Below are 230686 nucleotides of genomic sequence, written 5' to 3'. Positions count from 1 at the left end.
TGTGTGATCATTTATGATGCAGCTTATGAGGCTTATATTTCCGAGGAGAATGTACCGCACAGCATTTATGAGTGCGAGGGTGCCAGAACCTGTGCCATTGAGCTTCGAAGCTTTTCCAAGAATGCAGGATTTACCGGTGTTCGTCTTGGATTTACCGTAATTCCGAAAGAGCTGGTAAGAGACGGCGTATCCCTTCACAGCCTGTGGGCAAGACGCCATGGTACCAAGTTTAACGGTGCTCCTTATATTGTGCAGAAGGCTGGTGAGGCTGTTTATTCTGAGGCTGGCAAGGCACAGCTGAAGGATCAGGTTGGGTATTACATGAGAAATGCAAAGCTGATCCATGATGAGCTGGCGAAGGCTGGTTTCTCTGTTTCCGGTGGTGTGAATGCGCCGTATATCTGGCTGGAAACACCGGATAAAATGACTTCCTGGGAGTTCTTTGATTATCTTCTTAAGAATGCAAATGTGGTTGGTACACCGGGTTCTGGTTTTGGTGCTCATGGTGAGGGCTATTTCCGTCTGACTGCTTTTGGTACTTATGAGAATACTCTGAAAGCCATTGACAGGATCAAGAGTTTGTAATTATAATTGAAGAAAGCTGAAAAACAGGGCGTATCTCTGGCGAAAGGCTGGGGATGCGCTCTTTTTACGAAGGAGGATTTTGATATGAAGATCAGTCGTATTGAACATATGTGTGAGGGAAATGGACATGTAATTATCAAGGAACTGCTGGATGAGCAGCAGTTGAATGGGAAATGCGGGCTTTATGCGGAGGTGACGTTAGAGCCGGGATGTTCTCTTGGTTTTCATATGCATTATGGGGAGAGTGAGACCTATTATATTCTCACTGGTGAGGGAGAATATAATGACAATGGCACTTCCTGGAGACATGTAAAAGCAGGAGATATTACCTTTACACCGGATGGCAGAGGTCATGGACTGGCCAATACGGGAAATACGGATCTGGTGTTTATGGCACTGATCATTAAAGATTGAGACAGCTGCCAGCCAGACGTCAGCGCCTGCTGACAGGGAGAAAAATATATTTAGGAGTTTAGAAATGAATCATACAGCAGAGAAATTACTTACATTTATTAAAGAGAGTCCTACTGCATTTCAGGCAGTGGAGATGATGAAAAAGAGATTTACGGAGAATGGTTTTACAGAGTTAAAGGAAGATGAGCATTGGGAGATAGAGAATGGCGGAAAGTATTTTGTGATCCGGAATCATTCCGCGATCATTGCATTTACAGTGCCGAAAGTTTCCAGCGATGTGTTCCATATTATTGCAAGCCACAGCGATTCCCCATCCTTGAAAATTAAGGAGAATCCGGAGATGGTGGAAAATGGATATGTAAAGCTGAATGTGGAGCTTTATGGAGGCGCACTTCTGGCGCCCTGGTTTGACAGACCACTTTCTGTGGCTGGACGTCTGATCGTGAAGGAAAATGGACAGATCTGTGAGAAGCTGGTGACAGTGGATAAGGATATGCTGATGATCCCGAACCTGGCGATCCACATGAACCGTGAGGCGAACAGCGGATATAAGTACAATGTACAGAAGGATATGCTGCCTCTTTATGGACTGGAGAGCGCAAAGGGGACTTTCTTTAAAACTGTGGCAGAGGCTGCCGGAGTGAAGGAAGAGGATATTCTGGGACACGATCTGTTCCTTTACAACCGTATGCCTGGTACTGTCTGGGGCAGCGAGGAGGAGTTTGTTTCTGCGCCAAGACTGGATGATCTTCAGTGTGCTTTTTCTTCTATGGAAGGCCTGATCGCTGGAAAACATGAGAAGAGCATCTGTGTACATATGGTAATGGATAATGAAGAGGTGGGAAGCGGCACCAAGCAGGGCGCGGCATCTACCTTCCTCCGGGATACCCTCCTTCGCATTAATCTGGGACTGGGAAGAAGCTATGAGGATTATCTGATCTCTCTTGCAAAGAGCTTTATGATCTCTGCTGACAATGCCCATGCCATCCATCCAAATTACCCGGAAAAGGCAGATCCGGTGAACCGTCCGCATATGAATGCTGGAATTGCTGTGAAGTACAATGCAAACCAGAAGTACTGTACCGATGGAATTTCTGCAGCCACATTTAAAGAGCTTTGTAAAGAGGCGGGAGTATCCTGCCAGGTATATGTGAACCGGTCTGATGTAGCTGGCGGTTCTACCCTTGGCAATATTTCCAATACCCAGGTGGCTTTAAATACAGTGGATATCGGACTGCTGCAGCTGGCTATGCATTCTCCTTATGAGACTGCAGGAGTGAAGGATACCTGCGATTTCGTGAAGCTTGCGGAGGTATTCTATGCTTAAGGCTGTCAATGCAATTGGAAGTGAGGACTTTCATAAAAAAGCAGTTTTCTTTGATGCAGATGGCACCATCTGCGATATTGAAAAGGGGACTCCGGCAAGTGCCATAGAGGCTATTACCAAGCTTGTAGAGAACGGTCATGAGGCGTGGCTTTGTACAGGAAGAAGCCGGGCTTTTGTGCCGGATTATCTGGAGCAGATCCCTTTTACCGGGATGATCAGCGCCTGTGGCTGTACCATTGAGAAAAATGGAGAGCGGCTTTTTAACAAGGAGATGACCACACAGGAGGCCTGGCGTTCTGTGGAGGTTCTCCGGAAATATGGCATGGTTCCGGTAATGGAGGGTGCCGACTGGATGTATTATGACAAAGATGAGTACAATACAAAGATCAACTGGTATGCAGATCTGATCACAAAGGCCCTGGGGGCAAAGTGGCGTCCGATCAAGGGATATGAGCAGGATCTTCATATCAATAAGATCAGCTCTAAGATCGTGCCGGGAAGTGATCCGAAAAAGGCCTGTGCAGAGCTTGAGGACTATTATGAGTTTATTGGCCATGTAGGGGAAGGTCTTGCCGGAGATACCATTGAGATGATCCCCAAGGGCTTTTCCAAGGCGGTTGGCATTGCAGCTGTGTGCAGGATCTTTAACATTGCGCATGAGGATACTATTGTGTTTGGCGACAGCAACAATGACCTGTCCATGTTTGAATATGCGAAGACCAAGGTGGCAATGGGAAATGCGGCGCCAGGGATCAAAAAGCTGGCCGATTATGTGACAACGGATATTTTCCATTATGGAATTAAGAATGGGCTGGAGCATTTGGGGCTGATGTAGAACCAGGCTCTGGAGTTAGATTTTAAAATCTATTACCAATCGCGGGGAATATTTGTATAATTTTTGGCGCGAGTTTAAGATAAAGGAAAAACAATGGCGGAACGATTCGATTACCAACCTAAATTTGAAAAATACAAAGAAGAGCTGATGGAACTGCGGCGGCATTTTCACAGACATCCGGAGCTGGGGCTTCAGGAGTTTGAAACTTCGGCTTTTATACAGGAGTATCTGGGAAAACTAGGCTACCGTTTTCAGAGGGTGGAGCCTACCGGGATCATTGCGGAGCACCCCTGCCAGGATACGGCAGCGTTTGCCGGCAAAAAGAAGGTGGTGCTTCGTGCAGAGATGGATGCCCTTCCCATAAAAGAACAGACGGGACTTTCTTATGCGTCGGAAAAGGATAGGGTGATGCACGCCTGCGGCCACGATGGGATTGTGGCAACAGCCCTTGTGCTGGCGCGGATTCTGGCAGAAGAGGGGGAAGCTTTTCCGGTGAGGATGCGGTTCCTTTTTGAGCCTGCTGAGGAGATTGGAGAGGGCGCAAAAAGGATGCTCTTAGCCGGTGCTCTTGATGGGGAGCCGGACGCTTTTCTTATGTTCCATTATGCAGTGGACCAGCCTTTTGGCATGGCTGTGCATGAGGGACAGGCCTCTGCCATGATCAATGGCATGGAGATCCGTGTTCATGGAAAATCCAGCCACTGGTGTGAGGCGGACAAGGGAATTGACAGTATTTACGCGGCTTCCCTGGTGGTAAAAGCCCTTCATGACCTGAACGAAACCTATAAGGGAAAAGGTCCCTGCCTGATTGGAACCGGGACCATCCATGGCGGAGAATATTCCAATATTATTACCGATCTGGTGACCTTACGGGGAAATATCCGGGCTGCTTATGAAGAGGATTATCTGGCTCTGGATGAGCGGTTGAAGGAAATACTAAAAGAAGTAGAAGCAAAGACCGGCACCACAGTGGAGCTGGAATATCCCAAGCCGGCAGTTCTGCCTTTTGCAAACGATCCCGGGCTTACCAGAATTGCAGAAGAGGCGGGAAAGAAAGTGTTTGGAGACCAGTTCCTTCTGGAAGGCGAGGACCAGCTGTTTTTGTCCGGAGACAATGCCTACCGGTATTTTTTACAGACAAAGGGATTGTTCAGCGTATTTCTGGCTGGGATTCCTGGAAAGGTTTATCCGCTGCATCATCCGAAATTTCAGTTTGATGAGGCAATCCTGCCGTATAGCCTGGAGGCCTTGTATGAAATACTGGCTGGAATTGGCTGTGAATGAGGAAAGGGAAAGCAGCAGAGAACTTAAGAAAACAAAAATAATAACAGCTTACACAGATGCAGGTTTGGGAATAAGAAAGAGCATTTGTGTAAGCTGTTTTTTTTGAAAATGTTAATATTGTTATTAAAAAATGTTTAAATCAACCCAAAACTCTTACAAATGAACAACCAGACCGTAAGGGTAAAGGCACTGAAAAGTGTGGTGAGCATAATAACACTGGAAGAAAAAGATCCTTCGTGTCCCATGTTTTTCGCCATGACATAGCAGCTGACTGTAGTGGCGGAACCAAGCATGATCAAAATGGCAACTAGTTTGTCATGGGTAAATCCAAGGCTGACTGCAACTGGAAGGAAGATGGTACAAAAGCCGATCAGCTTCATAAAGGTGCAGGCAATGGTTGCTTTTAATCTGGAAAAGGCTTTTCCAAAATGAAGGGCGCCGCCCATTGCCATCAGACCAAGAGGGGTAGCTGTTTTGCCCAGATTGTTAACCGTACTGTAAAGGATGGTTGGAAGAGGCAGGCGAAGGAGAGACCAGATCAGACCTGCCAGGATTCCCAGGATAATTGGGTTGGTTGCAATTCCCTTTAAGGTTCTTAGGATCAGCTGTTTATCCATTTTATGGTGTCCAGGCTGCATGAAGGAGAGCACTGTGACCGCCATTACGTTGTAAAGGGGCACACTTGCAATGATCATCAGCGGTGCCATGCCGGCGTCTCCGTAAAGATTCTGGATAATGGCAATGCCAAGGATTGCTGCGCTGCTCCGGTAAGAGGCCTGCACAAATTCGCCCCGGATGTCTCTTGGCTTCAGAAGAAAGGAGAGGCCAATGGAGATAGCAATGCTGCAAAAGGTGGCGACCAAACAGAAGAGAACAAATTTGGTATCCCATACTTTCACAAAATCCGATTCCGCCACATTCAGGAATAAAAGGGCGGGCAGGGCAGCCTTAAATACGAATTTGTTCATCTGGGAGACGAAGGAATCGTCATAAAGATTGATCTTCCGAAGAAAAAAGCCCAGCATAAGGGTCAAAAAAATAGGAATCGTTGCGTTGAGGCAAAAAGTCAGATTTTCCATAACAAAATTCACCTTTCTTAGGTTGGCGCCAGTAACGGCGGGTTATCTTTTTTGATTATAAACTCTTTCCAATAATTGTCAAATTTTGTTTTCTGTGGTATCGTATAAATGACAGGCAACGAATGGAGGAGAATTATGAGATACGGTAAGATTCGCGTAGAAGATGGAAATCTGGTCTTTTTCAGACATATGATACAGAATAATCTCCCATGCCGGGATATTGTCTGGGCATATATCCATCGGGAAGGCGAAAATGCAGAGGTAGCAGTGAAACAGATGATTTCCAATTATCTGGTGATCATTACCAGAAGGAAGAAGCGGTACCAGTTTGAAATGACCGAGCATGAGGCGCAGGATTGTCTGCGGATCCTGAAGCTTTTGAATCCGGAGATGGCTACTGGTTTTCCAAGAGGCAGCAGGATCCCTCTTCAGAGTCTTCCCAATACAAGGGATCTGGGGGCGATCGTCACAAAGGATGGACGCCACATTCTTCCAAGAAAGCTTATCCGAAGCGGAAATCTTTATCATGCTTCCATGGCAGACCAGCATGTTTTGCAGGAGGAATGCAAGCTGAAAACTGTGATCGATCTCAGAGACCAGACGGAACGGAATGAGAAGCCGGATGTTGTGATGAAGGGTGTGGAATATTATCATATTCCCATGATCGATGAAGAGCTGATCAGTGATTCCCCGGAAAGTGTTTTTGGAATGCTGCAGTCTGATGGAATGCTCCACCAGGTACTGGATTATGATGGAGATATAGAAAAGCTGCTGGAGCAGCAGTATGAGAACTTTGTGAAGGATCAGTACTGTGTAAAGCAGTGTGCCAGATTTATTGATGTACTGCTTCATCATGACAATGGAGCTGTTTTATGGCATTGCAGCTGGGGAAAGGACCGGGTAGGAGTGACAACCGCACTTCTTCTTTGCATACTTGGCGTCCACCGGGATGTGATCCGGGAAGATTTTATGCGCTCCAATGTATATCTGGCTGGAGATCTGGACTATATGCTCCGTTATCTTGAGGCGAACCGTCTGGACAGCATTGCAAATGTAAATAAAGTGTCAGCACTTTTTAAAGTAAAAGAAGAATATCTGGACCGGATGTTCCAGACCATTTATGGGGAATATGGAAATGTGGAGCGCTTCCTGAGAAGAGGGATCTACCTGAATCCGAAGACTGTGACAGATCTGCAGAGTAAATATCTGATATAAAATAGTGGATGCTGTATAACCCCGATGTCCGGGTATGGATATGTATAATTATGCTTTAATACAATAAAACATTAAAACTTTTTTGGAATGTAGCATTGACAAAAAAAATTATATTGTTATAATGGTAAACATATCAATCTGAAGCACGAAAGCAGGATTATTTTTATGCAAAACAAGATTTTATCATTATTAGTTGATAACACGTCTGGTGTACTCAGCCGGATCGCTGGAATGTTCAGCCGACGTGGTTATAATATTGACAGTATCACTGCTGGAGTTACAGCAGATGTGAGATACACCCGTATTACAGTGGTGTGCAGTGGAGATGACACAATCCTTGACCAGATTGTGAAGCAGCTTGCGAAGCTTGTAGATGTAAGGGATATCAAGGTTCTGGATCCATCTGAGAGCGTTGTTCGTGAGACTGTTCTTGTGAAGGTTGCAGCAGCACCGGAGCAGAGACAGGGGATTGTTTCCATTGCAGATATTTTCCGCGCCAAGGTGGTGGATGTGAGCAAGGATTCTCTGATCGTAGAGATGACCGGCAGCAAGACCAAGCTGGAAGCGTTTATTGATCTGATGGGAGATTATGAGATCCTGGAACTGGCCCGCGCCGGTGTTATGGGACTTGAGAGGGGCTCTCACGGAGTGAAATTTTTATAGTTTGCTAAGGGGTGTGTATTTCGGGAGTGAATAATCATACGCCGGATATGCATATATATGCCCTTAACGATATATTATTTTTAAGTTTTAACACAGTAGGAGGAAACGAAAATGTCAGCAAGAATTTTTTACCAGGAAGATTGTAATCTGTCTTTATTAGATGGAAAAACAATCGCAATTATCGGCTACGGCAGCCAGGGACATGCTCATGCACTGAACCTGAAGGAGTCAGGATGTGACGTCATTATCGGTCTTTACGAAGGTAGCAAATCCTGGAAGAGAGCTGAAGAGCAGGGATTTAAAGTATATACAGCAGCAGAGGCTGCAAAGAAAGCTGATATCATCATGATCCTGATCAATGATGAGAAACAGGCTGATATGTATAAAAAAGATATCGAGCCAAACCTTGAGGAAGGCAACATGCTTATGTTCGCTCATGGTTTCAACATCCATTTCGGATGCATCGTTCCGCCAAAGAACGTAGATGTTACCATGATCGCTCCAAAAGGACCTGGACATACAGTAAGAAGCGAGTATCAGGCTGGCAAAGGTGTTCCGTGTCTGGTAGCTGTTGAGCAGGATTACACAGGAAAAGCTCTTGACGTTGCACTTGCATATGCACTTGGTATCGGCGGAGCAAGAGCTGGTGTTCTTGAGACAACCTTCCGTACAGAGACAGAGACAGACCTTTTCGGTGAGCAGGCAGTACTTTGCGGTGGTGTTTGCGCTCTTATGCAGGCTGGTTTCGAGACTCTTTGCGAGGCTGGTTATGACCCAAGAAACGCTTACTTCGAGTGTATCCATGAGATGAAACTGATCGTAGACCTGATCTATCAGTCAGGCTTCGCTGGAATGAGATATTCCATCTCCAACACAGCTGAGTACGGCGATTACATCACAGGACCGAAGATCGTTACAGAAGAGACAAAGAAAGCTATGAAGAAGATCCTTTCCGACATTCAGGATGGTACCTTCGCAAAAGACTTCCTGCTTGACATGAGCCCGGCTGGACGTCAGGTACACTTCAAAGCTATGAGAAAGAAAGCTGCTGAGCATCCATCAGAGAAAGTTGGCGAAGAGATCCGTAAACTTTACAGCTGGAACGGCGAAGACAAGCTGATCAACAACTAATCCAATAGAACAGATAAAGAAATAAAATGGGGACAGTCCTTTGGGACTGCCCCTTTTTTTGTCGCAGAAAGCGGGAAAACTTTCAGAGCGTGTTTTACTGCGTTGTTTTATACAATTTATCCAAGCTTTGCCAGAGCTTCCTCGGAGACGATTTTTCCACGTACAGTGAGGAAAATGATAAAAGCAGTGGTGGCAGCTGTAATATCTGAGATTGGTTCTGCATAATAGATTCCCATAACGCCGAAGAATTTCGGAAGGATCAGTGCCAGCGGGATCAACAGGATCACTTTACGGAGTAAGGCAATAAAAAGAGAAATTTTTGCCTGGCCAAGTCCCATGAAAGTGGTCTGACAGCCCATCTGGATCCCGAAAACAGCAATTCCTGCCATGAAGATCGGCATCACATTTTTTACTAATGCAAGCAGTTCATGGTCAGAAGTAAAGATCCCTGCGAAAACACCGGGGAAAAACACAGTGAGAAGGCAGAAAACAGTGGCAACTGCAAAGGTAAAGCTGATGGTAAGCCGATAAGTCTTTTTTACACGGTCAAACTTTCTGGCACCAAAATTGTAGCTGATAATGGGCTGCACGCCCTGGGTAAAGCCCTGGATGGGAACTACGGCAAGCTGCATAACACTTTGAAGAATGGTCATGGAGCCAACGTACAGATCCCCTCCATAAATGGAAAGCCCACGGTTTAATACAATGTTGATGGCGCTTTCTGTGGCCTGCATAATAAAAGGCGAGATTCCAAGAGCCATGATGTTTTTTAATATTCCAAAATCGATGGCCATATTTTTTTGCCGGATGCGGATGGCAGATTTTTCAGAAAGTAGAAAATGCACCACCCAGATAGCACTGACTGCCTGGGAAATGATGGTGGCAAGGGCTGCTCCCTGTACATTCATATGCAGTCCGAAAATAAAAACCGGATCCAGCGCAATGTTGATCACAGCGCCGATAAGCACCGATAACATAGCGGTACGTGCCTGCCCCTGTGAAGAGATGAACATGTTAAGTCCCAGTGCAAGCTGTACGAAAATCGTACCAAAAAGATAGATGGTAATATAATTTACCGCATATGTAATGGTCTGGTCACTGGCCCCGAACATAAACAGAAGGGGACGTTTGAAAATCATAAAAATAATTGTCAGTGAAATGGAGAAAATAAGAAGAACACTGACTCCGTTTCCAAGGATTTTTTCTGCCCGGTCCCGGTCACCCTTGCCAAGTGCAATGGAAGCAAGCGGTGCGCCGCCGGCGCCGATGAAAGCGCTGAATGCAGAAATCATCATAATAATAGGAAAAGTAAGACCGACACCGGTTAAGGCAATTGGCCCTACATCCTGGATGTGTCCGATATACATTCTGTCAATAATGTTATAAAGAACGTTGATCAGCTGTGCAATGACAGAAGGAATTGCGAGGCTGGCCATAAGACGGGGCAGGTTTTCTGTGCCCAGCTTTTGTTCTCGTGTCTGATTCATGAACTACCTCTTTTCTCGTTTTATCGTCAAGAGGTAAGTATAACATATGGAATTTTTTTCAGCAAGAATTGATGAGAGAAATTACCATTAAGTACTATAGGAAAATAGAGGAAGATGTGATATGATAGCAGATGGTTAGAATGTACTAACTAATATGACTTTTGAAGTATGGTGCATAAAATATAGAAAAGAAGGAGGTGTCAGAATGAATGTGTTCTGGGGATTGATGATTCCCTTTGCAGGAACTACTCTTGGAGCTGCCTGTGTATTTTTTATGAAAAAAGAGCTGAATCCTCTGGTACAGAAAGGATTTCTTGGCTTCGCAGCAGGTGTTATGGTCGCAGCTTCGGTTTGGTCTCTTTTGATCCCGGCAATGGATATGTGCGCCGGAATGGGAAAACTGGCGTTTATTCCAGCGGCTTTGGGCTTTTTGCTGGGAATTGGTTTTCTGCTTTTTATGGATCGGCATGTGCCCCATTTGCATCTGGACAGCGAGGAAAACGAAGGTCCGAAATGTAATTTAAAAAAAACGACCATGCTTGTCCTTGCAGTAACCCTTCATAATATACCAGAAGGTTTGTCTGCTGGTGCGGTGTTTGCAGGTGCCATGTCTGGAAATGAGACGGTAACTATGGCAGGAGCCTTTGCCCTGGCCATTGGAATTGCCATACAGAATTTTCCAGAGGGAGCGATTATTTCCATGCCTCTTCGTGGAAATGGGATGAGCCGGAAAAAGGCATTCGTTTATGGAACTGCTTCCGGGGCAGTGGAGCCCATCGCAGGCGGGCTGACTCTTTTACTGGCGAAATACATTACGCCGGTGCTTCCCTATCTGTTATCCTTTGCAGCAGGTGCTATGATCTACGTGGTTGTGGAGGAGCTGATCCCGGAATCCAGTGAGGAAGAGCACAGCAATATCGGAACCCTTGCTTTTGCAGCCGGTTTTGTGCTGATGATGGTGCTGGATGTGGCGCTGGGGTAATGAGTAGTAACAAATTTAGTTGCAATTTATCTGCTTCAAGTATAAAATGGGAGCAGAGCAAATTTTTACAAAAGAAAAGGGCTGCCATAGAGACAGCCACAGATAAAAGGAGAGAGTGAAATGTCAACAAAAATCGGACGTAATGATCCATGCTGGTGCGGCAGCGGGAAAAAATATAAAAAATGCCATGAGGCTTTTGATGCAAAGGTGGAAATGCTGCGCCAGAAAGGGTATCCGGTACTGGATCATAAGCTGATCAAAACTCCGGAACAGATTGAGAAAATCAAAGAGAGCTGCAAGATCAATGTGGCTGTGCTTGACTATGTAGCAGAGCATATTAAAGCAGGAGTTTCCACAGAGGAGATCGACCGCTGGGTACATGAGGAAACCGTTCGCCATGGCGGAATCCCGGCACCGCTGAATTATGAAGGCTTTCCAAAGAGCGTCTGCACCTCCATCAACGAGGTAGTGTGCCACGGAATTCCATCTGAGGACGAGATCCTGAAAGATGGGGATATTGTAAACGTAGATGTTTCCACTATTTATAATGGCTATTTTTCTGATTCCTCCCGTATGTTCTGTATTGGAAATGTAAGCCCGGAGAAAGAGAAGCTGGTTCGTGTTACCAAAGAATGTGTAGAAATCGGCATTTCCAAGGTAAAACCATGGGAGCCCATTGGAAATATGGGACACGCTGTCCATATGCATGCCCTTGAAAATGGCTACACCATCGTAAAAGAGATCGGCGGTCATGGCGTGGGACTGGAATTCCATGAGGATCCGTGGGTAAGTTATACCTCAGAAGAGAACAGTGGCGTGATCATGGAGCCAGGAATGATGTTTACCATTGAACCTATGGTAAATATGGGAAGTGATGAAGTTTACACGGATGAGGAAGATGACTGGACAGTCCGCACCGAAGATGGTATGCCATCCGCCCAGTGGGAGGTTACGGTACTGGTGACAGAGGACGGCTGTGAGGTGATCTGCTGGTAAAGAGGTGAACGGCTGTTCCTGAACAGTAAAGGGAAGATTTCTTTTTGCTTATTATTTTGTGCACTATTTTGTAAAAATAATAGTTGCAAACAGGAAATAACTATAGTATAATCATTTATGTTGTGAAAAAAGATGGTCCGCTGTTACCGTGATGGGTATTAAGAACATCCAGAGAATAAGGAGAGAATAACATGAACGAAATTATTAAAAACATCGAAGCAGAACAGCTGAAAAAAGAAGTACCGCAGTTTAACGTAGGTGATACCGTAAGAGTTCACGCTCTGATCAAAGAGGGTAACCGTGAGCGTATCCAGATCTTCGAGGGAACTGTATTAAAGAAACAGGGCGGAAGCACCAGAGCTACTTTCACAGTAAGAAAAGCTTCCAACGGCGTTGGCGTTGAGAAGACATGGCCGCTTCATTCCCCACACGTAAAAGAAGTAGAAGTTATCCGTCATGGTAAAGTTCGCCGTGCGAAACTGAACTACTTAAGAGACCGTGTAGGTAAAGCCGCTAAGGTTAAAGAGCTTGTTAAATAATTTCAATCGTAAATGAAATTTGCTGCGCAGATGGCCGGTATGACTGTCTGGGCAGCATTTTTTATGTAATAGAAAACATATCTCACAGGATATGCGCCCCATTTTTTCCTTTTTCTTTCCCAGGATATGTGGTAAGATAGTAAGGTATCTGGCGGACGGTGCAGGAAATGGTGCTGTCAGATGTGAGGTATGGAATTGTGATACGAATGGAGTAGATATGAGCGACAGAAGAAATAAAAGAGAAAAAGAACAGCTTTTTAACATGCCTGAAATTACAAAAATGGAGAAAAAAGCCCTTTCCGGTGCCATGGAGAAGTTAGAAGACAGCAAGCTGAAGAAGGTGCTGATCTGGGTGTTTGAGATCGCAGTCACACTGATCTTTGCAGTGCTGACTTCCATGATGCTGTTCCAGTCAGTGACCATGCAGGAGAGCTCCATGGAGCCGACCCTGGCGGTGGGCAGCCGCTATTTTGTGAATAAGCTTGCCTATAAGGCATCCTCCCCAAAGAGAGGGGACATTATCGTGTTCCGTACAAATGGAAGTGATGATGCAGCCCTTCATATCCGCCGTGTGATCGGACTTCCTGGGGAAACCATTCAGATTGTAAACGGAAGAATCCTGATCAATGGAGAGACCTATAAGGAGGGCAAAGACTTCCCGACTATCAACAATCCGGGAATGGCAGCCAATGCCATAACTCTGGAGGCTGGAGAGTATTTTGTCCTGGGAGATAACCGCAACAACAGTGAAGACAGCCGTTATGGGGACATTGGACGGGTGAATAAGAAATACATAACAGGAAAGCTGTGGTTTCAGATTTCCCCGAAGAAAGACATTGGTCCTTTGGAAAACTAACACTTTATAATAGAAAATGAGGTAAATATGAACGTACAATGGTATCCTGGTCATATGACCAAAGCGAAAAGACAGATGCAGGAGGACATTAAGCTGATCGATCTGATCATTGAGCTTGTGGACTCCAGAGTTCCCTTTGCAAGCCGTAATCCAGACATTGACGAGCTTGGCAAAAATAAAGCAAGACTGATCCTTTTAAATAAATCCGACCTTGGGGATGAACGCCAGAATGAAGCCTGGAAGTCCTATTTTCAGAGCAAAGGATTCTATGTGGTAAAAGTAGATTCCCGCAGCGGTTCCGGCATGAAGGCCATTCAGGCGGCGATACAGGAAGCCTGCAAGGAGAAAACAGAGCGGGACAGAAGACGAGGAATCAAGAACCGTCCTATCCGCGCCATGGTAGTAGGAATCCCAAACGTTGGGAAATCTACCTTTATTAATACCTTTGCGGGAAGAGCCTGCGCCAAGACGGGAAACAAGCCTGGTGTGACCAAGGGCAAACAGTGGATCCGTCTGAATAAGAACGTGGAGCTTCTGGATACACCAGGTATCCTTTGGCCGAAATTTGAGGATGAACAGGTGGGAATGCGCCTTGCGTACATTGGTTCCATCAAGGATGACATTCTGAATATGGAGGAGCTTGCCCTCGCACTGATTGATTTTCTCCGGGAAAAATATGCAGGCGTACTGGAGAAACGTTATCAGATCCAGGAAGAGGGAACTTCTGTACAGGTATTAGAGGCCATCGCACGCTCCAGAGGCTGCCTGAAAAAAGGCGAGGAACTGGATTATGCCAAGGCGTCCCTGATCCTGTTTGATGATTTCCGCTCTGGAAAGATCGGAAGGATCACCTTGGAGTGGGTACCGGAAGAAGGAAAGTAATATGCAGAAGATCGGAGAAATAAAGAGCGAGATCCAGGCGGCAGAGCCGGAAGAATATGCTGCTCTTTTTGAAAAATACAAAGAAGATACAAGAAGCGGTGTGAGAAAGCTTTTAGAGCAGCTTCATAAGAAAGAGGCTGCCTACGAAAAGGAGCTTCTCCGCACCGAGAAAATGAAGGAATTCGAGCACAAATACGAAGATCTTGGCTACATCTGCGGGATCGATGAGGTGGGACGAGGCCCGCTGGCAGGACCGGTGGTTGCTGGTGCAGTTATTTTGCCCAGGGACTGTAAGATTTTATACCTCAATGATTCCAAGCAGCTGAGCGCTAAGAAGAGAGAAGAATTGTATGATGTGATCATGGAGAATGCAGTAGCTGTGGGAATTGGAATGGCGAGTCCCCAGAGAATTGATGAGATCAACATTCTTCAGGCTACTTACGAGGCCATGAGAGAAGCCATCAGCAAGCTGGATCCGGTGCCCCAGATCCTTCTTAATGACGCGGTAACCATTCCTCAGGTGACCATCCCCCAGGTGCCGATCATAAAGGGAGATGCCAAGAGCATTTCCATTGCAGCGGCCAGTATCGTGGCGAAGGTTACAAGGGACCGGATGATGGTGGAATACGATAAGGTCATGCCAGAGTATGGGTTTGCGTCAAACAAGGGATACGGCGCTGCGGCTCATATTGAGGCGCTGAAGAAGTATGGACCAAGCCCTATCCACAGAGCCTCTTTCATAAAGAACTTCGTATAAGAGAAAAAACTGGCGGTTATTTTGGAACAGCGTAAGCCAGGATCATGAATATACAAAAGATACCTACATAGAAAGAGTCTGGAGTTTAAATGGAAGTAAACAAGCGAAAAGTAGGTGCTTTTTATGAAGAACTGGCGGCAGATTATCTGATCTCCCAGGGCGTGATGATCCTGGAACGGAATTACCGCAACCGGCTGGGAGAGATCGATCTGATCGGAATGACGGCGGATGGATGGCTGATCTTTGTGGAGGTTAAATACAGAAGCTCGGAATATTCCGGGAATCCGTTGGCAGCAGTTGACGGCAAAAAGCAGTGGGTGATCTCCCGGGTAGCCCTGGAATATCTGAAGAACCGGTACAGAAGTATGGATGTGAGGTGCCGGTTTGATGTGGTGGGGATTGAAGGAGATGAGATCTGCTGGGTGAAGAATGCTTTTGATTTTTGCAGTTAAATCAGAAGTTGACATACCTTCAGGCTCATTTTTGGCAATCTGCACTTCACCTTGCCAGGAAAATTTCAAATGTGTGCCTGGGAGAAAGAATTAGGAGAACAAAATGGATATAAAATGGCATGATAAAAATAAACCGCATATGCAGGTAAGAAAATCTGGTGAAGTGACTTATCTTACCTATCCCTCCTTTGAACAGTTTCCAGACATTGTGCACTGCTTCAGCACAAGGCTGGGAGGTGTAAGTGAGGGAATCTTTGCCTCCATGAACCTTAGCTTTACCAGAGGGGATGAGGAAGCTGCGGTGAAAGAGAATTACCGGAGACTCAGTGAAGCAGTAGGCTTTTCTGTGGAGGATATTGTCACATCTGACCAGACACATACTACCAATGTGCGGCTGGTGGGGGCAGAAGACCGGGGAAATGGAGTGACGCGCCCAAGAGCCTATCAGGATGTGGATGGAATGATCACCAATGTTCCCGGAGTTGTATTGTGTACCTTTTATGCGGACTGTGTGCCTTTGTATTTCGTAGATCCGATCCATAAAGCAATCGGGCTGTCCCATTCTGGATGGAGGGGAACCGTAGGGAAAATAGGCAAAGTGACCATAGAGAAAATGCAAGAGCAGTTTTGCTCAGTTCCTGAGGAAATTTTTACCGCCATTGGGCCTTCGATCTGTCAGGAATGTTATGAGGTAAGCGAAGATGTGATCCTGGAATTTCAGAGTGCATTTGATGAAAAATACTGGGAAAGCCTTTTTTATCAAAAGGAGAATGGCAAGTATCAGCTAAATCTCTGGGAGGCGAACCGGATCATTTTCCTGGAAGCCGGGATTAAAGAAGAACATATTTCCATGCCGGGAATCTGCACCTGCTGTAATCCGGACTTTCTCTTTTCCCACAGGGCATCCCATGGCAAAAGGGGAAATCTGGCAGCCTTTCTTGGAATCCGCCGGGAAGCGAGATAGAGTATATTTGTAAATAGAAAGAAGCCCTGTACCACGAAATGAGATGTGGCGCAGGGCTTTTTCCTGTATACACGACAAACGCTTTTTGCCGCTTTATTCCTGATTTACACGTTTCATCAGATCCATGATCTTCTCGTTGCTGGAACGAACCTTCTCAACGGAAACGTCGTGGTTGATGATATCCATAATACTTGCAAGATATTTGCTCATATTAGCCTCTACGTAGTAAGGTCTGGTGAGGAGCTCCGGAATACGGTAGTTCAGGTTGGTTGTGATAACCTTGTCGATCCAGCCTTTCTCATAGTAGGCGTCAAATTTATCCATGCCTTCTGTAAACAGACCATAGGTGGTGCAGATGAATACACGGTTCGCATGGCGCTCTTTGATCTGTTTGGCAACGTCAAGCATACTTTCGCCAGAAGAAATCATATCATCGATGATGACAACATCCTTGCCCTCTACAGAGTCCCCGAGGAATTCGTGGGCAACGATTGGGTTCTTGCCATTTACAACAGTAGAGTAGTCACGTCTCTTATAGAACATACCCATATCAACGCCCAGAATGTTGGAGAAATAAACGGCTCTGGACATAGCGCCTTCATCCGGGCTGATGATCATAAGGTGGTCATTGTCAACCTGGAAATTGTCAACACTCTTTACCAGTGCTTTCAGGAACTGATAAGTGGGGAAGAAGTTGTCAAAACCGTTTAACGGAATGGAGTTCTGTACACGGGGATCGTGAGCGTCAAAGGTGATGATGTTGGATACGCCCATGTCGCTTAATTCCCGCAGTGCCAGTGCACAGTCCAGGGATTCTCTCTTCTTACGTCTGTGCTGACGTCCTTCATAAAGGAACGGCATGATTACATTGATACGGTGTGCTTTACCTGTAGCTGCGGAAATGATCCTCTTCAGATCCTGGAAATGGTTGTCAGGAGACATATGATTCTCGTGACCGCAGACAGTGAATGTGGAACTGTAGTTGGTAACGTCTACCATAATATAAAGATCGGTTCCTCGAACAGATTCCTTAATGATACCTTTACCTTCGCCGGTACCAAAACGCGGGCATTCACACTCTACAATGAAAGTGTCCTCGCTGTAACCCTGGGGAATGTTTTCAAGACCCTTCTTCTCTACAAGTTCCTTACGGAATTTTACCAGGTTTCTGTCTACCTCCTCTGCAAGCTCGCGGCAGCCTTCCAGCGCAGCGATACGAATAGGTGCGACAGGCATAGATTTCTCAAGTAATTCTATGTTCGGCATGATATTCCTCCTAAGTAGTATGCTAATTGTCGATTCAGAAACCTGCAAAATGGGGACAGGTGTCCTTTACCTTTGCAGATCTTCTCTTTATATTTATAACATTTGCCCTAAATGTCGTCAAGGAATTTATTGATTTTTACTTGAAAAAATGCCTGGATGGAGCAATGATGTGAAATTTTTTGTTGTGTTTTTAGGGAAAACTTGTTATAGTAAAAATAATGGCTTTATTATGCTGTGCCAGAGATTGGTGATCTGAGGTGCTTTGCTGCAGGCGGCTGGCTTTCCTGTGAGGGAATGCCTGCGTAAGCGGCTGTTGCCTGCTTATGTGAGAGGATCCGGCAGATCATAGTTGAAATTGTATGGAGAAAAATGTGAAGAAACAAAATAAACATGTGATTGCAATTGTGCAGGATGGAAGTATTGCACAGGAGCTTGAGCTTCAGCCGGGAGACGTATTGCTTACCGTGAACGGTCAGCCGGTGGAGGATATATTTGATTACCGCTATCTGATGAACGAAGAATATGTGGTTCTGGAAGTGGAGAAGCCAAACGGAGAGATCTGGGAGCTTGAGGTGGAGAAGGAATACGAGGAAGACCTTGGGATTACCTTTGAGAAGGATCTGATGGATGATTACCGTTCCTGTTCTAACCACTGCATTTTCTGCTTTATTGATCAGATGCCGCCTGGAATGAGGGACACGCTTTATTTTAAGGATGATGATTCCCGTTTGTCTTTTATCCAGGGAAACTATGTAACTTTGACCAATATGAGCGATCATGATATAGACAGGATCATCCGCTATCATCTGGAGCCGATCAACATTTCCATCCAGACCATGAATCCGGAACTGAGATGCAAAATGCTCCATAACCGTTTTGCAGGAGACGCTTTGAAAAAGCTTCAGAAGCTTTATGACGCAGGGATTACCATGAATGGGCAGATCGTTTTGTGCAAAGGCGTCAATGACGGAAAGGAACTGGATGACAGTATCCGGAAAATGTCGGCTTATGCGCCGGTGCTTCAGAGTGTTTCCGTGGTTCCGGTTGGCTTGACGAAATTCCGCAAAGGGTTATACCCCATGGAGCAGTTTAAGAAGGAAGATGCATTAGAGGTTCTGGAGATCATCCATTCCTGGCAGCAGAAGATGATGGACAAATATGGAATCCATTTTATTCATGCTTCTGATGAATGGTACATTCTGGCGGAGAAGGAACTGCCAGGGGAGGAATCCTATGATGGTTATCTTCAGCTGGAAAATGGTGTGGGAATGCTTCGGCTTCTTGGGGAAGAAGTGAAGGATGCGCTTGCTGACCGGGTGGGAGATGACCGCAAAATAAAAGCAGTCAGCGCCACTGGTGCATTGGCGGCCCCATTTATTCAGAAATACATGGGGATGATCCGGGAGAAATTCCCAAATGTAGAAGTGGATGTGGTTTCCATCCGAAATGAATTTTTCGGTGAGACTATCACCGTGTCCGGACTGATCACAGGACAGGATCTGATCCGGCAGTTAAGCAGCAAAGACCTTGGAGAGAAGCTTTTGCTTCCCTGCAATATGCTGAAAAATGAAGAAGATGTTTTTCTGGATGACATCTCCGTGGAGGAGCTTTCCAGGAAACTGAATACAGAGATTGTAATCGTGGATGAAGGCGGTGCAGATCTGGTATCTGCAGTCCTTGATCCGCCCACACATAAGAAACAGAAAAGGAGACAAATGTATGAGCAAACCGGTAGTAGCAATTGTGGGCAGACCTAATGTAGGAAAATCCACATTGTTTAATGTGCTGGCAGGAGATAAGATTTCCATTGTAAAAGATACGCCAGGTGTAACCAGAGACAGAATTTATGCAGATGTGTCATGGCTGGACAATGATTTTACCCTGATCGATACAGGCGGTATTGAGCCTGACAGCGGGGATATCATTCTTTCCCAGATGAGGGAGCAGGCACAGATCGCCATTGACACTGCAGACGTTATTATTTTTATCACAGATGTACACCAGGGACTTGTAGACTCTGATTCCAAGGTGGCAGACATGCTCCGCCGCAGCGGCAAGCCAGTGGTCCTGGCAGTAAATAAAGTGGACAGCATCCAGAAATATATGATGGATGTTTATGAATTTTATAATCTGGGAATCGGGGAACCATTTGCCATTTCCGCAGCGAACAGACAGGGGCTTGGAGACATGCTGGACGAAGTTGTAAAGCATTTTCCAGAGGATGCAGGTGAGGACGAGGATTCCGATATTCCGAAGATCGCTATTGTTGGTAAACCGAACGTAGGTAAGTCATCCCTGATCAACAAACTTCTTGGTGAGGACCGTGTGATCGTTTCCGACATTGCAGGTACTACCCGTGATGCAGTGGATACCAAGGTTACCTGGAATGAGAAGGATTATATCTTTATTGATACAGCCGGACTTCGCCGCAAGGCAAAGGTAAAAGAAGAAATTGAGCGCTTCAGTGTGATCCGTACAGTAACTGCGGTAGAACGCGCCGACGTTGTGGTTGTGCTGATCGATGCAGCAGAAGGTGTGACCGAGCAGGATGCCAAGATCGCAGGAATCGCCCATGAAAAAGGCAAGGGTGTGATCATTGCCGTAAATAAATGGGATGCCATCGAGAAGAACGATAAGACTATTTACAAGCATACCAACCGGATCCGCGAGGTGCTTTCCTTTATGCCGTATGCAGAGATCGTCTTTATTTCTGCAAAGACAGGACTGCGAATCTCCAGAATGTTTGAGACTCTGGATGCGGTGATCGAGAATCAGACTATGCGTATCCAGACAGGTGTACTTAACGAGATCCTGGCAGAAGCAGTTGCCATGCAGCAGCCGCCGTCTGACAGAGGCCGTCGTCTGAAAATCTTTTATATGACACAGGTTGCGGTAAAGCCGCCTACATTTGTGATCTTTGTCAATGACAAGGAACTTATGCATTTCTCTTATACCAGATATCTGGAGAACAAGATCCGTGACGCCTTTGATTTTGGCGGTACACCGCTGAAATTCATTGTAAGAGAGCGCGGAGAGAAGGAATAAAAATGGAACGTATTATTTGTCTGGCGATCGGATATGTGTTTGGCATGTTCCAGACTTCTTATATTATTGGAAAAGTACATCACATGGATATCCGCCAGTATGGAAGCGGCAATGCCGGAACTACAAATGCTCTTCGTACCCTTGGCAAAAAGGCCGGAGCGATGACCTTGATCGGGGATATGCTGAAATGTGTGATCGCCATTCTGGTGGTGGACGCAGTTTTCAAAAATAATTATGGGGAGATTCTTCCACTGCTTGGCATGTACACAGCGGCTGGCTGCGTGCTTGGACATAATTTTCCTTTTTATCTCGGATTTCGGGGCGGAAAGGGAATTGCAGCTTCCGCTGGAATGCTGCTGGCTATGGACTGGAGAGTGTTCCTGATCTGTGCCGTGATCTTTATCGGACTTGTAGCGATCACCCGTTATGTGTCATTGGGCTCAATGGCGGCTTATATAGGGGCACTGATCTGCTTCGTTGCGTTTGGCGCAGCTGGAAGCTACGGGATGGATCTGTCCCATACGGTGGAGATGGATGTGATCATGGGGCTGATGACAGCGCTTGCAATATACAGGCACAGAGCAAATATTTCCCGTCTTTTAAAGGGAACAGAGAACAAACTGGGAGCAGCGAAGACTGCATCCAAATAAGGGTGAGGTGATGAAATGGCAAAAATCAGCGTAATGGGAACCGGAAGCTGGGGGACTGCACTTGCAATCCTGCTTCACAACAATGGCCATCAGGTTATGCTGTGGTCTGCGCATCCGAAAAAGGCCATCAGTCTGAATGAGACAAGAGAGGATCCCAAAAAACTTCCTGGAATTAAAATTCCGGAAGGTATTGTAATAACGGGGGATGAGAAGGCAGCCCTTGATTCACCGGATGTGGCTGTATTTGCATCTCCGTCTGCCTATATGCGTGAGATCAGCAGAAGACTTTCCCCACTGGTACGCCAGGACCAGATCATTGTAAATGTGGCAAAAGGTGTGGAAGAGAAGACCCTTATGCCGGTGTGCGATATTATCAAGGAAGAAATCCCACAGGCAGATGTGTGTGTGCTTTCAGGTCCAAGCCATGCGGAGGAGGTAAGCCGCGGCCTGCCTACCACCTGTGTGGTCAGTGCTAAGAAAAAGGAGACGGCCGAATATCTTCAGGGCCTTTTTATGAGCCCGGTTTTCCGCGTTTATACAACACCGGATATGCTTGGGGTGGAACTTGGCGGTGCCCTTAAGAATGTGATCGCCCTGGCAGCTGGTACTGCAGATGGCCTTGGATATGGAGATAATACCAAGGCGGCGCTGATTACAAGAGGAATTGCAGAGATGGCAAGACTTGGCAGAAAGATGGGAGCCAAACTGGAAACCTTTGCCGGACTTTCCGGGATTGGGGATCTGATCGTTACCTGTGCCAGCGTGCACAGCCGCAACAGACGCGCCGGTTACCTGATGGGACAGGGCTACACCATGCAGCAGGCTATGGATGAGGTGCAGATGGTTGTGGAAGGTGTTTATTCCGCAAAGGCTGCCAAAGCACTGGCTGAGAAATACGATGTGGAAATGCCGATCATTATGGAAGTAAATAAGCTTCTGTTCGAAAACAAACCTGCATCTGAAGCTGTGAAGGATCTGATGCAGAGAGAGAAGCAGGGAGAGATTTCCTGGGAATGAACGGTTCCTTATGACGAAGCAGTTTATAGTAGGAAAAATATAGAAAAGCTGGAAACTTTTTTAGATTGAGGTGCTCCCTCAATTATTAGAAGAAGTTTCCGGCTTTTTATTTTTATGAACAACGAACCAAAGTACATGCTTACATGAGAAATTGGCGACTGCCATCATAACGAGCGAAACTCGCAGGGTATATTTTGCCTCGTTTACCTAAAAGATATAGATGAAAGAGATAAGACAAAAACTGCCAAAGCTGTGTGCACAGCCTTGGCAGTTAATGACATGTCTAATTAAGAATCAGAAAATAACATCCTTCAGATCATCCGGCACATGTGATGTGTGGAGATCCTCGTTCAAAGTATCCATGATGGCCATGTCTTCGTCTTCAATATTGAAATCAAAAATATTGGCATTGGAGGCAATACGGTCTGGATTGACAGATTTCGGGATTACGGAAATGCCTTTCTGGATCGCCCAGCGAAGACCAACCTGTGCCGGAGTGTGGGCATATTTGGTGCCAAGGACACACATAACATCATTGTCAAGGTAAGCTCCCCTTGCCAGCGGAGCATAAGCCTGAACCTGGATCCCCTCGGACTGACAATACTCGATCAGCTCCTTGGGATAGCAGAGCGGATGACATTCAATCTGGTTGACTGCAGGGACAATGCCGGAAACCTTCTTAAGCTCTTCCAGATGGTGGATCTGGAAATTACTGACGCCGATGGAAAGCACACGACCAGTCTCAAGAAGCTTGGCCATCTCCAGCCAGGTTCCGGTGTAACAGCCGGGTACCGGCCAGTGGATCAGATAAAGATCCAGATAGTCCAGCTTCAGTCTCTCCATACTTCTGTAAAAAGCACCGTCCACGTCTCCAAGCCGCTGGGCATTGTTCCAGATCTTGCTTGTGATAAAAAGCTCCTTGCGGGGAACGCCGCATTTGGCAATGGCCTTGCCGATGCTTTCTTCGTTCTTATAGGCAGAAGCGGTGTCAATAAGACGGTAGCCGGCATTGACTGCGGCTGTGATGGCTGTTTCTGCTTCGTTATCTGCTGTTTTATATACACCAAGCCCTAAAAGGGGCATTTCTCTGTCGGTATTCAGGAAAACGGTTTCTTTCAAAGATAATTCCTCCTTGCTAAAAGAATAGGCGTTACTGTTCATGACCTGTCCAGTAACCAATAAACTTTCATTATTATACCATATAATCACAAAACATTCACCTGTTTTTTACTTAAATGCCAACTCGTTAATCTTTAGACAAACTTTAGAAAAACTGGTAAAATTGTACAGAAATTAAAACATATATTTGTATGGTAAAGCATTGAAAATTGGTAAAATTTTATAATTATTTCCTTGCGTATCAATGAGAAAGGATGTATAATAAAGAAAAAATTGATAAATTTATGTCATAAGTCTGCACTTTTTCAGGTAGAGGAAAGGAACTGCGCTGTGCATGATATGGAGATAAGCGGAATCTCAAATAGGGGGAACGAATACCCTCATTTCCATACTCACGTCACCCGCGTGAGTCTTTTTCGTGTCTGAAAATAATTTCTGCGGCGCTGTTATGTCATAAAGAATCTGCCTGACCTGCAGGCGGAAAGGAGTAGTTCAATGCATTTGATCAAAGACGAAAACGGTAATCTGATCCAGCATGGCCATGAGCATACTCATGAGCACACACATGCTGACGGAGTAAGTCATACACATGCACATACTCATGACGGATCTGAGGGCCATGACCATACACATACTGAGGGACAGAACTGTGGTACAGACTGCGGCGGCTGCCAGGGAGGAGACTGCAAGAATGAGACAGTAGCGCTTCTTACCTACATGCTGCAGCACAATGAGCACCACGCTGCGGAGCTTGACCAGATGGCAGACAATCTTGCCAAGATGGGAATGGATGCTGCTGCGAAGACCATTAAGGAAAGCGTTTCTGATTTCCAGAAAGGCAACATGCGCCTTGGCCTTGCTCTGACTCTTGTAAAAGAGGAAATGAAATAAGGAGGCATTATTATGTGTTTAGCAACTGTATACAAGGACAATGATGATTCTGTGATCTTCAAGAACGTCAGCCGCATTAATGTAGATGGAAACAAGCTTGTTCTCCGTGACATTATGGGTGACGAGAGAGTGGTAGAGGGAACCATCCTTATGGTAGACCTTGCCAACAGCATCGTCAAAGTGAAATGTGATTAAAAGTTGATCTTCAGGCGCTTACGCCTTTAGAATAAAATTACTTAATACGTGGAGGTATGTAATTATGAAATTGTCAGAAGCTATGAGAGAAAAAATGCTTCTGTCCTTCGAGCTTTTCCCGCCGAAGACAGAAAAAGGAATGGAGAACCTTCCTGGAACAATCGATCATCTGATGAAGTACAAACCAGAGTACATTTCCTGTACATACGGTGCAGGCGGCGGAAACGTTGGTGCTAACAGAGAAGTATGTCAGATGATCAAGAAAGCCGGAACAACACCGGTTACTCATTTCACAGTAATCAAGAACACCAAAGAGGGAATCAAAGAGCAGCTGGATCAGTACCTTGCAGAAGGCGTAGATCATATGCTTGCACTTCGTGGAGATATTCCGCTTGGTGAGACAACAACCTGTGGTGATTTCAACTACGCTACAGACCTTGTTAAATTCGTTCGTGACGAGTTTGGTGACAAATTCGAGATCGCAGTTGCAGGATCCCCGGAGGGGCACATTGCATGCCGCAGCCTTGATGCTGATATCGCAGTTCTGAGACAGAAACAGGACAACGGCGCTGACTACATCATGACTCAGCTTTGCTGGGATATGGAGCAGTTCAAATACTGGCTGGATGCAATCCGTGAGGCTGGTGTTACAATGCCTGTAGATGTTGGAGTTATGCCAATCCTTGACATGTCCGCAACAATCAACATGGCACTTTCCCGTAACGGCTGTGTAATGGATCGTGAGCTTTGCAGACTCATCTCCAGAAACTGGCTGTTCCCGAACCCATTTGCAGCAAAAGATGCAGACGGCAAGCCATTTGATATGTTCTATGATGACAAGATCAAGAGATTCAAAGAAGAGGGAATCGAGTACACAATCAAACAGATCGACGAGTACCGTGCTCTCGGCGTAGATGGTATCCATCTGTACGCTCTGAACAAATGGAAAGACGTATCCGAGATCATCGACAGATCCGGACTTCGTACTTTAATCTAATCTGTTTTTTGACTTAAATTTTTCAGGAGGCAATTGATAGTATTATGGCACATGTAATTGCTGTCGCAGGTAAAGGCGGCGTTGGTAAAACCACATTATGCGGAATGCTGATCCAGTATCTCTGCGAGAAAGGCAAAGGACCGATCCTTGCCGTAGATGCAGATGCAAACTCAAATCTGAACGAAGTTCTCGGAGTAGAAGTAGAAACTACACTTGGCGATGTCAGGGAAGAGATTGCCCGTGCAGAGCTTGCAAAAGAGAACCCGATCCCGGCTGGAATGTCCAAGGCTGATTATGCTGAGAGACGTTTTGAGGATGCCCTTGTAGAAGATGACGATTTCGATCTTCTGGTTATGGGCAGAACCCAGGGAAAAGGCTGCTACTGTTTCGTAAACGGACTTCTTCAGACACAGCTCGCAAAATACCAGAACAATTATCCTTATATCGTAGTAGATAATGAGGCTGGTATGGAGCATATCAGCAGAGGCGTACTTCCGTCCATGCAGACAGCGATCCTGGTCAGCGACTGCTCCAGAAGAGGCGTGCAGGCTGTAGGCCGTATTGCAGAGCTTATTAAAGAATGTGATATGCACCCGGATAAAGTTGGTCTTATTATCAACCGCGCTCCTGGCGGCAAGCTGAATGACGGAATCAAAGAAGAAATCGAGAAACAGGGACTGGACTTACTGGGAGTAGTACCGCAGGATGAAACTGTTTATGAGTACGACTGCGAAGGCAGACCGACTGTGGGACTTCCAGAGGATAATCCGGTGAAGATCGCTCTTCGTGAGATCGTAGATAAGCTTGGTTTATAAGTAAGATCCCCCTTGCCTGGTATGCTCATGCGACAAGAGGATAGAAACGGCTATATAATTCCGCAGTAGGCGGGAACGCTGCTGCGGAATTTTCGTCAGAAATTTATCCCATGGGAGGGGATGGGTTCCGATTAACGGAATATAAATAAAATTATCGAAAGTAACACATACTTAGAGGAGGTCAATAATGAGTGAATTCAAATTAACTACAGTGGAAGAATTCGAAGCTGCCACAGCCCGTCTTCTTGAGACTGGTGCAAAGGTAGGCGCTGATTCCTGGCAGATGCGTGTTAAGAATCAGACTCCACACTGTAAATTCGGTGAGCAGGGCGTATGTTGCCGAATCTGTGCTATGGGTCCGTGCCGTATTACACCTAAGGCACCGAGAGGTATCTGCGGATGCGATGTACATGGTATCGTAGGAAGAAACTTCCTTCGTTTCACAGCAGGCGGCGCAGCTACACACTCTGATCACGGACGTGAGATCTGTATCACACTTGGACATGCAAAAGAGGGCGGCGATTACCAGGTAAAAGATCCTGAGAAGCTGATCCGCATTGCAAAAGAGTGGGGCGTTGAGACAGAGGGCAAAGACATCTATGATCTGGCTCATGAAATGTCTGATCTTGCCCAGGAAGAGTACGGAAAGATCAGAGGATATTCCAGATGGCTGAAGAGAGCTCCCCAGCATACACAGGATCTGTGGCATGAGGCTGAGATCGAGCCAAGAGCAATCGACCGTGAGGTTTCCTGTGCAATGCACATGACTCATATGGGTAACACAAGTAAACCAGAGGCTCTGATCCGCCAGGCTCTTCGTAACGGTCTTTCCGATGGATGGGGCGGTTCCATGTGCGGAACTGAGTTTTCCGATGTCCTTTTCGGAACTCCGAAGCCAATCGAGACTGAGGCAAACCTTGGTGTTATGAATGCTGAGAACGTAAACATCGTTGTTCATGGACATGATCCCAGTCTTTCTGAGATGATCTGTGAGTATGCAGACAGCAAAGAGATGATCGACTATGCGAAATCCATGGGCGCTAAGGGAATCACTGTTTCCGGTGTATGCTGTACATCAAATGAAGTTGCAATGCGTCGTGGTATTCCAATGGCTGGTAACTTCTTACAGCAGGAGAACGTTGTACTGACAGGTGCTTGTGAGGCAATCGTAGTTGACGTTCAGTGTATTTTCCCGGCACTTGGACCTCTTTCCAAATGCTTCCATACAAAATTCATCACAACTTCCCCAATCTGCCAGATGCCTGATTCTGATTTCATCAGATTCAACGCTGATACTGCAGGAGAGAATGCAAAACAGATCGTTAAGCTTGCTTGTGAGAACTTCAAGAACAGAAATCCAGAGCTTGTACATATCCCGGATATGAAACAGAAGGCTACTGTAGGTTACTCTGTAGAGGCTATCGTTAAGACACTTGACGGTGTAACAAACTCTCAGGTAGATGAGACCGGTACCACCAAACCTCTCCTTGAGTGTATTACATCTGGTGTTATCCGTGGTGCTGTTGCCATGGTTGGATGTAACAACCCGAAGGTCAGACCTGACACAGCTCACATTGAACTTATGAAGAAACTGATCGCAAACGATATCGTGATCATCGCATCCGGATGCTCCGCACAGGCAGCTGCTCGTGCAGGACTTATGGACAAAGCTGCAAAAGACCTTTGCGGAGCTGGTCTGAAACGTGTTTGCGAGCTTGCAGATATCCCACCAGTATTACATATGGGCTCCTGCGTTGATATCAGCCGTATGATGATCCTTGCTGCTGAGCTTGCCAAGGATTCCGGACTGAATATTTCCCAGCTTCCGGTAGTAGGATGTGCTCCTGAGTGGATGTCTGAGAAAGCAGTTTCCATCGGAAACTACGTAGTAGCAACTGGTATTGACACATTCCTTGGCGTAGATCCATATGTATCCGGATCCACAGAGGTAGCTGGTCTCCTTACAGAGGGTGTTCGTGACTGGGTAGAGGCTGCTTATACAGTTGAGAAAGATATTGATAAATTAGGCGATCTGATGATCGAGAGAATCGAAGAGAAACGTGAAGCTCTCGGAATCTAATTGCAGGAAAGGCGCGATTAACTTATGAAAATAGCAGTAACCGGTAAAGGCGGAGTAGGAAAGACAACTTTTGCGGCAACACTTGCCAGATTATATGCAGATGAAGGGAAAAAGGTCCTTGCAGCTGATGTTGACCCGGACGCAAACCTGGGGCTGGCTCTTGGATTTGATGAGGAGACTTTGGATTCCATCGTTCCCATCTCCAAGATGCGTAAGCTGGTAGAGGAGCGTACCGGAGCCAACAGCCAGAATCAGTTTTATACACTGAATCCGAAGGTGGACGACATTCCGGACACCTACGGAAAGGTTTGTAATGGGGTAAAGCTGCTTGTCCTTGGAACCGTGGAAACAGGCGGAGGCGGATGTGTCTGCCCTGAACATGTCATGTTAAAGAGAATCATCAGCAACCTTGTAGTACATAGGGATGATGTGGTGATCATGGATATGGAAGCCGGTCTGGAGCATCTGGGCCGGGGAACCACGGAGAGCATGGACGAATTTATTGTGGTGATCGAACCAGGCGCAAGAAGCGTACAGACCTACAAGAATGTAAAGCGTCTTGCAAAGGATCTTGGCATTACCCAGGTTAAGGTAGTTGCCAACAAGGTCCGGAATGAAGAGGATGAGGAATTTATCCGCAATAAGATTCCGGCAGAAGATCTTCTTGGAATGATCCACTACAATGTAGAAGTTATGGACGCAGACCGCCAGGGCAAATCACCCTATGATTTCAGTGAGACAGTAACATCTGAGATCAGAAAGATTAAAGAAAAGATAGACAACGAATCAAGTCTGTAAATAATAGGAGGTACTACAGTGACTTTATTTGATAGAGTATTCAGCGGAAACGACGCTGTTTATGGATTAACAGAGGGCGCTATTGATGCAGCCATCGCACAGTATGGCGAAGACAAAGCAGTAAGCTTCCCTGATACCGCTTACAGCCTTCCTTGCTACTATTCTGTAACAGGAACCAAAATTACAACCTTAAAAGAGTTAAAAGAGGCTCTTGGCGTTGTAAAAACTCTTATGACAAGAGAGAAAAGACTGAACGATGCATTCATGTCCGGTATTGCTACCGCACTTTGCGCAGAGTTCATTGAAGTTCTGAAATATATCGACGGAGCAACCCCATACGAGGAGCCATGCTATGGCCACCTTGCAGATGCTGTGATCCGTGAGCTTGGTGTACCGCTTGTAACAGGCGATATCCCTGGTGTAGCCGTTATCCTTGGAACAGCTCCATCTGTAGAAGAGGGTGTTGCACTTGTAAAGAGCTATCAGGCACAGGGTATTCTTGTAACACTGGTTGGCGGAATCATTGACCAGGTGAAAGAAGCGGGCATGAACACCGGAGCAAATGTACGTGTTATTCCTCTTGGAAAAGACGTTACAGCAGTAATCCACGTTGTATCTGTTGCACTTCGTGCAGCTCTGATCTTCGGTAACGTAACACCTGGAGATGCAGGTACACTTATGAAATACACCATGGACCGTGTTCCGGCATTCGTTAACGCATTCGGACCTCTGGATGACGTTGTAGTTGCTTGCGGAGCTGGCGCTATCGCACTTGGCTTCCCGGTAATCACAAACGAGACAGAGAACATCTTCCGTGTACCAAAGAGCCTTATTGTCCAGGAGGACGTAAGCAAATTCAACGCTACTTCCCTTGAGGCCCGTGACATTAAGATCAAGATCACAAATATCGATATCCCGGTTGCATTCGCATCTGCATTCGAGGGCGAGATCATCCGTCGTAAAGACATGCGTGTTGAGTTCGATGGTTCCCGTGTTGACTGTGCTGAGCTTGTACATACCTGTGACGCTTCTGAGGTTGAAGACCACAAGATCACAGTTGTAGGACCGGAAGTTGATGAGATGGAAGATGGAAGCAAGAACAGCATTGCATACGTTGTTAAGGTTGCCGGCAAGAACATGCAGCCTGACTTCGAGCCAGTTATCGAGCGTAAATTCCACAACTACATCAACTGTATCGAGGGTGTATACCACACCGGCCAGAGAGATATGCAGCGTATCCGTATCAGTCATGCAGCATTTGATGCAGGATTCCGTATCAAACATATCGGTGAGGTTCTTTACTCCCAGGTTAAGAACGAGTTTGATGCCGTTGTTGACAAATGCGAGGTTGTGATCTACACAGATCCTGCTGAGTGTACCAGAATCCGTCATGAGGTTGCTATCCCGATCTTTGAAAAACGTGATGATCGTCTTGCAAACCTTACTGACGAGTCTGTTGACGTATATTACAGCTGTATCCTCTGCCAGGCATTCTCCCCGTCTCACGTTTGTGTTGTTACACCAGAGAGACTTGGACTTTGCGGTGCCGTTTCATGGCTGGATGCAAAAGCTACCAACGAGCTTGATCCGAACGGACCTTGCCAGGTGATCACCAAAGAGCGTCCGATCAACGAAGAGCTTGGTGCTTACGAAGACGTTGATGAAGCAGTTCAGAAATTCTCCCAGGGTGCTCTGGAGCACGTTACCCTGTACTCCATCATGCAGGATCCTATGACTTCCTGCGGATGCTTCGAGTGTATCTGCGGTATCGAGCCATTCTCCAACGGTGTAGTTATCGCTAACCGTGAGTATGCAGGCATGACACCTCTTGGAATGACCTTCTCCGAGATGGCTTCCATGACAGGTGGTGGAGTTCAGACTCCTGGATTCATGGGACATGGTAAACACTTCATCGCTTCCAAGAAATTCATGAAGGCTGAGGGCGGTATCGAGCGTATCGTATGGATGCCGAAAGAGTTAAAAGAGTTCATCGCAGACAAGCTGAACGCTACTGCAAAAGATCTCTACGGAATCGATAACTTCACAGATATGATCGGTGACGAGACTGTTGCTACAGATCCTGAGACTCTGGTAGGATTCCTTACAGAGAAGGGACATCCGGCACTTGGACTTGAGCCAATGATGTAATTTTTTCAGCAGCTCCTGCTGCAAAGTGGAGATAATGCCCTGGAGCCTGTCCCGTTCAGATGGGCTCCGGGATTCACTATTTCCGGCAGGAATACTGATTTACAGTTTCGCTGCGGAGGGCGAACAAGCAGATCATTTTGAGTGCGGAAGGAAATGGTCTGTATCTGATAATTTATTTAGCAGCAAATCCATGGAAAGAAGCGAGGCTTTACGTGGTTTGTGATAGAAGATTAACAGAAAAGGAGATGCAGAAAATTGTTAATTAACAGAATTTTCAGCGGAAATGATGCAGTATACGGTCTGACAGAAAAAGCCGTAAACGATGCTGTACAGCAGCATGGTGCAGACAAGGCAGTGGGATTTCCCCATACCGCTTATTGTCTGCCATGCTATTATGCAGTAACCGGTGTGAAGATCAAAACACTTGGAGATCTGCAGGCAGCCCTTGGCGTCGTAAAATCTCTTATGACAAGAGAGCATGCTCTGGATGATGCTCTTATGTCTGGTGTAGCAACAGCCCTCTGTGCGGAATTTATTGAAGCACTGAAATATCTTGATGGGGCAGAGCCTTATCAGGAGCCTTGCTATGGTCACCTCCCGGATTCCATTATCCGTGAGCTTGGTGTACCGCTTGTAACAGGAGATATCCCTGGTGTAGCCGTTATCCTTGGCAGCGCACCAACCGCTCAGGAAGGTGTAGATCTGATCAAGAGCTATCAGGCACAGGGTATTCTGGTAACATTAGTCGGCGGCATCATTGACCAGGCACAGGAGCTTGGCCTTAAGATGGGCTATAATTTACGAATTGTTCCTTTGGGAAAAGACGTAACATCTGTTATCCACGTTGTATCCGTTGCACTTCGTGCAGCATTGATCTTCGGCAATGTAACACCTGGCGATGCAGCAAGCCTTCTTACATACACCAAAGACAGGGTTCCGGCGTTTGTAAATGCTTTCAAACCTGTTGATGATGTAGTTCTTGCAGCAGGTGCAGGTGCGATCAAACTTGGTTTCCCGGTTATCTCCAATGAGGATGAGAATATTGTGGAAGTGCCAGGAGCCCTGATCGCATGCCCGAACGTTGCTGACTTTAATAAGGTTTCCCTTGAAGCAAGAGGAATCAAGATCAAGATCACAAAGGTGGATATTCCGGTAGCATTTGCGTCTGCCTTTGAAGGTGAGATCATTCGTCGTAAAGATATGCGTGTGGAATTTGACGGTTCCCGTGTGGACTGCGTAGAACTTGTGCAGACCAAGGAAATGAACGAGGTCGAGGATCACAAGATCACTGTCGTAGGTCCGGAAGTCGATAGCTTTGAGCCTGGAAGCAAGCACAGCCTTGCCTACGTGGTAGAAGTAGCAGGTAAGAAGATGCAGCCGGATTTTGAACCGGTTATCGAGCGTAAATTCCACAATTATATAAACTGCATTGAAGGTGTATACCACACAGGACAGAGGGATATGTTCCGTATCCGTATCAGCAATGATGCTTTTGCAGCAGGCTTCAGAGCAAAACACTTCGGTGAAGTTCTTTACACACAGGTAAAGAATGAGTTCGAGGCTGTTGTGGACAAGTGTCAGGTAACTGTCTATACTGATCCTGAGGAGTGTACCAGAATCCGTCATGAAGTAGCAATCCCTACTTTTGACAAGCGTGATGCACGTCTGGAGACACTGACAGATGAATCTGTAGATGTTTATTACAGCTGTATCCTGTGTCAGGCATTTTCTCCGTCACATGTCTGCGTTGTTACACCTGAAAGACTTGGACTATGCGGAGCCGTTTCTTGGCTGGATGCAAAAGCCACCAATGAGCTGGATCCAAACGGACCATGCCAGATCATCACAAAAGAGCGTCCGATTAATGAAGAACTTGGTTCTTATGAGGACGTAGATGAAGCAGTGAAAAAATATTCCCAGGGTGCTCTGGAGCATGTAACTCTGTACTCCATCATGCAGGATCCTATGACTTCCTGCGGATGCTTCGAGTGTATCTGCGGTATTGAGCCATTCTCTAATGGTGTCGTTATCGCAAACCGTGAGTATGCAGGCATGACACCTCTTGGAATGACGTTCTCCGAGATGGCTTCCATGACCGGCGGCGGTGTTCAGACACCAGGCTTTATGGGACATGGAAAACACTTTATTTCTTCCAAGAAATTCATGAAGGCAGAGGGCGGAATTGAGCGTATCGTATGGATGCCAAAGGAATTAAAAGAGACCGTGGCGGAGCGACTCAATAAGACTGCAAAAGAACTCTATGGCATTGACAATTTCACTGATATGATCGGTGATGAGACAGTAGCCACAGATCCGGAAGTTCTTGTTGCATTTTTGACAGAACATAACCATCCTGCATTGTCAATGGATCCGATGATGTAGTATAATGGTTCTGTATAATTTTTACAAATTTTTAAGGAGGCTTTAAGAAATGCCATTTAATCAGAAACCACAGAAGTTCAACGCAAAGATCAACACTGTTACGGTTGGAACTGGCGATAAAGCGGTTACTATTGGAGGAAATTCCACATTTCCTTTTTATACATTCGACGCTCCAACCGAGAACCGTCCGAAAATCGGTGTAGAGATCACTGATATGGGACTTGATGAATTTGCACCAGGAATCAAAGCTTACTATGAAGGATGCACCACTATGGCTGAGATCGCTCAGAAGGCAGCAGCTATGGAAGGTGGAGATTTCGTTGTACTCAATCTGGATGGCGGAGATCCAAACGGAGTTAACAAATCTACAGAAGAGCTTATTGCAGTAGTAAAAGAGGTTGCAGATGCAATCGACTGTCCATTAGTAGTTGAAGGCTGCAAGAACGTGGAGAAGGATGCGGAACTTCTTCCGAAGGTTGCAGAGGCACTTCAGGGCAGAAACGTAATCGTGATGTCTGAGAAGGAAGAGAACTACAAGGCAATCGGTGCTGCAGCAGGACTTGCTTACAACCAGATCGTAGGCGCTGAGTCTGCTGATGATATCAACCTTGCAAAACAGCTGAACGTAGTTACAACACAGTTAGGTGTTGATGCGAAGAAGATCGTTATGAACGTAGGTACTGCTTCCGTTGGTTACGGATATGAGTACGTTGTATCTACTATGGACCGTATCAAAGGTGCAGCTTTATCCCAGAACGATAACATGCTGCAGATGCCTATTATTACACCAGTTTCTTCTGAGACATGGGGCGTAAAAGAATCAGTTGCTACTGAGGAAGATATGCCTGAATGGGGATCAGAGGACGAGCGTGGTATCGACATGGAAGTTATGACAGCAGCAGCAGACCTGGCAGCAGGTTCTGACGCAGTTATCTTAAGACATCCAGAGTCTGTAAAAACCATCGCTAAGATGATCGACGCACTTGTGTAATAATTTTTAGGAGGAAAAATTGATATGGCACTGAATGGTATTCAGATTTTTAAATTAACACCAAAGAAAAACTGTAAGGAATGTGGATGCCCGACATGTATGGCTTTCTCCATGAAAGTTGCACAGGGCGCTATGAAAATTGAGCAGTGTCCACATATGTCCGATGAAGCTTTAGCATCTCTTTCTGAGGCAACTGCTCCGCCAATGAAGACAATCAAGATCGGAACTGGCGCAGAAGAGCTTACCCTTGGTGGTGAGACCGTTCTTTTCAGACATGAGAAGACATTTGTAAACAAATCCAGATATGCTGTAGAGCTTTGCACATGCATGGACGACGCTACAGTAGAAGCAAAACTTGCTGAGATCCCGAAGGTTGATTACGACCGTATCGGTGAGAGAATGTACACAGAGCTTGTATATGTAAACTGTGATGCAAATGCAGATGCAGACAAATATGTTGCTCTTGTTCAGAAAGCAGCAGGTCTTGGACGTACACTTGTATTAGGATGTACAGATGTAGAGATCGCAAAAGCAGCTGTTGAAGTATGTAAAGACAGCAAACCGGTATTAAACGGAGCAAACGCTTCCAACTACGAGGCTATGAACGCAGTTGCAACAGCAGCTGGTGTAGTTCTCGGTGTATCCGGTAAAGACCTGAACGAGTTATATGACACAGTAGCAGCAATCGAGAAGCTCGGAAACAAGAACCTGGTACTTGACGTAACAGGCGCTGATGTAAAAGAGACATTCGGAAACGCTGTTCAGGTTCGTCGTGCAGCTCTGAAAGATCAGGACAGAACCTTTGGTTATCCTTCTATCGTAAACCTTGCGAAAGTAGCTGGTGGAGATTATCATCTTCAGGCAGCACTTGCAGCTGTATTTACTATGAAATATGGTTCCATCATCGTTATGGAGCGTATGACATACGCAGAAGCTCTTCCGTTATACGGACTGCGTCAGAACGTATTTACTGACCCGCAGAAGCCAATGCGTGTAGAGCCAGGCATCTACCCGATGAACGGCGCAGATGAGAACTCTCTTGTTGTAACAACTGTAGACTTCGCTCTTACATATTTCCTTGTAACAGGCGAGCTGGAGCGTTCCGGTGTTCCGCTTAACCTTGTTATCAACGATGCAGGCGGTTTATCCGTACTGACATCCTGGGCTGCTGGTAAATTCTCCGGAAACAGCATTTCTGCATTCTTCAAAGAGAACGTAGAGCCTAAGGTTAAGAGCAGAAGACTTGTCATCCCAGGAAAGGTTGCCGTACTGAAGGGCGATCTGGAAGCAAAACTTCCAGGATGGGAGATCATTGTTGGACCAAGAGAAGCTGTACAGCTTGTTAAGTTCTTAAAAGACCTTGACGCATAATGTTGCTGTTCGTTCCTGAACAGTGGCCATTATACAACTAAATCTTATATAAAGGAGAACACTACAATGGCAAAATTTATTACTATTGGTGAGAGACTTTCCACAACAGCACCATCTGTAAACAAAGCATTTACAGAGAGAGATCCTGAGCCGATCTTAAAAAGAGCAAAACAGCAGCTTGATGCTGGTGCTGTATATCTTGATGTAAACATCGGACCAGCTGAGAACGATGGAGAAGACCTGATGAAATGGGCTGTTAAGCTTCTTCAGGAGAACTTTGACAATGTTCCGCTTGCACTTGATACTTCCAATAAGAAAGCTATCGAGGCTGGTATTTCTGTATACAACAGAAGCAAAGGAAAACCGATCGTTAACTCCGCAGACGCTGGCGGAAGAATCGAGAACATCGACCTTGCAGCAGCAAACGATGCTATCGTTATCGCACTTTGCTCCGCTGACGGTATCGCAGCAGACAATGACGAGCGTATGATGCACTGCCAGAACATGCTTGAAAGAGGTATGGGACTTGGCATGGATCCTTCTGATCTGTGGTTTGATCCGTTATTCCTGGTTGTAAAAGGAATGCAGGAGAAACAGATGGAAGTTCTGGAGGCTATCAAAATGTTCTCCGATATGGGACTGAATTCTACAGGCGGTCTGTCCAACAACAGTAACGGTATGCCGAAGAACATCCGTCCGATCATGGATTCCGCATTAGTTGCTATGGCTATGATGCAGGGTCTTACATCCGCAATTGTTAACCCTAACGACCTTCGTCTTATGGAAACAATCAAATCCTGCGATGTATTCAAGGGCAACACCCTGTATGCTGATTCCTATCTTGAACTGTAATCATCTATAGTTCTTTCTAATAGGGACGTAAGATACAATGAGGGGCTGGGGCTTTGGCCTCAGTCCCTTTTTCTAATGGATAAGATGTAAAAAATGTCTGTTTTGGTTATTGTTCATGTGGTGAGCAATAACCTGTTTTGGCAGATATGACCATATGAGAAAGGTGAGTGCCGGATGTTTAAGGTTACATTTTCTTTTGAAGATGGCAGTGTGGTAGAACATTTTGCCAATGCGGGGGACAATTTACTTGAATTAGCCAGAGAGGCCAATGTGGCCATCGATGCGCCGTGCTCCGGAAATGCTTCCTGCGGAAAGTGCCGGGTACAGTTAAAAAAGGGAGAGCTGGACAGCAAGAAAACCTTGCATATCAGTGAGGAAGAATATCAGGAAGGCTGGCGTCTTGCCTGCGTAAGCAGGGTCTGTGCAGATGTGACCGTACTGGTACCTGATATTGCGTCTGCTTACAAGAGCAGAATGAAGGTTGCAGATCTCAGCTCCAAAGAGGAAATTGCCATTTTCGAGAATTCCAAAAGAGACGTAGAAATGACCGGTATTGAGCTCAGAAACAGTCTGGATGTAATTGAACTTGATATGAATGAGCCAAGTCTTGATGACACCATGCCGGATAATGAGCGCCTTACAAGAGCTTTAAAGAAATACATGAATCTGAAGCAGGTAAGGATTCCTTACGCTGTATTAAGAAAATTACCGGATGTACTCCGGGAAAATCATTTCAAGGTAAAATGTGTGGTTCGTACGGCTCCTAATGATCTTTTTGTATACGATATTTTCGGAAAAGATGAAGAAGTGGTAGTGGGCGGGCTTGCGGTGGATATTGGTACCACAACTGTTTCTGCAGTCCTGATCAATATGGAGACTGGAGAGATTCTTGCCAAGGCTTCCTCTGGAAACGGACAGATCCGTTTCGGAGCAGATGTTATCAACCGTATCATCGAACAGCAGAAGCCAGGTGGGAAGAAGAAACTGCAGGATGCAGTCATTAAAGAGACAATCAATCCAATGATCGCACAGATGTGTAAAAGTGCAGGCATTCCAGCCAGCCATATTTACAGAATGTCTGTGGGAGCAAATACAACGATGAATCATCTGTTTGCCGGGATCAACGCGGATCCGGTCCGTATGGAGCCGTACATTCCAGCATTCTTCAAAACCAATTCCCTTTTTGCTTCTGATGTGGGAATTGCCATCAATAAAGACGCGCATATCATCATTGCGCCAAATATCGGAAGCTATGTAGGCGGTGATATCACTGCCGGAACTTTAGTAAGTATGATCTGGAACAGACCGGAGTTCTCTTTGTTTATCGACCTTGGCACCAACGGCGAGCTGGTATTTGGCAACTCTGATTTTATGATGAGCTGTGCATGTTCTGCTGGCCCGGCCTTCGAGGGTGGAGATATCAGCTGCGGTATGCGAGCAACGGATGGTGCCATTGAGGCTTGTACCATTGATAAAGAGACTATGGAGCCGACCTATAAGGTAGTAGGTGATCCAGGCACCAAACCGGTGGGACTTTGCGGTTCCGGAATCATTGACGTGATCAGTGAGCTTTTCATGTGCGGAATCATCAATCCAAAGGGCAAATTTGTCCGCGAGGGAGAGAGAATCCGCCACGATAAATACGGAATGGGAAGCTATGTGATCGCATTTGAAAAGGATGCAGGCTCTGTGAAGGATATTGAGATCACAGAGGTTGATATTGATAACTTCATTCGTGCCAAGGGAGCTATCTTCTCAGCCATCAGAACCATGATAAACAGTCTTGATTTTGATGTGAGCATGATCGATGACGTATACGTTGCCGGCGGTATCGGAAGCGGAATCAATATGAGAAATGCCGTAAATATCGGAATGTTCCCGGATATTCCTCTGGAGAAATTCCATTATATCGGTAACTCCTCATTGACCGGTTCCTATCTGATGCTTCTTTCTACAGAGGCAGAGAAGAAGACCTATGAGCTTGCTGCAAACATGACATACATGGAGCTTTCCACAGTGCCAACCTATATGGACGAATTTGTAGGAGCATGTTTTATTCCTCATACAGATACCGGAATGTTCCCTGATGTAATGAATGATTTACAGAACAGGAAGTAATTAATAAAATGCCATTTACAATTGATGACTTAAATTATGATAAAGACAGTAAAGAGAGAATGCCATGGGAGCATTATCTTGAACTGTATGCAAAAGCTGACCCGAAGGAGATCGCATCCAGGCTTTCCATCCCATATGAGGAAAGTACCAAGAAATTTACTTTGACTTTCCTGGGTTCCGAATATAAGATCACATATCCGGATTTTCAGGTGACACATGTGGCAGATGAGAAGAACTGTTATCCTCTTGAGGATATGATCTATGCGAAGATCCTTACCATCCGTTTTCTGTTAAATGGTTCCACCTCTGTGGGCACTGGCAGGTATAAAACTTACCGGGAAATGCCATGGGGAGAAGTATATCTGAGGCAGTTTGACGGACGCTGTATCAAAAGGCTTGCATTTACTTATGGAAACAGACTGGATGATTTCCGGCTCGTAATGCATCATTTGAAATGTACTCCGGTGAAATTCGGAGATGTAGCATATGAACTATCCATTTATCCGGGATATCAGATCCAGATGATCCTGTGGGAGGGGGACGATGAATTTCCACCGTCCTCCCAGATCCTGTTTTCCGATAATTTCCCGGTATCCTTTGCTGCGGAAGATATGGCGGTTATGGGAGATGTGATCATTGGCTCTTTGAAAGCTTTTCTGAAGGTTGCAAAAGAGCAGTAAGGTTATTGTAAAACAGATTCTGCATGAAAATTAACCAGGCTTTAAGGTTTTCTAAATGCATGAGCTGTATATTTTTAGATTAAAGCGGACTGGAGTGCAGTGGAGATTTTGGTGTCAAATCTGCACCAGGATCCGTTTTGATAAATCCAAATTAAGCGGAGACGTCATGCTATAACAGCGGTGACGTAAAAAGGAGGTAAGTTACAATGGGATACAAGAGTGACATTGAAATCGCACAGGAATGTGAAATGCTACCGATTACCCAGATTGCAGAGAAAGCTGGTATTGATGACAAATACCTGGAGCAGTATGGAAAGTATAAGGCAAAAATCGACTACAATCTCTTAAAAGAGAGCGACAAGAAAGACGGAAAACTGATCCTTGTAACAGCAATCAACCCGACCCCGGCTGGTGAGGGAAAAACAACTACAACTGTAGGACTTGCTGATGGAATGCAGAGACTTGGAAAGAGCGCAATGGTTGCACTTCGTGAGCCATCTCTTGGACCGGTATTCGGTGTTAAGGGCGGCGCTGCAGGCGGCGGATATGCACAGGTTGTTCCGATGGAAGATATCAACCTTCATTTCACAGGTGATTTCCATGCAATCGGAGCTGCAAACAACCTTCTTGCAGCAATGATCGACAACCATATTTTCCAGGGCAATGCTCTGAACATTGACCCACGTAAGATCACATGGAAGAGATGCGTGGACATGAACGACCGTCAGCTTCGTAACGTGATCGATGGTCTTGGCGGAAGAACAAACGGTATGCCTCGTGAAGATGGCTATGACATCACAGTTGCTTCCGAGATCATGGCAGTTCTCTGTCTTGCAAGTGACATCACAGATCTGAAGAACAGACTTTCCAAGATGATCATTGGTTATACATATGGCAAAGTATCTGAGCAGAAACCGGTAACAGCTGGTGATCTTCACGCAGAAGGTGCTATGACAGCTCTGTTAAAAGACGCTCTGAAACCAAACCTGGTTCAGACTCTGGAGCATGTACCTGCAATCGTTCACGGCGGACCATTTGCAAACATCGCTCACGGATGTAACTCTGTAACAGCTACCAAGTTGGCTATGAAGCTGGCTGATTATGCCATCACAGAGGCTGGATTCGGTGCTGACCTTGGTGCAGAGAAATTCCTTGACATCAAATGCCGTATGGCAGGTCTTCATCCAAATGCAGTTGTGATCGTTGCTACTGTACGTGCCCTTAAATACAACGGCGGTGTTGCAAAAGCAGACCTTAACAACGAGAACCTTGAGGCTCTTGAGAAAGGTATCCCGAACCTTTTAAGACATGTAAACACGATCAAAAATGTTTACAAACTTCCATGTGTTGTTGCAATCAACGCATTCCCGACCGATACCAAGGCAGAGCTTGACCTTGTTGAAGCAAAATGTAAAGAGCTTGGTGTTAACGTTGCACTTTCCGAAGTATGGGCAAAAGGCGGCGAGGGCGGCCTGAAGCTTGCTGAGGAAGTAATCCGTCTCTGCGAAGAGCCAAATGACTTCTCTTATTCCTATGAGCTTGACGGTTCTATCGAGGATAAGCTGAACCAGATCGTTCAGAAAGTATACGGCGGAAAGAAAGTTGTTCTCACAGCAAACGCTCAGAAACAGGCAAAACAGTTAGAAGCTCTTGGCTTTGGAAACTGCCCGATCTGTGTTGCAAAGACTCAGTACAGCTTAACAGATGACCAGACAAAACTTGGTGCACCGACAGATTTTGAGATCACAGTTCGTAACCTGAAGGTTTCCGCAGGTGCTGGATTTGTTGTTGCACTGACTGGTGAGATCATGACCATGCCAGGTCTTCCGAAAGTTCCGGCAGCTGAGAGAATCGACGTTGACGAGACTGGTAAGATCACAGGTCTGTTCTAATCAAAGAAAAAAGAAACATCAGGCGGATATACCTGTCCGCCTGGCGTTATAAAAAGGTCATGGCTTACATGATGACTAAGAACAATAAGGAGACAACGAAATGGGATTTTCAACAAGTACATGTACAGAATTTGTAGAAGTTCTTGCTTCTAAAGCCCCGGTTCCAGGCGGCGGCGGAGCATCTGCACTGGTAGGTGCTGTAGGAACTGCACTTGGAAATATGGTAGGAAGCCTTACTGTTGGCAAGAAGAAATATGCTGATGTTGAGGATGAAATGTGGGAGCTGAAAGGCAAATGCGACCAGCTTCAGAAAGATTTCCTTCGCCTGATCGAGCGCGATGCAGAAGTTTTTGAGCCTCTTTCCAAAGCATATGGAATGCCAAAAGAGACAGAGGAAGAGAAGGCTGAGAAAGCAAGAGTTATGGCAATCGTATTAAAGGATGCCTGCTCTGTTCCTATGGAGATCATGGAGAAATGCTGTGAGGCACTTGATCTGATCAAGGAATTTGCTGCAAAAGGCTCCAAGCTTGCCATCAGTGATGCTGGTGTAGCAGCAACCTTCTGCAAAGCTGCATTAAAGGGTGCCAGCCTGAATGTTTATATTAACACCAAATCCATGGCTGACAGAGAGTACGCAGAAGAGCTGAATGCAAAGGCTGACGCAATGCTTGAGAAATACTGCAAGCTTGCAGATGAGACATTTGACAGCGTACTTGCAAGACTGAAATAATAAAGGAGATCATCAAAAATGGCAAAACAGTTATTAGGTAAAGAAGTAACTGCTGCATTAAACGAGCGTATCAAAGGCAATGTAGCAGCACTTCAGGAAAAAGGCGTAAATCCAACACTTTGCATCATCCGTGTAGGAGAGAATCCAAGTGATATTTCCTATGAAAAAGGAGCAACAAAGCGCTGCGAGACATTAGGCGTTGCATGCGAGAAAATCCTTCTTCCAGAGGATGTAGCTCAGGATGAGCTTCTTGCAGTTATCGATAAAGTAAACAAAGACGACCACATCCATGGCGTTCTTCTGTTCCGTCCGCTTCCGAAGCACTTAGATCAGGCTGTGATCGAGAATGCACTTGCTCCGGAGAAAGACGTTGACTGTATGACAGATCTTTCCATGTCTGGTGTTTTCACAGGCAAGAAGATCGGTTTCCCACCATGTACACCACAGGCCTGCATGGAGATCCTGGATCATTACGGAATCGACTGCACAGGAAAGAAAGCAGTTGTGATCGGAAGAAGCCTTGTTGTTGGTAAACCGGCAGCCATGATGCTTGTTAAGAAAAACGCAACTGTAACCATCTGCCATACAAGAACTGTAGACATGCCGTCTGTAGCACGTGAGGCTGATATCATCATCGTAGCAGCAGGACGCGCAGGCGTTGTTGGTGCAGAGTATGTAAAAGAGGGACAGGTTGTCATCGATGTAGGAATCAACGTAAACGCAGAAGGCAAACTTTGCGGAGATGTTGATTATGCAGCTGTTGAGCCGGTCGTAGACGCCATCACACCAGTTCCTGGCGGAGTTGGAAGCGTAACTACTTCTGTTCTTGTCGGACATGTTGTAGAGGCTGCCATGCGTAAGGTAAATGCATAATTATTGATCAGATTATAATGATATAAGGATGTAATCAGATACATCCAGTGTCCAAGCGGAAAAAAGGCTCTCCAGAGTGAAATCTGGGGAGTTTTTTTGTGGCTCAGATTTCGTGAAATCTCCCATTATATGGCAAAATTTTGTTTTGCTATTACAAAAAATTTGCTTTTCTCAGTAAGATATTGTACTATAGAAAGTACAGATAAATGGAGGTAACACATTATGGGAAAAGTGATGGCAGTAAACATCAGTGAGAAGCGAGGGACTCAGAAGGTCAATATCCACACTGTAAAACTGATCGAGAATTACGGACTGGAGAATGATGCCCATGCAGGGAACTGGCATCGCCAGGTCAGCCTTCTGTCCTATGAAAAAATAGAAGAATTTAAAGCCAAAGGAGCACCTGTAAAGGATGGTGCTTTCGGGGAAAATCTGATCGTACAGGGGTTTGATTTTAAAACACTTCCGATAGGAACCCGCCTGAAGTGCAACGATGTGATCCTGGAGATCACCCAAATCGGGAAACAGTGTCATAATGGCTGTGAAATATTCCAGATCATGGGAGACTGCATTATGCCCCGGGAGGGCGTTTTTGCAAAAGTGATCCATGGCGGCGTGATCTCTGAGGGAGATGAGATGGTTTATGCTTGACAGATACGGAAGGAATATTAATTACCTGCGGATATCCCTTACAGACAGATGTAATCTCCGGTGCGTGTACTGCATGCCGGAAGAAGGAATCCATCAAATTCCAAGAACGGAAATACTGGATACAGATGAGATCGTGAGAGTCTGCCGCGCAGCCAGTGAACTGGGGATTTCCAAGATCAAACTGACTGGAGGCGAGCCTCTTGTACGCAGAATCTGTATTCCACTGGTAAAAGAGTTGAAAGCCCTTCCTGGAATCAGTCAGGTAACGCTGACTACCAATGGAATCCTGCTGGCAGAGCAGCTCCCGGAGCTGATGGAAGCTGGGCTGGATGCTGTAAATATCAGTCTGGATACCCTCGCAGCAGAGACGTTTGAGCGGATAACAAGAAGAAGTGCTCTGCCCCAGGTATTGCAGGGCCTGGAAAAAGCACTTTCCTATCCATCTCTGAAGGTGAAAGTAAATTGTGTTCCCACATTTCAGCCGGAAGCGGATCTTATACAGATCGCAGAGCTTGCCAGGGAGAATCTCCTGCATGTTCGTTTCATTGAAATGATGCCAATTGGTCTCGGAAAGGAGTTTACAGCCAGGGGAGAAGAACAGATAAAGGTTGTTCTGGAAAGAGCGTACGGATCAATGACACCTACAGGGGAAAGACTTGGAAATGGCCCCTGTCATTATTATACCCTGGAAAACTTCCAGGGCAGGATCGGTTTTATCAGTGCATTGTCCCATAAATTTTGCGACAGCTGCAACCGGGTACGTCTTACTTCTACCGGTTTCCTAAAAGGCTGTCTGCAGTTTGAGAACGGAGCAGATCTGAAAGCTCTGATTCGCGGCGGCTGTTCAGATGAGACTTTAAAAGCAGCAATAGAAAAAGTAATCTATGAGAAACCAGCAGGCCATAATTTTCAGGAAGAGAAAAAAGGAAACGAAGAATCCCATATCATGGCACAGATAGGCGGGTGAATATGCTGCGAAAGCAGGGATGGGATAGGACAGAGCAGTTTCTGAAAGGACGGGCAGGCGGTTCTTAGCGTATATAAAACGAAAAAAGATGACAGATAAGGAAAGTCGGAGAGTGCAGCTGTATCATATGTGCAGCCTGCGCAATCTGGCCTTTTTTGTATGTTTTCATATATTTTGACATACAAAATTGTGCAAAAATAATTGTTAATTAATAAACTTATACGGAATTACTTGCCAAAATGAACAAAAAATTATATAATTTCATTACAAAAAATAGTCATGTTTGTTAAAAAATACGCAAAGCCAGCAGCCTTGGAGGACGGGGACAAAAGACCTGTAGGCAGCTGGCAAGTAAGGAGGTTAACAAAAATGGTAGATCAGTCATATTACAAGAAAGCAGATGAGATTATCGATCATTATGAGCGGTGTGCGGCATCTTTAATCCCCATCATGCAGGATATCCAGGCAGAATATCGGTACCTGCCTGCAGAGCTTCTGACCTACGTAGCCGAGAAGATCGGCGTTACTGAAGCGAAAGCCTTCAGTGTTGCAACCTTTTATGAGAACTTTTCCTTTGAGCCTAAGGGAAAATACATAATCAAAGTATGCGACGGTACGGCCTGTCATGTAAGAAAGTCTATTCCGGTTAAGGAAGCCTTCATGAAAGAGCTTGGACTGAGCAATAAGAAACATACCACAGATGATATGATGTTTACGGTAGAGACCGTGTCCTGTCTTGGAGCCTGCGGACTTGCTCCCACCTGTATGGTCAATGAAGAAGTGCATGCCAAGATGACACCAGAGAAGGTAGTAGAGCTGATTAACAGATTGAGAGGTGAGAATGGATGAGAATTAACAGTAAAGAAGATCTGCAAAGCAAAAGAGCTGAGATTGAACAGAATATCCAGAGCTTCACATGCCGCGTTCTCGTCTGTTCCGGTACCGGATGTATGGCTTCCGGTGCACAGAAGATCTATGATGAGATGGTAAGACTCTGTGAAGGTATTGACGGTGTGGAGATCGAAATGCAGAAGGATATCCCACACGTAGGCGTGATCAAGACTGGCTGCCAGGGACTTTGCGAGTTAGGCCCTCTTGTAAGAATTGAGCCATATGGATATCAGTATGTACATGTTCAGGAAGAAGACTGTCTGGAGATCGTAGAGCGTACCGTACGTCTGGGACAGCCTGTAGACCGTCTGTTTTACCGTCATGGGGATGAAGTCTGTCCGAAGCCTGAGGACATCCCGTTCCTCAGCCGTCAGACCCGTATTGTTCTTGAGAACTGCGGTAAGATCGACGCAGAGTCCATTGATGAATATATTGCAGCAGGCGGTTTTTCTGCCCTTGCGAAAGCAGTCACAGAGATGACACCCCAGGATGTCATTGACGAAGTTACGAAATCCGGTCTTCGCGGACGTGGAGGCGCTGGTTTCCCGGTGGGTAAGAAATGGTCACAGGTAGCAAGACAGGCTGAAAAGACACGCTATGTAGTATGTAACGGTGATGAGGGTGATCCGGGAGCATTTATGGATGGCTCCGTTATGGAAGGTGATCCTTATAAGATGATCGAAGGTATGATCATTGCCGCCTATGCTGTTGGAGCTGAGAACGGATATATTTATGTACGTGCAGAATATCCTCTTTCCGTAGCAAGACTTCGCCTTGCCATTTCCCAGGCTGAGAAATATGGTCTTCTGGGAGAGAATATCCTTGGCAGCGGCGTGAATTTCCATCTTCATATTAACCGCGGTGCAGGAGCTTTCGTATGTGGTGAAGGTTCTGCCCTTACTTCCTCTATTGAAGGAAACAGAGGTATGCCTCGTGTTAAACCGCCTCGTACCGTTGAGAAAGGTCTGTGGGGCAAACCAACAGTATTAAATAACGTAGAGACTTACGCAAATGTTCCGAAGATTATTGCCCAGGGCGCTGAATGGTTCCGTACCATCGGAACAGAGGGAAGCCCAGGAACCAAGACCTTCTCCCTGACAGGTGCCATTGAGAATACTGGTCTTATTGAAGTTCCAATGGGAACCACACTTCGTGAGATCATTTATGATATCGGCGGCGGCCTGAAGAGCGGTGCTGCATTTAAGGGCGTTCAGATCGGTGGACCATCCGGCGGATGTCTGATCGAAGAACAACTGGATGCACCTCTTGATTTTGACTCCGTGAAGAAGCTGGATGCTATCATGGGTTCCGGCGGCCTTGTTGTTATGGACGAGAATACCTGTATGGTAGAGGTTGCCCGTTTCTTCATGAGCTTTACCCAGCGCGAGAGCTGCGGCAAATGTGTACCTTGCCGTGAGGGTACCAAGCGTATGCTGGAGATCCTTGAGAAGATCGTTGCAGGCAAGGGAGAGATGTCCGATCTTGATGAGCTGGAAGAGCTTGCAAAGATGGTTCAGAGCATGGCTCTTTGCGGACTTGGAAAGAGTGCACCACTTCCGGTTCTCAGTACCATGAAGCGTTTCCGTGAGGAATACGAGGAGCATATCCGCGACAAGAAGTGTCGTGCAAAGGTTTGTACGGCTCTCCGCCAGTTCCACATCAATCCGGAATTCTGTATTGGCTGTGGAAAATGTGCCAAGAACTGTCCTGCCGGGGCAATTTCCGGCAAGATCAAATCACCTTATCATATTAATAACGATGTATGTATCAAGTGCGGTACCTGTAAGGATAACTGTAACTTTGATGCAATATATGTGGAAATGTAGAGGGAGGACAGATTATGGGTACAATGACAATTGACGGCAGAAAAGTCGAATTTACAGATGAAAAAAATGTCCTGACCGTAATCCGTAAGGCAGGCATTAATATTCCCACACTTTGTTATCACTCAGAGGTTTCCACATTTGGAGCCTGTCGTCTGTGTACGGTAGAGGATGACAGAGGAAGAACCTTCGCTTCTTGTTCTGAGGAGCCAAGGGATGGAATGGTAATTTATACAAACTCAGGCAAGATCAAGAAATACAGGAAACTGGTTGTAGAACTGCTTCTTGCAGCTCATTGCCGTGACTGTACCACCTGTGTAAAGAGTGGAGAGTGCGTTCTTCAGGAACTGGCTCACCGCCTTGGCGTACATAACATCCGTTTCCAGAATACAAGAGAGCAGTACGAGATTGATGACAGTTCACCATCACTGGTTCGTGACCCTAATAAATGTATCCTCTGCGGTGACTGTGTACGTGCCTGTGAGGAACTTCAGGGAATCGGCGCGTTGAATTTCGCATATCGTGGAACTGAAGCAATCGTAATCCCTGCATTCAATAAGAAGATCGCAGAAACCCAGTGTGTAAACTGCGGACAGTGTCGTGTATATTGTCCTACAGGTGCGATTTCCATTAAGACACATATGGATGAAGTATGGGAAGCTCTTGCAGATCCAAATGTCCGCGTAGTAGCACAGATCGCTCCGGCAGTCCGTGTTGCAGTAGGCGACCACTACAGCCTTCCGAAGGGCCGAAGCGTAATGGGTAAGATCGTCAATGCGCTCCACAGAATGGGATTTGATGAAATTTACGATACTACATTCAGTGCTGACCTTACCATTATGGAAGAGTCCGCAGAATTCCTGAACCGGATTGAGAAGGACGAGAACCTTCCGCTTCTCACCTCCTGCTGCCCGGCATGGGTAAAATTTATTACAGACCAGTATAAGGATTATATTCCGAATCTGTCTACCTGCAGATCCCCACAGGGAATGATGTCTGCAGTCATCAAAGAGTACTTCCGTGATCCTGAGAATGCCAAGGGTAAGAAGACCGTTATGGTATCTATTATGCCATGCACAGCTAAGAAGGCGGAGATAATCCGTCCGAACAGCTTTACAGAGGGGGAGCAGGATACCGATATTGTGATCACCACTACAGAACTGCTTCGCATGATCGACAACTTTGGTCTTGACTTCGCACAGCTGGAGCCGGAAGCATGCGATATGCCATTTGGATTTGGTTCTGGCGGCGGTGTTATCTTCGGTGTTACCGGTGGTGTGACTGAGGCGGTTCTCCGTCGTTTAAGCCCGGATCACTCCAAAGAAACCATGCGGGAGATCGCAGAGTGCGGTGTACGTGGAGATGAGGGCATTAAAGAATTCTCTGTTCCATATAAGGGAATGGATATCAATGTATGCGTAGCCAGCGGTCTTGCAAATGCAAGAACGGTTATGGAGCGAGTAAAGAACGGGGAAGCCAATTACCATCTGATCGAGGTTATGGCATGCCGCCGTGGATGTATCATGGGTGGAGGCCAGCCGGTACGTGCCGGCGACAGAACCAAGGCTGCAAGAGCCAAGGGACTGTACAATGCAGACAATACCATGCTGATCAAGAAATCCGATGAGAACCCGATGGTTCTGGAACTTTACCAGGGACTGCTGAAAGGCAAGGAGCACAAGCTGCTCCACAATGAGTTTTATTGATTTTTAAATATGATCCAGTTGTTTGGCAGCTACGCCATGGAAAATGGCTTCCGCCAGTGGGAGAAGCAATAGCATAATAAAAAGCCCGACTGCATAATATTTAGAGGAAGAGTATATACCTGTGCCGAGAAATCATCTCGCAGCTACCTTTCAATTATGATGCAGGAGGGCTTTTTTATATGGAAAATTTTCAGATTTACCGGGACATACAGGCCAGAACCGGCGGCGATATATACATAGGCGTTGTAGGCCCTGTCCGTACTGGAAAATCCACTTTTATCCGCAGGTTTATGGAGCTGATCGCTCTGCCTGGGATGGATGAAAAAATGCAAAAAGAAGTGCGGGACCAGCTGCCCTTAAGCGGTTCCGGGAAAATGATCACCACAGTGGAGCCTAAATTTATACCAAAGGAAGCGATCCCGGTTGATTTAGGCGAAGACCTGAAGGTACAGGTGCGTCTTATCGACTGTGTGGGTTTTCTCGTAAAAGATGCAGGCGGCAATCTGGAGGACGGAAAAGAGCGGATGGTAAAAACCCCCTGGTTTTCCAAGGCAGTTCCTTTCCATGAGGCTGCGAAGGTGGGAACGGAAAAAGTGATCCAGGAGCATTCTACCATTGGTCTTGTGGTCACCACAGATGGAAGCTTTGGAGAAATTCCAAGAGAAAATTTTGTCCAGGCAGAAGCGCAGACAGTGACAGAACTAAAAGCCCAGAAAAAGCCGTTTCTTATTGTGGTAAATTCCCAGCTGCCCCATAGGGAAGAGACCATTCAGCTTGTGAATGAGCTTCAGAATAAATATCAGGTACCAGTACTTGCGCTGAACTGCGAACAGCTGAAAAAAGAAGATATCGCGCAGATCCTGGAAAAAATCCTTTACGAGTTCCCAGTTACCCAGCTGCAGTTTTTTATTCCCAAATGGGTGGAAATGCTGCCAGCAGCCAGTGAGCTGAAAGGCCAGATCCTTTCCCAGATAAAAGCCTGTATGAAAAAGCTTCTCCACATCCGGGATATTACCAGGGAATCGGTGAAATTAGAAGGGCCTTATGTGCAGGACACCCTTCTGGATAGTGTAAGCCTGTCTGATGGAACCGTCCAGATCCGGCTGCAGGTAGACGACAAATATTATTATAAAATGCTTAGTGACATGAGCGGGATCCCCATGGAAAGCGAGTATGAACTGATCCATACCATGAAAGAGCTGGCAGCTATGAAGGAAAAGTATGTAAAGGTAAAAGATGCCCTTGACGCTGTGAACGGCAGCGGCTATGGGGTGGTAGTGCCGGAGCTTTCCCAGATCCAGCTGGAAGAGCCTGCCGTGATCCGCCAGGGAAATAAATATGGCGTAAAGATCAGATCCAAGAGTCCTTCCATCCATATGATCAAAGCAGATATTGAAACTGAAATTGCGCCAATCGTGGGAACAGAGCAGCAGGCAAAAGACCTGATCACATACATTGGGGAAAGCGATGCAAGAGGGGAAAGCATCTGGGAGACCAATATTTTTGGAAAATCCATTGAACAGCTGGTTCAGGATGGAATCAAAAGCAAGCTTGCCATGATCAGCGAGGAAAGTCAGGTAAAGCTTCAGGACACCATGCAGAAGATCGTAAACGACAGCAAAGGCGGTCTGGTGTGCATTATTATATAGAATCCTGGCAAAAAGGCAGTGCATTTAAAGCAGCTGCCTTTTGCTATGAAGAAAATGTTACAAAAAGTTATCGTTTATCTGTAATCGTGCTCTTTTTTCCATTTCGCCAGATATTCCATCTGCTCCTGGTCGGAAAGAAACTGGGAATAAGCATCATTCCCCGCCGCCAGGCAGCAGAACAGAACCAGAAGCTGTAAAGCAAAAAACAGGATCAGAAATAAAACTGCAAATACAACCATAAAAATCCTCCTTTATCTGTATTAAAAAGTCTTTACAGAAAAGTTAATTTTATACATTTTACGCTGGAAAAGTAGAAAAGAGTAGTGGGGTTTGGTATAATTATAAAAACTGTTTTTACAGTAGAAAAAAAACAAGTGCTATAATAAAGACAGTATGAAAGCGATATGGGAGGAAATCAAGTATGAAGAAAAGGGGGCGGGTTCTTGTCTTATTAATGACTGCGCTACTGGCAGCAGAACCTATGCAGATGGTATATGCGGAATCAGCAGGAACCGTTGCGAATATGTCTGGTTCTGTCACAGATGTGAATCCCGGAGATGGAACGAATAGTGTTGTTTCCGGTTGGATAAAGGCAGCGAAGGGATATCAGTATAAGCTGGCTGACGGAACGGTTATCCAGAAATCCGGCTGGGTCACTATTGAAGGAAAGAAATACTACCTGCAAAAAGGCGGAATACGCTATCAGGGCTGGCAGACTTATAAGAAGAAAAAGCGTTACTACTTGTCCAATGGTCAAATGGCAAAGAACCGCTGGATTAAAGAAAACGGGCAATATTACTATATCCGCAAGGATGGAACATCTGCACCAGCAGGCAAATGGCTCACTGTAAAAGGCAAGAAATACTACATCTGTAAGAAAGGCTATCGTGTAACAGGTCTTCAGACTATTAAGAAAAAGAAATATTACTTTAATTCAAAAGGCGTTCTGATCAAGAATAAATCCAGTTATAAGATTAAAGGCCAGTTATATGAGATCGATTCTGATGGGGTTGCAGTAAAGACATCTGCACTAAAATCCGAATGTATGAGGAAAGCCAGAAAGTTTGTAGCTAGGCATACTACCTCCAAAATGTCAAAGAGGCAGAAGCTTCGCGCATGCTTTAACTACATTTTATGGTATAACAATTTTAAACCGTGGATCAATCCTACGAATGCGGAGTTTAAGACAAAGAACTGGCCGTATCAGTCTGCAATCTATATGTTTGACAATAACCTTTCAGGAAGCTGTTATGGCATAGCAAGTGCTTTTGCAGCATGTGCTAAGGCTCTGGGATATGAACCATATGTGATTGCAACAACTGGTGACCACGGTTTCGTAGTGATCGACGGGCTGTATTATGATAATATGGGACCACTGTTTGGAGCGTCTACACATAGCGCATACAGAATCAGATCCAAAGTGAAATTCTAAAAACAGCTTCACTTTCAGAACAGAAGACTGTCAGAGAAAATCTGATAGAATATAAATTTAAAGAAAAGGGAGAATATTGAGATGAAAAAATGGAAAAAATTATTGATTCCGGCAATGTGCGTTTTCATGCTGCAGACACCGGTAATCGCAAGTGCAGATGCAACTGTCAGTGGGAATGCTGCTTCGGTGATCACAGATCCTGTTGCCACGCCTGCGCAAGCTGTTAAGAATGGCATTTACACAGAAAGCGACAAGAAATACCTTTATGTAAATGGTGTAAAGAAGAAAAACTGTTGGGATAAGACTAAGACATACTACTTCGGCAAAAATGGGGCCGCTTATGCAGCACCGAAGGTGGCTGAGTCCAAGAAAAATGTAAAAGTTTTCAAAATTGGCAAAAAGAAATATGGATTTGATAGAAACGGTTGTAAAGTAAAAACTGGTATTTATGCTGACAAGAATGGAACTCCGTACTATTTCAAAAAGGGCGTACTTGTAGAGAAGAAGAGTGCCCAGTTAAAGAAGGCAAGTAAATTTAGGGCAAATGGTAAGACCTTGCGTAAGCTGATGGGCAAAAAGCCATCTAAGACAACTACCTCTTCCAGTTGTATGACAGGAGTGAAAAAGGATCTTACTTTAACTTATGCCAATATTTATGTACAGCTTGGAAAGAAGAAAAACGGCAGTGAGATCGTTTATGGCATTCAGGCACGTTAAGGGCAGCTTTGTAGAAATGATATAAGCGAAACAGGCTAAGAAAATAGGTTACTGTTCACTCCGTTCACAGCAACATGCTTCGCGATGCACAGAAATCATGCATTCGCATGATTTCGCGCTGCAATTCTCGGGTTTTCTGTGAATTATGTTCACAAAAAGCACCTCGCGGAATGTTACCAGTGAACAGTAACGAAAATAGCACTGGGCATTATTTATAGAAGAATAAATGACAGGAGAAATTAGTATGAGAAAGTTTACAAAATCAATGGCAGTAATTTTATCCCTGAGTATGACTCTTACAATGGGAACCCCTGTATTTGCAGATGCAGAGTCTTCAAACACTACAGTGAATGCAGAGCAGACAGTTACACCTACCCCTGCACCGCAGGTTAAGATCCCGAAAACCGGTTTCTATACCAAGAACGGCAAAACCTACTACAACAGAAAAGGCAAGCTGGTAAAGAACAAATACGGCTACAAGATCGGTAAGAAATATTACCGCATCAACAAAAAAGGTGTTGTAACCAAACTTTCCACAGCAGAAGGTCTTGCCGGTGCCCGTCTTGATAAATGCGGCGGAAATTTAAAAAAAGCATTCCAGTGGAGCTCAAGAAATATTAGATACTGGGGTAACGTTGGAACACCGAAAAAAGGTCAGAATGAAGTTGGATATTATGCAACTTACGGCTTCAAGAATGGAAGAGGCGATTGCTATGTTATGGCGGCAACTTTCTGTATGATGGCGAAGGCAAAGGGCTATAAGGTAAGATTTGTAAAAGGAACTGTACCGCAGAGAAATGGCAAAAATGGTGCACATGCATGGTGCGAGATCAAATCTGGCGGTACCTGGTATGTGTATGACCCGAACTTTGCATATTCTTTTAGAAATAATCCAAAGGCGCACAGCGGATATAAGTTTAAATATAGAACAAAAGGTACCTATCAGTACAATAAGAAAAGAACGAAAATTACTGTTTAAAAATTAAAAAGGCTAAAAAGTATGACGTAAGGAGAGAATCATGAAGAAAAAAATACTAATCGCATTATTAGCAGGAACAATGATAGCAGCAGCTCCGGTAAGCAGCTTTGCAGCAGAGGCAACAGACGCTGCCGAGGAGGTTCAGGAGTCCACATCAGAGGATAGTCAGGATACTACAGAAGCAGAGGAATCCAAAGAAGAAAAAGCCGCAGACGAGCAGAAGAAAGAGGAACTGAAAACAGTCGGTGAGAAAAAAGACGGCTGCATCACTTTCAAAATGAAAAATGCTACTTCAAAGAAAATCACCGGGCTTGCTATTAAGACTGCAGAAGATACTGAATTTCCAGAGAATATGATGGCAGCAGAGGATTCCTTTGAGTTAAAAGAGAAGAAAAAGGTATTTTACTCCAAGGCAGCAGAGGAGAATACAGAAGAAACAACAGATGCAGCCGCAGAAGACCAGGCACCTGCCTATGATCTTCATATTACATTTGAGGATGAGACAACGGCTGATGTTCATGGTGTAGCTCTTGAAGACCTTGGAACGCTTACAATCCGAGAGAAGGATGGAATTGTTTACGGTACCTACAAGACAAAGAGTACCAAAGAGAAAAAGAGCACCTATGATACAGAGAAAGCCATTGCAGATCAGGCAGCAGCGGATGCAGCTGCAGCAGAAGCAGCGTCCCAGCAGACTGAGAGTTATGACAGCAATGATTATTCCTACGACTATAGCAATGATTATTCTTATGATTATGATTATGATTATGATGACGGCGGTGACAGCGGTGATGACGGAGATGGTTGTCTGGATGATGGTCTTTTAAACTAAATGGAATTGTCTGTTTATGTGTTACTGTTCGCAGTAATGCTTATGCAGATATCACGAACTATATAGGATAAGGGCTCCTGCACTGTACAGAGCAAGAGCCCTTATCCAGTCTTAGGAGAAAAATATGTCGCTAGTATCTAATCTCTTTTTACTTTTTGTGGCAGCAATTGTATTTGTCTATTACATTGTGCCGCATAGATTTCAGTGGATCGTCCTTCTTGTCTTCAGCTATATTTATTACATAGCAGGCGGTCCCCGTTATGTTGTCTTTATTCTTTTTTCCACCCTGGTTACCTGGCTGATGGCGCTTCTTATCGAAAAAACAGAAGAGAAGGGCGATCATAAGAGTGCAAAAAGGCTTTTGATCCTTGGACTTGTGCTCAATTTCGGAATGCTGGGAATTGTAAAGTATACCAACTTTGCAGTGGAAAATATCAATGCATTGTTTCATCTGAATTTAAGAGGAATGGCACTTCTTCTTCCCCTTGGAATCTCTTTCTATACATTTCAGTCCTCAGGATATCTTCTTGATGTATATTGGAAGAGATGCAAGGCAGAGAAGCAGCCGTTCAAATATGCCCTGTTTGTGTCTTTCTTTCCGCAGATCCTCCAGGGCCCCATTGGAAGATACAGCCGTCTGGCAGACCAGCTGTATGCAGAGCATTCCTTTAAAGGGGAAAATATTACCAGAGGCTTTGAACGGATCCTCTGGGGATTCTCTAAGAAAATGATCCTGGCAGACTGGGCGGCCGTTTTTGCAGATGCGATCTTTGATGATCCAGCCCAATATAATGGAGTGGCCCTTCTGGGAGTCCTTTTTTATACCATACAGCTCTATGCGGATTTTTCCGGTGGAATGGACGTGGTGATCGGTATTTCACAGATGTTTGGCATTCAGCTGGATGAAAACTTCAAACGCCCGTTTTTTGCAGTTTCCATTACAGATTTCTGGCATCGCTGGCATATTACCCTTGGAACCTGGATGAAGGATTATGTATTTTATCCGGTTACTTTATCCGGCTGGATGGGGAAATTCGGCAAATGGGGTAAAAAGACATTTGGCAAAAAAATTGGCCGGACCCTTCCAATCTGCCTGGCGAATCTGATCGTATTCTTTGTAGTGGGAGTATGGCATGGCGCCGCATGGAAATACATTGTATACGGTATGTATAACGGTATTATCATTGCATTCAGCGGACTTATGGCAGAGAACTACCGCAGCTGGAAAAAGAAACTGCATATTTCAGGCAAAGAGACCTGGTATTATGTGTTTACTGTGATAAGAACCTTCATACTGGTTGTGATCAGCATGTATTTTGACCGCGCAGATAGTGTAGGACAGGCCTTTCATATGATGAAACAATCTGTTACACACTTTTCCCCGTCACAGCTGCTTCTGATTCCGGCAGGCAGACAGGGCACTGCCTTTACTCCCTATGCGCTTTGGATCATTGCAGTGGGATGCGTAATTTTGTTTATCATAGGCGTTCTTCAGGAACGGGGTATGAAGATACGGGAATCCCTTGGAAAGCTGCCCCTTCCTGTTACAGCTGCCATATATTTCTGCGTGCTGGTATCCATTGGCTTGTTTGGTTCCACAGCAGTAGCGAGAGGTTTTATCTATGCACAATTTTAAGAAGATCATAAAAACAATAATCGTGCTTGCCGTATGCATAGCACTTCTTGTGGGACTGGACACGGCACTTTATCCCTGTACGTTTATGCGAAATGATATCCATGCAGTGGTAAGCAATCAATATGACGATATTATTCTTGGAACTTCCCACGGAATGACAGACATTGATCCGGCGGTGATGGAAGAAATTACTGGAAGAACTGGCCACAATGTCTGTGTAGGCGGAGAATACGGAATTGACGCTTATTACATTGCCAGACTGATCGCAGAGAAACAAAAGCCCACCCGGATCATTTACGAGGTGGATCCCGGATATTTTGTTTCCGAAAAAGAAGAAGGAAATAATTATCTGCTGTTCTTCCATGAATTTCCTTTTTCCAGGGCGAAACTGGAATACTTCTGGAATTCCATTGCAAAATGTAATTTCCGTACGATCCTGTTCCCCTGGTATGAGTATTCCCTTAGTTATGAACTTGGAAAAGTGAAAGAAACTTTTTCCCGGAAATGGAATCAGGACTATGATATTTCCCATCTGAAAAGCGACACCCAGGAATACCACGAAAGCGGTCTGATCGAGCGCTATCCAGTGGACACCTCCAAGCTGAAAATGAAAGATCTGAAGCTTTTCGAGGAAGACCAGGTAAATCCGCAGAATATGGAATATCTTGGGAAATTAATTGCTTTTTGCAAGGAGAATGACATTGAGTTTGTAGCTGTGACTACACCAATTCCTATTAATACCTTAAAAGCTTACAGTGATAACTATAATGCTGCATGGAAATATTTTGGAGAGTATTTTGACCAGCAGAAAGTTACTTATTTAAACTTTAACACACAGTATTTCAAGGCATTTTCACATGATCTTAAGGATTACACAGACTATGATGGACATATGAATGGAAATGCTGCTTCTGAATATTCCAAAGTTCTGGCAAATATTCTGAAAGGAGAAGGCGTATGATTACAAATGTTTTAGAATATCTTGAAGCTTCCGCAGCAAAATATCCAGACAAAACGGCGTTTGCAGATCTTGACTCTGCATGTACCTTTGAGGAGCTTCGCCAGCGGGCAAGAAGACTTGGGACAGCTTTGGCGGAACATTTCCTGCCTGGAAATCCGGTACCAGTATTTATGGAAAAAAGTGTGGATACCATAGGGGTATTCATGGGGGCTGTCTATGCAGGCTGCTTTTATGTAATGCTTGACACAAAGCAGCCGGCAGCCAGAATACAGCAGATTCTGGAAATTCTTGACAGCGATGTGATCGTGACATCGCAGAAATATGAAAAGGATCTGGAAAAACTGGAGTTCAGGGGAAAAGTTTTATTCACAGAGGAACTGGATCAGGGCGCAGAGGATTCCTTTGTGCTGGACCGTATTCGCGCACAGGCTGTGGATACAGATCCCCTCTATGGAATTTTTACCTCCGGCTCTACGGGAGTTCCTAAGGGTGTTGTAGTAGGGCATCGTTCGGTTATTGATTTTATTGACTGCTTTATAGAGCTTTTTCATATTACCTCTGAAGATGTGATGGGAAATCAGGCTCCATGGGATTTTGATGTGTCTGTAAAAGACATTTATTCTGGCCTGAAAACAGGAGCAACGGTACAGATCATTCCGAAACAGTATTTTTCCATTCCCAAAAATCTGCTTGATTTTCTGGTTGACAGAGAGGTTACCACCATTGTGTGGGCTGTTTCTGCCATGTGCATTATCAGTACCTTAAATGGTTTTACCTACAAGGTGCCGGATAAGATCAAAAAGGTACTGTTTTCCGGTGAAGTGATGCCAATTAAACATTTGAATATCTGGAGAAAGTATCTTCCGGACACCATGTTTGTAAATATCTATGGCCCTACAGAGATAACCTGCAATTGTACCTATTATGTAGTAGACAGAGAATTTCAGCCTGGCGATGTACTTCCAATGGGCAGGGCATTCCCCAATGAGAAGGTATTCCTTCTGGATGAGGAGGACCATCTGGTGACAGAAAAAGGTGTAAACGGAGAAATCTGCGTAGCGGGAAGTGCACTGGCCCTTGGCTATTACCGAAACCCGGAACAGACCAGAAAGGCATTTGTGCAGAATCCCTTGAATAACCGTTATCTGGAGCCAATTTACCGGACTGGAGATCTGGCGTTCTATAACGAAAGGGGAGAGCTGTGCTTTGCAACCCGAAAGGACTTCCAGATCAAACATATGGGACATAGAATTGAGCTTGGGGAGATCGAGACTGCAATGGATAAGATCCCTGAGATCCGCAGAAGCCTTTGCATTTACGATCAGCCAAAGAATAAGATCGTAGCCTTCTATGAAGGGGAAATCGACCGCAAAACCCTGTCACGTTCACTGGTAAAATATGTGCCAAATTTTATGGTTCCCAATGTGTTTGTCCAGGTGGAAATCATGCCGCTTACCAAGAACGGCAAGATTGACCGGAAAGAACTGACAGCCAGATACCAGGAGGGAAGATAAATGGCAGATTATCATTTTTTACAGAAATTTATCGAAGAGAAAAGCCCTACTCCTTCTTATGTTTTTGATCTGGATATTCTTTCAGAACATGTAGAAAAGATAAAGAAGCTACTGGAAGGGAAAGCAAGAGTCTGCTATGCCATGAAGGCAAATCCTTTTCTGACCAGGCCGATGTTAAGTCATGTGGATCTTTTTGAAGTGTGCTCTCCAGGAGAATTCCGCATCTGCGAACGCGTGGGTGTGCCTATGGAGAAGATCGTACTTTCGGGTGTATATAAAAACCCGGCAGATATTTCTTATGTACTGAAGACATATGGGGGGAAAGGTGTATACACAGTAGAGTCCTGGGAACATTTAAGACATCTGAACCAGAATGCAGAAGCGCTGGGAATGAAAATCCATGTGCTGATCCGTATGACCAGCGGAAATCAGTTTGGAATGGATGAAGAGGATATCAGAAAGATCATTTCCAGGAGGGAAGAATACAAAGGGCTTCATATTCTGGGCCTTCAGTTTTATTCTGGAACCCAGAAGAAAAATCTTTCCCAGATGGAGAAAGAGCTTCAGACTCTGGATGGATTTCTGGGAGAATTACACCGTGAGTATGGCTACCAGGCGGAAGAACTGGAATACGGACCAGGACTGTTTGTGCCCTATTTTTTGAAAGACAAAGAGGAAGATGCCACAGAACTTTTAGGAGCCTTTGGAGAACTTCTTGATAAACTTACTTTTGGTGGAAATGTGATCCTTGAAATGGGACGCTATCTTACCTATCTCTGTGGTTTTTATCTTACTTCAATTGTAGACAGGAAAGTAAATCATGGACAATCCTATGCAATCCTGGATGGGGGAATCAATCATCTCAATTATTATGGGCAGGCAATGGCTATGAAGCTTCCCCACTGTACCCAGACAGATCAGGCTGGAAAGCCACGGACCGAAGGCGAAGAGGAGCTGTGGAACCTGTGCGGATCCCTTTGTACTGTAAGTGATGTGATTGTAAAGCTTTTTCCATTGAAAAAACCTGAGATTAGTGATATGCTCATATTTGAACGCGTAGGTGCATATTCCGTAACTGAGGGAATTTATCTTTTCCTGAGCAGACCGATGCCAAGAATTTATTTCTGGCAGGAAGGGAAGCTTACATTGGTGCGGGATGCAGTACATACGGACGAAATAAATTCGGAAAGGGAGGAATCAAAAAATGGACAAATTGATTGAAATTCTTGAAGAAATTCAGCCAGACGCAGATTATGAGACCTGTGATACGTTGATCGATGATGGCATTCTGGATTCTTTTGCCATCCTGTCAATTGTAAGCGAGCTTCAGGATGAATTTGACATTACCATTACCCCTGCTGACATTGTTCCAGAGAACTTTAACTCCGCAGCAGCACTCTGGGAAATGGTTTGCCGTCTGAAAGGCTGATAGCAATCATGTGATACATAAGGGAGAGCGAGTATGCGAAAGATAAGAAAAATTCTTGCCATTGCAGCGATATCTGCAATGACGATTTGCACAGTGCCTGTTCAAGCAGAAAACGGGGGGGCGGTTTCTGATACAGTTCAGACCCAGCCCACAGTGGCCGTAAAGAAAAGCGGTCTTATAAAAGAAGGTACCAAATACGTTTACTACGATAAGAAAGGCAATAAGCTGAAAAGTAAATGGAAAACCATTGGAAAAAACCGCTATTATTTTAAAGCAGATGGAACAGCTGCTGTTGGTGGAACCAAAATTGGAAAGTACATATATGTTTTTGACCTGCAGGGAAGACTGATCAAGCCATCCAAATCCAAGATTGTTACTGTAGGCAAAACATCATACTATGTAAACAAAAAAGGACAGGCAACAAAGGGATTTTTCAAAATCGGCAAAAAACTTTACAGAGGAGACGCAAAAGGTCGTCTTACCAAAAACAAAACGGTTGCGAACATTACCTTTAACAGCAAAGGATATGCCAAGAATGATTTAAATGCCAAATTAAAGATGAAGCTTATGACTACAATTTCCAGAATTACAACTCCTGGAATGAGCAAGTCACGGAAACTGTATGCATGCTGGCGTTATCTTACCAGTGGGGGACATTTCTATTATTCAACTTACTGGCCGGATTTTAACAAGAAAGGCTGGCAGCGCGAGGTGGCATACCGCATGCTGACAACAGGTGGTGGAGACTGCTATGGATTTGCCTGCACATTTGCGGCAATGGCCTATGAAATCGGATATAATCCTTATGTGGTTCTTGGAAGAGTATCTGGCACAAGAGATGGTGCCGCAGATGGACTTACAAGCCATGGCTGGGTTATGATCAATGGGGCTTACTATGATCCGGAAGCCCAGTTCGCAGGCTGGTATCGCGGTGTGTATGGAAGCGGAAGCTATGATATCAGACATACAGTCAGCCGCCGTGTAAGATATGCTTCATAATCAGACATCTTAGGGCAGACGTATTTAGTGGGAAAGAAGCGGATAAATAGTTTCTTTTCCACTTTTTACGTTTGGATTGAAAGGGAAAGAAAAATGGAAAAGAGAAAAGTACAAAAGTGGAAAATTTGGTTTGTGCGTGTTATGATCCTGTGTGGGATCCTTTTTCTTACACCACAGGTAAATGTACAGGCAGCGGCGAAAAAGAGCTGGACTGTGAAGGTGAATAAACAGTACCAGGCCAAGCTTCTCAAAAAAGGCAGCCAGTGGTATCTTCAGTCCGCAGATGTGCAGATGAAGGAATTAAAAGCTACAGAGCGGGTCGCCTATCTGTCTATTTCGTCAAAGAGTGGATTAAAAAGCGGATACTATTATTTCTACTCCAATGGAAAGCTGGATAAACGCAAAAAATTTCATACTCTGGATACCAGGATCGGAACTGTAACTTTCCATGGGACTTACTACTTTGGGGAGACTTCCGGACGTCTGAAACAGAAAGCCGGTGTATACACCATCAGCGGTAAAAAATATGGTCTTGACAAATGGGGCAGGATGATGACAGACCGCTGGTATAAGGGCTACTATTTCCTGAGCAACGGAACCATGGCAAAAAGCATGCAGATTTCTGAGACTCTGTATGTGGACGGGGATGGCAAAAAATGTACCAAAGAAGAGGTAAATCTGGGAAGCCTGAAAAGAAAGATCCAGAAGGCGATTAAAGGATATAGCGGAAGCTGGTCTGTCTATGTGAAGGATTTAAAGACCGGTGATGTGATTTCTATCAACGAGACAAGCATGTATCCAGCCAGCGTGATCAAGCTCTTTGTTATGGAGGCAACTTATGCAAGTGCTGCTGAGAAGCGGACCAGTCTGAACAGCAGTACCAAGAGCCTTCTTCGCAGCATGATCACAGTTAGTGATAACGAGAGTTATAATGCACTTGTGAGAAAAGTTGGAAAAGGCAGCTTTGCATCTGGCTGCAGTTATATCAACAAATATCTGAAAAAGAATGGCTATACAGGAACAGCAGTACACCACACCCTCCATCCATCTAGCAGCAGCTACCAGAGTGATGGAGGCGGAAGCAACAGAAGCTCTGCCAAGGATATCGGCAAACTTCTGGAAAAGATTTATAACAACACTGCCGTATCCAAAACCTATTCCAAACAGATGCTGAATCTGATGCTGAAGCAGGAGCGCCGTTGGAAGATCCCGGCAGGTCTTCCTTCAGGAGTGAAGGTTGCCAATAAGACTGGTGAGACAGATTCCTATCAGCATGATGCGGCGATCGTTTTCGGAAAGAAGACAGACTACGTAATCGTCGTATTCTCAAGAGCAGGAGAGTATTCCGGAATCAACGGAATAAAGAAGATTTCACGTATGGTGTATGACTATTTGAACTAAAAGGCAGGGTAAAACATGCTTTGCGAGTAAGATTTGTAATCGTGGCAGCAGTTAAAGTCTCGTGCATGCATGGAACCTGGCTTATAGCTCACGTAAATAAAAAGAGAAGAAACATTTTTTACAAGTATTTTTGCTGGTTGACAGGATACTGCTTAAAATGTTTTCTTCTCTTTTTTATAGTCAAATGAAAAAAATTATCACCTATTTTTCTTGCAATCCAGCTATGGTTAGTGTATACTAATCGTAAAGTTAGGAATAGCTAACCTAACGGTGTAAATCATTTGGACTCCTTATTATGGCAGAAAGACCGCTGGCATAATGCAACGCGGATTGTGACGCGGATTTTCCACAAAAGCAGTTCGCGAAGGAGTTCCTTTGAAAAACGAAAGGAGTATACATACCATGGATTACTTAGAAATTGAGAAAGTCATTGGAAGAGAGATTGTGGATTCCAGAGGAAATCCTACAGTAGAGGCAGAGGTTTATCTGGTAGATGGAACCATCGGCAGGGGAGCTGCCCCAAGCGGTGCTTCTACAGGTGAATTTGAGGCTCTGGAGCTTAGAGATAATGATAAGAGCAGATACCTTGGAAAAGGCGTTACAAAGGCTGTAGAGAACATTAACACATCTATCAACGACGTGATCGCTGGAATGGATGCGTCCGACATCTACGCAATCGACAAAGCCATGATCAAAGCAGACGGAACCAAGGACAAATCAAACTTTGGTGCAAATGCCATCCTGGCTGTTTCCATCGCATGCTGCCGTGCAGCTGCAACATCCCTTGACATTCCGCTGTACCGTTTCCTTGGCGGCATTTCCGGAAACCGTATGCCAGTGCCGATGATGAACATTGTAAACGGCGGCTGCCATGCACTTTCCTCAGGACTTGACGTGCAGGAGTTCATGATCATGCCGGTTGGGGCACCAAGCTTCAAAGAGTGCTTAAGATGGTGCGCAGAAGTTTTCCATGCTCTTGCAGCAATCCTGAAATCAAGAGGCCTTGCCACATCTGTTGGAGATGAGGGCGGTTTCGCACCAGCTCTGAAGTCCGACGAGGAAGCAATCGAGACCATTCTTGAGGCTGTTAAGAACGCAGGCTACGAGCCAGGAAAAGACTTCATGATCGCTATGGACGCAGCTTCCTCTGAGTGGAAGACTGGCAAACTTGGCGAGTACAAGCTTCCAAAGGCTGGCACTGTTTATACTTCAGATGAGCTGATCGACCACTGGAAAAAGCTGGTTGACAAGTACCCGATCATTTCCATCGAGGATGCTCTTGATGAGGAAGACTGGGAAGGCTGGAAGAAACTTACCAAAGAACTTGGGGATAAAGTACAGCTGGTAGGTGATGACCTGTTTGTAACCAATACAGAGAGACTTTCCAAGGGTATTTCTCTTGGCTGCGGTAACTCCATCCTGATCAAACTGAATCAGATCGGTTCTGTTTCCGAGACTCTTGAGGCGATCAAGATGGCCCACAAGGCTGGCTATACTGCAATTTCTTCCCATCGTTCCGGTGAGACAGAGGATACCACAATTGCAGACCTTGCAGTAGCATTAAATACCTGCCAGATCAAGACCGGTGCTCCGTCCAGAACAGAGCGTGTAGCGAAATACAACCAGCTGCTCCGCATTGAGGAAGAGCTTGGCGAGGCTGCTGTATATCCGGGAATGGGCGCATTTAATGTAAAACGCTAAGCAATCTTGATCCCGCATACTCAATGATTTCATAAATGTAATTTACCTTATATCCCCTTAAGTAGTGTTACAAAAATCCCCCTGTCAGGAAAGCGTGGTTCCTCGATAGGGGGATTTTTTATAATGATTTCATTATTAAGTTACTGTTCTTGGGGAACTTTCCATAAAAGGCAATACAGTCCTGAACAGCAGCCGTATTTTATTCCATCTTACAGGAATACGTATTTCAAAACAAAGATAACAGCCAGTGCATACATAAGTGCGCTGATCTTTTTGTCCTTTGCCTTTCCAGTGCAAACGTTGATCACAACGTAGGAGATAACGCCAAGTGCGATACCTTCGGAAATGCTGTACAGGAACGGCATTGCGATGATGGTAATAAATGCCGGGATCGATTCTGTAAGGTCGTCAAAGTCGATCTTGGTAACAGAAGTCAGCATAAGGAATCCAACCACGATCAGAGCCGGAGCTGTTGCGAAGGATGGAATAGCCAGGAAGATCGGGGAAAGGAACAGGGAAAGTGCGAACAAAATTGCGGAAACCAGGGAAGTAAGACCGGTACGTCCGCCTTCTGCAACACCGGAAGCACTCTCAACGAATGTGGTGACAGTAGAAGTACCACACATAGCACCTACAGTAGTACCAACAGCGTCAGAAAGAAGTGCGCCTTTGATCTTCGGAAGCTTGCCGTCCTTATCCAGCATGTCCGCCTTGGAAGCAACACCGATGAGAGTTCCAAGAGTATCAAACATATCTACGAACAGGAACGCAAACATGATGACGATAAAGTCAAGTGAGAAGACTCCTGCGAAATCCATCTTCATAAAGGTAGGAGCCATGCTCGGTACGGAAATTCCGTTGGAGAAATCCGGGAGAAGACTGTAGAAGCCTGCGTCCAGATTTGGAACGTAAAGTCCCACAAGCTGACAGATGATTCCAAGTGCCCATGTGATCAGAATGCCCCAAAGGATACCGCCTTTTACATTCTTAACCAGAAGGATACCGGTAACCAGAACGCCGATCAGAGCCAGAAGAACGGTAATTCCCATGTAATGAAAGGAGCCGTCGGATACAGAGCCCTTAAAGGAGAACATGCTTACCAGAGTGGAATCGTTGTTTACCACGATCTTTGCATTCTGCAGACCGATGAACGCGATAAAAAGACCGATTCCAACAGAAACTGCATGTTTCAAAGTCATAGGAATAGAGTTGAAGATGGCTTCACGTACATTGGTAAGGGAAAGCAGGATAAAAATAAAACCTTCCACAAATACAGCAACCAGGGCCTGCTGCCAGGAATACCCCATGCCAAGGACTACGGTGTATGCAAAATATGCATTCAGTCCCATTCCAGGTGCAAGGACAAATGGGTAGTTGGATAACAGTGCCATCAGGCAGGTTGCGATGAAGGATGAAAGGGCAGTAGCAGTAAAGACTGCACCGCGGTCCATTCCGGCAGCGGAAAGGATGTTCGGGTTGACGGCCAGAATGTAAGCCATGGTCATAAATGTGGTAATACCAGCCATGACTTCCGTCTTCACGTCAGTGTGGTTTTCCTTCAGATGAAATAGTTTTTCAAGGTTCATAAATGTACCCCCTTTTTTTGCGGCACGTTAAATGCCGTTTTTTTATATTTTACAGGAATGCACCTGTGCTGTTCACGCTATACCCGCAACAGGGATTTCTGTAAATTTCAGGTTGTATTTCCCATTTCATGGTACATGGAGGAAACTGGCCCGCCTGCTCCATGGTAATTTAGGAATTTTTTACATTTTCGTATGCTTGTTAATGTATTTCGCTTTGTACTTAGAATATACAATAGTCTGATCTTTATACAGCCCGTAATATCCGGAAGCAGCATAGCTGATGGAAACGGCGATCAGATAGAAGGATACGCCTTTAAATCCAAACATCTCAAATGCGATCAGGATAGAGGTGATCGGACAGTTGGTTACACCGCAGAAAACAGCCGCCATTCCGCAGGCTGCACAAAGAGATGGGGAAAGTCCTATAAGCTGTCCCACCATGCATCCAAAGGTAGCACCTACGCAGAAGGACGGTACGATCTCACCGCCGCGGAAGCCTGCCCGCATGGTAAGTGCGGTAAGGATCATTTTCCAGAAGAAAGCCAGGTAATCTGTTTCTCCTGTCTCCACAGCCTTCTCGATCAGCTCGGCTCCGGCACCCATATAGTCGTAGGTTCCGAGGATCAGTGTGATAAAAATGACCAGTGCAGCACCAGCCACTACCCGGATATATTTATTTGGGAAAAACCGGCTGTATAATCTTGCGGTTTCATTTAAAATAATACAGAACACAATACTGATCACCGCGCATCCAAGTGCCACCACGCCCATTTTCAGCCCCGTTTCCAGGGAAAGGGCAGGAATATTTACCACATGAAACGCTTCCGGGGTAACGCCCATACCGGCTGCAAACCGGGATGCGATCAGGGATGCAATCATACAAGGCATCAGGGCCGTATAGTACATAACCCCTACGCTTACAACCTCCATGGAAAAAACAGCCGCAGCCATAGGTGTTCCGAAAAGTGCCGAGAATGCCGCGCTCATACCGCACATAACGATCACATGACGATCCTCTTCATCAAGATGGATCCATCTTCCAAGGAGATTGGCAATGCTTCCACCAAGCTGGATGGCAGCACCCTCACGTCCGGCAGAACCTCCGGTAAGATGAGTCAGTGCAGTGGAAATAAAAATCAGCGGGCCTGACCGCCATGGCACGTCATCCCTAGAGCGGACTGTAGAAAGCACCTGGTTGGTGCCGCCGTCATCTTTTCCGAATTTCTCATACAAAAATACGATACAAAGTCCGGATAGCGGCAATAAGAAAAACATCCATGGATTGGCCTTACGGTAACCGGTGACAGCCTTTAGTACAAAAGAAAACAACGTACTGAAGGCGCCTGCAATGCAGCCCACCACCACAGCGAGAAACAGCCATTTAAACAGGTTCCCCATGTCACGTCTGATAGCCCCGGAATAATAATGCAGTTTATCTTCCGAAGCCTGTCGATTGTCTTTTTCCATAATTCTCTTTCGTCCCCTCGTATGTAGTTGCAGCGTAACTGTGAACGATGTTCACCAAAAACACTTCGCGGAATATTGTCTCCTGAATAGTTTTGTTATGACTTACTTTATTTCGCTGCATGAAATATTTGTTTGATATTACTATAAAATTTCTTTTATAAACGTCAAATTCTGTGTATTTTCATTATACTATATGTGTTCGGAAAAAGCGACAAAAATTTTTGGGAATTATAAAAATTGTCTATAATTTTAAGGCAGATTTGAAAACGAAAACATAATTTATTATAAGCATCTTCTTATTGGGGAAAATAATGGAAAAATCTTTTTATACCGGAAAAGGAATTGGCGTTTGCATCCTGGATACCGGGATTTATGAGCATATAGATTTTGCAGGCAGGATCTGGGCGTTTTATGATTTCCTCGCTTTCAAACGGCGGCCCTATGATGACAATGGACATGGCACCCATGTGGCTGGTCTGGTGGCAGGAGACGGCACTGCATCCATGGGAAAATACAGGGGTGCGGCGCCTGGCTGTGGAATCATTGCCCTGAAGGTGCTGGACCGTTATGGAAACGGAAGCCAGGAGGATGTGCTGCGGGCCCTTAGGTGGATCCGGGAATACCGGCAGCAGTACCGGATCCGGGTGGTAAATATTTCCGTAGGCACCACCTGTAATTCCAAAAAGGATCATGCAAGGCTTTTGGAAAGCGTGGAACAGCTGTGGGATGAGGGCATGGTGATCGTCACCGCCGCCGGAAACCAGGGTCCAAAGCCTGGCAGCATTACGGCTCCCGGAAGCAGCAAAAAGGTGATCACTGTTGGTTCCAGCGATCTACTGGAAGGCTGCGGGGCCATTTCCGGCAGAGGCCCCACTGAGGAATGCGTGTGCAAGCCGGATATTGTGGCCCCGGGAAACAAGATCATGTCCTGCGTGCCAGGCAAGCCTTTTTCCTATGGGGTAAAAAGCGGTACCTCCATGTCCACTCCTCTGGTAACCGGTGCCATTGCCTGTGCCCTGGAAAAAGATCCTGCACTGACTAATACAGATATCAAAACTATGCTGATGAACAGTGCAGATGATATGGGGCTGCCAAGGAATCTGCAGGGGTGGGGCCGTTTCAACCGCCGGAAATTCCTGAAAATGTGATTCCGGCCCTGAATTTGATAACTTTGATAAGAAATTATCACTTTACAGTACAAAAGCACTTGACGTCGCTGTTTTAATTGAGTAAAATGAACAGCAAGAGTTTCAAACAACGAGGAGGAAATATCTATGGAAAACAGACGTGTTTCAATGAACCGCCACACGAACCTGCTTCAGTTAGAGGAGCATATGTACCCACTTGTGGACGTTGCAACTCCCAATGTATTCCGAAATCTTTTTCCATATTCAGAAGTACCGAAGATTGCATTCAACGACAGGGTCGTTCCACATCATATGCCAGATGATATCTGGATCACCGATACTACATTCCGTGATGGCCAGCAGTCAAGAGCGCCGTACAGTACCGAGCAGATCGTAAGGATTTACGATTACCTTCATAAGCTGGGCGGCCCGGAGGGAAGGATTCGTGCTTCTGAATTTTTCCTTTACAGTAAAAAAGACCGTGATGCAGTCGAGAAATGTATGGAGAGAGGCTACGAGTTCCCGGAGGTTACCAGCTGGATCCGTGCCAATAAGAAGGATTTCCAGCTTGTCCGCGATATGGGTATGAGAGAGACCGGTATTCTGGTAAGCTGCTCCGATTATCATATTTTCTATAAGATGAAAATGACACGTAAACAGGCTATGGAGCATTACCTGAGCATTGTAAAAGAGTGCCTGGAGATCGGCGTTTCTGTCCGCTGTCATCTGGAGGACATTACAAGAGCCGACATTTACGGCTATGTAATCCCGTTCTGCTTGGAACTGATGAAGCTTCGCCAGCAGTACGGTATTCCGATTAAGGTCCGCTGCTGTGATACCATGGGCTATGGTGTCAACTACCCTGGTGCCGTGATCCCGCGTTCTGTGCCTGGTATCATTTATGGTATTATGGTCCATGCAGGTGTTCCATCTGAGCTGATCGAGTGGCATGGCCACAACGACTTCTACAAGGCAGTCAGCAACTCCACAACAGCATGGCTGTACGGTGCCTGCGGTGTCAATACCTCTTTGTTTGGTATTGGAGAGCGTACTGGTAATACGCCTCTTGAGGCAATGGTATTTGAGTATGCACAGCTCCGGGGAAATCTTGGCGGTATGGATACTACGGTTATTACAGAACTGGCTGAGTATTATGAGAAAGAGATCGGCTACCATATTCCGGAGAGAACTCCTTTCGTTGGAAAGAACTTCAACGTAACAAGAGCCGGGATCCACGCTGATGGACTCCTGAAAAATGAGGAGATCTACAATGTATTTGATACTGAAAAATTCCTGAACCGCCCGGTCGAGGTGGCTGTTTCCAATACCTCCGGAGCTGCCGGAATCGCACACTGGATTGACAGCCATTACCGTCTGAAGGGTGACCAGAAGGTAGATAAGAACAGCGAACTTGTAAAGATGATCAAGTCCTGGGTTGACCAGCAGTATGAGGAAGGACGTGTTACGGTCCTTTGCGATGCAGAGCTGGAGACCGTTGTATCTGAGACCTGCCAGAGACTTGGGATTACATTAAAATGAGAACACCAGGATTGTGGGAGCAGCGTGGCTGCGGTACAATCCGTAGTGTTCGGAGTATAACTACAAATAATTTTATACTAGGAGGAAATAATGGGTAAAATTCAAATGCAGACCCCTCTTGTAGAGATGGACGGGGATGAGATGACCAGAATTCTGTGGCAGATGATTAAGGATGAGCTTCTTCTTCCTTTTGTAGATCTGAAAACAGAATACTATGACCTTGGACTGGAATACAGAAACGAGACAGATGATCAGGTAACCATAGATGCAGCAGAAGCCACCAAGAAATACGGCGTTGCTGTTAAGTGTGCCACCATTACCCCGAACAAAGCCAGAATGTCCGAGTACAATCTGAAGAAAATGTACAAGAGCCCTAACGGAACCATCCGTGCCATCCTGGACGGAACTGTTTTCCGCGCTCCGATCGTGGTAAAAGGAATCGAGCCATGTGTGAAGAACTGGAAGAAACCGATCACCATTGCACGCCATGCTTATGGCGATGTATACAAGAATGCTGAAATGTACATTGACAAACCAGGGGATGCCATGCTGGTATTCAAAGGGGAAGACGGAGAAGAGCGGACCGAACTGATCCATCATTTTGACACTCCTGGTGTGATCCAGGGCGTTCATAACCTGGACAGATCCATTACAAGCTTTGCAAGATGCTGCTTTAATTATGCATTGGATACCAAGCAGGATCTGTGGTTTGGCGGCAAGGATACCATTTCCAAAACTTACGATGGTAAATTTAAAGAGATTTTCCACAATATTTATGAGGCTGAGTTCAAAGAGAAATTTGAGGCAGCAGGCATTACCTTCTTCTACAGTCTGATCGATGACGTAGTAGCCCGTGTAATGAAGGCAGAAGGCGGATTTATCTGGGGCTGCAAGAACTATGACGGAGATGTGATGAGCGATATGATCTCCTCCGCATTTGGTTCCCTGGCTATGATGACTTCCGTTCTGGTTTCCCCGGATGGATATTATGAGTACGAGGCTGCACACGGAACGGTTCAGAGACATTATTATCGTCATCTGAAAGGAGAGGAGACCTCTACCAACTCTGTAGCGACCATCTTTGCATGGACAGGCGCACTTCGTAAACGCGGCGAGTTAGATAAGAATCAGGAGCTTGTAGAGTTTGCAGATAAGCTGGAGAAAGCAACTCTTTCCACGATCGAAGACGGACAGATGACCAAAGACCTGGCGCTGATCACGTCCTTAAAGGATGTGAAAGTCCTTAACAGCCGCGGGTTTATTCTGGCGATCAGAGAGAAACTTGAGACAATGTAATGAGATAAACAACTTTGAAAAGTAGTTTGAGACAAAATGTTAATATTGTTATAAAAAACAGGAACGGTTTCGGGTATCTATTCGAAATTCGTTCCTGCTTTTATACCTGCACACTCGAATCCACATCCTACGCGATTGGTATAGTTATTTACGAAACGATGTACTAGTTTGTGTCGGTGCGTGGCCCTGTGGTGGCTGTCTCGTTTCGTAAATACAAATTATGGAGGAGGATAAGAATTGCAGGATATCACTGGCAAGAGTTTATAGCTTAATGCTATGCCAGCTCCTCCCACTTCTCATAAAGCCCTTCCAGTTTCTCTGCAATTGCAGCCTTCTCCCGGCTGAGCTTGGTGCATTCTGCCACATTCGTACAAACATCCGGCAGAACCATAGTGTTGTCGATTTCTTTATCCCTTGCTTCCAGCTCCTCGATCCGGGCTTCCACTTTCTTTAATTCATTTTCCCGTTTGCGCTTCAGTGCCTGTTCCTCTTTCTGCTGCTGCCAGGTAAGCTTGGTTCCTGAAACAGTTTCCTTTGCTTCCAGAGAAGCAGATTCCTGAATTGGAGCGTAAATCTGCGTCATTTCATCTTTCTTTTCCAGATAGTAATCATAATCCCCGATATAGTTGACAATAGCCTGATTCGTCAGATCCATAATACGGGTGGCAGTCTGGTTAATAAAATAACGGTCATGGGAAACGTAGAGTACGGTTCCGGTATAACTGTTCAGCGCCTCTTCCAGAATCTCTTTGGAAGCAATATCCAGATGGTTGGTAGGCTCATCCAGGATCAGGAAGTTGGCTTCTGAAAGCATCAGCTTTGCCAGGGAAACACGGCCTCGCTCACCACCGGAGAGAGCGGAAATCAGCTTGAATACATCATCTCCTGTGAAAAGGAAAGCAGCCAGCATATTGCGGATCTCTGTTTCCGTGAGAGTTGGATAAGTGTCGGAAATTTCCTGGAAAATGGTTTTCTCCATATGCAGAACATGGTGTTCCTGGTCATAGTATCCAATCTGCACTTTGGAACCAAGGGCAAAGCGTCCTGCGTCAGCTTCCACGATTCCGTTGAGAATCTTCAGAATGGTGGTTTTGCCAGTACCGTTATTGCCGATCAGGGCTACACGTTCACCACGCTTGATCTCAAAATTAATATCTGTAAATAAGGTCTGTCCAGGGAAAGCCTTGGAAAGCCCCTCTACCGTAAGCACGTCATTTCCACTGATAAAACGGGGCTCCAGGGAGATGCGCATCTGGTTATCAATTTCGATCGGCTTCTCAATACGCTGGATCTTGTCCAGCATTTTTACACGGCTTTCCGCGCGCTTAATGGATTTCTCACGGTTAAAAGAGCGGAGCTTAGTGATAACAGCCTCCTGGTGTTTAATCTCTCTTTGCTGGTTCAGGTATGCCTTGTACTGGGCGTCACGCAGCTGCGCCTTCTTAAGCGCATAAGCAGAATAATTTCCCTCGTACATTCGCATCTGGGCTACCTCGATCTCCACGATCTTGGTGACAACTTTATCCAGAAAATAACGGTCATGGGAGACGATAAATACAGCACCCGGGTAGTTGAGAAGATAGGTCTCAAGCCAGGCAATGCTCTCCATATCCAGGTGGTTGGTTGGCTCATCCAGAAGCAGGATATCCGGCTTGGAGATCAGAAGCTTGCCAAGGGCAACCCGTGTCTTCTGACCACCGGAAAGGTTTTCAATCTGTTTGTTGTAGTCTTCCTCTTCAAATCCAAGACCCTTTAAAACACCTACAATCTCACTTTTGTAAGCGTAGCCGTTCTCAAGTTCAAACTGATGGGTAAGACGGGTGTAGCTGTTCATCAGGCTTTCCAGCTTTTCACCAGCTACATATTTCATTTCCTGTTCCAGAGAACGGATCTTATCCTCCATGTCCAGAATGTACTGCTTAGTGGTCATCAGTTCCTCATAAATAGTGTGATGCCCATGAATGTCCTGGTACTGTGCCAGATAACCGATCTTCTTATTTTTGGCAATAACTACCTGTCCGGAATCGGCGGAAATCTCCTGCATAATAATACGAAGGAGAGTGGTTTTTCCTGCGCCGTTATTGCCAATCAGGGCGGCCTTTTCCCGTTCTTCTATGTGAAAGGAAGCATCCTGCAGGATTACTTTTTCCCCAAAAGATTTGCAGATGCTCTGACATGATAAAATCATAATTTCCTCCTTAAAAAGCCAGTTTCGTAAATACAAAATCTGTCATATATAAAAGCCTGTTGCTTTAGGCAATGGCTTGTCCAGAAGAATATTATACTTGAAAAACAGATTTTTTGAAAGAATAATTGTCAAATAACAAAGAAAATGTAAAAATTTGTAAGTATGCACAAGCAATCCCATGAAAGCTCTGAAAAATATAGTATTTCTGTATTTTCTGCTTATTGCAAATTTACCGCTGCTTATCATAAAATATCGTATTTTTGTGTTAGTCTGAATGTCAGGAAAAGAGAAGCCAGAGAGAGAATCTGATTGGAGGTAAGGACAGTTTAGAATAAGCATAACAAGTTGGAGGTCACGGATCGCAAAGAGGCTTCTGGTTTTTTTGTTTTTAGGCGTTAAAGCATAATATTTTTCTTGTGTATAGTGGAGTATTAGCGTATAATAGAAACATTTTTTTGCGCATATGTTTAAAAGCTATAATAAGAAAACCGGCAAAACAGACGAAAGTCTGCGACGCAAAGCTACAGGGCCTGTAAAATGGCAGCCAGTTGCATGAACTGACGTGCACTGTCTGTGAGACGGTGTCTTTTTTTCGGCGTTACTTCATAGACGTAACAATACTCACGATATACGTACTCCTATGAATGCAATCATTGGTATGACATCATTAATCCGATATGATGCCGGTGATAAAGGCAAGGTAATAGAGTATGCGGATAAAATTGACACTTTGTTTTGAGATTTTTATGGATCTGAAAATTACAGAAGAAAGATCTGCTTCTTCTGTGTCACAGGCAGAATCAGATGAGCAGGAAGGTAATATCCTGCAGGGAATGCGGTTCCTGTGTGCAGAGGATAATGAGATAAATGCAGAAATCCTGACGGAACTGTTAAAGATTGAAGGTGCGGAGTGCATCATCTGTGAAAATGGCGAAGAGATTTTGAAAGCATTTGAACAGTCTGCTCCAGGGGAATATGACATGATCCTGATGGACGTACAGATGCCTGTTATGAATGGCTATGAGGCAACAAAGGCAATCCGCAGAAGTTCCCATGGACTGGCAAGGAAGATTCCGATCATTGCCATGACCGCCAATGCATTCTCAGAGGATATCCAGCGTTCACTGGCTACCGGTATGAATGCTCATGTTTCAAAACCGGTTGAGATGAAGGTACTGGAAAAGACAATCAGAAGTATAAAAACTGGCGGGGGCACCGAACCGCAGGTCATTGAATAGTAACAAATGGCAGGGAATCAGATATGAAAAAAACGAAAAGGATAGTTAGGATAGACAGAAAATGAAAGGAAAAAGAGTGATTGCAGGCATTCTGCATGCGGGAATTTTAGCAGTTACCCTGGCAGGGTGTAAAAACACAGATAACACGAAAGAAGAAACAGAAAAGCCCGTCATTACCCTCGGCAGCGACAGCTATCCACCATACAATTATCTGAATGAGGATGGTGTACCGACGGGCATAGATGTAGAACTGGCTACAGAAGCTTTCAAAAGAATGGGATATCAGGTGGAGGTTGTCCAGATCAACTGGGAGAAGAAAAAAGAACTGGTGGAAAGCGGAGAGATTGACTGTATCATGGGTTGTTTTTCCATGGAAGGACGTCTTGACGATTACTGCTGGGCAGGACCGTACATAGCAAGCCGCCAGGTGGTCGCTGTAAATGAGAATAGTGACATCTATAAACTGAGCGATCTGGAGGAAAAGAACCTGGCTGTCCAGTCCACAACCAAACCGGAAGGTATTTTTCTGAACCGGACAGATGATAGAATCCCCAAACTGGCAAATCTGATCAGTCTCGGACACCGGGAGTTGATTTATACGTTTCTGGGGAAAGGATATGTAGATGCAGTTGCTGCACATGAGGAATCTATCGTCCAGTATATGAAGGATTATGATGCAAGCTTCCGTATCCTGGAAGAGCCTCTGATGATCACCGGAATAGGTGTCGCTTTTGCAAAAGGTGATGACAGAGGAATCTGTGAACAGATGGAACAGACATTGGAACAGATGCGTCAGGATGGCACATCCCTGAAAATTATTGAAAAATATCTGGATGATCCCCAGAAGTATCTGGAGGTGGATGACCTTGGATATTAAGAGAAAGAAAAAAGAAAAACGAATCCAGATGATCGGAGGTCTGATTGGAATCTGTGTGGCTGTAGTCTCTCTGTTTTATTTCTTCCATATAGAAAAAGCGGAAGCAGAGAAAAGAATGGTGGAGATTGTAAATTATGTCAAAGTGCAGTGTTCCACCTACACCCATTATAATGAATCTTCCGAATCCAAAAGTCTTCTCCGTTCAATTGAAAGTGCCAGACAGATGAGTACGAATATTAACATGGAAATCGAAAACGGCGGACAGCTAAGCCAGGAGTTCCTGAAAGAAAACCTGCAGACTCTCTGGGTGGATGGTATCATTGTACTGGATATAGAAGGAAAGACGGACTGTGAATACAGCACGGACGAGGCTCTGGCTAATGAGATTACGGAGTATCTGCAAAAAGAAATTATCATGGATTTTGCCGGATATGAAGAAAGATCTTATTCAGAACGGTTTGCCAGGGAAGATGGATCCTATATTGACATTGCAGCCTGTGCCAGAAAAGATGCACCGGGTATTGTTGCAATCTACTATTACACATCTCCTGAATTTACCAGAAATTATACTTTGACGATGCAAAGTCTTTTAAATGGCTATAGTACCCGGAAGGATGGAACGATTATTGTTGCAGACGAGGGAATCGTTGTTGCCAGCAATGATCAGAGCCTGTTGGGGCAGAATACGGCTGACAACGAAGTTGTTCAGGCAATGAAGGGGCATACAGACAGTCAGCACATTTTTCATTTGAAGAATGAAGGGAGCGGATGCTACGGAATCATGCTGAAGCAGAGGGATTACTATATTTATGCATATCTTCCGGATACAGAGGTGTTCCATAATCTTCCATTAAGTGTGATAAGTGTTATTTTTCTCTATTTTCTGATATTCGGCACATTCTGGTTCTGGACATACAGAACCAATCTGGTGCACTGGAAACAGGAACAGGAAAAAGATGAAAAATATAAGGCAGAACTTCTGATAGCTGCAAAAAAGGCAGAAGCCGCCAATGAGGCAAAAACAGAGTTTCTCCAGCGGATGAGCCATGATATCCGGACTCCGATCAATGGAATCTGCGGCATGGTCAATATGGCAGAACATTATGCAGATGATTTGGAGAAACAGACGGAATACAGGACAAAGGTGAAAAAGGCGTCCAATCTGTTGCTGGAACTGGTAAATGAAATCCTGGATATGAGTAAGCTTGAGTCAGGCGAAATCGTTCTGGAAGAGATTCCATTTAATCTGAGCAGTATTTCAAGGGAAGTATTTGCTGTGATCAAGCAGATGGCTGCAGAACAGAATATCCGGATCGAGTGGGAGAAAAAAGAAATCACACACCGGGATTTTATTGGAAGTCCGGGGTATGTGAAACGTGTGATGATGAATATCCTGTCCAATGCGGTGAAATATAACAGAGAAAACGGACATATCTATATCAGCTGCATGGAAATCCCATCCGAACAGCCGGGAATGACCACAATGGAATTTGTCTGCCGGGATACCGGAATCGGAATGACTGAGGAGTTCCAGAAATGTGTATTTGAACCATTTGCACAGGAACACACAGGAAGCCGCACAAAATTTGCCGGAACAGGACTTGGAATGCCGATTGCAAAGAATCTGGTCGAGAAAATGGGTGGAACCATTACCTTTGAAAGTGAAGAGGGCGCAGGCACCACCTTTGTGATCCGGGTTCCGTTCAAAATAGATCTGGATGCGGATAAACGTGAAGAACAGAAGGATGTATCAGAAAACTCTATAAAGGGACTGCATATTCTTCTGGCAGAAGACAATGACTTGAATATGGAAATTGCAGAATTTATGCTCCAGAATGTAGGCGCTGAGGTGACGAAAGCATGGAATGGACAGGAAGCTGTTGAGATATTCAGAAAAAGTAAACCTGGTGAATTTGATGTCATTCTTATGGACATTATGATGCCGGTTATGAATGGTTATGAAGCTACAAAGAAAATCCGTTCTCTGGACAGAGAGGATGCAAAGGTGATTCCGATCATTGCAATGGCAGCAAATGCGTTCACGGAGGACAGACTGAGGGCAAAAGAAGCAGGAATGGATGAACATATAGCAAAGCCTGTTGATGGAAAATTATTAATAAAGGTAATTCATAAACTGATGAAACACAATTTCAGGGGGGTCATAATGAAAAAACGGAATAAGTTACTTGCTGCACTTCTGGTGATGGCGACAGCCATATCACTTTTGTCAGGCTGTGACAGAAAAATTGCAGAAAAAAGAAGATGCAGAAACCATCACAGTGTATTTATGGAGCACCAACCTGTATGATAAATATGCACCATACATCCAGGAACAGCTTCCGGATATCAATGTTGAATTTGTAGTCGGCAATAATGATCTGGATTTTTATATGTTTCTTGATGAAAACGGTGGATTGCCGGATATTATTACCTGCTGCCGGTTTTCCCTGCATGACGCAAGTCCGCTGAAGGACAGTCTGATGGATCTTTCCACAACCAATGAGGCAGGTGCTGTCTATGATACCTACCTCAGCAGTTTTATGAACGAGGATGGTAGCGTAAACTGGCTTCCCGTGTGTGCAGATGCCCACGGTTTTGTAGTGAACAAGGACCTTTTTGAAAAGTATGAGATTCCGCTGCCAACCGATTATGAAAGCTTTGTCTCTGCCTGCCAGGCATTTGACGAGGTGGGAATCCGTGGCTTTACTGCAGACTATTATTACGATTATACCTGTATGGAAACACTGCAGGGTCTGTCTGCATCAGAATTGTCTTCTGTAGACGGACGCAAGTGGCGCACCACCTACAGTGACCCGGATAATACAAAGAGAGAAGGTCTGGATGGTACCGTCTGGCCTCAGGCTTTTGAACGCATGGAGCAGTTTATCCAGGATACAGGGCTGAACCAGGATGATCTGTACATGAATTATGATGATATCGTTGAGATGTACCAGAGTGGTAAACTTGCCATGTACTTTGGCAGCTCAGCGGGTGTAAAAATGTTTCAGGATCAGGGCATTAACACAACATTTCTGCCATTCTTTCAGGAGAATGGCGAAAAGTGGCTGATGACGACCCCATATTTCCAGGTGGCCTTAAACCGCGACCTGACACAGGACGAAGCGCGCCGGAAGAAAGCAATGAAGGTGCTGAATACAATGCTTTCAGAGGAGGCACAGAACCGGATCATTAGTGATGGACAGGATCTGTTGAGCTACAGCCAGGATGTGGAGTTCAGGCTTACGGAGTATCTGAAGGATGTGAAACCTGTGATCGAAGAAAATCATATGTATATCCGCATTGCGTCAAATGACTTTTTCTCCGTTTCCAAGGATGTGGTGTCTAAGATGATCTCAGGAGAATACGATGCAGAGCAGGCCTATCAGTCATTTAATACCCAGCTTCTTGCGGAAGAAGCTGCTTCAGAGAATACCGTGCTGGATTCACAGAAATCCTATTCCAACCGCTTTCATAGCAGTGGCGGGAACGCGGCATATTCGGTTATGGCAAACACCCTGCGCGGCATTTATGGTACGGATGTGCTGCTCGCAACCGGAAACAGCTTTACGGGAAATGTGCTGAAAGCCGGTTATACAGAAAAAATGGCGGGTGACATGATCATGCCAAATGGTCTGTCAGCCGACGGAAACTATAAGCTGGTGACAGGGGAAAACGGATACCTTGGATTACAGGAAGATATTGAAGAGGACATCCGGCAGGGAAAGGATGTGATATCAAATGCAGCAGTTCCAGGAAAATCCCAGCTGCTTGTTTTTGCCACTCCCAGGGCGCACGGAAGCTATCAGGGATTTGAATATGATGCCATTGCCATTGCCTATGAAAACTCTGATATCGTAGATGTACTGGATATTTCTGCTTTCAATGGAAATGCACAGAGTTTTATTGTTCATCCGGATGGCCGTGTTGTGATCGATCATTCTTCTGAGTCATGGGGGAATGTATATAATTTCTTCGGTGTTCTGAGAGAGCATTCTGATATGTCTGAGAAAGAGGTCAATAAGCTTTCGGAGAAGTTTAAAGCGGGACATACCGGTGCGCTGCTGGTAGATCTGGATGGAAGAAACTATTATCTGGTTTATGAAAAATCGGATATTCAGGACTGGGTATTTCTGGGACTTGTACAGGCGGATATTGTCAATGCCAGTATGAACAGCCTGCAGCGTAGCACAATGTTCCTTGTGGCTGCTGTCGTGTTCTGTATTGCCGCCTTTTTTATCAGCCTTATTATCCAAAAAAACAGGATAAGCCTTAGAAGAAAGGACACACAGATCCGGTACAGGGACGAACTGTTTCAAAAGCTGTCAATGAATGTGGATGACGTTTTCCTGATGCTGGATGCCAAAACATATCAGGCAGATTACGTCAGCCCGAATGTGGAAAAGCTGCTGGGCATTACGGTAGAACAGATCCGCAAAAATATTCGTGTTCTGGGAAAAATGCATCCAGAGGAACATGAAAATCCGGAGAAAAATTATCTGGAGGAAATCCGGGTGAATGAACAAAGAGAATGGGATTTTGAATATGTTCATCAGAACACAGGGGAAAAACGCTGGTTCCATAATATTGCAATGGGCAGTGAGATAGACGGAAAAAAGAAATACATCCTGGTTATGTCGGACCGTACCGCTGACTGGAAAATGAACCAGGCACTTTCTGAGGCAGTCCGTGCTTCGGAGACAGCAAACAGGGCCAAGAGTACCTTCCTTTCCAACATGTCTCACGATATCCGGACACCAATGAATGCGATCATCGGCTTTACCACACTGGCTGTAAGTAATATTGATGATAAAAACAAGGTTCGGGATTATCTGGGAAAGATCCTTTCCTCCAGTAACCATCTGCTTTCCCTGATCAATGATATCCTGGATATGAGCCGGATTGAGAGCGGAAAGATCCATCTGGAAGAAACGGAGGTCAGTCTGTCGGATGTGCTTCATGATCTGAAGACGATCATCAGCGGGCAGATCCATGCGAAACAGCTGGAGCTTTATATGGATGCCATGGATGTGACAAATGAGGATGTCTATTGTGATAAGACGAGGCTGAATCAGGTGCTGCTGAATCTTTTGTCCAATGCGATCAAGTTTACTCCTGCTGGCGGAACCGTTTCTGTCCGGCTGAAACAGTATCCGGGGCTCCAAAGAGGCAGTGAACTGTACGAGATCCGGGTGAAGGATACAGGAATTGGCATGAGCCAGGAATTCGTGAAGAAGATCTTTTCTCCTTTTGAGAGGGAGCGGACTTCCACTGTGAGCAGGACTCAGGGTACAGGACTTGGCATGGCCATCACCAAGAATATTGTGGATATGATGGGCGGCACCATTGAGGTCCGGACAGAGCAGGGGAAAGGTACCGAATTTATCGTCCGTCTGCCATTCCGGACTCAGCCTGAGAATCACCGGATAGAGAAGATTGCAGAGCTGGAAGGCCTTAAGGCTCTGGTTGTAGATGACGATTTTAATACCTGTGACAGCGTGACAAAAATGCTTGTGAGGGTTGGAATGCGTTCGGAATGGACACTTTCCGGTAAGGAGGCTGTTCTGCGTGCACGGCAGTCTATGGAGCTTGGGGATGCCTTCCATGCTTATATCATCGACTGGCGTCTGCCGGATATGAATGGTATTGAGGTCACCAGACAGATCCGCAGTCTTGGTGACGATACACCGATCATTATTCTGACTGCTTATGACTGGTCAGACATCGAAGTGGAAGCCAGGGCTGCAGGGGTAACTGCATTCTGCGCGAAACCTCTGTTTATGTCCGATATCAGAGATACCCTGATGGCTGCCATTGGCCAGAATCAGGCTGAGCAGGAGAATCCTGTTCTTCCGGCGGCATGCTCAGATTTCAGAGGCAAATGTATACTGCTTGTGGAAGACAATGAACTGAACAGTGAAATTGCGGTGGAGATCCTTAATGAATATGGCTTCCTGGTGGATACTGCAGAAAACGGGGCAGAGGCAGTTGAGAAGGTCAAGAGGTCGAAACCGGACGGTTATGATCTGGTGCTGATGGATGTGCAGATGCCGGTAATGAACGGATATGAGGCCACGAAGCAGATCCGTGCCCTTAGGAATCCGGCACTGGCAGGAATCACCATCCTTGCCATGACGGCCAATGCTTTTGACGAGGACAGAAAAAAAGCGCTGGAATGTGGTATGAATGGATTCTTATCCAAGCCAATCGTTCTAGAGGAATTGATCAGTACGTTACAAAATAATCTGACAGATTAGTAATAAGAACCTGCTAAGAAGTTCGGTTAACAACTTTTTAGCAGGTTTTTAAATTATTTTTAAGCGTTAAAGCGGTGAAATTTTTCTTGTGTAAAGTGGAGTAGGGGAGTATAATAAAATCAGTTTTTGCATAATTTTAAAAGCTATAATAAGAAAATCGGCAAACCAGATGAAAGTCTGGGACGCAAAGCTACAGGGCCTTTAAAATGGCAGCCAGTTGCATGAAATGAGGTGCACTGTCCGTAGGACAGTGTTTTTCATTTAATAGTACATGAGAAAAGAAGGAGGAATTCAGCTGTTGAAGAAAGCGGTTCAGGCTGCAATATATGAAAAAGCTCTAAAAAACCATTATATAGAAATCCTGTACATTGATTTTGAGAATACAGGAAAATGCATAAAGCTTCATCAGGATACAAACCTGTTAAATGGTGAAAATATTTTTCCAGAGTCAGATGAGCAAATGTATGAGGATTATATCTGTGAGAAAATAATGCGTTATGCATCTGGCAATATAGATGATCTTAATCGTGTAAAACAGCAGATGACGATGGAAGCAATCGCAAAAGGAACAGCAGAACACATCATGCATCATGTTATGATCAATTTTATGCTGAATGGCGAGATGCGTTTCATGCAGTTTGACTTTACAAGGGAAAGTGCAGATACAAAAAATGTGTTCCTGTTTGTGGAGGACTATACAGTTCCACAGCAGCAGGCGTTTATAACGACGTTGCGTTCTATTGAAAACAGTGCTGTTCTGTTTTGTATCCTTTCAGAAGAGGAGGACGCAAAAACAACGCTATGCTATGATCCTGTTTTTATTACCCGGGGCTTTGCAGAGATGATGGAAACTACACAGCAGCAGATGATGCTGTTGCAGAAGAAACCTTTTTGCGAAACAGTACATCCGGATGATCAGCAATATGTAGAGGAATCTGTGAGAAACCTCAATATAGAGCATCCACATACAAATATTTTTTATAGAAAAAGAAATCCGCAGGGAAAATGGTTCTATATGCAATCAGATTTTTCTTATCTTGTTGTGGGTAAGAAAATATATATCTATGTGACCTATCAGGATGTCAGTGCATTGCAGAAGAATGAAGAATTGTCAAATGCACTTCATTATAGTAAAAATTGATATAAATACTATACTTGCTGTTTTTGATCAGATGTTTGGAACTGTATAAAATCCGCACGAATCAATGAATGCCACGTAAAGGGATAAAAGTGAGAAAGTGGTAAACTGGAATATAAACCAGTACCGGTAGATCTCTGGGATATGATAAATACTGTTTTGTCGATTGCAAGAGGATATATGGAAAACCGTGACCTTAATTTTTGTGTTTCAAGAGAAGAGCTTAAAAATCCCTATGTGATGGCAGATGAACTCAGAATCAGGGAAGTATTGCTCAACATTATCAGCAATGCAGTCAAATTTACAAAAGACGGAGGTACCATTTCATTTGCTGCAGAAAACGGTCCGGGTAATGATGAGCATCATATAATCGTACGCTATCGTATATCAGATACCGGAATTGGTATGAGTGAGGAGTTTCAGAGCAGAATCTTTGATGAGTTCAGTCAGGAAAATGATGGGGCAAGAACCAGTTATAAGGGAACTGGACTGGGAATGGCCATTGCCAAACAGTATGTAGATCTTATGGGTGGGAAAATTAAGGTCAGCAGCAAACAGGGAATTGGCTCAACATTTACGGTAGAAATCCCTCTGATTATAGCAGAACATGGATTTACGGAAGAGAAAGAAAAGTTAAGGAACGATATGGATTTACATGGTTTGCATGTTCTTTTGGCAGAGGATAATGATTTAAATGCAGAAATAGCAATCGCTTTATTGGAAGAAAAAGGGATTTTTGTGAGCTTTATCCTGATACTATGAATTTGGTTCCTGTTCACTCCGTGACCAGCAACACACTTCGCGATGCACAGAAATCATGCATTCGCATGATTTCGCGCCGATGTTCCCGGGTTTTCTGTGAGCTTCGCTCAAAAAAACACCTGGCGGAACGTTACCAGTGAACAGTAACTGAATTTGCAAAATATTTGTAATTCTGCACAACTTTAATTGACAAGAAAATAACATTTAGGTATAATTGACATAGTGTGACGCGGAAAATTTAGGCAGCGGAAACAAGGAGGGGAACATTTTGGAGGCGAAGGAAATCTCAAAGGCAGTGATCAAAAGACTGCCAAGGTATTATCGCTATCTGGGGGAGCTGATGGAAGAGAAAGTTGAGCGTATATCTTCCAATGACCTTAGTAAGAAAATGCATGTGACTGCATCACAGATCCGCCAGGATTTAAATAATTTCGGCGGTTTTGGACAGCAGGGCTATGGATATAATGTTGAATATCTTTATACAGAAATTGGTAAGATCTTAGGACTGGACACCATTCATCCTATGATCATTCTTGGTGCAGGTAACCTGGGACAGGCACTTGCCAATTACGGGGATTTTGAGAAAAGAGGATTTCGTCTGGTTGGGATTTTTGACGTAAATCCGGTTCTGGAAGGAATTTCGGTTCGGGGAATTGAGATTCAGATGATCAGTCACCTTCCAGAATTTATCAAAGAGAATCAGGTAGAGATCGCCATTCTGACTCTGCCGAAGAACAAGGCCAAGGAGATGGCGAAGGTTCTCATTGACAATGGAATCAAGGCAATCTGGAACTTTGCACATACAGATCTTGATGCTCCTGAGAACGTGATCGTGGAGAATGTTCATCTGTCTGAGAGCCTGATGGCACTGTCTTATAATTTAAGCCAGTACCGCAACGAGCATAAAGAAAACAAAGAATAAAACGTTACTGTGAAGGACATGACAGTAACAACAAAAGGTCAAAGAGGACTGCTGCTTGTCTCGCTGAAAGATTTACAGGAGACCGGGCGGCAGTTTTGCATTAGAGCGTGTTTGAAAATGGCTTTAGCGGTTAATGGGCAGAGAGTGAACTGCAACCGGAGCCCAAAAGTTATTCTAATGTTAGGAGTGGTTTTATGAAAAAAGTTGTGACCTGCAGTCAGATGAAGCTTCTTGACTATGGTACTATTCATAATATGCATGTTCCCTCCCTGGTTCTTATGGAGAGGGCGGCGCTTGCCACGGCAGAAGAGATCCGGAAGTATCTGGAAAAGAAAAACAGTCCTGGAAACTTAGAAAAAGAGCGGATACTGGCCGTCTGTGGCTCCGGCAATAACGGCGGTGACGGGATTGCCATTGCAAGGCTTCTTCATCTTGCCGGGATACATTCCGAAATCTATCTTGCAGGAAATCCGGACAAAATGACCGAAGAAACCAGACACCAGTGGGAAATTGCCAGGAACTATGGCGTTCCCGCAACGAATAACCCGGTATGGGATGAATATACTGTTATAGTAGACGGGATTTTCGGCGTTGGGTTGTCCAGGGAGATTTCCGGAACTTATAAGGAAATCATCCACAGTATGAATCAGACCAGAGCCTATAAAGTGGCGGTGGATATTCCGTCTGGCATTCACGGAGATACGGGAGCAGTTCTTGGAATTGCTTTTCAGGCAGATCTGACGGTAACCTTTGCATACCGGAAACGGGGGCTGTGCTTTTTCCCTGGCAGAGCATACGCTGGCAGGATCCTGGTGGCGGACATCGGGATCTATGACCGGGATCGTGATGGCAGTGAACTTGCAGATCAGGCAGCCTGGCATCTGGAGAAAAGGGATGTGGAAACACTTCCTGCAAGACCTGCCTGGGGAAATAAAGGAACCTTTGGAAAAATACTTTTGGTCGCGGGCTCGAAAGGCATGTGCGGCGCCGCTTATTTAAGCGCCAGCGCAGCACTTCACGGGGGAGCTGGTATGGTAAAGATCCAGACTGTGGAAGAGAACCGGATCCCGCTGCAGAGCCTTCTTCCAGAAGCTATGGTGAGCTGTGAATTTGACGAAGCGTCCAATGAGAAAAACTTAAACTGGTGTGATGTGCTGGTGATCGGTCCGGGACTTGGCACCGAAAGCAGTGGAAAAGAAAGATTGCTCTGGTTTCTGAAAAACGGGACAAAAGCAGGAAAACCTGTTATACTGGATGCAGATGGCCTGAACCTTCTGGCTATGAATCCCCAGTGGATGGAATCGCTGAACCAGCAGACCATTCTTACCCCTCACATGGGAGAAATGAGCCGGCTTACCGGCAGGACAATTTCCGAACTAAAAGCAGACCCCGCGGCCAGTGCCTGGGAGTTTGCCAAGAAAACAGGCTGTGTCTGTGTATTAAAAGATGCCTGTACCACTGTGGCAGATGGAGATGGCAGTTTGTACCTGAATCTTTCCGGCAACTGCGGAATGGCAACGGCTGGAAGCGGAGACGTTCTGTCTGGTATGATCGCAGCAGTTCTTTGCATGTATTTAAGCAGTGGGGAGAACAGGGATATTTCTTATAAAACAGCGCTGGCGGTGTATATTCACGGTCTTTGCGGTGATATTGCCAGAGAGAAAAAAGAAACTCACAGTATGACGGCGAAAGATATGATCGAAGCACTTCCGGAAGTATTAAAGCTGGCAGAAAATTTAGAATAAAAATCGAGGAAAATATTATGGGAAAATACAGCAGAATCAAGGCGTTGATTTCTCTTGACGCGGTCCTGTACAATTTTGAACAGATGAAAAAGAACATAAAAGAGGGAACAAAGATCATTGCTGTAATCAAAGCAGACGCATATGGACACGGTGCTGTGCCCATTTCCAGAATGCTTGAGGAACTGGATTATGTCTGGGGCTTTGCCACAGCTACGGCTCAGGAGGCCCTGCAGCTTAGAAGAGCCGGGATCACAAGACCGATCCTGATCCTGGGGCTTGTTTTTGAAGAGTACTATGAAGAGCTTGTGGAAAATGAGGTGCGCATGGCAGTCTGTGACTATGAGACCGCGAAGAAGTATGATGAGGCCGCTGCCAAGGCAGGCAAAAAGGGCCTGATCCACATTGCTGCTGACACAGGTATGACCAGGATCGGATTTAAAGACAGCGAAGAAAGCCTGGAGGATATCCGCAGGATCGCAGCGCTTCCCAATGTGGAGATCGAAGGCTTGTTTACCCATTTTGCAAGGGCAGATGAATATGACCGGGCTCCGGCTATGGTACAGCTGAAAAGATACCTGGATTTTGCAGAGCTCCTGGAAAAGAATGGCATCCAGATCCCTCTTCATCACTGCTCCAACAGCGCCGGGATCATCCGCGTGCCGGAGGCAAACCTGAACATTGTGCGCGCCGGGATCACCATTTATGGAATTTACCCTTCTGAGGAAGTGGAGAGGGATATTGTGAAGCTGCAGCCAGTTATGTCCCTGAAAAGCCATGTTTCCTATGTAAAAGATGTGGAACCAGGAACACAGGTCAGCTACGGCGGCACCTACACCACAGACCATGTGACCAGGATGGCGACTATTCCGGTAGGTTATGCAGATGGATACCCCAGAATGCTTTCCAATAAAGGCTGGGTACTGATCCATGGAAAGAAAGCACCGATCTGCGGAAGAGTCTGCATGGATCAGTTTATGGTGGATGTAACAGAGATCCCGGAGGTAAAAGCCGGAGATGGGGTAATACTTCTTGGAAAAGATGGGGATGAGGTGATCAGCGCAGATACCCTGGGCGATTTATCCGGACGCTTTTCCTATGAGTTTGTATGTGATATTAACAAACGTGTACCAAGAGTTTATATCAGAGATGGAAAAGAGTGCGGCGAGCTGACTCATTTTGAATGAGAACCGATTGGTCTATGCTCGAAAAGGCTTTTGGCAAAGTGGAGCGTGCAGATTCCGGGAATGATAAATACCCGTCGGCTGTGATCCGCTGACAGCGTTTGCGAAAATAACAGTCAGGATTTTTACAGTAAAGTACCACACATGTATACACATGAAAAAAGTTGGAAATACTTATTTTCAGAAGTGAAAAAATGAAGTTGCTGGTCAGAACTTGAACAGGAACAAAGTGAAAGCAAAACGGAGTGTGAATTGTGTGGTAATTAAAAGAGGGGATATTTTTTATGCGGATCTTCGGCCCGTGGTGGGAAGCGAGCAGGGAGGCATCCGCCCGGTACTTATTATTCAGAATGATGTAGGCAACAGGCACAGCCCCACTGTGATCTGTGCAGCCATCACATCCAAAATGAACAAGGCGAAGCTGCCAACCCACATTGAAATCGATGCATCTGCTTACGGGATCGAAAAAGATTCTGTGATTTTGTTAGAACAGCTTCGCACCATTGACAAGAGAAGATTAAAAGATAAGGTATGCCATCTGGACGGCCCTATGCTTGACAAGGTGAACCATGCCCTTGAAATCAGCCTGGAGCTTACATTCTCTTGACGAAAAGAAACTTTAGTGATATAGTTGTTAAGTCTCAGCGGCAATTACTGCCGCATTTGCACGTTCGTGCTGCTGTGGAAATTCTGACGGCAGCCCGACTCTTTAGGAGGAACAAAGGTTTAATATATGGAAGCTGGCAGTAGTATGCCCCTGGCGGGCTTTGTCATTTTATTATTGCTTTTGTGGCTGAACGGTATTTTTTATGGCTTTTCAGCTGCAGTGCACAATCTGAGCGGGAACGAAGTGGAGAAACGGGCCCAGGAGGGAGATAAGAAAGCGATCTATCTGTTATCTCTGATCAACAATCCTGTTTCCTTTGTCAATGCGATTCCGCTGATTGTTATGGCTTCCGGAGTCTGCTTCGGAGCATTTATCGTTCCATGGGCTACCGAGACCTTTCATCCCTACATAAAGCATTTGGCGGCTTTGATCCTGGTGCTCGCGCTGGTGATCATTCTGCTTGCGTCTCTTGGTATTCTTACGTTCAGGAGGATCGGAACCTATCACCCGGAGAAATATGCATATCGGTATATGAAGGTTGTGGGATTTTTTACCAGGATCCTGTATCCTTTTACCATGTGTGTTACCTTTATCGCCAAGCTGGCGGCAAGACCTTTTGGTGTTGCCTTTAACCAGGCGGAGGATCCGGTGACAGAGGAAGAGATCATTTCCATTGTAGATGAAGCCCACGAGCAGGGTGTGATCGAGGAAAATGAAGCCGAGATGATCCAGAACATTATGGAGTTCACGGACACAGAAGCCAAGGACATTATGACTCACCGCAAGAATGTGATCGCATTCGACGAGGAGGACAATCTTCAGACCATTGTGGATACCATGCTGGAGGAGGGAAATTCCCGCTATCCGGTGTACCGGGAGACCATTGATAATATAGTGGGAATCATCCACTATAAGGATGCTTTGAAATTCCTTACCAGAAATTCCTGGGCGAAGTTCAAGCCCCTTAAGGATTTGCCGGGATTGATCCGAGAAGCTTCGTTTATCCCGGAGACAAGAGGGATCAGCGATCTTTTCAAATCCATGCAGATGAAGAAGATCCATATGGCTGTGGTGGTTGACGAATATGGCCAGACTTCAGGAATTGTTTCCATGGAGGACATTCTGGAGGAGATCGTAGGCGATATTCTGGATGAATACGATGAAGATGACAGTACCTTCCGTACCCAGAAGGACAACAGTGTGATCATTGATGCACTGGCGTATCTGGAGGATGTATCGGAGGAGCTTGACATTGATTTCGGTAAAGTGGAATTTGAGACCTTAAATGGTTATCTGACCAATCTTCTGGGACATATTCCTACGGAAGATGATTTGGATAAAGAAATTGTTGTAAACGGCTATCGTTTCAGAATTCTTTCCCTTGGCAATAAAACCATTGGAAAGGTACGGGCCGAAAAGATAAAAAAAGAACCAAAAGGAGAGGATAAGAAATGTCAGGACATTCAAAATTCGCAAACATAAAGCACAAGAAAGAAAAAAACGACGCTAAAAAAGGTAAGATCTTTACCATCATTGGCCGTGAGATCGTAATGGCTGTTAAGGCTGGCGGTCCAGACCCAAGCAACAACGGTAAGCTTCGTGATGTTATCGCCAAAGCGAAAGCAAACAACATGCCAAACGATACCATCGAGCGTGGTATTAAGAAAGCTGCAGGCGCTGATTCTGCTGACAGTTATGAGAAGGCTGTATACGAAGGATATGGCCCGAACGGTGTTGCCATCATTGTTGAGACTCTGACTGACAACAAGAACCGTACAGCCAGCAACGTAAGAAACGCTTTCACAAAGGGTAACGGAAGCATTGGAACACAGGGATGTGTATCCTACATGTTCGATCAGAAGGGCCAGATTATCATCGACAAGGAAGAGTGCGAGATGGATGCTGACGACCTGATGATGACTGCTCTTGATGCAGGTGCTGAGGATTTCAACGAGGAAGAGGACAGCTATGAGGTTCTCACAGCTCCAGACGATTTCAGTGCAGTACGTGAGGCTCTTGAGGCAGCAGGTGTTCCGCTCCTTGAGGCACAGGTTGCCATGATTCCGCAGACCACTGTAGAGCTGACAGATGAGAAGTCTCTTAAGGATATCCAGAGAATCCTTGACCTTCTGGATGACGATGATGATGTAACAGATGTATGGCATAACTGGGACGAGTAATTTTTTACCTGCCTGAAACCTGTAGAGAATAATTTTATTAGATTTGCAGATAATACCTCCATACGATTGTGTGGAGGTATTTTTATGCAGAAAATAGAAAAAAAAACAGATAATGACTCAATTAGGGAAAATCAGACAGAAAGCGGAAAAAAAGAAGCTTTGGAAAAAGAAGAACAGCAAAATAAGCAGATTCTCGATATGGGGCAGATTACTTTAAATGAGAATGCCAATAAATATAAGGTGGAGCTTCTGACCATCATAGGCGAAGTGGAAGGCCACGAGTCAGCGCCATCCAACAGTAAGACCACAAAATATGAGCATGTTCTGCCCAAGCTTGCCATGATCGAAGACGACGAATCTGTGGACGGACTTCTGGTTTTGTTAAACACAGTGGGCGGTGATGTGGAAGCCGGCCTTGCCATTGCGGAAATGATCGCGTCTTTGAGCGTGCCAACTGTTTCCCTGGTCCTTGGCGGCGGTCATTCCATTGGTGTTCCCATGGCTGTTTCCGCAGACTATTCCTTTGTTGTCCCAAGCGCCACCATGGTGATTCACCCAGTGCGCACAAACGGCATGTTTATCGGAGTTGCCCAGTCCTACCGCAACATGGAGAAGATCCAGGACCGGATCACTACCTTCATTTCCAACCATTCCCATACTTCCCAGGAACGACTGGAAGAACTGATGCTGGATACCACACAGCTGGTAAAGGATGTGGGAACCCTGTTAGAAGGCCCGGAAGCTGTAAAGGAAGGATTGATCGATGAAGTGGGCGGAATGAAGGAAGCCCTTGGAAAATTATATGAATTGATAAGCGAAGAGAAAAACAAAATCCCTGAAAAATAATAATTTATACATTTTTTGGAAAAATATAAGAAAAATAGGAGAATTTCATTTTACTAACCCACTTTTTTGTGCTATAGTGTTATAGGATATGACCGACACAAGTGTCCATACAGCGGACATATACATGAAGTGACGGTTAAATATAGGCCGCTGCCCGTGGAGTGAGCAGTGACAAATATAGTACTTCAGGAGGGAACTATGTATAAGATACTCAACGCAGAGAAACTTTCTGCAAATGTTTTTCTTATGGATGTGGAAGCTCCTCGTGTGGCTAAGCATTGTCTGCCTGGCCAGTTCGTCATCGTAAAGATGGACGAAGTAGGAGAGAGAATTCCGCTTACAATCTGCGATTATGATGCAGAGAAAGGTACTGTAACAATCGTTTTCCAGCCGGCTGGTGCTTCTACAACCAAGATGTCCGAGCTGAAAGCAGGCGATTATTTCGAAGACTTCGTTGGACCGCTGGGACAGCCATCTGAGCTTTGCCACGAGGACATTGAAGAGCTTAAGAAGAAAAAAATTGTTTTCGTAGCAGGTGGTGTTGGAACAGCTCCTGTATATCCTCAGGTAAAATGGCTTCATGAGCACGGCATTACTGCTGATGCAATCGTTGGTGCCAAGACAAAGGATCTCCTTATTCTTGAGGACAAGATGAAAGAAGTATGTAATCTGTATGTTACTACAGATGATGGTTCTTATGTACGTAAAGGTATGGGTACAGACGTACTTCGTGACCTTGTACAGAACCAGGGCAAAGAGTATGATCTCTGCGTTGCAATCGGACCTATGATCATGATGAAATTTGTCTGCCTGTTAACAAAAGAACTGAACATTCCTACAGTTGTCAGCATGAACCCGATCATGGTGGACGGAACCGGTATGTGCGGTGCCTGTCGTTTGATGGTTGGCGGCGAAGTTAAATTTGCCTGCGTTGATGGACCGGAATTTGATGGACATAAAGTTGACTTCGATCTTGCCATGAAGAGACAGCAGATGTACAAGACCGAAGAGGGACGTGCTCTTCTGAAGCTTCAGGAAGGCGATACCCATCACGGCGGATGCGGACAGTGTGGAGGTGACAAATAATGGCAGATGTATTAAAGAAAGTACCAGTCAGAGAGCAGGCTCCTAAGGTACGTGCGACTAACTTTGAAGAGGTTTGCCTTGGTTATAATAAAGAAGAGGCAATGGAAGAAGCAAACCGCTGCCTTGGTTGTAAGAAAGCAAAATGTATGGAAGGATGCCCGGTATCTATCAATATCCCAGGCTTCGTTCATGAAGTAAAAGAAGGAAACTTTGAGAAAGCTTACCAGATCATCGGCGAGTCCAGTGCTCTTCCGGCTGTCTGCGGACGTGTATGTCCTCAGGAGACACAGTGCGAGGGTAAATGTATCCGCGGCATGAAAGGTGAGGCTGTTTCAATCGGTAAACTGGAGCGTTTCGTTGCTGACTGGGCTAAGGAGAATGGTATCAAACCAGTTCCGGCTGCACAGAAGAACGGACACAAGGTTGCTGTTATTGGTTCCGGTCCTTCCGGACTTACCTGTGCCGGAGATCTTGCAAAGATGGGTTATGATGTAACAATCTTCGAGGCTCTTCACAAAGCAGGTGGAGTTCTTGTTTATGGTATTCCGGAATTCCGTCTTCCAAAAGACAAAGTAGTTGCTGCAGAGGTTGAGAATGTAAAATCTCTTGGCGTTAAGATCGAGACCAACGTTATCATTGGTAAATCTGTAACAATCGATGAGCTCCTGAAGGATGAGGGCTTCGAGGCTGTATTTATCGGATCCGGTGCCGGACTTCCTATGTTCATGGGAATCCCGGGAGAGCAGGCAAACGGCGTATTCTCCGCTAACGAGTACCTGACACGTAACAACCTTATGAAAGCATTCCGCGAGGATTATGATACCCCGATCGCACACGGCAAGAAAGTTGCTGTTGTAGGTGGTGGTAACGTTGCCATGGACGCTGCAAGAACTGCACTTCGTCTTGGCGCAGAAGTACATATCATCTATCGTCGTTCTGAGGCAGAGCTTCCTGCACGTAAAGAGGAAGTTCATCACGCTAAAGAAGAGGGCGTACAGTTTGATCTTCTCTGCAATCCGGTTGAGATCCTTACAGATGACAAAGACTGGGTAACCGGTATCAAATGTATCCGTATGGAGCTTGGCGAGCCGGATGCTTCCGGAAGAAGACGTCCTGTTGAGATTCCTGGTTCTGAGTTTACCATCGACGTTGATACTGTTATCATGTCCCTTGGTACAAGCCCGAACCCGCTGATCTCTTCCACAACCATCGGTCTTGATGTAAATAAGAGAAAATGTATCATCGCTGACGAAGAGTTTGGTAAGACCTCCAAAGAGGGTGTATATGCTGGTGGAGATGCTGTTACAGGTGCTGCAACTGTTATCCTTGCTATGGGAGCAGGTAAAGCAGGTGCCCGCGGTATCGACGAGTATATTAAGAGCAAATACGCAAAATAATAAAATCCTGTTTTACGAAAAAGTAAGATAGAATGTGTTTCCCCGTCTGGGATTTCCGATTTGAAATCACAGGCGGGGATTTTGCGTTTAGCAGGGAAACAGTCGTTCGAATAAAAGTTGTATCTTCTCCTGTTTTATGATATAATGGATTCGCTTGGTGGGCTTTTACGGTCTGCCTTAGCCTAAAAAAGAAAAGGAAATATTTATTATGTCAGTTTTACAGGCAATCTTATTGGGAATTGTTCAGGGAATTACGGAGTTTCTTCCTGTGAGCAGTTTCGGACATCTGGCAGCGATAGAGAATGCAATGGGGATCACCCGCAATACAGCAGTTCTTTTCGAAGTGCTTCTTCATGTGGGTACATTGGTGGCCATTTTCTTTGCATTCTGGAATGATATCCGCAGGATCGGAGAGGAACTTCTTGGCATGATCATGGATCTGGTCGGCAATGCGAATATTTATTTCCACAATCGTAGGACAGGAGAGAACCTTCATTATGCCAGAGTGGTACATGGTACCTATCGTAAATTTACAGCGATTATGGCAGTTTCGTTTATCCCTACTGCAATGCTTGGGTATATTTGCAGAAGACTTGTGACCAGGGCAGCTATTTCACCGCTGCTTCCAGGAGCATGTATTCTTGTGACCGGAGTGTTCCTTCTGGTGACAGATCTCAGTAATATTGGCGGGATCAAGACACCGAGAGACGTTACATATGACAATGCCATGTGGGTTGGGATCTGTCAGGGAATTTCTGTATTTCCAGGAATCTCCAGATGTGGAATGACCATATGTGCCGGACTTTTATGCGGCTTCAGCAGGAAATTTGCAGTGAAATATTCTTATCTGATCAGTATCCCTGCAATTCTGGGATCCCTGTTTCTGGAGGTTTCGCAGTTTACCACGCCGAAGATGACCGTGTCTCTTGGGTTTACTTATATTCTTGGAATGATCGTAGCGGGAGTAGTTGGATACTTTATGATCCGTTTCCTTCTTCAGATCGTACAGCATGCGAAACTGCGCTATTTCGCATTTTATTGCTTCGTGGCAGGAGCCATAGCGCTTATTAGTAATTTTGCGTAACGGTTTTGGCAGGGATATTTACCGTTACAATTTTTGCCTGATGAAGGGGGAGCTTTTAAATGGCAGCGTCTAATACGCCGAAGAAATCAACAACAAAAGGACGTACATCCGGGAAGAAGAAAACCTCCGGACGGACTTCCACCAAGAAAAATACAGCAGGAAAGCAGTCCATATCCAGTGGCTTTCAGACAGAGATCATCCTTCTGGTGCTGATGGCAGCTTCTATTATCCTGATGGTCAGCTGTATTGGCCTTGGGGGAAGTGTGGGCGGAAGCATCAGCAAGGTACTAATGGGTGTTATGGGACTGATGGCTTATGTCTTCCCGATTGTTCTTTTTATCATGTCAGCCTTTTTAATTTCCAATAAAGGAAATGTGCTTGCCTATAAAAAAACTGCAGCAGCTGCAGTTTTGTTTCTGGTATTCTGCGGCCTGGCCCAGCTTTTTACAGAGGGGTATGCAGAGAGTACCACCATTGCAGAATATTATAAAATCAGTTCCGAATACCGCACAGGAGGCGGTGCCATTGGCGGTGCCATCTGTATTTCCACGATTTCCGCATTTGGAACCATTGGGGCATATGTGATCATTGTACTTGTGATCCTGGTATGCCTGATCCTGATCACCCAGCATTCTTTTCTGGGATTTTTATATAAGCTTTATGACCGGATCTTAGAAGCGGTGAAAGGCCAGCAGGCTCTTTATCAGGAGGGCGCACCGGAGCGTGAGCTTAAGAAGCAGCTGAAAGCCCAGCAGCGCCAGATGGCAGCCCAGGAGCGCAGGGAAAAGAGAATGCAGGAGTTGGAGGCAGCCCTTGCAGAAGAAGGATTGGATACAGAAGAGGAGAGCGCTTCTCTTTTTGGAAAAAAATCCGCACCAAAAGCAGGGAAGAAATCTAAGGCAGCATCTGGAAACAGAGCCAGGGTAAGAAACCAGGCAGATGCTGGAAATGGAAGAAGACGCCAAAGAGGTGCTGGGAACCAGTCTTCCGCTGGATTTCTTGATGGAACAGATTTGTTTGGAGACAGAAATACAGAAGAGAAGCTGTCCGCTGAGCAGGAATTTCCGCTGAATCCAGAGAATGCCTGGAACCCGGAAGAGGGAAATCCTGGAAATGGGATGGAAACGGAAGAGGATCACACAGACAGCGGAAGTGGATCACCAGTAAATAATCTGGAAGTAGATGACAGAGAGTCTCACGAAGAGGCGCAGATGAAGTTTGCAATCCATCGTTCAGAGCCTGAGTGGGAGGAAACTCCGGATTTTGATGCAGAGGAAACTGCTGGGAAAGGCCCGGAGGATAGCTATATGACGAATCCTGCCGTACCGGAAGCAGAGGAAGAGCCGGAAGACAGCTATGCGGGCGTAGACTTTAACGAGGCTATGGCGACCATGCAGACAATGGCAAGTACCTCCAGGAATAGTGCACCTGAGGGCAGTGGGGCCAAAAGTGCAGCCAGAACTTTCAGCCAGGAGCCGGTAAATACCCAGGAAGCATCCGGCATGGAAGAGACACCTGCACGTCAGCCTGCAAAGAACCCCAAATCCTCCAAGCAGGAGATTGCCAATGGTATTGTGAATATCCAGCACGAGATCAATAGCCAGGAGGCTGCGGTAAAGAAGGAATACCAGTATCCGCCGGTAAATCTTCTGAAGCGCGGCAATGGCAAATCCCAGGGGGATTCTGACGCCCATCTTCGAAAAACAGCCCAGAAGCTGCAGGAGATTTTGTATAATTTCGGGGTGAATGCCAAGGTTACCAATGTAAGCTGCGGACCTACGGTTACCCGATATGAGCTTCAGCCGGAAATGGGCGTGAAGGTAAGTAAGATCGTAGGACTTTCCGATGATATTAAGCTGAATCTTGCAGCACCGGATATCCGTATTGAGGCGCCAATCCCAGGGAAGGCAGCCGTAGGAATCGAGGTTCCCAATAAAGAGCACAGTGCTGTCATGCTCCGTGATCTGATCCAGAGCCCGGAATTTATGAATGCCAAGTCCAAGCTGGCTTTTGCAGCTGGTAAGGATATTGAAGGTAAGACCGTTGTGGCAGATATTGCCAAGATGCCTCATCTTCTGATTGCAGGCTCCACGGGTTCCGGTAAATCTGTTTGTATCAACACCTTGATCATCAGTATTTTATATAAAGCGAAACCGGATGAAGTCAAGCTGATCATGATCGATCCGAAGGTGGTAGAGCTTAGCGTTTATAACGGAATCCCGCACCTGTTCATTCCGGTTGTCACAGATCCGAAGAAGGCTGCAGGAGCCCTGAACTGGGCGGTAAGTGAGATGAGCAACCGTTACAATACTTTTGCAGAGTATGGGGTGCGAAATCTGGAAGAGTATAACCGTAAGATCGAGAAGATGAAGTTCCCGGAGGGAGAGCAGCGGCCGGAGAAAATGTGTCAGATCGTCATTATCGTAGACGAGCTTGCAGACCTTATGATGGTAGCACCTGGAGAGGTGGAGGATGCCATCTGCCGTCTGGCCCAGCTGGCACGTGCGGCAGGTATCCATCTGGTTATTGCAACCCAGAGACCGTCTGTCAATGTCATTACCGGTCTTATTAAGGCAAATATGCCGTCACGTATTGCCTTTGCAGTTACTTCCGGCGTGGATTCCAGAACCATTCTGGACATGAACGGTGCAGAGAAGTTGCTTGGTAAAGGAGACATGCTGTTTTATCCACAGGGGTATCAGAAGCCTGCCAGACTGCAGGGGGCGTTTGTATCCGATGATGAGGTCAGCAGTATTGTGGACTTCCTTGCAGATAAGAATCCGCGGACGGATTATGACAATAAGATCGAGCAGCAGATGAACAATGCAGTTCTCACCGCCGGAGGAAGCTCCGGAGGCAATGAGAGGGATGTTTATTTCGAGCAGGCCGGAAGGTTCATTATTGAGAAGGAGAAGGCCTCCATCGGTATGCTGCAGAGAATGTACAAGATTGGCTTTAACCGCGCAGCCCGTATTATGGACCAGCTGTGCGATGCAGGGGTAGTAGGTCCGGAGGAGGGCACGAAGCCCCGTAAGGTATTGATGAGTATGGAGGAATTCCAGACTTATGTGGAGGAACATTTATAAAAAAGGAGACAAAAGCAATGGTAAAACATATGGTAATGTGGTCATTTAAAAAAGAGATTCCGGAGGAGAAGAAACCAGAGCTAAAGGCACAGATCAAGGAACATCTGGAAGGACTGGTAGGCGTTGTTCCAGGACTTATTAAGGCAGAGATTGTCACAGACCTGCTTCCATCCAGCACCAGGGATTTATGCCTGATCACCGAGCTTGAGAGCGCTGAGGCACTGGCTGCCTATGCGGTAAACCCGAACCATGTTCATGTGGCAGACACTTATGTAAGACCAAATGTATGCGACCGCGTGGCTATGGACTTTGAGATGTAATAGAAGGATGTAACTGTTCAGTACCTTCACAGTTACACGCTCCGCGATGCACAGTAATCTGAATAGTTACAAAAGGATCACAAATGGAAATTCGTATTATCACAGTTGGAAAGATTAAAGAGAAATATTTAAATGACGGAATCGCAGAATATGCCAAGCGTCTTAGCCGCTACTGTAAGCTGAACTTTATCCAGGTGCCAGATGAAAAGACCCCGGATAAGGCTTCTGATGCACTGAACCGCCAGATTAAGGAGACAGAAGGCAACCGGCTTCTTAGCCATATCCGCGATACAGATTATGTGATTGCCCTGGCCATAGAGGGAAAGATGCTGGATTCTGTAGAATTGTCGGATCTGATCGCAAAGCTTGGCGTCCAGGGAAAGAGCAGCATTGCCTTTGTAATCGGCGGATCCCTTGGGCTTTCAGAGACTGTCCTGAAACGGGCAGATTACAAGCTCAGCTTTTCCAGAATGACTTTTCCCCATCAGCTGATGCAGATGATCCTGCTGGAGCAGATCTATAGAGGCTACCGGATTATGAATCATGAGCCATATCATAAGTGATGTGATTAGATTTTGTGGTTACTGTTTATTGGCAACCTTGCATGAAGCTTATTGCTGTGAAGGCCGTGAACGGCAACTTTTTGTTAAAGCACTATAAATTTGTTTGGGCATAAAAAGCTCCCAGATGTTAGAAAAATTGCTAACATCTGGGAGCTTGCATAGGAGTCTTTGTTCTAATTTGCACTAAAGTAAGACCTGGCGGTTGCTGTGAAGAGTTGTCTGGCCGCGCCCTAAAAAATAGTTAGATTCCACTTGTGCGGATGGATTCCACAGCCTCTTTGATCTTCTCAGGCGGAAGTACCAGCGCGAAGCGGACGTATCCTTCCCCGTGAGGACCAAAGCTTGCGCCTGGAGTAACGATGACACCTGCTTTTTCCATCAGTTCCATACAAAATGCCATGCTGTCAGTGCGGTCCCCTGGGATCTTAGCCCATACGAACATGGTTCCTTTTCCGTTTGGTTTTTCCCAGCCGATGGAGGCAAGTCCGTCACAGAGAGCGTCACGGCGGGCCTGATACTGTCTGCACTGTTCTTTTACGCTGTCAAGAGGTCCCTCAAGGGCTGCAATAGTGGCCTTCTGGATGGGGAGGAACATACCGAAGTCGATCTGGCTGCGAAGCTTCTTAAGAGCAGCGATGATCTCTGGATTTCCAATGAGGAAACTGATCCTGGCACCGGTTACATTGAAGGATTTGGAAAGGCTGAAAAATTCAACTCCAACTTCCTTCGCGCCAGGTGTTGCAAGAAAACTTCCGCCTTCTACACCGTCGAAGATAATGTCGCTGTAGGCGTTATCATGGATAATGAGAATATCATATTTCTTTGCAAATGCAATAATTTCTTCATAAAGACCAGGAGTAGCGATGCTTCCTACCGGGTTGGACGGAAGGGAGACTACCATGTAACGTGCTTTGCGTGCCACCTCTTCCGGGATATCCTTTACATATGGCAGGAAATCATGCTCTGCCACAAGAGGATAGTAGTAGGGAACGGCACCGCCAAGCTTGCTTCCTGCTGCAAAAACCGGGTAGCATGGATCCGGAAGAAGAACCACATCCCCCTCATCACATAAGGTCATGCCAAGGTGTCCCATACCTTCCTGGCTTCCGTAAACGGACATAACCATATCCGGTGTGATCTCCACGCCAAAACGTTTCTTGTAATATGCACAGACTGCATCCAGAAGCTCCGGCAGGTCACGGAGGCTGTAACGCCAGTTCTGGTCATCCGCAGCTGCTTCCATCAGCGCTTTCTTAATATGGTCCGGTGTATGGAAATCGGGAGTTCCCACACTCATGTTGTATATTTTCTTTCCCTGTTTTTCAAGTTCAAGCCGTCTTTCGTTTAATGCGGCAAAGATTTCATCTCCAAATAAATCCAGTCTTTTGGAAAAGTTCATCGTCAGTAAGCCTTCTTTCTTTCAAATTCACAAACTTGTGCTAAAATCCTGTTTATTCTATCACATTACTAGAACAGAGTGCAAGATAAAAATGTGTTTTCTGGAAAGACATTTGTATTGCCATGAACAAACAATGAGTGAATGCTTGCTGGAAGTGACGGCAGGATAAGAGAAGATTCCTGTTTTTCTGCGAATTTTGAAGAAAAATACCATCAGCCAGTTAAGATTGCATTGTCTAAAATTGGAGAAACGTGTATAATTGGCTATATCAAACCAAGGGAGGAGAGAGAAAATGAAAAAGTTTCTCGAAGAATTCAAGACATTTATCAGCCGTGGTAATGTAATGGATATGGCAGTCGGTGTAATTATTGGCGGTGCTTTTTCCAATATTGTTACATCTCTGGTAGATGACATCATCAACCCGATCCTGGGTATTTTCGGCGGGATTAACTTTGATCAGATGAGTGTGAAGCTGGCAGGGGATGCCACTTTGAACTATGGCAAATTTATCACAGCTGTGATAAACTTCCTGATCATGGCACTGATCATCTTTATCATTGTGAAAACACTGAATAAAGCAGCTGAGAAATTTTCCGCACCGAAGGAAGAAGAGACGCCTACCACTAAGGTATGTCCGTTCTGCAAGAGCGAGATCCCTCTGGAGGCAACAAGATGTCCGCACTGTACTTCTGTTTTGGAAGAGGAGAAGTAACAAAGAGTCGATTTTGGCTTGTGAGTGTCTATTAAGAGACTGATAGGCAAGTAACGAACAAAAGAAAGAATTCGGCTGTGCATTTTGCAAAATGAAGTATGATTTTGTGAACTGCTACAGCCGAATTTGTGTTATAATCTAGTTTGTCATAGTCAAACGGTTATGAATAGAGATATTACGTTCAATATGAAAACAGACATGCGAGGAATTAAATGAAAGATTACATGGCCCCTATGGAGGGCGTGACCAATTTTGTATACCGCCGGGCTTATCACCGGTTTTATCATCCAATGGATAAATATTTTACCCCTTTTATTTCTGCGAAACCAAAGAAGAATCTCAGCTTTCAGGAAATCTGTGAGGTGTCGCCGGAAAGAAATGAGGGAATGTACGTGGTTCCCCAGATCCTGACCTGCAATGCAGATGATTTTATCCGCACTGCCCAGCTTCTGAAGGAGGATTACGGACATGAGGAAGTGAATCTGAATCTTGGCTGCCCTTCAGGAACAGTTACTGCTAAGGGAAAGGGGGCAGGATTTCTGGCAGAGCCTCAGAAGCTGGATCAGTTTCTGGATCGGATTTTCTCGGAACTGGATATGAAGATTTCCATAAAGACCAGGATCGGAACTCATTACGAGGAAGACTGGGATTATCTGCTGGCAATCTATGAAAAATATCCCATTTATGAGCTGATCATCCACCCAAGAATCCAGACGGACATGTATCGGGGAGTGCCACGCCTTGGAGCTTATGAAAAGGCAGTGAACCGTCTGAAAATGCCCCTTTGCTATAATGGAAACCTGTTTTCAGTGGCGGATTATAAAAGGATTACAGAGCGTTTTCCAGAGACAGACTGCTTTATGTACGGAAGGGGACTGATCACGAATCCTGGACTTGTAACGGAGATCAGGGAGGGCACCCGCCTGGATAAGAAGAAATTAAAAGAATTTCATGACTGTCTTTTTGGGGAATATCAGGAACTGCTTTCCGGCGAGCGGAACCTGCTGTTCCGCATGAAAGAGCTGTGGAGCTATATGGCAGTTAATTTTACAAACTACGAGAAATACGCCAAGAAAATTAAGAAATCCCAGCACCTGCTGGAGTATTTGTCAGTGGTATCCAGTCTGTTTGCAGAGCAGGATCTGGTAAATTAAATATGATTACTATTTTGTGTGCTAAGTTTCAGCCAGTACACAGCGTTCGGGCAATGGGTATTACTCCAGCGAACCATTTCAGGCGCGCCCCTAGCGTAGATGAAATCCAGCGCTTACGAAGACTTAGGAGTGACGGCTCTCCGGAACTCCTTAGTCGCAGTTAGCGATTAGTTCAGCGTAGCGTTGCGCCGGTGAGTGAGTAATACCCATTGTCCGAATGCGTTCGTCTTGAACAACTTTTAACCCACAAAATAGCAACTAAGTAATTGAAAGAGGAATAACATGTTAGACACAAGTCGTTTTGAAGAATTTATATCCCAGTATCCCATCTACGAATACCGTCTTCTGGATACTGCTGAAATAGAGGTGAGAGAGCGTGTGCGCACCATCTGCAAGCAGGAATGCGAGCGCTATGGCACTACCTGGGCCTGTCCCCCGGCTGTGGGCAGCCTGGAAGAATGTGGGAAAAAAATTCATCAGTATCCAAACGGAATCTTTTTCTCCAGTGTGGCAGAAGTTTCCGATCTGATGAACATGGAAGAAATGCTGGCCACCCGGGACGCCCATGAAGAGCTGACTACAGAGGTAGCCGGATTCTTGAAAGGAGAAGGTTTTGAGACTTTCACCCTGTCCACAGAATCCTGTGATCTCTGTGAACACTGCGCCTACTTGGAAGGAAAACCCTGTCGCTTCCCAGAGAAAATGCACCCCTGTCTGGAAAGCCATGGGGTGGTGGTAAATGAGCTGGTAGAGCGTCATTCCATGGAGTACAACCTTGGCGGAAACACCATTCTGTGGTTTTCTCTGGTGCTTTTTCGCTGATAAAGAGAAAATCTGATCGGCGAAAATGGATATACATAAAATGCCGAACAGCATTGTAGAAAAATGAAAATCAGAGAGTTGCTGCCAGGAGGTTGTAAGTGATAAAGGGGTACTAGAGCGCAGGAAAAACCAGGAAACCTCTTTGCGCTTAATCGTAGCCTGTCACGCTGGAATTGGCACTTCCCAGCTTCTTATGGAAAAGTTGAAGAAGCACTTTCATTTTCAGATCATAGACATTGTTTCTTCCCATGAAGCAGGAAATCTGAAAGAGGGACAGGCAGATCTTTTATATGAAAAAGTTCCAGAAGAGGCAGGCACTTTAATGCCGAAAGTGGAAGAAATTGTAAACGGATATTTTACCAGAAGCCAGGAGAAAGATCCCTACACCCCTGGAATTTCGCAGCTTTTGCCCGCGTCCCACATTCAGCTGGATATAGAATGTGTCACCTGGCAGGAGGCAATCCGGGCATCAGCAGAGAGATTGCTGGAACTTGGCTATATTGAGCCTTGTTATGTGGAGGCCATGATCCGCAATGTAGAGGAAAACGGCCCTTACATTGTGCTGGTAAAAGGCTTTGCAGTGCCTCATGAGGGTATTGACAAAGGCGTGAAAAAGACGGGAATGAATTTGATCCGATTGAAGGAACCTGTGAATTTTGATGCAGAAGAAAATGATCCGGTGAAATTTGTTTGCTGTATGAGTGCCGCAGACCACCAGACCCATTTGAAAGCCTTTTTCCATCTGGTGAATCTTCTGCGGAATCCGGAATTTTTATCTGATCTTGAGAAGTGCAGTACGCCGGAAGAGGCAGCTTTGCGGATCCGGTATTATGAAGAAAAAACAGACAAGGAGGGCAGGTCATGAGAAAGAAAGTGATCGTTGCCTGTGCCGGAGCGGTTGCCACCTCTACAATGGCTGCGGCAAAAATAAAAGAATTATGTAAGAAGAACGGAATTGATGTGGAAATCTGCCAGGTACGGATCTCGGAAATTGAGACTCATCTGACGGGAGCAAGCCTGGTGGTTACCACTGGACGGCTGAAAAAGGATTTCGGAGTGCCCTATGTGCCGGGAATGGCGTTCATCTCCGGGATTGGGGAAGAGCAGACGGAAGAAAAAATTCTGGAAATTCTGAAATAAATTTATGGGGTGAAAAATGAACAGAGTAAAAGAACTAACAGGCAAGGGAATCCGCTCTGTTCTTATGATCGGAGCCGGCTTTACCGGTGCTATCGCCTATTTTGCTACTGGGAAAATGTGGGCTGGTGTGCTTGGAATCCTGTTTCATGCAGCGGTGATCTATAAGCTGGGAGACTTGTGGGCGCCCTATTAGGAGTTAACTATGATTACAACAGTCACAATGAATGCGGCTTTGGATAAAGCCTACTTTATGGAAAACACCATTGTAAACGGTACGGTAATGCGCGTGGCAAGGTGCCACACCACTGCCGGAGGCAAAGGGCTGAACGTGGCACGCGCTATCGCCATCTGCGGTGCAGATGTACAGGCAACCGGTCTTGTAGGCGGTTTTAACGGGCAGTATCTGGAACCTGGATTTGAGGTCTCTTCTGAGGAAGAGCAGGCGTTTATGGACAAGTTTCCGGAAATCATAAAGGAGAGCGACGTGATCACCATTTCTGGAAGTCTTCCCAGGGGAATCAGCAAGGATATTTACGGAAAAATGATCGTCATTGCCAAGGCTGCCGGTAAAAAGGTGCTTCTGGATTCCAGCGGTGAGACCTTAAAGAACGCCATTGCAGCCGGACCAACTCTGGTGAAGCCAAACCAGGACGAGAGAAAGTGAAAGCGTATGTAAAAGCAAAGATCATGGTTGTAGGAAGCAACGGCAGAGCCTGAATAATATAGAATGAAAAGAAAACCTCCCGCATAAGCTAGAGATAAAGACCGGGAGGTTTTCTTTATGTCCGTAAATATATTTCGCAAAGAACATGTCCCGGAAAGAAGATCTAAGACCGATAAACGCTCTGACTACTCTATTTCAGAACGTTTTTTGACAGCCATGGAACTCCCCGGTGACCTGGCCTGTAAAGCGCCGATCATTACCATCACTGGTCCGACGCAGGTGCTGATCGAAAATTATAAAAGTATTCTGTCTTATACCAGCGAGCAGCTGATCGTAGTTACCTGCCAGGGACGCGTGATCCTTCATGGGAAAAATCTGGAAATCTTCCGGTACACTTCCCTGGAAATGGAAGTGAGAGGGAAAATTATGGCTGTGATGCTGGAGTGCAGATAAATGCTATACAGGAAAAGAACAGGGCGTTAGAGAAAATAGGAGCTTCATAATCCTGTTCACAGGCGATATTCCCTGTGTTTCTGCTTATAGTGTGGTAATGAAATATAAAGGGAGGCGAGCGCAGAATGGATGGCCCTGAAAAATTTCTTCACGGTTTCTTAAAGATCAGCGTCTCCGGAGACCAGTTGGAGCGCTTCTTAAATCTTTGCCATGCCAGAGCGATCTCTTTGGAAAAGATATGCCGTCAATTGGAACAAAACATAACTGCATACATCTCCATAAATGATTTCCGAAAACTCACCCCCATACATAGAAAAACCAGAGTCCACATCCATATCCTTGAAAAAAGGGGTCTGCCATTTTTGCTATATAAAAGCAGAAGACGCAAATGCTTTCTCACAGGCATTCTTCTTTGCGCAGTCCTTTTGTTCTGGCTTTCCGGACACATCTGGAACATCCACATCGATGGAAATGTAAAAAATTCCACCCCGCAGCTTCTGGAATTTCTGGACCAGCAGGGAATTATCCACGGAATCAGCCGCAATAAGGTAAACTGCTCCCAGATTGCGGCTCTTCTTCGGCAAAATTATCCTGACATCACCTTTGTCTCTGCCAGAGTCCAGGGCACCCGGCTTCTCCTTACCATCCAGGAAGAAGCGCTGACAGAAGATCTCCAGAAGACAGAATCTCCCTGTGATCTGGTATCCAATCTGGATGGCAAAATTGTGAATATGGTTATCAGAAATGGCACTCCCATGGTAAAAACAGGAGATATTTGTAAACAGGGTGATATTCTGGTGTCTGGCAAAGTGCCAATCCTAAATGACAGCCAGGAACTGGTCCGCACAGAATACGTTCCTGCTGATGCGGATATCTATGTGCGTCACCAGATTGCTTATTACCAGGAATTTTCCCTGTCCTATGAAAAAAAGCTTTCGGATGGCAGTCCCAAAACCAGCTGGTACCTTCATGCTGGAAACTGGATCCTGGGTGCAGACACTTTGGAAAAGACCAGATATCTCACTTCTGTAGAAGAATTTCCCTGGAAAATCACAGAGAATTTTGTCCTTCCTCTTTCTCTTGGAAAGATCACGCGGACACCCTATAAGGTCCAGAAAGCAGTTTATACCAAAAAACAGGCGGAAAATAAGGCTGCCGCACAGTTCAAACGGTACGAAAAACAGCTGCTGGAGCGTAAGATCAGGATCGTGGATTCTGACATATCGATTTTGGTAGACGGCACAAGCTGCATCACAAAAGGCACCTTAACCGTGGAGGAAGCCTGCGGAAAAAGACAGCCTGTAGAACCAGAACCCACACCGGAAGTGGTGAAAAATTCGTGAAAATTCGCAAAATACTGAGATTCTCCATTGTGGAAACCAGATTTATTTGATACAATATAAAACTATAGGACGAATATAAATTGTGGAAAAAAGAAACAGTTGCATGGGAAACTGGGAAGACGGTGACAGGATGAATAAGAAGATCAAAATACAAAAAGTCAGCTCATGGAGCTTTGTAATTACCATTATCGTGGCAGTCCTTTTTGCAGGAATCGCAGCTATGGGACGCAGGGAGTTTAACGAATTGAAGAGCTCCACGGAAGAGTATATCGCCTGCGAAAATGCCGCAAAACAACTTCAGGATGGATCTGATTATCTGTCAGAACAGACACGGCTCTACGCAATGACCGGTCAGAAAAAAGTACATGGAGCTGTATTTCCAGGAAGCACAGGCTCACTCGGTTGCGCTTATGGAGACCGAATATTATTCCATGCGTCTTATGGTGGAAACATCCCAGACAGATCCGGAAACCTGGCCGGAAGAAATCCAGAATACTTCCCTGACAGCAGAAGATGAGGCGCTTACTTCTGCGCGTAAGATAAAGAAAGCACAGCAGATCGTATGTGATGATGAGTACCAGAAAATCCGCACTGAAGTAAATGATGGCGTGACGAAATGCATGGATGGACTGATCCAGACAACAAGAAACAGCCAGGGACGTGCTACGACCATGTTTTCCGATATGTACCGGAAATTGGAAATCGGTGTTGGCATTCTGGCAGTTCTCATGCTGGCTATGTGTATGATCGTGCGAAGGCTGATCGTGAAGCCTTTGATCAGCTACAATGAGAGTATCCAAAAGGGCGTGATCTTTCCTGTGATCGGAGCCCAGGAGCTTCAGAATCTTGCCGAGACCTACAATAAGGTTTTTAAAGAAAACGAAGAGGCGCAGAAGCTGATCCGCCATGAGGCAGAGCATGACAGCCTCACAGATCTTCTGAACAGAGGTTCCTTTGACAAGATCCTTGATATTTACGAGAATGGGGACCGTCCTTTTGCCATGATCCTGGTAGACGTGGATACGTTCAAATCTGTAAATGATACATATGGACATGCTGTGGGAGATGAAATCCTGAAGAAAGTGGCAGGCCAGCTGAAAACCGCTTTCCGAAGCGTTGATTATGTGTGCAGGATCGGCGGCGACGAGTTTGCCGTTGTGATGGTGGAAATGACCAGTGACCTGAAATATACCATTGAAGATAAGATCAAATATGTGAACGAAATACTTTCCAAAGAGGAAAATGGAATCCCGGCAGTATCCTTAAGTGTCGGAGTGGCTTTTTCTGACCGGGAGAATCCGGGAAAAAGCATTTTCACAGACGCGGACAAGGCTTTGTATCACATAAAAGAAAATGAACGCAACGGCTGTGGATTTTATTGATTGAAAGAACTGGAGAAACCAGAGAAAGAGGAACAGATATATGGAAAACAATATTTTTATGGCAGACAGAAAACCCATCAGCTTTGAAGAGTATTTACAGTATGATGAAAACAGCAGGGGAAATCTTGGGGAAGAACTTCCGGTTCTTGTATACAGAATGCTGGAATATTCCTTGAAGGAGGAGCTTTGCAGACGGTATGGGAAAGATGTGCAGGTGGATATTTTCCGCAGCGCAGGCCGTATGGCTGGAGAATATTTCGCAAAACATATGCTGAATCTGGACCAGCCTCTGGACGAATTTGTAAGTGAACTTCAGAAAAAGCTTCAGGAATTGAAAATTGGTGTACTCCGCATTGAGAACGTTGAGGAAGAAACTGGTAAGATCATTCTCACAGTAGCGGAGGATGCAGATTGCTCCGGACTTCCAGTCCTGGGAGAAACGGTATGCAATTATGACGAAGGCTTTATTTCCGGTATTTTGTCTGTTTATTCCGGCAAGCTTTATACTGCAATTGAAGTGGACTGCTGGGCAACTGGTGACCGTGTATGCCGCTTCCATGCAAATGTGGAAGAGAGCGGAAAGTAGAATCAGCACACTGAAAAATCAGGTTTATAAAAAGTAAGTAGAGGTCCCTGAATGGAAGATAGAAATTGTGAATTATTATTTGAATATCTGCGCAGCATTTTGTACGATTCCAAGGTGAAAACGCTGGATATAAACGAACTGGATGAACCGTACCGAAAGCTGGGAATGGGACTTCAGTTTCTGGAATATGCTGTGAGGGAGATGAAGGATTACTCGGAAGCGTTGTCCAAGGGACAGCTGTCGGCAAAGGTTCCGGATAGAGACAATTTTCTGTGCGAGAATCTGAAGAATCTACATGCCAATCTGAACCACCTTACCTGGCAGGCAAAGCAGGTTGCAAAGGGGGATTATACCCAGACAGTCTCTTTTCTGGGTGAATTTTCTGATGCTTTTAATACGATGACAAGGCAGCTGCGGGAGAGGGAGCTTTACCTGCGCAAACAGGCAGATGAAGAACGGGATCATGCCAGTCAGGTGGAGCGGTGCAACGAACTTCTTATGGCCCGGGAAGCCAAGCTTGAGACAGAGGCCTATCAGGATTATCTTACCGGAATTGGCAACCGTCATTTCTTTCTGGAAAAGGCAGAGGAAGCATTGGCTGATCCGGGAAGGTGTGTGTTCTGTTATTGTGACCTGGATTATTTGAAGCATATTAATGACACCTTTGGGCACCGGGAAGGGGACAGGTATATCCGGTATTTTGCAGATACAGTCCGATTCCATATCCGGGAGGAAGATATTTTTGCCAGACTGGGCGGAGATGAATTCTGCCTGATCCTTCGCAACTGCACCGAGAAGAAAGCAAGACAGAAGCTGAAACGAATGCAGGAGATCGTGGGCAGTGAGAAGGGACATCCTTATGCCAAAGGATTCAGCTTCGGAATCGTGGAGATCCCGGAACAGCATGGTACGGTATCCATAGAGGATGTTCTGCATCAGGCAGATCTTGTCATGTATGAACAGAAACGGGAGCATAAAAGTCATTTTCACATGGTGTAAAATAAATAAACTAAAATGATAGAAAATTAAGAAAAAATATATAGAAAATTTCTTGACTTAAAGTGGACTTTAAGGACTATAATCTGACTCAGATATGAAATGGAAGGACTGTTTGGCCAGATGTTTCGCAGGAAACAGACATGCTGCAGACAGACCAGGAACACATTACATATATGTTTTTCAGGAGGTTTAAAGATATGGATCATAAGAAAATTGTGCCTGGAAAGGGCGGAGAGCACTATGTTCCTTACAATGAACGTACCGGAGAAGTATCCACTGTGTATTTTACAAGAGATCTTTCCCCAGCTGGATTGCAGAAACTGTATGAGCATGTGAACCAGAACATGACTGGTAAGATTGGAATTAAGCTTCATACAGGAGAGAAACATGGACCGAACATTATTCCACGTCCATGGGTTGAGAATCTGATCAAGAACGATATTCCAGATGGAACAATTGTAGAGACCAATACCTATTACGAGGGCGACCGTTACACCACAGAGCAGCACCGTGAGACTCTGAAGGTAAACGGATGGACATTCTGCCCGGTTGATATTATGGATGAGGAAGGAACCGTTGATCTTCCGGTAAAGGGCGGAAAATGGTTTGACCATATGACTATGGGCGGTCACATTGTGAATTACGGTTCCCTTCTGGTACTGACACATTTTAAAGGACATACTATGGGCGGCTTTGGCGGCTCTAATAAGAATATCGGAATCGGCTGTGCGGATGGAAGTATTGGAAAGGGCATGATCCACACAGTGAAGGGCTCCGATAATCTGTGGAGTATTGCAGAAGAAGAGCTGATGGAGCGGATCACCGAGTCCTCCAAGGCTACTGTAGATCACTTTGGCAAAAATATTACCTTTATCAACTGCCTGCGCAACATGTCCGTATCCTGTGACTGCGAGGGCGTAGGAGCAGAGCCGGTTGTCACTCCGAATATTGGAATTGTTGCTTCCACCGACATTCTGGCTGTGGATCAGGCATCTGTTGACCTTGTTTTTGCGTTGAAGGATGATGATAAAAAGGCTCTTTGTGAGCGTATGACTACCCGTCACGGGCTTCGCCAGCTCAGCTACATGAAAGAGATTGGCATGGGAAATGACCTGTATCATCTCATTGACATTGATCATGAGGACACCGAGATTTCCCCGGCTGAGGCTGTAAAGGATGTAGTTCCGTTTACTGCTGAATAATTTGAAATAAAACATACAACTGCTGCAATTATGCTTTTCTGTCTGTGGGCAGAGATCATAACGGCGGCAGTTTTTTCTTTTAAGTATTCTTTTTTTATAAAAGTTGAAAACCTATCTTCGGAGTGGTATACTTTTAACCAGATATACTTTTGAAGAGACACAAGGAGGAGCAGTTTTTTGAAATCCGCGAATATAGAGATTGACTCATTAGATATTTTACAGGAGCTTTTTGGCATCAATGATAAGCTGATCAAGGTGATCGAGAACCGCCTTGGGGTATCCATTACCCAGAGAAATTCCTGCATTACCGTTAGCGGGACAAATGATGGAAGGATCCGTTCGGCTGTGAATATCATAGAAGCCATGCAGGAAGCCCTTGGAAAACAGCAGCAGCTTTCCGTGGATATGATCCATCGCTTTTTAGACGAGACAGAGGAAGAGGATGACAGGGAAGAGGACCTTGCAGGCAGCACCCGCAAGGTGCTTGGGGATGCCGTTACCCTGAACTACAAGAACCTTCCCATCCGCACCAAGACAATCGGACAGAAGAATTACATCAATGCACTGAAGAATAATACGGTTACCATCTGTATCGGGCCTGCCGGTACCGGTAAAACCTATCTGGCCGTGGCCTATGCCGCTGAGCTATATCGGAATGATGAGATTGAGAGGATCATCTTAAGCCGTCCGGCGATTGAGGCTGGAGAGAAGCTGGGATTTCTTCCTGGAGATCTGCAGGAGAAGGTGGATCCTTATCTGAAGCCTCTTTATGACGCATTAAACGACGTGTTTGGACCAGACCAGGCAGCGAAGCTCCGGGAGCGCGGAATCATTGAAGTGGCACCTCTTGCATATATGCGAGGACGTACCCTGAATAACAGCATGATCATCATTGATGAGAGCCAGAATGCCACACTTCCCATTTTGAAAATGGCACTTACCCGTATTGGTACTGGTTCCAAGATGATCCTGACCGGTGATGTAACCCAGATCGACCTTTCTAAGGAAACGGATTCCGGACTTCAGAAATGTGCTTCTATTTTGAAAAATGTGGACGATATTGCAACCATTTCCCTGACCAACCGGGACGTTGTCCGCTGCAAGATTGTAAAGGATATTGTAAAAGCCTTTGAGAAAGAAGAAGCGAAGGCACAGGAGAAGGCACAGAAACGGGCTACCCGCAGGACAAGCCGTTCGTAAACTGCGGCTCAGGCTCTTTGCCGCAGGAAACAATTCGCAGTTTTTGTGCAGCTTATAGATGAAAAATGAATTTTACAGAAAAATTCAGATAAAAGAGTAAAATTAATACACGATATTGCTCCCGGCCGCGAAAGAAGTGGCAGCATTTACTTGCTAGACACAGAGTAGACAGTGACGGTATTTGTAATAAGCCGGATGCCGGGAGGCGGATATTGTACAGGAGGAAGAAATTTTGGTAACAATCGAATATGAGTGTGAGACTGATTTTGCCCTGGGACTTGACTGCCCGGCACTTGCGAAGATAGTTGCAGAGAAGGTGCTGGACATGGAGAACTGTCCCTGGGATGCACAGGTGAATCTGGTGCTCACAGATAATGAAGAGATTAAACGGGTAAATACAGAATTTCGCGGAATTGAGAGAGCCACAGATGTGCTTTCTTTTCCCATGCTGCCATTTGAGACACCGGCAGACTATTCTGTAGCGGAGGATGATGAGTCCTGCTTTGACCTTGACAGTGGGGAACTGCTTCTGGGAGACATTATGATCTCAGCAGAGCGGGCCGCAGCCCAGGCAGAGGAATACGGACACAGTGTGAAAAGGGAATTCTGTTTCCTGGTTGCACACAGCATGCTTCATCTTCTGGGCTATGACCATATGACGCCGGAGGAGGCGAAGGATATGGAAGCCCGTCAGGCGAAGGCTTTGGATGAGCTTGGAATTACCCGTTGATCTATGCTTTTTCAATGAATATAAGGCATAAGGAGGATGTGACATGAAGAGAAAATTATTTAAGCTTCTCACAGGCGTGCTGCTTTCCTGTACACTTGCAGGATCTGCAGTTATGGTACAGGCAGAGGAGAATCAGGAGACTACTGTTAAGAGCTACCTGACAGGAGAGGACGTATCCCAGAGCGTTGGCAGAAGAAGGCCTATAGCAGTTATGCTGGGAAATGATGCCGACGGTGCCCCGCAGAGCGGAACAGAGAATGCCGGGGTTATCTATGAAGCACCTGTAGAAGGAAGCATCACCCGTCTGATGGCGATCATTGAGGACTATGACAACATCCCTCGGATCGGATCTGTAAGAAGCTGTCGTGATTATTTCCTGTTTTATGCAAATGAGTATGATGCCATCTATTCCCATTATGGACAGGCTGTCTATGCATTGCAGTACTTAGATCAGCACCTGATTGATAATCTGAACGGTCTTACCCTTGGAAATGCGTACTACCGCAGCACTGACCGTGTAGCACCACACAATGCATACACAGATTTCTCTCATCTTCAGGCAGGAATCCAGAGCCAGGGCTATAGCCAGGATTACAAAGAGGACTACAACGGACATTTCCAGTTTGCTCCGGAAGGAACTGAGATTACTTTGGATAGGGGAGTATCTGCAAATGTTGTGAAGCTTGATAATTTTGCTCACAACCGTCCGTGGTTTGAGTACAATGCAGAAACCAGGGAATACAGCCGTTTCCAGTTTAATGCACCGCACATCGACCAGAATACCGGCAATCAGCTGACATGCGAGAATATTATTTTACAGTATTCAAACTATGTACCATATGATCCAAACGGTTATCTGAATGTAGATACCCAGTCTGGCGGTGAGGGCATGTACGTCACCAGGGGAAAGGCAATTGATATTCACTGGACTAAGGATTCCCAGTGGGGAATCACCCATTACTATGATTCCAACAATCAGGAAATCCAGCTGAATCCTGGAAAAACATGGGTTGAGATTGTGCTGAATGATTCAGTAGATTCTGTATCCTTACAGTAATGAGACAAAATGTACTTTGCTTCGGTTTTATTGTGTAAATTTAAACAGATGTGATGTCAGCAGATGGCATTATAGAATAAAGGGGGGAACGCTGAGAGAATCGGCGTTCTCTTTTTTGAATTTACACAAGCAGGGAGCCTAACTTGTGGAGTATGTTTTGTCTCGTTAATAAAATATTGGTACATGGGAGCTGTTTTAGAGAGTTTTACGCTTTAAAATGTGAAATTTTTCTGAAATTAGCCAGTGTTTTCTTAGAACCCATGGACGAATGGACAAAAATGATGTAAGATAGGAAACTGAAATATAATAACGGAGTTGACAGATAAAATGAATGATCGTGGAAGACTGAAAGATAAAAAACGTATTGTAATCAAGATCGGAAGCTCCTCCCTTACCCATGCCCAGACTGGCAAGCTGAATCTTCGGAAGCTTGAAATTCTGGTAAGAGAGCTGGGAGATCTTCGAAATCAGGGAAAGGACGTGGTTCTGGTATCCTCAGGAGCCATCGCAGTAGGGGCAGCAGCCCTTGGCTTTAAAGAAAAGCCCCAGGAGTCCCGCCAGAAGCAGGCCTGTGCAGCAGTTGGGCAGGCCAGACTGATGATGATCTATCAGAAACTGTTTGGAGAGTATAACCAGATGGCAGGCCAGATCCTGATGACCAAGAATACCATGGTAAACAATGCCAACCGTAAGAACGCAGAGAATACCTTTAATGAGCTTTTATCTATGGGGGTAATCCCTATTGTAAATGAAAATGACTCTATTTCCACTTATGAGCTGCAGTCCCTGGAGAAATTCGGAGATAACGATACTCTTTCCGCAGTAGTTGCGGCACTGATCGGCGCAGATCTTCTGATCCTGATGTCTGATATTGACGGACTTTTTACAGATGATCCCAATACCAATCCGGATGCCAGATTTATTGATACGGTGGAAACGCTGGATGAGAAACTGCTTGACATGGGAAAAGGTTCTACAGGAAGCAAGGTAGGTACCGGCGGTATGGCGACCAAGCTTACTGCAGCCAGAATTGCCACTGCAGCGGGCACTGATATGGTAATTGCAAATGGCGGTGATTTTCACAATATTCACCGTATTGTGGAAGGAGAAGCCTGTGGCACCCTGTTTGTGGGAAAGAAAGAGGAAGAGTTTTTCCTGATCGACTATATCGAAAAATTATTATAGAGTACAGATAAAATTAAAATTACACAGAATATTTACAGGAGGAGTATGATAATGGACAGCACAAAAATCGACCGCATTAACACCCTTCACCACAAGGCACAGAGTGTAGGTCTTACAGAAGAAGAAAAAAAGGAGCAGGCAGAGCTTCGCAAGGAATATATTGCTACCATCAAGATGAACCTTAGAAACCAGCTGGATAACATTGATGTGAAAGAAGCTGATGGAACGATCGTAAATCTTGGAGAAAGATATGGAAGAAAAAAGACTCATTAGAAAGCAGATATTTGCCGCCAGGAAGCAGTGCAGCGATAGGCAGATTGACCAATGGAGCCGTCAGGTAACAGAAAATATCATCGGCCTTCCTGAGTTTACAGCTGCCAGGCGGATTATGGCTTATGCAGATTACAATCACGAAGTGATTACAAGATATGTGATCGGGGAAGCCTGGAGAGCTGGGAAAGAAGTTGCCGTACCCAAGGTTGTGGGAAAAGATATGGTCTTTTACAGACTTACTGATTTTTCCCAGTTAGAGCCTGGGTATTTCGGGATTCCAGAGCCGGTAAGAGGTGAGATCACAGAGTGGGACGATGCACTTATGGTCATGCCTGGAGTAGCCTTTGATCCTGAGAATAACAGGGTGGGTTACGGTGGCGGTTTTTATGACCGTTTTCTGGAAAGGCATCCGGATATTCTGAGAGTAGCAGCAGCTTTTGATTTTCAGATTCTGGAAAAGGTTCCTACAGAACCCACGGACATTTGTCCTCAGATCATTGTGACACAGAGTAAGATTTACCGGAAGGAGGACGTATTATGAATGCAATGCTGGAAACTCTTGGCAGGAATGCCAAAGAAGCAGAAATAGTTCTTCGTAACCTGGATACCGCGAAGAAGAATCAGGTCTTAGAAGCCGTTGCAGACAGTCTCATTGCAAATTCCAGAGAGCTTCTTGAGGCCAATGCCATTGATGTGAAAAATGGCCGGGAAAATCAGATGCCAGAAGGACTTGTGGACCGTCTGATGCTGACGGAAGTCAGGATTGAAGGAATGGCAGAGGGACTTCGCCAGGTAGCATCTCTGGAGGATCCCATTGGGGAAGTGATCGGCATGAAGAAGCGTCCAAATGGGCTTCTGATCGGTCAGAAAAGAGTGCCTCTTGGAGTGATCGGAATTATTTATGAAGCGCGTCCAAATGTAACTGCTGACGCTTTTGCCCTTTGTTTTAAAACCGGCAATGTGGTGATCTTAAAAGGCGGAAGTGATGCTATTCACTCCAATACGGCCATTGTGGACTGCATCCGCAGAACATTGGAAGAGAATGGGATTACCAGGGACGCCATTCAGCTGATCGCAGATACCTCCAGGGAAACAGCTGGAGAGTTCATGAAGATGAATGAGTATGTGGATGTGCTGATCCCAAGAGGCGGCAGAGGTCTTATCAAGGCAGTTGTGAATAACAGCACCATTCCGGTCATTGAGACTGGTACTGGAAACTGCCACATTTACGTAGACGAAAGTGCAGATCTTCAGATGGCGGCAGACATTGTGATGAATGCCAAGACACAGAGAGTAGGTGTGTGCAATGCCTGTGAATCTCTTCTGGTGCATGAGAAGGTGAAAGATGCCTTCCTTCCGGTTCTTGCCAGGCGGCTTCGCACCAGGAATGTGGAGATACGTGCTGACGAGGAAGCCAAAGCTCTGATTCCGGATGCGGTGCCGGCAACGGAGGAAGACTGGGGAACCGAATATCTGGATTACATTCTTTCCATTAAGGTTGTGGGTGGCGTGGACGAGGCAATCCGTCACATTAACCGCTATAATACCGGGCATTCTGAGGCAATCATTACCAAAGATTATAATAACGCACAGAAATTTCTGGATGAAGTAGACGCGGCAGCGGTATATGTAAATGCCTCTACCCGCTTTACAGATGGGTTTGAATTTGGATTTGGGGCAGAAATCGGCATTAGCACCCAGAAGCTTCATGCTCGTGGACCTATGGGACTTTTGGCACTTACTTCCACAAAATTTATCATATATGGAAATGGACAGATTCGTCCATAGGTTTGATTTTTTAATCGAAATGTGCTATACTGGACTAGATGTTGATGTTACATTTTAGGTAACATGTAAATACTTAATACGGGGGACTCATATATAAGGAGGTCTTTTTAAAATGAAGAAAAAGCAACTTTTGGCATTGATTATGGCTGGAACCATTGTGACCGGAATGTCACCGGCTACAGTGGCATTTGCAGAAGAGACCCAGACCATGACTATAGATGACACCGCAGCAGTAGCCGCAGAGTCAGAGGAGAGCGAAGAGACAGCGGCAGAACCGGCGGAGGATACCACAGAGGCTCCAGCTGATACCACTGCAGATGAGCCTGCAGCAGACATTCCGGCAGATACACCGGCTGCTGAGCCTACACAGGAGCCAGCAGACACACCAGCTGCTGAGGATACAGCTGAAATTTCTGACGATGGATTTGGAAGCGGTGATACAGAAGAGATGGCAGATACAGAGACTGAGATTGCAGTTCAGGCTGAGGAGAATTCTACTGGAAAGATTTATATTCAGGCAGAGGATGGCACTCAGACGGAGTATGCTTCTTTAGAGGAAGCCATTGCAAGTGCGCCGGTTGATATTGGCAAGGATGGTACTTTAACTCAGATTCTGATCACTGGTTCCATTGAAATCAGTAAGCCTGTTGTAATTGATCAGAATAAAAACATCTCTATTGCAGCCGCAGAAGATAACACTACAATAACACGTGCTTCTGGCTTTAAAGGCGATATGTTTCAGGTAACTGGTGAGAATACTTCCTTCCAGTTTGGAACAGGCAAGAATGGAGATACGGTATTAAATCTTACGGTAAATGGTGCACCAGATGAAGGTGATGCAGAAGGCTCTATTGTAAAAATGGCTTCCGGATATTTTGGAATAAATGATGGAGTTACCCTGACAGGCAACCGCACAAATGCAGCTGGATCTGCGATTTATAACGATGGCGGAAGCATTGTACTTGGCGGTGGTACTATTACCAAGAACCAGTCTTATGAAGAAACTACAGGCGGAGCCATTTACAGTACAGGCGTTATTTATGTATCTGGTTCTGTAGTAGTAAACGACAATAAAGATGATGCAGTTAATGATAACAGTATTGTGTTAAATGGAGACGGCGCTTATATCCGCGCAGCAGGTGCTCTTACAGAGGGAGCTAATCTTCAGGTAAGAAGAGCAGATGCAGCTGCTGGCAAGACATTAGTTGCTATTGGTGATGGAGCAGACACCACAATTGAGAACGTTTTAACGTATGTTCACTATCTGGATTCCACATATACTATTAATACATCAACTGGTAAATTAGAGGAGATTTCCGAGCCAACCAGCTCTATGGAACTGGTTGCAGATGGAATTTCATGGAATAAGGCTTATGAGCATACCATTGACCTTAGTTTCCACGCAAATGATGCAGGTACAGGCGGTAAATATTATGTTACTTGGATGAAGAAATCTGATTCCACACCAAGTTTTGAAGAAGTAAAGAAGGATAACAGTGATTCTGGATATATTACAGGTCCGGTTTCCATTTCCATTAGTGGAGTTGCTTATGATACTCCAATCAAGGTTGTTGTTTATGGAGAGGATGGCAATGGATTAGCTGCAGCCCAGCCGTTGGTACTTACCTTAAAGGCGAAGGCTACACCTCCTACTGAGACTCCTACTACACCAACCCCAACTACTCGTGCTACCATCAATCCATCTGTCAGTGAGAGTAAAGTTACTGGATTGGAGGAGCCGCTGGCTTTCTATCCGAAGACTATGTATAACTTCAAGGTAACAGGTGCCGGAACAGATAATACAAGCCCGGTTAAGGGAGACACCAAGTGGATTCCATACGGCTGGAGCATGTCTGCAAAGAACATTGACACTGGTTATCAGAAGAGCTGGTCTATCGGTAACGTAAATGGGATCAAACAGGCGAAGACATTTAAGATGTATATCTTCTTCCAGAAATACATTTACAACGGAACTGAGTGGGAAGCAACTGGCGTGAAGGAAGCTCTTCCAACAGAGTTCAAGTCCAAAGCAATCGACTTCACCGTAACTCCATCTGGCACCATTACACCGACTGCAACTGATGGTACTGGCGGATATAGCCCAGACGGTACTGGTGATGGTACAGGAGACGGCACCGGTGATGATGCAGAGAATCACGATGGCAGCGACAGCGATACAGGATCTTCTTCTGCAACCAATGCAAGAACCGCAGATAACTCCCCGATCGCGACCATGATGATGCTCGCAAGTCTTTCCCTTGTAGCTGGCGGTTATGTAATCGTTAGAAAGAGAAAAAAAGGAATCTAAAAAGTGAAATGTACGCAAGGCAGGTCTTAGGACCTGCCTTTTTGCATATAATGATATTGGCGGCGGGGGACAGGCTGGTACTTGAAATGCAATACTGTCTGAGTTTTCCTCCGCTGCAGGAGGTAAAATATGCTGTCAGAAACGAAGAATGCCGCAGAAGAAAAAGCAGAATTTAGAAAAAAACCGATACATAGAAAAAAAGAGCCAGGCGCGGAAGCAGCACTTTCATATGAAAAAATATATTATTCCCTATGGGAAATGGCGGGCAGGTACAGCAGCTTTTGTCAGTTCCGGGTGATCGGAAACAGTCATGATGACAGAATGATTCCCATGTTGGAGATCGGGACAGGAGTACAGATGATTTTCTGTGTGGCAGGAATCGACGGAACCCAGGCGCTTTTGCCGGAGCTTCTTCTGGAGATGGTGAGAGACTATTGCAGGGCTTACGAATGCAGATGGCAGTTGGAAGAATTTTATGAGGTGCGAAAGCTTCTGGATAAAATAAGAGTCTGCATGATTCCCCTTTTAAACCCAGATGGCTATGAAATCTGCAGGAATGGTTTTGGAACCATAAGAAATCCTATTTACAGGCAGATGCTTCGCATGCAGAGCATTCCAGCCAGGGACTTTCGTTATAATGCCAGGGGAATGGACATTGCACATAATTTTCCAACTATTCATTATATCCGTTCAAGAATGGGGGAAGAGCCTGCCAGCGAGAACGAGACGAAGGCTTTGATCCGGATCATTCAGGAATATGGAGGCAGAGGCCTTTTATCCTTCGGACAGTCAGGCAGAGAAATCATTTATTATCATAGTCAGCAGGGGATAGGCAGTCTTCCCAAATCGTACCGTCTGGCGCGGCACATGCAGAAATCATCCTCTTATCATCTGGAAAAAGAACAGATGGCAGAAACATCTGGTCAGAAATTTAAGGGAATGGGAACAGCAGAGCAGTACTATATGCAAACCCAGAAACAGCCTGCATTTCGGATCAAGGTTCCGGCACCGGGGGAAAACGTGGAGGAAGAGAGCAAAAAGACCATATATGAGGAAATCCATTTGCTTCCGTTAGAATATATTTTTTCATTAGATAATTAAATGATACCAGGACTGCGGGAGCAGCGTAGCTGCGGAGCAATTCGAGGTATCAAATGAGGGGCGTGAGTTTTGCTTGTTATCGCGACAGTCGCCAAGGTCTCATGTAAATATGGACTTTGACCTGTCGTTTAAGGAAATAAAAAGGAGATGCCAGATTGTATTCTGACATCCCCGATTTATGAGGACTTGCATGAAAACTTGGTGTTTGCCGCAGCAATAAGTCAAACTCACAAAATGTGTCTGCACATTGTGTATGGAAACTTTTACTTCATAGAAGCCATAGCCGGATTTTCATACTTCTTTCTTATATCCTTCATAACAAAGAGATAAGAAACACCAGTAAAGATTGCAGCAGCAAGCCATGCGGCCGGATCGCAGAAGCATGCAAGTGCGTAGCTGCCAACTGCCATGGAAATCAGTGCCACTACCAGGCGGGCGATCAGCTCTGCCACGCCGCCCATCATAGGCAGGAAACCGTATCCGCAGCCCTGCATGGTATTGCGGAATACAAAGATGCTGCTAAGCGGGATATAGAAGATGGCACTCATGTAAATGTAGGTTTTCGCCCATGGAAGCATGCTGTTCATATCCACATCACCAGTAAAGAAAAGTCCCAGAGCCGGTTTTAGTAAGAGACAGACGAGCACAGCTGCGGCAAGGGCATAGACAACGCAGGTACCAAGTGCGGCTTTTACACCCTGACGGATCCGTCCGATGTCACCTTTGCCAAAGTTCTGACCACTGTAGGTGGCCATGGTCTGTCCCATGGCGATCATTCCCTGGGTTACCAGGTTCTGAAGCTTGCTGGCAGCTGTAAAAGAAGCAACTGCGTCAGAGCCAAACAGATTGATGGCAGCCTGCATGATCATAGTTCCGGAAGCTGTGATGGCAAACTGAAGAGCCATTGGGATTCCAACCGCCAGCTGATTGCGGCTCTCCTGTCCGTGAAGCTTCCAGTGCCGTCTGTTCGGGGCAAGGGATGGAATACGGATGTATATGTAGATCAGACACAGGATCGCGGAAACGCCCTGTGAGATAACAGTGGCATAAGCAGCTCCAGCAACTCCCATTTTTACATTGATGATCAATACCAGGTCAAGAATAACATTCAGCGCAGCGGAAAATACCAGGAACACAAGTGGAATTTTGCTGTTTCCCACTGCACGGAGATAGGAGGAGAACAGATTGTAGAAAATAGTAGCTCCTAATCCTGCACTGATGATCATAATATAGGTATATGCATCCTGGAAAATATTATCCGGCGTATTCATTAGCTTTAACAGGGTATGCATGCTCAACATACTTAAGGCACTGAGCAAAACTGTAAAAATCAGGGAAAGAAGGATCCCGTTTGCTACGCTGGACTTTACGCCTTCGTTGTCCTTGGCACCGAAACGCTGGGCTGTAAGAACAGAGAAACCGGCGGTGATTCCCTGTGCAAATCCCACGATCAGAAACATAATGGTTCCTGTAGAACCTACGGCTGCAAGTGCATCAGATCCGACATAACGGCCTACAATAATGGTGTCAGCCATGTTATACAGCTGCTGAAAAATATTTCCTATAATAAGAGGAAGGATAAATTTCAGGATCACTGGCAACGGCCGGCCCTTGGTCATATCTTTTTCCATAAAAACCCCTTTCTTTTTTCTAAACATACCAAAATGGTACATAAAATCCTTCTATATAAATGTATTTATCGAAGCGAGAGTTATTTTACCACACTCACAGGTATCTGTCACTATTATTTTTTTAATGACAACATCCAAAAAACCACAACTTTTTTCTTCCTTTGGTTAGGAATTTTGACTGTTTTGTTGGTTTTGCTTGCTATTTGATCATATAGATGGTAAAATCAAATATAAACGTGAAGATATTTTTTTCGAAAGAGAGGCACTGACATAAATGGCAAATGAACATGGAGAGCAGATCAGAATCGTGCAGGAAACGGTAGCAGGTAAGGAGATTACCTTTGCTCACGTAATGGGTGGTCCTGCACCGATCATTTATCAGAAACTGGGACTGAACCCGCAGCTGGATTATCGTTCCTCTGCGATTGGAATTATGAATATGACACCGCCGGAATCTGCTGTGATTGCATCTGACATTGCTGTAAAGAGCGGTAACGTATATCTTGGATTTGCAGACCGCTTTACAGGTACGCTCATCATCACAGGGGAGATTTCTGATGTAATGTCAGCCATGACAGAAATCGTTAATTATTTCCGCGATTCTCTTGGATATGTAGTCTGCAATATTACGAAACGATAGGAAGTAGGAGCATGGAGCGAATAACGAAGGAAGAGCTGCTGGAAATGCTGTTCCATGATGATTATGAACATCTGAAGGGGAAGAAGCTTCGTATGACCCGTGTGCGTGTACCGGGGAAGGAGGTTTGCCTGGCCCATGTGATCAGTCCTTCCCAATCCTGTATTTATGAGAACCTGGGACTGCATATTGGAGTGCATGAGGGAGAGGACCACACCGGAGAATCTATTGGACTGATCCGTTTCACCCCATGGGAAGCAGTTGTGGTAGCTGCTGATGTTGCCATGAAGAGTGCTGATGTACAGATCGGATTTATGGATCGTTTTTGTGGTTCTCTTATTATAACAGGGGGATTGTCCCAAGTACAGACTGCTGTGGAAGAGGTTGTACATTTTTTTAACAGAGAGTTAGGCTTTAAAACATGTGAGGTCCACAAAAGCTGACAGATACCTTGTGGCTGCAGGAACAGCAGCTTATGGATACGATATTATGATATGAAAACGTAAAAATACTGCACTACTGTATATTTACAAGTAAGGTTTATTGAAAACAGGGGAAATGCAATTCAATGAAGAAAATTTTTTTGATGGGAAGAAGTGAGGCCGGCAAGACCTCACTGACGCAGGCACTAAAAGGCGAGGAGCTTCATTATATAAAAACACAATATACCAATTCCAATGACGATACCATTGACTCTCCGGGGGAGTATGCAGAGTCAAAAAGATTCAGCGTGGGACTTGCCTGCTTCTCCTTTGAGGCAGATGTGGTGGCAATCGTACAGGCGGCAGATGAGCCCTTTAATTTATTTGGAGCAAGCTGCCGATCCTTTATTTTGCGTCCGCTGATCGGCATTATTACGAAAATAGATTCCCCATATGCAAACATCCCCATGGTGCGCCAGTGGCTGATCAATGCTGGCTGCGAGCGGATTTTCATGGTGAATAACGTGACCAGGGAGGGAATTGACGAGCTGATGGAGTATCTGGCAGAGGATAATCCCAAGCTGACTTTAGAGCAGGCGAAATTCAAGCAGAATCTTGGCTTAAACGAGTGGGATCCTCTTCCGGAGGGTGTGAGCTACCCCGAGGATATTGCCTGAGGCAGATGCACGGGCGGTTACTGTTTACTCCGTGACCAGTAATCACGGGCTTTAATTAGGGCTTGACGGAGAATTTTAAATATCGTATAGTTTAGTAGATTCATCGGAGGGTTTATTGTTCGACGGAAACATTGGCTGGATAAGATGACAGGCTGAGATGCCTGTTTCTTATCCGGCCTTTTTTACTGGAAGAAAGAAATTTTTCTTTATTAATATGAAAATGACAGGAGTGAAAAAAGATGAGCAACAAGAAAGAAAAGAATACTACATTTACAGAGGGCAAAATCTTACAGCCCCTGATCTTATTTGCCCTGCCTGTGCTGTTTGCCCTGTTTTTACAGGCTATGTACGGTGCAGTTGACCTTTTGATCGTGGGAAAATTTGCTTCTTCGGCAGATGTTTCCGCAGTATCTACAGGCTCTCAGATTATGATGACACTTACCAATCTGGTAAGCAGCTTTGCCATGGGAACTACCGTGCTTCTTGGACAGCAGATCGGCTGTGGGGACCGCAAAAAAGGTGGGGAAACTGTAGGTACAGCCATCATTTTGTTTGCTGCCATTGCAGTGATCATGACCGTTATCCTTGTGATCTTTGCGCCGCAGATAAGCGGCATTATGAATGCGCCCACAGAAGCTTTTGACAAAACAGTCAACTATGTGCGGATCTGCGGCAGCGGAATGCTGGTGATCATTGCTTACAATTTGATCGGGTGTATTTTCAGAGGACTGGGGGATTCCAGAACTCCGCTTGTCACAGTTGCCATTGCCTGTGTCTGTAACATAGCCGGAGATTTGCTTTTGTGCGCCGGGTTTAGAATGGGGACAGAAGGCGCAGCTTTTGCCACTGTATTTGCACAGGTCATAAGTGTGGTGATTTCTTTCTGGCTGATCAGCAGGAAATCCCTTCCATTTGAATTACATAGAGAAAATATCCGGATCAACAGGAATCTGCTGAAGAAAATGACCGGATTGGGAGCGCCCATTGCGCTGCAGGATCTGCTGGTAAGCATTTCCTTTCTGATCATACTGGCCATTGTAAACTCTATGGGAGTAACCGCATCGGCAGGTGTGGGTGTTGCGGAGAAGGTATGCGCCTTTATTATGCTGATCTCATCTGCTTTTATGCAGTCTATTTCCGCTTTTGTAGCGCAGAATTATGGTGCAGGACGTATGGACAGAGCGAAAAAGGCATTATACTGTGGAATCTGTGTTTCCTTTGCAATCGGAGTGGTAATGTTCTTCCTGTCCTTTTTCCATGGAGATCTGCTGGCCGGTATTTTCTCCTCCGATCCGGAGGTGATCGCGGCAGCTGTCCAGTATCTGAAGGCCTACGGAATTGACTGCCTGTTTACAGCCATTTTCTTCTGCTACACAGGCTTTTATAATGGAATCGGCATGACCCGGTTTGTTATGATACAGGGAATCGTAGGAGCCTTTGGCGTGCGTGTGCCGTTTTCCTATTTTATGAGTAAGCAGTCCTGGGCAACCTTGTTCCACATCGGACTTGCCACACCTTTTTCGTCGGTGCTGCAGCTGATTTTGTGTGTGGGCTGTATGCTTTATCTGAAAAAGAAGAGGAGAGTATGATTTCTTGGAGAAGACAGGGATACAAAGAAAATTCTATAACCATAATAAAATTGCCATGTTTGTCATAGACAAATGTGGCAATTTGTTTTATCCGGTCGAATTATAGGGTATACTAAATATAGAAGCCGGTCAGGTGCACTGGAGCCTTTTCTCAAACATGCTCCAGTGATACCAGGGGAGGGACTTCTGAAGAGGAAATATATTTGGAATAGAAAATAAATTGGGAAAAGAGGTGGGAATTCATTGACATTTCAGGACTGTTTAAACTCATATATAGAAGAGCTGCGCTGCAGTGGCAAGGAGCTGGCAGCAAACAGCGGCATCTCAGAAACCATTATCAGCCGCTACCGGAAGGGAGAACGCGTCCCGGCAGCAGACAGTGAATATCTGAAAAAGCTGTCCGCCGGAATTGCAAAGACCGCCCTGGAAAAGGGAAAGCCAGAGATAAAAGAAGAGGATGTATATCAAACCCTTCTGGAACATCTTCCTAAGGAAAATGCAGAGATTTTTTACTATGAGAAATTCGACCTGCTGTTAAAAGAACTGGAGATCAATGTATCCAAAATGGCAGCAGCCTTGCATTACGATGCTTCCTACATATCGAAGATCCGTACAGGAAAAAGGGCTCCTTCCGATCCTGCTGCATTTGCAGAAAACGTGTGCGGCTATGTTGTAAGAAACTGCATTGGAGCGGAAGAACTAAAAAAAGCAGCAGCCCTGACAGGGGGTACGGCAGAACAGCTGGAGAATCAGGAGACGTATTTTCAGACCTTGCAGAACTGGCTTTGTCTGGCGGATTTTGAGAAAACAGATTACATTTCCAGTTTTCTGCAGAAGATGGATGAATTTAACCTGGATGATTATATCCGGGCCATTCATTTTGACAGCTTTAAAATCCCGAAAGTGCCTTTCCAGCTGCCTGTATCCAGACATTATTACGGACTGAAGGAAATGCGGGAGGGAGAACTGGATTTCCTCAAACATACCGTGTTGTCAAAATCCATGGAGCCTTTGCACCTCTGCAGTGACATGCCGGTAGAGGATATGGCCCAGGACAAAGAATTTGCCAGGAAATATATGTTTGGTCTTGCAATGGTGTTAAAAAAAGGGCTCCACATTCATATTATCCATGAGGTAGAGCGTCCTATGAAGGATATGATGCTGGGGCTGGAAAACTGGATCCCCCTTTATATGACCGGGCAGATTTCCCCTTATTATCTGAAAGGCATTCAGAATAAAGTTTACTCCCATCTGCATTACAGCTCTGGCCAGGCAGCCATGACCGGGGATTGTATCAGCGGACATCACGAAAATGCACACTATTATCTGACCAGTCATAAAGAAGAGGTAGAGCGCTGCAGAAAGAACACGGAATACCTTTTGAAAAAGGCAAGTCCGCTTATGGATATTTACCGGGAGGAGAAAAAAGAGCAGCTTTATGAGTTCCTGGGAAAAGACAGCAGGATTGAGGGCAGGCGAAGAAGAATCCTGGCAGCCCCGCCGTTGTTTGTAATTCCGGAAGAGCTGCTAAAAGAGATCCTGTACAATAATCAGATTGGGGAAAGCATGTGCACCCGGATCCTGGAAGCTCAGAAAGCCGAAAAGAGCCGGATGGAACATATTTTTGTCCATAGTGCAGTAACGGATGAATTGTCAGAGGTTACCAGCATAGAATATGAGAGATATCCAGTGGCGCTGCCTGTGGCAGAGTGTTTCCTTGAGCGGGATATTGTGCTTACCTTTCAGGAATATAAAGACTGCATCGCAGCTGCGAAGGAGTATGCATCCCGGCAGGAGCATTACAATTTCCGCCTCACCAGAGTGAAAAGCTTTCACAACATCCAGATTACCTGTCATGAAGAAAAATGGTGCATGGTATCCAAAAACAAAGCCCCATCCATCCATTTTGTGATCCATCACCCTAAACTTAGTTATGCATTGGAGAAAGTGATCCTTCCCATTCAGGATGAAACGTAACCCGTCCCATTTGGGGCAAAATGTCATCGGAATAGCGCCCTGCATGGAGAAAACAGTAAAAAGGTAAGAATTATAGGAGGCATGAAAATATGAGAAAAATATTGAGAAAGACAGCTGTAGCAGTCGGTGTAGGAGCTCTTCTCCTGGCCGCTCCTGTTTATGGTGCGGACAATATTTCTGATCTTATGGTGTATACCGATAATATACAGTCCGACGGTTCCCTGATCTATTATTTTGAAGAAGTGGCCGTTGTGCTTCCGGCTGATTGGAAGGGGAAAATTGACATTGTAACAGATGGAACCTCCGCCACTTTTTATCATAAGGCCAGCCACGAAAAATGGCAGGAAAAATACGGGGAAGATGGAGGAAAACTTTTTACCCTGTCCTGTTCGGTCAATCATGATTTTTCAGAGCTGCCGGATTTTACTTATATAGGATTCAGTGAAGAGTCCGTGATGAATTATTTTATGGTTTTTCCAACTGATTTCCAGGCGTATACAGAAGATGAGAGCGTGGCACAGGAATTCCAGCAGATGAACGCCGAAATCGATTACGTGAAGCAGCATGCCTATATGCTTGCAGAGGGGGAAAAGGTTCCTGTGGCCTCTTCTGAGCCTTCTGATTTTTCCATTTCCCAGACAAGTGATGATGGGGAATGGGTGAAGATGAAAGAGGGATTTGAGCTTTATCTTCCAGCAGACTGGACCGGTGCAGAGTTATCAGATTCTGATCAGGAAGATGAGACCTATTATGCAGCTCTTTCGGGAGACGAAAAGATTGTTCTGGTTGTAACTTCTCTGGATCTGAGAGAGGATTATACAGAGAAAGAAATACAGGTAGCACTGGCAGAGGAAAATTATGACAGCCTTTTTGATGCGGCCAAGGACCAGATTAAAGAGCAGGGCTATACCATCGAAAAAACAGAGCTGATCAATGGGATTTCCTGTGCATATATTTCGGCAGAGGACGAATATGGAATTGTATTTATGGATAAAACGGACTCGGTTATGGAACTGGTTTATCTGACAGGAGAAAATGTGGCAGAAGATGAAAGCGCATTAAGTATCCTGCATTCTGTAAAATGGGCAGAGTAATTTCCCGGCTGCTTCCAGGAATTGTTTGCGCAGCGTTTTTGTGCAGCATCAGTGCGGAGGCAGTCTGGGCTGGGGAATCTCTTGTTGATGCCTGGGAAAGGCAAAACCAGGAAGAGGATTCCAACCAGGGAAACGTTGGAGATGGCGGGGAGGTGAATCCCTCTGGTGAAGAGAATTATAATGAAGTACCGCAGCTGAACGAAGCGGATATTTACCAGATGAACCAGGGAAATGCAGCGTTTTTATATAATGACCAGGGTTATGTTTCCTTTCTTCGGGGAAGATTTTTCGATGAGAAAGTAACCGATACGGAAAAAGGCGTGGAATCTTTGATGGGAATTGCAGATCTTCTGGGGTTGTCCAAGGGTTCTGAGTTTTTCGCCGTATATGGGGAGCAGGATGAGTATGGATATACTTATCTTACCTATAAACAGCGGTATGGGGATCTTACCTTGGAAAATGCGTCTTTGAAGATCATTTTGGATCCGGAGGGGTATACAGCAGGTCTGGTCAGCTCTTTTGCACCGAATGTGGGAATTGCTCCGGAAGAAGAATCCTCCATCACCGCACAGGATGCGGAAAAAATCATCCAGGACTACTATAGGGAAAATGACATAAAAATATATACAGAATACACAAGACAGACATCTGTAACCGTTCAGGGAGTTGCCTATCATGCCTGGGCTGTTTTTACCAATCTTCCAGCTGGAGAGGCGGAGAATGGGGGAAAAGGTTATCTGGAGCACCTGATCGCCTATGATGGATCTTATCTTACTTATGTGGCAGTCAGCTCTCCCCAGGAACAGGTGATGGGAGACAATGCTCAGCTGGAAATGGCTTTGTCCTACTTTGAAGGATTGACGGGAGATACTTATACGGGAGAGATTACCCTTCACGATGGAACAAAGAAAACCATTTCCGTTCCAGTGGCCTATGACAGCAGCGGGACTTATTACCTGGCGGATGTAAACCGGCACATTTTTCTGGCGGATTATTATTCCTATAACTTTAAACAGCAGTTTATCCCCTGGACTTCCGGGATCAATGGAGGATGGCCAGATCATTATCTGGCCGTGTATGACAGCTATATCAAGGTTTATGATTTCTACAAAGATTATGGGCTTACCTCAGTAGATGGATTTGGTGCACCACTTTTGATCCTGACAGATTACTGCGAGAGCACGAGAAAGCCTGTCAACAATGCGGTTTATCTTGGAATGTGTAATGGCTGGGCTGTCTTTTCTGCAAGTGCAGTCAACGATTTCGGGGAGTGCATTGATGTGGCAGCACATGAGTTTACCCACGGGATCAACGATTATGCTTCCGGAGGCAACCTGTACCAGAATCAGTATGGAGCGGTGAATGAGGGAATCAGTGATGTGTGTGGAAATTTATGTGAAATGCTTCTTGGCGGAACCACGGACGATACCTGGCTTCTGGGAGAAAATAGCGGAACTGCCATCCGGTGTATGAGTGCTCCCTGGGTATACGGGCAGCCTTCTGTGATGTACGACAGCTATTACTACCCGGAGTCAGAGAATCCTACTTATGATAATGATTACGGTGGTGTGCACATAAACAGCTCCCTGGTGGGATATGTGGGGTATCAGCTTTGTGCTGCAGGAATGAGTAAGGAGCAGGATTTTGGGCTCTGGATGGGAGTTCTGCGGATGCTCACACCGAAATCGGGATATCAGGAGGTTCATCAGGCATTGAAATTTGCAGCCAGTATCCGGGGGATGGATGACAGCTGGCAGGATAAGATTGATGAAATCTGTGGAAGTGCGGGATATTAAACCATAAATATCTTGCAATAGAAATGAGGGATGTCTATGAAAAGGAAAAAATGCAGTGCACTTTTAAAAGGTAGCCTGGTTTTGGCAGCAGTATTGTTCATGGAAAGCAGTGGAGTGAGCGGGCTTGGGCAGCAGCTGGCAAAGGCGGCGGAAGAAGCAAATAAAGAATATGGAAAATACGGAACCTTTGACGTGAGTAATTCAGCAGAAGCTGCGAAAGAGGGAGACGTGATCGGAGAAAAAGAAGTTGGGAATGAAGAGGAAAGCTCTGAGGAAAACGCAGAAGATCATGCAGAAGAATCCTCTGCTTCCGTAGGAGACAAATTTTCCCAGCTGGGAGAGGGAAACGGGCTTAGCGGTGCTCCAGGCAAAATTCCTTCTATTGCAGACGGACAGAATGGAACTGCCACAGAAGAAACACCATCACAGTCAGATTTCTCTGCTGCTACTGGAGTTCAAGAATATAAGGCAACCGATATCACCGATTCCGCAACCAGCCTTAAGGTTGCCAGAGGATACGCACCTGCTGATTATACCGTAGACGGTCAGGCCATCTGGAACGGCACCTGGCAGAGTCTTGGCGCGCCTGCCCAGGTTTACCTTACGGCAATGAGCCCGGATGAGAACACAGTGCTGGGCTATTATTCCCTGGCCTGCTATGAGCAGATTGTGGAATACTCCCAGAATGGCTATTCCTTAATGGAACATCAGGACGGAGTTTTTGACAGCCAGACCATGACCCCAATGCTCACGTTCATGACGGCGGATACTTACTGTGATTATCTGGCACAGACCATTCTCCCCGGCCAGCAATTGGAATTTTGCAGCCAGGAGGAGATTACACAGGAAACCCAAAACCGGATGGATGCAAAGGCAAATGAATTATATCAGCAGACCAGCCAGCTGTTTCAGGGCTCTGGCTACAATGTGGATGGGGCTTACGCGGGTGTGGTGCAAAGGGAATATCAGGTAACCTTAAATGGATATCCATTTAAGCTTGTGATGATCGCGGCAGTTGATGGAACCCAGATAAGCTTTAACGGTGAATTTGCCTATAATATGGGATCTGTGAACCAGACTCTGATTGCCTGGGAATCCCCCTGCAGTTATTTTATGCTGACGCCGGAAAGTGAGTTTGAGGCAAATCAGGATGTGTTTACCCAGTTTGTTCTGAATACTATAGTCAGCGACCAGTTTACCCAGGCTTTGATGAATGTGAGAAACCAGCTTACTCAGATGGGAATACAAAACTACAGCAGTATGAATGACATTACCAGCGCCTGCCAGAGCAGCATGAGTTCTTCCATGGGAACTGAGGATACGTATACTACAACAGATCAGTTTTCCGATTACATTTTTGACCAGAACGATTATACCCTTTCCAATGGGGATCATGTGAAGGTACCGACTTCTTATGATTATGTGTATGAGGGAACGGACGGAAATGTATACGTCAGTGACAGCAGCTTTGACCAGCCAGGGGGCTCTACCCAGCTGTATCCAAATTAGCAATTGGTTTTGTGGTATGCTTTGCTCCAATTTAGTCGCCTAAGATTATTTTGGTCTGAGCATAAACGTGTAATAGAAATATGAAAAGGGAGGATTACCTGAAATATGAAAAAGATGAATGAGAAAAAGAAATATCTGCTTTCCACAGTTCTTGCTACCAGCCTGCTCTTTGGCAGTATCATTCCGGTCAAGGCCGAAATAAAGTTAGGAGAACTGGGCGAGGAAGCCAACCAGATCGCAGCACCGGTAGCTGGTGTCTCTTATTCCTCAGATGTAGTGGCGTTAGATGACCTTGGGATTTCGGTTGCGCCATCAGATTATGTGGCAATCCAGCAGGTTGATGGCTTTGTTTATATTTATACACAGGAGACGGATTGTATCCCTTACGTGATCGTAGGCTATTACGATATGGTGGCGGAGGATTTTGCCAGTCAGTTTACCCAGTATATGACGGAATCCTATGAGGATCTCCAGGTGATGTCTCCAGAAGCGGCAGTAACTGTGGGGGACCGGGAATATACCTACATTCAGTATTCATACAGCGTAAGCGGTTATACAGTGCGTGACAGCCGACTGTTTCTTCCGGAAAATGGCAGAACCTATATGTTTGGTGCAAAAGAGATTCCAGAGCTTTCCCTGTATGTAGGAAGCAATCTGGAAGAAGTCGCAGGAAGCTTTGCGTATCTGGCTGGCGGGGACAGTGATTATGCCAAGCATGTAGACAGCACCCGTTCCGTAGTTCCGGATGCCCAGGCGACAGTAGACAATATTGAAGATACCGTTGGGGACATTGTAGAAGAGCAGGGCTCCGGCGACTCCAATATTGCAGGCGGAACAGTAGGGGACAACAGTGGGACAGCTGGGGGAAGTGCAGGTGGAACCACTTCTGGCACAGAAGATTCTGATGTTTCAGACAGCAGCGCTGGATACAGTTCCATTACTTTTTCCCAGGATAAGGCGAATTATGAAGGAACCTGGGTGCCTTTCGAAGATGGTTTCCAGTTATATCTGCCAAGCGCATGGAACACCTATGAATTGACAGAGGATCAGGTAAACCAAGGCGTTCTTTACCTGGCTGGAGATGCCTCCGGTGCAGACACAGCACCGGCGGTTTCAGTAGTATGGGCTTACAGTGACGGCGCCGAGACCATCAATGATCTTGCAACTGCGATCCGTCAGGGCGGCTATCAGGTTGATGACCTGGTTTCCATCAACGGAATCCCCTGTGTTTCCTACCGCCTGGAAGATGGTGACTGCAGCGCGATCATGTTTTTCCATCCCACCAACAAGGACTATGTATTCTGCGTAACCGCAACCCAGTACACAGCCAATGTGGATATGATCTGCTCCATCCTCACTTCCCTCAGCCTGGCTTTATGATCATTTAGGCGAGATACACGAATCAAGAAAACAAATTCCCGTTCAGATTTTCCTGTTATCTGGACGGGAATTTTTTATAAAAGAGAAGTTATCAGGGACGCCCCGCCATAGGCGGAGAATCCCATGTTCTATGGTAGGTTGCTATGTAAATTATGGTATTAAAGAAATGTACTGCTTTAATAGACAGAGGGTTTCTTCCTTCGAACAAACCATAGGGCTGCCAGATAATCCTGTAAAAAAGTCAGTGAAAACCTTGCATAAGGAGATATCGGAAATATGGATATCACTGGAATAAGCACCAAAAACAAAAGAGTTCGTAGTGTACATATGCAGCCCTGTCTGGGAAGTTGCATAAATGGATAAATATTCGGGAATCTGTAAAACAGTGGGACGGACGATCAGACTGGTAATCGTTCCGTCTTCTGTTTCTTTATACAATTCTGTTAACATCATTTTTACGTCCGAAGGTTCCAGAGGCGGAACATATTGGGGCGGTAAATCCTGAAGAATTCCATTTTGGATAAAAGCCGCCAATCCTTTTTCCGAGAAAATAGTTACATAATTTTTCTGAATGTTCCGCAATACGGAAAAATGTCTTTCAAAGTGCCAGTGATCGCTGTTTCCGCCAATGCCTTTGATGAGGATATGGAAGCGTCACGGGCAGCTGGTATGAACGGACATCTGGCGAAGCCGATCATGGCGGAGGCGCTGCTTAAGACGCTGGGACAGATCATTAAGTATAAATGATATGTAATATTGTAATATGAAAAGCCTGGCCGAAGATAGAGTAATGTCTGTTTGCCAGGATTTTTTGCTGAAATAGAGAGAATGGTTTATCTATGCTTTCGGTATTCCCGGGGACTGCATCCCTTTATTCTTGCAAATACTTTGGAATAATAATTCGGATCTGAAAATCCAGCCTTGTCAGCTACCGCGCTGATTGGCTCACCAGCCTGCAATAACTCCAGGCTTCGCTCGATCCGATATTCCTGCAGAAAGGCAAACAGAGTAGTATTCATATGACGCTTGAAAAGCCGGGTACATTCGCTTTCGCACAGGTGGATGTGTCTGGCAATGTCATTTAAAGTGATCTTATTTTGATAATTTTCCTCTATGTAGGACAGGATCTTCTTGATCCGGTCGTATTCCAGGGAGTTTTCCCGGGAAGCCTGGGGTTCGTAAATAATGTGCTCCAGAAGAAGCCGCCACATGGATTGCAGGCAGATTGTAATATCTAGCTCGTAAAAATCTGGTTTTTTCTTGTCAAGATCAATAATACGGAGAAGATACTCGCGAAAGGGCCTATGCCATGGCTCGCTCTGGTTGATACAGAGGGCGGGGAGCAGGGAATCCTGAAGGACAGGATCTACATATTTGCTGTTAATGGTGCTTTGGAAAAATCCGTAGATCAGTCTGGGATCAAAGGTTACGGGAATGTAGGAGCAGTCCTTCTGATCTTCCATTGTGCCAGAATGGAGAGCACCGGAGTTGTTGAATACAATATCACCTTCTTTTAAGTGGTAAACCATATGGTTGACCTTGTAGCACATGGTGCCTTTTTGCACATAAGTAATCTCTATTTCCGGGTGCCAGTGCCACATAAAGTAACCGGACTCATATTCCGATAGTTTCTGGTAGCTGACCAGGAATGGAAACTGTTCATTGCCGTGCTGTTTTAATTCTTTTTGAAACTGATTGGTTATGATCTGCATGCCAAACCTCCCGGGAAAAATTTTATATCCTGTGAACTGTATAGGATTCCATATGTTCAAAAATAGAGAATTACAATAAAACGCATAAATTTACCTGTATTATACATCTATTAAAGATAAAAACGCAATATATTACTTGTTTTTCGCAAGTTATTTAAGGTAATGTAAAGGGAATGCATGTAAAATGGAATTAACTTGATGAGAGATCCAGATAAGCACAGATGAAGCGTAAAATATGCACTGAAGCTTCTGGAATACAGAACGTAAAATTATAACAATATTAACAAAACAGGAGAGATTAGCCATGAATTTACCAGAAAAAGCAAACCTTGAAAAAATCTATGGAGAGAGCAGCGCCTGCGCAGCCCGTTTCCAGAATCTTGCAGACAAATTTGCCAAAATCTACAAGCATGACCATGCAGATTTCTTTACTTCCCCTGGAAGAACAGAGATCATCGGAAACCATGTAGACCACAACGGCGGCAAGGTAATCGCAGGAAGTATCAATCTGGATACCATCGGCGCAGCAGCACCAAATGGAACCAATGTGATCCATATCACAAGTGAAGGCTACAGAGACGAGATCGTAGTCGACCTTGACAAGATCAGCAGAGCCAATTATCCGAAAGGAACCTTTGCCCTGGTTGCAGGTATGATGGAAGGTGCGAAGAAGAATGGCTTTCAGACAGCTGGTTTTGATGCCTATGTAAGTACCAACGTGATTGCAGCAGCAGGAGTAAGCTCCTCTGCATCCTTTGAAATGCTGATCTGTGTCATCATTGATTACTTCTTTAACGACAGCAAGATGACTTACACAGACTATGCAAAGATCGGTCAGTACGCGGAGAATGTTTACTGGGACAAGGCTTCCGGAATGATGGACCAGATGGCATGTGCAGTTGGCGGCCCGGTTCTTTTCGACTTTGCAGACAGAAATGACCTGAAATACAGCAAACTTGATTTCTCCTATGGAAAATTTGGTCACAGACTGGTGATCGTAAACACAGGAAAAGGCCATGCAGATCTCAGTCAGGAATATTCTGAGATCCCAGGTGAGATGAAAGCCGCAGCTAAGGTGCTTGGAGCAGAGCTTCTTCACGAGACCACTCTTGAGAACCTTCTGGCACATGTAAACGAGATCAAGGACGACAGAGCAATTCTTCGTTCTATCCACTTCTTCGAAGAGACCTCCCGCGTAGAGCGTTCAGCTAAGGCCATTGGAGAGGGAAACTATGAGGAATTCCTGAAACTGATGGATGAGTCTGGAAGATCTTCCTGGGAGCTGCTTCAGAACTGCTACTGCATTAAAGACTGCCATGAGCAGAAGATCCCGCTTGTTCTTGCCCTTACCCAGCTGTTCTTGAACAAGATCGGCGGCGGTATCTGCCGTGTACACGGCGGCGGATTTGCAGGTGTTATTGCAGCTGTTGTCCCGGAAAATGAGATGGAGAATTATGTAGAATACATTTCCCAGTATGTTGGCAGAGAGAACGTTTATCCAATGGATATCCGTGCAGTTGGAGCTGCTCATATCGGCTGAGAAGAAGTCTGAAATATTAGTCTGAAATTATCTGATTTATTTCAGAAAATTCCAGTATTTCGCTTGCTATTTTTCCCTGATAATTATATTATCATCTATAAGAAGCATGTCTTCCATACGGAGGGCATACTTTTTTTAGAAATGAGAGATTTTTATGAGTTTGAGAAATCATGGAAGAGATGAGGAGAAAGGATCAGGGAGCAGCAGTTATGGAGCTTTTCTGCTGTTGTTTTTGCTGGTCACTCTTTTTATCACAATTTATACTTATATCCTGCAGCAAAATTACAGCTATAATACTCTGGAGGTGGCGGTGGACCGTGACATAGAATGTTCTGATGCCATCCACAAGCTCGTTTCCAACAAGTTTACCAGAGAGGATTTCTCGGAGATCAATGAGCTTAAGGATATGGAATCTGAACGATACAAGAAGCTTCAGACGAATTTAAATGAGATCCGGAGCATGAATTCCACCAGATATCTGTACACAGCCAAGCGAAACGAGGAGGGCAGGCTGATCTATCAGATTGATGGACTGGATCTGGATGCAGCAGATTTTGCTTTTCCGGGAACTTATATTGAGGAAGAAATGATCCCTTATATTGAGAGGGCACTTTCCGGGGAGAACATATATTCCCAGGAGATTGTAGATACCACTTGGGGGCATATTTTTACGGCCTGTTATCCGGTTCGTGCGACAGATGGCTCTGGGGAGATTCTGGGAGTCCTTTGCATTGAGATGGCTTTTTAATATGTCCCATGATATCCGGACACCTATGAACGCCATTATCGGTTACGCGGAGCTTGCCCAGAAGCATTTGCAGAATTCGGATATGCTGGGAAAATATATGGACAACATTCGGGTATGTGGACAGAAGCTTTTGTCCATTCTGGATAATGTACTGGAATTTGCAAGAATTGAGAATAATCAGATCACCCTGGAAGAAACGGTCTGCAAAGTAGGAGACAGCGTTGATTCCTGTATTGTGATGTTTCATTCTTCCCTTGAAGAAAAGCATCAGACACTTACGTTTACCAAGGAGATCCGTTATCCCTATGTGTACATGGACAGTGCACATGTAAGTGAGATCATCCTGAATATTATCAGTAATGCGATCAAATATACCGGCGATGGAGGATCTATTACCTGTAGCCTGAAACAGGAGGAATACCAGAAACAGATTTTTGATTCCTTTTCCAGAGAACGTTCTTCTACCATAAGCGGGGTAGAGGGAACAGGACTTGGCATGGGAATTGTGAAAAAACTGGTGGACATGATGAACGGCACCATAGAAATCCAGAGCAAGCTGGGGGAGGGTTCTGCTTTCACGGTGAGATTTCCAAGCCGGATCGCAAGGCAGGAAGAAGCACAGCCCAAACGGGCCAAGAGCCAGTTTGATAAGCAAAAGCTGGAAGGAAAACGGATCCTTCTCACAGAAGACAACGATCTGAATGCAGAGATCGCCACAGAGCTTTTGCAGGAAGAAGGGCTTATTCTGGAGCGCGCGGTAAACGGCGTAGACTGTGTGGAAAAACTGGAAAAGTCCCAGCCTGGATATTATGACATGATCCTTATGGATATCCAGATGCCGGTTATGAACGGCTACGAAGCAGCCCAGAAGATCCGCAAGCTGGAAGATCCGCTGAAGTCTCAGATTCCCATCATTGCCATGACGGCCAACGCATTTGCAGAAGACAGAGAGAAGGCACTGTCCGTAGGAATGGATGCCCATGTGGCCAAGCCCATCAATATGGATACGCTGATCCCTGTCTTACTGCGGTATTTACAGTGAAAGTCCTGGACGGCAGTTGCGAAGCAACTGACTTTCATATATGGTGATGTCGCCGAAGGCGACATGTCCGTTTAGTGAGCAAGTAGTATAAAGCAGAGTGGAAAAAGCAACATTACTGTTTTTATCCATGAAATTTTTTGAAAAATAAGGTGACCTGGTAATGGAAATAAACAATCAGAAATCTGTCAAAGGTGAGAAAACCAAATACAAACTGGCGCATTCCATGAAGGAATGTATGCTGACTACCTCTGTGGAGAACATTACCGTGAAGCAGATCGTGGAGAACTGTGGGCTTACCCGGCAGACCTTTTACCGGAATTTTCTGGACAAGTATGATCTGATCAACTGGTATTTCGACAAGCTGCTTCTGAAATCATTTGAGCACATGGGCCGTGGAAAGACAGTCTATGATGCTCTGGTGAAAAAGTTTACTTACATTCAGGAGGAGCAGGCCTTTTTTGCGGCAGCGTTTCGTTATGATAATCAGAATTCCCTGCGGCAGCATGACTTTGAGCTGATCCTGGATTTCTATGAGAATCTGATCCGTGAAAATACGGGCAGATCTCTGGATGAGGATACCCATTTTCTGTTGGAAATGTACTGCCAGAGTTCCATTTTCATGACGATTAAGTGGGTTCTGGGAGAAATGGAGTGTACGCCAGAGAAGCTGGCGCAGATTTTGGTGATGGGAATGCCAGGAACGCTTGAAAAACTTTTCACAGAGTCTGGCATCTTAAACTAAGGAAAATTGCCAAAAACAAATAATCATATTTGTGCTTAATAGACAAAGTTACAGAAAAAGTGACATTTTGCTTTATCTGTAACTTTTCTTTTTACTTACTAGTTGTTAATATAATAACAAAGTTAAGGCGCAACAACAAGAGCGCAGAAAGGGAGATTGTTTATTATGGCAAACAGAATCAATTTAAACGGTACCTCTTATCATGGAGCAGGAGCAATCGCAGAGATTGCAAACGAAGCAAAGGCACGTGCATACAAAAAAGCATTTGTCTGCTCTGATCCGGATCTGATCAAATTTAACGTAACAAGTAAAGTTACAGACATTCTTGAGAAAAACGGTCTCGAGTATGAGCTGTATTCCGATATCAAACCAAACCCGACCATCCAGAACGTACAGAATGGTGTGGCTGCATTTAAAAAATCCGGAGCTGATTATATCGTAGCAATCGGCGGCGGTTCTTCTATGGATACTGCAAAAGCAATCGGTATCATCATTGCAAACCCGGAGTTCGAGGATGTGAGAAGCCTTGAGGGAACAGCACCGACCAAGAATCCCTGTGTTCCGATCATGGCAGTTCCGACCACAGCTGGTACAGCAGCAGAGGTTACCATCAACTACGTAATCACAGATGTTGAGAAGAAGAGAAAATTCGTATGCGTAGATCCACACGACATGCCGATCATCGCAGTTGTTGACCCGGAGATGATGTCTTCCATGCCAAAAGGACTTACCGCTTCTACAGGTATGGACGCTCTGACACATGCTATCGAGGGTTACACCACAAAAGCTGCATGGGAAATGACCGATATGTTCCATCTGAAAGCAATCGAGCTGATCTCCAAATCCTTAAGAGGTGCTGTTGATAACACTAAAGAGGGACGTGAGGGAATGGCTCTTGGACAGTACATTGCAGGAATGGGATTCTCCAACGTAGGTCTTGGAATCGCACATTCCATGGCACATACCTTAGGTGCTGTATATGATACTCCTCACGGTGTTGCATGCGCTATGATGCTTCCGATCGTTATGGAGTACAACCAGGACTGCACAGGTGAGAAATATCGTGAGATCGCCAGAGCAATGGGCGTAAAAGATGTTGATTCCATGACTCAGGAAGAGTACAGAAAAGCAGCGATCGACGCAGTCAGAAAGCTTTCTGTTGATGTTGGAATCCCGACCAGACTGGAAGCGATCAAAGAAGAGGATCTTCAGTTCTTAGCTGAGTCTGCTCATGCAGATGCCTGCGCTCCAGGAAACCCGAAAGACGCAAGCGTTGAGGATCTGAAAGCTCTGTTCAGAAAGATTATGTAATAAGCAAAAAAATTCCCAGGCAGAAATGCCTGGGATTTTTTACATGTTAATCATCCAGCTTGATTTTCTCTTTCAATACTACACATCCAGCCATATCCCCAATGACGTTGACGCAGGTAGCACCCATATCGCAAAGGGTATTGATACTTATGTATACGCCCATAACACCTGCCGGAAGACCTGCCATGGTAGCCAGTGCTGCGAAAGAAGCAATGGCACCGCCTGGGATTCCAGGAGTTCCTACAGACAGAAGTACGTTTGCCAGAAGGATTATGATCATCATGGAAATGCTCACGTTAATTCCGCAGGCATTGGCAAAGAACATGATCATAAAGGACATCAGAATGGAAACTGCATCCATGTTTACAGTAGCACCAAGAGGAATGGCAATACTTGTGATCTTGTTGGAGACACCCATTTCTTCTTCCATACACTGCTTGCTGATGGGAATGGTAGCAGAGCTGGAGCAGGTTCCAAATGCATTCAGGGCTGCGGGAAGCATGGCCTTGATAAATTTGATGGGGCTTTCTTTTCCAATAAATTTTACTGCACTGCCGTACACGATAAAGGCAAATCCGAAGAACGCCACATACAGGATGATCAGCTGTGTAGCCAGTGAGATGATGGTCTCAGTACCGTTGGCCTCTACAACCGGAACGATGGTACAGAAGACACCGATAGGGGTGAAGTACATAACCGTGCTGATCACCTTCAGACATACTTCATTGCAGGAGTCGATCACTTTCTGAAGTGCGGCTCCCTTTTCCCCGATGGCAATCAGGGTGAAACCTACGATCACTGCGAATACCAGTACCTGAAGCATATTTCCGTTGGCAAAAGCGGCAACCGGGTTGGATGGGATCAGGTTCTTGATGGTATCCAGAATGCTGGTCATCTCAGTGGCCTGGATATCGGATGTAGCCATCTCGAACTTTACATTTTTTCCAAGGTTGATCAGTCTTGGGATGATCAGACCTGCAAGGCTGGCAAGTGCTGTGGTGCACAGGAAGAAGATCATGGCCCCTGCGGTGATCTTACCGGTAGTACGGGCATTTCCAATACTGGTGATACCCATTACAATGGAACAGAACACCAGTGGAAAGATCATCATGTTCAATGCATTCATGTAAATGCTTCCGATGAGACTGGTTACAGTAAGCACTGGCTCATACCGGCCAGCCAGAAAGAGCCCGGTGAGAATACCAAGGATCAGTCCGATGAAAATTGCGGATGTGATATGTTTTTTATACCACGAATAGAAATTTTTCATTTGTTCCCTCCTAAAAACGAATATTGTAGTATTTTACCACATTTTGCAGAAATAAAAGTTACGAAAGTATTACTTTATTAAGGAAAGTATGTATGTTTACACAAAAAACAAGAAGAATCTGGACATATTTCCTACAGGCGTGATATACTGAATTTAACAGAATTGCCGGAATCTGACAGGGGAAAAGTTACCGCTTATTTCTGTCAGTTACCGGCTTTTTTCTTGCAGTTTATTTCGGGAAAAGATGAAGGAAAAACAAATGCAAAACGATTACGAAGAACTATTTGAGAGTATCCCCTGCGGAATCTTACAGTTGGAACTCCCTTTTGGAAATATTTGAGCCCTTTGAGCGTGCACCTGAGACAGAGAGTCTCCAGGGAACAGGGCTTGGCATGACCATAACCCGGAATCTGATTCATCTGATGAATGGAATGATCGAATTTACCAGCGAGCCAGGGAAGGGAACCTGTTTTCATGTGATCATCCCAATGAAGGCCTCTGAAATCCTGGAGAAGCCAGAACAGATTGAACATATAGAGGATGAGACTCCTGACTGGAGCCAAAGACGGATCCTGGTGGTGGAAGACAACGAATTAAATATGGAGATCACCTGTACCTTCCTGGAAGAGACTGGTGTTTCCTTTGAGACAGCAGTAAACGGAAAAGAAGCGCTGGATATGTTTGAAGCCTCTCCGCAGGGCTATTATGACCTGATCCTTATGGATGTCCAGATGCCGGTGATGAACGGCTACGAAGCTACCAGAAGGATCCGCAGCAGCAGTCATCCAGATGCAGTCCGGATCCCGGTGATCGCCATGACAGCCAATGCGTTTTCGGAAGATATCTATGCGGCCAGACAGGCGGGAATGAACGAACATCTCTCCAAGCCTGTAGAAATCGCAAAAATGTACCATATACTAAGAAAGTGGATGTCAGAGGAAAACACCAGGGAGGAAAATTTATGAAACAGCTATTAGATGAAACGAACAACTGGCTGTTGATACAGGCAGATTCCTGTGAGCAGGAGTGCATGAAAAAAGTATGCGAACAGGCTATGGAAGAGAAGAAGATTTCCTTCTGTGTGGTGTATGCCCTGGATCCAGCCGGATGCAAATTTACCGTGAGAAGCAGCACCGATGAAGTGCGTGCAAATGAAGCTGTTGCATACCTGGCAGAATCTGTCGGTGCAGGCGGCGGACAAAATGATGTGGCTGGAGGATTTCTGGCAGAATGCCTGCTCCTTGCCCACAGACAGAATGCTGACTATGAAAATTATTTTAAAGAAAAATTAGAGCGTTATTTTTCCCAGTATGAGATTGTGCGCTCAGAAGAATATAAAGCCGATCTGAACCAGATGAAGCGTTACCAGAAGAAAAAGACCAGGCTTGGTGTGGTTCGGACTTCTGATTTTCTCAATGAGGGAACCCCGATCCTGGTGAGAACCTTAGAAGGGGATATGGAATGCGTCAGCGGCCAGGACCTGTATATTATGATCGGGATCGACGGTGAGGTTTATCCCATCCGCCAGGAGAAATTTAACCATTCCTATGAGTTTACAGATGGGGAGCCGGAATATACCTGCGAGCAGGAGCCTGTGATCCACAACAACATTACAGGGGAAGCTTATTCGCTGGTTCCGCATATAATGACCTGCCAGCCAAGAGGGGAATATCATATTTATGCCAGACCGCTTGCCCAGTCCACCAAGGTTTTTACCCAGTGGGACAGATACAAGTATCTGAAGGGGGCAAAGGGGGATTATATTGCAGTCCGTGAGGACGATCTGTCAGACGTTTATACCATTGAACGATCTGTATTTTTCAGAAGCTACGAGAGGTGCGAAGAATAATGGAAAACTGGAAATATACTGCCTTCATCAGCTACAGACATAGAGGCAATGACGAATTTGTGGCAAAAACCTTACACACGATGATGGAGAATTACCGTGTACCATCGAAGCTTGCAGCCAAACTTGGGAAAAAGAGAGTAGGCCGGATCTTCCGTGATGTGGATGAACTGCCAAGCTCCAGCAGCCTATATAACAATATTGAGGAGGCACTTGGACAGTCTGAATATCTGATCGTGATCTGTACACCAAGGCTTCAGGAATCCAAATGGTGTATGCGTGAGATCGAGCTGTTCCAGAAGCTGCGGGGCAGCGATCACATTATTGCGGTTCTTGCTGAGGGAGAGCCAGAGGAGAGCTTCCCTTATGCGATCACCCATAGAATGGTAAAGGGAGAAGAAGTGGAGGTGGAGCCTCTGGCAGCAGATGTAAGAGGGGAGACACCGGCGAAGCAGAAGCATAAGATGAAGATCGAGCAGCTTAGTATTCTGGCTGCTATGCTCCACTGTGAGTTCGACCAGCTTCGCCAGAGAGAAAGACAGCGGAAGCTGCAGCGGGGAATCGCTGCAGGCGGCGTCAGATTTGCGGTAGTGGTAGCGTTTCTTGCCCAGACCGTGTGTGAGAATGTGAAGCTGCAGAGCCAGGTACGAAAAACCCAGTCCGCGCAGTCTTATCTTCTTTCTGAGTATTCCGATACCGCTTTTTCCGCGGATAATCCAAAGCTTGCCGCTATGCTTGCCATGGAAGGACTTCCGGAAAATTTAGGAAATGACCGTCCTTTTGAGGGTGCCGCTATGGCTTCCCTTACCAATGCTTTGCAGACTTACAGCTATCAGAAGGGCTATACCGCCAAAAATAATGTAGGAGCCCAGACTATGGATGCCCTTAAGGTTAGTCCATATGATGATTATGTGGCGTATGTGGATCTGAAAAGCTCAGATGATTACTGGATTCACTTTTATGACATAGAAGGGGATGAAACGGTAGCTGATTTCCCAGTGGATCCCCTTTACGCAGGACATCAGAGCTGTAATTCCAAAGTGATGTTCTTTGGTGATCACCGCTGTGTGATCGCTGGAAAAGAGAAACTCCAGGTAATCCATATGAATACCTTCCAGGCGCTCTGGGAGGGCGTATATGCAATGACGGTAAGCGTAAATGCGGACGAGACAGTGATCAGTGCCTTTAATACAGACACCAAAACCCTTACGTTTTATACCACAGAAGGGAAAATGATTTCAGAGCATACTTTTGACTGTGATGATGGCATGTATTATGGAATGAGTGACGATGGAAAATACGCTGCTTTTGGTGAATTTTATGATGAAGATGATGTGATGAATACTCTTTACATCCTGGACGTAGAGAGCGGCGAAATCGTGAAGCAGCTGGATGATAAAAAGTATGCAAGTATTGTATACAATGATACTTCCTGGACTGGCCATCAGCTGCTGGCAGTGGAAAAAGAGAATTATTATGTCTGTGTGGATATGGACGCAGATAAAGTTTACAGTACGAAAACACCGGTTAACTCGGATATCTGTTATGCTGATAGCCAGCGGGGCGTGTTTTATTACCGCAATGGCTCTGAACTGATCTGTGCAGATATGAAGACCGGGGAGACCTTGCAGGTCTATAAGTCTTCTGATAATATTGCGGACGCAGAGTATACGGGAGATGGAGAAAAGATTACGTTTGCAGTCTGCACCAGTGACGGATCTGTGGAATATGTGGACTATACAAAAGAACCATATAAGATTGGAAGTCTTTCTGGTGATGGAAATGGCTGCTCTGAAGTCCGCGTGGGAAAAAATTATATTGCCACATATCTTCTGAATGCATATGAGTTCCGTATTTATCAGCTGAATGAACGGACCGCTTCCAAAACAGGTACTATGAAGAAGGGATCTGACGAAAGTATTGACTATATCATCCGCCGTGAAGATATGATGATGGTAAATGGCAGCAGTAACTCTTATGCTGTGAATTTATCTACTCTGAAGGGTGCCCAGTTTAATGCAAAAGTATCCTATATGAACGTAATTAATGATTCTCTGGTAAGCTGTGACGAACTGGATGGAACCATCACAGTCTACGATTCCGAAACCGGAGAACTGGTGAAAGAGCTTCCGGACGGAACCGCTTCCAATCTGGAAGTGAATGGAGCCTTTATGGTAAAGTATGGTCTGCTGAAAGAGTATGACTATGAGAAATCAGAAGAAAGCGCAGAAGACCTGGAACCTGTTCACACAGAAGAAGTTCCTAAGAATTGTACACAGGCTTACATTTCTGTTTCCGGCTATTTGATTGAAGTAATGGATGGAGAGGAGGATGTGAATACTCTTTGCATTCTGGATCAGAACCGGAAAGAGATCCTTTCCCAGAAGGTCACAGATTTCAGCGGAAGCGCAGACTGTGATTATCTGCTGTATCAGCCAGAGGGCGAAAACGAGTATGTTCTTTACAATTATGTAGAGAAAAAAGAGATTACCCAAATAGATCTTGGTACTTTCTCCTGGATGGATAATATTCCTGGCTATTGTCTTCTTTGCAGCAGTGATAAAGGCGCCTTTGTGCTGGATGATTCCACCGGTGAAGTGCTGCTGACCATTGCCCAGGCAGATACCCTGTACAATTTCTATGCACCGGAAGGACAGCCCTATTTCGCAGCCTTGTATCTTTCTGATAATGGAGATACCAGACTGGATGTCTACAGCAGGGAGGCTACAGCATCTCCGATTGCGAAGATCAAAGGCGGCCTGGGTATGAATACAGATGGCGAGGTTGTTATCTATGATGGTGTGCGCACGCTGTATGCGGTGCCATTCCTTTCTCTTGAGGAGACCTATGAAAAAGGCGTGGAATTCCTGAATGGAGAAAGCCTGACAGAAGCGCAGAAGATTGCTTATCATTGTGATTGATAAATTGATAACGTAATAAACGAGCCAAAACATGCTTTGCAAGTTCTGGCTCGTTGCTTGCGTAAATAGGGCGGGGCGTGTTTTCACACGCTCCATTGCTGAATTAGTGCAAAATACCCATGGAGGTGAAGCGGATGGAAAGGCTAATCTTTCATGTAGATGTAAACAGCGCTTTCCTTTCCTGGGAGGCAGCGCGCAGAGTAAAAAATGGAGAGCCGGATCTGCGGGAAATTCCATCCGCAGTGGGAGGTGATCCCAAGAGCCGTACCGGGATCGTAGTCGCCAAATCCATTCCGGCGAAGAAATACGGCGTACAGACTGGTGAGCCTGTGGCCATGGCCCTTCGGAAATGCCCGGGTCTGGTTGTGGTTCCCAGTGATTTTCGCCTTTATACCAGAAATTCCCAGGCATTTAAAGCAATCTGTAAGTCCTACGCCCCTGCAATGGAATCCTTTTCCATTGATGAGGTGTTTCTGGATATGACAGGCACTTCCCTGATCTATCCAGATCCTATCGCCACAGCCTGTGAGATAAAGGACAGGATTTATCAGGAGCTTGGATTTACAGTAAACATAGGAATTTCCACCAATAAGCTTTTGGCAAAAATGGCGTCAGACTTTGAGAAGCCAAATAAAGTGCACACCCTTTTTCCAGAAGAAATTCCGGTGAAAATGTGGCCCCTTCCTATAAGAGACCTGTTATTTCTGGGAAAGGCTTCGGAAAAGAAGCTGATAGATTTCGGAATCCGCACCATAGGGGAACTGGCCCGGGAAAAGGAGTCCACCATTCAGACCCTTCTTGGGGAAAAGACCGGGCACCAGCTTTATCAGTATGCCAGAGGCATCGACGAGTCCCCTGTGCTGGAAGTGCCGGAGGAGAGCAAGGGCTTTAGTGTAGAAAAGACATTTAATGATGATATTGTATCCATGGAGCAGATCCAGCCGATTTTACTGGAACAATGCGATGTGGTCGCCACCAGAATGAGGCGGAAGGGGAAGAAGTGCACCTGCATTTCCGTTACCTTCCGAACCCTGGATTTCAAGAACCGTTCCCACCAGATGAAGCTTGGAAGTGCCACAGATGTAACGGATGAGATCTATGCCAACGCCAGAAAGCTGTTCCAGGAGTTCTGGAAGGGACAGCCGCTGCGGCTGATCGGTGTGGCTCTCACCGGACTTACGGAAGATGGGTTCGAACAGATGTCCCTGTTTGAAGACCGTGCAAAAAAGGAACAGAGGCAGAAACTGGATGCCACTCTTGACGCCATCCGCATGAAATTTGGGAACGACAAGATCACCCGCGCCAGCATTATGAACAGCAATGCCGGAATCGGGCGCAAGGCGAAGGCACAGATGGAGAATGAAGACAATAGGAAACAAAAGAATAATCATAATGAGGAAGACTAGACGATGGAAATTATTGAGACATTTGGTCATTATGTAGAAGATTTAACAAACACAAAGCCAAAGGGTGCAAGGTGGCTGCTGAAGACTGGCTGGGAGGCGCAGAACCTGAAATTTCAGTTTGCGCCGGATAAACGGCTTATGCCAGCGGATCAGTACCTGGCGCACCTGATGATGGATACTATGCTTCACCCTTTGAAAAATCCGGAAAGTTCCGCTATTGTAAGTATTTTTACCCCTTGTGAAATGCTTCAGGAGGTGGGTCTGCATCCCTATAATGTGGAGGGCTTTTCCTGTTATCTTTCTGCAAGCAGGGCGGAGCGCGCCTTCTTACAGCAGGCAGAAAATCAGGGATTCGCGGAAACCTTATGCAGCTATCACAAAACATTTCTTGGTGCGGCAAAAAAGGGACTTCTTCCAAGGCCAAAATGTATTGTGTATACCAATCTGACCTGTGATGCCAATCTGCTTACCTTCCGTACGCTGGCTGATTTTTACCAGGTGCCGTCCTTTGCCATTGATGTGCCCTGGCAGCAAGGTGAAGACAGTGTCTGGTATGTAGCAGACCAGTTGAAAGAACTTAAGAAATTCCTGGAAAAGAATACAGGACAAAAAATTTCTGAAGAGGCGTTGACAAAGCGGCTTATCCGCAGCAAACATACAATGGAAAATTATGAAAAATACCAGCAGGCCCGGGCAGACCGCTATGTTCCGGCGGATCTGGTTACCCCATTATATGCGGGTATGACTAATAATCTTTTGCTTGGAACTTTGGAAGAGGAAAAATACACCCAGCAGCTGCTGGAAAATATAAAGAAAGCTCCCGCAGCAAGGGGAAAACATATCTATTGGATGCATACCATTCCATTCTGGTCTGATGCGGTCCGTAAGGAACTATGTTTTAGCGAAAAGGCGCAGATCGTAGGCTGCGAGCTGGCAGAAACCTGTGAGCCAGATTTTGACCCGGAGAAGCCTTTTGAGGCTATGGCAAAAAGGATGGTTTATCATTCCCTGAACGGCAGTGCCCTGCGCAGAATTGAAGCGGGGATCCGTCATGCGAAACAGGCTGGTGCAGACGGCGTTGTGTGGTTTGGTCACTGGGGATGTAAACATACTCTGGGTTCCGCCCAGCTGGCCAAGAAGAAGTTTGAGGCAGCAGGTCTGCCTCTTCTGATCCTGGATGGTGATGGCTGCGACCGAAGCCACGGCGGAGAAGGACAGACCTCCACCAGACTTGGAGCGTTTCTGGAAATGCTATACGGTGAGGGGGATTAAATTAGTAGAAATCAGACAACTATTACTTGATAATATGCGTGTTTTCATCTATAATTTACATAAATGAACGTATAGTGCTATGAAATTGAAACAGAGCAGGGAGTGTTTTGTACGTGGCAGTAAGCAACCGCAGTGTGTTTACTGCCACTTTTTGTCTCGTTTGATGGTACGGGTCTAAAAGTGACTATGAACCGATTACCATTTTATCCTCATATAAAGATATGAGCGCATTTGTGGATCTGGTGAAAGAGAAGTATCTAGAGATCAATCTGGAAGTAATCCCATATAGTGGTAATAATTATTCAAGCTATGTATCTTCCAAGCTGGAAACGGGAGATATGCCGGATATTTACAGCACAAAGGCTTATGCACCGAGGCAGATGGATTTAAGTGATAAGTTGATCGACATGTCAGGCTATGATTTCCTGGGAAATTATTCTGAAACCAGACTTCATGATGTGGCAGATAATGGTGCGATCTATCTGCTTCTCTGCCAGATCCAGTATCCGGGCTATGGTTTCCAGTATTTATGCAACATACTGGATACGGATTTTCTGAATACCATTAACGGCCGTTACTGGCAGAATGATTTTCTGCAGGGAAATAAGAATATTTCCAATTCCCCGGAAATGCGAAAGAGCATGAATACCCTGGATAAATGGCGTGACATTGGAATGCTGAACGGGGATGGAGACGAGAAAAACGATTACAATACCAAAATGATCATGGCAGAAGGAAATACCCTGTTTCTGCTTGGAACGGTAAATAATTTCAGTGGAACGGATACAGAGGATGAGTTTGATTTCATGCCGTTTCTTTCTGAAGATGGAAGCAGCAATGCCTACATCGCCAATGTGACCAAATATATCGGATTAAACAAAAAACTGGAAGAGAACGGAAATGAACAGAAACTGGAGGATGCACTTCACGTTATGGAGATCATCAGTACTGTAGACGGTATGTGTTCCTTAAGTGCCGCTGAACAGAGTGATGTTCTGATCCCGCTGAAAGATTTTGAAATCCCGGAAGACAGTGCTTATAAATCTATGGAAGATGCTTTGAATGAGGGCTATGTGGCGCCACTTATTTACGATGGATGGGAGGATTTATCCGCTGGTGTTGGAGAAAAGATGCTTTCTTTTATGAAAGGAGAGTGCAGTGCCTCAGATGTGGCAGCAGAAATTGATGCAGAACAGAATCTGCTCCAGGATAATTCTGAGAGGGTTTATACCACAGTGACAGAAAAAATAGAGAAAACAGATTGTGCCAAACTGGTAGGAATCTGTTTTGCCAAAGCTGCTGATGCAGATCTTGCCCTTGTGTCTACCAATAAATGGTATACCATGGAGGGGGACACTGCCATGAATACAAAAGGAGTACAGTGTCCGCTGTATGCCATTCCGATCACGGAGCAGGAGATTACAGCCATGCTGCCTACCGGATGGACGGGAACCATTCAGACGGCAACCCTTACAGGAGCGCGGATAGAGGAACTGGCAGAAACCGGATTTGACAAATTCGGTGATGGAGAACATCTTTTCCCGTATACATTGGTTACTCCGGATAATTTTACAATCGAAAAAGACAAAACATACACAGTTGTTATATGTGGTGCTTCTGATGCCGTGCAGGAGGAAGGAAATATCCAGGATACCGGTATTGTGGGGCTTACTGTTTGCGAGGAGTATCTTAGCCAGTTTGATACTTTCTCTGCGTCTGATATTGTTTGGGAGTAAAATCGATGAAAAAAACTGCAACAGCACGCCCTGTCCCAAAGGAGAGGGCGGCAGTTCTGGTAACAAGGATTGTTGCTACAATGGCAGTGCTTGTTGTACTGGGAATTGGAGTATTTTTAGATCATCTATTATGGAATGGCTCATGATATGACTGAGCTGGAGCCTTATTTTAAGTGTGAGGCATATGAAGATGACAGCAGCATTTATGTAATTGACAGTGATGGATTAAAACTGTTTAGCAGCAGTAACGCCAATAATCTGCTTAGTGGCTATAATGTGTATACGGTACTGAAAAATATGGAGTATCGTCATGGAAGCACTTTCGAGGAAGCAAAGAAAGAATTAGAAGAAAATGGTCTTACCTACTCCAATGCTGTGCTGGATAATAAGGAATACTTTTATTCCATGTATCAGATGGAAAATGCGGAGTGGACACTGGTGTTTCTTGTAAGATCAGATGCAGTGGCCCTGAATACGGTAGATCTGGTGAATACAACAATCCGGATCGTTCTGGTCTTCGCTATATTTATGTGCTGTGTAAGTGGAGTAATTATATTCTGGCTGCAGAGAAGGCAGCAACGAAAAGAGTTGCAGATTGTTGAAAGCAATAATGAAAAGCTTGAAAAACTGAATGTGGAGCTGGAAGCGGCAAGCAAGGCGAAAAGCGATTTCCTGTCCAATATGTCTCACGACATCCGTACTCCGATGAACGCCATTGTGGGAATTACCGGACTGATCAACGATATTCTGGATATGAGCAGAATTGAGTCCCAGAAGGTTACGCTAAATGTGGAAAATGTCAGTCTTGCAGAGGAACTGGGGCAGATTGACAGTATGATCCGTCCACAGACTAACGAGCGTCATCAAAATTTCCGCATTCATATAAATGGCATTGTCCATGAGTATGTGCTCTGTGACGGAGTACGCCTGAGACAGATTATTCTGAATCTTTATCAAACGCAGTGAAATATACTCCTGAAGGAGGAGATATCATACTGGATTTCGCAGAGGTTTCCTGTGATGTGCCGGATCATGCAAAGTTCATCTGTACAGTGACAGATAACGGGTACGGAATGGCACCTGAGTTTGTACAGCATATTTTTGAACCATTTACAAGAGCAGAGAACTCTGTGCCCAATAAAGTACAGGGAACCGGACTTGGCATGGCAATCACTAAGAACATAGTGGAACTTATGGACGGTGAGATCCATGTTGAAAGTGAACCTGGACAGGGCAGCAGTTTTCAGGTGATTTTGACATTCCCTGTTGACACAAGAAAAGCATATTCAATTGGCGAAGAAAGAATCCTGCTTATTTCAGACAATGAATTGCTGACTGCAAATATCCGTGCAGCCGTGAGCCTGTTTTCTGTTGCTTTTTATGCTGTAAGCACAATTCAAACCGCAGGAGAATGGCTGGCACAGGAAAGTACAGATGTAATATTGTTGTCCGGATGTGAAAATAATGGCGCATTAAAACAAATTACAGATTTCTTACGGACAGCGGCGAAAAATGAAGTATTGGTTTTTAGCGTGGATTATGTCTTGAATGAACAGGTACAGGCTCAGATTCTGACTAATGATGTAGATGGCATTGTTCCAAGACCATTTTTCCTGTCGAATCTAGAGATGGCAATTGCAAAGGACAAATACGAATACTTCTGTTGATAAAAACAATAGATCCATTCTTCAGGGAATGCGTTTCCTTTGCGCAGAGGATAACGAACTGAATGCGGAGATCCTGAAAGAAATTCTCCATATGTACAATGCAGAATGTACCATCTATCCAAATGGTGAACAGATTGTCCAGGCATTTAAGACCGTAAGACTAGGAGAATATGATGCAATCCTTATGGATATCCAGATGCCAAGAATGAATGGCCTGGATGCATCAAGAGCGATCCGAAACGGAAGCAACCCGTTAGGCCGGACAATTCCCATCATTGCCATGACTGCAAATGCTTTTTCAGAAGATGTAAAACACTGTATGGAAGCGGGAATGAACGCCCATATTGCCAAGCCTCTTGACACAGTGTTGGAAAAAACAGTCCGCAGTGTGGTTTGCGGGGGGGGGCACAGAGTAAGATAAATAAAGATAAATAAAAAGAAATAAGATATAGAAAAAGCCAGACAGCACGATTACTTTCGAACTGTCTGGCTTTAAGTAATTGGTGCTTATTTTTTCATTGCAGGTGAAAGTGGTGTGTGATAAAATTGGTCACGCAGGAAAAATTTTGCTCTTAATGGAAAAGATAGGAATGAATAAGGTTTATTACGTCTGTAAATACACCCCCATTGAGCTTTTAAAAGCCTTTGGCGGGGAATGTGAAAATTTCAACCATATGCCGGATGGCTTTGACCTGGCTGACCAGGTGGCGCATCCGAATATCTGTGGCTTCGGAAAGACCCTTCTGGAAGCAGTGATGGAGGGGAAAATAAAGGAACTTGTGCTGGTAAGCTGCTGCGATACCATCCGGAGTGTTTATGATATCCTTCTGGAAAGCGGCAAGCTGGATTTTCTTTACATTCTGGATGTACTCCATTGTGACAGTGCCTGCAGCCGGGAAAGAATGGCGATGCAGCTGAAGGGGCTTGCGAAGGCCTATGGGGAGTATAAAGGAACCGCTTTTGATCCTAATGCTTTTGCAGATGCGTTTCAGGCACCGGAGAAAATTACAGAACCACATATTGCAGTACTTGGTGCCAGAATGGGACAGGAACTGTTCGAGATGACGAGTAAGGCTATGCCATATCCGGTTGAGAATGATACCTGTGTGCATAACCGGTCAGTGGGAAGTGTTCTGCCGCCGGAGGAATATCTTCTGGAAAATAAAGACGCCGCAGATCACAAAATTTCAGAGGAACAGTTTGACAGACTTATGGACTGGTATGCTGGCGAAATTCTTGGTCAGATCCCCTGCATGCGAATGATGGATCCCACTGGACGGAAGAAACTATACAACGATCCATCCATAGCCGGGATCATTTATCATACAGTGAAATTTTGTGATTTCTACAGTTTTGAATATGCGGACATTAAGAACCACACGGATGTGCCTCTTTTGAAAATAGAATCCGATTATACCATCCAGAGCAGCGGACAGCTGCTAACCAGACTGGAGGCTTTTGCAGAGAGTATTCAGCCGGAGACATTGGAGCAGACAGAAGCGGGAGACAGAAAGGATAAAGGTCAAATGGGAAAAGGATATTTTGCAGGAATTGACAGTGGTTCCACCAGTACAGATGTGGTGATCTTAAATAAAGAGCATGAGATCGTGACAAGCATTATCCTGCCAACCGGTGCAGGTGCGGCAATTGGAGCGGAGAGAGCTTTATCCGAGGCACTGGATAAGGCAGGACTGCAGCGGGAAGACATTGATGCACTTGTTACCACTGGCTATGGCCGTACTGCCATTAAGAGCGGAGATAAGAGCATTACAGAGATCACCTGTCATGCAAGAGGCGCCCATTTCCTGGATCCGGAGGTGCGTACCGTGATTGATATCGGCGGACAGGACAGCAAGGTGATCCGTCTGGACGAAAATGGCGCTGTGGCAAACTTTGTTATGAACGACAAATGTGCAGCCGGAACCGGGCGTTTTCTGGAAATGATGGCCCGCACCATGGAAATGGATCTGGATCAGATGAGTGAATGCGGGCTGGAATTTAAGGAGGATATCACCATTTCCAGCATGTGTACCGTATTTGCAGAGTCTGAAGTGGTTTCCCTGATCGCACAGAATAAAGCCACGGATGATATTGTTCACGGTCTGAATAAGGCAGTTGCAGTGAAAACTGCTGCACTTGCCAAACGTGTAGGCGGCGAAGAAAAATATATGATGACAGGCGGTGTTTCTAAGAACAGAGGTCTTGTGAAGACTCTGGAAGAGAAGCTTGGAACCAAACTGGTGATCAGTGAGAAAGCCCAGCTTTGCGGAGCACTGGGAGCGGCGCTGTTTGCGGTGGATATGGCGTAAGACAAAAAAAGCTGCGGTTTGCTGGATATCAGATAGAAAATATGGAAAATAAGATCGTATAGAAACAAGGGCATTGTTTGCTTCTTTGCAGGAAGAAGAGGACAATGTCTTTTTTCTATAAATTTTATAATAGAACCCCTTGACAAAAGCATATCACTAGTGTACTATCTAACTATTACAGAGATACAGAAAAGGAGGACGACATGGAATATAATTCATCGCTGCCTATTTATCTCCAGGCAGCAAATTCCATTAAAAGGGATATTGTAACAGGTAAGCTGTCTCCAGGAGTGAAGCTTCCATCGGTGCGTGAGCTGGCAGTTGCGTATACCATTAATCCCAATACGGTCAGCCGCGTATATAAAGAATTGGAGATGGAAGGTGTCTGTTTTACCAGACGCGGGATGGGAACTTTCGTAACAGAAGATCCAGGGAAGGTTCGGCAGCTGAAAGAAGAGATGGCAGGGACTCTGATCCGGGAATTTCTGGAGGGAATGGAGCAGCTTGGTTTTTCCAGAGCCGAGGCGATCGGACTTCTGGAGGAAGAACAGTCGAAATAGACGAGGAGTGTATGAAAATGATCTTAGAGAGCAGAGAAGTAACGAAGAAATACGGCAGTAAGACTGCTGTGAACCAGGTATCCTTACAGCTGGAGCCAGGACTTGTATACGCTATGCTTGGTCCCAACGGAAGCGGCAAGACCACCTGGATGAAAATGGTGGCAGGACTTGTGAAGCCAACCAGCGGTGAAATCCTGTATCAGGGAAACCCTATCGGCAAAGAGAGCAAGAAGGAAATTGCCTATATGTCCACAGAGCCCTATTTTTACAGCTGGATGTCCGTTGCAGATGTGGGAAAATATTACGAGGACTTTTTTGAAGATTTTTCCATGGAGAAATACAGACAGATGATTTCCCGTATGGAGCTTACAGAGGACATGAAGGCGAAGAAGCTGTCCTCCGGCATGATGGCCAAGCTGAAGATCGCAGTTACCATGGCAAGAGCCGCCAGGCTGTATTTACTTGACGAACCCCTGAACGGCATTGACCTTCTGGCAAGAGACCAGATCATGAAGAGCATTCTGGAAGCCATAGATCCAGATGTGACACTGGTGGTTTCCAGTCATCTTGTAGACGAACTGGAACGTGTAGCAGATGCGGCTATTTTTATGAAGGATGGCGTATTGGCTAAGCAGTGCATGGTAGAGGAGCTTCGGATCGATCAGCATAAATCCGTAGTGGATCTGTACCGTGAAATCTATGGACATGGAGGAGAAGAAGTATGTTAAAGTTGATGAAATACGAGCTTCGGAAAACAGCATTTTCCAAGCTGGTTCTGCTGGTGATCACTGCAGTTGCGGAAATTGCATTTTTGTTAGGTGTATTTTTGAAAAAGGATAATCTTCTGGCAATCGGAATTGTGTTCCTGTTCATGTGTGCCGTATTTGGTGTTATTTACATTGGAATAGAGAGCGTGAATGCCCTGTATCGCGACCTGAATACCAAACAGAGCTACATGCTGTTTCTTACACCAAAGAGCAGCTATGAAATCCTTGGTGCCAAGATTCTGGAGAACGGCATTTCCATCGTAATGGCAGGGGCATTTTTTGCACTGCTGGCAGCTCTTGATGTGACCGTTGCAACCCTTTACATTGGCGGTTTGAAAGAGATGATCAATCTAGTAAGCTCCTTTATGGAAATAAACTGGTCGGTGACCTTTACCCCGGCAGAAGCCGCTTTCTATTTCTTTGGTCTGCTGGCAAGCTGGATCGTTTACATTGTGAATGCGGACCTGTCCGTGATCTTGTCCGCCAGCGTTCTTGCCGGCAAAAAGGGCAGCGGCGTTGCAGGCTTCCTTATCTTCATGGTAATATCCGCTGTTATTGGAAAGGCATTGGATCTGATCCCGGTTCTGCAAAGCACAGAACTTACCTTTGTCCTGTACATCGCAGCCGCATTTGCCATTGCAGCAGTGCTGTACCTGATCAGCGGCTGGATCATGGAGAAGAAGCTGAGCGTATAAAGCTTAAATGGAAGCTGTGTGGCGCTTGTAGGCATTTTTGTGAATCTGCTGGTGGGAATGTCGGTTGGACCAAATGCAGCTCTGGCAACCTTGATCGGCCAGAAAAAGCGGGAGAGGATCAGCGGTATGCTGCATACCATACTCACTTTTGGTGCAATACTGGGCTTTTTGCTCATGATCATTGGCATGCTGTGTGCGAAAGTGGTGCTGGAGGCATCTGGAACACCGGAAAGTGTTATGAGTGAGGCTCTTTTGTACATTCGGATCTACTTTATCAGTCTGCCATTTATGACTATTTACAATTTTGGCTCGGCTATTTTGCGAAGCTATGGGGACAGCAGAAGGCCGATGTACTACCTGTTTACCTCTGGAATCGTAAATGTTATTCTGAATCTGTTTCTGGTGATCTGCTTTCACCTGGGCGTTTCCGGTGTGGCCATTGCGACAGTAATATCCAATGTACTAAGTGCATCTTTGGTTATTCATCATCTTCGGAAAAGAGATGATGAATTCCAGTTCAGTTTTTCCAGAATGCATATTAATAAAAGTGAGCTGTCCAAGGTTCTGGCCATTGGAATTCCGGCAGGAATACAGGGGGCTATTTTCTCTGTTTCCAATATGTTTATCCAGAGCGGGATCAACTCCTTCGGGGAGGATGCAATTGCTGGTTCTTCATTGGCGCTGAATTTCGAGTATTTTACATATGACATTGCAGCTGCCTTTGCACAGGCTGCGGTTACCTTTACCAGTCAGAATTTCGGTGCTGGAAATCTGAAACGGTGTAAAAAGGTATTCTGGCTTTGCCTGTTGTTTGGAATGGGCTTCACGGAAATCCTCAGTATTGTATTTATGATCTGGGATGATTTCTTTGTGAGCATCTATACCACCAGCGCAGGAGTGGCAGCCTTCGGCCTGATCCGTATGCACCGGGTATGTTCTTTGGAGGGACTTACCGCTACTTACGAAGTGGAAAGCGCAGCCCTCAGGGGAATGGGAAAATCCCTGGAGCCATCCATTATCACAATTCTTGGAACTGTGGTTTTCCGCATGATCTGGCTGGTCACCATTTTCAAGCTGGTTCCCACCTTCGAAATGCTGATGAACGTTTACGTCGCTTCCTGGATCTTCACAGGCGGCGCGATCATGATCGTGTATCTGTGGCATATGCGGAAGCTGGAAAAGAACCATTAGACATTGAAACAGGGCATTACCTGCTTCTCGGTGAGGAGTAAGTAATGCCCTGTGTTTTTTTCTAATCAGGCTATTTTCAGATTAGTACTGACCACTCTGGACGCTCTGTCCTGCGGACATGGATCTTTCCTGAGCCTCGATCATCTTTTTCACCATATAGCCACCTACACTACCATTCTGTTTGGAAGTAAGGTTTCCGTTGTATCCGTCTGTAAGCGGCACACCCAGCTCATTTGCAACCTCAAATTTGAAACGATTTAATGCGCCCTTTGCTTCTGGTACAGCTGCTTTGTTAGAAGAAGTATTGTTTGACATAATCATTTTCCTCCTTGGTTCATTGTTGTTTTGTTTGATGTTACATTGCTAGTATGTGCTCTAAAAATGAAAATACACTGGGAATAAATGGACTGATTTTTTAGCTTGACATAGCCGTACGGCATAAATATAATTGTAATTATTAAAAACAGCCGTACGGCATAAAAAATAAATTAGGACTAAAATTTAGCCGTACGGCATATATTGAAAGGCTAGACGAGGTGAATTATGAAAATCACGGATTCTAAATCATTAGGTATCGCATTGAAAACAAGAAGAAAAGAATTACATTATACTCAGTTATATTTAGCTGAATTTACAGGCTTAAGCGTCACTTTTATTTCTGATGTTGAACGTGGTAAGCCAACTGCAGAATTAGAGAAAACAATTCGCTTGGCGAATACCCTGGGATTAGATATTTTCTTGCAAAAGAGAGGATAAGAATATAAATGAAAAAAATTTGTCTGTCCGGATCAGCTGTACTTAAAAGCAATCCTGGAAAATGGGATGGTAAGATCCGTCCCGGGAGCAAGGCAGCGAGTGGCGAAAAAGGATTTATTCCATCTGGCAGAACTATCCGGATCCCGCAGCAATCTGGTATGTCTTCCCCTTTTTTCCAATGAAATGCTGTACGGACTGCTGATCTGTGATCTGACACTCTGACGCCCTTACCGGAATCCTGAACCGGAGAGGCTTTCATTTATCTGCAGAAGAATTGGTGTCACAGTTGAAAACACAGGGACACAGGACCTTGTTTGCCTACATTGATATGAACAATCTGAAGATCATCAACGACCGCTACGGCCACGATGAAGGGGATTTTTCCTTGAAACTGATCGGGGAAATCCTGGCGGATATTGTACAGGAAGAGGGCATTACCGGACGGATCGGCGGCGATGAGTATGCCTGCGTGCTGAAATACGAAAAGGAAGACCAGGGCAGGGACTTTAGAAACAGGATCCATCAGGCATTCCAGGATTTTAACCGTACCAGTGAAAAAGCCTATAATGTTACCGTCTCAGTGGGAACGTATCTGATGGAAGCAGAAGAGGACCTGACTTTACATGATGCCTTGTCCCATGCAGATGCCAGTCTGTATGAAGCCAAGAAAAACAGAGTGAAATCCGTGGCAAAAAATTTTGATCATAATAACTGATGGGAAAATCAGCAAGAAAAATAGTAAGATTTCAACTTGACTCTACAACCAATGTAGGGTTTATGGTAAGATAGTTAAGAGAAAGGAGGAGAAATCCTTTGGAGAAAGATCTTACCACAGGCAGTGTATTCAAAAATATTGTTTATTTCTCACTGCCATACCTTTTATCTTACTTTTTACAGACCCTTTATGGAATGGCGGACCTGTTTATCATAGGCCAGTTCGAGGGTGTTGCCAGTACCACAGCTGTCTCTGTGGGAAGCCAGGTCATGCATATGTTGACGGTTATGATCGTGGGACTTGCCATGGGTACCACAGTCACCATCGGCCAGGCCATCGGAGGAAAGAACAAGAAGCAGGCAGCTCTTGATATTGGAAATTCCGTTACCCTGTTTATGGCAGTATCCATCCTGCTGGCGGCAGTTCTGCTTTTACTGGTGAAGCCTATTGTGGCAGTGATGTCCACACCGGCAGAAGCTGTTTCCGGCACCATTACATACCTGACCATCTGTTTTATTGGAATCCCGTTTATCACAGCTTATAATATTATCAGTTCCATTTTCCGTGGAATGGGTGATTCCAAAAGCCCCATGTATTTCATTGCCATTGCATGTGGGGCAAACATTGTGCTTGACTATGTATTTATGGGTGCCCTTCATCTGGGCCCGGCTGGTGCGGCTCTTGGAACAACCCTTTCCCAGACCATCAGCGTGCTCATTGCCCTTACGGTGATTTTACGGAAAAAAACAGGGATTTCTGTTTCCAGGGCTGATTTTAAACCCAGAAGACAGATTATGGGCAAAATCCTGCAGATCGGAATTCCCATCTGCTGCCAGGACGGACTGATCCAGGTGGCCTTTATCATCATAACGATTATTGCAAACAGACGAGGCCTTACCGATGCAGCAGCAGTGGGGATCGTGGAAAAGTTCATCAGCTTTTTGTTCCTGGTGCCATCCTCCATGCTCTCTACAGTATCGGCTCTCGGCGCACAGAATATTGGGGCAAAAAAGCCGGAGCGGGCAAAAGAGGTGCTTCGCTATGCCACTATGATCGCAGTTGGATTTGGTGTGATCGTGACAGTTTTGATCCAGTTTATTGCAGAACCGGTTGTGGGAATGTTTACCACAGACCAGGGCGTGATCCTGGCAGGTGGGCAGTATCTGCGGGGGTATATTTTTGATGTTATTTTTGCAGGTGTTCACTTTAGCTTCAGCGGCTATTTCTGTGCCTGCGGAAAATCAGGATTGTCCTTTTTACATAATATTACTGCAATTGTGCTGGTACGTGTTCCTGGGGTATATCTTACTTCCAGGCTGTTCCCGGCCACGCTTCTGCCTATGGGACTTGCCACGGCTACAGGCTCCCTTTTGTCTGTGATCATCTGTGTGATCGCGTTTACGGTTATCAACCGAAAGGAAAGAAATGCCGTTTTTTCATAAAGGAGACCAGTTATGGAAAGCAAAGATTTATTTCAGATCGGCGAAGTAGCCCGGATGTTTCATCTAAGTGTCAGCAGCCTCAGACATTATGAAGCCATGGGGCTTCTGGTTCCCGAGGTGACGGATCCGGAGACTGGCTACCGCTATTACAGCACCCGCCAGTTTGAGCCGCTGAACACCATCCGCTACCTGCGGGCCCTTGACATGCCACTGAACGAAATTGCGGATTTTCTCCAGAACCGTGACCTTGATAAAATGGAGGAAAAGCTTCAGCAGCAAAAGGAAATTGTTATAAAAAGGGAACAGGAATTAAAGCGGATCGAGCGAAAGATCGGCAACCGGTTAAATCAGCTAAAGAATGCCAGAAATTCTGTGCTGGATGTGATCGCGCTTACAACAGCCATGGCCTGCCGCCTGGTATGGATGGAAGATAACCTTACTATTAAAGAGTTTGTTGACATGGAGACACCGATCCGAAAGCTGGAACAGAAGCAAAAAGAGGCGCTTATTTTTCTGGGAAAGGTAGGGGTTGGCATAGCAGCGGAACAGCTGCTGAAAGGGCAGTTCCAGCAATACAACGGGATTTTTCTTCTGCTGGACGAGGAAGACCAGTACGATGGAACTGTGATCCACCTTCAGGAAACGCCATGCGTTTCCGTCCGTTTTCGCGGCAGCCACAAAGAAGCACCTGCCCAGTATGAAAAACTGATGAATTATATTCAGGAACATAATCTTAAAGTTGCCGGTTTTTCACGGGAGATTACCATGATCGATTACGGCCTCACCAATGACACTGAGAAATTTGTAACGGAGATCAGTATTCCGGTGAAAGTATCCTGATATGTCCGCTGCAATTGTCGGAAATCTGGACTTGGGTTTGCAGGTGAAAGTAAAAACCTCCTGCATGGTATAAATAAAAATATACCATGCAGGAGGTCTTTTTTACGCGGGCAACGAGCTAAAGTCTATGCTTGCATGAGGCTCTGGCGACTGCCGTGATAACTTATCATTCCTGGAATTTCGGATCCTTCAGCAGATCCTCATAAAGCTCTTTATAAATAGCCGGGCGGAAATCTGTTTTTCCATCAATCAGGGAGTTTGGTTCAAACTTTTCTCTGGTTGCAAGGGTAAGATCAATGGTTGCCGTGTACATTTTTGCCTGGATTGCACGCGGGTCTGTAAATGGATAACCGGCAAAATATTCTGCTTCCCAGAAATTGGTGCTCGGCCCGATAATACTGGAGCCGCCCCAGAAAACATTGTATTTATCAGTTCCTGCAAGGTTTGCAGAAACGATATAGATCTGATTGGTAATGCAGCCGGCTTCCAGAGTGGTGGAGCCAAGAGCAATGCCGTGGCATTTGGCAAGTGCGGTACAGTTGATATACAGGCGACAGCCCTTTGCAGCATAATATCTCATCAATTCCTGGAAGCAATAGGAGTCATAGCAGATGGCCAGACCAACCGGTCCCCACGGAGTATCAAAGATGAAAGGCTTGCTGCCTCTGGTTGCCCAGTGTGGTTCCGGATAAGGAAGATGGATTTTCCGGTAAGCACCGATCACACCTAATGGTCCGCAGACACAGGCGGAGTTATAAATGGTAGAAGGATCCTTTTCATCCCGCTCCGGCATTCCGAAAGCTACATAAATGCCAAGCTTTTTCGTTAATTCTGCAATTTCCAGGGAAGAAGGTCCTGGTACTAATTCTGCCAGATGGGACTGCATCTTATCTGGTTTTGCTTTTTCTTCCTCATCATCATAACCGGTCAGGGCCATCTCCGGAAATACAACAAGATTGGAGCCTTCCGCTGCAGCGGCTTCAATATAACCTTTCATTTTATTCAGATTCGCTTCTTTGTCACCCCAGATAGCATGAAATGCAACAGTTGAAACTTTGATAACGTCTTTCATAATCATTAGCTCCCTTCGTAATCTTTTGAAAATTTGATGAAATAAGTTCCGCCGGTAGAATTCTTTTTCTTACATAAAAAGAGAGCACGAAGATGATCATTAAGTACATCTTCGTGCTCGATGACTGCATTATAGTCCTGGGATTTCGCATTGTCAATCATTTTTTTGAAATAAATCATATTTTTTAACAATTAAGAACAGAAACGGAAATTAAGGCTGAAAATAAATACTGGCTTGAGAATCTTTTCATTTTATGTTACCATTTTTATATCTTTAAGCAGGGAAAATCTGTCTCTGCCATAACCAAAAGGAGTCAGCGTATGAAAAAAATATTAAAAGTCCTTGGAATCATATTAGGAGCAGTTCTGGTTTTGCTGGGCGGATATCTTATTTATCTGTTTGCAAGCTATCACCGCATCCCGGATAATCAGCAGCTGGAGGTAGAAACGGCCAGAAATCGTGAAGATACGGAGGAAAATAAACTTACCACAGACACAGAGTATTCAGCGCTGACCTATAATATTGGTTTCGGTGCATACACTCCGGATTTCAGCTTTTTCATGGATGGAGGAAAATCCTCCTGGGCGAAGAGCAAGGACAGTGTTCTGGAAACGGTGCAGGGGGCAGGGGCGCTGGCAGCTTCTTATGCTCCGGATTTTGCCATGATCGAGGAAATCGACCTGGATTCCACAAGAAGCTATCATGTAGATGAATATTCGATCTTAAAAGATCATTTCCCGGATTATTACTATGTATTTGCCCAGAACTATGATTCTGCTTTTTTATTTTACCCATTTACCCAGCCACATGGCAGCAGCAAGTCTGGAATCGGCCTGTTTTCCAGATATCCGGTAACTTCAGCCCTTCGAAGAAGCTTCCCGGTATCCACCTCTTTTACCAAGTTTTTTGATCTGGACAGATGCTACAGCATTTCCAGGGTCCCGGTAGAAAATGGGAAAGAGCTGGTAATTTTTGCATTACATATGTCTGCTTACGGAAACAGCGATGAGATCCGAAAAGGACAGATCGGTATGCTGGCTGCAGATATGGAAAAGGAATATGAAGCGGGAAATTATGTGCTCTGCGGCGGTGATTTTAACCATGATCTGAAGGCATCGAAAGAAGATACCGGGGAAAGAGAGTCCTGGGCGTATCCATTCCCACGGGAAGAGCTCCCAGAGCATTTTTTCTTCGGGATTGACCTTCTCACCCAGGAAGAACGTGACAATCTCTGGAACAGCGCCAGAAATGCAGATATGGAGTATGTGCCAGATGTGACCTATACCGTCACTTTGGATGGCTTTATTATTTCAGACAACATTGAGTGTACCTCATACGAGGACATCAACACCGGATATTCCTATTCCGACCATGATCCGGTTTATATGAAATTCAAATTAAAAGATTGATACCTGATAATTACAGCTTCTTTTGGAATGGAGAGGCTGTTTTTATCTTTCATCCCTTTTTTTAACTTCAAAAATATATTATAATGATACCCGTATAGAAAAACTAAAAGTTGTTCGTGTTTGCACAATAAGACGATATATCATTATAATTATATAGATTACAGAATCGAGAGTTGGACAGGAATTATTTTATCATGGAAAACGCAAAAAATGAAAAGAAGGAAAATAAAATTCACTCTATCCCCATCGGTCACACCTACCTATGCATAGATTTAAAGTCCTTCTATGCCTCTGTAGAATGCCAGGAGCGCCACCTGGATCCCCTTACCACCAACCTGGTAGTAGCAGATCCCTCCCGTACTTCTAAGACCATCTGCCTTGCAGTTTCTCCTGCCTTGAAGGCATACGGCATTCCAGGACGGGCGCGGCTGTTTGAAGTAGAGCAACAGATAAAAAAAGCCAATCATATGCGTCAGCAGCATGCCCCAGGTCATAGATTTACTGGTACCTCCTGCGATTCCGGCCAGCTTTTTGCCCATCCTGAGTATGCCATCGGATACGTCACGGCGCCTCCAAGAATGTCACACTACATGGAAAAGAGTACTCAGATTTATCAAATCTATCTGAAATACATTGCCCCGGAAGATATCCATATCTATTCCATTGACGAGGTATTTATTGATCTCACCCATTATCTTCCGGCTTCCGGCAGATCCGCCCGTGATTTTGCCCGTGAAATGATCCTGGATGTGCTGGAGACGACAGGAATAACCGCCACAGCCGGAATCGGAACCAATCTTTATCTGGCAAAGATCGCCATGGATATTGTAGCCAAGCACATTCCGGCAGACGAACACGGTGTCCGGATCGCAGAACTGGACGAGATGAGCTACCGGCGCCAGCTGTGGGATCACCGTCCTCTCACGGATTTTTGGCGGGTAGGAAGAGGCTATGCAAAAAAGCTGGAAGAGAACGGACTTTTTACCATGGGAGATATCGCCCGCTGCTCCATTGGAGGACCCGGGGATTATTATAATGAGGAGCTTTTGTATAAGCTGTTTGGAATTAATGCGGAGCTCCTGATCGACCACGCCTGGGGATGGGAGCCCTGCCAGATTTCCCATATCAAAGCCTACCAGCCGGAATCCAACAGCATCTGCTCGGGCCAGGTTCTTCAATGTCCATACACGGCGGACAAGGCGCGGCTGGTAGTACAGGAAATGGCAGATATGCTCACCCTGGATCTGGTGGAGAAGAAGTTGGTGACAGACCAGATCGTACTTACAGTAGGTTATGACATTGAGAATCTGACAGATCCGGCAATACGGAAACGCTACCGAGGGCCAGTTACCACTGACCATTATGGCCGTCAGGTTCCCAAACATGCCCACGGCACAGAGAACCTTAAGAGCCAGACCTCCTCCACGAAATTGATCACAGAGGCTGTGATGCGTCTGTATGACCGGATCATAAACCCGGCCTTGCTGGTCCGCAGAATTTACCTGACTGCCAATGATCTGATCCCGGAAGGGGAAATGAAGCAGAAAGAAGCCTGGGAGCAGCTGGATCTTTTTACAGATTATACAGCCATAGAAGAGCAGAAAAAGGAAGATACCGCCCTTCTGGAACGGGAAAAGAAAATGCAGCAGGCCATGCTGGATATTAAGAAAAAGTTTGGGAAAAATGCCATCCTGAAAGGAATGAACCTTCTGGATGGAGCCACTGCAAAAGACCGGAATGGTCAGATCGGCGGGCATAAAGCGTAGAGGAAACAGGAGCAAATAGAGAGAAAATTCTTGACTTAAACCATAGTTTATAGTTTATGATAGATTTATAGAAGAACCGAAGAAGCTGATAATGGATGCTTGATAAGTGCTAAAGGAGATAACATATATGCAGACAACGATATTTGACCAGCCGGTGGACCGCCGCGGAACTGGATGTATGAAATGGGATGTAAAGGAAAACGAACTTCCCATGTGGGTGGCGGATATGGATTTTCAGACCGCTCCGGAAGTTACAGAAGCCATTATGAAACGTGCCAGCCACGGCGTTTTTGGCTATACCTTAATTGAAGATGAATGGTATAAGGCGTACCAGGACTGGTGGAAGACACGCCATAATTTCGAGATTGAGAAGGACTGGCTGATCTTCTGTACTGGCGTAGTTCCTGCTATTTCCAGCATTGTGAGAAAGATGACTACGCCAGCCGAAAAGGTGGTGGTACTCACTCCGGTTTATAATATCTTTTTCAACTCTATTGTAAATAACGGCAGAAATCCGTTGGAGTGTGAGCTGACCTACCAGAATGGCAGATATGAGATTAACTGGGAAGATTTTGAGGCGAAGCTGGCAGATCCACAGACCTCCCTTTTGATTTTCTGCAATCCTCACAACCCGGTTGGAAAAATCTGGGACAAGGAAACGCTTGCAAAGATGGGCGATCTCTGCGTGAAACATCATGTGCTGGTTTTGTCGGATGAAATCCATTGTGACCTGATAAAGCCGGATAAAGATTATGTACCATTTGCCTCAGTTTCAGAGAACTGCCGCAAAAACAGCATTACCTGTGTGGCGCCAACCAAAGCCTTTAATCTGGCAGGAATCCAGACTGCAGCTGTGATCATTCCGGATCCATTTATCCGTCACAAGGTAAACCGTGGATTAAATACAGACGAAGTGGCAGAGCCGAATGTGTTTGCCGCGATCGCGCCTATTGCAGCCTTTAATAAAGGCGGAGAGTGGCTGGACAATCTGAAAGAATACCTCTGGAAAAACAGACAATATGCAGAAGAATTTATTGAAAAGGAAATCCCGGAGATCCACGCAGTAAAGGGCGAAGCCACCTATCTTTTGTGGCTGGACTGCCAGGCAATTTTCCGAAAGGGCTGTGACCTTTGTGAATTTATCCGCGCAGACAGCGGCTTATATCTTTCTGACGGACCGGAATACCACAGTGGAGAGGGCTTCCTGCGAATGAATCTGGCATGCAGAATGGATGTCCTGAAGGATGGACTGGAAAGACTAAAATCCAGTATAAAATCCTATTGCAGATAAAAATCAGAACATTCTCAAAGATTGATCTTGTATAGTTGCTGTTTCATGAGAGGAGAACAAAATTCATAAAAAACACAAGAAGTTCAGCCTGAAGCGTATTGTCGTGAACAGTAACTGTTATATAGATATAGGAAAACAGGGGGAAGGAACCTTATTATGCCACTATTACACGAATCCCACAAATACGACGACATCATAAATCTGCCCCACCATGTGTCAAAGTTCCATCCGCAAATGGACATCATGGATCGGGCTGCCCAGTTTTCCCCCTTCGCTGCCCTTACCGGCTATGAAGCCGCAGCCAGAGAAACCCAGCGGCTGACACAGCCCAAGGTGGAACTGGACGAATCAGAAAAGCAGCTTCTGGATGAAAAATTTCATCAGCTGGAGGCGGAGCTTTCCAAGGGGCCTGTGATAACCGTTACCTATTTTGTCCCGGATAAGAGGAAAGAGGGCGGTGCCTACCGCACCATCTCCGGGAAAGTAAAAAAAATCGACTATTTCAAAAAGACGATCCAGATGGAGCAGGGCGAGTTGCTGCCTTTTGATGATATCTCAGATATTCAATTATAATGAACGTAAAAATTTCCTGTAGGAAGCAGAACTGCCAAATACAGGAATTTTTTTGCTTTAGGAAATTTCCATAAATAGACAAATCCCCCAGAGTATGGCACGATAGGCTCATTCATGATAAAGATGAGGAGTCATGTTTGGATTATGGAAAGAAAAACAAATCGGAAAACAATTAAACTGCGTACTGCACTTGTTTTTTGCGCTGCTTTTGTTGTGGTAATGATTTTTACCAGTATATTAAATCAGAATCAGATCTAAGAAGAAAAACTGAAGGCAACCTATACTGCAGAATCGATGGTAAACAGAATCGGCTCCCAGATGGATCAGTATCTGGTTGCTTCCGATTTTTTGAAAAATATAGTAGAAAATGGAAATACATTGGATGATCAGACTTATTCTTCCTTATGCAGCCTTTTGCAGGATGACGCCCATGTGATTGAGGCATTTGAACTTGCGAAAAGCGGCACTGTATCCCAGGTTTATCCTCTGGAAGGAAACGAAGAGGCCATTGGTCTTGATATGCTGACTCATCCAGAACGAAAAAAGGAAGCCCAGCTGGCGAAGGAAACCGGTCAATATACCATTGCAGGTCCTTTTGAACTGGTGCAGGGAGGCACCGGAGTATTGCTTTTTGATCCGGTATACACAAAAGCTTCAGATGGGAACAAACAATTCTGGGGATTTTCGCTCCTGGTTTTGAACTGGGATAAATTTATTGAAAAGCTGAACCTGGATTCTCTGGAAACTGCTGGATATCATTATCAGGTTTGGAAACATAATATGAGCACTGATGAAGATGTGGCAATTACCCAGTGCAATGACGTAAATCTGGAATTTGCCCTGGAGGTTGCCTGTGATGTGCCAAATGATACCTGGTACGTGGAAATTTCTCCCCACAACGGCTGGATTTCCAATTTAATCCTCTGGGGATACTTTTTCTTTGCTTCCGCTTTGGCGGCCCTGGTATCCTTTGGATACTGGCAGTTTGAACAGCAGCGCTACAAAGACATGGTTTATGCAAAAAAAAGGCTATGTTTCTGCCCGCATTGTGATCGAAGACACTGGAATCGGAATGAGCCAGGACTACCATTGAATTGCCATTCCTTATTGCCACAGAAGAACAGGTCGCATCTTTGCGTCATCAGCCGGCAGAGACTGAAAAAACAGATTTCAAAGGCAGACGTATCCTTCTGGCAGAAGACAATGATCTGAATGCAGAGATTGCCATCACGATTCTGGAGGAACATGGCTTCCAGGTGGAACGGGCAGAGGACGGACAGATCTGCGTCAATATGCTGAAAACAAACCCGGCGGATCATTATGATCTGATCCTGATGGATATCCAGATGCCAAATAAAAATGGATATGAAGCTTCCAAGGCAATCCGTGAAATGCCAGGTCCCAAATCCCGGATCCCTATTATTGCCATGACCGCCAATGCCTTTGACGAAGACAAGAAGAAAGCCATGGGCGCCGGAATGAACGCCCATATTGCAAAGCCTTTTGATATTCAGGTATTGTTAGATACGATGGAACAGCTGATCTCGAAAAAAGTATGATTTTTCGGCAAAATACACAAAGGTCATTCCATGTAAAAAATGTTAACAATCAATGAATTTTGTATATATTCAAACGTTTTTGTTGCACTTCTTTTGTCAATTTGCTATAATTGTTACAATAAACAGAAAAAAATGGGAGAGGTGAACTATGAATTTAGGTATCATTGCACATAATAGCAAAAAAGTTCTCATTGAAGATTTCTGTATCGCTTATAAGAACATCCTGGCCAAGCATGAGGTATATGCTACCGGCACTACAGGAAGACGAATTGAGGAAGCTACCGGCCTTCATGTCCACAAGTTTTTACCGGGCAGTATCGGAGGCGATAAGCAGTTCATGGAAATGGTAGAGCGGCAGGATCTGGATATGGTAATACTTTTCTATAATCCTGTTATGATAGATCCGAAGGAGCCGGACATCACAGCCATTGTAAAGCGCTGTGACCAGTATAATATTCCAGTAGCGACCAATATCGCTACCGCAGAACTTCTTATCCTGGGACTGGCCCGTGGCGATCTGGATTGGAGACTGAATCTGAAATGAGAGTCATCGCAGGAAAAGCAAGACGACTAAACCTTAAAACTGTGCCGGGCATGGAGACACGCCCCACCACAGACCGCATCAAAGAAACTCTTTTTAATATTCTTCAGCCTGAACTTCTGGACTGTCGATTTCTTGATCTGTTCAGCGGAAGCGGCGCGATCGGCATCGAAGCATTAAGCCGTGGAGCTGCTCAGGCTGTTTTTGTTGAGAAAAATCCCAAGGCATGTACCTGCATAAGAGAAAATCTTACATTTACAAAACTTGCAGAGAGTGGTAAACTGCTGAACATGGACGTGCTGCAGGCCATTCGTTCCTTAGAAGGAAAGGGTGTTTTCGACTGCATATTTATGGATCCTCCATATAACCATGAGCTGGAGCGCCAGGTTCTGGAATACCTTCAGGACAGCAGTATTCTGGATGAGAACACACTGATCATCATAGAAGCGGATCTGGCTACAGACTTTAGCTATGTGGAAGACCTTGGCTACAGACAGCTGCGTTCCAAAGAATACAAAACCAATAAGCATATCTTTTTATGCCGGGGAAAGTGAGAAAAATACATGGTAATAGCTGTTTATCCAGGAAGTTTTGATCCGGCCACATACGGACATCTGGACATAATCAAGCGGGCAAGCGTCTCTTTCGACAAAGTAATCGTGGGAGTTTTGCATAATTCTGCAAAAAGTCCGTTGTTTTCTGTGGAAGAACGTGTTAATATACTAGAAAAGGCAACAAAAGACATGGAGAATGTAGAGATCAAGGCATTCGAGGGTCTTTCTGTAAATTTTGCCAGAGAAAATCATGCACAGGTAATCGTGCGTGGGCTCCGGGCAGTAACAGACTTTGAGTTTGAGCTTCAGATGGCACAGACCAATCGGGTACTTGCTCCGGATATTGACACCGTGTTTCTGACGACAAGCCTGGAATACGCATACCTTAGTTCTACCATTATGAAAGAGGTAGCAAGCTATGATGGCGACCTGAGCAAATTTGCTCCGCCGGAAATTACCGAAGCTGTTAAGAAAAAGATGCACGATTTGAAGAAATAGAATAAGGAGAGTTTACTATGAGCAGCAGAATTGAACAGATCATTGAAGAAATCGAAGAGTATGTAGACAGCTGTAAATATCAGCCACTTTCTACAACTAAGATTGTAGTGAATAAGGAAGAGATCGAGGAGCTTCTTCGTGAGCTTCGTCTTAAGACACCAGACGAGATCAAACGTTATCAGAAGATCATCAGCAATAAGGATGCCATCCTTGAGGATGCACAGACTAAGGCTGATGCCCTGATCGCAGATGCACAGAACAAAGCTCAGGAGCTTGTTACCCAGCATGAGATCATGCAGAAGGCATATGCCCAGGCAAACGAGACCATCAATGCAGCGAACCGTCAGGCTCAGGAGATTCTGGATTCCGCTACACAGGATGCCAACAGCATTCGTCTCAGCGCCATCACCTATACAGACGACATGATGGCGAATATCGGTTCCGTACTTACTCAGACTCTTGAAGATGCAGGCGGCAAGTATAAAGGATTCATCGATGCTCTTCAGGCATGCATGGATGTTGTAAACCACAACCGTCAGGAGCTTGCACCGCAGACCGCTCAGGCAGCTGCTATGTCCGGTTCCTATCAGCCGGCTGATACAGAGGCTTCCAAGGAAGACGAAGCACTTCTGGACGAGCTTGGAGATAACTAATTCTACTGCATTTATAGCAGACATAAGAATATAAGTGTGAGCACAGCTGTGATTGCTGTGTTCATACATTTTGCAGAAGCGTACAGGTGAAGGGAAAGTTCCTTTCCAAGTACGCTTTTTGTTTGTGCCATAATACAGATCCCGCCGAATGCACTCATACACAGGGCCAGGAGCATGCGCAATGGATAGGGGAAACCAGATAATAAAAGCCCGTGAAGTCCGGTGGTGATTTCCAGTGTTCCAAGGAAAAGATATTTTCCCGTTTCCGGCAGAAACCAGAAATGGCCGATGGCTGCTGAAAGGATGGAGAACAGCAGAATATAGCCTCCTAATTTTGCCATTGTCTCGAAACTGTTCATGATCACAGAATCAAGAAGCCCGGCTGTGGTTTGAGCTATAGGTCTTTTGCATTCGGGATAGAAGGATGGAACAGAATTTTTTCTATGTAACACGAAACGGAAAAAACACATACAGATCATATCTGCCAGAATCAAAATTCCCACAAGCACGCCGTTCTTTATCTGCCCTTCCAGACAGATCTGTCCCACATAGGTGATCAGAAATGCAGGGCTTGGGTTGTTGCAGAAGGTTAAAAGATACTCAGCCTCCTGGCGGCTGATTTTCCCGGCATAATACAGATCTGCCGCTAACTTTGCACCCATGGGATAACCGGTGAGCAGTCCAAGAAGAAAGACATAGGCTCCCCCTGGAGAAAGTCCGAAAACTACCTTGAAAAAAGGGGCAATTGGATGTAAAATTTTTGTGATTCCATCTGTACGGACCAGGAGCCCGGTAAGGATCATAAAGGGCAGAAGAGTGGGAAACAAGGTTTCCAGCCACAGCTTCAGTCCATCCCTGGAAGCGGCAAGGGCCTTTGCCGGAAAGCACAGGAGGAAAAGCAACAACAGAAAAATGAGAAGCAGAGAGAATTTTTTCTTCATGTTAACCTCACAATTTATAAAAAACTGCATTATTTTTGAAGATAAACGGACATGCTGCTGATCAGCGGCATCACCAAATAGGAAAGTGAAAAGCCGTATATAAAATTTATATTAGGACTTTTCATTTAAATACCGTAAAACACATAAAAGAATACAAAACCCGGAGGTAATTTCACATGGCTATTTTAGAAAACTATGAACCGAAGAATGTCTTTCACTATTTCGAAGAGATCTGCAGTATTCCACACGGTTCTGGAAACACAAAGCAGATCAGCGATTATCTGGTAAATTTTGCAAAAGAGCGCCAGCTGAAATATGTACAGGACGAGATGAACAACGTTGTCATCTACAAGCCAGCCACCCCTGGCTATGAGAATGCTCCAACCGTGATCCTTCAGGGACATATGGATATGGTTTGTGAAAAGCGCCCGGATGTGGAGCACGATTTTACCACAGAGGGCTTGAAGTTAAGAGTGGATGGGGATTATTTATCTGCTGAGGGAACCACCCTTGGGGGAGATGACGGAATCGCAGTTGCTTACGGGCTGGCAATCCTTGACAGTACCGATTTCAGCCATCCGGCACTGGAAGTTGTTTTTACAGTTGACGAGGAGATCGGACTGCTTGGCGCAGATGGATTCGACTGCAGTGTGCTGAAGGGCAGAAGGATGATCAATCTGGATTCTGAAGAAGAGGGACGCCTCTGGGTGAGCTGTGCAGGCGGCGTAAGTGGCAATTCTTATCTTACGGTACAGAGGGTAGAAGCCTCCGGCGAAAAAGTATCTGTAAAAATTACCGGTCTTACTGGCGGTCATTCCGGCGCAGAAATCCACAAAAACCGGGCAAGTGCCAATATTCTTATGGGACAGTTCCTTTATGAGCTTGGCACAATCTGCGGCTATGCCCTGAAGGAGTTAGAAGGCGGCCTGAAGGATAATGCTATTCCAAGAGAATGTACCGCAGCGCTTCTGGTCCTGCCAGAAGAGGTTTCCCTGGTCACTTCCCAGGCAGAGAAAATGCAGGCTGCTTTCCGGGAAGAATACGCAGGCTCTGATGAGAACATTACCATTCAGGTAACAAAGGAAGGCAATGAAGATGCAGAGGTTCTCCATCCCACCAGCCAGGAAAAGGTGATTTTCTTCCTTATGAACCTTCCTTTCGGGGTGAAGAAAATGAGCGGAACCATTGAGGGGCTGGTAGAGACCTCCTGTAACCCTGGAATTATGAAGCTGTACCGGGACGAATTATTTGTGCAGACAAGCATCCGAAGCTCTGTTGGCTCTGCAAAAGAAGCCCTTTCCCACAAAATCCAGTATCTCAGCGAATTTCTTGGCGGCGAGTATGATACAGAGGGAAATTATCCGGCCTGGGAATACCGCAAGGATTCCAGGCTTCGTGATAAAATGGTTGAAGTTTACAAGGAGATGTATCACCAGGATCTGCAGGTGGTTGCCATCCACGCCGGACTGGAATGCGGCCTTTTCTATGAGAGAATGGAAGGCCTTGACTGCACCTCCCTTGGCCCGAATATTCTGGACATTCACACCTACGAAGAGCGTCTGGACATGCCATCAGTAAAGCGTGTCTGGGAGTATCTGGTGAAGGTTCTGGAAGCCTTGAGGGATTGATGGTTTTATCTGCCTGCAGGCACGCCGTCGATGAAGATATCACTATATAAATCAGCTGTACGATATATTTTCAGTGCAGCTGCTTTTTTTGTTCTATTTTTTCTATTTTCCCATATATTATCTGAGGGTAAAAAATTTACCCTATAGTTTCCCATATGTGTAAGAGAGGAAATGCCATGAAAAGAAAGACCGGAAAATATCTGCTCCTTCTTCTTTTTCTCCTGCTGTTACTTACCTTGCTTCAGAATTTTATTCAGCAAAGAAGCCAGGCTTCCCTGTTAAATGCGGATACCTGTTTTACAGAAGCCTTCCGTGAACAGGCCCTGAGACCTGAGCTTTATGCACAGCTTGATGAAAAAGAGTATTCGGACAGAGAATTTGCCGATCTTCTTACCACAACTATGTTAAATGGAAAATTTTTTCCAGGACGTCTTTCCCGGAACAACGAAGCTTACCTGCGCTTCAAACCAGAAGACTATTATGATCTGAGAAGCTGTTACCTGGCTGTCTGGAAAGATCTGGAAACGTTTCCCATTCCTGTCAGGGCAGATGGAGAAATAGAAGAAGAGATTTTTTATGGAAACACCTTTGGGGCTGACCGAAGCTATGGTGGAAGCCGGAAGCACGAAGGCTGTGATCTCTTTGGCGCAATTTCCCAGTCCGGATTTTATCCTGTGATATCTATGACTTCTGGCAGCATAGAAAAAATCGGGTGGCTTCCTCTTGGGGGATACCGGATCGGGATCCGTTCTTCCCATGGCGGGTATTTTTATTATGCCCATCTGGAATCCTATGAAAAGAATTTTCAGATCGGGGAAACGGTAGAAGCAGGACAGATTCTTGGATTTATGGGCAATACCGGATACGGAGAGGAAGGAACTTCCGGAAAATTTCCGGTCCATCTTCATCTTGGGATCTATGTAAATCCAAAGGGAAAAGAGGAGCTGAGTGTGAACCCTTACTATGTTTTACGTGCTATGGAGAAAAAAGTAAAAAAGTATACATATTGATAACAAATTTTTCGAAATATATGCTATAATGATTAAACATATGGGCAGCTCACAAGTATTTAGCAGCAGAACAGGTTTTACAGGTCCTGTTATTTTGCCCATATCCGGTAAGGAGCGAATTATATGGAAATACAGTTATGGAGAAGCATTTTATGCCCCTACGAGCTGGCGGTCAGGGAACTGATCGTCAAATTTGAGCACATTATCAGCGAACACAGAGAAAATGATCTGTATTCCCCCATTGAACAGGTAAGCGGACGTGTGAAAAGTGTATCCAGCATCCTGGAGAAAATGCAGCGCAAGCATATTCCCATGGAGCGCATGGAGGAGGAAGTAGAAGACATTGCCGGAATCCGTATTATCTGCCAGTTTGAGGAAGATATTGAGACAGTAGCGTCTTTGATCCAGAACCGGTCTGATATGACCATCAAGAGCGAGAAGAATTATCTGAAGCATGTGAAACAGAGCGGTTACAGAAGTCTTCATCTGATCATTTATTATACAGTGGAAACCTTAAATGGTCCCCGGAAGCTGCAGGCGGAGATCCAGATCCGTACCATGGCAATGGACTTCTGGGCTACCATTGAGCATTCTCTTCAGTACAAGTATAAAGGAGACATGCCTCCTCATGTGGCAGAGCGTCTGACCAATGCGGCAGATGCCATCATTCTGCTGGATCAGGAGATGTCCTCTGTTCGAAATGAGATCATGGATGCTCAGAATTCTTCACAGATGCAGTCGAATCTTGTGAAGGATATTCTCAATAATATAGAGAACCTTTACCGCGTATCCAGCGAGCGGGAGGTGATTAAGATCCAGACGGAGTTCCTCAGGGTTTTCCATACCAAGGATCTGAAACAGCTGGAGCGTTTTCACAGACAGCTGGATATTATTGCGGAAGGCTACCGCGCCCAGGCTGTCTACCATGAAGTCGGACATCAGCCGGGTAAGAGCTGCATTTCGTAAATCTGTCCGAAAAATGTTACTGGTCACAGAGTGAACAGTAACTGAAAATACATGACTGTCCAGGCCATTCGCATTTTAGCATCCGCAGGCGGCTGGAAGCAGGGCAGTACATAGGAGAAAAATATAGATGTCACAATTTTTACCAGTTACAAAAAAAGATATGGAGGCCAGAGGCTGGGAACAGCTGGATTTTGTCTATGTGACAGGAGATGCTTACGTGGATCATTCCTCGTTTGGAACAGCCATCATCAGCCGTCTTCTGGAGAGCCGGGGCTACAAGGTGGGAATCATCCCCCAGCCGGACTGGAGACACAAAGAGAGCATTGCCGTACTTGGGGAGCCCCGTCTTGGATTCCTTGTAAGTGCAGGCAATATGGACTCCATGGTAAATCATTATACCGTTGCGAAGAAGCACCGCCAGAAGGATTCCTATTCTCCTGGCGGTAAAATGGGTTTACGCCCGGACAGGGCTGTAATTGTATACAGTAATCTCATTCGTCAGACTTTTAAGAAAACTCCTATTATTCTTGGAGGGATCGAGGCAAGCCTCAGGAGGATGGCACACTACGATTACTGGGAAAACAAGGTGAAGCACAGCATTCTTATAGATTCCGGTGCTGATCTGATCTCCTATGGAATGGGAGAGCATTCTATAATCGAAATTGCAGAGGCTCTTGACAGCGGCATTCCTGTGGAGGAGATCACTTATGTGGCAGGTACGGTTTACAAGTGCAAAGACCTGTCCCGCGCCTATGAACCCATTGTGCTTCCCTCTTACAAGGAAGTAAAAGAAGACAAGATGGCTTATGCCAAAAGCTTCGCCATCCAGTATCAGAATACGGATCCGTTTACAGCAGGAACCATGGCAGAGTCTTATGGAAATAAGGGCTATGTGATCCAGAATCCGCCAGCTCTTCCCCTTACCCAGAATGAAATGGATGATGTATATGATCTTCCTTATGTGGGAAGCTATCATCCCATGTATGAAAAAGACGGCGGGATCCCGGCACTGGAGGAGATCAAGTTCAGCCTTACCAGCAACCGTGGCTGCTTTGGAAGCTGCAGCTTTTGTGCCTTAACCTTCCATCAGGGAAGGATCCTGCAGACCAGAAGCCACGAATCCATCCTAAAAGAAGCCGTTCACATGACAGAAGAGAAGGATTTCAAGGGTTATATCCATGATGTAGGCGGACCTACTGCAGATTTCCGCCAGCCTTCCTGCCAGAAACAGCTGACCAGGGGCGTTTGTAAGAACCGGCATTGCCTGTTTCCAGAGCCCTGTAAGAATCTGACTACTGACCACAAGGATTACGTGTCCCTTCTTCGAAAGCTGCGTAATCTTCCAAAGGTAAAAAAGGTATTTGTCCGGTCTGGTGTCCGGTTTGATTATGTGCTGGCAGATCCGGACAAGACTTTTCTCAATGAGCTTGCCAGATATCACGTAAGCGGACAGCTTCGTGTGGCACCGGAGCATGTTTCCAACCAGGTGCTGAAATATATGGGAAAGCCATCCCATGAAGTATACCAGAAGTTTTTGAAGGAATTTGATAAAGCGAATCAGAAAGCCGGATTGCAGCAGTTTGCAGTTCCCTATTTCATGTCCTCCCACCCGGGATGTACCATGAAGGAAGCGGTGAAGCTGGCGGAATATGTCCGTGATCTTGGCTTTACTCCGGAGCAGGTGCAGGATTTTTATCCCACACCATCTACCTTATCCACCTGTATGTATTATACGGGTATCCACCCGCTTACGGGAGAGAAGGTCTATGTGCCTAAGAATGCCCATGAGAAGTCTATTCAGCGCGCCCTGATGCAGTATAAGAATCCAGCCAACAGAGAGCTGGTGCTGGAGGGCCTGAAGATCGCAGGACGCATGGATCTGGTTGGATATGGAGAAAAATGCCTGATCAGACCGATCCGGGAAGGACGTGACGGGGACCGGCATTCCGAGAAGAAAGGCTATGGTAAATCTCCGAAGCCCAAGAAAACCATCCGCAACAATCACACAAGAAAAAAGCAGAAATAGGAGTGTTTTCATGAAATTAACACAGACGAACAAAGGAGAATTCGGATACCTGAAGCGTGAACGGAAGCGCAGGATCATCATTGCCGCGATCATGCTTGGCGTCCCCATTTTTATTTTCATCAGTATGTGGATCTATCTCGGCACCAGAAATTCCATCTGGACCATCATTGCACTGGTTGGCTCCCTTCCAGGCTGTAAGGCCGTGGTAGATGTGATCATGGTTTACCTGGCCAGGCCTGTAGATCCGGCCCTGTACAAGAAGATCCACGCCCATCAGGGAGAGCTTGTAATGGCATATGAGATGTACATGACCTTTTATGAAAAGAAGTGCGCCATAGATGCCATTGCAGTATGCGGAAATACAGTTGTGGGTTACACCAGTGATCCGAAAGCAGATACGAATTTTATGGCGGCAGAAGCCCAGAAGCTGATTCGTAAGAATGGTTATAAGGTAGATGTGAAGATCCTCGGTGAGCTTCGTCCTTTCCTGGAGCGGCTGGACTCTATGAATGAGCACAGGGAATCCTTAGAAGAGGGACTTCGCTTTACTCCGGACGAAAGATATCCTGATTTTACCAGGGATGACATGGTGAAGCATGTGATATTGAATCTGTGTATCTAAGGGGATATCCATATGAAAGAATTTATTATAAATGAAAACGAAGCGGGGCAGCGCTTTGACAAATATCTGGGAAAGCTTCTTCGGGAAGCACCCAAAAGCTTTTTTTACAAAATGCTCCGCAAAAAGAATATCACCTTAAATGGAGCAAAAGCCACTGGAAATGAGAAGCTTGCCTCCGGTGACCATGTAAAGCTTTTTCTTTCTGACGAAACCTTTGAGAAATTCGCCGGGGCGCAGGAGACTGTGGCGAGAGCCCACCAGAAGCTTGACATTGTGTATGAGGATGAGAATATCCTTCTGATCAATAAGCCTGTTGGAATGCTTTCCCAGCCTGCAGATGATAAGGAACCTTCCCTGGTAGAATATCTGACCGGCTATCTTTTGGAGTCAGGAGCCGTTACCGAAAGTTCCCTGCACACCTTCCGCCCATCTGTGTGCAACCGCCTGGATCGGAATACCAGCGGTCTTGTGGCGGCAGGAAAATCCCTGGCAGGGCTTCAGGAGCTTTCCACACTTTTCCATGACAGAAGCCTTCATAAATTCTATCGCTGTCTGGTAAAAGGCGTCCTAAAAAATGAAAAATATATCAAAGGATATTTGCATAAAGACGAAAAATGTAATAAAGTAACAGTACAGGAAAATGAAACACCAGAGGCACTTCCCATTGAGACCAGATACCGTCCTCTTGGAGATAACGGAAAGGTTACACTGCTTGAGGTAGAGCTGATCACAGGGCGTACCCATCAGATCAGGGCACATCTTGCCAGTACCGGACATCCCCTGATCGGAGATTACAAGTACGGGCTTCGCCCCCTGAATGAAGAATACCGTGGGAAATATGGCCTGAAATCCCAGCTGCTCCACGCATACAGGCTGGAGATCCCCAGGATAGAGGGAAGGCTTTCCTATCTGTCTGGCAGGCAGTACATAGCGCCATTGCCCCAGCTGTTTCAAAATATCCTGAAAGAGGAACACGTAGAGGAGAATAAATAATATGAAAATCTGGCATGAAGTATGGGACTACGTAAAAATGATCATCATTGTAGTGGCAGTAGTCCTGGTTATCAACAACGTAGTATTGATCAACGCAAAAATCCCGTCTCCCTCCATGGAGAAAACCATTATGACAGGAGACCGTATCTTTGGATTCCGCCTGGCATATGGAATTAACCTGGATCTGTTCGGACATGAGATTTCCAAGAAAGTCAAGGATCCTGAGCGTTTTGATATTGTGATCTTCAAATATCCGGATGACGAAAGCCAGCTTTTTATCAAACGTGTGATCGGACTTCCAGGAGAGACTGTTGAGATCAAGGATGGAAAGGTATACATCGACGGATCTGAGACAGCACTTGATGACTCCTTTATTCCAGAGAAGATGAAAGGCAGCTTCGGACCATATACGGTTCCGGATGACTGCTATTTCATGTTAGGAGATAACCGAAACAATTCCAAGGATTCCCGTTTCTGGCAGAACACCTTCGTTCGTTTCGACCAGATCGTGGGAAAAGCAGTGGTAAGATATTATCCGTCCATTAAGCTTCTTGGCTATGAGGAGCCGTAAACATGGCAACATGGAACAGCAGAGGCCTCCGGGGTTCTACCCTGGAGGACCTTGTAAACCGTACAAACGAACAATACAGGGAAAAGGGACTTGCACTGTTGCAGAAGATCCCGACTCCCATCACTCCGGTACGCATGGATAAGGAGAACCGCCACATTACCCTGGCTTACTTTGACCAGCGAAGTACCGTTGACTACATAGGTGCAGTACAGGGTATCCCTGTCTGCTTTGACGCAAAGGAATGCAGCGCCCAGACGTTTCCTCTGGCGAACATTCACCCTCATCAGGTGAAGTTTATGGAGGACTTTGAAAAACAGAACGGCGTGGCATTTTTTCTTATATTTTTCAGTCATCTGAATCTGTTCTACTATCTTCCTTTTCGTGATCTGATGGTGTTCTGGAAGCGGATGGAAGAGGGGGGACGGAAAAGCTTCCGCAGGGAAGAACTGGACGAGAAATATTATCTGCCGAAAAAGGGCGGCTTTCTGGTTCCTTATTTAGAAGGATTGAAGCTGGATCTGGAATCGCGGGATTAAGTCTGCACAACAAACGCTACGTCTTGTGCCTGTTACAAGACGGTTTGCTTTTCGGTGTATCGTGAAGAGTAATACTTCGTCTTGACAATCCAATCAGATTCCATTATAATCGACATTGATTTTATATTATCGTGGTAGCGTGATAAAGTGTTATGCAATTAACAAACCCTTCCCTGAGAAATTATAAGAGGCAGGCTGACCGCGAAATAAGCAAGAAACATCATGGAGGAAACATTATATGCAGAGGATTTTTCATACGCCGGAAGGTGTACGGGATATTTACAGTCAGGAATGCAGCAGGAAACGGAAGCTTCAGGAGAAGCTCCATCATGTATTCCACCAGTATGGCTTTGAAGATATAGAGACTCCCACATTTGAATATTTCGAAGTATTCAGCAAGGAAGTGGGAACCATTCCCTCCAGGGATCTTTATAAATTTTTCGACAGAGAGGGCAATACCCTGGTGCTCCGTCCGGACTTTACCCCATCCGTTTCCAGAGCATGTGCCACCTATTTTAATCCGGAAAAGGAAGTGGTCAGCCTGTGCTACACAGGCAATACCTTTATCAATAATTCCAGTTTCCGTGGCATGCTGAAGGAAACCACCCAGATGGGTGTAGAGCGTATGGGAGACGATTTAGCGGAAGCAGACGCAGAGATTCTCGCCATGACCGTAGAGTGTCTTCTTGCAGCCGGACTTACCGAGTTTCAGGTAAGCGTAGGACAGGTGGACTATTACAAGGCCATTTTTGCACAGACCGGCATGAGCCAGGAAGAGGAAGAAGAGCTTCGGGAGCTGATCTCCCAGAAGAATTACTTTGGCGTAGAGGAGCTTGTAAAGAGCAAGCATATGGATAAGTCCCTTGCCAAAGCACTTTCCCAGCTTCCCCAGATGTTTGGTTCCGCAGAAGTTCTGGAGAAGGCAAAGGCCCTCACCGACAATCCCCAGGCATTAAAGGCAGTTGCCCGTCTAGAGGAGATTTATGAGCTTCTGAAGGTTTATGGTTATGAAAAATATGTGACATTTGATTTTGCCATGTTAAGTAAATACCATTACTACACCGGAATTATTTTCCAGGCCTATACGTATGGTACTGGTGAGGCGCTGATCAAGGGAGGACGTTATAACCAGCTGATGAAGCATTTCGGAAAGCCGGCTGCTTCCATCGGATTTGCCATTGTAGTGGACAACCTTCTTATGGCATTGTCCAGACAGAAGATTGAAATGGAGGAAGAAGAGGGTGTTACGGTGATCACTTACCGTAAGGAAAACCGCATTCAGGCAATCCAGAAGGCCAAAGAGCTTCGCGCCCAGGGTAAGAATGTGGCTCTTCGTCCGGAGAAAGTAACGAAGGTTTGTGAGGTGGAATTATGAGATATCTGACTTTTGCGCTTACCAAGGGAAGACTTGCAGACAAAACCCTTGCCATGCTGGAAAAAATCGGGATCACCTGCGAAGAGATGAAAGATAAGGATTCCCGTAAACTGATCTTTGTAAATGAAGAATTAAAGCTCCGCTTTTTCCTTGCCAAAGGACCGGATGTGCCTACATACGTAGAATATGGTGCTGCGGATATTGGAATTGTGGGAAAGGATACGATTCTTGAAGAAGGCCGTAAGCTCTATGAGGTAATGGATCTTGGCTTTGGCGCCTGCCGCATGTGTGTATGCGGACCAGAGAGTGCAAAGCCGCTTTTAAGTTCCAACCAGCTGATCCGCGTGGCAACCAAATATCCCAACATTGCCAAGGATTATTTCTATAACAAGAAGCACCAGACCGTTGAGATCATCAAGCTGAACGGCTCCATTGAGCTGGCTCCCATTGTGGGTCTTTCCGAGGTGATCGTAGATATTGTGGAGACCGGAAGCACCCTTCGGGAAAACGGCCTGAAGGTATTGGAAGAGGTTTGCCCCCTTTCTGCCAGAATGGTGGTAAACCAGGTAAGCATGAAGATGGAGAATGAGCGGATCAGCAAACTGATTGAAGATTTGCGTAAAGTAATCTAAAAGAAGTATCTGATATTACGCCATAGAAAATAAAGTCGAAATAATTTTGAAGACTGTTTAAATTTAAGTTGGAAGGACCGATTACAATGCGTACAGTAAGATTAACAAAGGAATCTACCAAGGATATTCTGGAAAATCTTTTAAAAAGAAGCCCCAATAATTACGGCAAATTCGAAGCCGCAGTAGCAGATATTCTTGCAAATGTGAAGGAAAAAGGGGATGAAGCTCTTTTTTCCTACACCAAGGAATTTGATAAAGTAGAAGTTACCCAGGAGACCATCCGCGTAACCGAAGAAGAGATCGAAGAAGCCTATAAAGCAGTTGACGCTTCTTTGCTTGAAGTTATCCGTAAGGCTCTTGTAAACATCCGCAGCTATCACGAAAAACAGCGCCAGAACAGCTGGTTTACCAGCACAGAGAACGGTACCATGCTTGGCCAGAAAGTAACCCCGTTAAACCGTGTAGGCGTTTATGTTCCTGGCGGAAAGGCAGTTTATCCATCTTCTGTACTGATGAACATTGTACCGGCGAAGGTTGCTGGTGTCCCCCATATTGTGATGACCACACCTCCGGGAAAAGACGGAAAGGTAAATCCTTCCACCCTGGTAGCGGCAAAGGAGGCCGGTGCTGACGAGATCTATAAAGTAGGCGGTGCCCAGGCCATTGGTGCTCTTGCCTATGGTACAGCAAGCATCCAGAAGGTTGACAAGATCGTAGGCCCAGGAAACATTTTTGTAGCTTTGGCAAAGAAAGCCGTATACGGACATGTAAGCATTGATTCCATTGCCGGACCAAGTGAGATCCTGGTTCTGGCGGATGAGACTGCCAATGCACATTATGTAGCAGCAGACCTTCTTTCCCAGGCGGAGCATGATGAGATGGCCTCCGCGATCCTGATCACCACCAGCACAGAGCTGGCACAAAATGTGGAGAAAGAGATTGAAGGCTACCTGAAAGTCCTTTCCAGAAAAGAGATCATCCAGAAATCCCTGGAGAATTTTGGATATATTCTCATTGCAGAAGACATGGACGAAGCCATCGAAGCAGCCAACGAGATCGCTTCTGAGCATATGGAAATTGTGACCAGGAATGCTTTTGAAGTTATGATGAAGGTTCGAAATGCAGGTGCGATCTTTATTGGCGAATACAGCTCCGAGCCTCTTGGAGACTATTTTGCAGGACCGAACCATGTTCTTCCAACCAACGGAACTGCTAAATTTTTCTCTGCACTTTCCGTTGACGATTTCATCAAGAAATCCAGCATTGTATATTATTCCAAATCTGCCCTGCGGGATATCCACAAGGATATTATCCAGTTTGCAACCTCTGAACAGCTTACGGCACACGCCAATTCCATTGCAGTCCGTTTTGAGGATGAGGATAAAAAGGAGCAGTCATGACAAGAGAAGCTATTGTTGAACGTAATACAAAAGAAACTAAGATTGCCATCAAACTGAATCTGGACGGAACTGGAAAAAGCAGCCTGGATACCGGAGTTGGATTTTTTGATCACATGTTAGATGGGTTTACCCGCCACGGGCTTTTTGATCTGGATGTAAAGGTAAAAGGCGATCTTCAGGTGGACGATCACCACACCATTGAGGATACCGGAATCGTTCTTGGCACAGCCATCAAAGAAGCGGTAGGAGATAAGAAGGGAATCCGCCGTTATGGAAGCTGTGTCCTTCCCATGGATGAATGCCTGGTGCTCTGCGCTGTTGATCTTGGGGGACGTCCCTATCTTTCCTTTGACGGGGAATTTACCAGTGAAAAAATAGGAGATATGTCCACAGAAATGGTGAAGGAATTTTTCTACGCCATTTCCTATACGGCAGCCATGAACCTGCATATCAAAGTGCTCATCCAGGGAAATAACCACCATATGGCAGAAGCAATGTTCAAAAGCTTTGCCAAGGCACTGGATATGGCGGTGGCTTATGATCCGCGTATCACTGACGTACTTTCTACGAAGGGAAGCCTATAGCGTTATCATCCCCAAAGGGAAACCTGTAACAGATAAAAGAATAAATACCGTATACTGCCACTTGTTTTCTGAATGGAGGCAAGTGGCATAATTATTTGTATTTAAAATACGAAAAGGAGTTTACCAACTATGGATTCGAAAGAATTAAAAAGTAAAATGTCATGGTCCGATTTCAAATTAAACAGTGACGGCATGGTTCCTGTCATTGTACAGGATTACCAGACAAATGAGGTCCTGATGCTGGCTTATATGAATGAGGAGGCCTACCTTACCACCTTAAGGCTTGGGAAAATGACCTACTGGAGCCGCAGCCGCAACGAGCTCTGGACCAAGGGACTGACCTCCGGCCATGTTCAGTATGTAAAATCATTGACGATTGACTGTGATAATGATACAATTTTGGCAAAAGTAGAGCAGGTAGGAGCTGCATGTCACACTGGAAACCGTACATGCTTTTTTACCCCGCTGCTCTAAAAAACAGCCAAAGGTAAAATTATTCTATGAAAAAACAAATGAAGAATGGCGTGATCAAGGTTTTGATCCTGCTTTTGATCCTTGTGGGCGCTTATGGTCTGTGGTGTCATTTCCTTACGGATAATGTGATCTGGAAGAAATTGAAAGTCAATGGCATTGCCATTCAGGGAATGACAAAGGAAGAGGCAATTGACGCCATTTCTAGGGACTTTGAGGAAAAGTATCAGGATACCCAGATGACTGTCACTTTAAACGGGAAGAAATTCCAGGTATCTGTTTATTCAGTACTTGGTTTGGACGTGAAGTCCATCGTAGAAAGTGCCTACTCTTTGGGACATGGTGCCTGGTATACCCACGGGACAGACCGCATTGAGCTTATGAACAATAAGACAAAGGAAGAGGTCACTCTTATGCCGGAAGCCAGAAACAAGGACGAACTGGATACTGTTCTGGATGAGGCCGGGATCTTAAATGGCTCCACCACCGTACAGACTTCCTGTGAACTCACAGACACAGATTTAGTGATCACCAAAGGCAAAACCGGGATCGGACCTGATATGGATGCCTTGAAGGAGGAAATTCTGAGGGCGATTTCCATTGAGGATTATGAGGCAGTTATTGAGTGCCCGACGAAGGAAACTCCGCCGGACGAACTGGATATGGAAGCTTATTATGAAGAGGTACATACAGAGGCACAGGATGCTTCTTTAGGGGAAAATAATGAGATCATTCCAGCTGTTACGGGCATTTCCTTCAATGTAAAATCTGCTGAAAAGAAACTGAAAAAAGCAAAAGAAGGAGAAACTGTCACAATTCCGCTGGAAATCACTTTACCAGATGTGTCCACAGAAGAAATTGAAGCCCTTCCTTACCTGAACCTGCTTGGTACTTATACCACATACGGCGGAGGAACGGATAACCGTGTAGCCAATCTGAAGCTGGCTGTGGAAGCCTGTGACGGGGTAGAGCTTCAGCCTGGACAGATTTTTTCCTATAACGATACCCTTGGACCACGAACAGAGGAAAGAGGCTACCGGGAAGCTACGGTAATTGTCGGCGGCGAACACGCCCAGGATATTGGAGGCGGAATCTGCCAGATTTCTACCACTTTGTATATGGCATGTCTCCAGTCAGATCTGGCCATTGTGGAGCGTCATAATCACGCAGCGCGGATCGATTACGTGGAGGACGGACTGGATGCAGCAGTAGTATGGGGCGGACAGGATTTCCGTTTCCAGAATAACAGTGCATATCCGGTTAAGATCACCGCTTCCTACGATGAGAAAGAAGAAGCAGTGACAGTATCCATCTACGGTACGAAAACAGATAACAACCGGGTGGAGATCACTACCGAACATTCAGATGCCAATACTTGCCGGACCTATCGCAGCGTCTATGATGAGGAAGGTACCCTTCTTCGCAAGGAAGAAGTTGGCTACAGCCAATATAAACAATAATTTGCCAGGTCAATCTATTGATTTCGACAAAGCAGTCTGCTATAATGAAATGAATTGAATAAATCCGTTTTCAGTGCCTTTGCAGGAATAGACTGCAGGCTAAGAGGGAATCAGGTGAAAGTCCTGAGCGATCCGGTCACTGTAAACAGGGAATGGAATCTGTTCGTGCCATTGGTATTTTACTGAGAAGGTTAGATTCCGTAATGATCTGTAAGCCAGGAAACCTGCTGAATCCGTTAATGAAAGCTTCCGAAGAAAGCACTTCATTCTCATGATATATCTGACTGCAGAATATTTAAATTTTAGTGCCTGCTTCTTTGTTTGGAGCAGGCATTTTTGTGTAATAAAATATTCCGTTGGAATTTTCTGATGTATACAGATGAGCTTCTTTACAAGAAACTGCCTGGATTTATTCAGAACCATATAAATGAACTATAAAGAATCGAGGGAGAAAAATGAAAAGAAATTCAAAACGCTTTCTGGCACTGTTTCTTTCTGTAGCAATGACGATCACTTCGGCTGTGCTCACACAGGCAGAGGGAGAGGATGTAAATGTGCTGGTTACAGCTACCCCTACACCAGCTGCAGAGGAAAAAGCTGCGGACATGGATGATCAGAAAACTGCTTCTGAAGATACTTCTAATACAGCCTCTTCAGAGGAAGCACCGGCTACGGAAGAGCCGGCAAAGGAAATCCCTTCCGAAACACCAGCTCCGGAGCAGACTCCTGCAGCAGAAGCGGATCCGGAACCAGAGCAGACACCGGAAGCAACTGTAACTCCGGCAGAAGAGAAAAAGGAAGAGGCAAAGGATACCAAAACTTCCGAAAAATCCGATTCCAAAGAAGAAACCGGAAAGACAGATGACACAACAAAAGCAGATGTAAAACCAGACGGATCGGACATCACAATTGATAAGCCAGATGATTCCGGCGCCCTTGGTATGTTTAAGATTGCAAGCTCTTCTGCAAGACACGAGGGAGACAAAACAATTGTTACTATCGTAACCGCTACAGACAAATACGATGCCATCTATCTCGGAAGCGTGGAAGATGCAAAAAGTGATCCAGAAAATGTATGTGTAGGAACTCCTACAGGAGAGGGCTATACCTTTGAATTTGCAGTTCCTTCCACAGAAGAAGACCAGAAATATCAGGTAGCCATCCGTAAAAAAGAGGGCGGCGTATGGTATCAGTATTCCAAAGGCGGAGAATTTACCATTACAATTCCAGGTAATAAGGCACCCACACCAACGGTTACACCAGTTCCAAGCGAGACCCCAGCTCCGGCACCAACCACTACCCCAACCCCTGCTGTTAAACCAGCCGGTAACGTATGCGACAGCGGAATTTATAACGTAACTGTAAATTCCAGCGCAACCATGTTCCGTGTAGTAAACTGTGTGCTTACTTCCAAGAATGGCAAAATGACTGCTGTCCTTACTTTAAGCGGTACAGGATACGATTATCTCTTTCTTGGAACAAAGGAAGAAGCTGCCGCAGCAGATTCCTCGAAATGGGTTCCATATGTGGTAAATGCTGACGGTAAGTATACCTATGAGATTCCGGTAGAGTCTCTTGATGATGGAATTGCAGTCGCTGCTTTTTCCCATAAAAATCAGATCTGGTATGACAGGATCCTTACCTTCCAGTCAGAAACCCTGAACAAAATCGGTGATGTGCAGGATGACCCGGAAACACCAGATGATAACACGGATACTCCGGCTACAGTTACCCCAACACCTACAGCAGCCCCAACCCCAAGCAGTACCCCAACCCGAACACCGACTCCGAAACCAGATAAAAAACCGGAAAAAGAGTCTAAATATGAATCTGACTTAAGCGGCGGAACAGCAGCGGTAAACAGTTCCACTACTCTGGCAGACGGAACCTATACTCCGGACAGCTTCTCCTGGTCTGGCGGAACTGGAAAAGTAAGCATTTCCTGCAGCAAGATCACCGTAACCGGCGGACAGGCTTATGCGACGATCGTATTCAGCAGTGAATACTATGGATATGTAAAAGCAAACGGAAATAAATACTGCGGAGCATGCGGCGGCGGAACATCCACCTTCACCATTCCGGTGGCATTAAACCAGAATAATACCATTATCGGTATGACCACCAGAATGTCCCAGGCTCATGAGATTACATATACCATTTACATTGCCTTAAAGGGTGCCAACGATCCGAAGAAGACCGATAAAGAGAATCCGGCTTCTGATAACAGCATGCTTTCCACAGGAAACAAGAAGTTAGACGAAGAGGCGCCAGAGATCACAGGACTCGAGTATAAAGAAGAAACTAAACTGGAGCATGCAAAATACTTCAAACTGTATCACTATGCAAAGGGCATTACCCTTCTGGAAGTAGATATGACCACAGATACAGCAAGAAAAGCAGAAACAGCTGATGAAACAACAAAGGCACAGGATTCCAATGAGACTGCCAGCACAGATCAGCTTTATACTGGAAACGTTGTAAAATACCTGATCGTACCAGATGGTGCTGTTATTCCAGCTGGTCTTGATAAAGACGTGATTCTGATCCAGCAGCCAGTTGAATCTGCTCATGTAGCTTCCACAGATGCCCTTAATATTCTGGATAAACTGAATCTTACAGACAAGGTTACCAGCCTTGGAATGGAGAAAGAGGACTGTACAGTAGACAGCCTTACAGCAGCACTGGAAAATGGCTCTGTTGTATTTGCGGGAAAATCAGATGATACAGATTATAAGACACTTGTAAAGAGCCAGTGCGGACTTGCGATTCTTTCCTCTGATATTCTTCCGGCTGAAGAATCTGAGGTAAATGATAAGATGGAACTGCTGAAGGATGCGGCAGAGAAATATTCTACTTTGAAGATTCCATTTATTGTAGACCGTTCTTCTGATGAAAAGGATGAGGAAGCAAAGGCTGAGTGGGAAAAAGCATACGAAGCTGTTTTTGTAACAAGTGATGAGGCTTAATTACAGGAGAGAACGAGATGTATAACCGAAAGCTGAAATATAAGATCTTAAGTATTTTTGCAGCAGCGGTAATGACGTTCACCGCCATTACTCCAGTATGGGCAGAAGAGGAGAATGCAGAAACCACAGAGGCTTCTGCTGACGGTTCCTCTGATGAAAGTGAAAGCACCGCACCGGAAATTCCCGGACTTACTTATGAGTCCACTATGGATCTTTCTTTTGCAGAGTGCTTTGACGTTTATTATTACAACGATGGCTATAAACTTCTGGATGTCCATGACGATGCCAGGTATCTGGTAGTTCCGGAAGGAAAAGAGGCACCGGACGGTCTGGATGAAGATATCAGGGTACTGCAGCAGCCTCTTGATACCATCTATATGGCTGCAACTTCTCCAATGGCTTTGTTTGATGCCATTGGAAGTGTTGATTCTATTAAATTATCCGGTCTGGATGCTTCCGGCTGGTATATCCAGGCTGCAGCAGATGCCATCAACAACGGGGATATGACCTTTGCCGGAAAATATGATGAACCGGATTATGAGCTTCTGGTTGGGGATGACTGTGATCTTGCCATTGAGTCAACCATGATCCTGCATGCCCCCAAGGTACAGGAGATGATCGAAACTCTGGGAATCCCGGTTTTCATCGACCGTTCCAGTTATGAGAGCCAGCCTCTTGGACGTACGGAATGGATCAAGCTTTATGGTGCGATGATGAATAAGGAAGAGGAAGCAAATACCTTCTTTGATCAGCAGGCCCAGATCATTGAGAAATTAAAGGGTTTCACCAATACGGAGAAAACAGTGGCATTCTTCTATATCAATACCAGCGGTTCTCCAGTGGTCCGCAGCCCGAAAGATTATATCTCCAGCATGATCGAGGTTGCGGGCGGAAGAAATGTTTTTGCAGATCTTCAGGATGACAGTGGAAAAACTTCTGTATCGATTACAATGGAGGAGTTCTACAATACAGCTGTAGACGCAGATTACCTGATCTACAATTCCAGTATTGATTTCTCTGTAAAGAACATTGATGATCTCCTTGCAAAAGACAGTCTGATGGCTGATTTTAAAGCTGTAAAAGAGGGAAATGTCTGGGTAACAGATGATTCCATGTATCAGCATACAGACACCATCGGAGAACTGATCAATGACCTCAACCTGATGTTCACAGATGGAAGCGAGGAGGATATGACCTTCCTTCACAAGCTGAACTGACTGGGTTAACGGATAAACGATTTACATAAAAGATACCAGACTTTGAAAGCGGACTTCTGATAAGTGGTCCGCTTTCCTTAGACAAAACATAAATGGAGTATAATTAGAATGAGCAGACAATCCGATGGAACCAGTTTCCACATGGAGAACTTTAAGAGAAGATCTCGCTATACATTGGTTTTTGTTCTGTTGATCCTGGCATTTTGCCTGATCACAGTTTTGAATATCAATACAGGAAATGTTCATATTTCCCTGTCTGAGATCGTAGATATCCTTTTGAAAAAAGCCACTGACACCAAGGAATACAGCATCATCTGGAAGATCCGTCTTCCCAGGATCCTGATGGCTGCCATCCTTGGAGGTGCCTTGTCTTTATCCGGTTTTCTTCTTCAGACCTTTTTTGAAAATCCCATTGCAGGACCTTTTGTTCTGGGAATTTCCTCGGGCGCCAAAATGGTAGTCGCACTTACTATGATCTACTATCTTGAAATCGCCCAGAATGTAACTTCTTATACTTTGATCATCGCTGCCTTTATCGGTTCCTTGATTTCCATTTGCTTTATTCTTTTGATTTCCAAAAGGATCAAGCACATGGCTACTCTTCTGGTTGCGGGAATCATGATCGGTTATATCTGTTCCGCAGTTACAGACTTTGTGGTAACCTTTGCAGATGATTCCAATATTGTAAATCTTCATGGATGGTCACAGGGAAGTTTCTCTGGTATGAGCTGGAGCAATGTTTACATTTCCTGTGCAGTTGTGGGTGTCACCCTGCTCCTTACGTTCCTGCTGTCAAAGCCCATCGGGGCTTATCAGCTGGGAGAAGCTTATGCGCAGAGTATGGGTGTGAATATTAAATTTTTCCGTGTTGCATTAATCCTGCTTTCCAGCATTTTGTCTGCAACAGTAACTGCTTTTGCAGGACCTATTTCCTTTGTTGGAATTGCAGTTCCATTCCTGATGAAAAGAAGCTTTGGTACATCCAGACCGTTGATCATCATTCCGGGAACCTTCCTGGGAGGTGCTGTTTTCTGTATGATGTGTGACCTGATCGCCAGAATGGCGTTCGCGCCTCTGGAGCTGAACATCAGCACCGTTACCTCCATCTTTGGAGCACCAGTTGTTATTTTCATGATGTTGCGAAAGAAGAGAGGAAACTAAAATGGACAATTATTATTTTCATATGGACAACCTTTCTGTTGGCTACAATCGAAAGGCACTGATCCACGATATTTGTATTGGAATAAAAAAGGGAGAGATCGTAACTCTCATTGGTCCCAACGGTTCGGGGAAATCCACGATTTTAAAAAGTATTACAAGACAGCTGCAGATCATTGGCGGAAAGGTCTATTTTGATAACCAGAATCTGATGTCCTTTTCCTTCCGGGATCTTTCTACCCGTATGGCGGTAGTTCTTACTGAGAGAATGAAGCCGGAGCTGATGACCTGCCATGACATTGTGGCAACCGGCCGTTATCCTTATACTGGAAGGCTTGGCATTCTTACAAGGGAAGATGAAGAAAAGGTAGAAGAGGCCATGAAGGCGGTACATGCAGAAGCTCTTGGCAGCCGTGACTTTAACAACATCAGTGACGGACAGCGCCAGAGAGTGCTTCTTGCACGCGCTATCTGCCAGGAACCAGATATTATTATCCTGGATGAGCCTACTTCTTTCCTGGATATTAAGCATAAGCTGGATCTTTTATCCATTCTCCGGGATATGGCGAAGAAAAAGCAGATTACGGTTATCATGTCTCTTCATGAGATCGATCTTGCACAGAAGATTGCTGATAAGATCATCTGTGTAAAGGGAGATACCATTTCCCATTTTGGAAAACCAGAGGAAATTTTTGAGGAGAATATGATCCGGGATCTTTATGAGATCAACAATGGTTTTTTTGATCCGCTGTTTGGAAGCATTGAGCTTCCAAAGCCGGAGGGAGAAGCAAAAACTTTTGTGATCTGTGGAAACGGCACTGGTATTCCCGTATTCCGGCGGCTGCAGAAGGAGCATACTCCTTTTATTGCAGGCGTTCTATACACCAATGATGTGGATTACCGCCTGGCAAGACTGATGGCCGACCAGGTGATCACAGAGGAACCCTTTATGGAAATCAGCGAGGAAACCTTCCAGAAGGCTCTAAAAGCCATGGAAAGCTGTGACAGGGTTATCTGTACAAGTGTACCGGTCGGAAGCTGCAATAAGCGGCTGGGAGAGCTTATAGAGGCAGCAAAGAAAAGCGTAAAAGTGCAGTTTGTATAAAGAAAAAACTCTATATCAAAATCAGTGAAGGATTTTAAACTCATTGATTTTAGATATAGAGTCTTTTTTTATAAAAATTAATTTAGCACAGCGGTTCCTTCATATGGGATATTGGCATGTAAGAAATAAGTACGTGTGACGCCTTTTCCTACGCGAAGCTGTATTTTCCTGTCTTTTGCAGCAGTTAATACAAATGCAGCATTCCTTCCAGTCCATTTCAGATCCACGCCAACTCCGCCACGTGCCAGGAACCCTTTCGCTTCCCCGTTTTTCCAGTCAGGCGGAAGGGCAGGGAAAAGGACGATCTCTTCTCCCTGGCTCTGCACCAGAAGCTCCGCCACAGCAGCACTGTAGCCAAAGTTTCCATCAATCTGGAAAGGCGGATGTGCACAGAACAGGTTTGGATAAATACCGCCGCCGTGAACACTGAGTTCCTGACCTGGCTCCACCACATGGAACAGGTTTTTCATAATCTTTCCAACATGTTCTCCATTTTCCATACGCGTCCACATCAGCAGCTTCCAGGCCAGGCTCCAGCCGGTACCTTCATCCCCGCGAAGCTCCAGGCTTTTTTGAACGCCTTTATAAAGCTCTGGTGTCTGAGGTGTGATCCCACGTCCCGGATGAAGCTCGTACAAGTGGGAGAGATGGCGGTGGTGCACATCCTGTTCCGGGAACTCCTCGTTCCACTCCAGAATCTGTCCCTTGCTTCCAAGGGCAGTTGGAACCATCCGTTCCAGTGCTTCCAGAACATCACATACAAGAGTGTTGGAAATCTTCAGCTCCTGGCAGCCCTGCACATAATCACGGAATAGATTGCGGGCAATGGCCTGTGTGTTCTCGCTATATAAAGCAACGGAGCAATCCTCATAGAACTGATTTTCAGGGGAGGTTGCCGGGCAGATGGCCAGTCCTTTTTCTGTCTCCTGAAGCTGTGCCATGCAGAACCGTACATTTTCTTCCAGAATCGGCATGATGGCTTTCAGATAATCTTTGTCCTCTGTAAAAAGATACTGGTCGAACAGGTTGCGGCAAAGCCATGCCTGTCCAAAGGGCCAGAAAGCCCACATAGCCATACCGGTGGCAGGAGAAGTTTTTCCCCAGATATCTGTGTTGTGGAAGCATGCTGTTCCCTCGCAGACGAAAATTTCCCTTGCTGTTTTCTGACCATTCTTTGCAAGCTTTTTGCAAAGCTCTACAAGAGGCTCCTGCATTTCCGGAAGATTTAAAGGTCCAGTCATCCAATAATTCATTTCTGTGTTGATGTTTACTGTATAATTGCCAAACCATGGCGGAATCAGGTCATTGCTCCAGATTCCCTGAAGATTCCCAGCCTGGGTGCCTGGGCGGGAAGAGGAGATAAGCAGGTATTTTCCGAAGGCAAACAGGAGTGCGTACAGCTCTGAATCAGATCCGCCCGCATTAAAGCGCGCCAGACGTTCCTTAAGATCTACATTCTGTAAATTCTCATTTTCACCTACTTCACTGTGAATCAAACTATTGGTGCCATGGTTTTTTGCAGGGGCATTTGGACTATCCCACAATTTTAAAGAAGTTTTTCCGTAATAGCTTCTATATTCCTGCACGTGCTCCCTATAAAGCACGTCAAATGGTCTGGATAAATTCTCCAGATCAGAATGCAGCATTTCTTTTATTGCCTCATCTGTGTACTGCTCTGGATATGGCTTATCAAATCCCTTGAAGCTGGTTCGGATCGCCATGCGGATTTCCAGTTCAGTGATGTTTTCGCATAAAATACCATCAGCTGTCCCGGCAGTGGTACCGCCTTTTACTTTCACAGTTCCCATTCCCATATAATGGATGCCCTGTGCTTCCGGTTCTTCAGGGAAAAGAAAATCTTCTGGCTTATTTTCCTGGATTACCTTAAATCCGCTTCGTCCCGGGCAGATTCCAGAGAAAGTAAAACCATGGTCCCCATAACTTTTTTCTTTCAGAAATCCGCCATCTCCATAGAGAAGAAGGGAAAATGGTCCATCTGCCTGGATCCGGTATACAAGTCCCTGGGAGGGGGCACTGACAAAGCTGGTACGGCTGAACTTTATGCCATTTTGCATATACTGGGCAGCTGCAGTGGCCGTATCAAGATCCAGCTTTCTCTTATAATCAGAAAGAGTTCCTGTCACAGTTCCCTGAAAATCCATATGGAGATCGCCAAAAGGAAGGTAAATCTGCACATCTTCGGATTCCTTTAGCTTTTCTTCCAGAACAGCCTTTGCATCCTCATAGTTTCCGGCTTTTGCCAATTCTCCGGCTTTTTTCACTATCTCCGGGGAAAGTCCAGTCTGTCCATTGTAAGGAGAGCCTGACCATAAAGTATCCTCATTTAGCTGTATGACCTCCTTCTCAGGTGCTCCATGGAGCATGGCTCCGATTCTTCCGTTTCCCAAAGGGAATCCCTCCAGCCAGCAGCTGGCAGGTTCTTTAAAATATAATTCCATACATGAACCCTTTCTTGCTTTGTTGTTGCGTTTTATAATGATATAGCCAGTCTATTATACAAAAAATATACCGAATAATCTATTAAAAATAAAAAAGAATGCAAAATATTGCATAAACAATGAAATATAATCCATAGATTAGGGGGATAAAATTGTATGAAGGTTTCTTTACATATATTATTTTTTACGTTATACTAAATTTACTGAAAAAAGGAGAGAAACAACTTATGAAAAAGAAGATTTTTACAAAAGATAACCTGATTTTCTTTTTAATTTTGAATCTGGGCCTGATCTTTACCGCAGTTGGAATTTCTATTTTTAAGACTCCAAACCACTTTGCATTTGGCGGTACCTCTGGTCTGTCTATTATCCTGTCTACTCTGTTTCCGAAGTGGAACGTAGGTGCCTTCATGTGGATCGTCAACGCAGCACTTGTTGTACTTGGATTTTTCTTTCTGGGGATCCGTTCCATGGGCTGGACTATTTATTCTTCCTTTGCCCTGTCATTTTATGTAAGTGCCTGTGAAGTGATCTATCCGCTTAGCTCCCCACTGACACATGATGTATTTCTGGAGCTGTGCTTTGCGGTTATCCTGCCGGCAGTAGGAGCTGCCATGGTGTTTAACGTAGGTGCTTCCACCGGCGGTACTGATATTGTGGCCATGATCCTTCACAAGTATACCAGTCTGGAAATCGGACGCGCTCTTCTGGTCAGCGATCTTGGGATCGTGCTGATCGCCGCGTACCTTTACGGAGCCCAGACCGGACTTTACTGTATTCTTGGTATGATCCTGAAGTGTACCGTGGTAGACAGCGCGATTGAGAGCCTGAACCTGCGAAAAGTCTGTACTGTCATCAGCAAATATCCAGATCAGGTGGAAGATTTCATCATCAACGATCTTCACCGTTCTGCAACGGAGCAGAAAGCTTTCGGTATTTACACCAAACAGGAGCAGAAGGTGCTGATGACTGTTCTCACCCGAAGCGAGACCAACCGCCTCCGTATCCATTTAAGACAGATCGATCCTCACGCTTTTATTACCATCGTAAACAGCAGCGAGATCATTGGAAAAGGCTTCCGGTCTATTTAATATTTCTGCTCACGAAACACTTATTTCTGCAATCTGTGGGCGTAATGCCAAAGAAATTCCGAAATGCCTTACTGAAATAATTATTATCGGAATATCCAACCCGGGCAGCAACTTCCTGGATCTTAATAGAAGGATCCTCCAGAAGTTCTTTTGCCCGGGTCATTCTGACCATAAGAAGGTATTCCTGAATGGTCATCTCATAATGCTGGCGGAAAAGGCGCGTCAGATACTCCTGGGTAAAGAAGTACTTCTTCGCATAACTGCTGACTTTAAGGGGCTGTGGATAATTCTGGTCAATGTCCTGGCGGATCCCGGCGACAACTTCATCCGGGGAAAGTTTTGGCGCTTCTTTTTCTAAGCAGGTACCTGCATTTCCCAATGTCTGGACTGCTTTATCAATGGCAGCATTTAATTCTTCCCGCGCAATTGGTTTTAACAGATAATCAATGGCACCACATTTCAAAGCAGCCTTTGCGTAATCAAAATAATCATACCCGCTGATCACAATAAAACAGGTATCCCTAAATTCACGGGAAGCCTTTTCCAGAAATTCCATGCCATTCATAACTGGCATCTGCATATCCACAAAAACAATCTGAGGCTTTATTTCCCGCATGGTTTTTAAAGCAGCAGCACCGTTGGTTTCCTGGTAAAATTCTGTAATATGATAATCCGCCCAGTGTCCAAGCCTGCTTATTGCAATTCTGGCAGGTGCCTCATCGTCAATGATCAGTACTTTATACATTTTCATTTCCCTTCTTTCTGATCGGCAGTTCCATTTTTACTTCTGTAAACTGATCTCCCTGTGATTCCAGAAACAGACCAGCCTCTCCCTGATATAATATTTTCAGACGGCTTGCAAGGTTGGGAAGTCCGATGGAATTCCCTTCATCTGTTGATTTTCCGGAAAAAATATCATTCAGTTCTTTCACTTTTTCTGGGAGAATTCCTTTTCCATCGTCGTACACACTGATGAGCAGCCGGTTATTTTCCATACATACCCGGATGATAATGTGAAGAACAGCTCCGTCCTCCGGCATTCCGTGTATAATGGCATTTTCCACCAGCATTTGGATACTGATTTTTGGAATCACTGTCAGATTTACCTTTGGATCAATTTTCTTCGTAACTTCCAGACGCTCGCTCAGCCTTGTTTTCTGTAGAAGAATATATCGGTCTACATAATCCAGTTCCTCCTGCAAGCGGACAAGTTCTCCGCCTTTAATGGTATAACGAAGATTTGCAGACAACGACACGATCATATCATAAATTTCCTGATGATCTGCAAGCAATGCTTCTGTCGCGATCGCTTGAAGAGTGTTATAGAGAAAATGTGGGTTCAGCTGGGCCTCCAAAGCCTGGAGCCTGGAATTTTTCTCATTGATGCTGGAAATATAGTTGGTCTCGATCAATTCATTGATATGGGCTGCCATGTCGTTATAGCTTTCTGTTAATGCACAGGTTTCCTTACAGCCTCCGCCAAAAGCCGTTGGAGAAAAGTCTCCTTCCCCCATTTTTCCCATCTGATGAGACAACCGCTTCAGTGGAATGGTGATCATCCGGATCATAAGTGTAACAATAATGATCAGACAGATGGTGATCACGGCGATCTGCATAACCAGAGGAAGCAAAAAGTCTCTTGCCCGGTCATCCCAGGCGCTTTTAGGAAGCAGAGAAAGCAGGACAATGCCAGTCTCTTCACTGGCCTTGCGAAGTGCAAGATAAGAAATTCCACCGATATTTACATTTTCAACATCGGAATGAAGCCCAAAAAGCTGCTTCGTTTCTTTTTCTTCCTGATTTCGAATATCCTCAGAACTGGAATATAAAAGCTCTCCGTCTGAATTATACAGACATAAGATCTGTCCATAATCCTGATGGTTTTTCATAAGCAGCCGCAGCTGTGTAGTATCTACATCCACATAAGACAAACTGACTGGTTCCCGGTTCCTTAAACGGATCAGGTAATGATAATACCGGAAAAACACATCCTCTGAATCAGAAGGCGCCAGATATTCATATTTGTCATTGCTTCCACATGCAATATAAGGTCTGGATGTTTCGGTATCTTTTACTGGTGTGGATGAAATATGCTGTCCTCCAACCCCTGCATTCCGCTCAAAACATAAATCCTGGTTCATTGCCGTAATGGAATAAGAACGGATATCTGTTCTGCTGTGGTAGGAAGACTGAATTTCCTGTTTTATGTCGCTGATTTCAGAAGAGGAAAGGGGTTTTCTCTTTAGCAGGGAATTATAGACAGATACATTCAGGCAGGGCTGTACACAAAAGATCCGCAGGTCTTGAATATACTGATCCAGATTTGCCACATCCATCTCCAGAATAGTCTGTGTGGAAGAAGTATATTCCTCTGCAAAAGACCTTGCCTGACCAGAATAGCCGCTGTATAAAATAATTCCAAATGCAAGAACGATCACAGACAGGATCACGACTGTCAGCTGCGTCTGCATGGATAAATTTTCTATTTTCTTTTTCATACATAAAACTCCTTTTTATTATGACCATATTATACAACTTGCGGTATTTATTCACAATATAAGAGATTATGGATGTCAAACTTTTACCATAAACAGTTTGATTTTTTCTATTTATTTGTAATATTGCATAGTGTATGATTGGATTATCAAAAAAACAAAGCAAGCTGCCGCGGGCGAAAAGGGCAGCAGCAAAAAGAAGGAGGATATGCATATGCATAAGAAACAAATCGCTTTATTAATGGCTGGTTTAATGGCTGTCAGCTCTCTTACAATGGGTTCTGTAACTGTAATGGCAGACGATGATCCGGTAGAACTTTATTTTATGTTTAATGGTCCGGAATACACAGACGCTTACCATGATCTGATTGATCATTACACTGAGGAACATCCAAATGTATCCATTGAACTGGAAGTCCTTCAGAATGATTACCAGACCGTACTCCGTTCCAGATTAAATTCCGGTGAGGTTCCGGATCTGTTCCTTTCCAGTGCATACAGCGACAATACTTTATATGCAGATTATATTTATAATCTGGATGACGAAGAGTTTATGAAAAACTTTTCCGAGACAACCCTTACATCTGTAACAGAAGATGGCCATATTACAGGAATGCCATTTCTGGTTCAGTCCCATGGCTTTATCTATAACAAAGCTTTGTTTGAGCAGGCGGGAATTACAGAGCTTCCAACTACCTTAGACGAGCTTCGCACTGTTTGCGAAAAACTGACAGACGCAGGGATTCAGCCATTTAGTTCCGGCTTTGGTGAGTGGTGGATCCTTCCGCAGACCGTTTATCCATCTATGAGTGATGCATATGATGGCGATTATGACAAGCTTTTTGAAGATGTGAAAAATGGAGATCTGAAATTTGGTGAGCTTCCGCAGGTTGATTTTGCACTTGATCTTCTGGATCTGATCAAGGAGTACAGCGGTGACAAACCAATGGAGTCCACCAATGACCTTCAGTGCTCTGATTTTGCAACCGGAAAGGTTGCCATGATCCACAATGGTTCCTGGGATGAAGCAAGTATCCGAGCTATTGCTCCTGATATTGATATGGGTTATGTTTATATGCCTCGTATGGACGAAAAAGCAGTTCTCGCAGTTGAGTCCAACCTTACCTTCCGTGTAGCAAAAGATTCCGAGAATCTTGATACGGTTCTTGATTTCCTGAACTACATGTGTACTTCTGATTATGGAAGAAGCTGGGTTCCGTCAGTGATCGGCGATATTTCCCCGCTTACCGGAGCTGACGCACCTGATACACAGCTTGCAGCTGAAACTGCAACTGCACAGGACAATTCCGTAACATGCCCATGGTGGATCTTCAAAGGACCAGAAGGTGTAGAAGAGCCATTTGGTACTGCATTCCAGAACTATGTTGCAGGAAATGCTGACCGCGATGAAACAAAAGAGGTTCTTACCCAGTTATTTGTTGACGCTTACGATGCAATGTAATTTATTATGAAATGATCTGTGATAACAGGGCGGCTGACAATTTCGGCAGCCCTGTTTTTCCGAAAAGGACAGGAGGTTTCTTTATGCAGGCAAACAGCCAGAAACGAAAGGCCAGAAAAACAGCATTAGAATTCGCAGGATATGTAGCCCCGGCAGTTTTCTTCATCACGCTGTTTGTAGGAATTCCTTTCGTTATGTGTATTTATTATTCCTTCCGTAAATGGAACGGAATTGGAAAAACATCAGAATTTATCGGACTTGAAAACTATATCCGGCTTTTTACCAATGATCCGGCCTTTGTCAGTGCGCTGAAATATACTTTTATCTATGCCATTGGAACAGTACTGATTGTAAATGTACTTGCCATTTTCTTTGCCGCACTTCTGGAATCCAAGATCAAAGGCAGAGGATTTTTCAGAGCCGCTTTTTATATTCCCAATATCATAAGCCTTGTTATCATTGGATTTATCTGGAAATTTATCTGTACCAGAGTATTTGAAGCATTGATGTCTATAACCGGATGGGGCATCTTCGGTCTTAGCTGGCTGGGAGACTCCCAGCTTGCGGTGTTCTCAACCATCATTGTTTCTGTATGGCAGAGCCTTGGCTTTTATATCCTGATCTACGTTGCAGGTATGCAGGGGGTACCAACGGAACTGAATGAATCCGCAGACCTGGATGGGGCAGGAGCCGTCCGCAGATTTTTCTCAATTACCATCCCGCTGATCATGCCGTCCATTTCCTTCTGCATGTTCCATTCTGTTGCCAATTCCTTAAAAATGTTTGAATTGATCTTCAGTTTGACAGGCGGCGGTCCGGGAACATCCACAACGTCAATTGCACTTGATATTTACAACACTGCATTTAACAACAGCCGTTATGGTTATGGAAGCGCCAAAAGTGTAATTCTTTTTATCATTGTTCTGGCGATTTCCGTAATTCAGGTTAATTTCTTTAAAGGCAAGGAGGTAGAGGCATGAGTAAAAAAAGCAAAGCACTTCACGGTGTGATACAGTTATTCCTGATCCTTTTTCTGCTTTTGTATCTTTCCCCTCTTTTCCTGGTGGGAATCAATGCTTTTAAAAGCTATCAGGAAATCATGACAGATGTTATGAGCCTTCCATCTGCTTTTACTCTTGACAATATAAAAAATGTATTTCATGATATGAAATATCCGGCTACTTTTTTGAATACACTCATTGCCACAGTGGTAGGAACTCTTGGCATTATCGTAATCGCTTCTATGGCAGGCTACAAAATGGCTCGTGTAAAAACCCGTTCCAGCCGTTTTTGTTTCCTGTTTTGTATTGCACCTATGATGATCCCGTTCCAGTCCTTTATGCTGACTCTGGTAAATGTAGCGACCACTTTACATATCAATGGAAAAATATGGGGACTTGCCATTATCTACTGGGGACTTGGTGCTCCAATGAGTATTTTCCTGTATCAGGGCTTTGCCAAAAGCATTCCCCTGGAGTTGGAAGAGAGTGCACTCATTGACGGTTGCAACCAGTTCCAGCTTTTTACCCGTATTATTTTTCCAATGCTGAAATCCTGTACCGCCACGGTTACGATTATCAATGTAATGTGGATCTGGAATGACTTTCTTCTTCCCCTTCTTATGCTGGGCGGAAGAAAGAGCAGCAAAACCCTGCAGCTTGCAGCCTACAGCTTTATGGGACAGTACAAAATGGAATGGCAGAACATTATGTCTGCTGCGATCCTGATCATTATCCCGGCGCTGATCCTGTATCTGATTTTCCAGAAATCTATTATCAAGGGAGTTGTAGCTGGAGCCGTAAAAGGCTGACCGATTTTCAAAGGAGGAATTGAAAGATGAAGTTTACCAATGGCTTCTGGCTTGTGAGAGATGAATTTCAGGCTGACTATGTAAGAGACATTTATGAGGTAGAAGAGCGGGGAAATGAACTACTGGCTTTCGCCCCCTATAAACAGATCCAGGGACGCGGGGATACCTTAAACATTGGAATGATGACCTATAGCTTCACCGCACCGGCTAAGGATGTTCTGGGAATCCGCATGGTAAATCACGCTGGAAATTACGTAAAAAGCCCATCGTTTGAATTGTACTGTGATTTAGATAAAAAACCGGAAAGTAAATGTGAAAAGGCTTCCGGCAAAGAAAAATGGACGTTAAGATCAGGAAATCTTTCCCTGGAATTTGAGACCGGATCTCCTGAAATGAAGTTTTATGGAGATGGCAGGGAGCTTACCTGTATCAAAAGCAAAACTACCGGAATGATGCACCACAAAGAGGGCATGAATTATCTGGTCTCTGGACTTAATTTAAGTGTTGGTGAGTTGGTTTATGGTCTTGGGGAACGGTTTACCCCTATGGTAAAAAATGGCCAGACCGTGGATATCTGGAATGAAGACGGTGGTACAGCCAGTGAAATTTCCTACAAAAATATTCCTTTCTATTATACGACCAAGGGCTATGGCGTTTTTGTCAATCATCCGGGACGTGTCAGCTTCGAAGTGGGAAGTGAGAAGGTAGAGACGGTACAGTTTTCTGTAGAAGATGAGGAACTGGAATACTTTGTTATTTATGGTCCTACTCCTTTGGAAATTATAGAAAAATACACAGCCCTTACGGGAAGACCGGCATTGCCGCCTAAGTGGTCCTTTGGCTTATGGCTCACTACATCCTTTACCACTAACTATGATGAGGCCACTGTAACCAGCTTTATAGACGGATTTGAACAGCGTAATATTCCACTTTCTGTTTTTCATTTTGACTGTTTCTGGATGAAAGGCTTCGAATGGTGCAATTTCACCTGGGATAAAGATATGTTCCCGGATCCGGCAGGAATGCTGGAACGTTTCCATAAACGTGGACTAAAGATCTGTGTGTGGATTAATCCTTATATTGCACAGAAATCCCCTCTGTTTGCGGAAGCCATGGAAAAAGGATACCTTCTCATGAAGGATAACGGAAGAGTATGGCAGTGGGATATGTGGCAGGCTGGTATGGGACTGGTTGATTTTACCAATCCTGATGCGTGCAGCTGGTACCAGAGTAAGCTGAAAGCACTTCTGGATGTGGGAGTGGATTGTTTCAAAACAGATTTCGGGGAACGTGTTCCTACCAATGTGAAATGGTTTGACGGCTCTGATCCGGAAAAAATGCATAATTATTACACGTATCTTTATAACCAGTGCGTATTTGAGCTTCTGAAAAAAGAAAAAGGAAAAAACGAAGCAGTCCTTTTTGCCCGAAGTGCAGCGCCTGGCGGACAAAAGTTCCCAGTACACTGGGGCGGGGATTCCACCAGCCAGTATATTTCCATGGCAGAAACCTTAAGAGGCGGACTTTCCCTTATGGACAGCGGCTTTGGCTTCTGGAGCCACGACATCGGCGGTTTCGAAGATGATGGCTCTGCTGATCTGTACAAAAGGTGGGTAGCTTTCGGACTTTTATCTTCCCACAGCCGTTTACACGGATCCAGTTCTTATCGTGTTCCATGGAATTACGACGAAGAAGCGTGTGAGGTGTTGAAATACTTTACAGAGCTGAAATGGAAGCTTATGCCTTATATTTATAGTCTTGCACAGACTGCCCACGAAAAAGGGCTTCCAGTAATGCGTCCAATGCATATGCAATACCCGGATGACAGAAACTGCACATATCTGGATCAGCAATATATGTTAGGAGACCGCATTCTGGTTGCACCTGTATTTTCTGCAGATGGAAAACAGGATTTTTATCTGCCGGAAGGAAACTGGATACATCTTCTTACAAAAGAACCTGCACAGGGAAACCAGTGGCATACTGGAAACTATGATTACTTTAGTCTGCCATTGTATGTAAGGGAAGGAGATCCTTTACTAAAAGTTATTTAATAGAAAGATCTTACAGGCACTGTCTGGCATGTTAGTCTCAGACAGTGCCTTTTCAATGTCAAAATAATGTTATTTTTTGTCAGAATAGGGATAGCTTTTGAGGTTGAAAAACAGTATAATACCAAATAGTTTATTTAAATATAGGTATTTACTAAGGGGGGGGAAAATGAAAAATACAGTTTTAATTGGAAAAGATGATTTTTATCCGCAGATTTTCCGGCTGGCGGTTCCCATTATTATTCAGAATCTGCTCAGTGCAGCAGTAAATTCTGCGGATGTGATCATGCTGAATTATGTGGGACAGTCTGCTATTTCAGCGGTGTCCCTGGCAGCCAATTATTCCAATATTTTATTTATGGTGTATTATGGCATTGGTACCGGTGCCTCTCTTTTATGCTCCCAATATGCCGGGAAAAAGGATTTTCAGGCCATTCATGTGGTGGAGGGAATCGCACTTCGTTTTTCTGTTATGATTTCTTTACTGGTTGCGCTGGTCGCTTTTACTGCGCCTCAGATGATGCTGAGACTGTTTACCAATGATCCGAAGCTGATCACCATTGGTTCCTCCTATATTCGCATTATGGGCGTTACCTATATCTGTTGGGGAATTTCGGAAATCTATCTGGCGGTCCTTCGAAGTATTGGAAGAGTGACCATCAGTATGGTACTGAATATGCTGGCATTTATTCTAAATATATTCCTAAATGCGGTTTTTATCTTCGGCCTGTTTGGTGCTCCGAAGCTTGGTGCAACCGGCGTTGCAATCGCCACCGCTACATCAAGATTGATCCAGCTGATTGGATGTGTGGTTGTATCTTTCTTTAGCAAAAATGTAAAACTGAATCTGGCGTATATGTTCCTTCGCAGTAAAGTACTATTTCAGGATTTTATTCGCCTGTCACTTCCTGCACTTGGAAATGACCTGTCCTGGAGCGTTGCTTTTTCCATGTATTCCGTAATCCTGGGACACCTTGGTACGGACGCAGTAGCTGCAAACTCCCTGGTTACGGTAGTGCGGAACATTGGCTCTGTATTCTGTTTTGCCATTGCAAGTGCGGGAACCATTCTTCTTGGACAGATCATGGGAAAGGGAGATCTGGAGAAATCCAAGCGATACGCTTCCAGAATGCTGAAACTGACCGTGATCACCGGCGCACTTGGAGGACTGATCGTTCTTGCCATTACTCCTTTTGTGCTGAAATTTGCTTCCCTGAATGACACCGCCATGCATTATCTGAAATATATGCTGCTTATTAATACCTATTACATTATGGGATCCGCAGTAAATACGGCTTTGATTGCAGGAGTCTTCCGGGCTGGAGGCGATACGAAATTTGGCTTGATCTGTGACACGGTAGATATGTGGGTGTATGCAGTGCCTCTTGGTTTCTTTGCTGCCTTTGTGCTGAAGCTGCCAGTGCTGTGGGTTTACTTCCTGCTCTGTACAGATGAGTTTGTGAAATGGCCCTGGGTTTTCCATCATTATCGAAAGGGAGAGTGGGCGAAAAATATTACCCGGGAGGATATTTTTGAACAATAGAATAGGATAAAAAATGGACACAGACTACAATGTCTTTATTACTGAACATCCAGTAATGGCATTGTGATCTGTGTCCATTTTGGTTAGATTTCTACCAGAATTCCCTTTTCTTTATCATACTTACAATACTTGCCGTTTCCGGAAATAAACGGCTGATAGGTATTGGTACGAGTATCTTTCACATATACGATTCCCGTAGCGATCATTTCTACCAGGGAGAAGCGTTTGCTCAGGCTGGAAATCCAGGCGTATGTCTTGTTGCTGTCTGAGTCAGCTGCCACCAGACTGTAGCCTTCTTCACATGGTTTCAGTGAGAAGTAAATTTTCTCCGGCTTGGAAGTCTCTTTAAATACCTGGCTTGCTATGTAAGAAGAGAAGTTCTTCTCTACAAACTGCTGGAAAGAATACAAGGTGTAAACCTCCCCGCTGACTTCATCTGTGATCCGGTCCCCGCGTTGCAGACGTGCCTTGATCAGTGACAGCGTCTCAATGGTCCAGTTGATAAAAGAGATGCTGCTGTAGGTCATGCTCTCCAGAAGCTGGTCGATCAGCTTCTTCGTGAGAACATTTGATTTCGTTGCTTCGTTAAATAATTCTTCGTTCATAATCCGCACCCTCCATAACATATATATGGTAATTGATAATTTTTATTATAGAATGATATTTGGTTAAAAGCAATAATTTCTGTTCTTTTTTCGCTCTTTTTTTATATAATATTTGCCTTTGTAAGAAAACCGTGTTATCATCATAAGAGTTGAACTTTACAAGAAGCAAAACAAATTTAAAGTATGTGGAAGGGAAAACTTATGGAAAAACATCATCACGAGCGAAGTACATTTTCCGGAAAACTGGGATTTGTACTGTCCGCAGCCGGAGCTTCCGTAGGATTGGGAAATATATGGAGATTTCCTTATCTGGCAGCGAAATACGGCGGCGGAATCTTTTTACTGATTTACATTATTCTGGCACTTACCTTCGGGTATTCTATGATCGTAGCAGAGACCGCTCTTGGTCGAATGACCAGGAAAAGTCCTGTAGGAGCTTTCGGAAAATTTGGCAAATCCAAATGGCTTTCCTTTGGTGGCTGGATCAACGCCATTATTCCAGTGCTGATCGTGCCTTATTATTCTGTTATTGGCGGATGGGTGATCAAATACCTGATCGAATATGTGAAAGGTAACAGTCAGAAGCTGGCAGAGGATGGATATTTCTCTGAATTTATTTCAAACGGTACTTCTACAGAAGTCTGTTTCCTTGTTTTCGCGCTTTTAACAATTGCCATTATTTATGCAGGAGTCCGAAACGGAGTAGAGCGTGTTTCCAAATTTATGATGCCGATCCTGGTATTTTTATCTGTACTTATCACCGTTTACTCTGTGACAAGACCTGGTGCCCTTGCCGGTGTAAAATATTTCCTGGTGCCAAATCCCCAGAATTTCTCCTGGATGACAGTGGTGGCGGCTATGGGACAGATGTTCTATTCCCTGTCCATTGCAATGGGTATTCTGGTGACCTTTGGTTCCTATATGAAAAAGGAGGTATCGATCGAAGGTTCTACCAAAAATGTAGAAGTTTTTGATACCGCCATTGCGATCATGGCAGGTTTGATGATCATTCCGGCTGTGTTTGCATTCTCAGGCGGAGATCCAGACACCTTGCAGGCTGGTCCGGCGCTTATGTTTATTACAATTCCGAAAGTTTTTGCAAGCATGGGACTGGGAACTCCAATTGGAATCCTGTTCTTTGTGCTGGTGCTTTGCGCAGCACTTACCAGCTCCATTGCTCTGACGGAGAGCGCTGTATCTACTTTCCAGGATGAGCTGAGATGGCACAGAAAGAAAGCAACGGTTATTGTAGGAGTGATCATGATCCTCCTTGGAACCCTTTCTTCTCTTGGCTATGGACCGCTCGGTTTTGTAAAGATCATTGGCATGCAGTTCCTGGATTTCTTTGATTTCCTTACAAACTCTGTGATGATGCCGATTGCAGCCTTTGCAACCTGTATCCTGATTTCCAAAAAAGTGGGAATGGAGAAGATCGAAGAGGAAGTGGTTGCCGAAGGCGGCACTTTCCGCAGAAAAAAAGTGTTCAACTTTATGATCAAGTATCTTTGCCCGATTTTTGCAGCCATCATCTTGCTTAGTTCTGTGGCAAATGCATTTGGATTGATTTCCATGTAAATATTTTCATATCAGAATCCTACAGTCTATTTGTTCAGACTGTAGGATTTTTTTAGTTCTTAAATGGATATGTCGCCTATCGGCGACATTACTATATATGAAAGTCAGTTACTCCGCACCTACGGTGCTCCCGTAACTGCCGACCGCATTCGTAATTCGGACTATCGTCCTACTTACTCATACGGTCTAGCCTGTCCGATATCCATGAATTCGCTCATGCAAGCATGGCTCATTCATGGCTGCCGTCCAGGACTTTCATAGTAAAATTATATAAATAATACAAAAATAAAAAGAATTACACTTGATTTATGTATAATATGCCAGTATAATAAATCTAAATATAACCTTAATCGCTTATTTTTCTCAATTACCTATTTAGAAAAAAGGAGTTTTTATGGAAACACGAGTCGCTGTGATCAGCATCATTGTGGAAGATACAGATGCTGTGGAGCCGTTAAATGAGCTGCTTCACAGCTATGGGAAATACATCATCGGACGCCTTGGCATTCCCCACCGGGAAAAAGGGATCAACATTATCTGTGTGGTGCTGGACGCACCCATGAACCAGATCAATGCCTTGTCCGGTTCACTTGGAAGATTAGACGGTATTTCTACCAAGGTAGCATATTCCAAAGTCTGAGGAGAAAAACACTGCCTATGATTCAGGAAAACAAAAAGCGGATGGATCTGCTGGAGCAACAGCATATTCTCCCCCGTGAGGAACTGACTGCACTTCTGGATGGACAGTGTGAAGAGCTGTCCGCCTATCTTTTTCCAAAAGCGGACAGGATCCGCAGGGAAAATTACGGTACAGATGTCTATGTGCGCGGTCTTATTGAATTTACCAACTATTGCAGAAACGATTGCTATTACTGTGGAATCCGCCGTTCCAACCGAAACGCCCAGCGTTACCGTCTGACGGAAGAGGAAATTCTTGGATGCTGTGAAGAGGGCTATCAGCTTGGTTTTCGGACCTTTGTACTTCAGGGAGGAGAGGATCCCATATATTCACCAGAACGGCTGGAAGCTCTGGTGCGTGCCATAAAGTCTCATTTTCCAGACTGTGCCATTACCCTTTCGGTAGGAGAACACGGGAAAGAGACATATCAGCGCTGGTTTGATGCGGGGGCAGAGCGGTATCTTCTCAGGCATGAAACCGCTGACGACAGCCATTACCGGATTTTGCATCCGTCGGAATTATCCTTGCAGCACCGCAAACAGTGTCTGTGGGATCTAAAAGAGATCGGCTATCAGGTGGGCTGTGGCTTTATGGTCGGTTCCCCAGGGCAGACCAGTACCCAGCTTGCAGAAGATCTGCTTTTTATCCATGAATTGCAGCCGGAAATGGTTGGAATTGGCCCGTTCATCCCACAAAAAGACACGCCATTTGGAAAAGAAACAGCAGGAACCCTGGAGCAGACTTTATTCCTGCTGGGGATTATCCGGTTGATGCTCCCGCAGGTTCTTTTGCCCGCCACCACTGCACTTGGAACCATTCATCCAAGGGGACGGGAGCTGGGAATCCAGGCAGGAGCCAACGTATGTATGCCTAATCTTTCCCCTGTAGCAGTCAGGGAAAAATATGCCTTATACGACAACAAAATATGCACCGGTGACGAGGCTGCACAGTGTCGGAACTGCCTTGCCGCCCGTATGCAGTCCATCGGATACCAGGTTGTGGTATCCCGGGGAGATCATAAATCACGAACAAGCACGCCTCACATGAGGGCTTGAAAATATTATCTAACCCCAAATCTACTGACAGGGAAGAAATGATCTGACCTGAAAGAAAGGAGCTAATTTATGTACAATCCCAAATCATTAAAAGCAGAGGAATTTATTGACCACCAGGAGATCCTGGACTCACTGGCCTACGCAGATGCCCACAAGGATGATATCGCCCTGATCGATGAAATCTTGGAAAAAGCAAGGCTTCGAAAGGGCTTAAGCCATCGCGAGGCTTCCGTACTTCTTGCCTGTGACCAGGAAGATAAGGTTCAGGAGATTTATGCTCTTGCAGAGCAGATCAAAAAGGATTTTTACGGCAACCGTATTGTGATGTTTGCCCCTCTTTATCTGTCTAATTATTGTGTAAATGGATGTATTTACTGTCCATATCATGCCATCAACAAACATATTCCACGAAAAAAACTGACCCAGGAAGAAATCAAAGCAGAAGTGATCGCCCTTCAGGATCTGGGACACAAGCGTCTCGCGATTGAGGCTGGAGAGGATCCTATCAACAATCCAATTGAATATATTCTTGAATCGATTAAAACAATTTATTCCATCAAGCATAAAAATGGGGCCATCCGCCGTGTAAATGTAAATATTGCGGCTACAACAGTGGAGAATTACCGCAAGCTTCATGAGGCGGGAATAGGTACTTATATTCTTTTTCAGGAAACCTATCACAAGGAATCCTATGAACAGCTTCACCCATGGGGACCAAAGCATGATTATGCATATCATACAGAGGCTATGGACCGTGCCATGGAGGGCGGTATTGATGATGTAGGACTTGGCGTTTTGTTCGGACTGGATAAATACCGTTATGAGTTTGCCGGTATTCTGATGCATGCAGAGCATCTGGAGGCAGTTCACGGAGTGGGACCGCATACCATTTCTGTGCCCAGGATCTGTCCGGCAGATGACATTGATCCAAGTACTTTTTCCAATGCCATCAGTGATGATATTTTTGCAAAGATCGTGGCTTGTATCCGGATTGCAGTTCCTTATACGGGCATGATCGTTTCTACCCGTGAGAGCCAGAAGTGCAGGGAGAGAGTGCTTCATCTTGGTATTTCCCAGATCAGCGGCGGTTCCCGTACCAGTGTGGGCGGATATACGGAAGAAGAGCGGCCAGAGGATACGGTTCAGTTTGATATTTCTGACAGACGCAGTTTGGATGAGGTTGTCTGTTGGTTGATGGAGATGGGATATATTCCGTCGTTTTGTACAGCTTGTTACAGGGAGGGACGTACTGGGGACCGGTTTATGTCTCTTTGCAAGTCTGGGCAGATTCAGAACTGTTGTCTGCCGAATGCGCTGATGACGTTGGAGGAGTATTTGCAGGATTATGCTTCTGCGAAAACAAAAGGACTGGGAGAGGAAATGATCCGTCAGCAGCTGAAGGATATTCCGAATGAGAAGGTTCGGGGAATTGTGATGGAAAGATTGGAGAAAATCGTGCAGGGAGAGAGGGATTTCAGGTTTTAAGCTACATGAATATACATTGCAAAATCGCTGGTTGTTGAAAAGTTGTAGTAAAACAGCAGGAAGGATTATTTTATGAGTAGTTTAAATCAAACACCTTCTGCAAATCGTCTTCATATCAGTTTCTTTGGGTGTCGGAATGCGGGGAAATCCAGTGTGGTGAATGCAGTTACCGGGCAGGAGCTTTCCATTGTGTCGGACATAAAAGGAACTACCACGGATCCGGTGACAAAGGCGATGGAACTTTTGCCCTTGGGACCGGTAGTTATTATTGATACCCCTGGTATTGATGATGTGGGGCAGCTTGGGGAACTGCGGGTGCGGAGGACGAAGAAAATTTTAAATAAAACGGATCTGGCAGTTCTGGTAGTAGATGGGGCTATTGGAATGCAGACGGCAGATCAGGAATTGGTGGAATTATTTCAGAAGAAAGAAATTCCTTATCTGGTTGTGTATAATAAGGCAGATCTGGTACAAAGTGTTCCAAAAGATGGAGAAAATGAGATCTGGGTTAGTGCGGCAGAGGGAACCAATATTTACGAATTAAAGGAACGGATTGGTGCCCTGGTAAAAACAGATACTATGACACGTAAACTTGTGGGACAGCTGCTGAAGCCTTTGGACATGGTGATCCTGGTCTGTCCCATTGATGAGTCGGCACCTAAGGGGCGCATGATCCTGCCACAGCAGCAGGCAATCCGTGATGTGCTGGAAGCTGGCGCCATTGCTGTTGTGATCCGGGAGCATGAGCTTGCTGCCACATTAGAGCGGCTTGGAAATCAGGCTGCGATGGTGGTTACAGACAGCCAGGCCTTTGCCCTGGTGGGAAAAGAAACACCGGATTCTATTCCGCTGACTTCTTTTTCCATCCTTATGGCGAATTACAAGGGATTTCTGAAAACTGCGGTAAATGGGATTTCTGCATTGAAAAATCTGAAGGATGGTGATAAAGTTCTCATTGCAGAGGGCTGTACTCATCATCGCCAGTGCAACGATATCGGAACGGTGAAGCTTCCCAACTGGCTGAGAGCGTACAGTGGAAAAAAGCTGGAATTTGAATTCTGTTCCGGGCGGGATTTCCCGGAGGATGTAAGTCCGTATGCGCTGGTTGTGCACTGTGGAGGATGTATGCTTACGGAGAGGGAAGTTCAGTATCGTATGCGCTGTACGGTAGATCAGGGAATACCATTTACCAATTATGGGACTGTGATCGCTATGGTGACTGGAACCCTGGAACGAAGCCTGCGGATTTTCCCGGAAATACATGATATGCTAAAATAAAACAGATGATATAAATGCAGTTTTTTTAATTACAGAAGGGGCTTTCTGCAAAATTCCATAGAGGTCACCAGTGAAGAGGGAAAAGGTTCCAGATTTACAGTAACTCTGCCTTTTGATATTGCCAGTGAATCCGATATCCAGAAGGACGATTCCGAAATGGAAGCCTGCGATATTTCCGGTATCCATATTCTTCTGGTGGAGGACAACGACCTGAATATCGAGATCGCCGAAACCTTTTTAACAGATGCCGGGGCTATTGTCACCAAAGCCCACAACGGCCAACAGGCTGTTTATGCTTTCAGCGAAAATCCGACAGATTATTTTGATGTGATCCTGATGGACGTTATGATGCCGGTTATGGATGGCTACGAAGCCACCAAAAGGATTCGAAGCCTGGACAGACCAGATGCGAAAAACATCCCCATCTTCGCCATGACAGCCAATGCTTTTGCCGAGGATGTGGAGGAATCCAGAAAAGCAGGAATGAATGAGCATATTTCCAAGCCTCTTGATATTGGAAAAGTGAAGGCGACCATTGCCAGATATATTAATCATAAGAAGATTTAAAATTCAAATTATAAGAATTTCATCTAACTAAGAAAAGCTTCTCTCCGAAGATCTTGGAAAACAGGAGAGACGCTTTGATTATCTAATTATTATGTTATTTTTTACTAAATGGAGAATCATTCTATGAAGTCAATATATAACATTGCGATCTGTGACGATGAGGCCGCTGACAGAACTTACCTGTCCATGTTAAGCCGGGAATGGAGCAGTAGAAATGCCTGTTCTGTACAGATTTCAGAGTTCACCTCTGCTGAAAGTTTCCTGTTTCGATACGCAGATAAAAAGGATTATGATATCATTCTTCTGGACATTGAAATGGGAGAAATGGATGGCGTATCCATGGCCCGAAAGCTGCGCCAGGACAATGATACCATTCAGATCATATTCATTACCGGATACGCAGATTACATTTCAGATGGCTATGAGGTAGATGCACTTCACTATCTGATGAAGCCTGTAAAAGAGGAAAAACTGTTCCAGGTTCTGGATAAAGCAGCGAAAAAACTGGTTTCAAAAGAGAAGGTGCTGAACCTTATGTCCAGCGGAGAAATGGTGCGGATTCCGGTTTATCAGATCCATTATGTTGAAGTAAATGGCAATTATATTACCATACATGGGGTTCAGGAAGTTATCCTGAAACTCACATTAAGCGAGCTGGAAAAGATGCTGGATTCCCGCTTTTTCCGGGCAGGACGTTCCGTTTTGGTGAATTTGACAAAGATCAGAAAAGTCACAAAAAAGGAGATGTACCTGATGGATGGAAGCGTAATTCCGCTTCCCAGAGGAGCTTATGAAGCAGTTAACCGGGCAATTATTGATATGACAGATTAACCACCAAAGTAAATACGAATGGAGTAATTTTATGAGATTATTCTGGAAAAAAGCAGATAAAAAACTGGCTGTTTACCAGCAGGAATTAATCGAAACCCACTATCAGGAAGTGGACAATATGTACCGCCAGATCCGTGGCTGGAGGCACGATTACCGCAATCATATCCAGACCATGAAAGCCTATGCAGCAGCGGAGGACTGGGATGCGATCCGTCATTATCTGGATCTTCTGGATGAGGATCTGACAACTGTGGACACAGTGATCAAGACTGGAAATGCCATGACAGATGCCATCTTAAATTCCAAAATATCGCTGGCAAAATCGAAGAATATCCAGGTAATTGCAGATGCGGATATTCCTGTAAAGCTGAAATCCTCAGAGATTGACCTTTGCTGTATTATTGGAAATCTATTTGACAATGCCATTGAAGCTAGCATGGAACTGCCTGAGGAAAAGCGGATCATCCGGCTCTATATGGATATGAAAAGCACCCAGTTATATATCTCTTTTACCAATTTTACAGCTGGAAAGAAGCTGAAAAAGCAGGGCAATCTTTTTAAAAGCACAAAGGGAGAAGGACATGGTTTCGGGTTGATCCGTATTGACGAAATTGTGGAACGACTGGACGGATATATCAGCCGGAACAGTGAAGACGGAGCTTTTACCACAGAAATTTTACTGCCGCAGATATAAAGTTGAATCTTTGTTTTTTGCCCTGCTGCAAAATTTGATTGTGTTCTTAATTATTCCTGCAATTACAATTCATCACCCAAACCAGGCAATTCGTCCCCAGAATAATCTGGGGATATTTTTTCTGCTAAACTGACTGGAAAGATAGTTACTGCTACTGCATATACCAGAAATACTTCACTTCGTTGGAAAGCCCCACGCATTTCCAAGAGAAAGGAACTGCTATGTCTGAGAAAAAAGTCCCTCGAAAATACAATACAATTCAGAACATATGGTTTATGATCAAACTGGCCTGGAAGTCTAAGGAGAAGAAAGTTCTGGTAATTGGAAGTCTTATTTCACTGCTGACAGTTATCCAAAATCTTCTGAATCTCTATGTATCCCCGGTGATTCTGGGTGCGGTAGAAGACCATGTTTCTGTGCAGAATCTCCTCTTTATTATCGCCATTTTTGTACTTACGCTCATGGTAGTTTCAGCCGCATTGACCTATGTAAATGAGAATGCAATTTATGGTCGCATCAGTGTCCGCATGGAACTTGTAAATCTTATAAACCAGAAAGCATCTACAACTTCATATCCCAATATCCAGGATAATAAGTTTCAAAAGTTGCTGACGAAATCCGAAGAATATACAGACAACAATGCAGCTGCTGCAGAAGCAATCTGGACAACGCTTACTACTTTGCTTGTCAATTTAACCTGCTTTTTTCTCTATGCAGGACTGCTGACACAGATCCAGTCAATATTAATCCTGGTCATTCTTATTACTTCCGTGATAAGCTATTTTATTTCCAGAAATCTGGATGGTTATGAGTATAAACACCGGGAAGAAGAGGCGGAATATGTTCATCATATGTCCTATCTGTTAAATCAGGCAAAGGATATTGGTGCAGCCAAGGATATCCGTATTTTCGGTCTTCGATCCTGGTTAGAAGAGTTGTATGAAAAAAATTACAGGGCTTTTACTGCCTTTCACAGCAAGGCAGAGAGAATCCATCTGTGGGCCAGAATTACCGATCTTTTTCTTACTTTTTTGCGAAACGGAATGGCTTATGTTTATCTGATCTATCTTGTGTTATATCAGAGACTGAAGGTTTCAGAGTTTCTGCTGTTTTTTACTGCTGTAGACGGATTTTCCAGCTGGGTTACCGGAACTCTGGATCAGCTCCGCAGGCTTAACAGGCAGTCTCTTGATATTTCCGTAATCCGAGAATGCCTGGATTATCCGGAAGTTTTTCAATTTGACGGGGGAATCCCACTTAGCCTGGAAGCAGGAAAGGACTATGTAATTTCTCTTGAACAGGTTTCTTTTCGCTATCCAGGCGCCAGCCAAGACACCTTACGTGATATCAATCTGACCCTGCAACCAGGGGAAAAACTGGCTGTAGTTGGTCTCAATGGTGCAGGAAAAACCACTCTGGTCAAGCTGATCTGCGGATTCCTTGATCCTACGAAAGGTAAGGTGCTGTTAAACGGAACTGATATCCGAATGTATAACCGCAGAGATTATTATTCCCTGTTTTCAGCCGTATTTCAGGATTTTTCCCTGCTTGCAGCAACCATAGCCGGTAATGTAGCCCAGGCAGAAGAAATGGATATGGAAAGAGTAAAAGATTGCATCAAGAAGGCTGGCCTCACTTCAAAAATAGAATCTCTTCCAGAGGGTTATGAAACTTATCTGAACCGGTCCGTATACACAAATGCAGTGATGCTTTCCGGCGGAGAAACCCAGCGATTGATTCTGGCACGTGCCTTATATAAAGACTCTGTTTTTATTATTCTGGATGAACCCACTGCAGCTCTGGATCCTATTGCAGAAGCTGATATTTACCAAAAATACAATGAGATGACACAAGGAAAAACCTCTGTTTTTATTTCCCATCGACTTGCCTCGACCAGATTTTGCAGCAGGATCATTTTGCTTGAGCATGGAAAAATACTGGAGGAAGGAACCCATGAGAAATTACTAAAATCCGGCGGAAAATATACAGAATTATATGAAATCCAGAGCAAATATTACAGGGAAGGAGCAGAAAACGTTGAAGCATAATCAAAGAAATATGACCTGGAAAGAAATGCTGAAACTTAATCACAGGGCATACATGATCTTCTACAAAAAATATCCCAGGATGATCATTTCCCGTATTAGTCTGATCATCTGGAAAGCCCTTACTCCCTACGTAAATATCTATTTTTCTGCACTTATCATAGAGGAGCTATCTGGCAGCCGGGATATGGAACGCATTCGATCTCTGGTACTTGCTGTATTGCTGTCGGCAGCTGGGATCAGTCTTGTATCTGCACTTCTTGAGAAATGGAAAAACACGCAGAGTGCAAGAATAGGACTAAAGATTAAATATATTCTGTGTGAAAAATTCCTGGATATGGATTACGTTGATCTGGATGATACAAGGACTATGGACTTGTATCATACCGTTATCCAGAATCTGAATGGACAGGGCTGGGGGCTATATCATGTACTGGAAAATTATGAAGATCTGTGTTCGGGAGTATTGACGATCCTGGGCGGGTTTGCCCTGACTTTTTCCCTTTTTACCAGTCCGGTTCCGGAAACAGCAGGAAAATATACAGTACTAAACCAGCCGTTATTTTTGTTATTTTTACTGGCTGTTATGATACTTATCACTTGGATTTCTCCAGTACTTGCTGGAAAGGCAGGAAAATACTGGGCAATGTGTGCCGATCTGCATACCCTGGGAAACCGCATGTTTGCATATTATGGGCATCTTGGATCCGACATTCCAAAAGCAGCTGATGTAAGAATATACCGCCAGGAGAAGCTTTGCGAAAAGTACAATTTAAATAAAGAAAGCCACTATGGTTCCAAAGGATTATTTGCCAGCTTTTGCAAAGGACCGGTTGGACTTTATCTGGCTGCTGCTTCTTCCGTTTCTGTGATTTTTACAGGGATCGCATATCTTTTTGTGTGCCTGAAGGCATGGGCGGGAGCCTTTGGAATAGGAGCAGTTACCAGATATGGTGCCTCTATTACCAATGTTTATGGAGGTGTTTCCAAATGTATTACCACTATGGAAGATATGAGGAACAATGCTGCTTTTTTATCTCTTACTTTTGAATTCCTGGACATTCCAAACAACATGTACCAGGGCAGTCTGACCGTGGAAAAGCGCCGTGACAGGAAGTATGAGGTGGAATTTAAAAATGTCTCTTTTAAGTATCCTGGATGTGATGTTTACGTACTTCGAAATGTGAATATAAAGTTTAAAATCGGTGAGAAGCTGGCTGTAGTAGGAATGAATGGAAGCGGAAAAACCACGTTTATTAAGTTGCTTTGCAGGCTATATGATCCGACCGAAGGAGAGATTTTATTAAACGGGATTGACATCCGTAAGTATAATTACAGGGAATATATGATGATCTTTTCCGTGGTATTTCAGGATTTTAAATTGTTCTCCCTGACTCTTGGAGAGAACGTGGCTGCACAGGTTGATTATGACAGGAAAAAGGCGGCCAGAGCCCTGATGGATTCCGGATTTCAGGAGTCGTCCTTTACAGATAACCATCAGAATGCTTTTCCTCTGCTGAAGGATGGGCTGGATACCTATCTGTATAAGGATTACAACAATAAGGGAATCACCATTTCAGGCGGCGAGGCCCAAAAGATCGCCATTGCCCGGGCACTGTATAAGGACGCACCTTTTATCATTCTGGATGAACCTACCGCCTCTTTGGACCCGCTGTCAGAAGCAGAGATATATGAAAAATTCAACCAGATAACAGGCAACAAAACAGCTGTTTATATCAGCCACCGTTTGTCCTCCTGTAAGTTCTGCGATAAGATCGCGGTTTTCCACCAGGGTTCCATCATCCAGACCGGCACCCACCAGGAACTGCTCGCTGATGAAAAAGGGAAATATCATGAGCTGTGGATGGCACAGGCGCAGTATTATATATGATATGAAATCCCCTTTGTTTTTCGTAAAAAATGGTTGAACTTATATATTTTATACAATTGTAAACCAATTTTTCCTATGCTATAATGTTGTTGGCTAGTTATGTCTAACCAATGATGCTTTTATAGAACTTAAAGATTGGAAGGTATTGCTATGAGTGAGAAAATACAGCTTTCCGGGGTTCCGGAAACCATGCTGCAGACCATATATGCACGTGCAAAAGAGACGAAAAACAGAGGAGCTATCCGCGACCAGAAAGCAGTTGAAATTATAGAAAAACTGGACTATGATTTTTCCCTTGCGGACAAAGACGGAGCCATGCACAACGGCGTGATCAGCCGTACTATCGTGCTGGATAAACTGGTGACAGAATATTTACGAAAAGCACCAGATGCAGTGGTGATCAATATTGCCTGCGGCCTTGATACCCGCTGTTACCGCACGAAAAATTATTCCCACTGGTATAATCTTGACCTTCCAGAGACCATCGCAGTACGTGAAAAGCTCCTTCCGGAAAGCGGAAAGATTTCCCAGATCGCCATGTCCGCAATGGAGGATTGGAGTAGTCTGGTAGAAGCAGGAAGTAAGCCCGTTCTTGTGATCATTGAGGGACTGACCATGTATCTGGATCTGGCAAGTGTACAGCAGATTTTTCATATTATCAGCCGGAATTTCCAGAAAGCAACGGTACTGGTGGAAACCATGAGTCCATTTGTTGTTAAAAATGTGAAGGAAAAGTCCATTGAAGGCAGTCATGCCAAATTCACATGGGGCGTAAAAGACGGCAAAGAGATTGAAAAACTGCTTCCAGAATTCCGGTCAGTGGAAGATCACAGCCTGGTAGAAGGAATGGAAGTATTTATGCCTATTTATAAATTGATTGGGAAAATTCCAGCTGCGAGAAATATTTCAAATAAAATCCTGGTTTTGGAAAGGAAATAAACTACATATATCAGAAGAACCTTACGAACACAGATTGTCTGAAAAAGGCAGTTTGTGTTCTTTTTTGTGCTTCGTTACAATCTGGTTACACCACAGAGCCCAAAACAATGTATAATAGATATTACTTAATTCAACAGGAAAGGACAAGAAATGAAAGCCAGAATCCTTGTAATAGAAGATGAACCCGCAATTAATGACCTGCTCTGCATGAACCTGGAAGTCACCGGATATGAGACTGTAAGCTACTTTGATGGCAATGAAGCCAGCGAAGGCATTGCCCGTGACCACGATTTCCAGTGCGCCCTGGTAGACATTATGCTCCCTGGGAAAGATGGATACGCACTTTTACCGGAGCTGAAGCACTACAGCATCCCTGTCATTTTCCTCACCGCCAGAGCTGATCTTGCAAGTAAAGTAAAGGGGCTGAAGGAGGGGGCAGAAGATTATATTGTAAAACCATTCGAAATGCTTGAAGTGATGGTCCGTCTGGAAAAAGTTCTGGAACGTCACGGAAATATCCAGGAACAGATTCAGATAGAAGATATTACGATCGATACCGTGAGCCATACTGTTACCAGGAATGGAACAGAAATCTACCTGAAACCAATGGAATACAACTGCCTTATGATGTTCGTCCGAAATCCCAACAAAGCCCTTACAAGAGAACAGCTTCTCGCCGGTCTCTGGGGCGTGAAATTCGAGGGAGAGACCAGGACGGTAGATGCCCATGTAGGACGTATCCGCAAGAAGCTGGGCTGGCAGGACAAGATCAAAACCATTCCCCGTATTGGATACCGACTGGAGGTGGAGTTTTGAAACTTTTTACCAAAATCTTTTTGCAGGTGACATGCGTAATTCTGATTTTATCCTCTGCTATTTTTTTTTATACTTCATACCGCTGGGAGAAGCAGAGCATTCAATACATCAATAACTACGAATATACCAAATTCCAGAACAATCTTTTACAATTCGAAGAGAAATTAAGACTTACAAGCAGTCAGTCAGCAGGTTCCGATGAGAGAGTCCGAAACCGGATCCTGATCTATGCTTTCCGGCAGATTTTTCATGACAGCGCTGTTCTGTATCAGAATGGCGAAGAGCTTCACAACGGTACCACTTATGAGTTTGATGTCCAGGGAATCCAGAAGCAAATGGGAGAAATAGAATTACACGGAAAATGGTATGACATGGATACTTACGTCTATGATCCCATTATAAGCAAAATCGACGGCAGAACCCTGTTGCTTTTTTATTATTCCTCCACAGAATCAACTACAAAACTGAATTATCAGATTGTCACTTATAAAGATATTTCAGATGTTCTGGAGAAGAACCAGATTCTTTTTTACCAGGCAGGTGCGTTGACACTCATTGTGCTTTTAATTACTGGAACAATTCTTTTTTTCAGTCTGCGAAAAATCATGGCACCTCTTACAAGATTAAAGGAAGCCGCTGTCTCTGTATCAGAAGGAAACTACGATATAGAAGTTCCAGCTGAGGGTAATACAGAGCTTGCGCAGGTTGGGAAAAGCTTTAACCAGATGTCTGCTAAAGTAAAAGAACAGGTCCAAAGCCTTTCTACAATAAATCAGACCCAGCGGCAGCTGATGGGAAGCCTTGCCCATGAGCTGAAAACACCTATGACCTCCATTCTTGGATATGCAGATACCCTTCTTACAGTGCGCCTGCAAAAACAGCAGCAGGAGAGAGCACTATCCTATATTTCCAATGAATGCCGCAGGCTGTCACGGCTTTCTGTAAAGATGCTGGAGCTTACCGGGCTGTATGAAACTGGAGAAGCACGTTTTGCACCAGCAGAAATTTCCGTGAAAGCATTTCTGGATGATGCCAGACAGCTGAATCTCTACCGCCTGAAGGAGAAAAATATCCATCTTGAAATTCAGTGTGAACCTGCTGATCTGAAGAAAACTTTTGACAAAGATCTTATGCTAAGTGTGGTAAACAATTTTATTGATAACGCGGCGAAAGCCTCCCTGGAGAATTCCAAAATCATACTGTCTGCAACAGCCGGGAAGCTGATGGTCCAGGACTTTGGCAAGGGAATTCCTGCTGAAGATCTGGAGAAAGTGACCGAGGCCTTTTATATGGTTGACAAATCCCGCTCCCGGGCGAATGGAAGTGTGGGACTGGGACTTGCACTATGTAAGAAAATTGCGGATATACATGGGTTTCAGTTAAAAATTGAAAGTGAACTTGGAGAGGGCACTCGGATTTTTATTGAATGGTAGCAAAGTCTATTGGAGTATAAGCGTACAGGTAATTGTTTAGTTCCTTTATCATTGCATTTTTGGTTGTACCAGTTACATGCCAGATTACAACTCAGTTACAATTTACGGAAGATTCGGTGTAATTTCCAATGCTACAATCTATACCAGAACATGACCGAGAAGTTACCATTCGCAACATCAAACACCTATTCCCCTGGGTATTCGGTCATGTTCAAACACAGGAAGGGAGACTTCACACACAAATGAGAAAGAATATAGAAAGAATAATCGGACTTACCCTTTGCATGGGAATGTTAGCGGGATGTGCACAGACACCAGAATCGTCCCTTGTAAGGCAGAAGGGAAGTAAAGCATTGGATTCTTACAAAGAAGCGGATAACAATGTGGATATGGTAGAAAGTGACAGTTCCGCTGACCAGACAAATACGTCTCAGAGCACTGGTACTGCTGATTCGATAACCGCCATTGATGATTCTACAGATAACACCTCCGCTGCCAGAACCACCATCCGTGACCTGCTCAATGCGCCTGAGACATATAAGAGCCAGGTAACAGACGACACCGCTAAGCTTGTGGTAAATACAGATGCCTCTGTAGAGATTCCCGATGTGGAGAAGATCTCTGCAATTTCTGTTACACCGGCTGAAATTACACAGGATCTTCTGGACCGTATTACAGACGCCTTTTTCTCTGATGCGAAGATTTACACTGCAGACAGCTACTATGTCCAGACAAAGGATGAGATTAAGCAAAAAATCGACGAATTAAAAGAAGATGTTGCCAATGGAAATCTGGATCCTAATAATTATGGAACGAATGACAATGGCAATCTGGTATATGATATTTACGGTGACATCGAATACTGGGAAGGGCAGTATGAATCTGCCCCAGAGACAAAAAATCTGGTAGAGGGGCGTCCAACTGTAGGCGTACAGATATATAGTGATAACGGAGAAGTTATGGGAGATAATGAATTTACGGGGGTAGCCCAACTGGATGATGGTTCGGAATATTATTATCGTACTTCTTCCTGGGGAGCCTATCCCTTAGAAGTAAGGCTTAACAAGATTGCTAAGAAAGGCGGTTTGGAAGTTCCTTCTGATGCCACATGGATCGATTATTCCAGTAACTGTTCATACGAAAAGCCAACTGAGGAATCTATCGGAATTTCTCTGGATGACGCGAAAAAACTAGTTCAGGAAAAGGTAGATGCTATAGGACTTGGCGATATGATCCAATGCGGATGGAATTATGCCATCCAGACTTCTATTGGAACAGACGATACTCCCAGTTATCTTGGAGGCGGTTATGTGATCTACTATAGCCGTACCATAAATGGAGTTCCACTTACCTATACCATGGATGCTGGTGGAGCACTGGAAGATATGGACAGTACTATGGAAACCTGGGCTTATGAGAATCTTTATTTTTATGTAAATGCAGACGGAATTGACAGTGTGTCTTATAGCAATCCATACACTATCGGAGAGACTAAGACTGAGAATTTAAGCCTGCTTCCATTCAGTGAGATCATGAATATCTATGAAAAAATGATGATCGTCACCAATGCGGACAACCTGAGTTATGAAAATTCCAGGGTATATAATATTGACCGAATCGTTCTTGGCTATGCCAGAATTTATGAACCATCCACAGACGCCCATACCGGGCTTCTGGTTCCAGTCTGGGATTTCTTCGGATCTCGCAAGATAGATTCCGAGTATGATGGTGAGACCTATTCAGATACCACAGATTACCCCACCTGGAGCTTTCTTACCATCAATGCAGTTGATGGAAGCATTATAGACCGCAGTCTGGGCTACTGATATGAAGCAGATATTTGGAATTGTACGCTACAATTTCTTCGGCTTTTTCCGTAATCCCAAGGTAATTTTTACATTCCTTTTGGAATTTGTGCTCAGTTTTCTGCTTACAGGAAGGATCATGGTTGTTATGGAGAGCTATGACACGCCGGTCCAGGCCATTGAGCCTTTCCTGTGGACCTTCGGGGATGGAACAGCAGTGCTTCTAAGCTCCATGCTTTTGCTCCTACTGTTTTCAGACCTGCCGAAAATGACACCGGTCACTCCTTATCAGCTGATCCGCACTACCAAGAGAAAATGGCTCTTAGGCCAGTTCGTTTATATTACATTCGTAACTATTTTATATACATTCTTTATGCTTTTGTTCACTTCCGTGTTGTGCATGAAGGACAGCTACCCAGGCAATCTGTGGAGCGATACAGCAGCTATGCTGGGCTACTCTGATCTTGGAAAGAATCTGCAGGTGCCATCTACAGTACGCGTTATGGAAAGTATTTCTCCTTACGGTTGTATGCTGCAGGTATTCCTTTTGCTTTTTGGCTATTCCCTGGCTTTAAGCTTTGTAATTCTGGTGGGGAATCTCTACAAAGGAAAAACAAGAGGCATGGTATTTGGTCTGCTTTACAGTATCTATGGATTTCTTCTGGATCCCAATGTACTGGCAGCTGTTTTACATAAAGAAAAGTATGAGATGTATCAGATAAACGTGCTGATCTGCTGGATCAGTCCCTTAAACCAGGCCGTCTATGGGAAACATAATCTGGGTTATGATCCATTACTTCCCAAGCTCTGGCAGTCCTGTGTATTTTTTCTGGTTCTGGTACTAATACTGGTTCTTCTGGCGCTTCGCAGAATGAAGAACTATCCGTTTGAATTCCTGGGGGAAAAGGCATGAGTGGTGAAATGAAACGTATGCTTACATCCAAAAGCTTTCTGGCCGCCTGGCTGATCGCTTGTGTATCTCTTGGCCTTGGGCAGACTTACCCTAGTCTGAAGAAGTCTTTGCCATGCGGTACGTTTATAAGCCTTCTGGATAGCTCTATAAAAGGACAGATTGTATCCTTTGCTTTGCCTGTAGCAGCAGTGCTTCCCTGGAGTGATTCGTTCCTACAGGAGTATAGAAGCGGTTTTCTAAAAGCAGCACTGCCCAGAACCAGCCGCAGTCAATATGTGGAAGGAAAAGTTTTTTCTATTCTGATGTCTGGTTTTCTGGTCTGGATACTGGCGGTTCTGACAGTGCTTTTTGTTAATTTTGTTATATTTTATCCTTTGGAAATAAAAGGAAATTTTCAAAAAGATCAGCTGACAGAACTTCTAATGAAAGCGCTTCGCATGAGTATCCTTGGAAGTATCCTAAGCATCCTTGGCGGAATCTGCGGAACACTATGGGAATCCGCTTATATGGCTTACGGAATTCCTTTTATAAGTTATTATTTCGGAATTATTCTGCACCAACGGTATTTTAAAGATCAGCTCTGGTTTTACCCGTCAGAATGGATAACTCCCTCTGGAAACTGGGGGCCATACCAAACTGGTTTATGGTTATTTTTGTTATTATTTATGCTTGCGCTGATACCAGTACTAGGAGGTGTGTTGTATGCTAAAATCGAAGAGATATAAGCTGGCGGAACCAGGTTCCTGTGTACAAATAAATCATGTTACCAAGCGTTTCGGCGAGGATCTTGTTCTAAAAGAAGTAAATCTGAATCTGAATTACGGACAGGTGTATGGTATTGTTGGGAATAACGGTTCCGGAAAGACCGTTCTTATGAAGTGTATCTGTGGTTTTCTGCCGCCTACAACTGGAACCATCCACGTGTTAGGAAAACAAATTGGAAAGGACACTGATTTTCCGGAAAGCCTTGGTGTTATCATTGAGACACCAGGCTTCCTTACCCAATATACAGGAATGAAGAATCTGGAAATCCTGGCGGATATGCGGGGACTGATTTCCCAGGCAGATATCCGTCTTATTCTTCAAAAGGTTGGACTGGATCCAGATATGAAAAAGCCAGTTGGAAAGTATTCTCTTGGAATGCGCCAGCGTCTTGGAATCGCCCAGGCCATTATGGAGGATCCCCGTTTTCTCATTTTGGATGAACCCTTCAACGGACTGGATAAACATGGCGTAGCAGAGATCCGAGAGCTTCTTCTGGAATTGAAAGCGGCCGGTAAGACCATCCTCCTTGCCAGCCATAATGAAGAAGATATCCGTATTCTCTGTGACCATGTATATGAAATGGACGGAGGAATCTTGAAGGAAAGGACAGCCTGAACATGAGAGAAGAACAATTACAGAAGAAATTTGTTTTTGTCGTCAAAATAAGCGAGATCATTTGGATTGCTGCATCAACCGCCATGATATTATTTTTTATATTTCCTTTTGCAGTTTTTGCACAGGAGACTGATTTTGAAAATACAGAAACAGTTTTTGAAGATGAAACAGAAACTGCTCCTGATATAACCGCAGTTCCAGATTCAGACCCAGATCTGGATGGGTTCATATCTGGTGACGATTCTTCTGAAAAAGATAATACCATTCATGTTATTATTGAAAATGGCTCCGCTGGAAGTACAGACAACAGTAATACAGATCCAGCTGGTGATGGTACTATGACAGGAGGGGATACTTCTTATGGAGATGTTTATACCGGAAGTACAGGCGGAGAAACCAGCTCTTCTGGTGAAAAGATCCTCCACAAGCCTCAGCTGCTTTTAGAGGACAGTAATCTATCCAGTCAGACACTAAAAGCTGGCACAACCCAGGAAATGTCCGTAACCTTCCGGAATAAAAGCCGAAGCCAGAACGTATATGGATTGAAGATCTCTCTTTCCACGGAAACAAAAGGAATTGAATTTGATAAAAATTCTTTTTACGTGCAGCGTCTGACACCAGGCGAAGCTATCACTTTAAAACAGAATCTATCTATCGCAGAAGATACAGAGCCAGGTCAGGTAATGATTTTGTTTTCCCTGGAATATGAAGATTCCAAAGCCACCGGTGCCACTGGTACAGAAACTCTGACGTTTAACGTCACACAGCCTGTACGTGCAGAATTGGAAGCGTCTGATATTCCCTCTGTTTTTTACACGATGGACACTGTGGAAATTCCAGTAAAAGCACTAAATTTAGGACGGGATATAATATATAATGCGAAAGTACAGTTAGAAGCAGATGGACTAAGTCCAAAGGAGACGGTATTTCTTGGAAACATAGATGCAGGAACAGCCGCCGAGGGCACAATAAGAATATACGTAAAGGGAAGTTCCGGAGCTGAGAACTCTGCAGGAAAGCTGATTCTCACTTACGAGGATTCCACAGGGAACCCTTACCAGACAGCTGTGGATTTCACCTCTGAGATCAAAGAATCCCAGATCCAGTCTCTGAAAGTTGAGGATTCTCAGGAAGAAACCAACAGCTGGTGGTATTCTATTATTGCGGTTCTGGCAGTTTTGCTGGTTTCCATTATTCTGTTTCTTCTCGCCAGATTACATAAGAAATCCGTACTCCTGGAAGAAGCAAGAAAGGCGGCATCCCATTGAGAAAGAAAAAAATAGACAGCTTCATCTGCTTTTTGTTTCTTCTCATTTCGCTGGTTCTTTTCTTTTTTCTCAGACTTACCTATGAAATGCAGAAGGAGAAGCAGCAGTATACAGCCTTATTTTCTCTTGGAAATCTCAGTTACGACCAGGATTTTCTTAAAAATGCCACAAAAATAAAAGGACTTCAGGAAATCTGGCCAGTTGTGGAAGTCCCAGTAACGATAAAAATAGAAGACTATACCAAAACCACGGTCTTTAACGGAATTGATCCAGACGCGTTCACCGAAAATTCCAGGCAGGACAATTTGGGAAACACACCACTTTTACTTCTGGGAAGCAATTCTTTGGAAAACATGAAAGACTCTAATGGACATGCCATTTCAAAGAAACAGCAGAATACATATCTGAAAATGGGAGAAGAGCTTGCTATTACATATACTTTAGACAGTATCCGTTCAAGTAAAAGCTCTGCCGAAAATAGTAGTTCCATTTACAGCGGCAGTTCTATGGCTATGAACAATCCTGGTGATAATATTTCATCTGTGTCATGGCTCCCTTGTAAAGTCGCCGCGGTACTCCCAGGGGAAAACGACCAGATATATATCCCGCTTTCTCAGGCGAGAGCTCTGTGCAGTGAAACCGGCACTCCGTTGACGGTGACAAAAGTGTTGCTTAAGATAAAAGGAAAAGACAGTCTTGAAAGCGCCAGACAGTTGTTTGAATAATAAATATGATTTCTATCAAGTGTTATTCCTACCGTATGTTCCCACTTTAAGGGGTAATCCGTTTAGGCTGTCCTATACTCCATTTTTGACAATATTGTTATAAAATAATTCATAATCTTCTTGTCTCATTCATAAATCTGTAAATTGATTTTACAGCCAAAATGCTATACAATGGATAGCAACCAAGGAGGAGAGGATTATGAAACTGGATAAGAAAAATATTTTTACAATCCCAAATATTCTAAGCAGCTTTCGAGTGATACTGGCATTTGTATTTTTGATCGTATTTTATCAGTCAGGCCTGGATAACAGAGAAAACTATTTGACTGTGATTATTCTGATTTCCGCACTTACTGATTTTCTGGATGGTAAGATTGCCCGGAAATTTAACATGGTCAGTGAACTGGGTAAGATCCTGGATCCCATTGCAGACAAAATAACCCAAGGTGTTCTGATCCTATGTCTGATGAAAAAATATCCCTTACTTCGCTGGCTGTTCCTGCTTTTTGCAGTAAAGGAAGCCTTTATGGGAATTGTAGGTGCCAAAGTATTAAAGAAGACAGGCGAAAACAAAGGTGCAATGTGGTACGGAAAGGTTTGTACCGCCTTTTTCTATCTGGTCATGTTCCTGTTTCTCTTTATTCCAGACATTCCCATTCAGATTGCCAATGTGCTGATCTTGATGTGCAGCTTCTTTATGATTTTATCTTTCATTTTATATGCGAAGCGATATAAAGAATTGTTATCATAACCACCAAAGATACTCTCTGCAGATACAATTAATATAAGCATCTGCAGGGAGTGTTTTTTGGCAATTAAGTAAAAAATCCTTGACTTAAAGCCCTGTTTAACCCTTAATATAAAGATATTATCAAGAAAAAATCTCAATAAATCCAGAAAGGAATCACTTAAAATGCAGTATAGAAAACTTCCACATGGCGACGAGCAGATCAGTATTATCGGAATGGGAACTTCCGTTGTTGGAGAAGCCTCAGAGAAAAACGTTGTAGAAACTATCACATACGCATTGGATCATGGAATCAATTACATTGACCTGGCAGGGGGACATGCTGCTATTTTCCCTGGAATCGGAAAAGCTCTGGTAGGCAGAAGAAAAGAAGCCATGTTACAGCTCCATTTTGGTGCAGATTATACTTCCGGAGAATATGGCTGGAATCTGTCTCTTAATGGCGTGAAGAAATCCGTTGACTGGCAGTTAAATAAGTTAAAAACAGATTATATTGATTTTGGCTTCATGCATTGTCTGGATGAAGTCTCAGATCTGGAAACCTATGAAAAAAATGGAGTGCTTAAATTTTTACTGGAAATGAAAGAGCAGGGTGTTGTCCGTCATTTAGGTCTGTCCACCCATGCGCCTCAGCTTGCCAATAAAGTGCTGGATATGGGACTGATCGATATGATGATGTTCTCCATCAACCCGATGTATGACTATGGACAGGGTGATTTTTCCATTGGAAGCAGCTCTGAAAGATATGCGTTATATTCCAGATGTGAGAAAAAGGGGGTAGGCATTTCTGTTATGAAGCCTTTTAATTCTTGCTGCTGGATGGTATCAGGCGCACCATGTATGGGAAACCACCTACCAGATCCAGACAGACAAAGAGGTTGGCAATTTAAAAGTGGCTGTTCTTTCTGATTCCCATACCGGAACTACTTTCCACGGGGAAGGCTTTGCCGGACATATAAAAGAGATCGAAGCACAGAATCCAGATGTCTTGTTGATCGTAGGAGATTTTATAGACGACGATACTTCTAAAGAAGATATGATCCGCTGCTGTCAGGCTCTTGGAGAAATGAAGACCACTTATGGTGTTTATTATGTATTCGGAAACCACGATAAGGGGTATTATCCACCAGAGTACCGTGGATATGACGGAGATGACCTGATCGCAGAGCTTGAAAAAAATAACGTTCACGTTATGCAGGATGACGTAGAGCTGGTAGATGATCGTTTCTATATTATCGGAAGACAGGATAAATCGGAAGAGTATTCTGGCGGACGTAAAACCATGGCTGAATTAACAGAAGGCCTTGATCCAGACAAATTTTCCATCGTCCTGGATCACCAGCCACAGGATTATGATGCACAGGCGGCCTCCGGCGTTGACCTGGTTCTTTCCGGCCACACTCACGGCGGACAGCTTTTTCCACTTATGACCATCGAGAATCACAGCAACCTGGCTTCTGACGACCGCGTATATGGATATGAAAAAAGAGACAATACAAACTTTATTGTAACTTCTGGAATTCCCTGTGTGTTAGGATAATTGTCAGTGAAAGATAATTACTTTTGTGGTAGTATATAGCTATCACAGGAAGGGAGCTTTCACTATGAACTATAGTCCAGAATTAAAGGATGC

The 230686-nt window shown here is 45.0% G+C and carries 209 protein-coding genes, 3 pseudogenes and 3 riboswitches (1 of these 215 cut by a window edge); of the genes and pseudogenes, 193 read left to right on the top strand and 19 right to left on the bottom strand.

The features are described from left to right. The 6 genes from ACTQ50_RS02640 to ACTQ50_RS02615 all read left to right on the top strand — a co-directional run. Positions 1 to 585: the 3' portion of an LL-diaminopimelate aminotransferase gene (locus ACTQ50_RS02640; RefSeq protein WP_441482855.1), read on the top strand. 630 nt of this gene lie to the left of the window's left edge; the window shows 585 of its 1215 coding nt (coding positions 631-1215); the start codon falls outside the window, past its left edge; it ends in the stop codon at positions 583 to 585. Positions 586 to 669: 84 nt separating this feature from the next. Next, positions 670 to 999 (top strand): cupin domain-containing protein, encoded by a 330-nt coding sequence (locus tag ACTQ50_RS02635; RefSeq protein WP_441482854.1) that lies wholly within the window; start codon positions 670 to 672, stop codon positions 997 to 999. Positions 1000 to 1063: 64 nt separating this feature from the next. Next, on the top strand, positions 1064 to 2326 hold the full coding sequence (locus ACTQ50_RS02630; protein ID WP_441482853.1) for a M18 family aminopeptidase: 1263 nt from the start codon (positions 1064 to 1066) through the stop codon (positions 2324 to 2326). Then, entirely contained in the window at positions 2319 to 3161 is an 843-nt protein-coding gene (locus ACTQ50_RS02625; protein WP_441482852.1) for an HAD-IIB family hydrolase, read from the top strand. Before ACTQ50_RS02630 ends, ACTQ50_RS02625 begins: the two co-directional genes overlap by 8 nt. 93 nt (positions 3162 to 3254) lie before the next feature. Further along, positions 3255 to 4445, top strand: coding sequence for a M20 metallopeptidase family protein (locus ACTQ50_RS02620; protein WP_441482851.1), 1191 nt, complete (start codon positions 3255 to 3257; stop codon positions 4443 to 4445). Continuing rightward, complete coding sequence (locus ACTQ50_RS02615) at positions 4414 to 4551, top strand: hypothetical protein (protein ID WP_441482850.1); 138 nt, start codon at positions 4414 to 4416, stop codon at positions 4549 to 4551. The genes ACTQ50_RS02620 and ACTQ50_RS02615 overlap by 32 nt, the downstream gene beginning before the upstream one ends. A gap of 28 nt (positions 4552 to 4579) precedes the next feature. Here the strand turns inward: ACTQ50_RS02615 and ACTQ50_RS02610 are convergent, their stop codons facing one another. Beyond that, entirely contained in the window at positions 4580 to 5524 is a 945-nt protein-coding gene (locus tag ACTQ50_RS02610; protein ID WP_441482849.1) for an AEC family transporter, read from the bottom strand. 135 nt (positions 5525 to 5659) lie between these two features. Between ACTQ50_RS02610 and ACTQ50_RS02605 the strand changes: the two genes are divergently transcribed. The 3 genes from ACTQ50_RS02605 to ilvC all read left to right on the top strand — a co-directional run bounded on the left by ACTQ50_RS02605 (position 5660) and on the right by ilvC (position 8533). Next, the gene (locus tag ACTQ50_RS02605) at positions 5660 to 6739 is read left to right on the top strand and encodes a tyrosine-protein phosphatase (RefSeq protein ID WP_441482848.1); all 1080 of its coding nucleotides are present in this window, start codon (positions 5660 to 5662) and stop codon (positions 6737 to 6739) included. A 165-nt stretch (positions 6740 to 6904) separates the two neighbouring features. Then, the gene (gene ilvN / locus ACTQ50_RS02600) at positions 6905 to 7402 is read left to right on the top strand and encodes an acetolactate synthase small subunit (protein WP_226818543.1); all 498 of its coding nucleotides are present in this window, start codon (positions 6905 to 6907) and stop codon (positions 7400 to 7402) included. 111 nt (positions 7403 to 7513) lie between these two features. After that, a complete protein-coding gene (gene ilvC / locus ACTQ50_RS02595; protein WP_441482847.1) occupies positions 7514 to 8533 on the top strand; it encodes a ketol-acid reductoisomerase in 1020 nt (339 codons plus the stop codon). 116 nt (positions 8534 to 8649) lie between these two features. On the opposite strand, the gene ACTQ50_RS02590 is transcribed toward ilvC, so the two are convergent. Next, a complete protein-coding gene (locus ACTQ50_RS02590) occupies positions 8650 to 10020 on the bottom strand; it encodes an MATE family efflux transporter (protein WP_441482846.1) in 1371 nt (456 codons plus the stop codon). A 205-nt stretch (positions 10021 to 10225) separates the two neighbouring features. Here ACTQ50_RS02590 and ACTQ50_RS02585 point away from each other — a divergent pair, with 205 nt between their 5' ends. The 8 genes from ACTQ50_RS02585 to pgeF all read left to right on the top strand — a co-directional run bounded on the left by ACTQ50_RS02585 (position 10226) and on the right by pgeF (position 16448). After that, a complete protein-coding gene (locus ACTQ50_RS02585; RefSeq protein ID WP_441482845.1) occupies positions 10226 to 11002 on the top strand; it encodes a ZIP family metal transporter in 777 nt (258 codons plus the stop codon). 120 nt (positions 11003 to 11122) lie between these two features. Further along, positions 11123 to 11998, top strand: a complete 876-nt coding sequence (locus ACTQ50_RS02580; RefSeq protein WP_441482844.1) for a methionyl aminopeptidase — start codon at positions 11123 to 11125, stop codon at positions 11996 to 11998. 191 nt (positions 11999 to 12189) lie between these two features. Beyond that, complete coding sequence (gene rplS, locus ACTQ50_RS02575; protein WP_226818553.1) at positions 12190 to 12537, top strand: 50S ribosomal protein L19; 348 nt, start codon at positions 12190 to 12192, stop codon at positions 12535 to 12537. A 217-nt stretch (positions 12538 to 12754) separates the two neighbouring features. Then, positions 12755 to 13393, top strand: a complete 639-nt coding sequence (gene lepB / locus ACTQ50_RS02570) for a signal peptidase I (RefSeq protein ID WP_441482843.1) — start codon at positions 12755 to 12757, stop codon at positions 13391 to 13393. 27 nt (positions 13394 to 13420) lie between these two features. Further along, the gene (gene ylqF / locus ACTQ50_RS02565; RefSeq protein ID WP_441482842.1) at positions 13421 to 14275 is read left to right on the top strand and encodes a ribosome biogenesis GTPase YlqF; all 855 of its coding nucleotides are present in this window, start codon (positions 13421 to 13423) and stop codon (positions 14273 to 14275) included. A gap of 1 nt (position 14276) precedes the next feature. Further along, complete coding sequence (locus tag ACTQ50_RS02560; protein ID WP_441482841.1) at positions 14277 to 15032, top strand: ribonuclease HII; 756 nt, start codon at positions 14277 to 14279, stop codon at positions 15030 to 15032. Between the two features lie 89 nt (positions 15033 to 15121). Next, on the top strand, positions 15122 to 15484 hold the full coding sequence (locus ACTQ50_RS02555) for a YraN family protein (protein ID WP_441482840.1): 363 nt from the start codon (positions 15122 to 15124) through the stop codon (positions 15482 to 15484). A 103-nt stretch (positions 15485 to 15587) separates the two neighbouring features. Continuing rightward, a complete protein-coding gene (gene pgeF, locus ACTQ50_RS02550; RefSeq protein ID WP_441482839.1) occupies positions 15588 to 16448 on the top strand; it encodes a peptidoglycan editing factor PgeF in 861 nt (286 codons plus the stop codon). A 93-nt stretch (positions 16449 to 16541) separates the two neighbouring features. Here pgeF and ACTQ50_RS02545 read toward each other — a convergent pair whose 3' ends face one another. After that, positions 16542 to 17714, bottom strand: coding sequence for a ribose-phosphate pyrophosphokinase (locus ACTQ50_RS02545; RefSeq protein WP_441482838.1), 1173 nt, complete (start codon positions 17712 to 17714; stop codon positions 16542 to 16544). A 359-nt stretch (positions 17715 to 18073) separates the two neighbouring features. Between ACTQ50_RS02545 and ACTQ50_RS02540 the strand changes: the two genes are divergently transcribed. From ACTQ50_RS02540 to ACTQ50_RS02525, 4 genes are read left to right on the top strand one after another with little or no spacing between them, the layout of a single operon-like run. Further along, positions 18074 to 19471, top strand: coding sequence for a DUF512 domain-containing protein (locus tag ACTQ50_RS02540; RefSeq protein WP_441482837.1), 1398 nt, complete (start codon positions 18074 to 18076; stop codon positions 19469 to 19471). After that, entirely contained in the window at positions 19434 to 20759 is a 1326-nt protein-coding gene (der, locus tag ACTQ50_RS02535) for a ribosome biogenesis GTPase Der (RefSeq protein ID WP_441482836.1), read from the top strand. The genes ACTQ50_RS02540 and der overlap by 38 nt, the downstream gene beginning before the upstream one ends. Positions 20760 to 20761: 2 nt before the next feature. After that, positions 20762 to 21409 carry a glycerol-3-phosphate 1-O-acyltransferase PlsY gene (gene plsY, locus ACTQ50_RS02530; protein WP_441482835.1) on the top strand — a complete coding sequence of 216 codons (648 nt, stop codon included), beginning with the start codon at positions 20762 to 20764 and terminating at the stop codon, positions 21407 to 21409. Between the two features lie 15 nt (positions 21410 to 21424). Then, the gene (locus ACTQ50_RS02525; protein WP_441482834.1) at positions 21425 to 22426 is read left to right on the top strand and encodes an NAD(P)H-dependent glycerol-3-phosphate dehydrogenase; all 1002 of its coding nucleotides are present in this window, start codon (positions 21425 to 21427) and stop codon (positions 22424 to 22426) included. Between the two features lie 294 nt (positions 22427 to 22720). On the opposite strand, the gene ACTQ50_RS02520 is transcribed toward ACTQ50_RS02525, so the two are convergent. Next, the gene (locus tag ACTQ50_RS02520) at positions 22721 to 23545 is read right to left on the bottom strand and encodes an aldo/keto reductase (RefSeq protein WP_441482833.1); all 825 of its coding nucleotides are present in this window, start codon (positions 23543 to 23545) and stop codon (positions 22721 to 22723) included. A 495-nt stretch (positions 23546 to 24040) separates the two neighbouring features. On the opposite strand from ACTQ50_RS02520, the gene ACTQ50_RS02515 reads away from it, so the two are divergent. From ACTQ50_RS02515 to spoIVA, 22 genes are all read left to right on the top strand, one after another. Next, positions 24041 to 24436 carry a cobalt transporter gene (locus ACTQ50_RS02515; RefSeq protein ID WP_226818576.1) on the top strand — a complete coding sequence of 132 codons (396 nt, stop codon included), beginning with the start codon at positions 24041 to 24043 and terminating at the stop codon, positions 24434 to 24436. A gap of 12 nt (positions 24437 to 24448) precedes the next feature. After that, entirely contained in the window at positions 24449 to 24631 is a 183-nt protein-coding gene (locus ACTQ50_RS02510; RefSeq protein ID WP_295304643.1) for a CooT family nickel-binding protein, read from the top strand. A 64-nt stretch (positions 24632 to 24695) separates the two neighbouring features. Continuing rightward, positions 24696 to 25628: a methylenetetrahydrofolate reductase gene (locus tag ACTQ50_RS02505; protein WP_226818582.1), complete on the top strand. Its 933-nt coding sequence runs from the start codon at positions 24696 to 24698 to the stop codon at positions 25626 to 25628. A 44-nt stretch (positions 25629 to 25672) separates the two neighbouring features. Further along, entirely contained in the window at positions 25673 to 26443 is a 771-nt protein-coding gene (locus ACTQ50_RS02500) for a nucleotide-binding protein (RefSeq protein ID WP_226818584.1), read from the top strand. A 187-nt stretch (positions 26444 to 26630) separates the two neighbouring features. Next, positions 26631 to 28523: an anaerobic carbon-monoxide dehydrogenase catalytic subunit gene (gene cooS, locus ACTQ50_RS02495; RefSeq protein WP_441482832.1), complete on the top strand. Its 1893-nt coding sequence runs from the start codon at positions 26631 to 26633 to the stop codon at positions 28521 to 28523. A gap of 24 nt (positions 28524 to 28547) precedes the next feature. Continuing rightward, positions 28548 to 29321, top strand: coding sequence for a nucleotide-binding protein (locus ACTQ50_RS02490; RefSeq protein ID WP_118578441.1), 774 nt, complete (start codon positions 28548 to 28550; stop codon positions 29319 to 29321). An 18-nt stretch (positions 29322 to 29339) separates the two neighbouring features. Next, entirely contained in the window at positions 29340 to 31469 is a 2130-nt protein-coding gene (gene acsB / locus ACTQ50_RS02485) for an acetyl-CoA decarbonylase/synthase complex subunit alpha/beta (protein ID WP_441482831.1), read from the top strand. A 255-nt stretch (positions 31470 to 31724) separates the two neighbouring features. After that, positions 31725 to 33851 carry an acetyl-CoA decarbonylase/synthase complex subunit alpha/beta gene (gene acsB / locus ACTQ50_RS02480; RefSeq protein WP_441482830.1) on the top strand — a complete coding sequence of 709 codons (2127 nt, stop codon included), beginning with the start codon at positions 31725 to 31727 and terminating at the stop codon, positions 33849 to 33851. A gap of 49 nt (positions 33852 to 33900) precedes the next feature. Beyond that, positions 33901 to 34842 carry an acetyl-CoA decarbonylase/synthase complex subunit delta gene (gene acsD, locus ACTQ50_RS02475; protein ID WP_441482829.1) on the top strand — a complete coding sequence of 314 codons (942 nt, stop codon included), beginning with the start codon at positions 33901 to 33903 and terminating at the stop codon, positions 34840 to 34842. Between the two features lie 24 nt (positions 34843 to 34866). Beyond that, positions 34867 to 36213 carry an acetyl-CoA decarbonylase/synthase complex subunit gamma gene (gene acsC, locus ACTQ50_RS02470; protein ID WP_441482828.1) on the top strand — a complete coding sequence of 449 codons (1347 nt, stop codon included), beginning with the start codon at positions 34867 to 34869 and terminating at the stop codon, positions 36211 to 36213. Between the two features lie 66 nt (positions 36214 to 36279). Then, a complete protein-coding gene (acsE, locus tag ACTQ50_RS02465; protein ID WP_021926205.1) occupies positions 36280 to 37065 on the top strand; it encodes a carbon monoxide dehydrogenase/acetyl-CoA synthase methytransferase subunit in 786 nt (261 codons plus the stop codon). Between the two features lie 174 nt (positions 37066 to 37239). Next, positions 37240 to 39183, top strand: a complete 1944-nt coding sequence (gene acsV / locus ACTQ50_RS02460; RefSeq protein WP_226818595.1) for a corrinoid activation/regeneration protein AcsV — start codon at positions 37240 to 37242, stop codon at positions 39181 to 39183. Between the two features lie 8 nt (positions 39184 to 39191). After that, positions 39192 to 39863, top strand: a complete 672-nt coding sequence (locus ACTQ50_RS02455) for a DUF3786 domain-containing protein (protein ID WP_441482827.1) — start codon at positions 39192 to 39194, stop codon at positions 39861 to 39863. A gap of 206 nt (positions 39864 to 40069) precedes the next feature. Beyond that, positions 40070 to 41755, top strand: coding sequence for a formate--tetrahydrofolate ligase (locus ACTQ50_RS02450; protein WP_441482826.1), 1686 nt, complete (start codon positions 40070 to 40072; stop codon positions 41753 to 41755). 100 nt (positions 41756 to 41855) lie between these two features. After that, positions 41856 to 42485, top strand: coding sequence for a cyclodeaminase/cyclohydrolase family protein (locus ACTQ50_RS02445; RefSeq protein ID WP_226818602.1), 630 nt, complete (start codon positions 41856 to 41858; stop codon positions 42483 to 42485). Between the two features lie 18 nt (positions 42486 to 42503). Continuing rightward, entirely contained in the window at positions 42504 to 43358 is an 855-nt protein-coding gene (locus ACTQ50_RS02440; protein WP_295304662.1) for a bifunctional 5,10-methylenetetrahydrofolate dehydrogenase/5,10-methenyltetrahydrofolate cyclohydrolase, read from the top strand. A gap of 222 nt (positions 43359 to 43580) precedes the next feature. Beyond that, the gene (locus tag ACTQ50_RS02435) at positions 43581 to 44009 is read left to right on the top strand and encodes an MOSC domain-containing protein (protein WP_226818607.1); all 429 of its coding nucleotides are present in this window, start codon (positions 43581 to 43583) and stop codon (positions 44007 to 44009) included. Then, the gene (gene moaA, locus ACTQ50_RS02430) at positions 44002 to 44976 is read left to right on the top strand and encodes a GTP 3',8-cyclase MoaA (RefSeq protein ID WP_441482825.1); all 975 of its coding nucleotides are present in this window, start codon (positions 44002 to 44004) and stop codon (positions 44974 to 44976) included. Before ACTQ50_RS02435 ends, moaA begins: the two co-directional genes overlap by 8 nt. A gap of 369 nt (positions 44977 to 45345) precedes the next feature. Continuing rightward, positions 45346 to 45825, top strand: coding sequence for a complex I 24 kDa subunit family protein (locus ACTQ50_RS02425; RefSeq protein ID WP_226818612.1), 480 nt, complete (start codon positions 45346 to 45348; stop codon positions 45823 to 45825). Then, positions 45822 to 47693, top strand: a complete 1872-nt coding sequence (locus ACTQ50_RS02420) for an NADH-ubiquinone oxidoreductase-F iron-sulfur binding region domain-containing protein (RefSeq protein WP_441482824.1) — start codon at positions 45822 to 45824, stop codon at positions 47691 to 47693. The genes ACTQ50_RS02425 and ACTQ50_RS02420 overlap by 4 nt, the downstream gene beginning before the upstream one ends. A gap of 14 nt (positions 47694 to 47707) precedes the next feature. Continuing rightward, positions 47708 to 49396 carry a [FeFe] hydrogenase, group A gene (locus ACTQ50_RS02415; RefSeq protein WP_441482823.1) on the top strand — a complete coding sequence of 563 codons (1689 nt, stop codon included), beginning with the start codon at positions 47708 to 47710 and terminating at the stop codon, positions 49394 to 49396. 179 nt (positions 49397 to 49575) lie between these two features. Further along, positions 49576 to 51045: a stage IV sporulation protein A gene (gene spoIVA, locus ACTQ50_RS02410; RefSeq protein ID WP_441482822.1), complete on the top strand. Its 1470-nt coding sequence runs from the start codon at positions 49576 to 49578 to the stop codon at positions 51043 to 51045. A gap of 74 nt (positions 51046 to 51119) precedes the next feature. On the opposite strand, the gene ACTQ50_RS02405 is transcribed toward spoIVA, so the two are convergent. Continuing rightward, on the bottom strand, positions 51120 to 51284 hold the full coding sequence (locus tag ACTQ50_RS02405) for a hypothetical protein (RefSeq protein ID WP_226818626.1): 165 nt from the start codon (positions 51282 to 51284) through the stop codon (positions 51120 to 51122). Positions 51285 to 51466: 182 nt separating this feature from the next. On the opposite strand from ACTQ50_RS02405, the gene ACTQ50_RS02400 reads away from it, so the two are divergent. The 12 genes from ACTQ50_RS02400 (at position 51467) to eno (ending at position 64646) form a co-directional block, all read left to right on the top strand. After that, positions 51467 to 52477 (top strand): N-acetylmuramoyl-L-alanine amidase family protein, encoded by a 1011-nt coding sequence (locus ACTQ50_RS02400; RefSeq protein WP_441482821.1) that lies wholly within the window; start codon positions 51467 to 51469, stop codon positions 52475 to 52477. Positions 52478 to 52558: 81 nt separating this feature from the next. Further along, positions 52559 to 53194 carry a hypothetical protein gene (locus ACTQ50_RS02395; RefSeq protein ID WP_441482820.1) on the top strand — a complete coding sequence of 212 codons (636 nt, stop codon included), beginning with the start codon at positions 52559 to 52561 and terminating at the stop codon, positions 53192 to 53194. Between the two features lie 244 nt (positions 53195 to 53438). Further along, positions 53439 to 54173, top strand: coding sequence for a transglutaminase domain-containing protein (locus tag ACTQ50_RS02390; protein ID WP_441482819.1), 735 nt, complete (start codon positions 53439 to 53441; stop codon positions 54171 to 54173). A 40-nt stretch (positions 54174 to 54213) separates the two neighbouring features. After that, positions 54214 to 55005: a hypothetical protein gene (locus tag ACTQ50_RS02385; RefSeq protein ID WP_441482818.1), complete on the top strand. Its 792-nt coding sequence runs from the start codon at positions 54214 to 54216 to the stop codon at positions 55003 to 55005. A gap of 124 nt (positions 55006 to 55129) precedes the next feature. Continuing rightward, positions 55130 to 56641: an MBOAT family O-acyltransferase gene (locus tag ACTQ50_RS02380; protein WP_441482817.1), complete on the top strand. Its 1512-nt coding sequence runs from the start codon at positions 55130 to 55132 to the stop codon at positions 56639 to 56641. Then, a complete protein-coding gene (locus ACTQ50_RS02375) occupies positions 56628 to 57602 on the top strand; it encodes a hypothetical protein (protein WP_441482816.1) in 975 nt (324 codons plus the stop codon). The genes ACTQ50_RS02380 and ACTQ50_RS02375 overlap by 14 nt, the downstream gene beginning before the upstream one ends. Then, positions 57599 to 59116 (top strand): amino acid adenylation domain-containing protein, encoded by a 1518-nt coding sequence (locus ACTQ50_RS02370; RefSeq protein WP_441482815.1) that lies wholly within the window; start codon positions 57599 to 57601, stop codon positions 59114 to 59116. Before ACTQ50_RS02375 ends, ACTQ50_RS02370 begins: the two co-directional genes overlap by 4 nt. Next, positions 59117 to 60337 carry a diaminopimelate decarboxylase family protein gene (locus tag ACTQ50_RS02365; RefSeq protein WP_441482814.1) on the top strand — a complete coding sequence of 407 codons (1221 nt, stop codon included), beginning with the start codon at positions 59117 to 59119 and terminating at the stop codon, positions 60335 to 60337. It begins immediately after the preceding gene. Further along, positions 60321 to 60545, top strand: a complete 225-nt coding sequence (locus ACTQ50_RS02360) for an acyl carrier protein (protein WP_226818736.1) — start codon at positions 60321 to 60323, stop codon at positions 60543 to 60545. The genes ACTQ50_RS02365 and ACTQ50_RS02360 overlap by 17 nt, the downstream gene beginning before the upstream one ends. 33 nt (positions 60546 to 60578) lie before the next feature. Further along, on the top strand, positions 60579 to 61544 hold the full coding sequence (locus ACTQ50_RS02355; protein ID WP_441482813.1) for a transglutaminase domain-containing protein: 966 nt from the start codon (positions 60579 to 60581) through the stop codon (positions 61542 to 61544). A 93-nt stretch (positions 61545 to 61637) separates the two neighbouring features. After that, positions 61638 to 62945, top strand: a complete 1308-nt coding sequence (locus ACTQ50_RS02350; RefSeq protein WP_441482812.1) for a serine hydrolase — start codon at positions 61638 to 61640, stop codon at positions 62943 to 62945. Between the two features lie 402 nt (positions 62946 to 63347). Continuing rightward, positions 63348 to 64646, top strand: coding sequence for a phosphopyruvate hydratase (eno, locus tag ACTQ50_RS02345; protein ID WP_441482811.1), 1299 nt, complete (start codon positions 63348 to 63350; stop codon positions 64644 to 64646). Between the two features lie 209 nt (positions 64647 to 64855). Here the strand turns inward: eno and ACTQ50_RS02340 are convergent, their stop codons facing one another. Continuing rightward, positions 64856 to 66232: an NCS2 family permease gene (locus ACTQ50_RS02340; RefSeq protein WP_441482810.1), complete on the bottom strand. Its 1377-nt coding sequence runs from the start codon at positions 66230 to 66232 to the stop codon at positions 64856 to 64858. 180 nt (positions 66233 to 66412) lie between these two features. Next, complete coding sequence (locus ACTQ50_RS02335) at positions 66413 to 67699, bottom strand: chloride channel protein (protein ID WP_441482809.1); 1287 nt, start codon at positions 67697 to 67699, stop codon at positions 66413 to 66415. Positions 67700 to 68010: 311 nt separating this feature from the next. On the opposite strand from ACTQ50_RS02335, the gene ACTQ50_RS02330 reads away from it, so the two are divergent. The 3 genes from ACTQ50_RS02330 to ACTQ50_RS02320 all read left to right on the top strand — a co-directional run bounded on the left by ACTQ50_RS02330 (position 68011) and on the right by ACTQ50_RS02320 (position 71661). After that, positions 68011 to 68847: a S8 family peptidase gene (locus ACTQ50_RS02330; protein ID WP_441482808.1), complete on the top strand. Its 837-nt coding sequence runs from the start codon at positions 68011 to 68013 to the stop codon at positions 68845 to 68847. A gap of 126 nt (positions 68848 to 68973) precedes the next feature. Continuing rightward, positions 68974 to 70365: a 2-isopropylmalate synthase gene (locus ACTQ50_RS02325; RefSeq protein ID WP_441482807.1), complete on the top strand. Its 1392-nt coding sequence runs from the start codon at positions 68974 to 68976 to the stop codon at positions 70363 to 70365. Positions 70366 to 70455: 90 nt separating this feature from the next. After that, the gene (locus ACTQ50_RS02320; RefSeq protein ID WP_441482806.1) at positions 70456 to 71661 is read left to right on the top strand and encodes an NADP-dependent isocitrate dehydrogenase; all 1206 of its coding nucleotides are present in this window, start codon (positions 70456 to 70458) and stop codon (positions 71659 to 71661) included. A 274-nt stretch (positions 71662 to 71935) separates the two neighbouring features. On the opposite strand, the gene ACTQ50_RS02315 is transcribed toward ACTQ50_RS02320, so the two are convergent. Further along, positions 71936 to 73849, bottom strand: coding sequence for an ABC-F family ATP-binding cassette domain-containing protein (locus ACTQ50_RS02315; RefSeq protein WP_441482805.1), 1914 nt, complete (start codon positions 73847 to 73849; stop codon positions 71936 to 71938). Between the two features lie 480 nt (positions 73850 to 74329). Then, a riboswitch (cyclic di-GMP riboswitch) is annotated at positions 74330 to 74405 on the top strand. 190 nt (positions 74406 to 74595) lie between these two features. Between ACTQ50_RS02315 and ACTQ50_RS02310 the strand changes: the two genes are divergently transcribed. From ACTQ50_RS02310 to rlmH, 20 genes and pseudogenes are all read left to right on the top strand, one after another. Next, positions 74596 to 75087, top strand: a complete 492-nt coding sequence (locus tag ACTQ50_RS02310) for a response regulator (protein ID WP_441482804.1) — start codon at positions 74596 to 74598, stop codon at positions 75085 to 75087. 61 nt (positions 75088 to 75148) lie between these two features. Further along, positions 75149 to 75964, top strand: coding sequence for a substrate-binding periplasmic protein (locus tag ACTQ50_RS02305; RefSeq protein ID WP_441482803.1), 816 nt, complete (start codon positions 75149 to 75151; stop codon positions 75962 to 75964). Then, the gene (locus tag ACTQ50_RS02300) at positions 75948 to 78272 is read left to right on the top strand and encodes an ATP-binding response regulator (protein ID WP_441482802.1); all 2325 of its coding nucleotides are present in this window, start codon (positions 75948 to 75950) and stop codon (positions 78270 to 78272) included. The genes ACTQ50_RS02305 and ACTQ50_RS02300 overlap by 17 nt, the downstream gene beginning before the upstream one ends. A gap of 82 nt (positions 78273 to 78354) precedes the next feature. Further along, positions 78355 to 79098: pseudogene (locus tag ACTQ50_RS02295) on the top strand (extracellular solute-binding protein); the annotation flags it as partial. 498 nt (positions 79099 to 79596) lie between these two features. Continuing rightward, a pseudogene (locus tag ACTQ50_RS02290) lies at positions 79597 to 82218 on the top strand (response regulator); the annotation flags it as partial. 149 nt (positions 82219 to 82367) lie between these two features. Continuing rightward, a riboswitch (cyclic di-GMP riboswitch) is annotated at positions 82368 to 82443 on the top strand. A 73-nt stretch (positions 82444 to 82516) separates the two neighbouring features. After that, entirely contained in the window at positions 82517 to 83359 is an 843-nt protein-coding gene (locus tag ACTQ50_RS02285; RefSeq protein ID WP_441482801.1) for a PAS domain-containing protein, read from the top strand. A 177-nt stretch (positions 83360 to 83536) separates the two neighbouring features. Further along, positions 83537 to 84118: an ATP-binding protein gene (locus ACTQ50_RS02280; protein ID WP_441482800.1), complete on the top strand. Its 582-nt coding sequence runs from the start codon at positions 83537 to 83539 to the stop codon at positions 84116 to 84118. 268 nt (positions 84119 to 84386) lie between these two features. Then, positions 84387 to 85040, top strand: coding sequence for a redox-sensing transcriptional repressor Rex (locus ACTQ50_RS02275; RefSeq protein WP_226818765.1), 654 nt, complete (start codon positions 84387 to 84389; stop codon positions 85038 to 85040). A gap of 194 nt (positions 85041 to 85234) precedes the next feature. Continuing rightward, a complete protein-coding gene (locus ACTQ50_RS02270; protein ID WP_441482799.1) occupies positions 85235 to 86785 on the top strand; it encodes an NAD(P)H-hydrate dehydratase in 1551 nt (516 codons plus the stop codon). A 17-nt stretch (positions 86786 to 86802) separates the two neighbouring features. Then, the gene (alr, locus tag ACTQ50_RS02265; protein WP_441482798.1) at positions 86803 to 87969 is read left to right on the top strand and encodes an alanine racemase; all 1167 of its coding nucleotides are present in this window, start codon (positions 86803 to 86805) and stop codon (positions 87967 to 87969) included. Between the two features lie 253 nt (positions 87970 to 88222). Beyond that, positions 88223 to 88573 carry a type II toxin-antitoxin system PemK/MazF family toxin gene (locus ACTQ50_RS02260; protein WP_021926628.1) on the top strand — a complete coding sequence of 117 codons (351 nt, stop codon included), beginning with the start codon at positions 88223 to 88225 and terminating at the stop codon, positions 88571 to 88573. A 126-nt stretch (positions 88574 to 88699) separates the two neighbouring features. Next, positions 88700 to 90055: a hemolysin family protein gene (locus ACTQ50_RS02255; RefSeq protein ID WP_441482797.1), complete on the top strand. Its 1356-nt coding sequence runs from the start codon at positions 88700 to 88702 to the stop codon at positions 90053 to 90055. After that, positions 90025 to 90753: a YebC/PmpR family DNA-binding transcriptional regulator gene (locus tag ACTQ50_RS02250; protein ID WP_441482796.1), complete on the top strand. Its 729-nt coding sequence runs from the start codon at positions 90025 to 90027 to the stop codon at positions 90751 to 90753. The genes ACTQ50_RS02255 and ACTQ50_RS02250 overlap by 31 nt, the downstream gene beginning before the upstream one ends. A gap of 198 nt (positions 90754 to 90951) precedes the next feature. Then, entirely contained in the window at positions 90952 to 91599 is a 648-nt protein-coding gene (locus ACTQ50_RS02245; protein ID WP_441482868.1) for a ClpP family protease, read from the top strand. Positions 91600 to 91797: 198 nt separating this feature from the next. Beyond that, positions 91798 to 92685 (top strand): sulfide/dihydroorotate dehydrogenase-like FAD/NAD-binding protein, encoded by an 888-nt coding sequence (locus tag ACTQ50_RS02240; RefSeq protein WP_195587320.1) that lies wholly within the window; start codon positions 91798 to 91800, stop codon positions 92683 to 92685. Beyond that, positions 92685 to 94082 (top strand): NADPH-dependent glutamate synthase, encoded by a 1398-nt coding sequence (gltA, locus tag ACTQ50_RS02235; RefSeq protein WP_226818773.1) that lies wholly within the window; start codon positions 92685 to 92687, stop codon positions 94080 to 94082. The genes ACTQ50_RS02240 and gltA overlap by 1 nt, the downstream gene beginning before the upstream one ends. Positions 94083 to 94290: 208 nt before the next feature. Further along, a complete protein-coding gene (locus ACTQ50_RS02230; RefSeq protein ID WP_441482795.1) occupies positions 94291 to 95166 on the top strand; it encodes an undecaprenyl-diphosphate phosphatase in 876 nt (291 codons plus the stop codon). Between the two features lie 59 nt (positions 95167 to 95225). Continuing rightward, positions 95226 to 98252, top strand: coding sequence for a DNA translocase FtsK 4TM domain-containing protein (locus ACTQ50_RS02225; protein ID WP_441482794.1), 3027 nt, complete (start codon positions 95226 to 95228; stop codon positions 98250 to 98252). Positions 98253 to 98269: 17 nt separating this feature from the next. Further along, the gene (locus ACTQ50_RS02220; RefSeq protein WP_441482793.1) at positions 98270 to 98572 is read left to right on the top strand and encodes a Dabb family protein; all 303 of its coding nucleotides are present in this window, start codon (positions 98270 to 98272) and stop codon (positions 98570 to 98572) included. An 83-nt stretch (positions 98573 to 98655) separates the two neighbouring features. Beyond that, a complete protein-coding gene (gene rlmH, locus ACTQ50_RS02215; RefSeq protein WP_441482792.1) occupies positions 98656 to 99135 on the top strand; it encodes a 23S rRNA (pseudouridine(1915)-N(3))-methyltransferase RlmH in 480 nt (159 codons plus the stop codon). Between the two features lie 241 nt (positions 99136 to 99376). Here the strand turns inward: rlmH and ACTQ50_RS02210 are convergent, their stop codons facing one another. After that, positions 99377 to 100534, bottom strand: coding sequence for a pyridoxal phosphate-dependent aminotransferase (locus tag ACTQ50_RS02210; RefSeq protein WP_441482791.1), 1158 nt, complete (start codon positions 100532 to 100534; stop codon positions 99377 to 99379). A gap of 292 nt (positions 100535 to 100826) precedes the next feature. Between ACTQ50_RS02210 and mscL the strand changes: the two genes are divergently transcribed. From mscL to ACTQ50_RS02095, 23 genes are all read left to right on the top strand, one after another. After that, positions 100827 to 101246, top strand: coding sequence for a large conductance mechanosensitive channel protein MscL (gene mscL, locus ACTQ50_RS02205; protein WP_441482790.1), 420 nt, complete (start codon positions 100827 to 100829; stop codon positions 101244 to 101246). 212 nt (positions 101247 to 101458) lie between these two features. After that, positions 101459 to 102400, top strand: a complete 942-nt coding sequence (locus ACTQ50_RS02200) for a tRNA dihydrouridine synthase (protein WP_441482789.1) — start codon at positions 101459 to 101461, stop codon at positions 102398 to 102400. A 282-nt stretch (positions 102401 to 102682) separates the two neighbouring features. Then, positions 102683 to 103222 (top strand): DUF2284 domain-containing protein, encoded by a 540-nt coding sequence (locus ACTQ50_RS02195; protein ID WP_441482788.1) that lies wholly within the window; start codon positions 102683 to 102685, stop codon positions 103220 to 103222. 142 nt (positions 103223 to 103364) lie between these two features. Next, the gene (locus tag ACTQ50_RS02190; protein ID WP_441482787.1) at positions 103365 to 104087 is read left to right on the top strand and encodes a PTS sugar transporter subunit IIA; all 723 of its coding nucleotides are present in this window, start codon (positions 103365 to 103367) and stop codon (positions 104085 to 104087) included. Then, positions 104084 to 104362, top strand: coding sequence for a PTS galactitol transporter subunit IIB (gatB, locus tag ACTQ50_RS02185; RefSeq protein ID WP_441482786.1), 279 nt, complete (start codon positions 104084 to 104086; stop codon positions 104360 to 104362). The genes ACTQ50_RS02190 and gatB overlap by 4 nt, the downstream gene beginning before the upstream one ends. Before the next feature lie 16 nt (positions 104363 to 104378). After that, positions 104379 to 104555 carry a hypothetical protein gene (locus ACTQ50_RS02180; protein ID WP_441482785.1) on the top strand — a complete coding sequence of 59 codons (177 nt, stop codon included), beginning with the start codon at positions 104379 to 104381 and terminating at the stop codon, positions 104553 to 104555. A gap of 9 nt (positions 104556 to 104564) precedes the next feature. Continuing rightward, positions 104565 to 105026: a 1-phosphofructokinase family hexose kinase gene (locus ACTQ50_RS02175; protein WP_441482784.1), complete on the top strand. Its 462-nt coding sequence runs from the start codon at positions 104565 to 104567 to the stop codon at positions 105024 to 105026. A 117-nt stretch (positions 105027 to 105143) separates the two neighbouring features. Further along, on the top strand, positions 105144 to 105479 hold the full coding sequence (locus tag ACTQ50_RS02170) for a YabP/YqfC family sporulation protein (protein WP_441482783.1): 336 nt from the start codon (positions 105144 to 105146) through the stop codon (positions 105477 to 105479). A gap of 125 nt (positions 105480 to 105604) precedes the next feature. Beyond that, positions 105605 to 106822 (top strand): sporulation protein YqfD, encoded by a 1218-nt coding sequence (locus ACTQ50_RS02165; protein WP_441482782.1) that lies wholly within the window; start codon positions 105605 to 105607, stop codon positions 106820 to 106822. 82 nt (positions 106823 to 106904) lie between these two features. Further along, complete coding sequence (locus ACTQ50_RS02160; RefSeq protein ID WP_441482781.1) at positions 106905 to 107339, top strand: hypothetical protein; 435 nt, start codon at positions 106905 to 106907, stop codon at positions 107337 to 107339. Continuing rightward, a complete protein-coding gene (locus ACTQ50_RS02155) occupies positions 107233 to 108204 on the top strand; it encodes a GGDEF domain-containing protein (protein WP_441482780.1) in 972 nt (323 codons plus the stop codon). Before ACTQ50_RS02160 ends, ACTQ50_RS02155 begins: the two co-directional genes overlap by 107 nt. 40 nt (positions 108205 to 108244) lie before the next feature. Further along, positions 108245 to 108790 carry a V4R domain-containing protein gene (locus ACTQ50_RS02150; protein ID WP_441482779.1) on the top strand — a complete coding sequence of 182 codons (546 nt, stop codon included), beginning with the start codon at positions 108245 to 108247 and terminating at the stop codon, positions 108788 to 108790. 51 nt (positions 108791 to 108841) lie between these two features. Continuing rightward, a complete protein-coding gene (locus ACTQ50_RS02145; protein ID WP_441482778.1) occupies positions 108842 to 109789 on the top strand; it encodes a sensor domain-containing diguanylate cyclase in 948 nt (315 codons plus the stop codon). Positions 109790 to 109986: 197 nt separating this feature from the next. Then, on the top strand, positions 109987 to 110991 hold the full coding sequence (locus ACTQ50_RS02140) for a DUF362 domain-containing protein (RefSeq protein WP_441482777.1): 1005 nt from the start codon (positions 109987 to 109989) through the stop codon (positions 110989 to 110991). Between the two features lie 177 nt (positions 110992 to 111168). Beyond that, entirely contained in the window at positions 111169 to 112191 is a 1023-nt protein-coding gene (locus tag ACTQ50_RS02135; RefSeq protein ID WP_441482776.1) for a PhoH family protein, read from the top strand. A gap of 232 nt (positions 112192 to 112423) precedes the next feature. Beyond that, on the top strand, positions 112424 to 112921 hold the full coding sequence (gene ybeY, locus ACTQ50_RS02130; protein ID WP_441482775.1) for an rRNA maturation RNase YbeY: 498 nt from the start codon (positions 112424 to 112426) through the stop codon (positions 112919 to 112921). 43 nt (positions 112922 to 112964) lie between these two features. Beyond that, positions 112965 to 113978, top strand: coding sequence for a DUF3048 domain-containing protein (locus ACTQ50_RS02125; protein WP_441482774.1), 1014 nt, complete (start codon positions 112965 to 112967; stop codon positions 113976 to 113978). Positions 113979 to 114305: 327 nt separating this feature from the next. Beyond that, on the top strand, positions 114306 to 115163 hold the full coding sequence (proB, locus tag ACTQ50_RS02120) for a glutamate 5-kinase (protein ID WP_226818800.1): 858 nt from the start codon (positions 114306 to 114308) through the stop codon (positions 115161 to 115163). Positions 115164 to 115214: 51 nt separating this feature from the next. Further along, positions 115215 to 115436, top strand: coding sequence for a DUF896 domain-containing protein (locus ACTQ50_RS02115; protein WP_226818802.1), 222 nt, complete (start codon positions 115215 to 115217; stop codon positions 115434 to 115436). Next, entirely contained in the window at positions 115414 to 115977 is a 564-nt protein-coding gene (locus tag ACTQ50_RS02110) for a 5-formyltetrahydrofolate cyclo-ligase (protein ID WP_226818804.1), read from the top strand. The genes ACTQ50_RS02115 and ACTQ50_RS02110 overlap by 23 nt, the downstream gene beginning before the upstream one ends. Continuing rightward, entirely contained in the window at positions 115974 to 117224 is a 1251-nt protein-coding gene (locus ACTQ50_RS02105) for a glutamate-5-semialdehyde dehydrogenase (RefSeq protein WP_441482773.1), read from the top strand. The genes ACTQ50_RS02110 and ACTQ50_RS02105 overlap by 4 nt, the downstream gene beginning before the upstream one ends. 112 nt (positions 117225 to 117336) lie before the next feature. Continuing rightward, the gene (locus tag ACTQ50_RS02100; RefSeq protein WP_441482772.1) at positions 117337 to 119532 is read left to right on the top strand and encodes a hypothetical protein; all 2196 of its coding nucleotides are present in this window, start codon (positions 117337 to 117339) and stop codon (positions 119530 to 119532) included. Between the two features lie 129 nt (positions 119533 to 119661). Next, on the top strand, positions 119662 to 120633 hold the full coding sequence (locus ACTQ50_RS02095; RefSeq protein WP_441482771.1) for a M14 family zinc carboxypeptidase: 972 nt from the start codon (positions 119662 to 119664) through the stop codon (positions 120631 to 120633). A gap of 263 nt (positions 120634 to 120896) precedes the next feature. Here the strand turns inward: ACTQ50_RS02095 and ACTQ50_RS02090 are convergent, their stop codons facing one another. Further along, the gene (locus ACTQ50_RS02090; RefSeq protein ID WP_441482770.1) at positions 120897 to 122264 is read right to left on the bottom strand and encodes an MATE family efflux transporter; all 1368 of its coding nucleotides are present in this window, start codon (positions 122262 to 122264) and stop codon (positions 120897 to 120899) included. Positions 122265 to 122538: 274 nt separating this feature from the next. On the opposite strand from ACTQ50_RS02090, the gene ACTQ50_RS02085 reads away from it, so the two are divergent. The 11 genes from ACTQ50_RS02085 to ACTQ50_RS02035 all read left to right on the top strand — a co-directional run bounded on the left by ACTQ50_RS02085 (position 122539) and on the right by ACTQ50_RS02035 (position 134092). Beyond that, positions 122539 to 122904 carry a BMC domain-containing protein gene (locus tag ACTQ50_RS02085; protein WP_118578382.1) on the top strand — a complete coding sequence of 122 codons (366 nt, stop codon included), beginning with the start codon at positions 122539 to 122541 and terminating at the stop codon, positions 122902 to 122904. 11 nt (positions 122905 to 122915) lie between these two features. Continuing rightward, positions 122916 to 123344: a BMC domain-containing protein gene (locus ACTQ50_RS02080; RefSeq protein WP_226818814.1), complete on the top strand. Its 429-nt coding sequence runs from the start codon at positions 122916 to 122918 to the stop codon at positions 123342 to 123344. 125 nt (positions 123345 to 123469) lie between these two features. Further along, on the top strand, positions 123470 to 124000 hold the full coding sequence (locus tag ACTQ50_RS02075) for a EutP/PduV family microcompartment system protein (protein ID WP_441482769.1): 531 nt from the start codon (positions 123470 to 123472) through the stop codon (positions 123998 to 124000). Positions 124001 to 124239: 239 nt separating this feature from the next. After that, the gene (locus tag ACTQ50_RS02070) at positions 124240 to 125589 is read left to right on the top strand and encodes an MATE family efflux transporter (RefSeq protein ID WP_441482768.1); all 1350 of its coding nucleotides are present in this window, start codon (positions 124240 to 124242) and stop codon (positions 125587 to 125589) included. Between the two features lie 243 nt (positions 125590 to 125832). Next, positions 125833 to 127566, top strand: a complete 1734-nt coding sequence (locus ACTQ50_RS02065) for a hypothetical protein (protein ID WP_441482767.1) — start codon at positions 125833 to 125835, stop codon at positions 127564 to 127566. Between the two features lie 89 nt (positions 127567 to 127655). Then, positions 127656 to 128660 carry a hypothetical protein gene (locus ACTQ50_RS02060; protein WP_441482766.1) on the top strand — a complete coding sequence of 335 codons (1005 nt, stop codon included), beginning with the start codon at positions 127656 to 127658 and terminating at the stop codon, positions 128658 to 128660. After that, on the top strand, positions 128648 to 130456 hold the full coding sequence (locus ACTQ50_RS02055) for a M4 family metallopeptidase (protein WP_441482765.1): 1809 nt from the start codon (positions 128648 to 128650) through the stop codon (positions 130454 to 130456). The genes ACTQ50_RS02060 and ACTQ50_RS02055 overlap by 13 nt, the downstream gene beginning before the upstream one ends. A gap of 36 nt (positions 130457 to 130492) precedes the next feature. Then, on the top strand, positions 130493 to 131965 hold the full coding sequence (locus tag ACTQ50_RS02050) for a hypothetical protein (RefSeq protein ID WP_441482764.1): 1473 nt from the start codon (positions 130493 to 130495) through the stop codon (positions 131963 to 131965). Between the two features lie 105 nt (positions 131966 to 132070). Next, a complete protein-coding gene (locus ACTQ50_RS02045) occupies positions 132071 to 133345 on the top strand; it encodes a hypothetical protein (protein ID WP_441482763.1) in 1275 nt (424 codons plus the stop codon). 355 nt (positions 133346 to 133700) lie between these two features. After that, positions 133701 to 133850, top strand: coding sequence for a hypothetical protein (locus ACTQ50_RS02040; RefSeq protein WP_226818826.1), 150 nt, complete (start codon positions 133701 to 133703; stop codon positions 133848 to 133850). An 86-nt stretch (positions 133851 to 133936) separates the two neighbouring features. Then, on the top strand, positions 133937 to 134092 hold the full coding sequence (locus ACTQ50_RS02035; RefSeq protein WP_226818828.1) for a response regulator: 156 nt from the start codon (positions 133937 to 133939) through the stop codon (positions 134090 to 134092). A gap of 86 nt (positions 134093 to 134178) precedes the next feature. Here the strand turns inward: ACTQ50_RS02035 and ACTQ50_RS02030 are convergent, their stop codons facing one another. Next, the gene (locus ACTQ50_RS02030) at positions 134179 to 135057 is read right to left on the bottom strand and encodes a helix-turn-helix domain-containing protein (protein WP_441482762.1); all 879 of its coding nucleotides are present in this window, start codon (positions 135055 to 135057) and stop codon (positions 134179 to 134181) included. Positions 135058 to 135361: 304 nt separating this feature from the next. Here ACTQ50_RS02030 and ACTQ50_RS02025 point away from each other — a divergent pair, with 304 nt between their 5' ends. The 5 genes from ACTQ50_RS02025 to fucO all read left to right on the top strand — a co-directional run bounded on the left by ACTQ50_RS02025 (position 135362) and on the right by fucO (position 140440). Continuing rightward, positions 135362 to 136597 (top strand): galactokinase, encoded by a 1236-nt coding sequence (locus ACTQ50_RS02025; RefSeq protein ID WP_441482761.1) that lies wholly within the window; start codon positions 135362 to 135364, stop codon positions 136595 to 136597. A gap of 154 nt (positions 136598 to 136751) precedes the next feature. After that, positions 136752 to 137345 carry a hypothetical protein gene (locus ACTQ50_RS02020; RefSeq protein ID WP_441482760.1) on the top strand — a complete coding sequence of 198 codons (594 nt, stop codon included), beginning with the start codon at positions 136752 to 136754 and terminating at the stop codon, positions 137343 to 137345. Next, on the top strand, positions 137329 to 138387 hold the full coding sequence (locus ACTQ50_RS02015; RefSeq protein ID WP_441482759.1) for a response regulator: 1059 nt from the start codon (positions 137329 to 137331) through the stop codon (positions 138385 to 138387). Before ACTQ50_RS02020 ends, ACTQ50_RS02015 begins: the two co-directional genes overlap by 17 nt. A gap of 160 nt (positions 138388 to 138547) precedes the next feature. Beyond that, complete coding sequence (locus ACTQ50_RS02010; RefSeq protein WP_441482758.1) at positions 138548 to 139129, top strand: TetR/AcrR family transcriptional regulator C-terminal domain-containing protein; 582 nt, start codon at positions 138548 to 138550, stop codon at positions 139127 to 139129. 165 nt (positions 139130 to 139294) lie between these two features. Beyond that, positions 139295 to 140440, top strand: coding sequence for a lactaldehyde reductase (gene fucO, locus ACTQ50_RS02005; RefSeq protein ID WP_441482757.1), 1146 nt, complete (start codon positions 139295 to 139297; stop codon positions 140438 to 140440). 46 nt (positions 140441 to 140486) lie between these two features. On the opposite strand, the gene ACTQ50_RS02000 is transcribed toward fucO, so the two are convergent. Continuing rightward, positions 140487 to 141710: a dicarboxylate/amino acid:cation symporter gene (locus ACTQ50_RS02000; RefSeq protein WP_441482756.1), complete on the bottom strand. Its 1224-nt coding sequence runs from the start codon at positions 141708 to 141710 to the stop codon at positions 140487 to 140489. A 326-nt stretch (positions 141711 to 142036) separates the two neighbouring features. On the opposite strand from ACTQ50_RS02000, the gene ACTQ50_RS01995 reads away from it, so the two are divergent. From ACTQ50_RS01995 to ACTQ50_RS01925, 15 genes are all read left to right on the top strand, one after another. Continuing rightward, on the top strand, positions 142037 to 142675 hold the full coding sequence (locus tag ACTQ50_RS01995; RefSeq protein ID WP_441482755.1) for an ATP-binding response regulator: 639 nt from the start codon (positions 142037 to 142039) through the stop codon (positions 142673 to 142675). Next, positions 142672 to 143559, top strand: coding sequence for a hypothetical protein (locus tag ACTQ50_RS01990; RefSeq protein WP_441482754.1), 888 nt, complete (start codon positions 142672 to 142674; stop codon positions 143557 to 143559). Before ACTQ50_RS01995 ends, ACTQ50_RS01990 begins: the two co-directional genes overlap by 4 nt. Then, positions 143559 to 146477, top strand: a complete 2919-nt coding sequence (locus tag ACTQ50_RS01985) for a toll/interleukin-1 receptor domain-containing protein (protein WP_441482753.1) — start codon at positions 143559 to 143561, stop codon at positions 146475 to 146477. Before ACTQ50_RS01990 ends, ACTQ50_RS01985 begins: the two co-directional genes overlap by 1 nt. A gap of 134 nt (positions 146478 to 146611) precedes the next feature. Continuing rightward, positions 146612 to 147883 carry a DNA polymerase Y family protein gene (locus tag ACTQ50_RS01980; protein WP_441482752.1) on the top strand — a complete coding sequence of 424 codons (1272 nt, stop codon included), beginning with the start codon at positions 146612 to 146614 and terminating at the stop codon, positions 147881 to 147883. 3 nt (positions 147884 to 147886) lie between these two features. Further along, positions 147887 to 149155 carry a 2-hydroxyacyl-CoA dehydratase subunit D gene (locus ACTQ50_RS01975; protein ID WP_441482751.1) on the top strand — a complete coding sequence of 423 codons (1269 nt, stop codon included), beginning with the start codon at positions 147887 to 147889 and terminating at the stop codon, positions 149153 to 149155. Positions 149156 to 149388: 233 nt separating this feature from the next. Further along, positions 149389 to 150891, top strand: a complete 1503-nt coding sequence (locus ACTQ50_RS01970; protein WP_441482750.1) for an extracellular solute-binding protein — start codon at positions 149389 to 149391, stop codon at positions 150889 to 150891. Positions 150892 to 150896: 5 nt separating this feature from the next. Continuing rightward, positions 150897 to 151037, top strand: coding sequence for a hypothetical protein (locus ACTQ50_RS01965; RefSeq protein ID WP_441482749.1), 141 nt, complete (start codon positions 150897 to 150899; stop codon positions 151035 to 151037). A 1-nt stretch (position 151038) separates the two neighbouring features. Then, a complete protein-coding gene (locus ACTQ50_RS01960) occupies positions 151039 to 151857 on the top strand; it encodes a sensor histidine kinase (RefSeq protein WP_441482748.1) in 819 nt (272 codons plus the stop codon). Next, a complete protein-coding gene (locus ACTQ50_RS01955; protein WP_441482747.1) occupies positions 151854 to 152558 on the top strand; it encodes a sensor histidine kinase in 705 nt (234 codons plus the stop codon). The genes ACTQ50_RS01960 and ACTQ50_RS01955 overlap by 4 nt, the downstream gene beginning before the upstream one ends. After that, positions 152527 to 152979 carry a response regulator gene (locus tag ACTQ50_RS01950; RefSeq protein WP_441482746.1) on the top strand — a complete coding sequence of 151 codons (453 nt, stop codon included), beginning with the start codon at positions 152527 to 152529 and terminating at the stop codon, positions 152977 to 152979. The genes ACTQ50_RS01955 and ACTQ50_RS01950 overlap by 32 nt, the downstream gene beginning before the upstream one ends. Before the next feature lie 169 nt (positions 152980 to 153148). Next, positions 153149 to 154867, top strand: a complete 1719-nt coding sequence (locus tag ACTQ50_RS01945) for an acyl-CoA dehydratase activase (RefSeq protein WP_441482867.1) — start codon at positions 153149 to 153151, stop codon at positions 154865 to 154867. A 203-nt stretch (positions 154868 to 155070) separates the two neighbouring features. After that, on the top strand, positions 155071 to 155427 hold the full coding sequence (locus ACTQ50_RS01940) for a GntR family transcriptional regulator (protein WP_441482745.1): 357 nt from the start codon (positions 155071 to 155073) through the stop codon (positions 155425 to 155427). Between the two features lie 20 nt (positions 155428 to 155447). Beyond that, positions 155448 to 156155, top strand: coding sequence for an ABC transporter ATP-binding protein (locus ACTQ50_RS01935; RefSeq protein ID WP_441482866.1), 708 nt, complete (start codon positions 155448 to 155450; stop codon positions 156153 to 156155). Further along, a complete protein-coding gene (locus tag ACTQ50_RS01930) occupies positions 156149 to 156889 on the top strand; it encodes a hypothetical protein (protein ID WP_441482744.1) in 741 nt (246 codons plus the stop codon). The genes ACTQ50_RS01935 and ACTQ50_RS01930 overlap by 7 nt, the downstream gene beginning before the upstream one ends. A gap of 18 nt (positions 156890 to 156907) precedes the next feature. Further along, entirely contained in the window at positions 156908 to 158080 is a 1173-nt protein-coding gene (locus ACTQ50_RS01925; protein ID WP_441482743.1) for an MATE family efflux transporter, read from the top strand. A gap of 81 nt (positions 158081 to 158161) precedes the next feature. On the opposite strand, the gene ACTQ50_RS01920 is transcribed toward ACTQ50_RS01925, so the two are convergent. Further along, entirely contained in the window at positions 158162 to 158395 is a 234-nt protein-coding gene (locus ACTQ50_RS01920; protein ID WP_441482742.1) for a small, acid-soluble spore protein, alpha/beta type, read from the bottom strand. 228 nt (positions 158396 to 158623) lie between these two features. On the opposite strand from ACTQ50_RS01920, the gene ACTQ50_RS01915 reads away from it, so the two are divergent. The 5 genes from ACTQ50_RS01915 (at position 158624) to ACTQ50_RS01895 (ending at position 161833) form a co-directional block, all read left to right on the top strand. Continuing rightward, positions 158624 to 158836 carry a helix-turn-helix domain-containing protein gene (locus tag ACTQ50_RS01915; RefSeq protein WP_226818845.1) on the top strand — a complete coding sequence of 71 codons (213 nt, stop codon included), beginning with the start codon at positions 158624 to 158626 and terminating at the stop codon, positions 158834 to 158836. Positions 158837 to 158902: 66 nt separating this feature from the next. Then, a complete protein-coding gene (locus ACTQ50_RS01910; RefSeq protein ID WP_441482741.1) occupies positions 158903 to 159058 on the top strand; it encodes a hypothetical protein in 156 nt (51 codons plus the stop codon). Positions 159059 to 159110: 52 nt separating this feature from the next. Next, a complete protein-coding gene (locus tag ACTQ50_RS01905; protein WP_441482740.1) occupies positions 159111 to 159551 on the top strand; it encodes a GGDEF domain-containing protein in 441 nt (146 codons plus the stop codon). Positions 159552 to 159649: 98 nt separating this feature from the next. Continuing rightward, positions 159650 to 160993, top strand: a complete 1344-nt coding sequence (locus ACTQ50_RS01900) for an MATE family efflux transporter (RefSeq protein ID WP_441482739.1) — start codon at positions 159650 to 159652, stop codon at positions 160991 to 160993. Positions 160994 to 161005: 12 nt separating this feature from the next. After that, positions 161006 to 161833, top strand: coding sequence for a MerR family transcriptional regulator (locus tag ACTQ50_RS01895; protein WP_441482738.1), 828 nt, complete (start codon positions 161006 to 161008; stop codon positions 161831 to 161833). A gap of 166 nt (positions 161834 to 161999) precedes the next feature. Here ACTQ50_RS01895 and ACTQ50_RS01890 read toward each other — a convergent pair whose 3' ends face one another. Further along, positions 162000 to 162905: a carbon-nitrogen hydrolase family protein gene (locus ACTQ50_RS01890; RefSeq protein WP_226818855.1), complete on the bottom strand. Its 906-nt coding sequence runs from the start codon at positions 162903 to 162905 to the stop codon at positions 162000 to 162002. Between the two features lie 320 nt (positions 162906 to 163225). On the opposite strand from ACTQ50_RS01890, the gene ACTQ50_RS01885 reads away from it, so the two are divergent. From ACTQ50_RS01885 to ACTQ50_RS01840, 10 genes are all read left to right on the top strand, one after another. After that, entirely contained in the window at positions 163226 to 164314 is a 1089-nt protein-coding gene (locus tag ACTQ50_RS01885) for an endonuclease/exonuclease/phosphatase family protein (protein WP_441482737.1), read from the top strand. A gap of 194 nt (positions 164315 to 164508) precedes the next feature. Then, positions 164509 to 166080 (top strand): Y-family DNA polymerase, encoded by a 1572-nt coding sequence (locus tag ACTQ50_RS01880; protein ID WP_441482736.1) that lies wholly within the window; start codon positions 164509 to 164511, stop codon positions 166078 to 166080. Positions 166081 to 166207: 127 nt separating this feature from the next. Next, positions 166208 to 167371, top strand: coding sequence for a MalY/PatB family protein (locus ACTQ50_RS01875; RefSeq protein ID WP_441482735.1), 1164 nt, complete (start codon positions 166208 to 166210; stop codon positions 167369 to 167371). A gap of 156 nt (positions 167372 to 167527) precedes the next feature. Beyond that, on the top strand, positions 167528 to 167944 hold the full coding sequence (locus tag ACTQ50_RS01870; protein ID WP_441482734.1) for a hypothetical protein: 417 nt from the start codon (positions 167528 to 167530) through the stop codon (positions 167942 to 167944). A gap of 294 nt (positions 167945 to 168238) precedes the next feature. Further along, positions 168239 to 169156: a CHASE domain-containing protein gene (locus ACTQ50_RS01865; protein ID WP_441482733.1), complete on the top strand. Its 918-nt coding sequence runs from the start codon at positions 168239 to 168241 to the stop codon at positions 169154 to 169156. Then, the gene (locus ACTQ50_RS01860) at positions 169078 to 169503 is read left to right on the top strand and encodes a response regulator (RefSeq protein ID WP_441482732.1); all 426 of its coding nucleotides are present in this window, start codon (positions 169078 to 169080) and stop codon (positions 169501 to 169503) included. Before ACTQ50_RS01865 ends, ACTQ50_RS01860 begins: the two co-directional genes overlap by 79 nt. A gap of 148 nt (positions 169504 to 169651) precedes the next feature. After that, positions 169652 to 170047, top strand: coding sequence for a methylglyoxal synthase (locus ACTQ50_RS01855; protein ID WP_021926957.1), 396 nt, complete (start codon positions 169652 to 169654; stop codon positions 170045 to 170047). Next, positions 170044 to 170598 (top strand): 16S rRNA (guanine(966)-N(2))-methyltransferase RsmD, encoded by a 555-nt coding sequence (gene rsmD, locus ACTQ50_RS01850; protein WP_441482731.1) that lies wholly within the window; start codon positions 170044 to 170046, stop codon positions 170596 to 170598. The genes ACTQ50_RS01855 and rsmD overlap by 4 nt, the downstream gene beginning before the upstream one ends. A 9-nt stretch (positions 170599 to 170607) precedes the next feature. Then, the gene (gene coaD / locus ACTQ50_RS01845) at positions 170608 to 171096 is read left to right on the top strand and encodes a pantetheine-phosphate adenylyltransferase (RefSeq protein ID WP_441482730.1); all 489 of its coding nucleotides are present in this window, start codon (positions 170608 to 170610) and stop codon (positions 171094 to 171096) included. A 17-nt stretch (positions 171097 to 171113) separates the two neighbouring features. Continuing rightward, the gene (locus tag ACTQ50_RS01840; protein ID WP_295303834.1) at positions 171114 to 171749 is read left to right on the top strand and encodes an ATPase; all 636 of its coding nucleotides are present in this window, start codon (positions 171114 to 171116) and stop codon (positions 171747 to 171749) included. 11 nt (positions 171750 to 171760) lie between these two features. Here ACTQ50_RS01840 and ACTQ50_RS01835 read toward each other — a convergent pair whose 3' ends face one another. Further along, positions 171761 to 172690 carry a hypothetical protein gene (locus ACTQ50_RS01835; protein WP_441482729.1) on the bottom strand — a complete coding sequence of 310 codons (930 nt, stop codon included), beginning with the start codon at positions 172688 to 172690 and terminating at the stop codon, positions 171761 to 171763. Positions 172691 to 172866: 176 nt separating this feature from the next. Here ACTQ50_RS01835 and ACTQ50_RS01830 point away from each other — a divergent pair, with 176 nt between their 5' ends. The 18 genes and pseudogenes from ACTQ50_RS01830 to ACTQ50_RS01745 all read left to right on the top strand — a co-directional run bounded on the left by ACTQ50_RS01830 (position 172867) and on the right by ACTQ50_RS01745 (position 193410). Further along, complete coding sequence (locus tag ACTQ50_RS01830; RefSeq protein WP_441482728.1) at positions 172867 to 174318, top strand: aminoacyl-histidine dipeptidase; 1452 nt, start codon at positions 172867 to 172869, stop codon at positions 174316 to 174318. 176 nt (positions 174319 to 174494) lie between these two features. Beyond that, complete coding sequence (locus ACTQ50_RS01825; RefSeq protein WP_441482727.1) at positions 174495 to 175328, top strand: M23 family metallopeptidase; 834 nt, start codon at positions 174495 to 174497, stop codon at positions 175326 to 175328. A gap of 123 nt (positions 175329 to 175451) precedes the next feature. Further along, positions 175452 to 176294: a GTP pyrophosphokinase gene (locus ACTQ50_RS01820; RefSeq protein WP_295303843.1), complete on the top strand. Its 843-nt coding sequence runs from the start codon at positions 175452 to 175454 to the stop codon at positions 176292 to 176294. Positions 176295 to 176421: 127 nt separating this feature from the next. Beyond that, positions 176422 to 178320 (top strand): YgiQ family radical SAM protein, encoded by a 1899-nt coding sequence (locus ACTQ50_RS01815; RefSeq protein ID WP_441482726.1) that lies wholly within the window; start codon positions 176422 to 176424, stop codon positions 178318 to 178320. A gap of 10 nt (positions 178321 to 178330) precedes the next feature. After that, positions 178331 to 178942 carry a hypothetical protein gene (locus tag ACTQ50_RS01810; RefSeq protein WP_441482725.1) on the top strand — a complete coding sequence of 204 codons (612 nt, stop codon included), beginning with the start codon at positions 178331 to 178333 and terminating at the stop codon, positions 178940 to 178942. Between the two features lie 12 nt (positions 178943 to 178954). Further along, positions 178955 to 179935: an RluA family pseudouridine synthase gene (locus ACTQ50_RS01805; protein WP_441482724.1), complete on the top strand. Its 981-nt coding sequence runs from the start codon at positions 178955 to 178957 to the stop codon at positions 179933 to 179935. A gap of 1 nt (position 179936) precedes the next feature. After that, positions 179937 to 180506, top strand: coding sequence for a signal peptidase I (gene lepB / locus ACTQ50_RS01800; RefSeq protein ID WP_441482723.1), 570 nt, complete (start codon positions 179937 to 179939; stop codon positions 180504 to 180506). 2 nt (positions 180507 to 180508) lie between these two features. Further along, positions 180509 to 181042, top strand: a complete 534-nt coding sequence (locus ACTQ50_RS01795) for a Holliday junction resolvase RecU (RefSeq protein WP_441482722.1) — start codon at positions 180509 to 180511, stop codon at positions 181040 to 181042. Between the two features lie 238 nt (positions 181043 to 181280). Continuing rightward, a complete protein-coding gene (gene hisZ / locus ACTQ50_RS01790) occupies positions 181281 to 182417 on the top strand; it encodes an ATP phosphoribosyltransferase regulatory subunit (RefSeq protein WP_441482721.1) in 1137 nt (378 codons plus the stop codon). Next, positions 182414 to 183049 carry an ATP phosphoribosyltransferase gene (hisG, locus tag ACTQ50_RS01785; RefSeq protein ID WP_441482720.1) on the top strand — a complete coding sequence of 212 codons (636 nt, stop codon included), beginning with the start codon at positions 182414 to 182416 and terminating at the stop codon, positions 183047 to 183049. Before hisZ ends, hisG begins: the two co-directional genes overlap by 4 nt. Positions 183050 to 183135: 86 nt before the next feature. Continuing rightward, positions 183136 to 184449, top strand: a complete 1314-nt coding sequence (gene hisD, locus ACTQ50_RS01780) for a histidinol dehydrogenase (RefSeq protein WP_441482719.1) — start codon at positions 183136 to 183138, stop codon at positions 184447 to 184449. Then, on the top strand, positions 184446 to 185033 hold the full coding sequence (gene hisB, locus ACTQ50_RS01775) for an imidazoleglycerol-phosphate dehydratase HisB (RefSeq protein WP_441482718.1): 588 nt from the start codon (positions 184446 to 184448) through the stop codon (positions 185031 to 185033). Before hisD ends, hisB begins: the two co-directional genes overlap by 4 nt. Positions 185034 to 185183: 150 nt before the next feature. After that, positions 185184 to 185504 (top strand): annotated as a pseudogene (gene hisI, locus ACTQ50_RS01770) (phosphoribosyl-AMP cyclohydrolase); the annotation flags it as partial. A 29-nt stretch (positions 185505 to 185533) separates the two neighbouring features. Further along, entirely contained in the window at positions 185534 to 186964 is a 1431-nt protein-coding gene (locus ACTQ50_RS01765) for a VanW family protein (protein WP_441482717.1), read from the top strand. A gap of 54 nt (positions 186965 to 187018) precedes the next feature. Next, a riboswitch (cobalamin riboswitch) is annotated at positions 187019 to 187210 on the top strand. Positions 187211 to 187419: 209 nt separating this feature from the next. Next, positions 187420 to 189930 (top strand): hypothetical protein, encoded by a 2511-nt coding sequence (locus ACTQ50_RS01760; RefSeq protein ID WP_441482716.1) that lies wholly within the window; start codon positions 187420 to 187422, stop codon positions 189928 to 189930. Positions 189931 to 189947: 17 nt separating this feature from the next. Further along, entirely contained in the window at positions 189948 to 191147 is a 1200-nt protein-coding gene (locus tag ACTQ50_RS01755; protein ID WP_441482715.1) for an ABC transporter substrate-binding protein, read from the top strand. Between the two features lie 108 nt (positions 191148 to 191255). After that, the gene (locus ACTQ50_RS01750; protein ID WP_441482714.1) at positions 191256 to 192308 is read left to right on the top strand and encodes a FecCD family ABC transporter permease; all 1053 of its coding nucleotides are present in this window, start codon (positions 191256 to 191258) and stop codon (positions 192306 to 192308) included. Position 192309: 1 nt separating this feature from the next. Further along, on the top strand, positions 192310 to 193410 hold the full coding sequence (locus ACTQ50_RS01745) for an ABC transporter ATP-binding protein (RefSeq protein WP_441482713.1): 1101 nt from the start codon (positions 192310 to 192312) through the stop codon (positions 193408 to 193410). 77 nt (positions 193411 to 193487) lie between these two features. Here the strand turns inward: ACTQ50_RS01745 and ACTQ50_RS01740 are convergent, their stop codons facing one another. Continuing rightward, positions 193488 to 195869, bottom strand: a complete 2382-nt coding sequence (locus ACTQ50_RS01740; RefSeq protein ID WP_441482712.1) for a glycoside hydrolase family 95 protein — start codon at positions 195867 to 195869, stop codon at positions 193488 to 193490. A gap of 227 nt (positions 195870 to 196096) precedes the next feature. Here ACTQ50_RS01740 and ACTQ50_RS01735 point away from each other — a divergent pair, with 227 nt between their 5' ends. Continuing rightward, positions 196097 to 196960, top strand: coding sequence for a YitT family protein (locus ACTQ50_RS01735; protein ID WP_441482711.1), 864 nt, complete (start codon positions 196097 to 196099; stop codon positions 196958 to 196960). On the opposite strand, the gene ACTQ50_RS01730 is transcribed toward ACTQ50_RS01735, so the two are convergent. Continuing rightward, positions 196953 to 197705 carry a response regulator transcription factor gene (locus tag ACTQ50_RS01730; RefSeq protein ID WP_441482710.1) on the bottom strand — a complete coding sequence of 251 codons (753 nt, stop codon included), beginning with the start codon at positions 197703 to 197705 and terminating at the stop codon, positions 196953 to 196955. The two genes, ACTQ50_RS01735 and ACTQ50_RS01730, sit on opposite strands and share 8 nt — an antisense overlap. Next, the gene (locus ACTQ50_RS01725; protein ID WP_441482709.1) at positions 197698 to 199458 is read right to left on the bottom strand and encodes a sensor histidine kinase; all 1761 of its coding nucleotides are present in this window, start codon (positions 199456 to 199458) and stop codon (positions 197698 to 197700) included. The genes ACTQ50_RS01730 and ACTQ50_RS01725 overlap by 8 nt, the downstream gene beginning before the upstream one ends. Before the next feature lie 211 nt (positions 199459 to 199669). Here ACTQ50_RS01725 and ACTQ50_RS01720 point away from each other — a divergent pair, with 211 nt between their 5' ends. The 5 genes from ACTQ50_RS01720 to ACTQ50_RS01700 all read left to right on the top strand — a co-directional run bounded on the left by ACTQ50_RS01720 (position 199670) and on the right by ACTQ50_RS01700 (position 206321). After that, the gene (locus tag ACTQ50_RS01720) at positions 199670 to 200917 is read left to right on the top strand and encodes an ABC transporter substrate-binding protein (protein WP_441482708.1); all 1248 of its coding nucleotides are present in this window, start codon (positions 199670 to 199672) and stop codon (positions 200915 to 200917) included. An 83-nt stretch (positions 200918 to 201000) separates the two neighbouring features. Next, a complete protein-coding gene (locus ACTQ50_RS01715; RefSeq protein ID WP_441482707.1) occupies positions 201001 to 201897 on the top strand; it encodes a carbohydrate ABC transporter permease in 897 nt (298 codons plus the stop codon). After that, positions 201894 to 202727 (top strand): carbohydrate ABC transporter permease, encoded by an 834-nt coding sequence (locus tag ACTQ50_RS01710; RefSeq protein WP_441482706.1) that lies wholly within the window; start codon positions 201894 to 201896, stop codon positions 202725 to 202727. Before ACTQ50_RS01715 ends, ACTQ50_RS01710 begins: the two co-directional genes overlap by 4 nt. A 26-nt stretch (positions 202728 to 202753) precedes the next feature. After that, the gene (gene yicI / locus ACTQ50_RS01705) at positions 202754 to 204781 is read left to right on the top strand and encodes an alpha-xylosidase (protein ID WP_441482705.1); all 2028 of its coding nucleotides are present in this window, start codon (positions 202754 to 202756) and stop codon (positions 204779 to 204781) included. A 166-nt stretch (positions 204782 to 204947) separates the two neighbouring features. Beyond that, the gene (locus ACTQ50_RS01700; protein ID WP_441482704.1) at positions 204948 to 206321 is read left to right on the top strand and encodes an MATE family efflux transporter; all 1374 of its coding nucleotides are present in this window, start codon (positions 204948 to 204950) and stop codon (positions 206319 to 206321) included. A gap of 83 nt (positions 206322 to 206404) precedes the next feature. Here ACTQ50_RS01700 and ACTQ50_RS01695 read toward each other — a convergent pair whose 3' ends face one another. Next, on the bottom strand, positions 206405 to 206926 hold the full coding sequence (locus tag ACTQ50_RS01695) for a hypothetical protein (RefSeq protein ID WP_441482703.1): 522 nt from the start codon (positions 206924 to 206926) through the stop codon (positions 206405 to 206407). A 201-nt stretch (positions 206927 to 207127) separates the two neighbouring features. On the opposite strand from ACTQ50_RS01695, the gene ACTQ50_RS01690 reads away from it, so the two are divergent. From ACTQ50_RS01690 to ACTQ50_RS01585, 22 genes are all read left to right on the top strand, one after another. Next, entirely contained in the window at positions 207128 to 208501 is a 1374-nt protein-coding gene (locus tag ACTQ50_RS01690; RefSeq protein ID WP_441482702.1) for a sodium-dependent transporter, read from the top strand. Between the two features lie 394 nt (positions 208502 to 208895). After that, positions 208896 to 209141: a TM1266 family iron-only hydrogenase system putative regulator gene (locus ACTQ50_RS01685; protein ID WP_441482701.1), complete on the top strand. Its 246-nt coding sequence runs from the start codon at positions 208896 to 208898 to the stop codon at positions 209139 to 209141. 17 nt (positions 209142 to 209158) lie between these two features. Further along, complete coding sequence (hydE, locus tag ACTQ50_RS01680; RefSeq protein ID WP_441482700.1) at positions 209159 to 210235, top strand: [FeFe] hydrogenase H-cluster radical SAM maturase HydE; 1077 nt, start codon at positions 209159 to 209161, stop codon at positions 210233 to 210235. Between the two features lie 69 nt (positions 210236 to 210304). Beyond that, the gene (hydG, locus tag ACTQ50_RS01675; RefSeq protein ID WP_441482699.1) at positions 210305 to 211720 is read left to right on the top strand and encodes a [FeFe] hydrogenase H-cluster radical SAM maturase HydG; all 1416 of its coding nucleotides are present in this window, start codon (positions 210305 to 210307) and stop codon (positions 211718 to 211720) included. Positions 211721 to 211792: 72 nt separating this feature from the next. Further along, positions 211793 to 212998 carry a [FeFe] hydrogenase H-cluster maturation GTPase HydF gene (gene hydF / locus ACTQ50_RS01670; RefSeq protein WP_441482698.1) on the top strand — a complete coding sequence of 402 codons (1206 nt, stop codon included), beginning with the start codon at positions 211793 to 211795 and terminating at the stop codon, positions 212996 to 212998. A 156-nt stretch (positions 212999 to 213154) separates the two neighbouring features. Continuing rightward, positions 213155 to 213565, top strand: a complete 411-nt coding sequence (locus ACTQ50_RS01665; RefSeq protein WP_441482697.1) for a response regulator — start codon at positions 213155 to 213157, stop codon at positions 213563 to 213565. Positions 213566 to 213688: 123 nt separating this feature from the next. Further along, a complete protein-coding gene (locus ACTQ50_RS01660; RefSeq protein WP_441482696.1) occupies positions 213689 to 214396 on the top strand; it encodes a LytR/AlgR family response regulator transcription factor in 708 nt (235 codons plus the stop codon). A gap of 31 nt (positions 214397 to 214427) precedes the next feature. Continuing rightward, positions 214428 to 215090 carry a sensor histidine kinase gene (locus ACTQ50_RS01655; protein WP_441482695.1) on the top strand — a complete coding sequence of 221 codons (663 nt, stop codon included), beginning with the start codon at positions 214428 to 214430 and terminating at the stop codon, positions 215088 to 215090. A gap of 221 nt (positions 215091 to 215311) precedes the next feature. Then, positions 215312 to 217138 carry an ABC transporter ATP-binding protein gene (locus ACTQ50_RS01650; RefSeq protein ID WP_441482694.1) on the top strand — a complete coding sequence of 609 codons (1827 nt, stop codon included), beginning with the start codon at positions 215312 to 215314 and terminating at the stop codon, positions 217136 to 217138. Then, the gene (locus tag ACTQ50_RS01645; protein ID WP_441482693.1) at positions 217128 to 219026 is read left to right on the top strand and encodes an ABC transporter ATP-binding protein; all 1899 of its coding nucleotides are present in this window, start codon (positions 217128 to 217130) and stop codon (positions 219024 to 219026) included. The genes ACTQ50_RS01650 and ACTQ50_RS01645 overlap by 11 nt, the downstream gene beginning before the upstream one ends. A gap of 150 nt (positions 219027 to 219176) precedes the next feature. Next, complete coding sequence (locus ACTQ50_RS01640; RefSeq protein WP_441482692.1) at positions 219177 to 219965, top strand: class I SAM-dependent methyltransferase; 789 nt, start codon at positions 219177 to 219179, stop codon at positions 219963 to 219965. Between the two features lie 150 nt (positions 219966 to 220115). Next, on the top strand, positions 220116 to 220781 hold the full coding sequence (locus ACTQ50_RS01635; RefSeq protein WP_441482691.1) for a response regulator transcription factor: 666 nt from the start codon (positions 220116 to 220118) through the stop codon (positions 220779 to 220781). After that, positions 220778 to 222214: an ATP-binding protein gene (locus ACTQ50_RS01630; RefSeq protein WP_441482690.1), complete on the top strand. Its 1437-nt coding sequence runs from the start codon at positions 220778 to 220780 to the stop codon at positions 222212 to 222214. Before ACTQ50_RS01635 ends, ACTQ50_RS01630 begins: the two co-directional genes overlap by 4 nt. Before the next feature lie 242 nt (positions 222215 to 222456). Next, positions 222457 to 224040, top strand: a complete 1584-nt coding sequence (locus ACTQ50_RS01625; RefSeq protein WP_441482689.1) for a DUF6034 family protein — start codon at positions 222457 to 222459, stop codon at positions 224038 to 224040. Position 224041: 1 nt separating this feature from the next. After that, positions 224042 to 224932 (top strand): hypothetical protein, encoded by an 891-nt coding sequence (locus ACTQ50_RS01620; protein WP_441482688.1) that lies wholly within the window; start codon positions 224042 to 224044, stop codon positions 224930 to 224932. Continuing rightward, positions 224929 to 225657, top strand: a complete 729-nt coding sequence (locus ACTQ50_RS01615; protein ID WP_441482687.1) for an ABC transporter permease — start codon at positions 224929 to 224931, stop codon at positions 225655 to 225657. The genes ACTQ50_RS01620 and ACTQ50_RS01615 overlap by 4 nt, the downstream gene beginning before the upstream one ends. Continuing rightward, positions 225635 to 226312 carry an ABC transporter ATP-binding protein gene (locus ACTQ50_RS01610; protein ID WP_441482686.1) on the top strand — a complete coding sequence of 226 codons (678 nt, stop codon included), beginning with the start codon at positions 225635 to 225637 and terminating at the stop codon, positions 226310 to 226312. The genes ACTQ50_RS01615 and ACTQ50_RS01610 overlap by 23 nt, the downstream gene beginning before the upstream one ends. Positions 226313 to 226314: 2 nt before the next feature. After that, positions 226315 to 227580, top strand: coding sequence for a COG1361 S-layer family protein (locus tag ACTQ50_RS01605; RefSeq protein ID WP_441482685.1), 1266 nt, complete (start codon positions 226315 to 226317; stop codon positions 227578 to 227580). Further along, positions 227577 to 228305 carry a hypothetical protein gene (locus ACTQ50_RS01600; protein ID WP_441482684.1) on the top strand — a complete coding sequence of 243 codons (729 nt, stop codon included), beginning with the start codon at positions 227577 to 227579 and terminating at the stop codon, positions 228303 to 228305. Before ACTQ50_RS01605 ends, ACTQ50_RS01600 begins: the two co-directional genes overlap by 4 nt. A 199-nt stretch (positions 228306 to 228504) precedes the next feature. Next, positions 228505 to 229056 (top strand): CDP-alcohol phosphatidyltransferase family protein, encoded by a 552-nt coding sequence (locus ACTQ50_RS01595; protein WP_441482683.1) that lies wholly within the window; start codon positions 228505 to 228507, stop codon positions 229054 to 229056. A gap of 162 nt (positions 229057 to 229218) precedes the next feature. Next, positions 229219 to 229962 (top strand): aldo/keto reductase, encoded by a 744-nt coding sequence (locus ACTQ50_RS01590; RefSeq protein WP_441482682.1) that lies wholly within the window; start codon positions 229219 to 229221, stop codon positions 229960 to 229962. Then, complete coding sequence (locus ACTQ50_RS01585; RefSeq protein WP_441482681.1) at positions 229946 to 230593, top strand: metallophosphoesterase; 648 nt, start codon at positions 229946 to 229948, stop codon at positions 230591 to 230593. Before ACTQ50_RS01590 ends, ACTQ50_RS01585 begins: the two co-directional genes overlap by 17 nt. Positions 230594 to 230686: the final 93 nt, after the last annotated feature.

This window comes from Blautia sp. Sow4_E7, from assembly GCF_052116245.1.
Classification (GTDB): Bacteria; Bacillota; Clostridia; order Lachnospirales; family Lachnospiraceae; genus Blautia_A.
The sequence above is the reverse complement of the archived record's forward strand: the minus strand, read 5'-3'. Positions and strand labels throughout refer to the sequence as shown.

Excerpts from the sequence above, each read along its gene's own strand:
- ACTQ50_RS02635 (WP_441482854.1), top strand. The coding sequence starts at position 670 with ATGAAGATCAGTCGTATTGAACATATGTGTGAGGGAAATGGACATGTA.
- ACTQ50_RS02630 (WP_441482853.1), top strand. The coding sequence starts at position 1,064 with ATGAATCATACAGCAGAGAAATTACTTACATTTATTAAAGAGAGTCCT.
- ACTQ50_RS02625 (WP_441482852.1), top strand. The coding sequence starts at position 2,319 with ATGCTTAAGGCTGTCAATGCAATTGGAAGTGAGGACTTTCATAAAAAA.
- ACTQ50_RS02620 (WP_441482851.1), top strand. The coding sequence starts at position 3,255 with ATGGCGGAACGATTCGATTACCAACCTAAATTTGAAAAATACAAAGAA.
- ACTQ50_RS02615 (WP_441482850.1), top strand. The coding sequence starts at position 4,414 with ATGAAATACTGGCTGGAATTGGCTGTGAATGAGGAAAGGGAAAGCAGC.
- ACTQ50_RS02610 (WP_441482849.1), bottom strand. The coding sequence starts at position 5,524 with ATGGAAAATCTGACTTTTTGCCTCAACGCAACGATTCCTATTTTTTTG.
- ACTQ50_RS02605 (WP_441482848.1), top strand. The coding sequence starts at position 5,660 with ATGAGATACGGTAAGATTCGCGTAGAAGATGGAAATCTGGTCTTTTTC.
- ilvN (WP_226818543.1), top strand. The coding sequence starts at position 6,905 with ATGCAAAACAAGATTTTATCATTATTAGTTGATAACACGTCTGGTGTA.
- ilvC (WP_441482847.1), top strand. The coding sequence starts at position 7,514 with ATGTCAGCAAGAATTTTTTACCAGGAAGATTGTAATCTGTCTTTATTA.
- ACTQ50_RS02590 (WP_441482846.1), bottom strand. The coding sequence starts at position 10,020 with ATGAATCAGACACGAGAACAAAAGCTGGGCACAGAAAACCTGCCCCGT.
- ACTQ50_RS02585 (WP_441482845.1), top strand. The coding sequence starts at position 10,226 with ATGAATGTGTTCTGGGGATTGATGATTCCCTTTGCAGGAACTACTCTT.
- ACTQ50_RS02580 (WP_441482844.1), top strand. The coding sequence starts at position 11,123 with ATGTCAACAAAAATCGGACGTAATGATCCATGCTGGTGCGGCAGCGGG.
- rplS (WP_226818553.1), top strand. The coding sequence starts at position 12,190 with ATGAACGAAATTATTAAAAACATCGAAGCAGAACAGCTGAAAAAAGAA.
- lepB (WP_441482843.1), top strand. The coding sequence starts at position 12,755 with ATGAGCGACAGAAGAAATAAAAGAGAAAAAGAACAGCTTTTTAACATG.
- ylqF (WP_441482842.1), top strand. The coding sequence starts at position 13,421 with ATGAACGTACAATGGTATCCTGGTCATATGACCAAAGCGAAAAGACAG.
- ACTQ50_RS02560 (WP_441482841.1), top strand. The coding sequence starts at position 14,277 with ATGCAGAAGATCGGAGAAATAAAGAGCGAGATCCAGGCGGCAGAGCCG.
- ACTQ50_RS02555 (WP_441482840.1), top strand. The coding sequence starts at position 15,122 with ATGGAAGTAAACAAGCGAAAAGTAGGTGCTTTTTATGAAGAACTGGCG.
- pgeF (WP_441482839.1), top strand. The coding sequence starts at position 15,588 with ATGGATATAAAATGGCATGATAAAAATAAACCGCATATGCAGGTAAGA.
- ACTQ50_RS02545 (WP_441482838.1), bottom strand. The coding sequence starts at position 17,714 with ATGCCGAACATAGAATTACTTGAGAAATCTATGCCTGTCGCACCTATT.
- ACTQ50_RS02540 (WP_441482837.1), top strand. The coding sequence starts at position 18,074 with ATGGAGAAAAATGTGAAGAAACAAAATAAACATGTGATTGCAATTGTG.
- der (WP_441482836.1), top strand. The coding sequence starts at position 19,434 with ATGAGCAAACCGGTAGTAGCAATTGTGGGCAGACCTAATGTAGGAAAA.
- plsY (WP_441482835.1), top strand. The coding sequence starts at position 20,762 with ATGGAACGTATTATTTGTCTGGCGATCGGATATGTGTTTGGCATGTTC.
- ACTQ50_RS02525 (WP_441482834.1), top strand. The coding sequence starts at position 21,425 with ATGGCAAAAATCAGCGTAATGGGAACCGGAAGCTGGGGGACTGCACTT.
- ACTQ50_RS02515 (WP_226818576.1), top strand. The coding sequence starts at position 24,041 with ATGCATTTGATCAAAGACGAAAACGGTAATCTGATCCAGCATGGCCAT.
- ACTQ50_RS02510 (WP_295304643.1), top strand. The coding sequence starts at position 24,449 with ATGTGTTTAGCAACTGTATACAAGGACAATGATGATTCTGTGATCTTC.
- ACTQ50_RS02505 (WP_226818582.1), top strand. The coding sequence starts at position 24,696 with ATGAAATTGTCAGAAGCTATGAGAGAAAAAATGCTTCTGTCCTTCGAG.
- ACTQ50_RS02500 (WP_226818584.1), top strand. The coding sequence starts at position 25,673 with ATGGCACATGTAATTGCTGTCGCAGGTAAAGGCGGCGTTGGTAAAACC.
- cooS (WP_441482832.1), top strand. The coding sequence starts at position 26,631 with ATGAGTGAATTCAAATTAACTACAGTGGAAGAATTCGAAGCTGCCACA.
- ACTQ50_RS02490 (WP_118578441.1), top strand. The coding sequence starts at position 28,548 with ATGAAAATAGCAGTAACCGGTAAAGGCGGAGTAGGAAAGACAACTTTT.
- acsD (WP_441482829.1), top strand. The coding sequence starts at position 33,901 with ATGCCATTTAATCAGAAACCACAGAAGTTCAACGCAAAGATCAACACT.
- acsC (WP_441482828.1), top strand. The coding sequence starts at position 34,867 with ATGGCACTGAATGGTATTCAGATTTTTAAATTAACACCAAAGAAAAAC.
- acsE (WP_021926205.1), top strand. The coding sequence starts at position 36,280 with ATGGCAAAATTTATTACTATTGGTGAGAGACTTTCCACAACAGCACCA.
- acsV (WP_226818595.1), top strand. The coding sequence starts at position 37,240 with ATGTTTAAGGTTACATTTTCTTTTGAAGATGGCAGTGTGGTAGAACAT.
- ACTQ50_RS02455 (WP_441482827.1), top strand. The coding sequence starts at position 39,192 with ATGCCATTTACAATTGATGACTTAAATTATGATAAAGACAGTAAAGAG.
- ACTQ50_RS02450 (WP_441482826.1), top strand. The coding sequence starts at position 40,070 with ATGGGATACAAGAGTGACATTGAAATCGCACAGGAATGTGAAATGCTA.
- ACTQ50_RS02445 (WP_226818602.1), top strand. The coding sequence starts at position 41,856 with ATGGGATTTTCAACAAGTACATGTACAGAATTTGTAGAAGTTCTTGCT.
- ACTQ50_RS02440 (WP_295304662.1), top strand. The coding sequence starts at position 42,504 with ATGGCAAAACAGTTATTAGGTAAAGAAGTAACTGCTGCATTAAACGAG.
- ACTQ50_RS02435 (WP_226818607.1), top strand. The coding sequence starts at position 43,581 with ATGGGAAAAGTGATGGCAGTAAACATCAGTGAGAAGCGAGGGACTCAG.
- moaA (WP_441482825.1), top strand. The coding sequence starts at position 44,002 with ATGCTTGACAGATACGGAAGGAATATTAATTACCTGCGGATATCCCTT.
- ACTQ50_RS02425 (WP_226818612.1), top strand. The coding sequence starts at position 45,346 with ATGGTAGATCAGTCATATTACAAGAAAGCAGATGAGATTATCGATCAT.
- ACTQ50_RS02420 (WP_441482824.1), top strand. The coding sequence starts at position 45,822 with ATGAGAATTAACAGTAAAGAAGATCTGCAAAGCAAAAGAGCTGAGATT.
- ACTQ50_RS02415 (WP_441482823.1), top strand. The coding sequence starts at position 47,708 with ATGGGTACAATGACAATTGACGGCAGAAAAGTCGAATTTACAGATGAA.
- spoIVA (WP_441482822.1), top strand. The coding sequence starts at position 49,576 with ATGGAAAATTTTCAGATTTACCGGGACATACAGGCCAGAACCGGCGGC.
- ACTQ50_RS02405 (WP_226818626.1), bottom strand. The coding sequence starts at position 51,284 with ATGGTTGTATTTGCAGTTTTATTTCTGATCCTGTTTTTTGCTTTACAG.
- ACTQ50_RS02400 (WP_441482821.1), top strand. The coding sequence starts at position 51,467 with ATGAAGAAAAGGGGGCGGGTTCTTGTCTTATTAATGACTGCGCTACTG.
- ACTQ50_RS02395 (WP_441482820.1), top strand. The coding sequence starts at position 52,559 with ATGAAAAAATGGAAAAAATTATTGATTCCGGCAATGTGCGTTTTCATG.
- ACTQ50_RS02390 (WP_441482819.1), top strand. The coding sequence starts at position 53,439 with ATGAGAAAGTTTACAAAATCAATGGCAGTAATTTTATCCCTGAGTATG.
- ACTQ50_RS02385 (WP_441482818.1), top strand. The coding sequence starts at position 54,214 with ATGAAGAAAAAAATACTAATCGCATTATTAGCAGGAACAATGATAGCA.
- ACTQ50_RS02380 (WP_441482817.1), top strand. The coding sequence starts at position 55,130 with ATGTCGCTAGTATCTAATCTCTTTTTACTTTTTGTGGCAGCAATTGTA.
- ACTQ50_RS02375 (WP_441482816.1), top strand. The coding sequence starts at position 56,628 with ATGCACAATTTTAAGAAGATCATAAAAACAATAATCGTGCTTGCCGTA.
- ACTQ50_RS02370 (WP_441482815.1), top strand. The coding sequence starts at position 57,599 with ATGATTACAAATGTTTTAGAATATCTTGAAGCTTCCGCAGCAAAATAT.
- ACTQ50_RS02365 (WP_441482814.1), top strand. The coding sequence starts at position 59,117 with ATGGCAGATTATCATTTTTTACAGAAATTTATCGAAGAGAAAAGCCCT.
- ACTQ50_RS02360 (WP_226818736.1), top strand. The coding sequence starts at position 60,321 with ATGGACAAATTGATTGAAATTCTTGAAGAAATTCAGCCAGACGCAGAT.
- ACTQ50_RS02355 (WP_441482813.1), top strand. The coding sequence starts at position 60,579 with ATGCGAAAGATAAGAAAAATTCTTGCCATTGCAGCGATATCTGCAATG.
- ACTQ50_RS02350 (WP_441482812.1), top strand. The coding sequence starts at position 61,638 with ATGGAAAAGAGAAAAGTACAAAAGTGGAAAATTTGGTTTGTGCGTGTT.
- eno (WP_441482811.1), top strand. The coding sequence starts at position 63,348 with ATGGATTACTTAGAAATTGAGAAAGTCATTGGAAGAGAGATTGTGGAT.
- ACTQ50_RS02340 (WP_441482810.1), bottom strand. The coding sequence starts at position 66,232 with ATGAACCTTGAAAAACTATTTCATCTGAAGGAAAACCACACTGACGTG.
- ACTQ50_RS02335 (WP_441482809.1), bottom strand. The coding sequence starts at position 67,699 with ATGGAAAAAGACAATCGACAGGCTTCGGAAGATAAACTGCATTATTAT.
- ACTQ50_RS02330 (WP_441482808.1), top strand. The coding sequence starts at position 68,011 with ATGGAAAAATCTTTTTATACCGGAAAAGGAATTGGCGTTTGCATCCTG.
- ACTQ50_RS02325 (WP_441482807.1), top strand. The coding sequence starts at position 68,974 with ATGGAAAACAGACGTGTTTCAATGAACCGCCACACGAACCTGCTTCAG.
- ACTQ50_RS02320 (WP_441482806.1), top strand. The coding sequence starts at position 70,456 with ATGGGTAAAATTCAAATGCAGACCCCTCTTGTAGAGATGGACGGGGAT.
- ACTQ50_RS02315 (WP_441482805.1), bottom strand. The coding sequence starts at position 73,849 with ATGATTTTATCATGTCAGAGCATCTGCAAATCTTTTGGGGAAAAAGTA.
- ACTQ50_RS02310 (WP_441482804.1), top strand. The coding sequence starts at position 74,596 with ATGGATCTGAAAATTACAGAAGAAAGATCTGCTTCTTCTGTGTCACAG.
- ACTQ50_RS02305 (WP_441482803.1), top strand. The coding sequence starts at position 75,149 with ATGAAAGGAAAAAGAGTGATTGCAGGCATTCTGCATGCGGGAATTTTA.
- ACTQ50_RS02300 (WP_441482802.1), top strand. The coding sequence starts at position 75,948 with ATGACCTTGGATATTAAGAGAAAGAAAAAAGAAAAACGAATCCAGATG.
- ACTQ50_RS02280 (WP_441482800.1), top strand. The coding sequence starts at position 83,537 with ATGGAAAACCGTGACCTTAATTTTTGTGTTTCAAGAGAAGAGCTTAAA.
- ACTQ50_RS02270 (WP_441482799.1), top strand. The coding sequence starts at position 85,235 with ATGAAAAAAGTTGTGACCTGCAGTCAGATGAAGCTTCTTGACTATGGT.
- alr (WP_441482798.1), top strand. The coding sequence starts at position 86,803 with ATGGGAAAATACAGCAGAATCAAGGCGTTGATTTCTCTTGACGCGGTC.
- ACTQ50_RS02255 (WP_441482797.1), top strand. The coding sequence starts at position 88,700 with ATGGAAGCTGGCAGTAGTATGCCCCTGGCGGGCTTTGTCATTTTATTA.
- ACTQ50_RS02250 (WP_441482796.1), top strand. The coding sequence starts at position 90,025 with ATGTCAGGACATTCAAAATTCGCAAACATAAAGCACAAGAAAGAAAAA.
- ACTQ50_RS02245 (WP_441482868.1), top strand. The coding sequence starts at position 90,952 with ATGGGGCAGATTACTTTAAATGAGAATGCCAATAAATATAAGGTGGAG.
- ACTQ50_RS02240 (WP_195587320.1), top strand. The coding sequence starts at position 91,798 with ATGTATAAGATACTCAACGCAGAGAAACTTTCTGCAAATGTTTTTCTT.
- gltA (WP_226818773.1), top strand. The coding sequence starts at position 92,685 with ATGGCAGATGTATTAAAGAAAGTACCAGTCAGAGAGCAGGCTCCTAAG.
- ACTQ50_RS02230 (WP_441482795.1), top strand. The coding sequence starts at position 94,291 with ATGTCAGTTTTACAGGCAATCTTATTGGGAATTGTTCAGGGAATTACG.
- ACTQ50_RS02225 (WP_441482794.1), top strand. The coding sequence starts at position 95,226 with ATGGCAGCGTCTAATACGCCGAAGAAATCAACAACAAAAGGACGTACA.
- ACTQ50_RS02220 (WP_441482793.1), top strand. The coding sequence starts at position 98,270 with ATGGTAAAACATATGGTAATGTGGTCATTTAAAAAAGAGATTCCGGAG.
- rlmH (WP_441482792.1), top strand. The coding sequence starts at position 98,656 with ATGGAAATTCGTATTATCACAGTTGGAAAGATTAAAGAGAAATATTTA.
- ACTQ50_RS02210 (WP_441482791.1), bottom strand. The coding sequence starts at position 100,534 with ATGAACTTTTCCAAAAGACTGGATTTATTTGGAGATGAAATCTTTGCC.
- mscL (WP_441482790.1), top strand. The coding sequence starts at position 100,827 with ATGAAAAAGTTTCTCGAAGAATTCAAGACATTTATCAGCCGTGGTAAT.
- ACTQ50_RS02200 (WP_441482789.1), top strand. The coding sequence starts at position 101,459 with ATGAAAGATTACATGGCCCCTATGGAGGGCGTGACCAATTTTGTATAC.
- ACTQ50_RS02195 (WP_441482788.1), top strand. The coding sequence starts at position 102,683 with ATGTTAGACACAAGTCGTTTTGAAGAATTTATATCCCAGTATCCCATC.
- gatB (WP_441482786.1), top strand. The coding sequence starts at position 104,084 with ATGAGAAAGAAAGTGATCGTTGCCTGTGCCGGAGCGGTTGCCACCTCT.
- ACTQ50_RS02180 (WP_441482785.1), top strand. The coding sequence starts at position 104,379 with ATGAACAGAGTAAAAGAACTAACAGGCAAGGGAATCCGCTCTGTTCTT.
- ACTQ50_RS02175 (WP_441482784.1), top strand. The coding sequence starts at position 104,565 with ATGATTACAACAGTCACAATGAATGCGGCTTTGGATAAAGCCTACTTT.
- ACTQ50_RS02170 (WP_441482783.1), top strand. The coding sequence starts at position 105,144 with ATGTCCGTAAATATATTTCGCAAAGAACATGTCCCGGAAAGAAGATCT.
- ACTQ50_RS02165 (WP_441482782.1), top strand. The coding sequence starts at position 105,605 with ATGGATGGCCCTGAAAAATTTCTTCACGGTTTCTTAAAGATCAGCGTC.
- ACTQ50_RS02155 (WP_441482780.1), top strand. The coding sequence starts at position 107,233 with ATGGAGACCGAATATTATTCCATGCGTCTTATGGTGGAAACATCCCAG.
- ACTQ50_RS02150 (WP_441482779.1), top strand. The coding sequence starts at position 108,245 with ATGGAAAACAATATTTTTATGGCAGACAGAAAACCCATCAGCTTTGAA.
- ACTQ50_RS02145 (WP_441482778.1), top strand. The coding sequence starts at position 108,842 with ATGGAAGATAGAAATTGTGAATTATTATTTGAATATCTGCGCAGCATT.
- ACTQ50_RS02140 (WP_441482777.1), top strand. The coding sequence starts at position 109,987 with ATGGATCATAAGAAAATTGTGCCTGGAAAGGGCGGAGAGCACTATGTT.
- ACTQ50_RS02125 (WP_441482774.1), top strand. The coding sequence starts at position 112,965 with ATGAAGAGAAAATTATTTAAGCTTCTCACAGGCGTGCTGCTTTCCTGT.
- proB (WP_226818800.1), top strand. The coding sequence starts at position 114,306 with ATGAATGATCGTGGAAGACTGAAAGATAAAAAACGTATTGTAATCAAG.
- ACTQ50_RS02115 (WP_226818802.1), top strand. The coding sequence starts at position 115,215 with ATGGACAGCACAAAAATCGACCGCATTAACACCCTTCACCACAAGGCA.
- ACTQ50_RS02110 (WP_226818804.1), top strand. The coding sequence starts at position 115,414 with ATGGAAGAAAAAAGACTCATTAGAAAGCAGATATTTGCCGCCAGGAAG.
- ACTQ50_RS02105 (WP_441482773.1), top strand. The coding sequence starts at position 115,974 with ATGAATGCAATGCTGGAAACTCTTGGCAGGAATGCCAAAGAAGCAGAA.
- ACTQ50_RS02100 (WP_441482772.1), top strand. The coding sequence starts at position 117,337 with ATGAAGAAAAAGCAACTTTTGGCATTGATTATGGCTGGAACCATTGTG.
- ACTQ50_RS02095 (WP_441482771.1), top strand. The coding sequence starts at position 119,662 with ATGCTGTCAGAAACGAAGAATGCCGCAGAAGAAAAAGCAGAATTTAGA.
- ACTQ50_RS02090 (WP_441482770.1), bottom strand. The coding sequence starts at position 122,264 with ATGGAAAAAGATATGACCAAGGGCCGGCCGTTGCCAGTGATCCTGAAA.
- ACTQ50_RS02085 (WP_118578382.1), top strand. The coding sequence starts at position 122,539 with ATGGCAAATGAACATGGAGAGCAGATCAGAATCGTGCAGGAAACGGTA.
- ACTQ50_RS02080 (WP_226818814.1), top strand. The coding sequence starts at position 122,916 with ATGGAGCGAATAACGAAGGAAGAGCTGCTGGAAATGCTGTTCCATGAT.
- ACTQ50_RS02075 (WP_441482769.1), top strand. The coding sequence starts at position 123,470 with ATGAAGAAAATTTTTTTGATGGGAAGAAGTGAGGCCGGCAAGACCTCA.
- ACTQ50_RS02070 (WP_441482768.1), top strand. The coding sequence starts at position 124,240 with ATGAGCAACAAGAAAGAAAAGAATACTACATTTACAGAGGGCAAAATC.
- ACTQ50_RS02060 (WP_441482766.1), top strand. The coding sequence starts at position 127,656 with ATGAGAAAAATATTGAGAAAGACAGCTGTAGCAGTCGGTGTAGGAGCT.
- ACTQ50_RS02055 (WP_441482765.1), top strand. The coding sequence starts at position 128,648 with ATGGGCAGAGTAATTTCCCGGCTGCTTCCAGGAATTGTTTGCGCAGCG.
- ACTQ50_RS02050 (WP_441482764.1), top strand. The coding sequence starts at position 130,493 with ATGAAAAGGAAAAAATGCAGTGCACTTTTAAAAGGTAGCCTGGTTTTG.
- ACTQ50_RS02045 (WP_441482763.1), top strand. The coding sequence starts at position 132,071 with ATGAAAAAGATGAATGAGAAAAAGAAATATCTGCTTTCCACAGTTCTT.
- ACTQ50_RS02040 (WP_226818826.1), top strand. The coding sequence starts at position 133,701 with ATGGATAAATATTCGGGAATCTGTAAAACAGTGGGACGGACGATCAGA.
- ACTQ50_RS02035 (WP_226818828.1), top strand. The coding sequence starts at position 133,937 with ATGTCTTTCAAAGTGCCAGTGATCGCTGTTTCCGCCAATGCCTTTGAT.
- ACTQ50_RS02030 (WP_441482762.1), bottom strand. The coding sequence starts at position 135,057 with ATGCAGATCATAACCAATCAGTTTCAAAAAGAATTAAAACAGCACGGC.
- ACTQ50_RS02025 (WP_441482761.1), top strand. The coding sequence starts at position 135,362 with ATGAATTTACCAGAAAAAGCAAACCTTGAAAAAATCTATGGAGAGAGC.
- ACTQ50_RS02020 (WP_441482760.1), top strand. The coding sequence starts at position 136,752 with ATGAGTTTGAGAAATCATGGAAGAGATGAGGAGAAAGGATCAGGGAGC.
- ACTQ50_RS02010 (WP_441482758.1), top strand. The coding sequence starts at position 138,548 with ATGGAAATAAACAATCAGAAATCTGTCAAAGGTGAGAAAACCAAATAC.
- fucO (WP_441482757.1), top strand. The coding sequence starts at position 139,295 with ATGGCAAACAGAATCAATTTAAACGGTACCTCTTATCATGGAGCAGGA.
- ACTQ50_RS02000 (WP_441482756.1), bottom strand. The coding sequence starts at position 141,710 with ATGAAAAATTTCTATTCGTGGTATAAAAAACATATCACATCCGCAATT.
- ACTQ50_RS01990 (WP_441482754.1), top strand. The coding sequence starts at position 142,672 with ATGAAACAGCTATTAGATGAAACGAACAACTGGCTGTTGATACAGGCA.
- ACTQ50_RS01985 (WP_441482753.1), top strand. The coding sequence starts at position 143,559 with ATGGAAAACTGGAAATATACTGCCTTCATCAGCTACAGACATAGAGGC.
- ACTQ50_RS01980 (WP_441482752.1), top strand. The coding sequence starts at position 146,612 with ATGGAAAGGCTAATCTTTCATGTAGATGTAAACAGCGCTTTCCTTTCC.
- ACTQ50_RS01975 (WP_441482751.1), top strand. The coding sequence starts at position 147,887 with ATGGAAATTATTGAGACATTTGGTCATTATGTAGAAGATTTAACAAAC.
- ACTQ50_RS01965 (WP_441482749.1), top strand. The coding sequence starts at position 150,897 with ATGAAAAAAACTGCAACAGCACGCCCTGTCCCAAAGGAGAGGGCGGCA.
- ACTQ50_RS01960 (WP_441482748.1), top strand. The coding sequence starts at position 151,039 with ATGACTGAGCTGGAGCCTTATTTTAAGTGTGAGGCATATGAAGATGAC.
- ACTQ50_RS01945 (WP_441482867.1), top strand. The coding sequence starts at position 153,149 with ATGAATAAGGTTTATTACGTCTGTAAATACACCCCCATTGAGCTTTTA.
- ACTQ50_RS01940 (WP_441482745.1), top strand. The coding sequence starts at position 155,071 with ATGGAATATAATTCATCGCTGCCTATTTATCTCCAGGCAGCAAATTCC.
- ACTQ50_RS01930 (WP_441482744.1), top strand. The coding sequence starts at position 156,149 with ATGTTAAAGTTGATGAAATACGAGCTTCGGAAAACAGCATTTTCCAAG.
- ACTQ50_RS01920 (WP_441482742.1), bottom strand. The coding sequence starts at position 158,395 with ATGTCAAACAATACTTCTTCTAACAAAGCAGCTGTACCAGAAGCAAAG.
- ACTQ50_RS01915 (WP_226818845.1), top strand. The coding sequence starts at position 158,624 with ATGAAAATCACGGATTCTAAATCATTAGGTATCGCATTGAAAACAAGA.
- ACTQ50_RS01910 (WP_441482741.1), top strand. The coding sequence starts at position 158,903 with ATGGTAAGATCCGTCCCGGGAGCAAGGCAGCGAGTGGCGAAAAAGGAT.
- ACTQ50_RS01895 (WP_441482738.1), top strand. The coding sequence starts at position 161,006 with ATGGAAAGCAAAGATTTATTTCAGATCGGCGAAGTAGCCCGGATGTTT.
- ACTQ50_RS01890 (WP_226818855.1), bottom strand. The coding sequence starts at position 162,905 with ATGAAAGACGTTATCAAAGTTTCAACTGTTGCATTTCATGCTATCTGG.
- ACTQ50_RS01885 (WP_441482737.1), top strand. The coding sequence starts at position 163,226 with ATGAAAAAAATATTAAAAGTCCTTGGAATCATATTAGGAGCAGTTCTG.
- ACTQ50_RS01880 (WP_441482736.1), top strand. The coding sequence starts at position 164,509 with ATGGAAAACGCAAAAAATGAAAAGAAGGAAAATAAAATTCACTCTATC.
- ACTQ50_RS01875 (WP_441482735.1), top strand. The coding sequence starts at position 166,208 with ATGCAGACAACGATATTTGACCAGCCGGTGGACCGCCGCGGAACTGGA.
- ACTQ50_RS01870 (WP_441482734.1), top strand. The coding sequence starts at position 167,528 with ATGCCACTATTACACGAATCCCACAAATACGACGACATCATAAATCTG.
- ACTQ50_RS01865 (WP_441482733.1), top strand. The coding sequence starts at position 168,239 with ATGGTAAACAGAATCGGCTCCCAGATGGATCAGTATCTGGTTGCTTCC.
- ACTQ50_RS01855 (WP_021926957.1), top strand. The coding sequence starts at position 169,652 with ATGAATTTAGGTATCATTGCACATAATAGCAAAAAAGTTCTCATTGAA.
- rsmD (WP_441482731.1), top strand. The coding sequence starts at position 170,044 with ATGAGAGTCATCGCAGGAAAAGCAAGACGACTAAACCTTAAAACTGTG.
- coaD (WP_441482730.1), top strand. The coding sequence starts at position 170,608 with ATGGTAATAGCTGTTTATCCAGGAAGTTTTGATCCGGCCACATACGGA.
- ACTQ50_RS01840 (WP_295303834.1), top strand. The coding sequence starts at position 171,114 with ATGAGCAGCAGAATTGAACAGATCATTGAAGAAATCGAAGAGTATGTA.
- ACTQ50_RS01835 (WP_441482729.1), bottom strand. The coding sequence starts at position 172,690 with ATGAAGAAAAAATTCTCTCTGCTTCTCATTTTTCTGTTGTTGCTTTTC.
- ACTQ50_RS01830 (WP_441482728.1), top strand. The coding sequence starts at position 172,867 with ATGGCTATTTTAGAAAACTATGAACCGAAGAATGTCTTTCACTATTTC.
- ACTQ50_RS01825 (WP_441482727.1), top strand. The coding sequence starts at position 174,495 with ATGAAAAGAAAGACCGGAAAATATCTGCTCCTTCTTCTTTTTCTCCTG.
- ACTQ50_RS01820 (WP_295303843.1), top strand. The coding sequence starts at position 175,452 with ATGGAAATACAGTTATGGAGAAGCATTTTATGCCCCTACGAGCTGGCG.
- ACTQ50_RS01815 (WP_441482726.1), top strand. The coding sequence starts at position 176,422 with ATGTCACAATTTTTACCAGTTACAAAAAAAGATATGGAGGCCAGAGGC.
- ACTQ50_RS01810 (WP_441482725.1), top strand. The coding sequence starts at position 178,331 with ATGAAATTAACACAGACGAACAAAGGAGAATTCGGATACCTGAAGCGT.
- ACTQ50_RS01805 (WP_441482724.1), top strand. The coding sequence starts at position 178,955 with ATGAAAGAATTTATTATAAATGAAAACGAAGCGGGGCAGCGCTTTGAC.
- lepB (WP_441482723.1), top strand. The coding sequence starts at position 179,937 with ATGAAAATCTGGCATGAAGTATGGGACTACGTAAAAATGATCATCATT.
- ACTQ50_RS01795 (WP_441482722.1), top strand. The coding sequence starts at position 180,509 with ATGGCAACATGGAACAGCAGAGGCCTCCGGGGTTCTACCCTGGAGGAC.
- hisZ (WP_441482721.1), top strand. The coding sequence starts at position 181,281 with ATGCAGAGGATTTTTCATACGCCGGAAGGTGTACGGGATATTTACAGT.
- hisG (WP_441482720.1), top strand. The coding sequence starts at position 182,414 with ATGAGATATCTGACTTTTGCGCTTACCAAGGGAAGACTTGCAGACAAA.
- hisD (WP_441482719.1), top strand. The coding sequence starts at position 183,136 with ATGCGTACAGTAAGATTAACAAAGGAATCTACCAAGGATATTCTGGAA.
- hisB (WP_441482718.1), top strand. The coding sequence starts at position 184,446 with ATGACAAGAGAAGCTATTGTTGAACGTAATACAAAAGAAACTAAGATT.
- ACTQ50_RS01765 (WP_441482717.1), top strand. The coding sequence starts at position 185,534 with ATGAAAAAACAAATGAAGAATGGCGTGATCAAGGTTTTGATCCTGCTT.
- ACTQ50_RS01760 (WP_441482716.1), top strand. The coding sequence starts at position 187,420 with ATGAAAAGAAATTCAAAACGCTTTCTGGCACTGTTTCTTTCTGTAGCA.
- ACTQ50_RS01755 (WP_441482715.1), top strand. The coding sequence starts at position 189,948 with ATGTATAACCGAAAGCTGAAATATAAGATCTTAAGTATTTTTGCAGCA.
- ACTQ50_RS01750 (WP_441482714.1), top strand. The coding sequence starts at position 191,256 with ATGAGCAGACAATCCGATGGAACCAGTTTCCACATGGAGAACTTTAAG.
- ACTQ50_RS01745 (WP_441482713.1), top strand. The coding sequence starts at position 192,310 with ATGGACAATTATTATTTTCATATGGACAACCTTTCTGTTGGCTACAAT.
- ACTQ50_RS01740 (WP_441482712.1), bottom strand. The coding sequence starts at position 195,869 with ATGGAATTATATTTTAAAGAACCTGCCAGCTGCTGGCTGGAGGGATTC.
- ACTQ50_RS01735 (WP_441482711.1), top strand. The coding sequence starts at position 196,097 with ATGAAAAAGAAGATTTTTACAAAAGATAACCTGATTTTCTTTTTAATT.
- ACTQ50_RS01730 (WP_441482710.1), bottom strand. The coding sequence starts at position 197,705 with ATGTATAAAGTACTGATCATTGACGATGAGGCACCTGCCAGAATTGCA.
- ACTQ50_RS01725 (WP_441482709.1), bottom strand. The coding sequence starts at position 199,458 with ATGAAAAAGAAAATAGAAAATTTATCCATGCAGACGCAGCTGACAGTC.
- ACTQ50_RS01720 (WP_441482708.1), top strand. The coding sequence starts at position 199,670 with ATGCATAAGAAACAAATCGCTTTATTAATGGCTGGTTTAATGGCTGTC.
- ACTQ50_RS01715 (WP_441482707.1), top strand. The coding sequence starts at position 201,001 with ATGCAGGCAAACAGCCAGAAACGAAAGGCCAGAAAAACAGCATTAGAA.
- ACTQ50_RS01710 (WP_441482706.1), top strand. The coding sequence starts at position 201,894 with ATGAGTAAAAAAAGCAAAGCACTTCACGGTGTGATACAGTTATTCCTG.
- yicI (WP_441482705.1), top strand. The coding sequence starts at position 202,754 with ATGAAGTTTACCAATGGCTTCTGGCTTGTGAGAGATGAATTTCAGGCT.
- ACTQ50_RS01700 (WP_441482704.1), top strand. The coding sequence starts at position 204,948 with ATGAAAAATACAGTTTTAATTGGAAAAGATGATTTTTATCCGCAGATT.
- ACTQ50_RS01695 (WP_441482703.1), bottom strand. The coding sequence starts at position 206,926 with ATGAACGAAGAATTATTTAACGAAGCAACGAAATCAAATGTTCTCACG.
- ACTQ50_RS01690 (WP_441482702.1), top strand. The coding sequence starts at position 207,128 with ATGGAAAAACATCATCACGAGCGAAGTACATTTTCCGGAAAACTGGGA.
- ACTQ50_RS01685 (WP_441482701.1), top strand. The coding sequence starts at position 208,896 with ATGGAAACACGAGTCGCTGTGATCAGCATCATTGTGGAAGATACAGAT.
- hydE (WP_441482700.1), top strand. The coding sequence starts at position 209,159 with ATGATTCAGGAAAACAAAAAGCGGATGGATCTGCTGGAGCAACAGCAT.
- hydG (WP_441482699.1), top strand. The coding sequence starts at position 210,305 with ATGTACAATCCCAAATCATTAAAAGCAGAGGAATTTATTGACCACCAG.
- hydF (WP_441482698.1), top strand. The coding sequence starts at position 211,793 with ATGAGTAGTTTAAATCAAACACCTTCTGCAAATCGTCTTCATATCAGT.
- ACTQ50_RS01665 (WP_441482697.1), top strand. The coding sequence starts at position 213,155 with ATGGAAGCCTGCGATATTTCCGGTATCCATATTCTTCTGGTGGAGGAC.
- ACTQ50_RS01660 (WP_441482696.1), top strand. The coding sequence starts at position 213,689 with ATGAAGTCAATATATAACATTGCGATCTGTGACGATGAGGCCGCTGAC.
- ACTQ50_RS01655 (WP_441482695.1), top strand. The coding sequence starts at position 214,428 with ATGAGATTATTCTGGAAAAAAGCAGATAAAAAACTGGCTGTTTACCAG.
- ACTQ50_RS01650 (WP_441482694.1), top strand. The coding sequence starts at position 215,312 with ATGTCTGAGAAAAAAGTCCCTCGAAAATACAATACAATTCAGAACATA.
- ACTQ50_RS01640 (WP_441482692.1), top strand. The coding sequence starts at position 219,177 with ATGAGTGAGAAAATACAGCTTTCCGGGGTTCCGGAAACCATGCTGCAG.
- ACTQ50_RS01635 (WP_441482691.1), top strand. The coding sequence starts at position 220,116 with ATGAAAGCCAGAATCCTTGTAATAGAAGATGAACCCGCAATTAATGAC.
- ACTQ50_RS01625 (WP_441482689.1), top strand. The coding sequence starts at position 222,457 with ATGAGAAAGAATATAGAAAGAATAATCGGACTTACCCTTTGCATGGGA.
- ACTQ50_RS01620 (WP_441482688.1), top strand. The coding sequence starts at position 224,042 with ATGAAGCAGATATTTGGAATTGTACGCTACAATTTCTTCGGCTTTTTC.
- ACTQ50_RS01615 (WP_441482687.1), top strand. The coding sequence starts at position 224,929 with ATGAGTGGTGAAATGAAACGTATGCTTACATCCAAAAGCTTTCTGGCC.
- ACTQ50_RS01610 (WP_441482686.1), top strand. The coding sequence starts at position 225,635 with ATGCTAAAATCGAAGAGATATAAGCTGGCGGAACCAGGTTCCTGTGTA.
- ACTQ50_RS01605 (WP_441482685.1), top strand. The coding sequence starts at position 226,315 with ATGAGAGAAGAACAATTACAGAAGAAATTTGTTTTTGTCGTCAAAATA.
- ACTQ50_RS01595 (WP_441482683.1), top strand. The coding sequence starts at position 228,505 with ATGAAACTGGATAAGAAAAATATTTTTACAATCCCAAATATTCTAAGC.
- ACTQ50_RS01590 (WP_441482682.1), top strand. The coding sequence starts at position 229,219 with ATGCAGTATAGAAAACTTCCACATGGCGACGAGCAGATCAGTATTATC.